Below are 227136 nucleotides of genomic sequence, written 5' to 3'. Positions count from 1 at the left end.
CCAGGAGGCGTTCGGCGGCGACGACCCCGACGCCGTGCTGCCGCTGTACCTGCCGGTGCACGGCACGCCCGGGGCGGACGGGCACGCTCCGGTGACCGGGCTGATCGGACTGCTGTCCCAGCGCGTGTACGCGTACGGTGACGGGCCGCGCGGCGAGCGGGGGCCGACGGACGCGGAGCGCCCCCGCATCGAGGAGGCACGCGGCCGGCTGATCGAGGGCATCATCGCCGAGAGCGAGGACGAGACCCTCATGGACCGCTACCTCGGCGGCGAGGAGGTGGACCTCGGGACGCTCGTGCGCGACCTGGAGAAGGCCGTCGCGCGCGGCGTCTTCCACCCGGTCCTGGCCGCCGCACCCGCGGCGCCCGGCGTCCGGCACGGGCTCGGCACGCTGGAACTGCTGGAGCTGGTCACCGGGGGCTTCCCCACGCCCGCCGAGCACCCGCCGCCGGAGGTGACCGGCCTGGACGGGGCTCCGCGACCGCCGCTGGCCTGCGACCCGGACGGTCCGCTGGCGGCCGAGGTCGTGAAGACGTCCTCCGACCCGTACGTCGGGAAGATCTCCCTGGTGCGCGTCTTCTCCGGCACGCTGCGGCCGGACACCACGGTGCACGTCTCCGGGCACGGCCTCGCCGACCGGGGCCACGAGGACCACGACGTCGAGGAAAGGGTGGGCGCGCTGACGTCGCCCCTCGGCAAGCGGCAGCGGCCGCTGGGCCACGCCGTCGCCGGGGACCTGGCGTGCGTCGCGAAGCTGTCCCGGGCCGAGACCGGGGACACGCTCTCCGACCGGGGGGACCCGCTGCTCATCGGGCCGTGGGAGCTGCCCGATCCGCTGCTGCCCGTCGCCGTCCGGGCGCACGGCAGGGCCGACGAGGACAAGCTGTCCCAGGGGCTGGCCCGGCTCGTCGCGGAGGACCCGACGATGCGGCTGGAGCACGACGCGGCCACGCGCCAGGTGGTGCTGTGGTGCCTGGGCGAGGCGCACCGGGACGTGGCCCTGGAGCGGCTGTCCACCCGCTACGGCGTACGGGTGGACACCGAGCCGCACCGCGTCGCGCTGCGGGAGACGTTCGCGGCACCGGCGACGGGACGCGGGCGGCACGTCAAGCAGTCGGGCGGGCACGGGCAGTTCGCGATCTGCGAGATCCGCGTCGAACCGCTGCCGGCCGGTTCGGGGGTGGAGTTCGCCGACGAGGTGGTGGGGGGCGCGGTGCCGCGCCAGTTCGTCCCGTCGGTGGAGAAGGGCGTCCGCAGCCAGGCGGCGCGGGGGGTGGTGACCGGGAACCCGCTGGTGGACGTGCGGGTCACGCTGCTGGACGGGAAGGCGCACTCGGTCGACTCCTCCGACGCCGCGTTCCAGACGGCCGGTGCACTCGCGCTGCGGGAGGCCGCCGCGGCGGCCTCCGTCGTCCTGCTGGAGCCCTTCGCGGAGGTGAGCGTCGAGGTTCCGGACGACCATGTGGGCGCCGTGCTGAGCGACCTGGCGGGACGGCGCGGCCGGGTCCTGGGTACCGAGCAGAGCGCCGGTGCCGTCTCGCGCGTCCGGGCGGAGGTGCCGGAGCTGGAGCTCAGCCGCTACGCCGTCGACCTGCGGTCCCTCTCGCACGGCGGCGGGCGGTTCACCCGCGCCCACGTCCGCCACGAGCCGATGCCGCCGCCGGTGGCGAGCCGGTTCCGGGAAGGCGCGGCGAACGCGGCCTGATCACCGATACGCTGACACTCCGACAGATGTTTCGCGGCCCGTCTCGATGGGGATCGGGCCCAGTGGCCCGACGCGGACAGGAGTGGGGGCAGGTGTGGCAGGCTTCGACGACCGCAAGCTGGGCGTGGAGGTGGACTTCAGCCTGGGGGCGCAGGTCCCGCTGAGCGGTGACACCGGTCAGACGGCGGCCACCTACGCGCTCGCCTCGGCCGCCTACCGCGACGGCCCGGTGAAGCCGCTCGTCGAGGCGAACGAGGCGACCAGCGTGAAAGCGCCCAAGCTCTCGCTGTTCGAACCGAACCTGGGCGAGGCGTTCTCACGCGCGGTGCGGGTGCGGATGCTCGGCGGCGGTCGCAAGGCGCTCGTGCAGTCCTTCGGGACGGACGCCCGCGTCGTCGTCGACCACTGCCTGGCCGCGACCCGCATCCGCAGGGCCAGGGACGCGAAGCTGACGCTCGTGATGGCCCTGTTCGGGCTGCTCTTCCTGCCGGGCGTCCTGCTGTGGCTGGCCGGGTTCCAGCTCCGCCGGACCATGGCGGGAGCGCAGAACCGAAGCGCCGGGGCCCTCGGCGTGGCGGCGCTGCTGGCCCTGGCCGCCCTCGTCCTGGTGGTGGCCGTGGCGCTGCCCGTCGGCGGCCTGCTGGGGCTGTACCTGCTGGCCATGCTCGTCGCCCCGGTGGTCGGCTGGCTGTGGGCGAAACGGATCTGCGAGAACTACGCCAAGGACCTGCGGGGCTTTTGGTCCTCGCTCCTGGGCGGCGGCGTCGGGGCCCGTATTCCCGAAGCGGTTCCGCAGAACCCGAACGACAAGGAGGCGGAGAAGCTGCGGCAGGCGCTGACGAACGTCGCGGCCGAGCAGAGCAGCAACGTCGTCTTCTACGCCGGGCCCAAGGGCATACTCGGCATGGGCACGCGCTGGGGCAGCTGGCAGCTGGCCGAGGACCTCCGGCCCGCCGAGGGCGTGGACGACATCAACCCGTTCCGCAGCTGGGACGTGGTGCGGGCCATCGAGGACCGGCTGCGGATGCTGGAGCGGACCCCGCTGCACACCGGCGGCTTCCCCAAGCCCTCGATACGGCACTGGGTCGTCGCCCCGGTCGGAGAGGGCGCGAAGGAGGTGGCCCGGCCGGGCGGGCAGGAGGTGGAGTCCTTCCAGGTGAAGGACTTCGAGATCCAGCGGATCTGCAACGAGCAGCAGTTCGGCAGTGGGAACCGGCACTACCTGGGCGTGCAGTTCGTGCTGTGGGACGGCCAGCTCGTCCTGACGATGATGATCAGCGTGACGGTGCTCCACCACACGCTGCGGATCGAGGTCACCGGCCACGCGCTCGGCCCGGTGCACCCGCTGTTCACCACGAAGCCGTCGCCGAAGGAGAAGGAGGTGGCCAAGCACGTCAGGTTCTGGGAGACCAAGACGGTGCCGCTGCCCCTGGTGGAGACGGCGGAGGTGGTGCGGCTGACCGCCCGGGCACCGCTGACGTGGTTCCCGCCCGTGCTCGACTTCCTGGGTGGCAAGCTCGCGCTGCCCGAGCCGTTCGGACTGCGGCACACCTGGGCCAACCAGCCCTGGCGGCACCGCTTCATGGCCGACGACGCCCTGCGCGCGGCCACGCCCGTCCTGCGGGTGGTGCACGCGGCGGCGATCAAGGTCCTGGCGGACAACGGCGTGGACACCGAGAAGTTCGGCAGCCGTTCCACGTTCCTGAGCGGCGCGGTCCAGGCGCACACGCCGTCGAACGCCGACGAGTACGGTCTCTGAGCCCCGCCCCCGGCGCCCCGGGGCCGGGCCGCCGGGGGCGGGGCCCGGGCGTCAGGGGCGCGGCCACGCCTCGGCGATCATGTTCCGCGTGTCGGCCAGCAGCTGGGGCAGCACCCGGGTGTGCCCCACGACGGGCATGAAGTTCGTGTCGCCGCCCCAGCGCGGGACGACGTGCTGGTGCAGGTGGGCGGCGATCCCCGCCCCGGCGACGGCGCCCTGGTTGAGTCCGATGTTGAACCCCTGGGCCCCGGAGGCCACGCGCAGCGCGGTCATCGCCCGCTTGGTGAACTCCGCGAGCTCCGAGGTCTCGGCGGCCGTCAGGTCCGTGTAGTCCGCGACGTGCCGGTAGGGGACGGACATGCAGTGGCCGCCGGTGTACGGATAGAGGTTGAGCACCGCGTAGACGTGCTCGCCGCGGGCGAGGACGAGTCCGTCCTCGTCGCTCTTCTCCGGAATGTGGCAGAACGGGCAGCCGTCGGCGGGCCCCGGCCCGGACGGCTTGTTCTCGCCCTGGATGTACGCCATGCGGTGCGGCGTCCACAGACGCTGGAACGCGTCCGGCGCCCCGACCCCGATCTGCTGCTCCGGCTCGCTGCTCATGCGGGCCAGCATATGGCGTGCTCCCCCGGCGGCGTGTCGTCGGGGGACGGGGGACGACCGCCGGGGAGGACGGGACCCCGCACCGCGCGGATGCGGGGTCCCGGCACGCCCGCGGGTCAGACCTGCGCGCGTTCGGCGACGGCGAGGGCGATCTCCGCGAGGGCCTCGTCCTGCGGGATGCCGTTCTTCTGCGAGCCGTCCCGGTAGCGGAAGCTCACGGCGCCGTTGGCGACGTCCTCGTCACCGGCGATGACCATGAAGGGGATCTTGGCCTTCTGGGCGTTGCGGATCTTCTTCTGCATCCGGTCCGAGGAGGTGTCGACCTCCATCCGCAGCCCGCGCTTCTTCCCCTGGGCTGCGAACTCCTCCAGGTAGGGCACGTGGCCGTCGCCGATCGGGATGCCGACGGCCTGCACGGGGGCGAGCCAGGCGGGGAACGCCCCCGCGTAGTGCTCCAGCAGCACCGCGAAGAACCGTTCGATGGAGCCGAACAGCGCGCGGTGGATCATCACCGGCCGCTGCCGGGAGCCGTCGGCCGCCGTGTACTCCAGCTCGAAGCGCTTGGGCTGCTGGAAGTCCACCTGGATCGTGGACATCTGCCAGCTGCGGCCGAGGGCGTCCCGGGCCTGGACGGAGATCTTCGGCCCGTAGTACGCGGCGCCGCCCGGGTCCATGACGAGCGCGAGGCCCTGCTTGTCGGCCGCCGCGCGCAGGGCGGCCGTGGCCTCCTCCCACTCCTCGGGCTCGCCGATGAACTTCTCGGAGTCGTCCCGGGTGGACAGCTCCAGTTCGAAGTCGCCGAGGCCGTAGTCGCGGAGCAGGTCCAGGACGAAGGTGAGGAGGCCGTCCAGCTCGCCCGGCATCTGCTCGGTGGTGCAGTAGATGTGCGAGTCGTCCTGGGTGAAGCCGCGTGCGCGGGTCAGGCCGTGCACGACGCCGGACTTCTCGTAGCGGTACACGGTGCCGAACTCGAACAGCCGCAGCGGCAGCTCACGGTAGGACCGTCCGCGCGCCTTGAAGATCAGGTTGTGCATGGGGCAGTTCATCGCCTTGAGGCGGTAGTTCTGCCCCTCGAACTCCACGGGCGGGAACATGGACTCGGCGTAGTTCGGCAGGTGCCCGGAGGTCTCGAAGAGGCCCTCCTTGCTGATGTGCGGCGTGTTGACGAACTCGTAGTCCGACTCCTCGTGCCGCTTGCGCGAGTAGTCCTCCATGACGCGGCGCACGATGCCGCCCTTGGGGTGGAAGACCGCGAGCCCGGAGCCCAGCTCCTCGGGCACCGAGAAGAGGTCCAGCTCGGCGCCGAGCTTGCGGTGGTCGCGCTTCTCGGCCTCGGCGAGGAACTCCAGGTACGCCTTCAGCTCGTCCTTGGACGGCCAGGCGGTGCCGTAGATGCGCTGGAGCTGCTTGTTCTTCTCGCTGCCCCGCCAGTACGCGGCAGCCGAGCGCATGAGCTTGAACGCCGGGACGAGGCGGGTGGTGGGCAGGTGCGGGCCTCGGCAGAGGTCCTTCCAGCACAGCTCGCCCGTCTTGGCGTCCAGGTTGTCGTAGATGGTGAGCTCGCCGGCGCCGACCTCGGCGGAGGCGCCCTCGGCGGCGTCGGCGGCCGCGCCCTTGAGGCCGATCAGCTCCAGCTTGTAGGGCTCCCCGGCCAGCTCCGCACGGGCGTCCTCGTCGGTGGTGACGCGCCGGGAGAAGCGCTGACCGCGCTTGACGATCTCCTGCATCTTCTTCTCGACGCGCTTGAGGTCCTCGGGCTGGAAGGGGTGCTCGACGTCGAAGTCGTAGTAGAAGCCGTCCTTGATGGGCGGGCCGATGCCGAGCTTGGCCTCGGGGAAGAGCTCCTGGACGGCCTGCGCCATGACGTGCGCGGTGGAGTGCCGCAGGATGTCCAGACCGTCGGGGCTGGAGAGCTCGACGGGCTCGACGACGTCGCCGTCCGCCGGCACGTGGGCGAGGTCCCTCAGCTGCCCGCCGACGCGCACCGCGACGACCGAGCGCTGCCCCTCGAAGAGCGCGGCGGCCGTCGTGCCCGTGGTCACCACGCGCTCTTCCCGCTCGGAATCGCGTTGGACGGTCACACGGACATCGGACACCGGATCTCTCCCTTGGCTCTGCGGGGCCTGCCCGGGCGGACGCCGGGGGCAGGCCCGAATCGTACCGAGCCGCCGGGTGGGGACGCGAAGTGGTTCCGGGGCAGGCGGGAGCCCGGACGCACGAAAGCCGGTCCGTCTCGGACGGACCGGCTTGCCGGAGTGGGCGATACTGGGTTCGAACCAGTGACCTCTTCGGTGTGAACGAAGCGCTCTTCCGCTGAGCTAATCGCCCCCGGTGCTCTGCGGCACGGAGAGAACCATACAGGCGCCGCGAGACTTCCACCAAACCGTGTGGCGCCGAACGGTCCGACACCACGGGCCCGGAAGCGCGTGCTCCCGGGCCCGGACAGGCGGTGGGCGATACTGGGTTCGAACCAGTGACCTCTTCGGTGTGAACGAAGCGCTCTTCCGCTGAGCTAATCGCCCGCGCTGCGGCGCCAACATTACCCCATGTCAGTGGCCCGGATGACCATGGACGCCCCCGGCCCGAGCCGGGTGCACCGGCTCGGGAATCACCCCCACCGCTCACCGGGATGGACGAATGGCGCAAAGCCGCAATCCGCTGTACGAATGACATGAAGCGGTACAAAACGGTCAGAGGGGTTTACAACCGGCCGGTAGGTGGCATGTCGATTGCGCCGACGTGCGAACCCCCGAGCGCACACTGAGCGAAAGGCCCTGGCGCTTATGAACACCACGGTCAGCTGCGAGCTGCACCTGCGCCTCGTTGTATCGAGCGAGTCCTCCCTGCCCGTCCCCGCGGGCCTGCGGTATGACACGGCCGACCCCTACGCCGTGCATGCGACCTTCCACACCGGCGCCGAGGAGACCGTCGAGTGGGTTTTCGCCCGCGATCTCCTCGCCGAGGGCCTGCACCGGCCCACCGGCACGGGAGACGTCCGTGTCTGGCCCTCCCGAAGCCACGGGCAGGGCGTCGTCTGCATCGCCCTCAGCTCCCCGGAGGGCGAGGCGCTGCTGGAAGCGCCCGCGCGGGCGCTGGAGTCGTTCCTGAAGCGGACCGACGCCGCCGTCCCTCCCGGCACCGAACACCGTCACTTCGACCTCGACACGGAGCTCTCCCAGATCCTCGCGGAGAGCTGACGCCCCCGACTCCGTGCCGTCCGACTCGGGGCGACGGCGCGGACCGCTCCACCGCGCGGAACACCGATGCCGCCGCCGCGGCTGCCTGTGGCGGCGGCATCGGCGTGTTCACGACCAGCTAGAGTCTCCGGTCAATGACGCTCCGGAACCGTCGCCCGACGGTCCGGCGATGACGGACGATGGGTACAGACGTGTACACCAGCCTGGGGAGCGACCGACCGTGCTGATCAACCACGACACCCGGCACGCGCTCGACGTGGTCGTCGACCTGCTCAACACGGCGCCGGACTCCGGCTCCCCCGACACGCTGCGTGACGTGGAGGAGCTGCGCGCCTACGTACGACGCAACCACTTCAGCGGCGTGGACGCGCTGACGGACGAGGACGTCGCCGCCGTGCGCCGCGTACGGGACCAGCTCGGCCGGATCTTCGCCGCCACCGACGTGCGGACCGCCTCCGCACTGGTCAACGCACTGGTCGCCGAGGCGGGCACCACGCCCCAGCTCACCGACCACGACGGCCACGACTGGCACGTCCACTACTTCGCACCGGGCGCCTCCGTCGCCGACCACCTCGCGGCGGACGGCGGGATGGCGCTGGGCTTCCTGCTCGTCGCCGGTGAGCGGGAGCGGCTACGCCGCTGCGCCGCCCCCGACTGCGGACGCGCCTTCATCGACCTCTCACGCAACCGCTCCCGGCGCTACTGCGACAGCCGCACCTGCGGCAACCGGCTCCACGTGGCCGCCTACCGGGCCCGGCAGCGGGAGGCCGCCGGAAGCTGAGCGCGGCCGGTCCCCCCGGGACCGGACCGGGTCTGGCCGGCGGGTCTCAGAGCACGAAGAGGTCGTGCACGGCGGTGATCAGCAGCAGGGCTCCGATCACCGCCAGGAAGAGCATGAGCGGCGGTTGGGAGAGGGCGAACAGGCAGCCGCGCGGCTCGTGCTCCGGGGGCGGGGCGGCCGGCTCGGAGGAGTCCGGCGGAGCGGGCGGTGCGGAGTGGGGCGGGAAGTACGGCATCTCGCCGCGATGATCGCCCAGGACCGCCCCCCGCACGGCGTCAACACGCCCGGGAAGAAGGAGAGTTCGTCAGATCCCGTGCTTCTTGAGGATCTCCTCGATGTCCGAGAAGTCCTCGCCGCCTCCCGGCGACGGGGCCGACCCGCCCGGCCTGCGGCCCTCGACGGGGGCCGCCGACCGGCCGGGCCCGGTGGCCGGGGCCCCACCGGCGGCCTCGGCGGCCCGGCCCCGGCGCGCGGAACGACCCCCGGCGACGCGGGCCACCACGTACAGCACCACCGACACCGCCAGGACGCCGAAGCCGATCCACACGCCCGGGTCCAGGACGAGGTCCGCCGCCCACGAGCCGATGGACCGGGCGACGTCCCCGAACATGCCGAGCAGCCCGGACAGGGCCAGCCCGATCGGCACCAGGGAGATCGCCGCGATCCGGGTGGCGGCGACGAAACGGCGGCGCCAGGCGGTCAGGAACGACACGGCCAGCCCGGCTGCGGAGAGTGCGGCGCACACGGTGACGGTCAGCATGTCTCCATCCTGCACCCGATCCCGCCCTCCGCGGGACCTCGGGTCCGGCCCGACTGACAGACTGTCCGCATGACCGACACCCCGGCCGCCGTCGCCGTCCTCGACGCCTGGTTCGACCTCCAGTGCCCCGACTGCCACACCGCCCTCGCGGATGTGGACCTGCTGCGGGAGCGCTACGGGCAGCAGGTGGACGTCCGGTTCCGGCACTTCCCCCTCGCCAAGAACCGGCACGCGTACGCGGCGGCGCAGGCGGCCGAGGAGGCGTACGCGCAGGAGCGCGGGGAGGAGTACGTCCGGGCGCTGCTGGCCCGGACGGCCGGGCTGCGCGAGCGCGGGGAGCCGGTGCTGCTGGAGGTGGCCGAGGAGGTCGGCGTCGACGCCGAGGAGATCGACACGGCCCTGATCGACGGCCGGCACCTGCTCGCCGTCGACGCCGACCAGGCCGAGGGCAGAGCTCTGGGGGTGACCGGGACGCCCACCTACGTCATCGACGGGCGGCGCCTGGACGGCGGCCGGAGCCAGGAGGGCCTGCGCGAGCGGATCGAGGAGACCGCCGACCGGCTGCTGGGGCGCGGCTGAGCCACGGCTCCGCGCGACACACACCCCCTACAGGAGCCGCTTCGCGTAGTGGTGGTGGGTCGCGCGGTAGCCGAGTGAGGTGTAGAGGCCGAGGGCGGTGGTGTTGGCCGTGAAGACGTTCAGGGTCAGCACGGGGACGCCCGCGGCCAGGCACTCCCGTTCCGCGACGCGCAGCAGGGTGCGGCCGTGGCCCTTCCCCCGGTGGCCCGGCTCGACCCGGACCGTGTACAGATAGGCGCCCGCGCCGGTGGGGCCCTCCGGGGCCAGCCACAGCGTGCCCACGTCGACCCCGTCGTGCGCGAGGACGCGCAGGACGGCCCCGGGCGTGCGCGCCCCGTCGGGCAGGTACACGGCGTGGTCGTGGTCCGCCTTGGCGGCCGCCTCGGCCGCGTCGAGCCCCTCCTGCGCCCAGGTACGGGCGTAGCGGCCCTTCTCCGCGCTCTGCCAGGCACGGAACTCCTCATCGCCCATGCGGCGGTCCGCGCTGCCCGGGGGCAGGACCGGCGGGGGCGCGGTGACCTCCTTGGCCAGGTGTCGGTTGCTCTCGCGGTATCCGAGCGCCGTGGCGAGCCGCCGCGCCGCCTCGGCGCCGGCGGGAATCTCGGTGCGGACACGGCGGCAGCCCCAACTGCGCAGGATCTCCTCGGCGGCCAGGACGGCGACGGTGGCCCGGCCCCGGCGCCGCTGGTCCGGGTCGACGGTGAGCTCCCGGACGAAGCCGGTGGCCAGCGGCGGCGGGGCGGTGGCGAGCCGGACGCCGCCGACCGGGCGGCCGTTCACGCAGACGGCGTAGGTGCGCGATCGGCCGCCGTCGGCCGCCTGCGTCTCGGCCCCGTTCGGGCGCAGCGTGGTGGTCATCGCAGATTTCTACCCGGTGCCGGGCCCGGACGCACCCTCAGGGGTCGAGGTCGGCGCCGGAGCGCTCGTCGAAGGTCCGCATGGCCTTGGTCGTGACGGGTCCCGGCGCCTCCGGCAGCTCCCGGCCGTCGACACGGCGGACGGCCTGGACGTCCCGCAGCGACGAGGTCAGGAAGACCTCCTGCGCGCGCTCCAGGACGTCCACGGGGAGATCGGCCTCGCGGGCCCCGCTCCACTCGAGCACCAGCTCGCGGGTGATGCCGGCCAGGCAGCCCGAGGCGAGGGGCGGCGTGTACAGCTCGCCGTCGAGGACGACGAACACGTTGGATCCGGTGCCCTCGCACAGCGCGCCGGTGCTGTTGGCGAACAGCGCCTCGGAGGCGGCGGCCCGGTGGGCGTGGGCGAGCGCCACGACGTTCTCGGCGTAGGAGGTCGTCTTCAGGCCGGTGAGGGCGCCGCGCTCGTTGCGCGTCCAGGGCACGGTGACGACGGCCGTGGTGTCGGGCCTGCGCCGGGCCTCGCCGAGGGCCACGACGAGCGTGGGCCCCGCCTCGCCCCGGTCGGAGCCGAGCGGGGACACGCCGCCGGTGTAGGTGATGCGCAGTCGCCCGAGCGGCACGGCGGCGGCGTCGAGGACGGCGGCGCAGGCGCGGCGCACCTCGTCCTGGTCCGGTTCGGGCAGGCCCAGGCCCCGGGCGGACCGGGCCAGGCGGCGCAGGTGGCGGGTGAGGGCGAAGGGACGTCCGTGGACGGCCTTGACGGTCTCGAAGACGCCGTCGCCCACGGTGAGCCCGTGGTCGAACACCGACACCCGCGCGCTGTCCGCGTCCTGCAGCCTGCCGTCCAGCCAGATCAGCGTCACGGCCTACCTCCCGTTGCGACGTGCTCGTGTGCCCCCGACGCTACCGCCAGGAGGCGCTCGGCCTTGAGTTCCGTCTCCGCCCACTCGCCCTGCGGGTCGGAACCCCAGGTGATGCCGGCGCCGGTGCCGAAGCGCAGGGCGGCGCCCCCGGGGGCGGTGCGGTCGATCCAGAAGGTGCGGATGCCGACGGCGAGCTCGCCCGTGCCCCGGTCCGCGTCGACCCAGCCGACGCCTCCGCAGTAGGGGCCGCGTGGCACCGGCTCCAGGGAGCGGATGATCCGCAGGGCGCTGGACTTGGGAGCGCCGGTGACCGAGCCGGGCGGGAAGGTGTGGGCGAGGAGCTCGGGCCAGCCCGCGCCGCCGGCCAGCTCCCCCCGCACCGTGGAGACCAGGTGCACGAGCCCGGGGTGCTGTTCGACGGCGCACAGGGCCGGGACGGAGACGCTGCCGGAGGCGCACACCCGTCCCAGGTCGTTGCGGACGAGATCGACGATCATGACGTTCTCGGCGTGGTCCTTCTCCAGCAGCCCGTCCTCGGTGCGGGCCGTCCCCTTGATGGGCCCGGACAGGACCGTCCGCCCGGCGCGGCGCAGGTAGAGCTCGGGTGAGGCGGTCGCCACCTCGACGCCGTGGGCGGGGAGCCGGACGACGCCGGCGTGGGGCGCCGGGTTGCCGTGGGCGAGCCGGCCGCCGAGCGCGTCGATGTCGGCGGCGTCCGGGTCGGGCAGCGGCGCGCTGAGGACGCGGCAGAGGTTCGCCTGGTAGACGTCCCCGGCGGCGATGTGCTCGCGGACGCGGGCGACGGCCGCGGTGTAGGCGGCGCGGTCCAGGGACGACGTCCAGCTCCCCCGGCGCGGGCCGCGCCAGGGGGTCGGCGGCGCGGCGGCGGGCGCGCGCCGCACGTGGCCGAAGCGGGCACACAGCAGGCGGCCCTCGAAGTCGGCGACGACGGCCCACCAGCCGCCGGACTCCAGCGCCCGGGGGTCGTCGGTGACATCCCGCAGGTCGGAGGCCACGAGGGCGCCGAAGCGGGCGAGGGGTACGGATTCGAGCACGCCTTCGAGTCTAGGACGGGCACGCTGGGTGAACGGAATTTGAGCTGGCCCGGGAATCCGCTAGAGTTCAACACGTCGCCGGGCCGCCACAACGGGCCCCGGAGGCACCTGCGGACGTGGCTCAGTTGGTAGAGCATCACCTTGCCAAGGTGAGGGTCGCGAGTTCGAATCTCGTCGTCCGCTCGGACAGTGGGGGCTGTACTCATCGGCCCCCGCGCTCCTGGTGGAGTGGCCGAGAGGCGAGGCAACGGCCTGCAAAGCCGTCTACACGGGTTCAAATCCCGTCTCCACCTCCATGGACGATTAGCTCAGCGGGAGAGCGCTTCCCTGACACGGAAGAGGTCACTGGTTCAATCCCAGTATCGTCCACTGGTCCGGCGACGGACCGCCCGCGCGATTAGCTCAGCGGGAGAGCGCTTCCCTGACACGGAAGAGGTCACTGGTTCAATCCCAGTATCGCGCACGGGTCCGGCGACGGACCGCCCGGACGATTAGCTCAGCGGGAGAGCGCTTCCCTGACACGGAAGAGGTCACTGGTTCAATCCCAGTATCGTCCACCGCCCAACGCCCCGGCCCTCTCGTGGTCCGGGGCGTTCTTCTGTGCCCGCACGTGCTTGCGTGGGCACAGCCCGGCCGCCGACGTCGCGGGGCCCGGGCGGTCGATGCCCGCCCGGGCCCGCGTGCCGTCCGCCGCACCCCCGTCCCCACGGGGTCGGTCAGGAAATCCCCAACCCGGGCCGCTCTCCCGGGCCCGGAGCGCCTGCTCAGCGCCCCAGCATTCCTGCCACGGACGACGCCTGGGTGATCACGGCCTCCACGCCGCCGAAGAGCACGGCGAGGCACAGGGCGAGGGGGATGACCATGGCCGCGGCCACCAGGGGGTGCCGCGTGCCCGAGGGCCGGGTCCGCACACCGGAGCCACCGTCCGCGCGCCGGAGGTGGGCCTCCGGGCGCCGTCCCGGTGCCCGGAGGGCCGCGCTTCCCGCCGTGCTCGCCATGCTCAGCTCCCGTCGTGATCGAGGGCGGCGGGTGAGTGACCTCGGGGGACGAGTGCAGCACCCGCCGCTTGCCTTCAAAACTAGGCGGCGCGGCGGGCCGGGGCGTCATGCCGGCGTACCGAACGGGGGGCATCCCGCAGGAGGACCCCACGGGCCGCGTCCTACTCCCCAGGGTGGAGAGGCGGCCCGTCCGTACCGGGGGTGTCCCCCAGGGGTCCGGCGCGCCGCCCGCACGGGCCGGTGGTGACCTCGGTCACCACCGGTGCCCGGCACCGCGGGCGGCGACGGCCCCGCGCGCGGCGGCCGTTCACCGTCACGGAGTCGGACGAAGTGCGCGAGCGTGACTGGCGGTACGTCAGATGCCAGTGCGACGCGCGCAGTTGACCTGCGGCCCTGCCGGGGGCGCCGCCAGCTCCCCGGCTGCGCAACCGAATTGCCGCACCGGCGGCGCGGGCAACGTGTCCACGCCGAGTGCGCGGCCTTACGGCGTGCGGAGGCGCCAGTCCGTAAGCTGTGGACCGTCAACGGATCGGCATGTGGGGCCTCCCCACCGGAGGTAGGGGAAGGGACATGGCGATGATGCGGCTCCGACGTGAGGACCCGCGAGTCGTCGGCTCGTACAAGCTCCACCGGCGGCTGGGCGCGGGCGGGATGGGGGTCGTCTACCTCGGTTCGGACCGGCGCGGCCAGCGGGTGGCGCTGAAGGTCATCCGGCCCGACCTCGCCGAGGACCAGGAGTTCCGCGCCCGTTTCGCCCGCGAGGTCTCGGCGGCGCGGCGCATCCGCGGGGGCTGCACGGCCCGCCTCGTCGCCGCCGACCTGGAGGCGGACCGCCCGTGGTTCGCCACCCAGTACGTACCCGGGCCGTCGCTGCACGACAAGGTGAACGAGGGCGGCCCGCTGCCCCCGGCACAGGTCGCCGCGATCGGGGCCGCGCTGGCGGAGGGCCTGGTCGCGGTGCACGAGGCCGGGGTCGTCCACCGGGACCTCAAGCCGTCCAACATCCTCCTGTCCCCCAAGGGGCCGCGCATCATCGACTTCGGCATCGCCTGGTCCACGGGCGCGAGCACCCTGACCCACGTGGGCACCGCCGTGGGCTCCCCCGGGTTCCTGGCTCCGGAGCAGGTGCGCGGGGCGGGCGTGACCCCGGCGACCGACGTCTTCTCCCTCGGCGCGACGCTGGCCTACGCCGCCACCGGCGACTCCCCCTTCGGGCACGGCAGTTCCGAGGTGATGCTCTACCGGGTCGTGCACGAGGAGGCGCAGCTCCAGACGGTGCCGCCGGCCCTGGCGCCGATCGTGTACGCCTGCCTGGCCAAGGCGGCGCCGGAGCGCCCGACGACGGCCCAGCTCTCACTGCGGCTCAAGGAGATCGCCGCCCGCGAGGCCCGGGGGCTGCCGGAGGGCATGACACCGATCCCGCGCCCGGCCCTCCGGCGGGCCGCGGACCCCGTGGCCTCGCGCGGTGAGCGGGGCACCCGTCCCACCCCCCGGCCCGCCCCGCGTCCCACGCCCCGCCCCGCTTCGCGCGGCGCGGGCCCGGCGGGGGACGGCGGCCGGGCGGGGGACCGTCGCACTCCGCCGCCGCGTACCGTACCGGGCCCCGGTCGGCGGCCCGCGTCGGAGCGGCGCACGGCCGGGGACCCTCCCGCGCGGCGGCCCCGCCGCGCCCAGCGTCACCCGACGCGCCCGCACGGGCGCGGCGGTGGCCCGGACCGGCGGCTGATGCGGCAGCGCCTGGTCGTCTTCGTGACGGTCACCCTGCTCGTGGCGCTCGGGATCGCGGTGGTGCAGGGATGCCAGGGGCGGGCCGGGCACGCGCAGCGCTCGGCGCCCGCGTCCGGCACGGCCCCGGCCGTGCCGGACGGGGCGGTTCCGACGCCGGGTTGAGCGGCGGCCGTCGGCGTCGTGGCGGTCAGCGGGACGGGCGGGTGGCGTAGAACGCGACGGCCGAGGCGGCGGCGACGTTGAGGGAGTCCACCCCGGCGTCCATGGGGATGCGCACGTGCGCGTCGGTGGCGGCCAGCGCCCCCGGTGTCAGTCCCTCTCCCTCGGTCCCCAGGACCAGGGCGAGTCTCGGATGGCGCCGGGCGGCCAGCTCGTCCAGGGTGACCGACCGCTCGCCCAGGCAGAGGGCCGCGGTGACGAAGCCCGCCCGGCGCAGCAGGGCCAGGTCGTCCGGCCAGGTGGTCAGGCGTGTCCAGGGCACGTGGAAGACGGCGCCCATGGAGACCTTCACGGCGCGGCGGTACAGCGGGTCGGCGCAGCGCGGGCTGAGGAGGACGGCCCCCACGCCGAGGGCAGCCGCGTTGCGGAAGGCCGCCCCCAGGTTGGCGTGGTCGACGATGTCCTCGAAGACGGCGACCCGGTCGGTGCCGTCGAGCAGGTCCTCCGGGGGCGGCAGGGCGTGGCGTTCCATCGAGGCGAGCGCGCCCCGGTGCACGTGGTAGCCGGTCACCCGCTCGGCGACCTCGGGGCTGACCAGGTACACCGGCGCGGTGGCGGCCTCGATGACGTCGCGCATCGGCCCGGCCCACTTGGCGGACAGCAGCATCGACCGCATGGGGTGCCCGGCGGCCAGGGCGCGCCGGACGACCTTCTCGCCCTCGGCGATGAACAGCCCCTCGGCCGGTTCGCGGCGACGCCGCAGCGCGACGTCGGTCAGGGAGGTGTAGTCGTGCAGCCGGGGGTCGTCCGGGTCCTCGACGGTGACCGGCTCAGCCACCCGCGCCGCCCTCGGCGTCCGGCGTCCCGGGGCCGGGTGCGTCGGGGCGGACGGCGACGACGTCGCCGATGACGATGACGGCCGGCGGGCGGACCTCTTCCGCGCGCACCCGCTCACCGACGGTGGCCAGGGTGGCGTCCACCCGGCGCTGGGTGGCCATGGTGCCCTCCTGGACGACGGCCACCGGGGTGTCCGCGTCCCGGCCGTGGGCGATCAGCGCCTCGGCGATCGCGCCGATCCGTTCGACGGCCATGAGCAGGACGAGCGTGCCGCGCAGGGCGGCGAGCGCGCGCCAGTCCACGAGCGAGCGGGCGTCGTCCGGAGCGACGTGGCCGCTGACGACGGTGAACTCGTGGGCCACGCCCCGGTGCGTCACGGGGATGCCGACGGCGCCCGGCACGCTGATGGAGCTGGAGATGCCCGGGACGACGGTGACGGGCACACCGGCCCGCGTCAGCTCCTGCACCTCCTCCATCCCCCGGCCGAAGACGAAGGGGTCGCCGCCCTTGAGCCGGACGACGGACTTGCCCTCCTTGGCGTAGGCGACCAGGGCCTGGTTGATGGCCTCCTGCGCCATGAACCGGCCGTAGGGGATCTTCGCGGCGTCGACCACCTCGACGTGCGGGGGCAGTTCGTCCAGCAGGTCGCGCGGCCCGAGCCGGTCGGCGATGACGACGTCGGCCTCCGCGAGCAGCCGCCGCCCCCGCACGGTGATGAGGTCCGGGTCCCCCGGGCCGCCGCCGACCAGGGCCACCCCGGGCGTCCTGGTGCGGTACTGGGGGGCGGCGAGCGTGCCGTCGCGCAGCCCCTCGACCACGGCGTCGCGCACGGCCGCCGAGCGGCGCGGGTCGCTGCCGGTCAGGACGGCCACCGTGACGCCCTCGCTGCGGCCGGTCGCGGGCGTCCACGCGGTCGCGGCGTCGGCGTCGTCGCTGCGCACCGCCCACACCCGGTGGGCCTCGGCCTCGGCGGAGGCGGCGTGGTTGGCGGCCGGGTCGCTGGTGGCGATGAGCGCGTACCACGCCTGCGCCAGGTCGCCCGGACGGTAGGTGCGCCGCTCCCAGGTCAGCTCGCCCGTCTCCGCCATGGCCTCCACGGAGGGTGTCGCGGAGGGCGAGACCAGCAGGACGTCCGCCCCCGAGGCGACGAGGGCGGGCAGCCGCCGCTGGGCGACGCCACCCCCGCCGAGGACGACCACGCGGCGGCCGGTCAGCCGCAGTCCGACGGGATAGGCGGGCGTGTCGGGCATGGCGGTGCGGCTCCTCGGGCGGTGGTGCTGAGCCGCTGCGGCGGTGAAGCGGCGTCGTCGGTCGGTCACGACGGTGCGGTCGGCGTGTCGGCACCATCGTAGACGGCGGGTGTTACGGGAGTGTGGCGTCGGCCCTGGTCGGCCGGTCAGCCCTTCTCGGTCACACCCGCCGCGTCGAACGTCGCCACCTCGTGCATCGCGCGCGCGGCGGACTGGACGACCGGGAGGGCGAGGAGGGCACCGGTGCCCTCGCCGAGCCGGAGGTCCAGGTCCACCAGCGGGCGCAGGCCCAGCTTGGTGAGGGCGACCACGTGGCCGGGCTCCGCACCGCGGTGGCCGGCCACGCAGGCGGCCAGCGCCTCCGGTGCGATGGCGCGGGCCACCAGGGCCGCGGCCCCGGCGCTGACGCCGTCGAGGATCACCGGGGTCCGCAGGCTCGCGCCGCCGAGAATGAGGCCGACGAGCGCGGCGTGCTCCAGCCCGCCGAGCGCGGCGAGGACGCCGATGGGGTCGCCCGGGTCCGGTTGGTGGAGTTCCAGGGCGCGGCGGACGACGTCGATCTTGTGGCCGTGCATCTCGTCGTTGATGCCGGTGCCCCGGCCCGTCACCTCGGCCGGGTCCGTGCCGGTGAAGGCCGAGATCAGGGCGGCGGAGACCGTGGTGTTGGCGATGCCCATCTCGCCGGTGAGCAGCGCCCGGTTGCCCGCCGTGACCAGGTCGCGTGCGGTCTCGATGCCGACCTCGATCGCGCGCACGGCCTCGGCGCGCTCCATGGCGGGGCCGGCGGTGATGTCGGCCGTGCCCGGGCGCACCTTGCGCGGCAGCAGCCCCGGGGTGGCGGGCAGTTCGGCCGCCACGCCGACGTCCACCACGCACACCTCGGCGCCCACCTGGTTCGCGAAGGCGTTGCAGACGGCGCCGCCGCCCAGGAAGTTGGCCACCATCTGGGCGGTGACCTCCTGCGGCCAGGCGGTGACGCCCTGGGCGTGCACCCCGTGGTCGCCGGCGAAGACCGCCACGGCGGCGGGTTCGGGGACCGGCGGCGGGCACTTGCGCGCCAGGCCGCTGAGCTGCGCGGAGATGATCTCCAGCATGCCGAGCGCCCCGGAGGGCTTGGTCATGCGCTTCTGCCGTTCCCACGCCTCGCCGAGAGCCTTGGCGTCCAGCGGGCGGATGCCCGCGAGGGTCTCGGCCAGCAGGTCGCTGGGCGCGCCGCCGGGCAGGACCCGGCGGCCGTAGGACTCCTCGTGCACGACCCAGGCCAGCGGGCGCCGCTTGGACCAGCCCGCCTGTGCGAGCTCGGGCTCGTCGGGGAAGGCGTCGACGTACCCGATGCACAGGTAGGCCACGACCTCCAGGTGCTCCGGCAGGCCGAGCGCCGTCACCATCTCGCGCTCGTCGAAGAAGCTCACCCAGCCGACGCCGAGCCCCTCGGCCCGGGCGGCGAGCCACAGGTTCTCCACCGCCAGCGCCGAGGAGTAGGGCGCCATCTGCGGCTGGGTGTGGCGGCCGAGGGTGTGCCGCCCGCCGCGCGTCGGATCGGCGGTGACGACGATGTTGACCGGGGTGTCGAGGATGGCCTCGATCTTCAGTTCCTTGAACTGCTTGGCCCGCGCGCGGGGCAGCGACTTGGCGTACGCCTCACGCTGCCGCACGGCCAGCTCGTGCATCGCCCGGCGGGTCTCCTCCGAGCGGATGATGACGAAGTCCCACGGCTGGGAGTGGCCGACGCTCGGCGCGGTGTGGGCCGCCTCCAGGACGCGCAGCAGCACCTCGTGCGGGATCGGGTCGGAGCGGAAGCCGTTGCGGATGTCGCGGCGCTCGCGCATGACCCTGTGCAGCGCCTCGCGTTCGGCGTCCGGGTAGCCGGGGGCCGGCGGGGTCCGGGGCGGTTCGGGCTGCGCGGGGGCGGCGGCCTCGGCCTCGGCGTCCGGGGGCACGGCCGCCTCGGCGTCGGGGGCGGACTCGGCGTCGGGGGCGGACTCGGCCTCGGGGGCGGACTCGGCCTCGGGGGCGGGCGGTGCCGTTCCGGCCGCGTCCGACGGTGTCTCGCCGGGCGCGGGTGTCGCACCGTCGGGGGCTTCCGGGGCCACGGGGGTCTCGGCGACGGCCTCCGCGACGGCCGGTTCCGGCTGCGCGACGGGCTCGGGCGCAGCGTCGGCGGGGGCCGCCTCGACCACGGGCGCGGGTACGGCGTCCGGGGCGCCGACGCCGTCGGTCGCTTCCACCGTCTGCGGTACCTCGACCGTCGCCTCCGGGTGCACCGGCCCCTGCGGGGACTCGGCCGGGGTCGGCTCGACGGCGACCGGCTCGGCGGCCGGCTCCTGCGCCACCACGGCCTGCTCCTGCGGCTGTTCGACGATCGGGGCGGGCGCGGGCCCGGCCGCGCCGGCGGGGCCCTCGGGGGTCTCCACCGGCGCGACGGGCTGTGCACCGGGCTCGGCGGACGGCTCCGGGTCCGGCGCGGGGGCCTGCGGCTCGGGCCGCGCCACCGGCTCGGCGAGCGCCTCGGCGGCCGGGTCGGGGCCCGGCGGGGGTGCCTGCGGGGAGGGGCCGGCCGGCTCCGCGTCCGGCTGCGGCCGGCCGCCCGGGGCGTGGTCCGCCGGGACGGACCACGCCCCGGGCTGCACGGGCGTGGCGACGTGCTGCGGCTCGAAGCCGGCCGCCGGCTGCTCCGCCGCCGGGGCGTACCCGCCCTCGGCGGGGAGCGCGGGGCCCCGGCCCGCGTCGGGGTGTCCGGGGACCGCGTACTCGGGCGCGTGCGGTGCGGGGTACTCGGCGGCCGGGGCCGGGCCGGGGGGCGCGGCCGAGGGCGTGGGGCCGCGGTCGGCCAGCGACCGGACCGCGCCGGACTGCTCGGGGACCGGCGGGCCGAGGTGCAGCGGACGGCGCGGGGCACCGCCGACGGGACCGCCGGTGTGGCCGGCGCCCTGCGGGTACTCGGGCGCCGGGGCGTACTCCGGCCCCTGGGCGTACTCGGAGGCGGGCCCGTACTCGGGGGCCGGGGCGTACTCGGGGGCGTACTCCTGGTGGCCCGTGGCACCGCCCGCCGTGTCGTGCGGGCCCGGGAGGTGCGCGGCGGAGGGGACCGGCTGGGCGGGGGTGGAGTGCACCGACTCGTTCCACGCGCCCTGCGCACCGGGCATGAGCAACTGGTCGTCCTCGTCGCCCACCGCTCCGCCGGCGGCCGGGTCCGCGAAGGTGTACGTGCCTGAGGCGGGCGTGTGCGCCTGCTCCGGCTGTGCGCCTGCGTTCTCCGGCAGTCCCTCAGCCGGGACGTGGCCGGTGTCAGTCATGCGTACCCCTCGCCATCGGTAGTGCTCCTTCGAGTCCCCGTGGGACTCCCCCGCTGGGAGAACGAGCATGCGCCGCGCGCGGCACGTCTCCCGCCGTCGCCATCCGTACATTGCCGAACAAAGCGTCAACTCAGGGTGACGGCACAACAGGCGGTCAGCCTACCGGTCCTGCCCGGACCGACCGGCCGGGGGTGGGCGACTGACCCCGGTTGGTCACGGTTGTCCGCGACAGATCACATCCGGGTGGCGGCGAGCAGGAAGACGACGGTGCGGTCCCGTTCCGACCAGCGGGTCGTGTCCAGTTCGAGGGTCTGGAGCAGCACGCACTCGACGGCGTACCCGGCCTCGGCCAGGACCCGGCCGAGTGCCTCGGCCTCGTCGCGGTTGCCGGCGTGGGTGACGAGGCGCTCGGGCCGCCGGTCGGCGCAGGCGGTGACCGTCCGCAGGCCCCCGCCGCCCACCCGGACGACGTCGGGCTCGGGCAGGTCCTGGAGTACCTGCGGGGCACCGCCGTGCACGACCTGGAGCTGGACGCCCCGGTGCCGGGCGGCGGCGGTGGTGCGCGCGCACGCCTCGGCGTTGCGGTCGACGGCGATGACGGCGGCACCGAAACCGGCGGCCTCCACGGCGACGGCGCCGCCGCCCGTCCCGATGTCCCACACCAGGTCGCCGGCGCGCGGGCCGAGGCGGGCCAGCTGGGCGGCGCGGAGCTGGGCCGACTCGCCGGTGGTCGGGCGGGCGGGCGGGGCGCCGGGGGCCGGACGCGGCAGCGCCCAGCCGCGGTGCTCGCGCGGGTAGCCCGGCTCCCGGCCCGCGATCCACCCGCTGCCCTGTCCGGTGCCGGCGCCCGCCCCCGCGCCGTGTCCGCCGACGACGATGACGACGTTCGGGTCGCGCCAGACGTGGTCGGCGACCTTGTCGGAGGTCAGCACCGTCATGCGCTCGCGGGTGGTGCCCGGTTCCTCGCAGATGACGAACGTGCGGTGCACGTCGCCGAGGAGCAGGGCCAGTTCGGCGGGCCCCGCGCCGGGCGAGGTGAGGACGGCCACCTTGGGGTGGGCACGGCAGACGTTGACGGCGCGGCGCAGGGTCCGGCTGCCCGCGACGACGACCTGGGCGTCGTCCCACGGCATGCCGGCGCGGGCGAAGGCGGCGGCCACGGCGGAGACGGCGGGGACGACCTCGACCTCCAGCCCGTGCTCGGGGGCGCGCAGGGCGCGGACGACGCCGAAGAAGCCGGGGTCGCCGTCGGCGAGCACCACGGCGGTGCCCCGGTGCCGGGCGACGCGGCGGGCGGCGAGGGTGATGCTGCCCAGCCGGACGCGTTCGGCGGCGGCCGGGACGTCGGGCAGGTCGAGGTGGTGGGCGGCACCCGCGACGAGGGTGGCGGCGCCGAGCGCGGCGCGGGCCGGGGCGCCCAGGGGAGAGCCGTCCCAGCCGATCACGGTGACACGGTCGGCCATCGGCTTCGGGTCTCCTGCGGGGGTGAGGGGCGATGGGCGGGCGCGATGAGATTACCCGAGGCTCCCGCGCGGCTCGGCGGGGGTGCGCTCGACGACGGCGGGCGGCTCCTCGCCCGTCTCGTCGACGTCCTCGGGCAGGAGGCTCCAGACGATGAGGTCGGTGCGGGCGTCGGTCCACTCGCCCGTGGCCTCCGGGTCTCCGGCGCCCCGGTCGTCGGTGCGCACGCGCGTCGTCCCGGCGTTGCGCAGGACGCCCTCGCTGATGCAGCCGATCTTCTGGGCCACCTGCTGGGCGGCGGTGTTGCCGGCGGCGGTGCGCAGTTCCAGGCGGGCGAAGCCCTGGTGGCCGAAGAGCCAGCCGGAGACGGCCAGCAGCGTCTCCGCGGCGTACCCCTCGCCGCGGGCCCACTGGGCGACGACGTAGCGCACCTCGGTGGCGGCGGTGCGCCAGTCGGTGTTGCGCAACTCGACGCTGCCCACGAGCCGTCCGGTGAGGAACTCGCTGACGGCGAGGACGATGCCGCTCCCGCAGGAACGCCGCAGCGGGGCCCGCCGGGTGACCCAGTCCCGGGCGTGGCTCTCGGTGAAGGGGTGCGGGACGTCCGTCCACGCGGTGACGAGGTCGTCGTTCATCATGTCGGTGAGCGCGGGGATGTCCGCTTCCTCGAACGGTCGCAGCACGAGCCGGTCCGTACTGATGGAGATGTCCGGGAAACTGGAAGTCATGCGCCTCTCCGTGCCGACGGGGTCGTCCGCACAGCATGCAGCATGGCCGCGGGCGCGCGCCGGGCCGGTCCCTCGACGGGTGAGGGACCGGCCCGGTGGGCGGCGGACCGCGCCGGTCAGTCCCGCGCGGTGCCGAAGGCGGGGACGACGGAGCCCGCGTACTCGTCCTCGATGAACGCCCGCACCTCCTCGGAGTTGAGGAGCCCCGCGAGCGTGCGCACCTGCGGGTCGTCCTCGTCGCCCTCCTTCACCGCGAGGAAGTTGGCGTACGGGTTGCCCTCGGCGGTCTCCAGCGCGAGGGCGTCCTCGGCCGGTGCCAGCCCGGCCTCGATGGCGTAGTTGCCGTTGATGACGGCCGCGTCCACCTCGCCGAGGGCGCGAGGCAGCGTGGCGGCCTCCAGCTCCTTGAAGCGCAGGCCCTTGTCGTCGGCGATGTCGGCGACGGTGGCGTCCTGGCCCGCGCCGTCGGCGAGTTCGATCAGTCCGTGCTCCGCGAGCAGGTGCAGGGCCCGGCCGCCGTTGGTGGTGTCGTTGGGCAGCGCGATCGTCGCCCCGGCCCCGAGGGCGTCGAGGGCGTCGGCGTCCTCGGAGTACAGGCCGAGCGGCTCCAGGTGGACGTCGGCGACGGGGGTGATGTGGGTGTCGTTCTTGGCGTTGAAGTCGTCGAGGTAGGGCCGGTGCTGGAAGTAGTTGGCGTCGACGTCGCCGCTCTCCGTGGCGGTGTTGGGCAGGACGTAGTCGTTGACCACCCGGACCTTGAGGTCCAGGCCGGCGTCGTCGGCCAGGTGGTCGCGGACGTACTCCAGGATCTCGGCGTGCGGGGTCGCGGAGGCGGCGACGGTGAGCGTCGCGCCGTCGCCCGAGGCGTCGTCGCCGGGGTCCGAGGCGGTACCGCAGGCGGTGAGGCCGAGGGTGAGCGCGGCGGTGGCCGCGACGGCGGCGGTGATGGTGGTGGTACGCACGAGGAGTGCTCCCTTTTCGGATGGCGCCTGCCCGACGAAGAGTTCGGGCCTGTGGCGGTGGTGTGCGGTGGGTCCGCGGTGGATTCCGCGGGGGCTTGGGGGCGCGGCCGTTCAGCCGGTGCGTTCGCGGCGGCCGAGGAGCCGCACGGCGGCGTCGCCGAGCAGTTGGACGAGGGTGACCAGGGCGACGAGCACGGCGACGGTGACGAGCATCAGCGTCGTCTCGAAGCGCTGGTAGCCGTAGGTGTGGGCGAGGTCCCCGAGGCCGCCGGCCCCGACGACGCCGGCCATCGCCGAGTAGCCGATCAGCACGATGACGGTGGTGGTCAGCCCGGCCACGAGCGAGGGCAGCGCCTGCGGCAGGAGGACCTTGAAGACGACGGTGCCGGTACCGCCGCCCATGGCCTGCGCGGCCTCGACCAGGCCGCGGTCGACCTCGCGGACGGCCGTCTCGACGAGCCGGGCGAAGAACGGCACGGCGCCGACCGCCAGGGGCACGACGGCCGCCGTCGGACCGATGAAGGTGCCGACGACCGCGCTGGTGAACGGGATCAGGGCGACGAGCAGGATGACGAACGGCAGCGAACGCCCCACGTTGACGACGGCGCCGACCACCCGGTTCACCGCGAGGTTGCGCAGCATGCCGCCGCGGTCGGTGAGGACGAGCAGGACCCCGAGCGGGACGCCGCCGAGCGCGGCGACGAGCGTGGACCAGCCGACCATGTAGAGGGTGTCGACGCACGCCTGGGTCAGCAGGGGCTGCATCTGGGTCCAGGTCATCGGGTGGCCTCCTTCGTCGGCGCGGCGGACGCCTGGGCGTCGGCCGGTGCGGCGCCGGTGACGACCTCCACCGCGAGGCCCTGTTCGCGCAGGAAGCCGATGGGCACGACGTTGTCGCTGAAGCGGCCGGGCAGTTCGATCCGCATGCGGCCGATCTGCGCTCCGCCGACGGTGTCCATCGCCGCGCCCAGGATGGAGACGTCGACGTGGTAGGTGCGGGCGAGTTGGGAGATCAGCGGCCGTCCGGTGGCCGCGCCGTGGAAGGTGACGTCCACGACGGTGCGGTCGCCGTCCTCGGGTGGCGGACCGCCCACGGGGAAGAGCGCGGCGGCCAGGGCCGAGCCGGGGGTGGCGAGCAGCTCGCGGACGGTGCCGGACTCCGCGATCCGTCCGTCCCGCATGAGGGAGGCCGAGTCGCACACCGTCTTGACGACGTCCATCTCGTGGGTGATGAGCAGGACGGTCAGGCCCAGTTGCCGGTTCAGATCGCGCAGGAGGGCGAGGACGGAGGCGGTGGTCTCGGGGTCGAGCGCGGAGGTGGCCTCGTCCGACAGCAGCACCTTCGGGTCCCCGGCCAGCGCGCGGGCGATGCCCACGCGCTGCTTCTGGCCACCGGAGAGCTGGGCGGGATGGGCCCGCGCGTGCGGGGCGAGCCCGACCAGGTCGAGGAGGTCGAGCGCCTTGCGGCGGCGCTCGGCGCGCCCGAGGCCGAGGATCTCCAGGGGCAGTTCGACGTTGCCCCGGACCGTGCGCGAGGAGAGCAGGTTGAAGTGCTGGAAGACCATGCCGATGCGGCTGCGGGCCTGCCGCAGGGCGGCGGAGGGGCGGGCGCCCCGTCCGGCGAGGGCCGTCAGGTCCCGGCCGTCGACCGTCACCGTGCCGGAGGTCGGCGTCTCCAGCAGGTTGACGCAACGGATCAGGGAGGACTTCCCGGCCCCGCTCTGGCCGATGACGCCGTGGACCTCGCCCTCCTGGACGTGCAGGTTCACCCCGTCCAGGGCGGTGACCTCGCGGTCGCGCGTGCGGTAGACCTTCGTCAGGTCCGTGGTGGTGATCACTGGGATTCCGTGACTGTCGGGCACGCCGGGGCCCGTGCGGGGCGGGCGTGCGGGGGTGTGTCGGTGCCGGAAGGCGGCGTGCGCCGCGGTGCGCCCGGCGCGCGCGGACCGGGAGCCCGGGGGGGCCGGGCACACTGGTCGGGCGGGTCGGTCAGGCGGCGGTGCGCACGGGCTCGCTTCGGGGCGCGAGGCTGCTTCGGTAGGGGCCCTCAGCGGTCACACATTCGACGCATGCAGCGGGCACCGGGCAGGGAGGTCGCCTCGGTGACGTGAAGGTGGCCGCGCGTCGTGCTCATGGGGCAAGTCAAGCAGACGGCCGCCCGAACGTCCCATCGACGGAGACGCCTGTCCGGATAGTGGACGTCGCCGTCGGTGGTCGCGCTCGGCGCGGTCCGCCGGGCACCCCATGTCCGCACCGGCTCTGACCTGCGGCGCAGTCGGCTCCGAGGGGTCACACCCGCAGGGCGGACCGGGCCCGGGGAGCGGCGCGTCCTGTGGTCAAGACCACGTCGCCCCCGGCGTCCCCGGACGCCCCCGAGGCCCCCGGACGTCGCGGGCCACCGGGGACGCGGCGGAGCACCCGGAAACGGCCGAAGCGGGGCGGCGCAGTACAGTCGCTGCCATGTTCACCCCGCTGACGGTCGCGGTCGCCGTGGCCGCGCTCGCGCTGGCCGCCTGGTGCGGCCTGGCGGCCTACCGGAACGAGCCCACCAAGGACTGGCACTTCGCCGGGATGGCGGTCGTCACGCTGCTCGCGCTGGCGCAGCTGGTCGTCGGCGTCGTCCGACTCGCGGGCGGCGCCGAGGCGGACGACGGCACGGTGGTCTTCGTCTCCTACCTCGTCGGCTGCGCCTGCGCGATCCCGGCCGTCGCGTTCCTGTCCCTGTCGGAGCGGACCCGCTGGGGTTCGGCGACGGTGGCCGCGGGCGCCGTGGTCCTGGCCGTCCTGCAGGTGCGGCTCTACGACATCTGGGGAGGCGCGGGTGCCTGAGGTGACACGTCCCCGGCGGTCGGCGGGGAGGGCCGGGGGCGATCCGGCGGACGGCGGACGGATCGGTTCCGGCCCCGGCCGGCTGCTCGTCACGCTCTACGCGGTGTTCGCCGTGGGGGCCACCTCGCGCTCGGCCTACCAGATCGCCACCCGCTTCGAGGAGGCCCCGCTGCCCTACGCGCTCTCGGCCGTGGCCGCCGTCGTGTACTGCGCCATCACCGTCGCCCTGGTGCGCGGCGGGGAGGCGGCGCGCAGGACGGCGCTGGCGGGGTGCGTGGCGGAGCTGGCCGGGGTGCTCGTGGTCGGCACGTGGTCCGTCTTCGACCCGGAGGCGTTCCCCGACACCACCGTCTGGTCGGCCTACGGCATGGGGTACCTGTTCATCCCCCTGGTGCTGCCCGTCGTCGGGCTGCTGTGGCTGCGGCGGTCCCCGGCGTCCTGAGCGGAGCGGGGACGGCCGGCGGCCGCCCCCGGGCAGGCGTCAGGCGCTGGTGGTGTACGCCTCGGCCACGGCGGCCTTCTCCAGGGTGATGAGGCTCAGCCGGGAAGAGACCCGCTCGGTGCCCGAGGCGACGTAGCCGCAGCGCCGGTACAGCCTCAGGTTGCCCTCGCTGCGGTGGCCGGTGAAGAGGCGGAACCGACGGGCGCCCTGCTCCCCGGCGAGGCGGTCCTCCAGGGCGGTCAGCAGCCGGCCGCCGAGGCCGTGGCGTTGCAGCCGGGGGTGGACGACGAGCTTGTTGATGTGCGCGGTGCCCTCCGCGTCGACGGTGCCGCGCACCGAACCGACGACCTCCCCGCCGAGCCGGGCCACGAGGACGACCCCGCCGGCCAGCTCGTCGCGCAGCGCCTCCAGCGTCTGGGTCAGCGGCTCGATACTCCAGTCACGGTAGAGCTCCGCCTCGCTCTGGTAGCACAGGTACTGGAGCTTGAGGATCTGCTCGGTGTCCTGGCCGGTCGCCGCAGAGATGGTCACGCTCATGCCCATGTGCGCACGCCTCTTTCTGGTGTCTCGAGCCCGCCGCGCCGGGGAGTGAGGGTCGCGCGGACGGGCGGGGCTGCCCTGGTGACGCCGGTTGTCTCTCGCACCCTTCCCCCCTGACCGGGTTCTCCAACCTCCGTCCAGAGCATTCTGCGCAGACATCCCAGGCAGCGGGAACGCCGCGGCAGCCAAGTCGCCTGTGAGATTCCCGACCCGCCTGCGATTCACCGGATCGGCCCGGTGTTCCGGTGCGGTACCGGCCCGCACCGGAACGGGCCGGTCAGCCGCGCCCGCGCCGGACGTCGTCGGCCGCCAGCAGGGCGGTGTCGGGGTGGTCGGTGAAGAGGCCGTCGATCCCCGTCCCGAAGTAGGTGCGCAGGGCCCCGAACGCGTCGCCGTAGGCGCCCGGGTCGGTGCCGCGACGGAAGTCGGCGGGGAGGAAGGCGTTCTCGTTGCGCATGGTGTAGGGGTGCAGCACCAGCCCGCGCGCGTGGGCGTCCCGCACCAGGGTCGTCGGGTCCCCGAGGCTCCCGTCCGGGCGGCGGGGCAGGATCAGGTCCAGCGTCGGCCCGATGCCCCGGGCGAACGAGGCGATCCAGTCGAGCCCCTCGGGCGTCACGAGGTCGGCGACGGTGCGCGGGTCGTCCGCCTCCACGAAGTCCCACGGCCGGGAGCCGGCCGAGGACAGCAGGACGACGCCGGGGGTGTCCACCAGCCGGGCCATGCGCCGGATGCTGCCGGGCTCGAAGGACTGGACGAACACCGGCGCGCTCCGGCGGTGCAGCCGGTGCGCCCGCAGCAGCCGGGCCAGCCGCTCCTCCAGCCCGAGCCCGAGCGCCCGGAAGTAGCTGGGGTGCTTGGTCTCGACGTGCAGCCAGACGGTGCGCCGCCGCCGACGGCCCTCCGCCTCGGCCCAGTCGAGCACCTCGGCGAACGTGGGCACCTCCCAACGGCCGTCGTAGAGGGTGTTGTCGGGCCGCCGCTCGGGGATGCGCTCGGTCGCGCGCAGCGTCTTCAGCTCCCGGAGGGTGAAGTCCTCGGTGAACCAGCCCGTGAACTCCCGGCCGTCCACGGTCTTCGTGGTCCGGCGGTCGGCGAACTCCGGGTGGTCGGCGACGTCGGTGGTGCCGCCGATCTCGTTCTCGTGCCGGCACACGAGGTGGCCGTCCCGGGTGGGCACGAGGTCCTGCTCGATCACGTCCGCGCCCATGTCGAGCGCCAGTCGGTAGGCGCCGAACGTGTGCTCCGGGCGGTAGCCGCTGGCTCCCCGGTGGGCGATGACGGCGGGTACCGGCAGCCGGTCCGGCCCGCGTCCCCGGGACCCCTCGGGCCGGGCGGTGGCCGCCGCGGCGGGGCCCGCCGCGCCGATCGCGGCAGCGCCGGCCGCCCCCAGTACCGTCGCGCCCAGGAGCGCCCTGCGCCCGGGCCGCTGCACGTCTTCCATGGAACCTCCTCGGTGGCGCGGGGAGCGCGCACGGCGAACCCGGCACCCGTCCCCGGCAGATGACGCGCCGAAGCGTAGACGCGGCGTGGTGGCCGGAGGGAGACGGCGTGCGGAACACGGCGGAAACACCGGGACGTTACCGTCGAGCGGTGCGGCGGCGCGGGTTACCCGGTGGTTCGCGGGCCCCCGGCGCCCGATATCGTCGTGAACGCGCCCGGCGGCGCAGACCGATCCCACCCACCGGAGGCTGAACCCGTGATGCGCCGTTTCGTCCTGATCCGGGCGGTACTCGGACCGTTCCTGCGCCTGTTCTTCCGCCCGCGCATCGAGGGTGCGGAGCGTATCCCGGGCACGGGTCCGGTGATCCTCGCGGGCAACCACCTGACGTTCATCGACTCGATGATCCTGCCGCTGGTCACCGAGCGTCAGGTGTTCTTCATCGGCAAGGACGAGTACGTCACCGGCACGAGCCTCAAGGGGCGGCTGATGGCGTGGTTCTTCACCGGCTGCGGCATGATCCCCGTCGACCGGGACGGCGGCCGGGGCGGCGTGGCGGCCCTGATGACGGGCCGCCGGGTGCTGGAGCAGGGCAACGTCTTCGGCATCTACCCCGAGGGCACCCGCTCCCCCGACGGCCGCCTCTACCGGGGCCGGACGGGCATCGCCCGGCTGGCGCTGATGACGGGCGCCCCGGTCGTGCCGTTCGCGATGATCGGCACCGACCGGGTGCAGCCGGGCGGCAGCGGACTGCCCCGCGTCGGTCCCGGGCTGCGGATCACCGTGCGGTTCGGCGAGCCGCTGGACTTCTCCCGCTACGAGGGCATGGACCGCGACCGCTACGTGCTGCGCGCGGTGACCGACGAGGTCATGAGCGAGGTCATGCGGCTGTCCGGCCAGGAGTACGTCGACATCTACGCGACCAAGGCCAAGGCGGCCTGAGCAGCCGGCGCGTCACTCCCGCTCGGGGGCGTCGCCCAGGCGCTGGCCGCGCAGCAGCCACCAGGCGGCGGCCGCCGCCGTGAGCAGCACCAGCGAACCGGCGCCGGCGGCGGTCCGCAGCCCCTCGGTGAAGCCCTCCTGCGCCGCGGACAGCAGTCGGCCGCCCAACGGCTCCGGCAGGGTGCCCGCCGTCTCCACCGCCGCACCCAGCGACTCGCGTGCCCCGGCGGCGTCCTGGGCCGGAACCCCGGCGGGGACGGTGAAGTCCCGGTAGAGCCCGGTCACCACGGAGCCCAGGAGCGCGATGCCGAGCGCCGTCCCCAGCTCGTACGCCGTCTCCGAGACGGCCGAGGCCGCCCCGGCCTCCTCCTCGGGCACGCTGGAGAGGATGACATCGGCGGTCACCGTGAACGCCAGCCCGGCCCCGATGCCGACGACGAGCAGGACCGACCCGAGCAGCCAGTACTCCGTGGTGGCGTCCAGCCACACGCAGGCGCCCAGCGCCAGGCCGACGGCCGCGAGTCCGCCGCTGACCGCGCCGCGCACGGAGGTGCCCCTGGCCACCCGCCCGGCCAGCAGCCCGGCGGCCACCGCGCCCAGGGCGGCGGGGAGTTCGGCGAGCCCCGCCTGGAGCGGCGAGCGGCCCTGCACCATCTGGAGGAACTGGGAGAGGAAGAAGATCAGCCCGGACAGGCCCAGGATCGTCAGCAGGTCGGCGAGGACGGCGCCGGAGAACCCGCGCCGGCGGAAGAGGCGCATGTCGAGCAGCGGGGACGGCAGCCGGAGCTGACGGCGGACGAAGGCGGCCAGCGCCAGGGCGCCGACCGCGCCGGCCAGGGCGGCGTACCGGTCGGGTCCGTGGGCGGCGGTCTCCTTGATCGCGTAGACGACGCCGACGAGCCCCACCATCGACAGTCCCACGCTCGGCAGGTCCCACGGCCCGGGGTCGGGGTTCTTGGACTCGGGCAGCACCCTGGCTCCGACCAGCACGAGCACGGCCATCACCGGGAGGTTGATGAGGAACACCGAGCCCCACCAGAAGTGCTCCAGGAGGAAGCCCCCGACGACGGGCCCGACGGCCGCGCCGGCCGAGGCCATCGCCCCCCAGATGCCGACCGCGAGGCTGCGTTCGCGCGGGTCGTGGAAGAGGTTGCGGATCAGCGCGAGGGTGGCGGGCATGAGCGTGGCCCCGGCGACGCCGAGGAGCGCGCGCCAGAGGATCATCGCCTCCGGGCTGTGGGCGTAGGCGTTGAGCACGGAGAGGGCGCCGAACGCCGCCGCACCGGCGAGCAGCAGCCGCTTGCGGCCGACGCGGTCGCCGAGACCGCCCATGGAGACGAGCAGCCCGGCGATGACGAACGAGTAGACGTCGCCGATCCACAGCAGCTGGGTGCCCGAGGGCCGCAGGTCCTCGCTGAGGAAGGGCGTCGCCAGCGCGAGCACGGTGGCGTCGATGGCGACGAGGAGCACGGCGAGGGCGAGGACGGCGAGGGCGAGCCAGCGCCCCGGGCCGGCTGCTCGGCCGCCCGCGGGCCGGGCGGCGGCGGTGGACCGCGCGGTCATCGGGCACTCCGTTCCAGCGCGCCGCCGAGCAGGAGCTCGGCGACGACGCGGGAGGCGTCCCTGCGGGCCAGCCGACCGTCCTGGACGCTCCAGCCCGAGGCGGCGACGAGGGCGAACAGCGCGTCGACGAGCCAGGCGGTGGACAGGTCACCGCGCAGGACGCCCTCCTCCCGGCCCCGCTTCAGGAGCGCGCCCACCCGGGCGTCGACGCGCGCCCATCCGGCGACCATCGGGTCGCTCTCGTAGAGCTCGTTCTCGCCGTAGAGGAAGGCCAGGAACCCGGCGACGGCCGTGGCCTCGTCGATGAGTCGGCGCAGCGCTTCGGCCGGGTCGCCCTCGTCGATGCGGGCGGCGTCCAGACCCTCCTCGATCTGCCGGATCCCGAGCTCGCCGAGGGCCGCGACGAGCGCCTCGCGCCCGGCGAAGTGCCGGTGCAGCGTGGCACGGCTGATGCCGGCGGAGCGGGCGATCTCGTCCATGGACGCCGTGGCCCGGCGGGACAGCAGTTCGGCGGCGGCCTTGAGGATCTGTTCACGGGGGACGGACATGAGACAACGGTAGCGCAGGTGAGACATTGATGTCTCATTCGGGGCACTGACGTCTCAATCCGTGGCAGCGGTACGGCCGACCCGGTGTCCGTGCCGGTCAGTTCCAGGGCAGTTCGGCACGGCGGCGCCAGTACGCCTCCGGTTCCTCGATGAGCTCGGCGAGCGCCTCGGTGTGCTCCTCGCCGAGCTCGACGGTGACCGCGTGCAGATTGGTGAACAACTGCTCGGCGGTGGCGGCGCCGGAGAGGACGACGAACGCCCACGGGCGGCCCAGCACGGCGGCCAGCGCGACGGCGTCGCAGCCCGCGTCCAGCTCCCCCGCGATCCGGCGCAGCGGCTCCGGCGCCCGCTCCCCGGCGAGCCGGCCGTTGGCCACCGCCTCCTTGACGATCACCGTGAGCCCGGCGTCGTGGGCCTCGACGAGCGCCGGACCGGCGGAGGGCTCCAACAGGTTGTAGGTGGCCTGCACCGAGCGGAACAGCGGCTCGCCCGCGACCCGCACCTCCAGCGCCGCGCGGATGGCGCGGGCCTGCTCCGGGCCGCTGGTGGAGAAGCCGACCGACACCCCCTCCTCCGCGAGCCGCGCCAGGTGCGCGTGCAGGGTCGTGTCGGTCAGGGCCGGACTGTCGGGCGTCAGGGAGTGGATCTGGTAGAGGTCGAGGTGGTCGCCGAGCAGATCGCGGGTCTCCGCGCGCTGCGTCTCGTACATCGCCAGGCTGTGTTCCTTGACCTCGTGCACGTCCGCCCGGGTGCGCCAGTTCGCGGTGTACGCGTAGCCCCACTTGCTGCCGATCACCAGGTCGTCGGCCTCGGGGTGGGCGTCCAGCCAGGAGCCCAGGAACTCCTCGGCGCGGCCGTAGGACCGCGCCGTGTCGATGTAGCGCACCCCCTGCGCGTACGCGGCGTCCAGCAGCTCGTGCGTGCGCTCCCGCAGGGCCTCGACGCTGCGCTCGGCCGGGAGGTCGGCCTCCCGGCCGAGGTTGAGGTAACCGGGACGGCCCACCGCCGCAAGGCCCAGCCCGATGTGGGCGGTGGGTGTGGTCGCGGTGGCCAGACGGGCGAACGGCATCGCGGGCTCCCTGCACGGTCCGGGCGGCGGTCCTCGAAGCGACCACCGTACCCAGACCGGCCGGTGCTCACCCCTTGGCGCTCGCCCACTCGCGCTGCTTCACCAGATCGGCCTTCACCTCGGCGAGCTGCGCCGCGACCGCCGCCGGGGCGGTGCCGCCCCGGCCGCCGCGCGAGGCGAGCGCGCCCGGCACGTTCAGCACGCCGCGGACCTCGGGCGTCAGGTGCGGGGAGATGGCGGCGAACTGCTCGTCGGTCAGCTCCTCCAGCTCGATCCCGACGCGCTCGCACTCCTTGACGCACGCCCCCGCCACCTCGTGCGCGACGCGGAAGGGCACGCCCCGCCGCACGAGCCACTCGGCGATGTCGGTCGCCAGCGAGAAGCCGGCCGGGGCCAGCTCCGCCATCCGCTCCCGGTTGACCGTCAGCGTGGCCATCATGCCGGTGAAGGCGGGCAGCAGGACCTCCAGCTGGTCGCAGGAGTCGAAGACGGGCTCCTTGTCCTCCTGGAGGTCGCGGTTGTAGGCGAGCGGCAGGGCCTTCAGCGTGGCCAGCAACCCCGTCAGGTTGCCGATGAGCCGGCCCGACTTGCCCCGCGCCAGCTCCGCGATGTCGGGGTTCTTCTTCTGCGGCATGATCGACGAGCCGGTCGAGAAGGCGTCGTGCAGGGTCACGAAGGAGAACTCCTTCGTGTTCCAGATGATGACCTCCTCGGCGATGCGGGAGAGGTCGACCCCGATCATCGCGGTGATGAAGGCGAACTCGGCGACGAAGTCGCGGGAGGCCGTGCCGTCGATGGAGTTGGCCGCCGAGCCGTGCTCGAAGCCGAGGTCGGCCGCGACGGCCTCCGGGTCGAGCCCGAGCGAGGAACCGGCCAGCGCGCCGGAGCCGTAGGGCGAGACGGCGGTGCGGGCGTCCCACTGGCGCAGCCGCTCGGCGTCGCGGCCCAGTGCCTGGACGTGGGCGAGCACGTGGTGGGCGAAGAGCACCGGCTGCGCGTGCTGGAGGTGGGTGCGGCCGGGCATCGCGACGTCCGGGTGCGCCTCGGCGAGTCCGGTCAGCGCCTCCTGGAGGTCGGTGATCAGCCCGCCGATGATCCGGGCGTGGTCGCGCAGGTACATGCGGAAGAGCGTGGCGACCTGGTCGTTGCGGGAGCGCCCGGCGCGCAGCTTGCCGCCGAGGTCGGGGCCGAGCCGCTCCAGCAGGCCGCGTTCCAGCGCGGTGTGCACGTCCTCGTCGGCGACCGTACCGGTGAACGAGCCGTCGGCGACGTCCGCCTCCAGCCGGTCCAGGCCGGCGAGCATGCGCTCCAGCTCCTCGGCCGTGAGCAGTCCGGCGGTGTGCAGCACCCGGGCGTGGGCCCGGGAGCCGGCGATGTCGTAGGGGGCGAGCCGCCAGTCGAAGTGCACGGAGGCGCTGAGCCTGGCCAGCGCCTCGGAGGGGCCGTCGGCGAAGCGTCCGCCCCACAGCCGCACGTCGCCGCCCTCGGCCTGCTCGACTCCGTTGGTCATCGCTTGGGTGCTCCTACTCGTGCGTGCTCGTGAAAGCCGCCGCCCCGCCCGTCACGGGGCGGGGCGGCGGGGGTCGCCCGGGGTCGTACGGGCGCAGGCTACTGCGCGAGGTCCCGCTTCGCGGCGATCTTGCTCGACATGCCGAAGAGCTCGATGAAGCCCTTGGACAGCGACTGGTCGAAGGTGTCGCCGGAGTCGTAGGTGGCGAGGTTGAAGTCGTACAGCGACGCCTCGGAGCGCCGTCCGGTGACGACGGCCCGGCCGCCGTGCAGCGTCATCCGGACATCGCCGCTGACGTGGGCGTTGGCCTCGTCGATGAAGCCGTCCAGCGCCCGCTTGAGCGGGGAGAACCACAGGCCGTCGTAGACCAGCTCGCCCCACCGCTGCTCGACCTGCCGCTTGTAGCGCGCCAGCTCCCGCTCGACGGTGACGTTCTCCAGCTCCTGGTGGGCGGTGATCAGCGCGATGGCGCCGGGCGCCTCGTAGACCTCGCGCGACTTGATGCCCACCAGCCGGTCCTCGACCATGTCGATCCGGCCGATCCCCTGGGCCCCGGCCCGCTCGTTGAGCTGCTGGACGGCCTGGAGCACGGTCACGGGCCTGCCGTCGAGGGCGACGGGGACGCCCTCCTTGAAGGTGATGACCACCTCGTCGGCCTCCCGGGCGGCGGCCGGGTTCTCCGTGTACTCGTAGACGTCCTCGATCGGGGCGTTCCAGATGTCCTCCAGGAAGCCGGTCTCCACGGCGCGCCCGAAGACGTTCTGGTCGATCGAGTAGGGGGACTTCTTCGTCGTCGCGATGGGGAGGTTCTTCTGCTCGCAGAAGGCGATCGCCTTGTCCCGGGTCATCGCGTAGTCCCGGACGGGGGCGATACAGGTGAGGTCGGGGGCGAGGGAGGAGATGCCGGCCTCGAAGCGCACCTGGTCGTTGCCCTTGCCGGTGCAGCCGTGGGCGACGGTGGTGGCGCCGTGCTTCCTCGCGGCGGCCACCAGGTGCTTGACGATGACGGGCCGGGAGAGGGCGGAGACGAGGGGGTACCGGTCCATGTAGAGGGCGTTGGCCTTCACCGCCGGCAGGCAGTACTCGTCGGCGAACTCGTCCTTGGCGTCCGCGACCTCGGCCTCAACCGCCCCGCAGGCGAGCGCGCGCTTGCGGATGACGTCCAGGTCCTCCCCGCCCTGGCCGACGTCCACGGCGACGGCGATGACCTCGGCCCCGGTCTCCTCCGCGATCCATCCGATGCAGACGGAGGTGTCCAGGCCGCCGGAGTAGGCGAGTACGACGCGCTCGGTCACGGGGTTCTCCTAACGATCCATACGGCGACTGGTATAAGTATGCATCCCGTCGCATGGTTCGTCAACGCGGTCGTGGTTTGGCGCGCTCAGGCCCGGGGTAGGACCGCGCTTCCACCACCGATTTCGGGTGGTGCCGGCCGGTCCGGATGATGTTGAATGCGCCGCATGGGTCAAAGCCACGAACGCATCGACGGCAGGCTACGGGCCTTCATCGAGGAGCAGCCCGTCTTCTTCACCGCCACCGCGCCCCTCGCGGCCGACGGCACGGTCAACCTCTCCCCCAAGGGGCTGCGCGGGTCGTTCGCCGTCCTGGACGCCCACACGGTCGCCTACCTCGACTACGCGGGCAGCAACGCCGAGACCGTCGCCCACCTGCGCGAGAACGGCAGGATCACGCTGATGTGGTGCGCCTTCACCGGCCCGCCGAACATCGTCCGCGTGCACGGGCGCGGCGAACCCGTCTTCCGGGACGACCCCCGCTTCCCCGGACTGCTCGCCCGCTTCCCGGACGCGGACGGCGCCCCGCACGGCCTGCGCGCCGTCATCGTCGTCACCGCCGAGCACATCCGCGACACCTGCGGATACGCCGTGCCGTTCATGACCTACGACGAGGACCGGTCCCTGCACCGCTCCCGCTTCGAGCGGGAGACGGACGAGACGCTGAACGCCTACTTCCAGCGGAAGCCGGACATCCCCACGAGCCTGGACGGGCTGCCGGGCCTCCCCCTGCCCCTGCCGCCGCTGCCGTCGGCGCCCCCGGCCGCGCCGTAGCCCCACCGCCCGGCCGCGCCGCGTCACCCGGTGGCGGGCGGACCCCGCGCCCTAGCGGTGGCGCTGGGCCAGGGTCAGGAGGTGGTCCGCGAGGGCCTGGCCGCCGTCGGGCGCGCGGCTGATGAGCAGGAGCGTGTCGTCACCGGCGATGGTGCCGATGATCTCGTGCACGCCCGCCTGGTCGATGGCCGAGGCCAGGAACTGCGCGGCGCCGGGCGGCGTGCGCAGGACGACGAGGTTGGCCGACGCCTCGGCGGAGATCATCAGCTCCCCCGCCAGCCGCGCCATGCGTCCCTCGGTCGCCGACTCCCCGAGCGGGGCGCGGGGCGTGCGGTCACCGCCCTCGCCGGGCACGGCGTAGATCAGCTCACCGCCGGTGTTGCGGATCTTCACCGCCCCCAGCTCGTCCAGGTCGCGGGAGAGCGTGGCCTGGGTGACGGACAGGCCGTCGTCGGCGAGCAGCTTGGCGAGCTGGCTCTGCGACCGGACGGCCTGCCGTCCGAGGATGTCCACGATCCGGCGGTGCCGGGCCGTGCGCGTCTGCGGCACGGCCGGTCCGCTGAGGGGCTCCTCGGTCATCGTCACTCTCCGGCTCATCGGGCTGATCGTGCGGGGTCCGCGGCGTCCAGGACGGCGGGGAGCGCCCGTACGAGGGCGTCCACCTCGTCCTCCGAGATGATCAGCGGCGGCGCCAGCCGGACGACGTCCGGGGCGACGGCGTTCACCAGGAAGCCCGCGTCCTGAGCCGCCTGTTGGGCCCGGGCGGCGACGGGCTCGGTGAGCACGATACCCAGCAGCAGCCCGGCGCCGCGGACCCGGTCGATCAAAGGATGCCCCAAAGCCCAGATGGCGTCCCGCAGTTGGGAGCCGACCCGGTGGACGTGGGCGAGCAGCCCGTCGGCCGCGATCGTCTCCAGGACCGCCAGTCCGGCCGCGCAGGCGACGGGGTTGCCGCCGAAGGTGGAGCCGTGCTGGCCGGGCGTCAGCAGCCCGGCCGCGTCGCCGAACGCGAGGGTGGCGCCGAGGGGAAGGCCCGCACCCAGGCCCTTGGCCAGGGTGATGACGTCCGGCTCGACGCCCTGGGCCTGGCCGGCGAACCAGTGCCCGGTCCGGCCGATGCCGGTCTGGATCTCGTCGACCACCAGCAGCGTGCCGGTCGCCCGGGTGATCTCCCGCGCGGCGGCGAGGTAGCCCTCGGGCGGAACGACGACGCCGTTCTCCCCCTGGACCGGCTCGACGACGAACAGCGCCGTCTCCTCGGTGACGGCCGCCCGCAGCGCCTCCACGTCGCCGTAGGGGACGTGGGTGACGTCGCCGGGCAGCGGCCGGAACGGATCCTGCTTCTGCGGCTGACCGGTCAGGGCGAGCGCCCCCATGGTGCGGCCGTGGAAGCCGCCCTCGGTGGCGACCATGTGCGTGCGCCCGGTGCGGCGTCCGATCTTGACGGCCGCCTCGACCGCCTCGGCGCCCGAGTTGGCGAAGTAGACGGCGCCGGGGCGGCCGGCCAGCTCCAGGAGCCGTTCGGCGAGGGCGACCGTCGGCTCGGCGATGAAGAGGTTCGAGACGTGCGCGAGCGTGGCGACCTGGTCGGAGACGGCGCGCACGACGGCGGGGTGGCCGGTACCGAGGGACGTGACGGCGATGCCGCCGACGAAGTCCAGGTACTCCTTGCCGTCGGCGTCCCAGAGCCGGGCGCCCTCGCCGTGCGTCAGGGGGATGCGGGGCGTGCCGTAGTTGTCCATGAGGGCGCCCTGCCAGCGCCGCGTCAGGGCGGCGTTCCCGGTGCCGGGTCCGCTCCCGGGCCCGGCACCGGTGACGCCGCCCGTCGTGTCGATCGCGCCGGTGGTCATGCGTGCTCCCCCTCGTCGGGCACCACCATGGTGCCGATTCCCTCGTCCGTGAAGATCTCCAGCAGGATGGCGTGCTGGACCCGCCCGTCGATGACCCGGGCCGTCCGCACACCCTGGCGCACGGCGTGCAGGCAGCCCTCCATCTTGGGCACCATGCCGCTGGCCAGGTCGGGCAGCAGCTTCTCCAGCTCGCTGACGGTGAGCCGGCTGATGACGTCGTCGCTGCGGGGCCAGTCCGCGTACAGGCCCTCGACGTCGGTGAGGACCATCAGCGTCTCCGCGCCGAGTGCGGCGGCCAGCGCGGCGGCGGCCGTGTCGGCGTTGACGTTGTAGACGTGCTCGTCGTCCGCGCTGCGGGCGATGGAGGAGATGACCGGGATGCGGCCGTCGTCCAGCAGGGCCCGGACGGCGCCCGGTTCGACGGCCGACACGTCGCCGACGCGGCCGATGTCCACCCGCTCGCCGTCGACGTCCGCCCAGCGCTTGGTGGCGGTCATGAGGTGGGCGTCCTCGCCGGTCATGCCCACGGCCAGCGGCCCGTGCTGGTTGAGCAGGCCGACCAGCTCGCGCTGGACCTGCCCGGCCAGCACCATGCGGACGACGTCCATGGTCTCCGGTGTCGTCACCCGCAGCCCGGCCTTGAACTCGGAGGTGAGACCGAGCCGGTCGAGCTGGGCGCTGATCTGGGGGCCGCCGCCGTGGACGACGACGGGGCGCAGCCCGGCGTGGCGGAGGAAGACGACGTCCTGGGCGAAGGCCGCCTTGAGCTCCTCGTCGACCATGGCGTTGCCGCCGAACTTGATGACGACCGTCTTGCCGTGGTGCCGGGTGAGCCAGGGCAGCGCCTCGATGAGCGTGCGGGCCTTCGGCAGGGCGGTGTGCTGACGCGTGCTCATGACCCTCATGTCGAGTAGGCGCTGTTCTCGTGGACGTAGTCGGCGGTCAGGTCGTTGGTCCACACGACGGCGGAGTGCGGCCCGGCGGCCAGGTCGGCGGTGATGCGGACCTCGCGGTACCGCATGTCGACCCGTTCGCGGTCCTCACCGACGGAACCCTTCTTGCAGACCCAGACGCCGTTGATGGCGACGTTGAGCTCGTCGGGCTCGAAGGTGGCGGACGTCGTGCCGATGGCGGACAGCACCCGGCCCCAGTTCGGGTCCTCACCGTGGAGGGCGCACTTGAGGAGGTTGTTGCGCGCGATCGACCGGGCGACGTCGACGGCCTCGTCCTCGTCGGCGGCGTTCACCACCTCGATGCGGATGTCCTTGGAGGCGCCTTCGGCGTCCCGGACGAGCTGCTGGGCCAGGTCGTCGCAGACGGCGCGGACGGCCTCGGCGAACTCCGGCGCCCCGGGAACGACGCCGGAGGCGCCGGAGGCGAGCAGCAGCACCGTGTCGTTGGTGGACATGCAGCCGTCGGAGTCGACCCGGTCGAAGGTGGTGCGGGTGGCGGCGCGGAGCGCGGTGTCGAGGTCGGCGGCCGGGACGTCGGCGTCGGTGGTGAGGACGACGAGCATCGTGGCCAGGCCCGGTGCGAGCATGCCCGCCCCCTTGGCCATGCCCCCGACCGTCCAGCCGGGGCCCTCCACGACGGCCGTCTTGTGCACGGTGTCGGTCGTCTTGATGGCGATGGCGGCCTTCTCGCCGCCGTGCGGGGAGAGCGCCTCCGCCGCCGTGGCGATCCCGGGCAGCAGCCGGTCCATCGGCAGCCGCAGGCCGATCAGCCCGGTGGAGGCGACGGCGACCTCGGCCGCGCTGACCCCCAGGACCTCGGCCGCCTTCTCGGCGGTCGCGTGGGTGTCCTGGAAGCCGAGCGGGCCGGTGCAGGCGTTGGCACCGCCGGAGTTGAGGACGACGGCGGAGACCTGCCCGCCGCCGAGCACCTGCTGCGACCACAGCACCGGGGCGGCCTTGACCCGGTTGCCGGTGAAGACGCCCGCCGCGGCCAGGCGTGGGCCGGTGTTGACCACGAGCGCCACGTCGGGGGCGCCGCTGTCCTTGAGCCCGGCGGCGACGCCCGCCGCCGTGAACCCCTTGGCCGCCGTCACGCTCATGGTGCGACTCCGTTCGTGGTGAGTCCCAGCTCCTCGGGCAGTCCGAGGGCGATGTTCATGCTCTGCACCGCGCCGCCGGCGGTGCCCTTGGTGAGGTTGTCGAGGGCGGAGACGACGACGACACGTCCGGCGGCCTCGTCCAGCGCGACCTGGAGCAGCACCGTGTTCGCGCCGTACACGTGGGCGGTGGACGGCCACCGGTCCTGCGGCAGCAGCCGGACGAACGGCTCGTCGGCGAGGGCCTTCGCGTACGCCTCGCGCAGCCCCCGCGCGGTGACGCCGGGCCGCGCCTTCGCCGAGCAGGTCGCGAGGATGCCGCGCGGCATCGGGGCGAGGGTGGGGGTGAAGGAGACCGTGACCGCTTCGCCGGCCACGGCGGAGAGGTTCTGCGTCATCTCCGGGGTGTGCCGGTGGACGCCGCCGACGCCGTAGGGGCTCATCGCGCCCATGACCTCGCTGCCGAGCAGGTGCGGCTTGAGCGCCTTGCCCGCCCCCGAGGTGCCGGTCGCCGCGACGACGACGGCCTCCGGCTCGGTGAGCCCGGCCGCGTAGGCGGGGAAGAGGGCGAGGCTGACGGCCGTCGGATAGCAGCCGGGGACGGCGATCCGACGGGCGCCGCGCAGCCGGTCCCGGGCGCCGGGCAGCTCGGGCAGGCCGTACGGCCACGTTCCGGCGTGCGGGGTACCGTAGAAGCGCTGCCAGGCGTCGGGGTCGGTGAGCCGGAAGTCGGCGCCGCAGTCCACGATCAGCGGGCCGTCGGCCGCGGGGCCGAGCTGCCGCGCCACGGCGGCCGACTCGCCGTGCGGCAGGGCGAGGAAGACCACGTCGTGCCCGGCCAGCGCCTCGGCCGTGGTGGGCTCCAGGCGGCGGTCGGCCAGCGGGCCGAGCTGCGGCTGGAGCTCACCCAGCTCCCGCCCCGCGTTGGAGTTCCCGGTCAGGGCCCCGACGTGCACGTCGGGGTGCTGGAGCAGCAGCCGCAGGAGCTCCCCTCCCGCGTACCCGCTCGCCCCCGCCACTGCCGCGCTGATCGCCATCGTTCCTCCTCCTCGATGGCATGACTATACGAAACAGCACAGTTTTATGCAATGGCGATGCGCGGTCCCGGCCGCCTGAGACACGCTGCGACCGGGAGAATTCTCGGCGGGCCTTGTGCAGCCCCCGGTAGCCGCAGCGGCGCATGCCGTGTCCGTGAGCGAGCTCGTTGACGGTGCCCTCCCCTTGGGAGCGGACCGCGTAGCGGCGATGCCGTTCGCGTGTCTTCCGGTGGCAGGGGCGGCGATGTCCGGGCCGGGGCCGGTGGCGGCGATGCGGACCTGCTCCGCGACGGCGGCCGCGTCCTCGTCGCCGAGGCCGGGGCGCAGCGTGCGCGGGCCTCGGCGAGGAGACCAAGGCGCGCCGTTGACGACGTCAACGGCGCACCCAGGGGGCCGGCCCCGGGCCCTCACCCGTCGGTGCCGCTCACGGCTCGGCCGGGCACGACCGCACGAACTCGGCCTCCGGCACCTGTTCCTCCCACTCCTCGCGGGTCAGGCCGCCGCCCGCGGCCCGGCAGGCCATGCCGAGGGTGTCGGCCGCCGTCTCGGGGTAGGCGCCGAGGTCGGCGACGTAGGCGAGACCCGCGCTCGTCGTGATCATCGTTCGGCCGTGCGGTCCGCCCAGGACCACCTCGTCGACGCCTTCCCTGTGGCCGCTGAACGAGTAGGCCAGGTGCGGCCGTTCGGGGTCGGCGACGCTCCACAGGCGTACCGTGCCGTCCCTACCCGCGCCGGCCAGCAGCCGGCCGTCGGGGTGAAAGGACAGTTGGGCGAACCTCGCCCGGTACGTGTCCATGGGCTCGGTCGCACCGGGCGCGTGTCCGGCACCGTCCTTTCCGGCGTCCCACAGATCCACCCGGACCTCGGGCCGCTCGTCGGCGGTGGGCACCGAGGCGACGGCCGCCACGACATCGCCGTGCCGGGAGAACGCCGCCCTCGCGCCACCCCCGTAGAAGTGGGTGTCACCCGACAGGGGGGTGGTCCTGTCGGTGGACAGGTCCCAGAGGCTCAGACCGGTTCCCACCAGCAGGAGTCGGCGGCCGTCCGGGGCGAAGACGACATCCCTCAGGTACGTGGGTGTGGTAGAGGCGGTCAGGGCGGGCAGGGCGGGGTCGGAGACGTCCCAGACGCTCACGTTCGCCAGGTCGTTGACGGCCAGGAGGGGACGGCCCGGGGCGAAGTCGAGTGTGGGGTTCACCGCGCCCTGGTGGGCGCCGCTCACTGTGCCGGCGACGCGGGGGCGGGCCGGGTCACGGACGTCCCAGAGGGTGACCTCGCGATCGTGGTTCATGGCCGCGAGCAGGGTGCCGTCGAAGCTGAAGTCGATGTCGTCGAGGACGTCGCCGGTGCCGATGGTAAAGCCGCCGTCCACGGTCGCGTAGCGGTCCTCCACGGGGTTGTCCAACTCGGCGAGCCTCCGTGGTGCGGAAGGGTCGGACAGGTCCCACAGGCCGATGCGCGCGCCCCGGGCCACGGCCAGGGTCGTGCCGTCCGGCGCCAGCGCCAGTTCGCCACCGTCCGGCAGGACGTCCAGGACTCGCGGTGGGTGGACGTCGGAGAGGTCCCGGTGGATGACCTCGCCGTAGGCCGCAGAGACCAGCGACCGGCCGTTCGCGCCGAATCTCGTCGTGTGGACGAACCCCGAGTGCCCGTACAGGCGGGCCTCGTCGGCCATGTCCCGTGGATCGGTGACGTCCCACAGGGCGACGCTCCTGTCCCAGCCCGCGCTGGCCAGCCTCCGGCCGTCCGGGGAGAAGTCGAGGGAGCTGACCAGGTCCCTGTGGGCCGTGCGTTCGTCGAGGACCTTCGGGTCGCCGGGATCGCGGATGTCGACCAGTTCGACCACGCGGTCGCGGCTCACCGCCAGCAGCTCGCCGTCCGGGCGGAACGCCAACGCCCCGCCGGCGTCCTCCACCGTGCCGCGGGGCCGGGGCGACCGGGGGTCCGAGACGTCCCACAACCGTAGGTCACCGTGGGTGTCGGCGGTGGCCAGCAGGCGGCCGTCCGGGCTGAAGACCGCGCGGTCGCCGTGCATCGACCCCCGCGGCGGCCAGGTGGCCTCCGTGAAGGGGAGTTGTCGCGGGGCGCGCGGATCGCTCACGTCCCACAGGACGACCGCGCCCCGGACGTGCCGGGACCAGCCGATGGCCGCCACCGTGACTCCGTCCGGGCTCACAGCGAGCGCGGTCGGTCCGGCGGGCGCGGCCTTCGTCCTCTGCGCACGGAGTGCCGCCAGGGGCCGGGGCCTGTCGCCCTTCGAGGAGTCGGCGAGGTTCCACAGGCGCACCTCGCCGTCCCCGCACACGGCTGCGAGCATGCGGCCGCCGGGGCCGCCGAACGCGACGGAATCCCCCCGGTCGTCCTTCGGCCGGGGACAGGCCAGCCGTGCCAGGGGGGTGCGGGGAACCGGATCGCGGCCGGTGTCCCAGACCGTCAGACCGTCCTCGTCCCTCGTCGCCAGCATCTCTCCGCCGGGGGCGAGGACCGGATCGGCCGTCGTCGTCACGGGCACCTCGGACACACCCCGGAACGCGCTGCCGGCCAGGGTGTCGAAGAGCGAGCGACGGGCGTCGGCACCGGGGCGCAGGGCGTACGCGGCGAGCCCCAGCCGCAGGGCGGTGCGGGGGTCGGACGTGCCCAGGCCGTTCGCCTCGGCCAGCAGGGCCCGGGCGGTGGCGACGCGTTGCTGTCGCTCCGCGGAACGTTGCTGCCGGACCGCGACGACCGCGGCGACGAGGGCGAGGCACAGTGCGACGGCCACGGCGGCCAGGGCGCGCTTCAGCAGTGTGGTCCGGCGCCGCTCCCGGCGCAGTTCGCTCGTAGCCGCCGCCTGCCCGGCCGCGAGGAACTCACGCTCCGGTTCGGACAGTTCCTCCTGGTCGTCGAGTTCGGCCGCCGCCTGGAGCCGGCTCCCCCGGTAGAGGAAGGCGGCGTCCCGGCCCGCGGCTTCCCATTCCCCCGCGGCGGTGCCCAGTTGCTGGCGCAGCAGCAGGACGGCGGCGTCCTCCTGGATCCACTCGCGCAGCAGGGGCCAGGCCCGGAGCAGCGCTTCGTGCGCGATCTGCGCCGTGTCCTGGTCCACCGTCAGCAGCCGTTCCCCGGCGAGCTGGTCGCGGATCGTGTCCGACCCGGAGGGCAGCGCGCCGAACGGGACGCGGTGGCGCAGGACGGCCCCTCCGCCGTCCGGCGGCAGGTGGACCAGACACAGCAGCAGCCGGCGCATCATCGTCCGCCCGTCGTCGTCCAGGGACTCGTAGACGCGCCGGGTCGCGGTGGCGACCGACTGCCAGATGCCTCCTGTCGCCCGGTACCCGGCGAGGGTGAGCACGGCTCCGCTGCGCCCGCGCCATGTCTCCCGCAGCGAGTGGGCCAGGAACGGCAGCGCCGTCGCCGTGTCGTTCGCGGAGCGGCCGGCACGGAGGTCGTGCAGCAGCAGGTCCGTCAGGCCCGGTTCGACGGTCATCCCGACGGCTGCCGCCGGGCGCTCCACGATGGCGCGCAACTCCCGTTCGTGCAGCGGCGGCACCGTGAACTGGGCCCGTGCCAGCGCGCGTCGGAGCCCTGGATGCTCCAGGCAGCTTCCGTAGTGGTCCGCCCGCAGGCCGAGGACGATCCGGGGTCTCGGGCCGGGTCCGTCCCCGGTGAGCAGGGAGACGAACGCGGCGCGTTCGTCGGGAGTGTCGCACCGGGTGAAGATCTCCTCGAACTGGTCCACCACCAGCAGCCGGCAGACGGGTCGGCCCCGCGACGGGGCGGGGAAGCGACCGCGTTCCAGCTCCGCCCGGACCTCGCCCGCGTCCCGTCCGGTGGCCCCGGCCCAGGCCTCGGCCAGGGTGCGGAAGGGGTGCGGTCCGGGGGCGGGCAGCAGCAGCGCGGGCCCGGGTGACGTCGTTCGGTCCTCCCGTCCGGCGAGCAGACCGGCGCGCAGCAACGACGACTTGCCCGCGCCGGAGGCGCCCACCAGCACGGCCTGGCCGCCGTCCGGCATCTCCTCGATCCGTTCGATCAGCCGGTCGGTGAGTTCCTCGCGCCCGAAGAAGTGGGCGCTGTCCTCCGCCCGGTACGGTTCCAGCCCCGGGTAGGGACACGGCAGGTCGGCGGGCCGTTCGGCGGTCCCGGATCCGATGGGGTGCGGCGGGTAGGCGCGGTTGCGGGCGAGGACCAGTGAGCCCAGTGTGCCCTCGCTCCGCCGGGCAGGATCGACCCGCGGGTCGTCGGCGAAGGCCTCGTCGAGCGCGGCGTGCAGCCGGTCGGCGCTCAACAGGGGCGGTCCGGCCGGGTCTCCCTCATGGAGCAGGCCGAGCAGGCGGCCGGTGAACAGGGTGTGCGGTTCGCCCTCGGGGGCGAAGGACAGCGCGTAGTGCGAGGCCGACGAGAGCAGGAAGCTGCCGCGAGGTGCGGCGGAGGCGAAGGCGCGGCGCGCTCCGCCCTCGGACGGCGGTGTGCCGCCACGCCCGGAGAAGCAGCAGTCGAGGACGACGAGGCTGCCGTTGCCTCCGGCGCCCAGCAGGTCACGGACCGTCCGGTAGGAGACGGACCGTGCGAGGTGCCGGGCGGACCGGGTGGCCCGGGTGGCGAGGTACAGGTCGTCGCGCGGGCCCAGCAGTCCGTGCCCGACGAAGGAGAAGAGAACGGGTCCACCGCCCGCGGCCGACGCCTCCTCGACCGCGTCGACCACCTCGGCGGCCCCGGCGTCGGCCGGGACGCGCACGACGCGTCCGGGGTCCATGCCGCACACGTCGATCAGGGTGCGCCGCAGATCGTCGAGCGTCGTGTCGACCGAGGGCAGGTCGGGCAGTTCCGACCCGTGGACGTGGCTCCCGGTGCCGCACAGCACCGCACGCGCGCCGGGAGCGGCGAGACCTCCGGCCGTCATGCCGTGCGGGAGTCCGACGGGCCGCCGTCCCGGGTGTCTTCGTCGCCGTGCCCCCGCTCACCGTCCTCCTGCCGGGCTCCGTCCGCCGGCGGGCGTGCCAGGCGCTCGGCCAGGTCGGCCGCATCCTGCGGGCTCAGCGCGCGGGCTTGGCGGGAGGACAGGGTGATCCGGGTGCCGTCGGGCCGGGTCACGCTGATCGTGTGGCTGCTGCGGCGGGTCTGCAGCCACACCACCAGTGCTCCCGCGAAGGCCGCGGCGACGCCTCCGGGCTCCAGGACCGCCACCAACGCGTCGACGACCGGCCCCATCGTCCGCGTCGAGGCGCCGTCGTCCCGTCCCGCGCTGTCGTCGCCGCCCTGTCCGGCGCGGTCGTCCTGTCCGGCGCGGTCGACGCGTCCCCTGAGCCGGGGCACGTCCGTCAGCCACGTGCGGAGTTCCGCGGCGGCGCCCGCCCTGTCGCCCGTACCGTTCTCGTCGTCGTGCACCGTCACGACAAGCCGCATGGTCCCCCCGGGGATCGAACATCTCCTGCGGATCTCGGGCAAGGGACGAGGCGCGAGGGCGTCCTCGCCTCTCCCTGCGGACAGCATGCCTCACCGGGACCCGGCACGGCACGTGTTCGAGGGCGTGGTCCGTGCGCCCGGGCGGCCTGCGACGGGGATCCCGTGGACCGGGGCGAGGGTCCGGGTGACGTCGTCGCCGCTCGCCGCGGTGGTGATGACCTTGAGCGGGCTACCGCGTCCGGCGCGGATCAGCGAGGGGCGGCAGGTTCGGCCCGCGCGTCGGGCGCCCCCGCGCCGCGGTCCTGAGGGAGCCGTACGGGAGGCGGCGCGGACCCGGTCACGGAGGAGGGCGCGTCCCGCCGGGAGAGCCGGCCGTACGCCGCCCTTGACCCGTACCCCGGGGTCCGGGTTTAGCGTCGTGGCGACGAGGAGGTGCGCATGCGCGCAGGTGAGGCGGCAGCCGCCGCCGGGGTGACGATCAAGGCGCTGCGGTACTACGAGGACTGCGGGCTGCTCAGCCCCATCCGCACGGCCAACGGCTACCGCGACTACACCCCGCAGGACGTCAGGCTGGCGGAGGAGATCCGCAGCCTCGGAACGCTCGGACTGACCCCCGCCGAGACCCGGCCGTTCCTCGCGTGCCTGCGCGCGGGACACGACGACGGCGACCACTGCGCCGAGTCGCTCGCCGCCTACCAGCGGAAGATCGACGCCCTCGACCTGCTCGTCACCCGGCTGGCCGACAGCCGGGACCGGCTGATCCGCCGCCGCGACGCGGCGGCTCGGCGAGGCTTCCCCGCCACCCCCGCGACCGCACCACCGAAGGAGCCCGACGCGATGCTTCCCCAGGCCGACCCGCTGCCCGCCGACCTGCCGGCCCCCGTGGACGACGGCGCCGCCGCCCACCTCCCGGGCCGCGCGCTTCCCGCCCTGTCGTTCACCGCCACCGACGGCGGCGACATCGACCTCACCACGTTCTGCGCGGACCGCTGGGTGCTCTTCCTCTACCCGCTCACCGGAGACCCCGCCGCCGACATCCCCGAGGGCTGGAACGACATCCCGGGCGCCCGGGGCTGCAGCCAGGAGGCCTGCGACTTCCGCGACCGCCTCGACACCCTCAGGGCCTCGGGCGTCGAGCGGGTGCTCGCCCTGTCCTCGGACCGGGCCGACTACCAGCGGGCGCTCGTCGACCGGCTGCACCTTCCCTACCCGATGCTCTCCGACCCCCGACTCACGCTCGCCGACGCCCTGCGGCTCCCGACGTTCGAGGCCGACGGCACGACGCTCTACCGGCGCCTCACCCTGGTCGTGCGCGGCTCCACGATCGAACACGTCTTCTACCCGGTCTTCCCGCCGGACACGCACGCCGACGAGGTGGCGCGGTGGTCCCGCGACCATCGCGCCGGGTGACCGAAGTCCGGGGCCGGGCGGGTGCCGGTACCGCACGCGACGCGGGCACCGAGGGCTTCCCCGTCGAAGCCGTCGGTGCCCGCGCGCGCTCAGTCGGTCGGCTCGGCGCCGCCGTCGTCCTCGTGGGTGTAGTCCTCCGCCTCCCGGCGGTCCTTCTCCTGTTTCAGCCGCTCCGCCTCGGGCAGGTCGGGCGCCTCGTGGGTGGGCGGGAGGTCGGGCGTCTTGGGTCGCTGACGATCCTGTTCGGTCATGTCCTGCGCGTACCCGCCCGCCGGAGATCAGTCATCCCGGCTCGGAAGAAGTCGCGGTTGACGCAGCGGCAGCGCGTAGCGTCGTCCCCGCCGACGGATCGGAGGTCCCGGCGATGGACTGGCCCATCGGAGAAGTGGCCCGCGCGGCGGGGACGACCAGCCGCACCCTGCGGCACTACGACGCCATCGGCCTGCTGCCGCCCAGCCGGACCGGGCCCGGCGGCCGCCGCCACTACGACGAGGCGGCCCTGGTGCGGCTCCAGCGCATCCTGCTCCTGCGCGGTCTCGGCCTCGGCCTGACGGCCGTCGCCGAGGCCCTCGACGGGGAGCGCGACACGCGCGCGGCACTGCGGAGGCACCTGCGGCGACTGGAGGCGGAGGACCGACGGCTGGCCCGGCAGATCGCCTCGGTCCGCACCACGCTGACGAGGATGGAGAGAGGGGAGCCCCTGATGCCGGACGAGGTCCTGGACGGATTCGACCACACGCGCCACGAGGAGGAGGTGACCGAGCGGTGGGGAGCCGACGCCTACCGGCACGGCGACCGGTGGTGGCGCGCGCTGCCGCCCGAGGAGCGGCGGGCGTTCCGGCGGGAGCAGGCGGCCGTCGCCGCCGCCTACGCCGAGGCGCACGCCGCCGGGCTGGCGGCCGACGGCGCGCGGGTGCGGGAGATCGTCCGGCGGCACTACGCCTGGGTGGTCCGCGGCTGGCAGGGACGGCGGCCGGACGCGGAGCAGTTCGCCGGTCTGGGCCGGCTGTACGCCGAGGACCCGCGCTACCGCCGGGCCGCGGGCGAGGAACCGGGAGGCTCGGCGGACACGGCGGCGTTCGTGCACGAGGCCGTGCGCGCCTACGCCGAGCGCGTCCTGTAGCGGAGCACGAGGTCGGTGCCCGCCTCGGCCCAGCGGGGGTGGGTGAAGGTGAATCCCGCCCCCTGGAGTCGGCCGGGGACGACGCGTCGGCTCTTGAGCAGCAGCTCGGTGTCGGTGCGCAGGGCCAGGGCGCCGAGCCCGGCCATCCAGCGCGTGGCCGGGAGCCCCAGCGGCACCCCCCACGCGGCCCGCAGCTCCCGCATGAACGCGCGCTGCGGGAGCGGCTCGGGCGCGGCCAGGTTGATCGGGCCGTCGAGGTCGTCCCGGGCGATCAGGAAGTCGACGGCACGGACGAAGTCGTGGTCGTGCATCCACGACACGTACTGGCCACCGCCGGCGACCGGCCCGCCGAGTCCGAGCCGCGCGAGCCAGGACAGGACGTCGAAGACGCCGCCGCGGTCGGGGCTCATGACCATCGCGGAGCGCAGGGCGACCTTGCGGGTGTGCGGGGTGTCGGCCCGCAGCTGGGCCCGCTCCCACTCCTGCGCGATGCGGACGCTGAAGGCCCAGGAGGAGGGGGCGTCCGGCTCGGTGCCGCCGACGCGGCCCGTGGTCTCGTCGTGCGGGGCGTCGAAGGTGTGGGCGTAGAGGGTGGCGGTGCTCATCTGGAGCCAGACGCGCGGCGGGCGGGCGGCGGCGGCGATGGCCTGCCCGACGGCCTCGGTGGAGCGCACCCGCGAGTCCAGCATGGCGCGCAGGTTGGCCTCGGTGTAGCGGCAGCTGACGCTGCGCCCGGCCAGGTTGACGACGACGTCGCTGCCGTCGACCACCTCCGCCCACGGGCCGAGCCGCTCGCCGTCCCAGTGCACCTCGCCGGCCCGCACCGGCTGCCGGGTGAGCGTCACGACGTCGTGCCCCGCCGCCGTGAAGGCGCGGTTCAGGAGGGTGCCGACCTGGCCGGTCCCACCCGGTATCACTATCCTCATCGCGCTCCCTCGTCGGTTGCGTCCCGACCCTAGCGCAGGTAATTGAACACGTTCAAAACCGTTCGCCGGTGGGGATGCCGAAACGGCGGGCCGCCGGGGCCTCAGGCCACGGACAGGGACCACTGCCCCGCCCGGCCGGTCAGGGTGACGGCGGCGAGCGGCCGGACGTCGAGGTGCCAGTACGTGCCCGGGGCGGCCGTCAGCGCGTGGCACAGCGCGGCCCGGACGACGGCGGGCTCGGCGACCGCGACAATCGAGCCCTCAGCGTCGAGCGGCCGGGTGTCCAGCCAGGAGCCGACCCGGGCGATGAAGGCCGCCAGGGACTCACCGCCATGCGGCGCGACGAACGGGTCGGACAGCCAGGCGGCCACCGCGCGGGGCTCGTGGGCGGTGACCTCCCGCAGGGTGAGCCCGTGCCAGCGGCCCATGTCGCAGTCGCGCAGGGCCGGCTGGGCGAGCGGCGCGAGGCCGAGGGCCCGCCCCGTCTCACGGCAGCCCGTCGAGGGCGAGCAGTAGCGCAGCTCGGCGGCGGCCAGCGGGGCCAGGGCGGACACCCTGCGGTGGAGCTCGCGCCACCCGGCGTCGTCCAGTGGGCGGTCGTCGTCGAACCGGGCGTCGAGCAGGGGTGCGCTCCGGGCGGCGGCGAGCAGCGTCAGTCGGGCGCGCATTGCGCGATGGTAGAGCGCCCGGCGCGTTTGTTCGATCCCCCGGGCAGCCTGTTTCCGGGGGAACCTCAGGGGCGACCGCGCGCCATGTACTGGTCCGGCTCGGGCATCGGCCGGAATCCCGACTTGGCGTAGAGCCCGTGCGCGTCGGCGGTGGCCAGCAGGACGCGGCGCAGGCCGGACGGCTCCAGCTCCGCGCAGACCCCCTCGACGAGCGCGGTACCGATCCCGTCGCCCCGGACGGACCGCGCCACGTAGACGTCGCAGAGCCAGGCGAAGGTCGCGTGGTCGGTGACCACCCGGGCGTAGGCGACCTGTGCACCGTCGGCGCGGGCGTAGACGCCGAAGTTGAGCGAGCCCGCGACGGCGCGCTCCTGCTTCTCGCGGCTGCGGCCCAGCGCCCAGTAGGCGTCCGTGGAGAGCCAGTGGTGGACGCGGTCCAGGTCGAGGCGGTCGGGGTCGGTGGAGAGCTCGTAGCCGTCGATCATGCGGGCAGGCTGGCAGGGCCGGACGCGGGGCGGCAACCGGATTAGGGCGGCGGGCAGGCGGCGGAGAGCCGCCGGACGCCTTCGACCAGCTCGGCCGTGCCGGCCGCCGTGGCCAGCGACAGGCGCAGATGGGCCGCGGGCGGCTCGGCGGCGAAGTAGGCGCGGCCCGGCGCGACGGCGACGCCCGCGCGCTGGGCGGCGGCCGTCACGGCGGCCTCGTCGGTGCCGGGCGGCAGCCGCAGCCACAGGTGGAAGCCGCCGCGCGGAACCTGCGCGGGGGCGAGGTGGGGCAGCTCACCGCCGAGCGCCGTGAGCAGGGCGGTGCGGCGGGCCCGCAGTTCGGCGGCGACGGCGCGCAGGTGCCGGGGCCAGGCGGGCGCGCCGACGAGTTCGAGCGCGGCCTCCTGGAGGGGGCGCGGCACGAAGAAGCTGTCGACGACCTGGACGGCCCGCAGGCGCTCCAGCACCGGGCCCCGGGCGGCGATGGCCCCCACCCGCAGGTTGGGGGAGGTCACCTTGGTGAGCGAGCACAGGTGGACGACGACGCCGTCGGGGTCCTCGGAGGCGAGGGTGGGCGGCAGCGGCCCCGCGTCCTCGTGGGCGAGGCGGCGGGCGTAGTCGTCCTCGACGATGAAGGCCCCGGCCTCGCGGGCGGCGGCCAGGACGGCGGCGCGGCGGTCGTCGGCGAGGACGGCGCCGGTGGGGTTCTGGAAGAGCGGCTGGCAGACGAAGAGCCGGGCCCCGGTGGCCCGGAAGGCGTCGGCCAGCAGGTCGGCCCGGACCCCGTCGGCGTCGGCGGGGACGGGGACGGGCCGCAGCCCCGAGGCGCGGGCGACGGCGAGGAGCCCGGGGTAGGTCGGCGACTCGACGAGGACGGGCGCGCCGGGTGGGGCCAGGGCGCGCAGCGCCGTGGTGATGGCGCTCTGCCCGCCCGCCGTGACGAGCACCTCGCCGGGCGTCCGGGGCCCGCCCGGGCCGGCGATGTCGCGGGCGAACCAGGAGCGGAGCTCGGCCACGCCCTCCAGGGGCGGGAGCTGCCAGGCGTCGGGGCGGCGTCCGGCGCGGGCGAGCGCGGCCGACAGGGCCCGTTCGGGTTGGAGGGCGGGCGGCAGGTAGCCGCTGTGCAGGCCGATGACGCCCGGCCCGGGGGGCCGGAGGGTGGCCAGCAGCCCGGTCGCGTCGACCGTGCGGGGCACCTGGTCGGCGGCGGGCTCGGCGCTGAGGGAGACCTCCTGCCAGGACGTGTCGCCGCGCTGCCCGTCGACGTCGACGGGGGCGGCCCGGTAGGCACCGGCTCCGGGGCGCGTGACGACCAGCCCCTCCGCCGCGAGCAGCGCGAGGGCCCGGCTGACGGTGACGGGGCTGACCTTGTAGCGGTCCACGAGGGCCCGACTGGAGGGCAGCCGCTCACCGACCGGGTAGCGGGTGACCTCGTCGCGCAGGCTTCTGGCCAGCTCGGCGACACTGCTACTCTGGTTCATGACGATACAGGATAGCGCTACTGCACCGCAGGCGATAGCGGTGCCCACCCCGGACCTCCCGGCACCGGCGGCCGCGGAGGTCGCGGACCTGGCACCGCCCCCGGGCACCGGCTGGGGACGCGTGCAGGCCGCCCTCGGCGTCGTCGCGTTCTCGTTGACCTTCCCCGGCACCGTCTGGGCGCTGGACGGCCTCGGCCCCTGGTCGGTGACGACCACCCGTATCACCCTGGCCGGGCTCCTGGCCCTGGCCTGCCTGCTGGCGCTGCGCGCCCCGCTCCCGGCCCGGCGGCACCACGCCGGACTCGTCGTGGTGGCGGCCGGCGTGGTCGTCGGCTTCCCCCTGCTGACGACGCTGGCCCTCCAGGTGTCGAGCACCTCGCACGCGGCCGTCGTCGTCGGGCTGCTGCCGCTCACCACGGCGGCCTACAGCGCCTGGCGCCACCACACCCGCCACGCGTGGCCGTTCTGGGCCGCGGCGCTCACCGGGGCGGCCGTCGTGGTGGCCTTCGCCCTCCGGCAGGGCGGCGGGGGCCTCGGCGCGGCCGACGGACTCCTCTTCGCGGCACTGGTCATCTGCGCGGCCGGGTACGCCGAGGGCGGCCGGCTCAGCCGGGAGTTGCCGGGCTGGCAGGTGATCGGGTGGGCGCTGGTCGCGTGCCTACCCCTGGCCGTACCCGGCGCCCTGCTGGCCCTGGCGGCCGAGCCCGTGGACGTCACCGGCCGCACGGTGGCCGGACTGGCCTGGCTGGTGGTCGGCTCGCAGTGCCTGGGCATGGTGGTCTGGTACCGGGGGATGGCCGCGATCGGCGTCGGCCGGGCCAGCCAGTTGCAGCTCGCGCAGCCCCTGCTCACCCTCGTGTGGGCGGTACTGCTGCTGGGCGAGGCGCCGGGGCCGCTCGCCCCGGCGGCCGCCGTCGCCGTACTGGCCTGCATCGTCGTCACCCAGCGCACCGCCCTGCGCGGCTCCGCCACCGGACGGCGGCGGGCGTCCGGTGGCGGGCGTCGGCGGCCGTCCTAGACTGACACGGAACGGCACATATCGGGCAGTCAGGAGAGTCGGTCATGCACGCTGAGAAGGGCGACAAGCTGCTGGTCCACGGTCGCGTCGTGGGGCAGCACGACCGCACGGCCGAGATCGTCGAGGTCCTCGGGCCGCAGGGGGAGCCGCCTTACCGGGTGCGCTTCGACGACGGGCACGAGACCGTCGTGTCCCCAGGCCCCGACTCCGTCGTGCGGCACCCCGAGGAGCCCCGGCGCTGAGCCGCCGCCCGCGCCGTCACCGGTAGTGCTCGGCGACGACGCGGCTCATGGCCCCCAGGGGGTCCGCCGCCACGTGCTTCGCCGAGTAGAAGACGTGCCCCGTGACGCGCGGGTGGTCGCGGCAGAACGTGAGGTGACGGGACAGCTCCGCCGGGTCGTGCCACGCCTCCGGCTGGCCCGCCGCGCCCACCTTGTACAGGGCCTCCCCGATGTGGAGCTCCACCCCGGTGCCCCGGCACACCTCGTCCCACCAGGGGACGAGCGTCGCGTAGTCGGCCGCCGGGAAGCCCAGGTTCCAGTAGACCTGCGGCACGATGTAGTCGATCAGCCGATCCCTCACCCAGCCGCGCGTGTCGGCGTACAGGTCGTCGTAGGTCTGCACGCCGGCCCGCGTGTCGGAGCCCTCCGGGTCGGTCTCCCGGTTGCGCCAGACCGCGAAGGGGCTCACCCCGAACCGCACGCGCGGCCGGAGCCGGCGCAGTCGCTCGCCGGCCTCCCGGACGAGCAGGTCGACGTTGGCGCGGCGCCAGGCCGCGCGGCTGTCGAACGCCCCACCGTGCGCGCGGTAGGCGGCGTCGTCGTCGAAGGACTCGCCCGCGACCGGGTACGGGTAGAAGTAGTCGTCCCAGTGCAGACCGTCCACGTCGTACCGCTCGACGGCGTCGAACATGGCGTCCTGCACGAAGCGGCGGACGTCCGGCAGCCCGGGGTTGTAGTACAGCTTGCCGCCGTAGGGCACGACCCACTCCGGACGGCGCCGCGCCGGGTGCTCCGCGGACAGCCGGGCGGGATCGTCGTGGTTGGCGACGCGGTAGGGGTTGCACCAGGCGTGCAGGGCCAGCCCGCGCGCGTGCGCCTCCCGGACGGCGAACCCCAGCGGGTCCCAGCCCGGCGAGCGCCCCTGGACGCCGGTCAGCCACGCCGACCACGGCTCGTACCGCGAGGGCCACATCGCGTCGGCGGTCGGCCGGACCTGGAGCATGACGGTGTTCAGCCGCCGCGCGGCGGCCGTGTCGAGCAGCTCGGTGAGCTGACGCCGCTGGGTGGCCGCGTCCAGCCCGGAGGCGCGGGGCCAGTCGATGTTCTCCACGGAGGCGATCCACATCCCCCGCATCGGGGGGCGCCGGCCCCCGCCGCCCCCGGCCGGAGCCGGCCGGGAACCCCGGGGGTGCGCCTCCTGGCCGGCGGCCGCCCGGGACGCGTTCAGGGTGCCGGAGAGCCCCGCCACCGCCACCGCCGCGAACGCCCGCCGCGTGAAGTGCCCCATCACGCCTCCTTGCCACTGTCCCGTCACGTTGGGTGATCTCGTCCAGGATGCACCCCGGAGGACGTTCGCCGGGGGACGAACACGGAATCCGGCGCGGGACCGGCGAACCGGACACCCGCCCCTCACCGGAACGGCGGACGGGGGTAACGTCGGTCGGCGAGGCGACGCGGCCACCACCCTCGCGGCTGTGCGTCGCGACCGGGACGAAGCGAAAGGCACGATGTGACCGACATCGAACGCGTCGGAGTGGTGGGCTGCGGCCAGATGGGCGCCGGCATCGCCGAGGTGTGTGCGCGGGCCGGGCTGGCCGTGATGGTCGCCGAGACGACCGGCGAGGCCCTGGAACTCGGCCGCACCAGGCTGGTGAACTCCCTGGACCGGGCCGCCGCGCGCGGAAAGATCACCGAGGCCGAACGGGACGCCACCCTGGAGCGGCTGACGTTCACGACCGACCTGGGCGAGTTCGCCGACCGCGACCTCGTCATCGAGGCCGTCGTCGAGAACGAGCAGGTCAAGACCGAGATCTTCCAGGTGCTCGACCAGGTCGTGACCCGGCCGGACGCGATCCTGGCGTCGAACACCTCCTCGATCCCCCTGGTGAAGCTGGCCGTGGCGACCTCCCGCCCGGACCAGGTCATCGGAATCCACTTCTTCAACCCCGCGCCCGTGCAGCAGCTGGTGGAGCTCATCCCCGCGCTGACGACGTCCGAGGAGACCGTCGCCCGCACCGAGGAGGCGGTGACGAAGGTGCTGGGCAAGCACGCGATCCGGGCCCAGGACCGCTCGGGCTTCGTCGTCAACGCCCTGCTGATCCCCTACCTCCTCTCGGCGATCCGCATGTTCGAGAACGGCACGGCCAGCCGCGAGGACATCGACAACGGCATGGAGATGGGCTGCGCCCACCCCATGGGCCCGCTCAAGCTGGCCGATCTCATCGGCCTGGACACGGTCGCCTCGGTGGCGTACTCCATGTACGAGGAGTTCAAGGAGCCGCTCTACGCCGCTCCCCCGCTGCTCCAGCGCATGGTCGACGCGGGCCGCCTCGGCCGCAAGACCGGCGCGGGCTTCTACCCGTACGCCGGCTGACGCACGCCGCGCCCCCGCGTGAAGGGGCCCGGCCGGACGCGTGGGTACGCGTCCGGCCGGGCCCCTTCACCGCTTTCCGGCGGCGTGACCGCCCGGTCCGAACAGCGCGCCTAGGCGCGCAGCTCCGCGCCGGTGGCGGTGACGGCCGCGGCCACGGCGGCGTCGCGTGCCGCCGACGCCTCCTCGGCCGTGAGCGTGCGGTCGGGGGCCCGGAACCGCAGCGCGTAGGCGAGGGACTTGCGGCCCGCGCCGAGCTGCTCGCCGGTGAAGACGTCGAACAGCCGCAGCGACTCCAGCAGGTCGCCCGCCCCCGAGCGCAGCGCGGCCTCCACGGCCACGGCGGGGACGGCCTCGGGAACTACCAGGGCGACGTCCTGGGTGGCCACCGGGTAGGTGGACACCCGGGGCGCCGGCACGGCACCGGGCGAGGCACGCCGCAGGACGTCCAGGTCCAGCTCCATCGCCGCCGTCCGCGCCGGGACCTGGAACGCCTTGGTGACCCGGGGGTGCAGCTCCCCCGCGTGGCCGAGCAGTGTGCGCTCCCCCGCGACCTCGACGTACAACGCCGCGCAGCGGCCCGGGTGCCACGGCTCGTGCCGGTCGGCGACGACCTCGGGCTCGACGCCCGCCTCCCGGGCCACGACGCGGGCCGCCTCCACGGCGTCCGCCCAGGTCGCCGGACGTCCGGCGCCCCACCAGCCGTGCTGCTCGCGCGCACCGGCGAGGACGGCCGCCGCCCGCAGCGGCTGCGCGGGGAGCGCGGCGTCCTGCGCGGCGATCTCCTCGGCGCTCGGCCGGGCGTCCACCGGCAGCCGCACCGCCGCCGGCTCGTCGCCGCCCGGGCGGAAGACCAGGCCGGTCTCGAAGAGGGCGATGCCGCCCTGCGCGCCCTGGCTCCCGCGCCCGTCGTTGCGCCGCAGCGCGCCGAGCAGCCCGGGCAGCAGCGTGGTGCGCAGCGCGGGCTCCTCGTCCGAGATGGGGTTGAGGAGGGTCACCACGCGGCGGCGGGCGTCGTCGGCGGGCAGGCCCAGCCGGTCGAAGGCCGCGTCGCCGAGGAACGGGTAGTTCAGCGCCTCGACGTACCCGGCGCCGGCGAGCGCCCGGCCGACCCGGCGGTGCAGGCGCTGGGCCTCGGTCAGACCGCGTCCGGCGGGCGGGCGGGGCAGGGTGGAGGGCAGGTTCTCGTAGCCCTCCAGCCGGATGACCTCCTCGGCCAGGTCGTTCGGGTCGGTGAGGTCGGGGCGCCAGCTCGGCACCGTGACCGTCAGCTCGTCCGTGCCGCTCACGTCGCAGCCGACCTGCTGGAGGCGGCGCACAACGCTCTCCCGCCCGTAGGCGACACCCGCGACGCAGTCCGGGAGATCGGCGGGAAGGGTGACGGTGCGCGGCGCGGTGGCGCCGTGCACCTCCGTGACACCGGCCTCGGCGGTGCCCCCGGCCAGGAGCACCAGCAGGTCCGCCGCGCGCTGCGCGGCGGCGGGCCCGGCCTGCGGGTCGACGCCGCGCTCGAACCGGCGGGACGCCTCCGAGCTGAGCTTGTGCCGCCGGGCGGTGCGGGCCACCGTCACGGGGTCGAAGTGCGCGGCCTCGACGACGATGTCGCGGGTGCCCTCGGCCTGCCCGGAGACCGGGTCGACGAGGGCGTCGTGCGCGTCGGAGATCTCCGTGTGCGCACCGCCCATGACCCCGGCGAGCCCGATGGGGCCGGAGTCGTCGGTGATCACCAGGTCCTGCGGGTCGAGGGCGCGTGTCACCCCGTCGAGCGTGACGATCTTCTCGCCGGGCTCGGCGCGGCGCACGCCGATCGGGCCCTCGATGCGGCCGCGGTCGTAGGCGTGCAGCGGCTGGCCGAGTTCGAGCATCACGTAGTTGGTGACGTCCACGGCGAGGGAGATGGAGCGCATCCCGGCCTTCTGGAGCCGCCGCTGCAGCCAGATCGGGGACCGGGCCTCGGGGCGTACGCCCGTCACGGCGCGGGCCGTGAAGCGGTCGCAGCCGTGGGTGTCCACGACGTCGACGGCGGGCCCGTACTCGCCCGGGGCGGTGACGTCCAGCAGCGCCGGGTCGCGCAGCGGCAGCCCGTAGGCGGTCGCCGTCTCGCGGGCGACGCCGCGCATCGAGAGGCAGTAGCCCCGGTCGGGCGTGACGGCGATGTCCAGCACCTCGTCGCGCAGCTCCAGCAGCTCGACGGCGTCGGTGCCGGGCTCGTACTCGGGCGGCAGCACGATGATGCCGTCGTGGTCGTCGCCCATGCCGAGCTCGGCGGCGGAGCAGATCATGCCCTCGGACAGCTTGCCGTAGGTGCGGCGGGCGGAGATGGCGAAGTTGCCGGGCAGCACGGCGCCCGGCAGGACGACGACGACCTTGTCGCCCACGGCGAAGTTGGTGGCACCGCAGACGATGTTCTGCGGCTCGCCGGTCCCGTTGGCGTCGCCCACGTCCACCTGGCAATAGCGGATGGGCTTCTTGAACTCCGTCAGCTCCTCGACGGCCAGCACCCTGCCGACCACGAGGGGGCCGGTCAGACCGGCCCCGAGCTGGTCGACGGTCTCGACCTCCAGGCCGGCCGCGATGAGCTTCGTCGCGACCTCACGGCCGGTCACACCGGCCGGCAGGTCGACGTACTCCCGCAGCCACGAAAGCGGGGCGCGCATCAGATCTCCATCCCGAACGGCCGGGTGAAACGCACGTCACCCTCGACCATGTCTCGCATGTCCTCGACGTTGTGGCGGAACATCAGCATCCGCTCGATCCCGAACCCGAAGGCGAAGCCGCTGTAGCGCTCCGGGTCGATGCCGCAGGCCGTCAGCACCCGCGGGTTGACCATGCCGCAGCCGCCCAGCTCGATCCAGCCCTCCGAGGAGCAGGTGCGGCACGGCCGCTCGGGGTCGCCCACCGACGCGCCGCGGCAGACGTAGCAGACCATGTCCATCTCGGCGGACGGTTCGGTGAACGGGAAGTAGCTCGGGCGCAGCCGGGTGCGCATCCCGGCGCCGAACAGCGCCTGGACCATGTGGTCCAGGGTGCCCTTCAGGTCCGCCATCGTCAGACCCTCGTCCACGGCGATCAGCTCGACCTGGTGGAAGACGGGGGTGTGCGTGGCGTCCAGCTCGTCGGTGCGGTAGACGCGGCCCGGGCAGATCGCGTAGACCGGCAGCTCCCTCCCGAGCAGGGCGCGGGCCTGCACCGGGGAGGTGTGGGTGCGCAGGACGAGCCCGGAGCCCTCGGCGCCCTCGGCGTCGCTCCGGGAGCCGTCGGCCACGAAGAAGGTGTCGGCGGTGGTGCGGGCCGGGTGGTCCGGGCCGATGTTGAGGGCGTCGAAGTTGAACCACTCCGTCTCGACCTCGGGCCCCTCGGCGACCTCGTAGCCCATGGCCACGAAGACGTCCTCGATGCGCTCCATCAGCGTGGTCAGCGGATGGCGGGCGCCGGCGGGCAGCCGGTCGTAGGGCAGCGTGACGTCCACGGCCTCCTCGACCAGGACCCGCTCGTCGCGCTCCGCCTCCAGGACCTGCTGGCGCGCCCCGAGGGCCTTGTTCACCGCGCCCCGGGCCGCGCCGACGCGCTTGCCCGCGTCCGCCTTGGCGTGCGGGGGCAGGGCCCCGATCTCGCGGTTGGCCAGGGCCAGCGGGGAGCGGTCACCGGCGTGGGCGGCCTTCACCTCGCGCAGCGCGTCCAGGTCCGCCGCCTCGGCGATGGCCGTGAGCGCCTCCCGCTGCGCTCGCTCGATGGCTTCCGGTTTCAGTGCCTCGACCTCGACCGGGTCGTACGACTTGTTGGGTGCCGACATGATTTCCCGTACTTTCCGTACTTCCGATTGGCTGACGCCTTGCGCTGTGAGCCGCTTTGACACCGCTGTGGCGCGGTCGGTGCCGGAGCACGAGTCTACGGGGCAGGGCGCGAGGACATGGACGCGGAGCGGACCGAGGGTGACGCCGGGCGGACCGCGGTGGATCTTCGTGAACCCCGAACGGGCCCGCGCGGGGATCCGTGGTCCAGTTGATCACGCCAGGACGGCCGGCACCGCCACGGGCAGGGTGAACCGGAACTGCGCGCCGCCCGCCGCGGAGCGGCCGACGGTGATCGAGCCCCCGTGGGCCTCGACGATGCCCTTGACGATGTAGAGGCCGAGCCCCGTGCCGCCGCGCCTGCTGCCCCGCCAGAACCGGGTGAAGACACGGCTCATGGACTCCTCCGGGATGCCGGGGCCCTCGTCGCTCACGGTGACGGTGATGCCCTCCGGTACCGCCCGGCCGGGCGGCGCGGGGGCCACCTCGATGGTGACGGTTCCCGCGCCGTGGCGCACGGCGTTCTCCAGCAGGTTGCCCAGCACCTGGTCCAGCTTGTCCGGGTCGGCCCACAGCGCGGGCAGCGGGCCGGTGACGTGGCGCGCGAAGCGCTCCGCCGGTTCACCGGCCGCCAGGTGCCCCTCGACGTGGCGGCACACGGCGGCGGCGACGTCCACCGGACGGCGCCGCAGCTCCAGCCGGCCCGAGTCGATGCGTGAGATGTCGAGCAGTTCGGCGATGAGGCGGGTGATGCGGGCCGCGTCGGCGTCGACGGTCTCCAGCATGAGGCGCTTCTGGTCCTCGGTGAAGCGTTCCCACTTGGCCAGGAGGGTCGCGGTGAAGCCCTTCACCGACGTGAGCGGGGAGCGCAGCTCGTGGGCGACGGTGGCGATGAGCTCGGCGTGGCGCCGCTCGGAGCGGCGCCGGGCCTCGGTGCCGCGCAGGGACACGACGAGCCGGCGCACCGGGCCGGTGGGGCGCGTGCGCACGTAGCGGGCCGATACGAGCACCTCGCGGCCCCCCGGCAGCAGCAGGTTCCGCTCCGGCTGGCCGCGCCGGATGGCCGGGCCGCCGTAGGGGTCGGTCGCCTGCCACCAGCGGTGGCCCTCCAGGTCCTGCAGGGGCAGCACCCGGTCGATGGGGTGGCCGAGGGCCTCCTCGGGCCGGCGGTCGGCGATGCGGGCGGCGGCGGCGTTGAAGCACACCACCAGCCCGCGTTCGTCGGCGACGACCAGTCCGTCGGGCAGGTCGTCCGGCTCCAGCCCGAGCCAGGCCGTGTCCGGCATGTGGTGGTCCCCTTCCCCCGTGCGCCTCGACCCCGCACCTTACTCACGCGGGTCACCGCCCCACAGCCATACGGCGCAGGTGCCCCCCTTCGGGGGGCCCATCGGTGCTTTCCGGCCCCGGTCGCGGCCGGATCCCGGCCCGGTGGCGGGGAGGGGCCGGGCTCAGGCCAGCGACAGGAACAGCTTCTCCAGCCGGGCGCGCATGCGGTCCCGGTCCCCGTCCGCCTGCCCGCCCTCGGCCATGCAGTGCTGCAGGCCCGTCGCGATGATCGCGAACCCGGCCCGGTCCAGGGCCCGCGAGACCGCCGCGAGCTGCGTGATGACGTCCTCGCAGTCCCGGCCCTCCTCGATCATCCGGATGATCCCCGCGATCTGCCCCTGCGCCCGCCGCAACCGGTTGAGCACGCTCCTGAGCTCGTCGGCCGCCATGTCCAGTTCCACGCATCCTCCTTCAGAGGTACCCCTCGGGGTATTGTAGTCCGTGCGCCGCTCCCCCGGGTCAGGGGCGGCGCTGGGCCCGTGCGGAGGCGTAGAGGCAGACGGCGGCGGCGGTGGCGAGGTTGAGGGACTCCGCCCGGCCGTGCAGGGGGACGCGCACGACCGCGTCGGCCAGTGCCCGGGTCTCCGGCGGGAGGCCCCACGCCTCGTTGCCGAAGATCCACGCCGTGGGGCCGCCCATGGCGCCCCGGTCCAGTTCGTCGTCGAGGTCGGACGCGCCCGCCCCGTCGGCGGCCAGGACGCGCACGCCGTGCTCCCGCAGACCGCTCACGGCCGCCGCGACCGGCACCCCCACGGAGACCGGGAGGTGGAAGAGCGAACCGGCCGAGGCCCGTACCGACTTGGGGTTGTACAGGTCGACGGAGGCGTCGGTGAGGACGACGGCGTCCGCCCCCGCGGCGTCCGCGCAGCGCAGCACCGTGCCGGCGTTGCCCGGGTCCCGGACGTGGGCGAGGACGGCGACCAGGCGGGGGCGCGCGGCCAGGACGGCGTCGAAGGGCGTGTCCAGGAACCGGCACACCCCGATCAGGCCCTGCGGTGTGACGGTCTGCGAGATGTCCGCCATCGTCGCGTCGGAGGCGAGGGAGACCCGGACCCCGGCCTCCCGGGCGGCGCCGACGATCTCGGCGTGCCGTGCGCACGCCTCCTCGGTGGCGAACAGCTCGCTCAGGGTGCCGCGGTGGGCGACGGCCTCGCGCACCGCCTGCGGGCCCTCGGCGAGGAAACGGCGCTCCCGGGCGCGGGTGGCGCGGCGGGCCAGCCGCCGGGCGGAGACGACCCGGGGGTTGCGCGGGGAGATCAGCTCGGCAGTGCCCATGGTGCGGCGGTTCTCGCCTTTCGTCGGTGCGGGATCGGCAGCTGGCCTGGACGGCCCGCCGGGGCGCTCCGGCGGGCCGGACACGCGCCGGACCCGCAGGCCGGGCGGCCTGCGGGTCCGGTGCGAAGGGCTCAGCCGGGGCTCAGGCGGCCTTCGGCGCGTTGACGTCGCTCGGGAGCGCCTTCTTGGCGACCTCGATGAGCGCGGCGAACGCGTTCGGGTCGTTGACGGCCAGCTCGGCGAGGATCTTGCGGTCCACCTCGACCTCGGCGGCCTTCAGCCCCTGGATGAAGCGGTTGTAGGTCATGCCGTTGGCGCGGGCGGCGGCGTTGATCCGCTGGATCCACAGCTGACGGAAGTCGCCCTTGCGCTTCTTGCGGTCGTTGTAGTTGTAGACGAACGAGTGGGTGACCTGCTCCTTCGCCTTGCGGTACAGGCGCGAGCGCTGGCCGCGGTACCCGCTGGCCTGCTCGAGGATCGCCCGGCGCTTCTTGTGGGCGTTGACTGCCCGCTTGACGCGTGCCACGTGTTAACTCCTTGTAGCGGGGCCGCGGTGGGTGCGCGCGGCCCGGACTTCGATGAGGTCCCGGTGTCGAGCGAGGCCCGGCCCCGGAGGGCGGGCCGTCGGCTCACTTGCCGAGAAGCTTCTTGATCTTCTTGGCGTCGGCCGGAGCCATCTCGGTCTTGCCCGCAAGACGGCGCGTCAGCGTCGACGGCTTGTGCTCGAGAAGGTGGCGGCGACCGGCGCGCTGACGCATCACCTTGCCGGAGCCGGTGATCTTGAAGCGCTTGCTCGCACCGCTGTGCGTCTTGTTCTTCGGCATGTCGCCGTTCTCTCCTCATCGGTGGCGTTCCCGTCGGCTGCGCCCGGAAGGGGCGGGCAGGCGGGAACGTCAGCTGTTTCTGGTGGGACGTACCGGGGCCCGGCGGCCCCGGCGAGGCTCACGCCTCGGCCGGCTCCTCGGCGGACTCGGCGGGAGCGGCACCTCGCTGTGCTTCCTTGCGGGCTGCCTGCGCCTGCCGGGCTTCGGCCATGGCTTCCGTCTTCTTCTTGTGCGGACCAAGCACCATGATCATGTTGCGGCCGTCCTGCTTGGGGTTCGACTCGATGAACCCCAGCTCCTGGACGTCCTCCGCGAGGCGCTGCAGCAGCCGGAAGCCCAGCTCCGGACGCGACTGCTCACGACCGCGGAACATGATCGTGATCTTGACCTTGTCACCCTGCTTGAGGAACCGGACGACGTGACCCTTCTTGGTGTCGTAGTCGTGCGGATCGATCTTCGGCCGGAGCTTCATCTCCTTGATGACCGTGTGCGCCTGGTTCTTGCGCGCCTCACGGGCCTTCATGGCCGACTCGTACTTGAACTTCCCGTAGTCCATGAGCTTGCACACGGGCGGCCGTGCGTTCGCGGCCACCTCGACCAGGTCGAGGTCGTACTCCTGTGCGAGCTCCAGGGCCTTGGCAAGCGGCACGATGCCGACCTGCTCGCCACTGGGACCGACGAGTCGCACCTCGGGGACGCGAATCCGGTCGTTGATGCGGGGCTCGGCGCTGATGGGGCCTCCTAGGTAGCACCACGCAACTGCCTGGCGGACAGCCGCGTCACGTTTCTGTGTGGTGAGACCGACCCGTCATGGGCGCGACGTGAGAAACGCCCCGGACGGGACACAAGACGGGGCTCCGCACAGACCGGGAGCACCGCCGCGTTCACCGCGGGGCGCGACCTGACCTTTGACCTGCCGGCCGCGAGGCCGGTACAGGTGGGAGATCGGAGCCTCCACTTGCGGGCCGGGCAACCGCGCTGGCGCGCGGACGTCCGACCGGTCGTCGTCCATGTTACACGAGCTCCGGGGCCCCCGCCCCCGGGTCGCGGCCCGGGGGCGGGGGCCGCCACGGGGCCGGTCGGGGCGGGCGCGGGGGTGAGCCTAGGCTGGTCCGCGACCCTCCGGCTGCGAGAAAGCGAAGAACGACGATGAGCGACGCCGTCCCCTCCCCCGGCCCGGACGAGACCCGGCCCGCCGAGACCGCGGGCGGACCCGGCGCCGGGCGGGCGCCCGACTTCGACGCCGCGACGCGCGACATCGCCGACGTCCCGGCCGTCGAGGTGATCACCACCGTCGCGGTGCACCTGATGAGCGCGGCGGCCGTGAACCTCGGTCTGGCCGAGGAGGGCGAGCAGCACAAGGACCTGGACGAGGCGAGGAAGCTGATCCAGGCGCTGGCCGGGCTGGTGACGGCGAGCGCGACCGAGATCGGCTCCTACCACGCGGCGCCGCTGCGGGACGGCCTGAAGTCCCTGCAGCTGGCCTTCCGCGAGGCGTCCGTCGTCCCGGACGAGCCGGGTCAGGGGCCCGGCGAGAAGTTCACCGGCCCGGTGTACGGCTGAACAGCGGCGTCCCCGGCAGCTCGGTCCCCGGCGGCACGAGGGCCAGCTCCAGGCCCCGGACGAGGTGCTCGCGCAGCACCGCGTCGGCCGCCAGGGCACCGGCGACGCGGGAGGCCGTCTCCCGCGCCGGCGCACCGGGGGCCAGCTCCAGCGCCAGAGTGCCGTCGGCCCGTCCGCCGGGGCCCAGGTGTGCGCGGGCCACGCCGGGGTCGGCCGCGACGAGCGTCCGCACCGCGTGCGTCACCGCGGGGTCGGCGAGCGGGCCGGCGTCGTCGGCCCGTCCGGCGGCCACGGCCCGCAGCGCGGCCCCGGTGAGCTGGTAGGTCACCGGCCCGGAGAGGTCGAGGACCAGGGTGTCGGCCCGCTCGTGCGCGGCCGCCCGGAGGGCCCGCCCCAGGTCGACGGCGACCGGGCGGGCGTCCTCGCGCCAGCGCGCGAGCGACCGCGTGGAGGTGAACACCGGGAGCGCCTTGCGCCCGCCGGGGGCCGTGAGCGTGGGGACCGCCATGTCGCTGGTCTTCTCTCGGCGCAGCCCGTCGGGGCCCGTCTCCACCTCGCCGAGCAGGGCGACGACCGGGACGAGGAGCCGCGCCCGGGCCAGGGCGGCCAGGACGCGCGGCTCGGCGCCGCGGTCCTCGGACCAGGCGGTCAGCGCCTCGGCGAGCGCCGGGTCGGCGGAGCCGTCGTCGTCCGCGAAGCCGGGGTCGGGGATGTTCTTGAGCACCACCCGACGAGGGTAGCCCCCGCGCGTCACTGCCTGCGGCGCGGGCGTCCGCTCGTGTGGAGGCCCACCGCGCCGGCGACCAGGACGACGCCGGCCGCGCAGGCGGCGACGGCGGGCCAGCCGGGCGCCCCGCCGGACCGGGGCGCCGGTCCGGGGCCGAAGTACTCGGCCGCGTGCTCCCGTGCCCGGGGGCGCCGGGGGCCGAGTTCCAGCGTCGCCGCGACCTCGACGGCGGCGGCCGCGTCGACCACTCCGGTGCCGAGCGCGTCGCTGCGCCCGCCCGCCGGGGTGGCGTCGGCGGTATCGGCGAGGAGCCGCTTGATCTGCGCCGGGCTCAGCTCCGGGTGGGCGGAGCGGACGAGGGCGACCGTGCCGGAGACGACGGCGGCGGCGGCGCTGGTGCCCCAGCCCCGGTAGTAGCGCCGGTCGGGGTCCGCTATCACCACGTCCTTGCCCGGCGCGGCCACGGTGGCGTACCAGCGGCTGGTGGAGAAGGGGGCCCGCTCCCCGTAGCGGTCGACGGCGGTGACGGCGATCACGCCGGGGTAGGCCGCCGGGTAGGAGACCGGGTCGCCGTCCTCGCCGCCGTTGCCCGCCGAGGCCACCACGACGGCGCCCCGGCGCAGCGCGTACCGGACGGCGGCGTCCTCCTCCGGGTCCGGGTGGGCGGAGGCGCTGTCGTCGCCGAGGGAGAGGTTGATGACGTCGGCGCCCTGGTCGACGGCCCAGCGGATGCCCTCGGCGAGCGCGCCGCCTCCCTCGGCGTCGCGTGCCTCCTCGCGGGCCGGGTCCGCCTCCTCCAGAAGCACCCGCACCGGCAGGACCGTGGCCTCCGGGGCCACACCGAGGACACCGTCCGCACGGTCCGGCCCGTGGCCGCGTCCGGCGATGATGCCCGCCATCGCGGTGCCGTGCCGGGCCCACGCCTCGTCGCCGGGCTCGGCCCCGAGGCCCACCATGTCCTTGCCCTCGACGACCGCCCCCGACAGGTCCGGATGACCGGCGTCGACCCCGGTGTCCAGGACGGCGACGGTGACGCCCGCGCCCCTGGTCGTCTCCCACGCCTGGCGGGCGCCGATGGCGTCCAGCGGCCACTGGCGTTCGCGGATGGTGTCCGCGTGTGCCGCCGGGGCCGTCAGGAGCGAGCCCACGACCAGGAGGGCGAGGAGCAGGAGGGCGCCCGCGGGCCGGGTGCGGCCGGTGCCGCGTGCGCCGTTCACCGCCCCTCCCGGACCGCGTCGGACGCGGCGTCGCTCAGGGCGTCCTCGACGAGGCCCGCGATGCCCTGCGAGGCGTGGCCGAGCCCGGCCTGGGCGGCGGCGCTGGTCTCCCCGTCCCGGACCGCGCGCCCGGCGGGCTGCGGATCGCTGACGGTACGCCCGTCGGCGAAGCCGGAGACGGTGTAGACGACCACCGGGAGGGAGGTGCCGACGCGGACGGTCCAGCTGGCCCGCTGCGCGTCGCCGAATCCGGCGGTGTCCGTGCCGCGTTCCGCGTACGGGCGGGGCATGAGGTCGGTGCGGCTCTCCAAGTGCTCGCCGTCCCGGTCGGTGAACCGCTCGCGCAGCTCCCGCAGGGCCGGGGGGTCGGCCTTGGTGAAGACGACGCCGACGGTGGTGAGGGTGGAGGACGTCTCGTCCACGTAGGTGGCGCGCAGGAGGCGCAGACAGCCGACGGGCGCGAGCGCCTTGGCCAGCAGTTCGTCGAACGCCTGCGCACAGCCGGAGTCGGGGGCGACGGCGGCGCGGATCCAGCGGCGGTCGGCGCCGCCCGGACCGGCGTTCTCCCCGGTCAGCTCGGGCGGGAAGAGGGTGTCGACGGGCACCTCGCGCCACAGGTCGCGGGCGGCCCGGAAGGTCTCCTCGGTGCTCGGCCCGCCGCTCGGGCCGCCCCGCAGCCACGCGCCCGCGACGCCGCCGCCGAGGAGGCCCACGCCCAGGACGAGGCACAGGGCGGCGGCCGCGGCGCGGGACCGCCCGCGGGGCGGGGGTGCCGGGGGCGCGGGCGGTGCGGGGGCGGCGGGGGGCGGCCCCTCGGGTCCGTCCGGGGGCCAGGGCGCCGGAACGGCCGTGGGGGGAGCCGGGACGTCGGGGCCGGGGGCGCGCCGCGGGAGGGCGGGCAGTCGCTCCGGCGGTGGCGGGCCGGGCTGGACCGGGAGGGCGGTGCGCGGCGCGGGCGGCGCCGGGGAGGAGCGGGGCGTGTCCGGGCGCGGGGAGCCGGCGGGCCGTCGGGGCGGCGGCGGGGATGCGCTCGCCGGATCCGCCTCAGTGCTCACCGGCACCCCCTCGCGCGTCGCGTGCCGTCCCGGTGAGCGGGTCGGCCGTTCGGCCCGCGGCGGCCGGCCGCGGACCCGTCGGTCATGGTGTGTGCGTCACTCTACGGGGCGTGCCGGTGGGTGCGGCAAGCCGCTCCCACCGGCACCGGCGGCTTCGGGCCGGGTCGTTCGCGCCCCGCTCAGCCGGAGACGGCCCGCTCGACCTCCTCGAAGGTCGCGGCGTCCACGAGCCCGGTGTCCTCCAGGACCTCCAGGTGGTCCAGGACCGTCTGGTTGGCCTGCCGCGCGTGGCGGCGGATGAGGTCGTTCTGCGTGGCCCCCCGCACCTTGCCGATGGTGGCGAAGATCTTGCCGTGGGAGGCGCGCAGCACGTTGGCGAACAGCTTGTCGAACTCGGCGCCCTCCGCTTCGCGCAGCTGCTCGACCCACCGCCGCTGTTCGGCGGTGGCCTCGTTCGGGATCTCGACGCCGAGGAGCTGGGCGTCCTCCCGCACGAGCTGGTCCAGCTCGGCGTGCCCGTCCATCAGGTGCAGCCCCGCCCGTTTGACGGCCTCGCTGGAGGCGTTGGTCTGGGCGAGCCGGCCGGCCGGGATCTCCCACAGCCCGGCCTGCCGCACGGCGACGAGGAACTCCCGGTCGACCTCGGTGACGGTGCCGATGTCACCGCCCTCGGGCACCGCGCCGTCCGCGTCCGAGTGGGTACCGCCGTCCGCGTGCGGTCCGCCACCGGCCGGGACGGGCACCGGCTCGGTGTCGGAGGCGCCGGTGACCTCGGCCCGGCCGCTGCCGCCCTGCAGCGCGACCAGCATCGCGGCGACGGCGATCAGGATGACCGCGGCGATGGTGACCAGCCCGAGCCGGGTCGGCACGGGCCCGTTCGCCGCACGTCGGTTGGGTCGCATCGTTCCTCCTACGTCGCACGGTCCCCCGGATACGGACCGCAGCCTGCCGCCCGGCGCGGGCGTGCCGGAGAAGTTGCGCACGAACGGACGACGACCGCCCCGCGCCCGGACCGATGGGGTACGGTCCCGTGCGGCGGGGCGGTCGGCCGGCCCGGCCCGGCGCGGTGCCTTCTCCCGCGCGGGCCGCCCGCGCGGGCTACAGCGGGGTGACGTAGGCGCCCGCGATACCGCCGTCGACGAGGAACTCGGCCGCGTTCACGAACGAGGCGTCGTCGCTGGCGAGGAACGCCACGGCCGCGGCGATCTCCTCCGGCTCGGCGAAGCGGCCGAGCGGGATGTGCACCAGGCGGCGCCGAGCGCGCTCCGGGTCCGCGGCGAACAGCTCGGTCAGCAGCGGCGTGTTGACGGGGCCGGGGCACAGCGCGTTGACGCGGACGCCGTCGCGGGCGAACTGCACACCCAGCTCCCGGGACATCGCGAGCACCCCGCCCTTGGACGCGGTGTAGCTGATCTGCGAGGTGGCGGCGCCCATCTTGGCGACGAAGGAGGCGGTGTTGATGATCGAGCCGCGCCCCTGGCGCCGCATGTACGGGATGACGTGCTTGCAGCACAGGTAGACGGAGGTGAGGTTGACGTCCTGCACGCGGCGCCAGGCGTCCAGGTCGGTGGTGAGGATGGAGTCGTCGTCCGGCGGGGAGATGCCGGCGTTGTTGAAGGCGACGTCGACGGACCCGTAGGTGTCGTGCGCCGTCGCGAACAGCGCCTCGACCTGCGCGGGATCGGTCACGTCGACGGCCACGAACAGGCCGCCGGTCTCCTCGGCCGCGGCCTCGCCCCGCTCGGGGTCGACGTCGGCGCACACCACGTGGGCGCCCTCGGACGCCAGCCGCCGCGCGGTCGCCAGACCGATGCCGCTGCCGGCCCCGGTGACGACGGCCGTCCGGCCGACCAGCCTGCGGCACACCGCTCCGTCGTGCCGCGCGTCCGCTTCGGTTCCGGTCACTGCTGCTCCTCGGTGCTGATGAAGACGTTCTTCGTCTCGGTGAACGCGGACAGGGCGCCCGGTCCCAGCTCACGGCCGAGTCCGGACTGCTTGTAGCCGCCGAAGGGCGTCCAGTACCGCACGGCGGCGTGCGAGTTGACGGAGAGGTTGCCCGCGCCGACGGCCCGGGCCGTGCGCAGGGCGCGGGCGCCGTCGCGTGTCCACACCGACGCGGCCAGCCCGTAGGGGGTGGCGTTGGCCTGCCGGACGGCGTCGGCCTCGTCGGTGAAGGGGAGCACCACGGCCACGGGCCCGAAGACCTCCTCCACCGCGACGCGGTCCCCGGGGCGGCCCTCCAGGACGGTGGCCGGGTACCAGTAGCCCCTGCCCCGCGGCGCGGTGCCGCGGATGGCGGCGGGGGCGTCCTCGGTGACGAAGGAGCGGACGCGGTCGCGCTGGGCGGCGGAGACCAGCGGTCCCATGGCGGTGCCCGGATCGCGGGGGTCGCCGCAGGTGTAGGCGTGCACGGCGGGTTCGAGCAGCGCCAGGAAGCGGTCGTAGACCTCCCGCTGGACGAGGATGCGGCTGCGCGCGCAGCAGTCCTGGCCGGTGTTGTCGAGGAACGACGCGGGCGCGGCGGCCGCGGCCCGTTCCAGGTCGGCGTCGGCGAAGACGATGTTCGGGCTCTTGCCGCCCAGTTCCAGGGTGACCCGCTTGACGTGCGCGGCGCAGCGGCGCATCACCTCCTTGCCGACGGCCGTGGATCCGGTGAAGGCGACCTTCGCGACGCCGGGGTGGTCCACCAGTGCCCGCCCGGTGACGGAACCCGCGCCGGGCAGCACCTGGAAGAGGCCCTCGGGCAGCCCCGCCGCCAGGGCGAGCTCGGCCAGGCGCAGCGCGGTGAGCGGCGTCGTCTCGGCCGGCTTGAGCAGGACGGCGTTCCCGGCGGCGAGAGCCGGGGCGGTGCTCCACGCCGCGACGGGCATGGGGAAGTTCCAGGGCGCGATGACGGCGACGGTGCCCAGCGGCTCGCAGAAGGTGAGGTTCACCCCTCCGGGCACGGGGATCTGCTGCCCCGTCAGGCGTTCGACCCCGCCGGCCGCGTACTCCAGGAGGTCGCGCACGTTGCCCGCCTCCCAGCGGGCGTTGCCGATCGGGTGGCCCGCCTCGGCGACCTCCAGCAGGGCGAGCTCCTCGCGGTGCGCGTCGACGGCGTCGGCGAACCTCCGCAGCCGGCGGGCCCGATCCCCCGGGGGGAGGGCCGCCCAGCGGGGCTGGGCGGCACACGCCCTGCGGACGGCGGCGTCCACCTCGGCGGGCGGGGTGCCCGGCACGGTGGCGATCAGCTCCTCGGTGGCCGGATCGGTCACCCGGAGCTCGTGGACGTCCGGCGTCGGGGCGGACGTGTCGCTCTCGGGGGTCTGGTTGCTCACGGGGGCACACCTCACATGCGCTCGAAGGAGCGGTAGCGCTCCCAGTCGGTGACGGCGGTGTCGTAGGCGTCCTGCTCGACCCTGGCCATGGTGGCGTAGTGGTCGACGACGTCGTCGCCGAACGCGGCCCGGGCCGTGGCGCTCCCGCGCCACAGCGCGGCGGCCTCCCGCAGGGTGGCGGGGACCTGCGGGGCGTCGCCCGCGTAGGCGTTGCCGGTGCAGGGGTCGGGCAGGGGGAGTTCCGCGTCGACGCCGTGCAGCCCGGCGGCGATCATCCCGGCGAGGGCGAGGTAGGGGTTGACGTCGCCGCCGGGCAGCCGGTTCTCCAGCCGGTGCCCCGGGCCGTGGCCCAGGACGCGCAGGGCGCAGGTGCGGTTGTCGGGCCCCCAGGCGGCGGCGGTGGGGGCGAAGGAGCCGGGCCTGAAGCGCTTGTAGGAGTTGATGCCGGGCGCGTACAGGAGGGTGAACTCCCGCAGGGCGGCCAACTGCCCGGCCAGGAAGTGGCGCATGAGCGCGGACATGCCGTGCACGTCGTGGGGGTCGGCGAGCAGCGGCGTCCCGGCGGCGTCGCGCAGGGAGAGGTGGACGTGGCAGGAGTTGCCCTCGCGCTCGTCGTACTTGGCCATGAAGGTGAGGGCGTAGCCCTCCTGCGCGGCGATCTCCTTGGCCCCGGTCTTGTACAGCACGTGCTGGTCGCAGGTGGTGAGCGCGTCGTCGTAGCGGAACACGATCTCGTGCTGGCCGAGGTTGCACTCGCCCTTGGCCGACTCCACGGCGAGGCCGGCGGCGCCCATCTCGTTGCGGATGCGCCGCAGCAGCGGCTCGATGCGGCCGGTGCCGAGGACGGAGTAGTCGACGTTGTACTGGTTGACGGGGGTGAGCCCCCGGTAGCCGCGGTTCCACGCCTCCTCGTAGGTGTCGCGGAAGACGATGAACTCCAGCTCGGTGCCCGCGTACGCGGTCCAGCCGCGCTCGGCCAGCCGGTCGAGCTGGCGGCGCAGGATCTGCCGGGGTGAGGCGGTGACCGGCGAGCCGTCGTGCCAGGCGACGTCGGCGGTGATCTGGGCGGTGCCGGGGTGCCAGGGTGTGCGGCGCAGGGTGGCGGTGTCGCCGTGCAGGGCGAAGTCGCCGTAGCCGCGCTCCCAGGACGCCATGGCGTATCCGTCGACGGTGTTCATGTCGGCGTCCACGGCCAGGAGGTAGTTGCAGCCCTCGGTGCCGTGGTGCAGGACCTCGTCGAGGAAGTACCGTGCGGCGAACCGCTTGCCCTGGAGCCGTCCCTGCATGTCGGTGAACGCCAGGACCACGGTGTCGATCTCACCGGTGTCGACGAGTCCGCGGAGCTCTCCGACGGAGAGCGGGGGTGTGCGGTCTGCCACGGGCGGGCCTCCTGTCCGAGCCTTCGGAAGCCATAAGGTAGTACCGAAGACCTTTGGAGGGAAGGGGACGGCCATGGCGGAGCGCCCGGAGCACCAGGAGGACCAGGAGCGCCCGGAGCCCGGGGCGGGCGGCGGCGGGGAGGCGGACGCGCGGGACCGACTGGCACCCGTGCTGCGCCCGGTGCGGGCGGGCAACGGCTTCGAGGAGGCACTGGAGCAGGTGCTCCAGGTGCTGCGGCTGGGGCTGGTGCCGGCGGGCGGACGACTGCCCGCCGAGCGGGAGCTGGCCGAGCGGCTCGGCGTCAGCCGCGTCACCCTGCGCGACGTGCTGAAGGTGCTGGCGGAGCAGGGCCTCGTGGAGAGCCGGCGCGGCCGGTACGGGGGCACGTTCGTGCGGCAGCGCGGGGCCGGGCGGCAGGACGGGGACGCGTCGAGGGAGTTGCGCCGCCGCGTCGCCGCGGTGGACCTGGAGGACGTCCTGCGCTTCCGCGAGGTGCTGGAGACGGGCGCGGCCGAGCTGTGCGCCTCCCGCCCGCTCGCCCGGGACGGGGCCCGGCGGCTGCGGACGGCCCTGGCGGCGACGGGGGACGCGCCACTGGAGGACTACCGCCGCCAGGACACCCTCTTCCACCTCGCCCTCGTCGAACTGGCCGGCTCCCCCAGCCTGGCGGCCCAGTACGCCGCGGTGCGGGCCACCGTCAACGACCTGCTGGACTGCATACCCCTGCTCGTGCGCAACCTGGAGCACGCCCAGCACCAGCACGCCGCCGCCGTGGAGGCGATCCTCGACGCGGACGCCGAAGGGGCGAGGGCCGTCCTGCGCGAGCACTGCGCGGGCACCGCCGCGCTGCTGCGCGGGTTCCTCACCTGACGGCCGCGGCACCCGGTGCGGTGTAGTCGACGTGTCCGGGGTCTTGCGCCCCGCCACCCGCAGCGCAAAGGTATGGCCTCACACCAATGCGCCGCACCGGCGCACGGCACCCACGACAGGCGGGAGCAGAGCATGGCCGAGGAATCCCGGTCCCCGATGGCCGCGCCCACGACGACGGCCGTCCCTCCCGAGGACGCCTACCTCGCCCGCCGATCGCTGCGGCGGGGCAGCGCGGGCTGGCTGCTCCTCACCGGCCTCGGCGTGGCCTACGTCGTCTCGGGCGACTACGCGGGCTGGAACTTCGGCCTGGCCGAGGGCGGCTTCGGCGGGCTGGCGATCGCCACGGTGCTGATGGGCCTGATGTACACCTGCCTGGTCTTCTCCCTGGCCGAGCTGTCGGCCGTGCTGCCCACGGCCGGCGGGGGGTACGGCTTCGCACGCCGCGCGCTCGGGCCCTGGGGCGGCTTCCTGACCGGCACGGCCATCCTCATCGAGTACGTCCTGGCACCGGCCGCCATCGCCGTGTTCATCGGCGGCTACGTCGAGTCCCTCGGCCTGTTCGGGCTGACCTCGGGCTGGCCGGTGTACCTGGTGTGCTTCGCCGGTTTCATCGGGGTGCACCTGTGGGGCGTCGGTGAGGCACTGCGGTTCAGCTTCGTCGTGACCGGCACCGCCGTCGTGGCGCTGCTCGTCTTCTCGGCGGGTGCGCTGACGCACTTCGACGCCGCCTCCCTCACCGACGTGCGAGGCGACGGCGACGCCTTCGGGGCGAGCGGCTGGCTGCCGTACGGCCTGCTCGGCATCTGGGCGGCGGTGCCGTTCGGCATGTGGTTCTTCCTCGGCGTGGAGGGCGTTCCGCTGGCCGCCGAGGAGACCCGCGACCCGGCCGCGACGATGCCGCGCGCCATGGGGCTGGCCATCGGCATCCTGGTCGTCCTCGCCCTGCTCACGCTCCTGCCCGCCGCCGGGGCCGCCGGCTCGGACGCCATCAAGGACGCCGACAACCCGCTGGTGGCGGCGTTGGAGGCGGCGGCTGGCGGCGAACCGACGACACTGAGCCGCGTCGTCAACTACGCGGGCCTCGCCGGGTTGGTGGCCTCGTTCTTCTCCCTCATCTACGCGGGCTCACGACAGCTGTTCGCGTTGTCGCGGGCGGGGTACCTGCCCCGCTTCCTGTCGTTGACCAGCCGCCGCAAGGCCCCGTACCTGGGCCTGCTGGTGCCCGGTGCCATCGGGTTCACCCTGGCGGCCGCCACCGGCGACGGCGCGCGGATGCTGAACGTCGCCGTCTTCGGAGCCGCCGTCTCCTACGTGCTGATGTCCCTGTCGCACATCGTGCTGCGCCGCCGGGAGCCCGAGCTGCACCGCCCCTACCGGACGCCCGGCGGGCTGCTCACCTCCTGCGTCGCCTTCGCGCTGGCCTGCCTGGCGGTGGTGGCGACCTTCCTGGTCGACCCCTGGGCGGCGGGCATCGCGCTCGCGCTGTACCTGGTGGCCGTCGGGTACTTCACCTTCTACTCCCGGCACCGGCTGGTGGCCACGGCCCCGGAGGAGGAGTTCGCGGCGCTCGCCGAGGCGGAGGCGGAGCTGCGCCGGTGAGGCCCGGCACCGGTGCATGATCGTCCCTTGGAGACCGCACGACCTGTGGAGGTGACGGGGTGGCCCCCGCGTTGATCGGCGTCAGCACCTATCTGGTGGACTCGGCGCGTTGGAGCTTCTGGGACCTGCCGGCCGCCGTCCTGCCCGCCGGATACCACCGGATGGTGCAGCGCGCGGGCGGCCTGGCCCTGCTGCTGCCGCCCGACCCGGCGCCGTCGGCGGCCCGGCAGGTCGTGGCCGGGCTGGACGGACTGCTCGTCGCCGGAGGCGCGGACGTCGACCCGGCCCGCTACGGCGCCGCGCGCGACCCGCGCACGGGTGAGCCCTCGCCCGAGCGGGACGCCTGGGAACTGGCCCTGATCCGCGCGGCGCTGGACCGCGGCGTACCGCTGCTGGGCGTCTGCCGCGGCATGCAGCTGCTCAACGTCGCGCTCGGCGGCACGCTCGACCAGCATATCGACGGCCACCAGGGCGCGCCCGGCACGTTCCTGGACCACCGGGTGTCCCCCGTTCCCGGCACGCTGCTCGGCTCCGTGCTGGGCGGCCCGGTGGACGTCCCCTCCTGCCACCACCAGTCCGTCGACCGGCTCGGGGCGGGGCTGCGCGTCAGCGGCCGGGCCGACGACGGCGTGGTGGAGGCGGTGGAGGCGGCCGCCGGAGAGGTCTTCGTGCTGGGCGTGCAGTGGCACCCGGAGGCCGGCCGGTGCGGACGCGTCGTCCGCGCCCTCGTCGACGCGGCGGAGGGCCGCCGGGATCAGCCCGGGCCCAGCGCCTCACGCAGCGCCGCGCCCAGCACGGTGGGCGCCTCCGTCAGCGACGGGCCGTACCAGGTGAGGTGACGCCCGCTCACCAGCGCGGCGGGCTGGGGGAAGCACTCCGGGCCGTCGTCCGCGGTGAACCGGTAGGGCTCGTCGGGGAGCACGACGACGTCGGCGTCGGCTTCGGCCAGTTCGGCCAACGGCACGCGCGGGTAGCGCTCGGCGTGTCCGGCGTGCACGGTGACCACGCCCAGCCGGGCGAGGACGTCCCCGGCGAACGTGTCGCGGCCGAGCACCATCCACGGCCGGCGCCAGATCGGCACGACCGCGCGGGCGGGCCCGCGCGGGGCCGCCGCCTCCGCCTCCCGCCACACGGCCCGCGCCTCGTCCAGCCAGTCCGGGCGCGGCAGCCCGCAGCCGTGCACCAGGGCGCGGTCCAGTTCGGCGAAGCCCTGCTCCAGTGTGCGGACCTCCGTGACGAGCACGTGCAGGCCCGCGCGGCGCAGGGCGTCGAGGTCGGCCGGACGGTTCTCCTCCTCGTTGGCGAGCACGAGGTCCGGGGCGAGCGCGGCGATCCGCGCCGTGTCGGGGTTCTTGGTGCCGCCGACGCGTGCCACCTCCAGCCCCTGCGGGTGGGTGCACCAGTCCGTCGCGCCGACCAGCAGACCGGGCGCCGTCACGGCCACGGCCTCCGTCAGCGACGGCACCAACGAGACCACCCGGCCGACATCCCCGCGCGCTGAACCCATGCGGCAAGGTTAGGGCCGCCACCGGCCCGGCGGCAGCCCCCGGTGTCGGCGGGCTGCGGCATCATCGGGGGGTGACCACGCGACGCCTGATGCTCCTCGACACCGCCTCCCTGTACTTCCGCGCCTACTTCGGGGTGCCGGAGTCCGTCACCGCGCCGGACGGCACACCCGTCAACGCGGTGCGCGGACTGCTCGACTTCATCGCCCGGCTGGTGCACGACCACCACCCGCAGGCCCTGGTGGCCTGCATGGACGAGGACTGGCGGCCCGCCTGGCGGGTGGAGCTGATCCCGTCCTACAAGGCGCACCGGGTCGCGGCGGAGCAGCCGGCGGGCCCGGACGAGGAGGTGGTCCCGGACACCCTCGCCCCGCAGGTCCCCGTCATCGAGGAGGTCCTGGACGCCCTGGGCATCGCCCGCGCGGGGGCCGCCGGGTACGAGGCCGACGACGTGATCGGCACCCTGACGGGCCGGGCCGAGGGGCCCGTGGACATCGTCACCGGTGACCGGGACCTCTTCCAGCTCGTCGACGACGCACGCGGCGTGCGGGTGCTGTACCCGGTCAAGGGCATGGGCACGCTGGCCGCGTTCGACGAGGCGGCACTGCGGGAGAAGTACGGCGTCGACGGCCCGGGGTACGCGCTGCTGGCCCTGCTGCGGGGCGACCCGAGCGACGGGCTGCCGGGCGTGCCCGGCATCGGCGAGAAGACGGCGGCCCGGCTGATCGCCGCCCACGGCGACCTGCCGGGCATCCTGGCCGCCGCCGAGGACCCGACCTCCGGGGTGACGCCCGCGCTGCGGCGCCGGCTGGCCGAGGCGCGCCCGTACCTGGCCGTCGCGCCCACCGTCGTCCGCGTCGCCGCCGACGTACCGCTGCCGCCGCTCGACGCCGCGCTCCCGGCCGGGCCGCGCGACCCGGAGCGGCTCACGGAGCTGGCCGAGCGGTGGGGGCTGGGCGGCTCGTTGCAGCGCGTGCTCGCCGCCCTGCCCCGCTGAGGACCCGCCCGCCCGGGTTCGGGTACGGCCACGCGCGGCAGGGGCCGTACCCGGGCGCCGTCAGCCGACGGACGAGTAGGCGACGACGCCGCGCAGCATGGAGTCGACCGCCCGGCGGGCGTTGCGCCGGACGGTGCCGCCCTCGGGAGCGGCGGCGGCGAGCTGGCCCAGCACGTCGATGACCTGCTTGCACCAGCGCACGAAGTCCCCGGCGGGCATCTCGGCCTCGCGCAGGACGGCGTCCAGGCCGTCGCCCTCGGCCCAGCGGTACACGGGCCAGGCGAAGCCAAGGTCCGGCTCCCGCTGGCCCACGCCCTCCGTCTGGCTGACGCCGTGTCGCTCCTCCAGCGCGTCCAGCCGGCCCCAGATGCGGACCATCTCGCCGAGCGCCGCCTTGGCCCCGCCGCCCGGCAGCGCGGGCGGCAGCGCGTCGTCGGGCGAGCGGGCCTCGTAGACCAGTGCCGAGGCGCAGGCGGCCAGGTGGGACGGCGAGAGCCCCTCCCAGACGTTCTCCCGCAGGCACTCGGCGGCCAGCAGGTCGAGTTCACCGTAGAGCCGGGCCAGCCGCCTGCCGTCCGCCGTGACCGTGTCGCCGTCCAGGTACCGCAGGTCGGCGAGGAGGGCGTAGACGCGGTCGAAGGTCCTCGCGATGGTGTTGGTGCGGCCCTCGATGCGCCGTTCCAGCTGCCGGGTGTCCCGCCGGAGCCGGTGGTAGCGCTCGGCCCAGCGGGCGTGGTGCTCCCGGTCGTCGCAGCCGTGGCAGGGGTGCTGACGGATCGCCGCCCGCAGCCGCAGGATCTCCTCGTCCTCGGTGGCGGCCGAGCGCTGCTTGCGGCGCCGGTGCGGCGGCGTCCCGTCGTGGCCGGCGGCTGTGGCCCGGGTGCGCAGCGCCGACGCGAGGTCGCGCCGCGACTGCGGGCTGCGCGCGTTGAAGGACCGGGGGACGCGCATGCGGTCCAGCGCCTCGACGGGGACGGGGAAGTCCATCCCCGCCAGCCGTTTGACCTGCCGCCCCACGGTGAGGACCAGCGGGCGCGGGCCGTCGTGGTGGTCGAACGGCCGGTGGCCGTGGCTGCGGCCGGCCGGCAGGCCCGGGTCCAGGACGAGCGCGAGGCCGGCGTACTTGCCGGTGGGGACGTGGATGATGTCGCCCGGGCGCAGCTTCTCCAGCGCCGCGGCGGCCTGGGCGCGCCGCTGGACGGCGCCCTGCTTGGCCAGTTCGGTCTCCCGGTCCTTCAGTTCGCGCCGCAGCCGCCCGTACTCGGCGAAGTCGCCGAGGTGGCAGGTCATGGCGGCCTCGTAGCCCTCCAGGCCCTCCTCGTTCTTCTGCACCTGGCGGGAGATGCCGACCACCGACCGGTCCGCCTGGAACTGCGCGAAGGACGTCTCCAGCAGCTCGCGCGAGCGGTGCCGGCCGAACTGCTCGACGAGATTGACGGCCATGTTGTACGAGGGCTTGAACGAGGAACGCAGCGGGTAGGTGCGCGTCCCGGCGAGACCGGCCAGGCCCTCCGGGTCCATGCCGCGCTGCCACAGCACGACGGCGTGGCCCTCGACGTCGATGCCGCGCCGTCCGGCCCGGCCCGTCAGCTGGGTGTACTCCCCCGGGGTGATGTCGGCGTGCTGCTCGCCGTTCCACTTGACGAGCTTCTCCAGCACCACCGAGCGGGCGGGCATGTTGATGCCGAGGGCCAGGGTCTCGGTGGCGAACACCGCCTTGACCAGCCCCTTGACGAACAGCTCCTCGACGACCTCCTTGAAGGTCGGCAGCATGCCCGCGTGGTGGGCGGCGATGCCCCGCTGGAGGCCCTCCAGCCATTCGAAGTAGCCGAGGACGTGGAGGTCCTGGTCCGGGATGGACGCCGTGCGCTCCTCGACGATCCCCCGGACGGTGGCCTGGGCGGCCGCGTCGTTGAGCCGCAGCCCGGCGACGAGGCACTGCTGCACGGCCGCCTCGCAGCCGGCGCGGCTGAAGATGAACGTGATCGCGGGCAGCAGCCCCGCCGCGTCGAGCCGGTCGATGACCTCGGGCCGGCTGGGCACCCAGATCCGGCGGCGGCGCTCCCGCTCCCGGTCGGCCTCCCGCTTCGGTCCGCGCCGGTCGCGCCCGTTCGGGCGGCTGTTCTCCATCCGGGCCATCCGGACGAGGTCGGGGTTGACGGTCCGCTTGCCGGACTTCTCCTCGAAGAGGTCGTACATGCGGCGTCCCGCGAGCACGTGCTGCCACAGGGGCACGGGGCGGTGCTCGGAGACGATCACCTCGGTGTCGCCGCGCACGGTGTCGAGCCAGTCGCCGAACTCCTCGGCGTTGGAGACGGTCGCGGACAGCGAGACGAGCGTCACCGAGTCGGGGAGGTGGATGATGACCTCCTCCCACACCGCGCCGCGGAAGCGGTCGGAGAGGTAGTGGACCTCGTCCATGACGACGTACCCGAGCCCGCGCAGCGTCTGGGAGCCCGCGTAGAGCATGTTCCGCAGCACCTCGGTGGTCATGACGACGACCGGTGCCTCGGCGTTGATGCTGTTGTCCCCCGTCAGCAGCCCCACCCGGTCGGCACCGTAGCGGCGCGCGAGGTCGGAGAACTTCTGGTTGGAGAGCGCCTTGATCGGCGTGGTGTAGAAGCACTTGCGGCCCTGGGTGAGGGCCAGGTGGACCGCGAACTCGCCCACGATCGTCTTGCCGGATCCGGTGGGCGCGGCCACCAGGACCCCCTTGCCGGCCTCCAGTGCCCGGCAGGCGTCGAGCTGGAACGGGTCCAGCTCGAAGTCGTACATCTCTCGGAAGGGTGCGAGCGCCGTCGCGTCTTCGGCCGCCCTCAGGCGTGCCGCGGCGTAGCGCTCAGCAGGGGACATGTCCTCGCTCATCGTGGCTACGAGCCTACCGGCCGAGTCTGACGACGCGCGATCATTTCATCGGCCCGCAGCCGCGGCTGCGCCGCCGGGCGGGACCGGACGGCCGCTCAGGTCACGTCGTCGTGTCCGCCCCGTCCGGAGCCGCGGTCGGCCTGTTCGGGGAAGGCGCTGGGGCCGACGGTCTCGGGGGTGAGGTCGAGCTCGGAGGCCTCGTCGTCGGCCAGGGCGGCGTCGGGGTCGCGTGCGGCCTTGCGGCGGTCGTGGACGAGGGAGAAGCCGACCGCGGCGAAGTACAGCGCCGTGATCGGCGCCGCGAGCACGATCATCGACAGCGGGTCGGTCGGGGTGACCATGGCCGCGAAGACGGAGATGCCGAGCACCATGCCCCGCCACCAGCCGAGCATGCGCCGGCCGCTCAGCACACCGCCCAGGTTGAGCAGGACGAGGACGAGGGGCAGCTGGAAGGCGAGCCCGAAGGCGAGGACGAGCTTGACCGAGATGTCGATCATGTCGTCGACGGTGATGATGTTCGTCGTGCCGTCCATGCTGAAGTTGAGCAGGACGGGGATGGCGTGCGGCAGCAGCCAGTGCGCGAGGAGGGCGCCGGTGAGGAAGAGCGGAGTGCCGAAGGCGACGACGGAGAGAGCGTACTTCTTCTCGTGCCGGTGCAGGCCGGGCGCGAGGAACGCCCACATCTGGTAGAGCCACACCGGGGCGGCCGCGACGAGGGCCGTGATGAGCGACACCTTCACGTAGGTGGTGAAGGGCGAGGTCAGGCCGTTCTGCGAGAGGATCGGGCAGCGGCCGTCCAGCGCCCGGGCCTCGGCCTCGTTCTCACAGACGCGGATCGGCTCGGTGATGAACTCGCCGATGTCCTTGGCGAAGAACATGGCGAGGACCATGAGCGGCACGATGGCCAGCAGCGCCTTGACCAGACGGTTCCGCAGCTCCCGCAGGTGTTCGACGAGAGGCATCCGCCCCTCGGGGTCCCTGGGTGCGGCCTTCTTGCGGGCGGACTTGAGCAACCCACGTCCTCAACTCATGGGCCGGCCCGCCCGGGGCGTGCCTGCCGGTGCCAGTGCTGTCGTCACGACGCGCGCCGACGGCGCGCGGGGAGGGCTCAGCCCTGCGTCGTGCGCCCGGGCTCCTCGACGGGACGCGAGCTGGTGACGTCGCCCGGGGCGGCCTGGATCGTCCGGGGCGCCGGCTCGGCGGGGGACTCCGGACCGCTGCCGTCGTGGCCCTTGTCCTTCTCCCCCTCCTTCTTCATCTGCGACGTCTCGCTCTTGAGGATGCGCATCGACTTGCCGAGGGCGCGCGCCGTGTCCGGGAGCCGCTTGGCGCCGAAGATCAGCACGATCAGTCCGATGATGATCACGAGCTGCCAGATGCCCATCTGACCCAACATGAATGCCTACCTTCTCGCCGAGGTCACCTGTGCCTTGCCGAGCGCGCCCGATTGGTCATCCGGTGCACCGCACGAGATGCCATGGTAACGCTCGGGGGTGAACGTCCGGCAATGCCCGCGGAACCGGACGGTGGCCCGGCGCGGACCGGCCCCCCGCTCCCGCCCGCGCCCGGACGGGGCTCAGCTCCGGCCGGCGGCCCCGGCCCGCGCCGCCCGGCGGGCGAGGGGTCCGGCGGCCCGCTCCAGGTCCTCCCCGGCCCGCGCGATGCGCTCCGAGCCGTCCGCGACGGCCCGCGAGAGCCGGCGCACCTCCAGGGCGACCCGGACGGACAGCACCCCCAGCACGGCGATGCCGCAGAAGGCGAGCACGAGGAAGAACATCGGCCAGAGCATGAGGGCGAGCGTAGTGCACGCCCCGGGCCGCGCCCGTCAGTCCCCGTAGGCGGCCAACGCCGCGCGGGCCGCCGCGCGGGCGCTCCGGGCGAGTTCGGGCGGCGCGGTGATCCGGCCGTCCGCACCGAGCCGCAGCGCGAGGCGGCGCAGCGAGCCCGGGTCGGGCGTGCGCAGGGTGATCCGCAGGCCGCCGTCGGGCAGTTCCTCGGCGCTGTCGTGGGGCCAGTACTCGGCGACCCACCGGCCGCGCGGCCCGACCTCGACCACGACCTCCGGGTCCTCGGCCGCGGGCTGCACCAGCGCCTGGGACAGGTCCCTGGGCGTGACCGGTGGCGGGTCGGCGGGTTCGTCCAGCAGCCGGATCTCCGCGACGCGGTCCAGCCGGAACGTGCGCCGCGCCTCGGAGAGCCGGCACCACGCCTCCAGGTAGGTGCGGCCCACGACGAAGAGGCGGATCGGGTCGACCTCCCGCTCGGTCAGCTCGTCCCGGGCGGGTGAGTAGTAGCGCAGCCACAACCGGCGCCGCTCGGCCAGCGCCCGGTCGACGTCGGCGAACACCCCGCCCTCCGACTCGAAGGTCACCGTCAGCCGGGAGCTGGCCCGGGCGTTCTCCCCCGCGGCCTCCTCCAGCTTCGCGGTGGCCCGCAGCAGCGCCTGCCGGTCCCCCTCGCGCAGGCCCGGCAGGGTGGCCACGGCGCGGGCGGCGACCAGCAGGGCGGTGGCCTCGTCGGCCGCCAGCCGCAGCGGCTTGCCGGTGGACTCGACGGCGTCCGCGTTGTGCCACCAGATGTGCTCGCCGTCGGTGTCGATGTCCAGCAGGTCCCCGCCACGGAAGCTGGTGCCGCACAGGGGCAGGACCTGCAGGTCGGAGATCAGCTCGTCGTGGCTGATGCCGAAGGCGCGGGCGACGTCCTCCACCCGGGCGCCGGGGCGCTCGCGCAGGTAGGTCACCAGCGACAGCATCCGCCGCGTCTGGTCGATGGCGTTGGCAGCCATGCGTTCGTATCCCCTCAGCCCTTGGCGACGGCACGCAGCCGGTCGACGACGTCCGCACGCAGGTCGGCGGGTTCCAGGACGAGGACGTCGGGGCCGAACTCGGCCAGCCAGGCGCCCAGTCCGTGCCCGTAGGGGACCTCCAGCTCCTCCCAGCCGTCCCCGGTGTCCCGCGCCTGCGTGGCGCGGGCGCGCAGCGGGTAGCCACAGCCCTTGCGCAGCCGGATGCGCGCGCTGGCCGTCGCGCTCTCCCCCGCCCACCGCTCGACGGTCTCCCGGACCCGCACCTGGTCGGGCACCTCGGCGGTGTAGGCCCCGGCACGGGAGCGGACGGGGCCGGTGATCCGCGAGAGACGGAAGACGCGCTCGGCGCGCCGGTCGCGGTCCCAGCCGGCCAGGTACCAGTGGCCGCGCCAGCACTCCAGGATCCAGGGCTCGACCTGCCGCCTGGCCGGTTGGGCCTCGGTGGACTTGCGGTACTGGAAGACCACGGGTCGACGGTCGCGGCAGGCGAGCATCAGGGGCTCGAACGCGGCGTCCTGGGCCGGGATGCGCGGTTGCAGCGCGCCGGAGGCGCCCCGGTCGTCCTCGGTGAGGGGCATCCCGGCCGCCCGCAGCTTCTGGAGCGCGCCGCTGGCGGCCCCGGCGAGCCGGGCCTGCTGCCACACCCGGGCGGCGAGCCCGAGCGCGGCGGCCTCGGCCGGGTCGAGGGTGATGGGCGGGAGCTGGTTGAGGTCGCGCCGGGCCTGGTAGGCGGCCTCCCCCTCGACGTTCTCCGCCGTGTCGATGATGAGGCCGAGCTCGCGCAGGTCGTCCTTGTCCCGCTCGAACATGCGGTTGAACGCGTCGTCCCCCGCGGCTTCGAGGTAGGCCTCGATGGAGGACCGCAGCTCGCGCTTGGTCAGTGGCCGGCGCGTCCCCAGCAGGCACAGCGCCAGGTTCATCAGCCGCTCGGCCTTGGCAATGGCCATCGACGCCCTCTCTCTACCCCGCTCCCGACCGATGACCGTACCGCTCCGCGTCTGCGGAGGCCAAACGGGCGACGGCCGGCCCGTGCCCCGCCCTGGGGGCGGGAACGGACCGGCCGTCACCGGTGGTTCGGCTCCGTGCCGGGCGCGGTCGCGCCGGCGCGTCAGGCCGCGACGAGGTCGCAGACGAAGATCAGCGTCTCGTTGGGCGCGATCCGCCCGCCGCCCGCGCCGTGCTCGCCGTAGGCGAGGTGCGCGGGGATGGTCAGCCGGCGCCGGCCGCCGACCTTCATGCCCTGGACGCCCTGGTCCCAGCCCGGGATGACCTGGCCGGCGCCGAGCTGGAACTCCAGCGGCTTGCCGCGGTTCCAGGAGGCGTCGAACTCCTCGCCGGTGCTGAAGGAGACCCCCACGTAGTGCACGGAGACCTTGGCCCCCGCCGCGGCGACCGGGCCGTCGCCCTCCCAGATGTCGACGATCTCCAGGTCGGCCGGCGGCGCGCCCTCGGGGAAGTCGACCTCCGGCTTGTCGATGTTCACGAAACTGCTCCTTCAGATGTTGACGGGTGACCGGTCCCCGGCGGCGGCGCCGTCACACGACGGCGAGGATGTCCACGCTGAAGACGAGCGTGGCACCGCCCGGGATGTCGCCCTGGCCCTCATCACCGTAACCCAGGTCCGGCGGCACGACGATCAAGACCCTGCTGCCCGCCTTCTTCCCCGTCAGTCCCTGCGACCAGCCCGGCACGACCTGCTGGAGGCTGAACTGGGCGAGCTGGCCCCGGTCGTAGGTGGCGTCGAACTGCTCACCGTTGTCCCACAGCACGCCCTTGTACTGGACCAGGACCGCGTCGGACTCCTTCACCTCGGCGCCGTCGCCCTCCAGGACGTAGTTCGCGACGAGCTTCTTCGGCGGGTCGGTCTCCTTCGGCAGTTCGATGGAGGGGGCCTTGCCGTCGGTGTTCGTCCCCACCCGGGGCAGGTCGGTGTTGTCCTGCGCGACCTCGGTGCCCTGCGCGGAGCTCTTCCCGTTGTACGTTCCGACGATGTCGACGACGAAGACGAGGGTGTCGTCCCCCTCGATGCCGCCCTGGGGGTTGCCGCTCTCGCCGTAGCCGTACTTCGGCGGGATGGCCATCTCGACGCGGTCACCGGCCTTCTTGCCCACCAGCACCTGGTCCCAGGCCGGGATCAGCTGGCCGACGCCGATCTGGAAGACGGCGGGCTTGCCGCCGTCGAAGGAGTTGTCGAAGACCTTCGCGGTGTCCCAGATCTGGCCCAGGTAGTCCGCCTGGAGGTAGTCGCCCTTGGCGACCTCGGCCCCGGTGCCCGCGACGAGGACCTGGACCGCGATGTCGGAGGACGGGTCGCCCGGCCCCTTGGCGATGGTGGGCTTCTCCCCGAACTCCTGTCCCGCCGTGAGCTCGGGGAGCGGCCCGTCGACGATCTTCCCGGTGGGCGCCGCCTCCGGGCTCTCGGCGTCCGGGCTGGGGGTCACGGAGTCCGAGCCGCCGTCGCCGTCGTCGCCGCAGGCGGCGAGAGCGAACAGGCCGGCAGGGAGGGCCAGGAGTACGGATCGTCGACGCACGTCAGTCCTCGTTCGGTTGGGGGGTGAGTTGACCGTGCGCGCCACTCTACGGGGAGAGCCGGGCCGCGCACGTGGGTGTGCACGGCCCGGCTCTCCCCGGTTCCTTCGGTCACATACCGGCGATCAGCTTCTCCACCCGCTCGTCCACCGCGCGGAAGGGGTCCTTGCACAGGACGGTGCGCTGGGCCTGGTCGTTCAGCTTCAGGTGCACCCAGTCCACCGTGAAGTCGCGGCGCTGTTCCTGGGCGCGGCGGATGAAGTCGCCCCGCAGCCGGGCCCGGGTGGTCTGCGGCGGCACGGACTTGCCCTCGAAGATCTTGAGGTCGTCGCACACGCGCTTGGCCTGCCCCTTGCGCTCCAGCAGGTAGTAGAGGCCACGACGGCGGTGGATGTCGTGGTAGGCGAGGTCTATCTGGGCGACCCGGGGGTGGGACATGGTGAGGTCATGCTTGGCCCGGTAGCGCTCCAGGAGCCGGTACTTCATCACCCAGTCGATCTCGGTGTCGACGCGGTCCAGCTCCTGGGTGCGGACCGCCTCCAGCGTCCGTCCCCACAGCTCCAGGACCTGCTCGACGACGCCGGTCCGGATGCCCCGCCGGTCGCAGAAGTCGGCCGCCTTCTCGTAGTACTCCTGCTGCACCTCCAGCGCGGACGCCTCCCGGCCGCTGGCCAGGCGCACCTTGCGCTGGCCGGTGATGTCGTGGCTGACCTCGCGGATGGCCCGGATCGGGTTCTCCAGGGTGAGGTCGCGCATCACGGTGCCCGCCTCGATCATGCGCAGCACGAGGTCGGTGGCGCCGACCTTGAGCAGCATGGTCGTCTCGGACATGTTGGAGTCCCCGACGATGACGTGCAGCCGGCGGTAGCGCTCGGCGTCGGCGTGGGGTTCGTCGCGGGTGTTGATGATGGGCCGGGAGCGCGTCGTGGCGGAACTGACGCCCTCCCAGATGTGCTCGGCCCGCTGGCTGACGCAGTAGACGGCGCCGCGGGGCGTCTGCAGCACCTTCCCCGCGCCGCAGACGAGCTGGCGGGTGACGAGGAAGGGGATCAGGACGTCCGCGAGGCGCGAGAACTCGCCGTGCCGGGCCACCAGGTAGTTCTCGTGGCAGCCGTAGGAGTTCCCGGCGGAGTCGGTGTTGTTCTTGAACAGGTAGACGTCGCCGGCGATGCCCTCCTCGTGCAGCCGGCGTTCGGCGTCGACGAGCAGCCCCTCGAGGATGCGCTCGCCGGCCTTGTCGTGGGTGACGAGCTCCACCACGTTGTCGCACTCGGGAGTCGCGTACTCCGGATGCGAGCCGACGTCGAGGTAGAGACGTGCACCGTTGCGGAGGAAGACGTTGCTGCTGCGGCCCCATGACACGACACGGCGGAAGAGGTACCGCGCCACCTCGTCAGGGGACAGCCGCCGCTGGCCCCGAAACGTACATGTGACGCCGTACTCGTTCTCCAGCCCGAAGATTCGGCGGTCCATGAGTGAACATTACGCCTGATGCCCGGTTCTGAAACCGGGTTCGACCGCGCCGTTCCGATCATTTTCCCCGCCCGTGACCGGCGGTGACGAGGGACCGGGCGCGCCCGGCGGACCGTCCAGCACGCGCCGGGTCAGCAGCAGGACCGCGAGCGCCGCCGCGCCGCCCGCGCCGGGCACGAGGAAGCCGCCGCCCGGCCCGCCGTGCTCGATGGCCGGGCCCACGACGGCGGTGCCCAGGGCGGCGCCGACCCCGAAGACCGTCACCAGCCAGGAGAACGCCTCGGTGACGGTGCCCGCCGGGGCGTGCCGGTCCACGACGACGAAGGCGCAGGTGAGGGCGGGGGCCAGGAAGAGCCCGGCGACGCAGGCCAGCACCGTCATGGTGACCGGGCCGGGGACCAGCGCCAGGGGCAGGTAGCCGAGGGCGAGGAGGCCGATCATCGCGCGCAGCCGGCCCTCGGGGGCGCCGGGCCAGGGCCGCGCGCCGTAGGCGAGGCCGCCCAGCAGCGCTCCGAAGCCGATGCCCGACATGATCAGCGCGTAGACGAGGTCCCCGCCGTTGCCGTCGTCGGAGTAGGCCACCGCGGCGACGGTGATGGAGCCGAGGGAGACGCCCACGCACAGGAACGAGCCGAGCAGCGCCAGGAGCCCGGGCGAGCGCAGGGCGCCGAGCCAGTGCGCCTCACGCGGCGCGCTGCGCCAGGCGCGCGAGGGGGCCGACACCACGACGGACAGGGCGCCGAGCACCCCGATGACGTTGATGACGAGCAGCGCCCCGGCCTCCGACCACAGGGCGACAGCGGCCGTGACCACCAGCGGGCCGACGGTGAACATGAGCTCCTGGGCGACCGAGTCCACGGCGTAGGCGGTGTGCACCCGTTCCCGACTGCGCAGGACGCTCGGCCACAGCGCCCGCAGCCCGCCCTCCAGGGGCGGGGTGAAGACACCCGCGACGAGCACGGCGGCGGCCGCCACCGGCAGCGGGTCGATGCCGGTCAGGGCGAACGCGGCCATGCCGAGCCCGGAGACGACGGCGGCGGGCAGCATCACGCGGGGCTGGCCGTACAGGTCGACGGCACGGCCGAGGAGTGGCTGCCCGACGGCCGTGGCCAGGCCGTACACGGTCGCGAGCACGCCGGCGAGGGTGTAGCCGGCGCCCTCCGAACGGGCGAACAGCACGATGGCGATGTGCGCGGTGGCGTTGGGGAGCCGTCCGACGAGGGTTCCGGTGAGCAGCCGCACGGCGTGCTGGGTCCGCAGCAGCTCGGCGTAGCCGGTCGCCATGGGGCGACTCCTTCTCGCTGATGAGTTTTACGTATAACCTGCGGGGTCATACGTACCATGAGCGCTGACCACGAGTCCATCCGACGGCCTGCCCTGAGCCGTGCCCCAGGACGGAGAACCGCGCCGTGACCTCTGCCGGCCCCCGGCCCACCAGCCGCGACGTCGCCCGCGCGGCCGGGGTGTCCCAGGCGACCGTCTCCCTGGTGCTGCGCGACAAGTGGCACGGCAGGGTCTCCCCGGCCACGGTGGAGAGCGTGCGCGCCGCCGCCCGGGAGCTGGGCTACCGCCCGAACCTGGCCGCGCGCAGTCTGCGCCTCGGCCGCACCCGCACCGCGCTGCTCGTCGTCCCCGCCCTCACCAACGAGTTCTTCGCCCGGGTCCACACCGGTGCCGCGCGGGTGGCGGCCGAGCACGACCTGGGCGTGGTCCTGTACCCCTCCCCCGAAGGCGTCGGCCCGGCCCGCGACCCCTTCGAGTCCGCCCGCGCCACGCTGGACGGCGTCATCGCCTCGTCCATGGCCGCACACGCCCTCAGCGCCCTGCGCGAGGGCGGGCTGCCGCTCGTCATGCTCGACAGCAGCCCCGACGACCCGGCCGCCGCGGCGACCGTCAACCCCGACCTGGCCGACGGCATGCGGCAGACCGTGGCGCACCTCCTGGGCCTCGGCCACCGGCGCATCGCCCACCTCACGGCCGGCATCGACAGCTGGACGTTCGCCGGGCGGGCACGGGCCCTGGACGCGGCCCTCGCCGCGACGCCGCACGGCGGGCCGGATGGCGGCCCGCCTCCCACGCTCGTCCGGACGGCGGCGGCCGAGCTGAGCGTCACCGGCGGTCTGCGCGCCGCCGCACGACTGCTGGGCTCGCGCCCTCGCCCCACGGCGCTCGTCTGCGACGACGACCTGCTGGCGGCCGGGGCCTGCAAGGCCGCCCGCCGCCTGGGGCTGCGCGTCCCGGAGGACGTCTCGGTCACCGGCTTCGACGACCTGGCGCTGGCGACCGCCGTGGAGCCGGAGCTGACCACCGTGCGGCTGCCCGCGGAGGAGATCGGCGCCGCCGGCATGCACGCCCTGCTGGCCGTCCTGGACGGCCGGCAGGCCCCGACGCCGGTCCTCCCCGTCCAGCTCGTCCCGCGGGGCTCCTCGGGGCCCTGTGCGGCATCGTGACGGTGGGGTGAGACGGTCACCCCACCGTCACATGCCGCACGGTGCCCCGGCCGCCGCGCGGGCGGGCCGGGGCACCGTGGGGGTGACGCGGGGCTGTGGGCGGCCGCCCGTCAGGCCGTCTCGTCGGTGTCGGACGTCCCCGAGGCGTCCGACCGGTCCGGCGAGGGGGTCGCCGGGCCCGGCCCGCCCTCGGCGTCGTCGTCCTCCGCGGTGTCGGAGGAGGCGGCGGGGTCCTCCAGCAGACGCGTCAGCCGACTGCCCAGCACCCGCTTGAACTTCCGCTGCTGGGGGCGTGTGCGGTCGAGCACGGCCACCTCCAGCTGGTCGGCGGTGAGGGTGCGCCCGCCTCCGTTGCCGTCCCGGCCGAGGGCCTCGACGGCCAGCCGCAGGGCCTCGCCGAGCGTCATGTCGTCGCGCTGCCGTTCCCCGAGGTGGCTGCCGATCTGGTCGGAGTTCCCGCCGACCGCGACCGAGCCGTGCTCGTCGACGATCGAGCCGTCGTGCGGCAGCCGGTAGATCTGGTCGTCCTGCGGGGCCGCACCGACCTCCGCGACGATCAGTTCGACCTCGTAGGGCTTCTCCCCCGCGCTGGAGAAGATCGTGCCCAGCGTCTGGGCGTAGACGTTCGCCAGCCCGCGTGCGGTGACGTCGTCGCGGTCGTAGGTGTAGCCCCGCAGGTCGGCGTAGCGGACACCGCCGATCCGCAGGTTCTCGAACTCGTTGTACTTGCCGACCGCCGCGAAGGCGATCCGGTCGTAGATCTCACTGACCTTGTGCAGCGCCCGCGAGGGGTTCTCCGCGACGAACACGATGCCGTCGGCGTACTGGAGCACCACCACGCTGCGGCCGCGGGCGATGCCCTTGCGGGCGTACTCCGCGCGGTCGGCCATGGCCTGCTGGGGCGAGACATAGAACGGCGTGGACACCGGCGTTCCCGTTCCTTCCTGGGCTTAGAGAACCGGGGCCTGCGGCCCGTCGGGGTACCGCAGCCGGCCTTCGTGGACGGAGCGGGCGATCTCGGAGACCTCCGCCTCGGTGAGCCGCCGGTACCCCTCGTCGTTGATGATCGCGACGACCGGGTAGATCCGCCGCACCAGGTCCGGACCGCCGGTCGCCGAGTCGTCGTCGGCCGCGTCGTACAGCGCCTGGACGACGACCGTGGCCGCCTGCTCCTCCGACAGCTCCGCGCGGTGCAGCTTCTTCAGCGAGCCGCGCGCGAAGACCGAACCGGAGCCCACCGCCGCGAACCCGGGCTCCTCCGAGCGCCCGCCGGTGACGTCGTAGGAGAAGATGCGCCCCCGGGAGCGGTCCGGGTCGTAGCCCGCGAACAGCGGCACCACGGCCAGGCCCTGCATGGCCATGCCGAGATTGCCGCGGATCATCGTGGACAGCCGGTTGGCCTTGCCCTCCAGGGAGAGCTGCGCGCCCTCGACCTTCTCGAAGTGCTCCAGCTCCAGCTGGAAGAGCTTGACCATCTCCACGGCCAGGCCCGCCGTGCCGGCGATGCCGACGGCCGAGTACTCGTCGGCGGGGAACACCTTCTCGATGTCGCGCTGCGCGATCATGTTCCCCATCGTGGCCCGGCGGTCACCGGCCAGGACCACGCCGCCGGGGAACGTCGCCGCGACGATCGTGGTCCCGTGCGGGGCTTCCACGGCTCCCTGCACCGGCGGCAGCGGACGGCTCCCCGGCAGCTGTTCCGGCGCGTGCTCGGCCAGGAAGTCCATGAAGGAGGACGAGCCGGGCGTCAGGAAGGCGGCCGGCAGTCGCCCGGTGCTACGAGTGTTGGCTTCCACGCGTTTCCTTCCGGGTAGGCGATCGCCCGACGCGGCGCGCCGGGATGCGTCTGTGAAAGTGCCGCGCGCCGCTTCGCCGTTGGGCGGCGGCACTGCTGGGACCTTACCCGGCGCGTGATCTTTGACCCACACTCCGGAGGCAGATCCGCGGCGGAACGGTCCGCGCGCGACGGGCGGACGGCACCGGGTGCCCCACCGGCCCCGACGACCGGCGTGCCGGGCCCCGGCCGGGCGCCCCGGTGCGGGCGCCCGCACCGGGGCGCCGGGCCGCCCGCCGCCCGTCGGGGCGGGGGCCGGCCGGCGCACGCCCGGCGTGCCGGCGGACCGCCCTACTCGCCGCCCTTCTGGACGAAGCTCCGCACGAAGTCCTCCGCGTTCTCCTCCAGGACGTCGTCGATCTCGTCCAGCACCGAGTCCACGTCGTCCGACAGCGCCTCCTGGCGCTCCTTGAGGTCCTCCGAGACCTGGGCGTCCTGCGCCTGCTCGTCGGTCTCCTCCGTCGTACGCGTGGCCTTCTGCTGTCCGCCGCCGGTGTCCTTGGTCGCCATGTACCTCACCCCGCTCCGCTTCGACGTTCAAGATCAGACCCTACAAGCAGGGGCTGACTTCGGCTCCTCGATTGCTACAACGCACGGTGGCCACCCCGATCATTCCCGCGAATCCGGTGGTTTACCGGTTCCGGGGGATCACCGTCCGGACAAGGCCCGCACGAGGTCCTCCGCCGTGCGGCAGCGGTCGAGCAGCGTCTTCACGTGCTCACGCGTACCGCGCAAGGGCTCCAGCGTGGGCACCCGCTGGAGCGAGTCCCGCCCGGGGAGATCGAAGATCACCGAGTCCCAGGAGGCGGCGGCCACGTCGTCCGCGTACTGCTCCAGGCAGCGTCCGCGGAAGTAGGCGCGCGTGTCGTCCGGCGGCGTGCGCTCGGCGCGCCCGACGGCGTCCTCGTCCAGGATGCGGGCCATCTTCCCCCGTGCGGCCAGCCGGTTGTACAGCCCCTTGTCCGGCCGCACGTCCGCGTACTGGAGGTCGACCAGGTGGAGCCGGGCCGCGTCCCAGTCGAGGCCGTCACGGCGGCGGTAGCCCTCCAGGATCTCCCGCTTCGCCACCCAGTCCAGCTCTCCGGCCAGGCTCATGGGGTCGCGCTCCAGCCGGGTGAGGGTGTCCTCCCAGCGGCCGAGGACGTCGGTCGTCTGCTCGTCGGCGTCCGCGCCCCCGCGCTCCTCGACGTACTTGCGGGCCAGCTCGTAGTACTCCATCTGGAGCTGCACGGCGGTCAGCGTCCGGCCGCTGCGGAGCGTGACCAGCTGCCGCAGGTCGGGGTCGTGGCTGACCTGGTGCAGGGTGCGCACGGGCTGGTCGACGGCGAGGTCGACGGCGATGAAGCCGTCCTCGATCATGGAGAGCACCAGCGAGGTGGTGCCGAGCTTCAGGTACGTGGAGACCTCGGAGAGGTTCGCGTCCCCGATGATGACGTGCAGCCTGCGGTACTTCTCGGCGTCCGCGTGCGGCTCGTCGCGGGTGTTGATGATCGGCCGCTTGAGCGTCGTCTCCAGCCCCACCTCGACCTCGAAGTAGTCCGCCCGCTGGCTGATCTGGAACCCGTGCTCGCCGCCGTCCTGACCGATGCCCACCCGGCCCGCGCCGGTGATCACCTGCCGGGAGACGAAGAACGGCGTCAGGTGGCGCACGATGTCCGAGAACGGCGTCTCGCGCGTCATCAGGTAGTTCTCGTGCGTGCCGTAGGAGGCGCCCTTGTTGTCGGTGTTGTTCTTGTACAGGTGGATGGGCTGGGCCCCCGGCACCTCGGCGGCCCGCTGGGCCGCCTGCGCCATGATGCGCTCACCCGCCTTGTCCCACAGCACGGCGTCCCGGGGGTTGGTGACCTCCGGAGCGCTGTACTCGGGGTGAGCGTGGTCCACGTAGAGCCGCGCGCCGTTGGTGAGGATGACGTTCGCGAGGCCGATGTCCTCGTCGGTGAGCTGGCTGGCGTCGGCCGCCTCACGGGCGAGGTCGAAGCCGCGCGCGTCACGCAGCGGGTTCTCCTCCTCGAAGTCCCATCGGGCGCGGCGCGCCCGGTGCATCGCCGCCGCGTAGGCGTTGACGACCTGGGACGAGGTGAGCATGGCATTGGCGTTGGGATGCCCGGGCACGGAGATGCCGTACTCGGTCTCGATCCCCATCACGCGCCGTACGGTCATGCGGCCCTCCTTGCCCGACGCCGGCCGCGGCCCGGCCGGCGCTCACGTCCCGCCCGCGCGGCCGTCCCGTGACGGCCCCCGTACGGCACGCGGCGGCGTCGTACGCCGGTACGCCCGAGCCTAACCGCGGGACGCGCCTCGTGGAGGCCGGTGCGGGAACGGTGTCAGTCGGAAAAGGTCCGGCTGCGGCAACCCGCAGGGGGATGCCGCAGCCGGACGGTGTCGTCACTACAGGTACTGACCGGTGTTCGCCACCGTGTCGATGGAGCGCCCGGTGTCCGCGCCCTGCTTCCCGGTGACCAGCGTGCGGATGAAGACGATCCGCTCGCCCTTCTTGCCGGAGATGCGGGCCCAGTCGTCCGGGTTGGTGGTGTTCGGCAGGTCCTCGTTCTCCTTGAACTCGTCCACGCAGGCGGCGAGCAGGTGGGAGACGCGCAGACCCTTCTGGTCGTGGTCGAGGAAGGCCTTGATGGCCATCTTCTTCGCCCGGTCCACGATGTTCTGGATCATGGCACCGGAGTTGAAGTCCTTGAAGTACAGCACTTCCTTGTCACCGTTGGCGTAGGTGACCTCCAGGAAGCGGTTCTCCTCGGACTCCGCGTACATCTGCTCCACGACCGACTGGATCATCCCCGCGACCGCCGCCTTGGCGTCGCCCGCGTGCTCGGCGAGGTCGTCGGTGTGGATCGGCAGGGTGGACGTGAGGTACTTGGAGAAGATGTCCTTGGCGGCCTCGGCGTCCGGGCGCTCGATCTTGATCTTCACGTCGAGGCGGCCGGGGCGCAGGATGGCCGGGTCGATCATGTCCTCGCGGTTGGAGGCACCGATCACGATGACGTTCTCCAGCCCCTCCACGCCGTCGATCTCGGAGAGCAGCTGCGGGACGATGGTGTTCTCCACGTCCGAGCTGACCCCCGAGCCGCGGGTGCGGAAGAGGGAGTCCATCTCGTCGAAGAAGACGATGACCGGCGTGCCCTCGCTGGCCTTCTCCCGGGCCCGCTGGAAGACGAGCCGGATGTGCCGCTCGGTCTCGCCGACGTACTTGTTGAGCAGCTCGGGGCCCTTGATGTTGAGGAAGAAGCTCTTCCCGGCGGGCTTGCCGGTGACCTCGGCGACCTTCTTCGCCAGGGAGTTGGCGACGGCCTTCGCGATGAGCGTCTTGCCGCAGCCGGGCGGGCCGTAGAGCAGCACGCCCTTGGGCGGACGCAGCTCGTGCTCCTTGAACAGGTCCGGATAGAGGTAGGGAAGCTCGACGGCGTCCCGGATCAGCTCGATCTGGCCGCCCAGGCCACCGATCTTGGTGTAGTCGATGTCCGGAACCTCTTCGAGGACCAGCTCCTCGACCTCGCTCTTGGGCACGACCTCGTAGACGTACCCGGAACGGGGCTCCAGCAGGAGGGCGTCACCGGCGCGCAGCGTCGTCCGCAGCAGCGGCTCGGCGAGCCGCACCACCCGCTCCTCGTCGGTGTGCCCGACCACCAGGGCGCGCTCGCGGTCCTCCAGGACCTCCTTGAGGGTGACGATGTCCCCCGCGCGCTCGAACTCCATGGCGTCGACCACGTTGAGCGCTTCGTTGAGCATCACCTCCTGCCCCCGGCGGAGGTCCCCGAGCTCGATGCCGGGGCTGACGTTGACCCGGAGCTTGCGCCCCCCGGTGAAGATGTCGGCCGTGCCGTCCTCGTTGGCCTGAAGGAACACGCCGAAGCCGGCGGGTGGCTGCGCGAGCCGGTCGACCTCCTCCTTCAGGGCGACGATCTGGTCGCGGGCTTCCCGGAGCGTGCCGGCGAGCCGCTCGTTCTGCGCGGAGACACCCGCGAGGTTGGTCTGCAGCTCGACGATCCGCTCCTCGAGAATCCGAGTGTGCCGCGGAGAGTCGGCGAGCTTGCGGCGCAGGACGGCGATCTCCTGCTCGAGATATGCGACCTGGCCGGCGGGGTCTTCGGAACCCCGACCGGGCCGGGGGCCGCGGTTGATGTCGTCGTCGTGGGCTGCCACGGTCCTCACCTCCTCTTGGGGGAGCTGGACGCTTCCTGACCCTACCTGGGCCCGTGGTGGTTGAAACCCCTAGATCACAAAGACTGTCGGGGTGTGTCCGATCTTCACCCTTGCGCGCTCCCTCACGCCAAGGGGATACCCACCCGCCAAACATCGCCCGGTCACCGGCGGTGACGGGATCCCGGGCGCGGAACCGACGCACCTGCCCGGACCTGGGGTTACGCGCCGCGTCCCGACGCCCTCAACTCCCCAGCGCACCACGCCGATCACGCCCCGGGGGGCGGTCGACGGCGGCGGTGCGGGTGCCGTTCCGGCGCACGACGGCCGTCTCGCGGAGTGCCGCGAGGGGCGGGAACCGGCCGCCGTCGACACCCGGAGACCGGTCACGGCGGCCGAGGCGTGGAGCCCGACCCCCAGCCCGGTGGACGGCCGCGCGCGGGTATCGTCGGAGGCGTCAACACCCGTCCACGCGGGCACCCGTCAGATCACGCCACGCAGGAAACGGCAGGGGACATGACCGTGCAGAACGAGACAGCGACCGGCGAGCAGACCGCACTGGAGGTCTGGATCGACCAGGACCTGTGCACCGGCGACGGCATCTGCGCGCAGTACGCGCCCGAGGTCTTCGAGCTGGACATCGACGGGCTGGCCTACGTCAAGGGGGAGGACGACGAGCTGCGCACCGAGGCCGGTGCGACGGTCCCGGTCCCGCTCCCGCTGCTGCGGGACGTCGCGGAGTCCGCGAAGGACTGTCCGGGCGAGTGCATCCACGTCCGCCGGGCCACGGACGGCGTGGAGGTCTACGGACCGGAGGCGGACTGACCCGCCGCGCCCCTCACACCGGGGCGCCTGCCGCCCCGACGGAGTCCCGGGTGAAGGCACCGTTCTGCCACCGCCACCGCACGTCGAGCTCACGGTCGGGGCAGCAGCGGGGCACCTCGGGGGTGGAGTAGCCGCGCAGCGTCGCCGCTATCGTCCCCCGGCGCACCGTCAGCGCGTCGACGCTGTGCTGGTCCGCCGGCTCCACCAGGGTCATCGCGACGCGGGGCGCGCCGCCGGGGTCGGCGGGGTGCGCGAGGACGAACATGCCGCTGGGCGGTGTGCCCGCGCCGGTGGCGCACCGTACGACGGCGACCGTCTCGGCCTGGCCGTCGGCGTCGAAGTCGGCCTCGGCGCGGTCGGTGACCTTCAGTTCCCACGGGCCGCAGTCGACGGGGTACCGCGCCTGTGTCGGGTCGGGGCCGGCCGGGGGCCCCGGGGCGGGGCCGGCGGCGTCCGCGGGCCGCACGAGGGCGGCGGCGGCCAGGAGCGCCGCGAGGGCCGCGCCGGTGATCAGCCAGTGCGGGGAACGGGAGCGGGTGTGCGGGAGGTCCGAGCCTGCCGTGGGCTGCACGCGGGGTGACTCCTGTGAAAAGAGTGGCGCTGACGGGGTGCCAGCATGGTGCCACACGTCACAGAGCGGCGGAACGGCGAGGGCCCTAGGGGCGCACAGGTCGTGTCGGGCGCCGGAGAACCGTGCGCCCTCGGCATACCTGCTCTTCCCGGCGCCCGGGTGCGCTCCCGCTCCCGGCGGCACGGCGGCCGCCGGGAGCGGGAGCGGCCTCAGGGGCGGCCGCCGCCGCCCGAAGCGGCACCGTGACCGGTGTAGTCCTCCCCGTAGGCCCCCTTGGCGGGCCGACGGCGGCGCAGCGGGGGCTCGACCCCGTCGGCGAGGCGCCGGGCGGTGAGCAGGAAGCCGGTGTGGCCGATCATGCGGTGGTCGGGACGCACCGCGAGACCCTCGATGTGCCAGTTGCGCACCATCGTCTCCCAGGCGGCGGGCTCGTTGAACGTCCCGTGCTCGCGGATCGCCTCGACCGTGCGGGCGAGCTGCGTCGTGGTGGCCACGTAGGCGCAGAGCAGCCCGCCGGGCACGAGCGCCTTGGAGACGGCGTCCAGGCACTCCCAGGGGGCCAGCATGTCCAGGATGACGCGGTCCACGTCGGTGTCGTCCAGGTGGTCCTGGAGGTCTCCGACGGTCAGGCGCCACGCGGGGTGCGCGGAACCGAAGTACCGCTCGACGTTCTGCCGGGCGATGTCGGCGAAGTCGGCGCGTCGCTCGTAGGAGTGGAGCATGCCCTGGTCGCCGATGGCCCGCAGCAGGAAGGTGCTGAGCGACCCGGAGCCGACGCCCGCCTCGACGACACGCGCGCCGGGGAAGATGTCGGCCATGGAGAGGATCTGGCCGGCGTCCTTGGGATAGACGACGGCCGCTCCGCGCGGCATGGACAGGACGTAGTCGGGGAGCAGGGGGCGCAGCGCCAGGTAGGCGACGTTTCCAGTGGTTCGGACGACACTGCCTTCGGGAGCACCGATCAGCTCGTCATGGGGAAAGGCACCCTTGTGGGTGTGGAAGCTCTTTCCCTCTTCGAGCGTGATGGTGTAGTGGCGTCCCTTGGGGTCGGTGAGCTGGACCTGGTCCCCGACCTGGAAGGGCCCGCGACGGCGGGCGGCACCGGTCGGTTCGGACATGGGTGCCACCCTAGTCGAGCGGCGGCGGCGGTCCGAATCGAGGGCCGGGGAGCCGGAACGGGGGCGGCGGTCGCCCGTCAGCCGTGCGCGTGCTGCTTGCCCATCGCGGCGACGAACGCCCGTTCGACGTCGGCGGTGGACAGGACGCCGTAGACCTCGCCGGTCTCCTCGACCACGAGGTACTCCGTGGCGGGGGCGGCGCGCAGGTGGTCGAGCAGCTCCTCGCCGGCGAGCTCGGCGGAGATGCGCAGGTCGTCGGTGAGGTCCTGGGCCAGCGTGCCGGCGGCGACCCAGGGCCGACGGTGGTCGGGTACGGAGACGATGCCCGTCTCGCGGACGACGCCGGTCGGGGTGCCCTGGCCGTCCACGACCACCAGGGCGCGCGCGCCCGACTCGTTCGCCCGGCGCAGGCCCTCCGACAGCGGCGTCTCGGCGCTGACGGGCACGGCGCGCCGGGTCAGGGCGCGGGCGCTGAGCTCCGGGAGCCGGGCGCGGAGCCGGGCCATGCGGAGGCTGTTGCCGGCGCCCGTCCAGATGATCGCGGCGAGGATGGCCGCGAGGAGGGCGTCGGTGACGGACCCGAGGCCGCCGACCTCCTGGTCCCCCAGTCCCCCGGCGTGGGTGGCCAGGGGCAGGCCGATGAGGACGGCGACGGCCAGCGCCCGGCCGGTCCAGGCGGCGGCCACGGTGCCGGTCATCGGATCCCCGCTGAGCTTCCAGATGACGGCGCGCAGCATGCGTCCGCCGTCCAGCGGCAGCCCGGGCAGGAGGTTGAAGGCGGCCACGATGAGGTTGGACAGCATGAGGCCGACGAGCAGGACGCCGGGGATCGTGCGCGCCTCGACGCCGAGCAGGGCCACGTAGAAGACCCCGGCGAGCACGAGCGAGAGCAGGGGGCCCACGAAGGCCAGCACGAACTCCCGGCCCGGCGTCTCGGACTCCTTCTCGATCTCCGAGACACCCCCGAAGAACTGGAGCTGGATGCGGCGCACGGGGAGCCGGAAGCGCAGCGCGGCGACGGTGTGGGCCAGCTCGTGCACGAGGACCGAGGCGTAGAAGGCGACCGCGAAGAACAGCGCGATGACGTAGCGCGCGGTGCCGAGGTCGGGCAGGACGCGGTCGAGCTGTCCGCCGAACACCCAGGTGATGAGCGCGGCGACGAGGAACCAGCTCGGCGCCACGTAGACGGGCACGCCGAAGGGGCGGCCCATGAGGATGCCGCCGCCGCGTTCCCGGGGACGTTTGACGGGCGGCCGACCGCCCCGGTCGCCGCCCCGCGGTGGCCGCGGCTCCTGCCGCGGCGCCTCGCCGCCCCCGTTGCCACCGGTGTCTGCCACTGGCTCCCCTCTGCTGCGGTCCGCGCACCGTGCGCCGCTCCCGCGGTGCTGCGGGAGGGTGGGGTGCTGGGGTCGATGGTATGTGCCCGGATGTCGGTGCGGGGCCGTAGGGTCTGCGCCATGGGAACCGCCAGCCGTCGTCCGGCCCTGCCGCCGCACTCGTTGTCCCCCTCGCGGGCGTCCGACTTCATGCGGTGCCCCTTGCTGTACCGCTTCCGGGTGATCGACAAACTGCCGGAGAAGCCGAGCGCCGCCGCCGTGCGCGGCACGGTCGTGCACGCGGTGCTGGAGCGGCTCTTCGACGCGCCCGCCGACGCCCGCACCGCCCCCCGGGCGCGGGGACTGGTGGCGGGCGAGTGGGAACGGCTGCTGGAACGGCGCCCCGAGCTCTCGGCGCTCTTCGCGGCGGACGGGCCGACGGGCGGCGCCGACGCCGAGGGGCGGGCGGCGGGCGCCGTGGACACCGAGGCGTTGGCGCGGTGGCTGGCGGAGGCCGAGTCCCTGGTGGAGCGGTGGTTCGCCCTGGAGGACCCCACGCGGCTGGAGCCGGCCGAGCGGGAGATGTTCGTGGAGGTCCGGCTCGACTCGGGGCTGTGGCTGCGGGGCATCATCGACCGGGTGGACGTGGCGCCCACCGGCGAGGTGCGGATCGTCGACTACAAGACGGGCAAGGCGCCGCGTCCGGAGTTCGAGGCCGAGGCCCTCTTCCAGATGAAGTTCTACGCCCTGGTCGTGTGGCGGCTGAAGGGGGTCGTGCCCAGGCGGCTCCAGCTCGTCTACCTCGGCAGCGGCGACGTGCTCACCCACGACCCCGACGAGGCGGACCTGGTGGGCCTGGAGCGCAAGCTGCTGGCCCTGTGGGAGGCCATCGAGCAGGCCACCGAGTCCGGGGACTGGCGCCCGCGCCGGAGCGGGCTGTGCGGGTGGTGCGACCACCGGGAGCACTGTCCCGAGTTCGGGGGCACTCCGCCGCCGTACCCGTTGGTGCTGCCGCTGCCGGAGCCCCGCTCGGCGTCGGCGGCCGAGGCGCACCCGGCGCCGGAGGGCGCGGCCCCGGAGTGATCGGCGCGACGCGCCCTGGGGGACAATGGGCGGCGACCGTCGTCCGTGGCCTGTGGAGGAGTTCCTGTGGCTGTCCGCGTTCTGCTCGTCGATGACCAGCCGCTGCTGCGCACCGGCTTCCGGATGATCCTGGAGGCGGAGCAGGACATCGCCGTCGTCGGGGAGGCCGGTGACGGACAGCAGGCGCTGGAGCAGGTACGGGCCCTGCAGCCGGACGTGGTGCTGATGGACATCCGGATGCCGCGCATGGACGGCGTCGAGGCGACGCGGCAGATCACCGGGCCGGCGAAGGACGGTCCGGCGAAGGTGCTCGTGCTGACCACGTTCGACCTGGACGAGTACGTGGTGGAGGCGCTGCGCGCGGGCGCCAGCGGCTTCCTGCTCAAGGACGCTCCGGCCCAGGAGCTGGTGCAGGCGATCCGGGTGGTGGCGGCCGGCGAGGCGATGCTCGCCCCGAGCATCACGCGTCGTCTGCTCGACAAGTACGCCGGCCAGCTGCCCACCGGCGAGGAACCGGTCCCGGACGCGCTGAACAGCCTGACCGAGCGTGAGGTCGAGGTGCTCAAGCTGGTGGCCAAGGGCCTGTCCAACGCGGAGATCGCCGCCGACCTGTTCGTCAGCGAGACGACGGTCAAGACGCACGTGGGCCACGTGCTGACGAAGCTGCGACTGCGCGACCGGGTGCAGGCGGCCGTCTACGCGTACGAGAGCGGCCTGGTGCGTCCCGGCACGCGGTGAGCCGCGCGGAACGCGCGGGGCCCCGGGGCGCGGTGCGCTCCCAGGGCCCCGGCGGCCGTGACCCGGCTCAGCTCTCCGGCGTCTTGCTGATCTCCCAGAAGCGGAAGACGGTGGAGGAGTCCAGCGTCCACTCCAGCCCGCTGACGCCGTCCTGGGCGACGGCGTACTGCTTGCCCTGCCAGATGGGCAGGAGGGGCAGTTCCTCGGCGACGAGGTCCTGGAGGGCGCCGAAGTCGCCCACGGTCGCCGCCCGGGAGGACTCGGCGGCGGCACGCGGGAGGATCTCCCCGGTGATCTCTCCGGCGTCGTAGTTGTTGCCGAGGACGTTGTCCTTGCCGAAGAAGGGTGCCGTGAAGTTGTCGGCGTCCGGGTAGTCGGGCACCCAGCCCTTCACGTAGACGCCGTACTTCCCGTCCGCGATGTCCTTCTCGTACTGCTCCAGGTCGACGCTGCGCACCTGCACGTCGAACAGGCCGCTGGCGTTGAGCTGTTCGGCGATGGCGGCCAGCTCCTCGTCGGTCTGCGCGCCGTAGCGGACGGGCGTGGACCACAGGGTGAGCTCGACGGGCTCGGTGATGCCCTCGGCCGCGAGTGCCTCCTCGGCCTTGGCCGGCTGGGGGCGCTGGCCGTAGCGGTCGAAGAAGGCCGTGTTGTGGCCGGTGATGCCCGCCGGGACGATCGAGTAGAGCGGCTCCGCGGTGCGCGCGTACACGTCGCGGATGAGCGTGGAGCGGTCGACGAGGTAGGCGATGGCCTGCCGGACGCCGAGTTTCCCGGTGACGGGGTGGTCGTGGTTGAAGACGAGGTGGTGGACCTCGGCGCTGGTGCCCTGCACGACCTGGATGTCGGTCTGCGCGCTGGTGGCGCTGGCCTCCAGCTCGGCGAGGTCCTCGGTGGCCAGGTGGCGGTAGGCGATGTCGACCCGCTCCTCCTCGACGGCCGCCTTGAGCTTGCCCGGGTCGTCGTAGAACTTCACGGTCAGGCCGGAGTTCTGCACCTCGGCCGGGCCCCGGTAGCCGGAGTTGGGCGCGAACACCGCTTCCTTCGGGCCGAAGCTCTCCATGGTGTACACGCCGGAACCGACCGCCTCGCCGTCCGTGCGGAGCTCGTCGGCGGGGTACTCGCGGTGGTCCACGATGGAACCGGCGCCCGAGGCGATCTTCTGCGGGAACGTCGCGTCGGAGGTGTTGAGGTGGAAGACGACGGTCAGGTCGTCCGGAGTCTCGATCCGGTCGATGCTCTGCAGCATGACGGCCGGTCCGTCGGCGTCGTCGATCCGCAGCGTGCGGTCGAAGGAGTGCTTGACGTCCTTGGACGTGAGGTCGTTGCCGTTGCTGAAGGTCAGGCCGTCCTGGAGGGTGCAGGAGAAGACCTTGCTCTCGCCGTCCTGGAACTCGCACTTCTCGGCGGCCTCCGGCTGGGGCTGGGTGCCGCCCTTGGGGAAGCTGAGAAGTGACTGGAAGACGTTGTTGAAGACCAGCCAGGAGCCCGGGTCGTACCCGGAGGCCGGGTCCGTGGCGAGCACGTCGTCGGTCATTCCCATGACGATCTGCTGCCCCTGCCCGGCGGAGTCCCCCTCTCCCACCCCGCAGCCGCTCAGCAGGGCCGCCGTCAGCGCCGCACTGGCCGGTAGCGCCACCCAGGTGGCCCGATTCCTCACACGCACGTTCTCACCTTGTCTTCGCATGCGGGGGCCGGCTCTGGTCCGGAGCCGGTCCCGGCTCGTCCGGCCCCCGGTGATTCCGAGGCGTCGGGGGCCGAACGCAGACATTAGTAGTTGGCGCTCGGGGCGCCTGACCAGAGAAGCACAGGCAGCGGCCGACGGGCGACGCCCCCGGAGGGTGCATCCGATATACGGACGACGGAGCACAGGTGACGAACGGTCACGAAACCGGACATCCGAACGGGTCGTCGGCGGTGATCCGGCTGCCAACCGGCGGCAGAGGCGGGGCCGGCGGGCCGACGGCCGGTGATGAACGTCACGCCGGACGGAAACCGGACGGGAAGGTGCCGCGCGTCGGTTTTCGGCCACGGTCGCGGGCGCGGTCCGGTCACCCCGGAGGCGCGTCCCGCTCCGCACGCCCCCGGTCGACCGCGTGCCGACCGCACGCGGTCGGCACGGTCACCGGCGGTGCGCGGGAGCGATCAGTGAGCGCAGGAACGGCAGGTCGACGTCCTCCAGCGACCCGACGATCGTCCGGCCGGCGGCCGGCGGGATCTCGGAGAGGGAGGGCACGACCACCACCGGGCACCCGGCCGTCTCCGCGGACGTCACCCCGGTGGCGGTGTCCTCCACCACGACGCAGCGGTGCGGCTCGGCGCCGAGGCGCCGGGCGGCCGTGAGGTAGGGCTCGGGGTGCGGCTTGGTGCGCTCGACCTCGTCCCCCGCGATCGTCACCGCGAAGTTCTCCCGGCCCAGGGAGCCCAGCACGCTGTCCATGATCCGCCGGTGCGTGGCGGAGACGAGGGCGGCGGGAACCCCGTGCGCGGCCAGCTCCGTGAGCAGTCTGCGCGCGCCCGGCGTCAGGGGCACCTCGCCGTCGATCTTCTCGGCGAACGTGGCGTTGAGCCGCCGGGACACCTCGGGCACGGTGATCCGCGCGCCGGTGACCTTGATCAGGTAGGCGGCGCTGCGCGTCATCGGGCCGCCGATGACGACCGAGCGGTGCTCCTCGGCCAGCGTGTGCCCCAGCTCGGCGAAGACCTCCACCTCCGCCTCCCACCACAGGTCCTCGGTCTCGACGAGGGTGCCGTCCATGTCGAGGAGCACGGCCTGGAGGGCCGAACCCTCGGCCGGACGGGTGGCGACGGCGGGGATCGAGCTGGTCATCCGCGAACCTCCGTGGGACACGAAGGCCGGTTGCCCGCCCCCGGCGGGGCGGGACAACCGGCCGGTACCGGATCGATCAGTGTACGACGCTCCGGTGTCGTCCTCCGACTCGGCGCCCGGCGATCCCTCAGCGCGCGTTGAAGTACTTCGCCTCGGGGTGGTGGATGACGATCGCGTCGGTGGACTGCTCGGGGTGGAGCTGGAACTCCTCCGACAGCTTCACCCCGATGCGCTCGGGCTGGAGCAGTTCGGCGATCTTGGCCCGGTCCTCCAGGTCGGGGCAGGCGCCGTAGCCGAGCGAGAAGCGGGCGCCCCGGTACTTGAGGGCGAACATGTCCTCCACGTCCCGCGGGTCCTCCCCGGCGAAGCCCAGCTCGGCGCGGACCCGGGCGTGCCAGTACTCCGCGAGTGCCTCGGCGAGCTGGACGGACAGACCGTGCAGCTCCAGGTAGTCGCGGTAGGAGTCGGCGGCGAAGAGGTCCGCCGTGGCCTCGCCGATGCGCGAGCCGACCGTGACCACCTGCAGGCCGACGACGTCGGTCTCCCCCGTCTCCTTCGGCCGGAAGAAGTCGGCCAGGCACAGCCGCCGTCCCCGGCGCTGGCGCGGGAAGGTGAAACGGGTGCGCTCGGTGCCGTCCTCGCCGAGGATCACCAGGTCGTTGCCCTCGGAGTGGCAGGGGAAGTAGCCGTAGACGACGGCCGCCTCCAGGAGGTTGTCCGTCTGCAGCCGGTCCAGCCAGCCGCGCAGGCGGGGCCGTCCCTCGCTCTCCACCAGCTCCTCGTAGGTCGGGCCCTCGCCGGTGCGGGCCTGCTTGAGCCCCCACTGCCCCTTGAACAGCGCCCCCTCGTCCAGCCAGGAGGCGTACTCGGCGAGCTGGATGCCCTTGACGATCCGGGTGCCGGCGAAGGGCGCGGCGGGGACCGGGTTGTCGGTGGCGACGTCCGAACGGGTGGTGTCGTCCAGGGCGGCGGGCTCGGGCAGGCCGCCCTCCCGCCTGGCGACGCGGCGCTGCTTGAGCTCCGGCAGCGTCGCGCCGGGCACGCCGCGCTTGACGGCGATGAGGGCGTCCATCAGGCGCAGGCCCTCGAAGGCGTCGCGGGCGTAGCGGACCTCGCCCTCGTAGACCTCGTGCAGGTCCTGCTCGACGTAGGCGCGGGTGAGGGCCGCACCGCCGAGGATGACGGGGTAGTCGGCGGCGAGCCTGCGCTGGTTGAGCTCCTCCAGGTTCTCCTTCATGATCACGGTGGACTTCACCAGCAGCCCGGACATGCCGATGACGTCGGCCTTGTGCTCGGCCGCGGCGTCCAGGATCGCGGAGACCGGCTGCTTGATGCCGAGGTTCACGACGTTGTAGCCGTTGTTGGACAGGATGATGTCCACCAGGTTCTTGCCGATGTCGTGCACGTCGCCGCGGACCGTGGCCAGGACGATGGTGCCCTTGCCTGCCTCGTCGGTCTTCTCCATGTGCGGTTCGAGGTGGGCGACGGCCGTCTTCATCACCTCGGCGGACTGGAGGACGAACGGCAGCTGCATCTGGCCGCTGCCGAACAGCTCGCCGACGACCTTCATTCCGGCGAGCAGCGTCTCGTTGACGATCTCCAGCGCGGGACGCTCGGCGAGGGCGGCGTCCAGGTCCGCCTCCAGGCCGTTGCGCTCGCCGTCGATGACGCGCCGCTGCAACCGCTCGTCCAACGGGAGTGCCGCCAGCTCCTCCGCCTTGCCCGCCTTCAGCGACTTCGTGGTGGCGCCCTCGAAGAGCTGCATCAGCTTCTGCAGCGGGTCGTAGCCCTCGGCGCGCCGGTCGTAGATCAGGTCCAGCGCGGTGGTGACCTGCTCCTCGTCGAAGCGGGCGATCGGCAGGATCTTGGACGCGTGCACGATCGCCGAGTCCAGACCGGCCTTCACGCACTCGTCGAGGAAGACGGAGTTGAGCAGGATGCGCGCGGCCGGGTTGAGGCCGAAGGAGATGTTGGACAGCCCGAGGGTGGTCTGCACCTCGGGGTGGCGCCGCTTCAGCTCCCGGATGGCCTCGATGGTGTTGATCCCGTCCTTGCGGGACTCCTCCTGGCCGGTGCAGATCGTGAAGGTGAGGGTGTCGATGAGGATGTCGGACTCGTGCACGCCCCAGCTGCCGGTGAGGTCGTCGATGATCCGCTCGGCGACGGCGACCTTGTGCTCGGCGGTGCGCGCCTGGCCCTCCTCGTCGATCGTCAACGCGATCAGTGCCGCGCCGTGCTCCTGGGCGAGCGCGGCCACCTTGGCGAACCGGCTCTCGGGCCCGTCCCCGTCCTCGTAGTTCACCGAGTTGATGACGGCCCGGCCGCCGAGCTTCTCCAGCCCCGCCCGCAGGACGTCCACCTCGGTGGAGTCCAGCACGATCGGGAGCGTCGAGGAGGTGGCGAAGCGTCCGGCCAGCTCGGCCATGTCCGCGACGCCGTCCCGGCCGACGTAGTCCACGCACAGGTCGAGCATGTGCGCGCCCTCGCGGATCTGATCGCGGGCCATCTCCACGCAGTCGTCCCACCGGCCGTCCAGCATGGCCTCGCGGAACTTCTTCGACCCGTTGGCGTTGGTGCGCTCACCGATGGCCAGGTACGCCGTGTCCTGCCGGAAGGGCACCGTCTGGTACAGCGAGGCGGCACCGGGCTCCGGGCGCGGGGCGCGCTCGGCCGGGGCCCGACCCCGCACGCGCTCCACGACCTGCCGCAGGTGTTCGGGCGTCGTACCGCAGCAGCCGCCCACCAGGGAGAGGCCGAACTCGGAGACGAAGCCCTCCTGGGCGTCGGCGAGCTCCTCGGCGGTGAGGGGGTAGTGGGCGCCGTCCTTGCCCAGGACGGGCAGCCCCGCGTTGGGCATGCAGGCCAGCGGGACGCGGGAGTGGCGGGCCAGGTAGCGCAGGTGCTCGCTCATCTCGGCCGGGCCCGTGGCGCAGTTCATGCCGATCATGTCGATGCCCAGCGGCTCCAGCGCGGTCAGCGCCGCGCCGATCTCGGAGCCGAGCAGCATGGTGCCGGTGGTCTCGACGGTGACCGAGCAGATCACCGGAAGGTTCATCCCGGTGGACGCGAGTGCGCGACGGGCCCCGACGACGGCGGCCTTGGTCTGGAGGAGGTCCTGCGTGGTCTCCACCAGCAGGGCGTCCGCACCTCCCGCGATCATGCCCTCGGCGTTGACCTGGTAGGCGTCGCGCAGGACGGCGTACGGCGCGTGGCCGAGCGTCGGCAGCTTGGTGCCCGGGCCCATCGAGCCCAGCACCCAGCGCACGCGGCCGTCGCCGCCGGTGAACTCGTCCGCGACCTCGCGGGCCAGCCGGGCGCCGGACTCGGACAGCTCGAAGTTCCGCTCGGTGATCTCGTACTCGGCGAGCGCCGCGTGGTTGGCGCCGAAGGTGTTCGTCTCCACGCAGTCCACGCCGACGGCGAAGTACTCCTCGTGCACCGAGCGCACGATGTCGGGGCGGGTGATGTTGAGGACCTCGTTGCAGCCCTCGAGCTGCTGGAAGTCCTCCATCGTCGGGTCCTGGGCCTGGAGCATCGTGCCCATCGCGCCGTCGGCGACGACGACGCGGGAGGCGAGCGCCTCCCGCAGTGCTGCGACGCGCTCGGCGTGGGTGAGGTCGGCGGCGGGCCCGGTCCGTGGTGCGGACGCTGCGGACGACGAGGACATGCTGGAGCTCCCTGGGGTGCGACGGCTGTCGGCTTTGCGTCCACGCCGGCGGACGCACCACGTCAGGGTATCGGTGCGGGCCGAGGACACCAGGCCTGTTCCGGTGCGTGGACGGCCGTAGAATTTCCCCGGCTATCCGGCCATCGACATGATCCGCTACCGTTCGACATTGTCGACCAGCGGTTGTCGTCCCCCGGCGAGGCGAAGAGAGGGAGTCCGATGGCCCGGAGCATCCAGTCCCTGGAGCGGGCTGCGGCCGTACTGCGGCTGCTGGCCGGTGGCGAGCGCCGCCTCGGCCTGTCCGACATCGCGTCCACCCTCGGCCTGGCCAAGGGCACCGCCCACGGGCTGCTGCGCACCCTCCAGCAGGAGGGCTTCGTGGAGCAGGACGCCGTCTCGGGCCGCTACCAGCTCGGGGCGGAGCTGCTGCGCCTGGGCAACAGCTATCTGGACGTCCACGAGCTGCGGGCCCGGGCGCTGGTGTGGTCCGACGATCTCGCCCGGTCCAGCGGCGAGGCCGTCTACCTGGGCGTGCTGCACCACGGCGGGGTACTCGTCGTCCACCACGTCTTCCGCCCGGACGACAGCCGCCAGGTGCTGGAGATCGGCGTCATGCAGCCGCTGCACTGCACGGCGGTGGGCAAGGTCCTGGCCGCCTACGACCCGGTGGCGCACGCCGAGATGATGGACGCCGAGCGGGAGTCCTTCACCGAGCGGACGCTGACCTCCGAGGCGGCGCTGGAGGAGTGCCTGGAGCTCGTGCGGGCGCGGGGCTGGGCGTCCGACGTGGAGGAGACGTGGGACGGTGTGGCCTCGCTGGCCGCGCCCATCCTCGACCGGCGCCGGCTGACCGTGGGGGCGGTGGGCGTCACCGGCGCCGTCGAGCGGCTGTACCGCGACGGCGAGCTGCGGCCCGAGCTGGTCGCCTCGGTACGCGACTGCGCGCGCGCCGTCTCCCGCGACCTGGGGGCCGCCCGCTTCTGAGGCGCGCCCACCTCCGCCTTCACCGTTCACCCGATCGGACCCGGGGACCGCCGTCCCCGGGCTGCGGCGTGCCGCCGCGGCCCACGGGCCGAGCCACGTTTCGAACACGACCCGAGCCCGGGGCGCCGTACCTCTTGACGAGGTCTGATGCGAGGATAAAACTGCCGTTCGGCGGTCGACATTGTCGAACACCGGACGGGACCGGTTCCGCCTTCCCTGTGAACAAAAGGAGTCGCGGGTGTCCAACTCCGACATTTTCCTCGGCGAAGTCATCGGAACCGCCGTGCTCATCCTGCTGGGCGGCGGTGTCGTCGCCGCCGTCGTGCTCAAGCGCAGCAAGGCGTTCAACGCCGGCTGGCTGGCGATCACGTTCGGCTGGGGCTTCGCGGTCCTGACCGGCGCCTACATCTCCTCGGGCCTCTCCGGGGCCCACCTCAACCCGGCCGTCACGGTCGGCCTGGCGATCAAGGAGGACGCCTGGAGCCAGGTGCCCGTCTACTTCGCCGGGCAGCTGCTCGGCGCCATGATCGGCGCGTTCCTCGTGTACGTGGCGTACTACGGCCACTTCATCGCCCACCTCACCGACCGCGAGGTCGTCGGCGGGCCCGGCACGCAGGCCACCAAGGCCGCGGCCTCGACCGACACGCCCGGGCCCGTGCTCGGTGTCTTCTCCACCGGCCCGGAGATCCGCAACGCCGCGCAGAACGTCGCGACCGAGGTCATCGGAACGTTCGTGCTGGTTCTCGCGATCCTCACGCTCGGCGTCAACGAGGGCCTGGCCCTGTCGGGTACCGGCATCCTCATGGTCGCGCTGGTCGTGGTCGGCATCGGCCTCTCCCTCGGTGGCCCGACCGGGTACGCGATCAACCCGGCGCGTGACCTCGGTCCGCGAATCGTGCACGCGTTGCTGCCCCTGCCGAACAAGGGCGGGTCAGACTGGAGCTACGCCTGGATACCGGTGGTGGGCCCGCTGCTCGGCGGCGCCCTCGCCGGCGGGCTCTACCAGCTCGCGTTCGCCTGACCGACCTCTCCCCTCGATCTCCTGGAGCACCGAGATGACTGACAACGCCACCCACCCCGGGTACATCGCCGCCATCGACCAGGGCACCACCTCCAGCCGCTGCATCGTCTTCGACACCGACGGCCGCATCGTCGGCGTCGAGCAGAAGGAGCACGAGCAGATCTTCCCCAAGCCGGGCTGGGTCGAACACGACGCCGCCGAGATCTGGACGAACGTCCAGGAGGTCGTCGACGGCGCCGTCCGCAAGGCCGGGGTCGGCCGCGACGAGGTGAAGGCCATCGGCATCACCAACCAGCGCGAGACCACCGTGTTGTGGGACAAGACGACCGGTGAGCCGGTCCACAACGCCCTGGTCTGGCAGGACACCCGCACCGACGCGCTCTGCCGGGAGCTGGGCCGCAACGTCGGCCAGGACCGCTTCCGCCGCGACACCGGACTGCCGCTGGCCTCCTACTTCGCCGGCCCCAAGATCCGCTGGCTCCTCGACAACGTCGAAGGGCTGCGGGAGCGCGCCGAGCGCGGCGAGATCCTGTTCGGCACCATGGACTCGTGGGTCATCTGGAACCTCACCGGTGGCACGAACGGCGGCGTGCACGTCACCGACGTCACGAACGCCTCCCGCACCATGCTCATGAACCTGCACACCATGGCGTGGGACGAGAAGATCTGCGCCTCCATGGACGTGCCCATGCAGGTGCTGCCGGAGATCCGCTCCTCCGCCGAGGTGTACGGCCACTGCGCCGGCGGCGCCCTCGAAGGCGTCCCGGTGGCCTCGGCGCTCGGCGACCAGCAGGCCGCGCTGTTCGGCCAGACCTGCTTCGAGGTCGGCGAGGGCAAGTCGACGTACGGCACCGGCACCTTCCTGCTCATGAACACCGGGCACAAGCCGGTCAACTCCTACAACGGTCTGCTGACGACCGTCGGGTACCGCATCGGCGACGAGAAGCCCGTCTTCGCGCTGGAGGGCGCCATCGCCGTCACCGGCGCCCTCGTGCAGTGGATGCGCGACCAGATGGGCCTCATCAGCACCGCCGCCGAGATCGAGACGCTGGCCAGCTCCGTCGAGGACAACGGCGGCGCCTACTTCGTCCCGGCCTTCTCCGGGCTGTTCGCCCCCTACTGGCGCTCCGACGCGCGCGGCGTCATCGCGGGCCTGACCCGCTACGTCACCAAGGCGCACCTGGCCCGGGCCGTCCTGGAGGCGACCGCCTGGCAGACGCGGGAGATCGTCGACGCCATGGCCAAGGACTCCGGGGTGGAGCTGACCGCCCTCAAGGTCGACGGCGGCATGACCTCCAACAACCTGCTGATGCAGAACATCTCCGACGTCCTCGACGCGCCCGTGGTGCGTCCGATGGTCGCCGAGACCACCTGCCTGGGTGCCGCCTACGCCGCCGGTCTGGCCGTCGGCTTCTGGCCGGACACCGACGCGCTGCGCGCCAACTGGCGGCGCGCGGCCGAATGGACCCCCCGTATGGAAGCGGACGTACGCGACCGCGAGTACAAGAGCTGGCTCAAGGCCGTCGAGCGGACCATGGGCTGGATCGAAGAGGAGAACTGAGCGACATGAACACCATCCCGCAGAGCGTCCCCACCCTCGGGACGCACCCGGCTGCCGGTGCCAACCCGCGTCGCGCCGAGACCAGAGACGTGCTCGCCCGGGCGACGTACGACCTGCTGGTGGTCGGCGGGGGCATCCTCGGCACCTCGGTCGCCTGGCACGCCGCGCAGTCGGGACTGCGGGTGGCGATGGTGGACGCCGGCGACTTCGCCGGCGCCACGTCCTCCGCGTCCTCCAAGCTGGTCCACGGCGGTCTGCGCTACCTGCAGACCGGCTCGGTCAAGCTGGTCGCGGAGAACCACCACGAGCGGCGGGTCCTGGCCAAGGACGTCGCCCCCCACCTGGTGAACCCGCTGACGTTCTACCTGCCCGTGTACAAGGGCGGGCCGCACGGCGCGGCGAAGCTGGGCGCGGGCGTCTTCGCCTACTCGGCGCTCTCGGCGTTCGGTGACGGCGTGGGCCGGGTCATCTCCCCGGCCCGCGCCGCCGCCGACAACCCGGGGCTGCGCACGGAGAACCTCAAGGCCGTCGCCGTCTACGGCGACCACCAGATGAACGACTCGCGCGTCGCGGTCATGACCGTGCGGGCCGCGGTCGCCGCCGGAGCGGTGGTCCTCAACCACGCCGAGGTGACCGGGCTGCGCTTCACCCGGGGCCGGGTGACCGGCGCGGAGCTCAGGGACCGCCTGGACGGCTCGGAGTTCGGGGTGGACGCGCGGCTGGTGCTCAACGCCACCGGCCCCTGGGTCGACCACCTGCGCCGCATGGAGCACTCCGGGGCGGCGCCCAGCATCCGGCTGTCCAAGGGCGCGCACCTGGTGCTCAAGCGCAAGGCGCCCTGGCGGGCGGCCATGGCGACGCCCATCGACAAGTACCGCATCACCTTCGCCCTCCCGTGGGAGGACCAGCTCCTCCTCGGCACCACGGACGAGCCCTTCGAGGGCGACCCGGGCGACGTGGCGGCCACCGAGGCCGACATCGAGCAGATCCTGGCCGAGGCGGCCGTCTCCGTCCAGGACGAGCACCTCTCCCGGGACCTGATCAGCTACGCGTTCGCCGGGCTGCGGGTGCTGCCCGGCGGGCCCGGCGGCGTCGAGGCGGCCAAGCGGGAGACCGTCGTCACCGAGGGCCGGGGCGGCATGCTGTCCGTCGCCGGCGGCAAGTGGACGACGTACCGGCACATCGGCCGCACCGTGATGAACCGGCTGGCGCGGCTCCCCGGCGGAGCGCTGGCCGAGGACATGGAGCCCGTCTCGCAGCTGCCGCGCCGGGTGCCGCTGCCGGGTGTCGCCAACCCGAACGCCGTCGCGCACCGGCTGCTGGTGGACCGGGACCCCGGGACGCGGATCGACCCGCTGACCGCCCGTCACCTGGCCACGCACTACGGCTCGCTGTCCTTCGACATCGCCCGGCTGGTGAGCGAGGACCCCGCGCTGGGCGAGCGCATCCACCCGGACGGGCCGGAGATCTGGGCCCAGGTCGTCTACGCCCGCGACCACGAGTGGGCCGTGACCGCCGAGGACGTCCTGCGCCGCCGCACCACGCTCACCGTGCGCGGCCTGGACACCCCCGAGGTGCGGGCCCGCGTGACGGAGTTGCTGGGTCGCGGCGAGGGCTGACGGGCGTCCGCCGGGTCCCGGACCCGTATGGCAGAGTGCGAGGCGGTCATTCGCCATACGGGTCCGGGGGGACGCATGAAGGCCGACGCGACGGTGAGCGGTGCGGGCGGGGACGGCCCGAGCGGGCCGGAGCCGCGCTCCGGGGCGCGGCGGTGGGCGCGGTGGCGCCCGCGACGGCGCGGGGTGATCTGGACCTCCGCCGTGCTGGCGCTGCTGCTCGTGGGGCTTCCCGGCTCGGCGGCGCTGGCCCTGCGGCTGGCGTACGCGGGGGACCCGCGTCCGGACGCCCACACCCGGGGCCGGGACGCGATCTGGCTCGGCCACGCCTGGGTGGACGGCCGGAAGGACGACGGTGACCTGGCGGCGTTCGCCCGGCGCATCGAGGGCACCGGCATCCGCGACCTGTACGTGCACACCGGCCCGCTGGAACACGACGGCACGCTGTCCCCGGCCAAGCACCCGCGGGCGCGGTGGCTGGTGGCCGCCGTGCACCGGGAACTGCCGGAGGTGCGGGTGCACTCCTTCCTGGGCAACGTGCTGGTGTACGGCCGGGAGGACGGCGAGGCCGTGCGGCTGGCCGACGCGGACTCCCGGCAGGGCATCGTGGAGAGCGCCCGCACCGTCATGGGGCTGGGCTTCGACGGCGTCCACCTGGACATGGAGCCGGTCCGCTCGGGTGACGGCGACTTCCTGCGGCTGCTGGACGAGGTCCGGGTGCCGGTGCGCGAGCACGGCGGTGTCCTCTCCGTGGCCGCGCACCAGATCGACCCGCTGCCCCGGGTACACCAAGTCGCGCTGGCGCTCACGGACCACGGGAAGTACTGGGCACAGGCGTTTTTCGGCCAAGTTGCCGCCCGGGTGGACCAGATCGCGATGATGTCGTACGACGCGTGGATGCCCGCCGAATCGCTCTACGGAGGGTTCCTCGCCCACCAGACCCGGCTGGCCCTGGAGGTGACACCGCGGGACACCGACCTGCTCATGGGACTGCCGTTCTACTCCGAGCCCGACCTCACCCACCGGGCCGAGACCGTGGCGGCGGCGGTGCGGGGCATCCGGCTGGGTCTGGGCCGCCAGGACGCGGACCGCGAACGCTTCGGCGTCGCCCTCTACATCGACTTCGCCGCGACCGAGGAGGACTGGGCGGCCTATCGGCGCGGTTGGGTGGCACCCGCCTCCGGGTAGCCCACCGTCGGCGACGGCGAGCGGGGCGCGACGCCGTAGGCTTGATCCCCGCACGGGGACGACGAACGGCAGCCGGGGCGGCGGACGCCACCGGCACGAAGGAGGCGCTGGGTGATCGAGCTGGAGGGTGTTCCCGAGCTGGTCGACCCGGTCATGGTGGCCGCGTTCGAAGGCTGGAACGACGCCGGCGACGCCGCCTCCAGCGCGGTAGGGCATCTGCACCGCGAGTGGAAGGGCGAGGTCTTCGCCGCGCTGGACGCGGAGGACTACTACGACTTCCAGGTCAACAGACCGCACGTGTGGCTGGACGGCGGTGTGCGAAAGATCACGTGGCCCACGACCCGGCTGTCGGTCGTGCGCACCTCGGGCGACCGCCCACGCGACCTGGTGCTCGTGCGGGGCATCGAACCGAGCATGCGCTGGCGCTCGTTCTGCAACGAGCTGCTCGGATTCGCGCACGAGCTGGGCGTCGAGATGGTCGTGGTGCTGGGCGCGCTCCTCGGCGACACCCCGCACACCCGGCCGGTGCCGGTCACGGGCGTGACCTCGGACGCCGACCTGGCCCGCACGATGAACCTGGAGGAGTCCCGCTACGAGGGGCCCACCGGCATCGTCGGGATCCTCCAGGAGGCCTGCACCCATGCCGGAGTACCGGCGGTGAGCCTGTGGGCGGCCGTGCCGCACTACGTCTCCCAGCCGCCGAACCCCAAGGCCACCCTCGCCCTGCTCAACCGCCTGGAGGACCTGCTGGACCTGCGGGTCCCCCTGGGCGAGCTGGCGGAGGACGCCCGGGCGTGGCAGGTGGGCGTGGACCAGCTGGCCGCCGAGGACAGCGAGGTCGCGGAGTACGTGCAGTCGCTGGAGGAGGCGCGGGACACCGCCGAACTGCCCGAGGCGTCCGGCGAGGCGATCGCCCGCGAGTTCGAGCGGTACCTGCGCCGCCGTGACGGGCAGCCGGGCCCGGCCGGCGGCACGGCGGGCGAGGCGGGGCTCGGCCCGGAACCGGGGGCCGTCAGCCCCTATTTCCGGGACACCGGCCGCCCCCGGCCGCGCGGGCGCGGGCCGGGCGAGCCGGACCGGCCGGGCGGCGACCGGGAACAGGAGCGGCCGTCGTCCTCCCCCGGCGCGGAGGGGCCGGAGGAGGACGACGAGGGCGGAACCGAGGACGAGGGGTGAACCGCGCGCCGCCCCCGGCGGGCGGCGCGCGCGGCGGCGGCGCGCCCTACAGGGCTACGCCGAGGAGGGCGTCCACGGCCCGGGAGACCAGGCCGGGGGCGCCCTCGTCCGTGCCGCCCCCGGCGTGCTGACGCTCCGCCCAGCGGTCGACGGCGGCCAGTGCGGCGGGAGCGTCCAGGTCGTCGGCGAGCGCCTCGCGCATCTCCTCGACCACCGCCTCGGCCGACGGCCCGTCGGGCCGCGAGACCGCGGCCCGCCAGCGCCCGAGCCGCGCCACGGCGGCGTCGAGCACGGCGTCCGTGTACTCCCAGTCGGCCCGGTAGTGGTGGGCCAGCAGGGCGAGCCGGACGGCCGCCGGGTCGGTGCCGTCGCGCCGCAGCGTGGAGACGAAGACGAGGTTGCCCTTCGACTTGGACATCTTCTCGCCGTCCAGCCCGACCATCCCGGCGTGCACGTACGTCGCCGCGAAGGGGTGCTCACCGGTCAGCGCCTGGGCGTGCGAGGCGCCCATCTCGTGGTGCGGGAAGGCGAGGTCGGAACCGCCCCCCTGCACGTCGAAGCCCATGCCGAGGTGGTCCAGGGCGATCGCGACGCACTCGATGTGCCAGCCCGGCCGTCCGGGGCCGAGGGACCTGCCGTCCCAGTGCGGCTCGCCGTCGCGGGCCGCGACCCAGAGCATGGGGTCCAGGGCGTTCTTCTTGCCGGGGCGCTCGGGGTCGCCGCCGCGTTCGGCGGACAGCGCGCGCATGGTGGCGGCGTCCAGCCCGGCGACCTCGCCGAAGTGCGGATCGGCCGCCACGGAGAAGTAGACGTCGCCGTCGAGCTCGTAGGCCGCGCCCGCGTCGCGCAGCTTCTCGATCATGGGCACGATGGACGGTATCGACTCGACCGCGCCGATGTAGTGCCGCGGGGGCAGCATGCGCAGTGCCGTCATGTCCTCGCGGAAGAGCGCGGTCTCGCGCTCCGCGATCTCGGTCCAGTCCTGGCCGGTGGCGACGGCCCGCTCCAGGAGCGGATCGTCGATGTCGGTGACGTTCTGTACGTAGTGGACCTGCCGCTTGGTGTCGAGCCACACGCGCTGCACGAGGTCGAACGCGTTGTACGTCGCCGCGTGTCCCAGGTGGGTGGCGTCGTACGGCGTGATGCCGCAGACGTAGATTCGGGCGACGGGACCGGGGGTGAGGGTCACCCGACCGCCGGTCGCGGTGTCGTGGATCCTGAGGTCGCGACCGCTGCCGGGCAGGGCAGGGACCTCGGATGCGGGCCAGGCATGCATGGTCAAGAGCCTAACCGGACGCGTGTTCAGCCAGCGCGGGGGACATGCCTCTGGCCTGTTATGCCCCCTTGCGCCGGGCGGAGGTGAGGCGCTAGACGGCCCCGCCCGGTCTCAGATCGGCGGCCAGGGGAACGCCGGCCACTCGCCGGTGGGCACGGGGTGCCGGCCCGAGGCCAGCAGCTCCTCGGTGCGCCGTCGCAGTGCGGCCAGCTCCGCGGCGTCGATCAGGGCGGACAGCCGCCGGGAGAGCGGCGAGCCGTCCGCCAGGGCGTGCGTCAGGCGGCGCAGCGGGCCGACGGCGTCCTCGGGCAGGGGCTCGCCCGCCCATCCCCACAGCAGGGTGCGCAGCTTGTCGTCGGTGTGGAAGGTGACGCCGTGGTCGATCGCGCGGAGCCCGCCCCCCGGCGCGGGCAGCAGGTGGCCGCCCTTGCGGTCGGCGTTGTTGATGACGGCGTCGAGGACGGCCAGCCGACGCAGCCGCGCGTCGTCGGCGTGGACGAGCAGGGCCGTCCTGCCCGGCGCCGTCTCGGCCAGACCGACGGCCTTCCAGCCCGGCCCGGGCTCCTCGGCGTCCACGAGGTCCAGGAGCTGCTCCGCCGCGTTCGGGGGCGGCCCCCCGCCGTCCGGCGGCGGACCGATCCACTGCTGGCACATCCCCTCGCCGTACGGCCCCTCGCGCAGCACGGTGGGCGGCACGAGGTCCCAGCCGAGCGCGCGGCACACCTCGTACGCCGCGACCTCGCGCCCGGCGAGCGTCCCGTGCGGGAAGTCCCACAGGGGGCGTTCCCCGGCGACGGGCTTGTAGACGCACGGCACGGCGTCCCGGCCGTCGGCGACCGTCGCGTACAGGACCGCGTTGGAGGCGTCGGTGATCCGGCCGACAACGGTCAGCTCGCCCCGGGCGAGCAGCGCCGCCGTGCGGTCCTGCGGTGCGTCGCCGCCGGAGGGCCGCGCCGGGGCGCCGGGAGCCGCCGCCCGGGGGGCGGCGTCACCCCGCCCGGCCGGGCTCACGCCTCCCCGCGGCGGTATCCGTTCTGGCGCGGGCATACGTGTCCCTCCGGGTCGAGCGGAAGACTGCACAGCGGGCAGGGCGGACGGCCGGCGTTGACGACCTCCATGGCGCGCTTGGCGAACGCCCGGGCCATCGGACCGGTGATCCGCACCCGCAGCATGGGCGGGCCGTTCTCGTCGTCGTGCAGGAGACGTTCCTCGGCCTCGGCGAGCGACTCGTCGGAGTCGGCCTCCAGCGCGACGAGCGCCTGCGCCTCGACCACCATCCGCTCGCTGTCGCCGTCCCAGGCGAGAGCCATGGTGCCGACGCGGAACTCCTCGTCGACGGGGCTGGTCAGCGGCTCGTTGTCGGACAGCTCACTGGGCGCCACGGCCGGCACGGCGGTGCTGCCGCCACTGCGCCGCACGACCTCGTCGAGCAGCTCGTCGATCCGTTCGGCCAGGGCCTCGACCTGTGCCTTCTCCAGCGAGACGCTCGTCGTGCGCCCCTCGGAGGTGGCCTGGAGGTAGAAGGTCCGCCGTCCGGGCAGCCCGACCGTGCCGGCGACGAATCGGTCCGGCGGGTCGTAGAGGAACACCTGACGGGACACGTCCTGCTCCATCGGTCTCGGCAACGGGGTCAATGGCACCCTACTGCTCACGGTGATCTACGCGCTCACGCACCGCCCCCGACGGCGGCGTTGCCGTCCTGGCCCGGCACGGAGCCCCGGGCGTCCGCGGCGGCGTCCGGCTCCTGCGGCGCCAGGGAGGCGAGCGTGCCGGTGTCGCCCAGCCGCACCACGAAGGGGCGCAGCGCGGTGTAGCGGATCGCCGTGACGGAGGCCGGCTCGACGCTCACGCGCTGGAAGAGGTCCAGGTGCATCCCGAGGGCGTCCGCCACGACCGACTTGATGATGTCCCCGTGCGAGCACATCAGGTAGACGGCGTCCGGGCCGTGCTCGGCGGTGACGCGCTCGTTCCAGTCGCGCACGGCTTCGACGGCCCGCTGCTGCATGGCCCGCATCGTCTCGCCACCGGGGAAGGAGACGGAGCTGGGGTGCTGCTGGACGGCGGACATCAGCGGTTCGTCGAGCAGTTCGGCGAGCTTGCGGCCCGTCCAGTCGCCGTAGTCGCACTCGGCGACGCGCTCGTCCTCGGTGACCGTGAGGCCGGGCCGCTCGGCGGCCAGCGGCCGCAGCGTCTGGCCGCAGCGCAGCAGCGGGCTGCGGACGGCGGCGGCCAGGGGCACCCCGGCCAGCCGGGCGGGCAGGGCGGCGGCCTGGGCCTCCCCGGTCTCGTCGAGCGTGACGCCGGGTGTACGGCCGGCCAGGAGTCCGGAGGTGTTGGCCGTCGAGCGGCCGTGACGCACGAGGAGGAGCGTGGGCATGGCGCCCAGCGTAGGCCAGAGCGCGCGGGGGACGGCCGGGACGTCCTGGAACCGGACTCGACGGGCGCCGCCCGCGCGACGCGGGGAGGGGACGTGTCCGGCCGTGGTGGGGGCTCGGGGGGTCACCCCGCCACGGCCGTCACCCGGACAACGCGGTGGACCCGCCCGGGGTTACGCGGCGGGGGTCAGGCGGCTCCGGAGCGCTCCAGGGCCTCCACACCGGCCCGCAGGGAGGCGACGCGCTCCTCCAGCGTGAAGCCGGCCGGGGCGAGGTTGAGCGTGCCGACGCCCGCCTCCGCGTAGGCCCGCATCCGGTCGGCCACGCGTTCGACGCTGCCCAGCAGGGTCGTCGCGTCGATGAGCCGCCGGGGAACGGCCGCGGCGGCGCCGTCCTTGTCCCCGGCCAGGTACCTGTCCTGGATCTCGGCCGCCTCCTTCTCGTACCCCATGCGCTGGGTGAGCTTGTTGTAGAAGTTCTGCTTCCGGCTGCCCATGCCGCCGACGTAGAGCGCGGTGTAGGGGCGGAAGAAGTCGGCGAGCGCCTCGATGTCGTCGTCGTCGCCGATGGCCATGGGGACGGTGGGGCAGATGTCGAAGCCCTCCAGGCCCTTGCCGGCCTTCGCCCGCCCGGCCCGGACGGCGCCCAGCGTGGTCTCCTCGGCGTGCTCGGGCGCGAAGAAGACCAGCAGGGCGCCGTCGGCGATCTCACCGGTCTGTTCCAGGTTCTTCGGTCCGATGGCGGCGATGTAGAGCGGGATGTGCTCGCGCACCGGGTGCACCGTGAGCTTGATCGGCTTGCCGGGGCCGTCGGGCAGCGGCAGCGTCCAGTGCTCGCCCTGGTGGCTGAGCCGCTCCCGGGACATCGCCTTGCGGACGATCTCCACGTACTCGCGGGTGCGGGCGAGCGGCTTGTCGAACTTGACGCCGTACCACCCCTCGGAGACCTGGGGCCCGGAGACGCCGAGGCCGAGGCGGAACCGGCCGCCGGAGAGGGAGTCGAGGGTGGCGGCGGTCATGGCCGTCATCGCCGGGGTGCGGGCCGGGATCTGGAAGATGCCGGAGCCGATCTCGATGCGCTCGGTCTGGGCGGCCACCCAGGACAGCACGGTGGGCGCGTCCGAGCCGTAGGCCTCGGCGGCCCAGCAGACGGAGTAGCCGAGCCGGTCGGCCTCCTGGGCGACGGCGAGATTGTCGTGATCCATCCCGGCACCCCAGTAGCCGAGGTTGATACCGAGCCGCATGACCGCTCTCCTTACCGCCGAGTAACACGATGGGTGTCTGGGACTGTACGCGAGATCCGGAAGTAGTCTCAACGGCCATGGAGCAACGGCAGTTCGGCCACACCGGCCTGCGCGTGTCCCGGATCGGCCTGGGCACCCTCACCTGGGCCGGACATCCAGGAGACCAGGCCGCGGCGGAACACCGGGCCGCCGACATGCTGAAGACGTTCTGGAACGCGGGCGGCACTCTCGTCGACACCGCCGACGTCTACGCCGACGGCGGGGCGGAGTACCTGCTCGGGCGGCTGCTGGACGGCCTGGTACCCCGCGAGGACCTGGTGATCGCCACCAAGTCCGGCGGCGTCGCCCGTCCCGACCGGCGCTCCGACGGCTCCCGGGGCCACCTCCTCGCCGCCCTGGACGCCTCGCTGCGGCGGCTCGGCACCGACCACGTCGACCTGTGGCAGGTCCACGGATTCGACGCGCTGACCCCGCTGGAGGAGACGCTGCACGCCGTCGACCTGGCGGTCAGCAGCGGGCGGGCCCGCTACGCGGGGGTGGCCGGCTTCTCCGGCTGGCAGCTGGCCAAGGCCGCGACCTGGCAGCTGGCCGCACCCGGCACCCGCGTCCGGCTGGCGGGCGTCCAGCTGGAGTACTCGCTGCTGCAACGCGGCCTGGAACGGGAGGTGCTGCCCGCCGCCCTCGACCTCGGGCTCGGGCTCCTGCCCGCCTCGCCGCTCGGGCGCGGGGTGCTCAGCGGCAAGTACCGCGACGGCGCGTGTCCGGCGGAGTCGCGCGGGTCCTCCGAACGGCTGGCGGGCTTCGTCGAGCCGTACCTGACCGGACCGGCCGAACACATCGTCGAAGCGGTGTCCATCGCCGCCGACGGGCTGGCCGTGACCCCGCTCCAGGTCGCGCTCGCCTGGGTGCGCGACCGGCCCGGCGTCACCGCACCACTGGTCGGGGCCCGCACCGCCGGGCAGCTGGAGGAGGCCCTGTCAGTGGAGGCGCTTACGCTGCCCGACGAGATCACCGTTGCCCTGGACGACGTGTCCGCTCCGGAGCACCGCTATCCCGACCACGACTGGAGCACGCTGTGAACGCCAGCCCGGGCACGGGCCCCGAGGGCCCCGAGGCGGCCGATACCGCCGATACCGCCGGCCGGAAGGCGGCCGAGCTGATGGCCGCCGTGCGGGCCGTGGAGAGCGGCGAGAAGTCGGCCGCGGAGTTCTTCCCCGCTCCCGAACCGGCTCGCCCCGCCCGCCGCCGGTCCCCCGCGCAGGGGCCCCGGGGCGCGTCCGCGTCCGCTCCCGCCGGGCCCGTCGCCGTCCCGGCGGAGGTGCACGAGGTGCTCGCCGCCGGGGGCGCCCCGGAGGCGCTGGCCCCCTCCGTCGTGGCCGCGCTGGGGCCGCGGGCCGCCGAGGAGCTGCGGGAGGATCCCTGGCGCCTGCTGTCCGTGGCCGGGGTCCGACCCGAGCAGGCCGACGCCTTCGCCGCCGCCCTGGGTGAGCCCGGCGCCGACGCCGGTCCGGGCGACCCCCGGCGCGCCCGGGCGCTGGCCGGCTGGCTGCTGGAGGCCGCCGCGCGGGCCGGCCACACCGTCCTGGAGTTCGCGGTGCTGGCCCGGAAGCTCGCGCAGTACGGCGTCCCCGAGCCCGAGGACGCCGTGCGGGACGCCGTGGACACCGGTGCGCTCCTGGTCTTCCGGGCCGACGGGGACGGCACCCCGCCCTCCGAGGAGGCGGAGGAGGCCGACGGCGCCGAGGCCGGGTCGGGGGAAGCGGCGCCCCTGCTGCTCGGCCTGGAGCGGTGGGCGGTGGCCGAGGAGTCCCTGGCCGACGGACTGCACCGGCTGATCACGACCTTCCGACCCCCGCAGGGCGAGGACGCCGGGGCCTGGGGGTCCGCCGCCTCCGCCGCACCCTCCTCCTCGGCCGGGGAGCTCCTCCGGGCGGTCGCCGCGCACGGCCTGGTGGCCCACACCGGGGGCGAGGCCTCCCGCGCGGAACCCGCAGCCCTCGTCGGCGCCGCCCGCGCGATGGGGCTGCGGGCCTGCGCCGCCACGCACACCGAGGACGCCCGCCGGCGGCTCGCGGCGCTCGTCCCCGCGCGCCCGGGCACCGAGGACCCACCGGCCCAGGACGCGGGGCAGGACGCGCCGGTGCCGGTGGCCGTCACGGTGTCCGGGCTGCTGGAGGGCGATCAGGGGCCGGGGCGGGAGGCCGACGGCACCCTCCCCCTGGACCTCCTCGTCGTCCTGGACGCGGCGCTGCTGGACACCGAGACGGCCGCCGCCCTGGTGGAAGCGCTGCCGGACGGGGCCCGGCTGGTGCTGAGCGGCGATCCGCAGGTCCTCGGCTCGGCGGGGCCGGGGCAGGTGCTTCAGGACGTCCTGGCCGCCGCCGTCGCGCCGCGCGTCACCTCCCGCACCCCGGATCCGGGGCCGCTCGGGGAGCTCGTCTCCGGGATCGGCGTCGGTGAGCTGACGCAGGTGGCCGCGCCGGGCAAGGAGATCGTCATCGTGCCGGTCCGGGAGGCGGCCGAGGCCGTGCACCGCACCGTGCAGCTCGTGGCGGAGTCGGTGCCGCGTGCGTTCGGCATCGAGCCGGGCGCCACCCAGGTCATCACCACCGGGCATCCCGGCGGCGCGGGCACGACGGCACTGAACGCCGCCCTCAAGGAGCGGTTCAATCCGGGCCCCGGCCGGTTCGGGGGCTTCGACCCGGGCGACCGGGTCACCTTCTCCCCCGCTCCCGGCCGCCCGCTCTTCGCCGCCGTGGCCGGGGCCGACGGGGAGGGGCTGCGGCTGGACGGTCCGCACGGGCCGTTCACCGTCGCCAAGGACCGGGTGGCCACGGCCGTGCGGCACGCCTGGGCGATCACCGCGCACCAGGCCGCGGGCGGCCGTTGGCCCGCCGCCGTCGTGGTGCTCCCGGGGGACGCCGCCGACGCGCTGGACCGGCGCTGGGTCTACACCGCGTTCGGCCGCGCCGAGCGCCACCTGTCCGTGGTCCACGGGGTGGGGGACGCGCTCCCCCGGGCCGTCGCACAGCGGCCGGGCGCCCCCCGCACCACCCGGCTGCGGGAGCTGCTGCGGCCCCGCCCGGCCGCCGCCGGGGAGCCGGACGACACCTGACCGCCCAGGCGGCCGCGCGGGACGGGAGCGCCCGGGCCCGGGCCGCCCCCGTCCCGCGCGGTCGGCCTCAGCCGGCGCCGAGCCGGGCGCCGTCCCGGCGCGTCCCGTCCTCGCCGCCGTCCGTGTCCTCGGCCGCCCGGACCGCGCGCTCGGCGTCGTCCTCGTCGAAGACGGAGCTGATGTCGTAGCGGCAGATGACACGCTCCGGGTCGGCGGCGTCGAAGGGCGCGTCCAGCCACTCACCGGGCTCGGCGGGCTCCTCGTCCGCGACGACCCAGACCGTGGAGTCGCCCTCCTCCAGGCCGAACTCCTTGTGCCGGGTGGCGATCTCGTCGGGTTCGAACTCGCCGAAGAGCACGCCGAGCGCGGCGTGCACGCTGCTGCCGGGCGTCTCCGCCCCGCCCTGCGAGGGGTCGACGGCGTCCGGGTCGAGGTCGGTGATGCGCTGCGCCTGCGCGAGCAGCCGCAGCGGCTCACCGACGGTGTAGTCCCGGCGCATGTACACGCTGAGGGCGCCGGGCTCGTCCGGGCCGAGGTAGGGCGGGCGGCTCTCGCCACTGGGGATCTCGAACGGCGTGACCTCGTCGTAGGCGTCGTACAGGAGCGCGTCGTACGCCTCCCCCGCCGAGGCGAGCTCGTTGAACGCCGCGTAGACCTCGGTGTCGGCGTCGGCTTCGGCGCCGGTCCCGTAGGCCCGGCGTTCGATGGCAGCGAGGTGGCGGTCCAGGGCGGACTTCAGCGCCTCGGCGGAGGCACGTACCTCGGCAGCGGTCGGCTGCGCAGCATCAGACATACAGCAGACGCTATCCGTAAGGAGGCCCTGTCCGCACAATAGATGCGATGCCGGAATATGAATTTCGCGATGTGTACGTACCGCGCGGGGTGTCCCGCAACGCCGCCGTGCGCCTGCTGACGGACGAGGCCGAGTACGGGTACTGGGAGCTGGACCGGCTCCGCCTGCACCCGGACGGCAGCCGCAGGGTGCGGCTGCGCCGGAGAATCATCCGCCAGGTCAGGGCGACCTGGTGAGCACGGCGTGGTGAGGATCCGCGCACGGCAGCGGCTGCCACCCGGGACCGGGCCGCAGCCGCTGCGACGGGCCCGCTGGGACGGGGCCCGCTGGGGTCCGCCGGAACGTCAGTTCTGGCCCACACGGGCGCGGCGGTAGAGCACGTAGCCGCCGAGCAGCATGGTGACACCGGCCGGGACGACGGTCGTGAGCGCGGAGGGCCCACCGGTCTCGGCGAGCTGCGCCCGGGGCTCGTTCGGGCGGTCCTCCTGCGGGGTGGACACGTCCGGGGTGTCCGAGGGCGGCTGCTCCTCCTGCGGCTCCTCGGGCTGCTCCTCCTCGGGCTCCTCCGGCTTCTCCTCCTCCGGAACCTCGGGCTCCGGGTGCTCCGGGTGCTCGGGGTGACCGGAGTCGTTGACGCACTCGTTGCCCATGGCCGGGTTGAGCAGGCCCACGACGTTCACGCTGTTGCCGCAGGCGTTGACCGGCACGTCGACCGGGGCCTGCACGTTGTTGCCGGAGGCGACGCCGGGCGAGCCGACGGCCGCCCCCTCCGCCGTGGCCCCGCCACCGCTGTGCGAGCCGCCCTGGTGGCCACCGTGGTGACCGCCGCCGTGGCCGTCCTCCTGGTGACCGCCGCCGTGGTGGCCGCCCGGCTTGGCGTCGTCCTGGTGGTGACCGCCGTCGTCGTGGTGTCCGCCGTCGTTGACGCACGTGTTGCCCATCGCCGGGTTCAGCAGCCCGACGACGCTCACCGTGTTGCCGCAGGCGTTGACCGGCACGTGGACCGGCGCCTGGACGTTGTTGCCGGAGAGCACACCCGGAGACCCGACGGCGGCGCCCTCGGCGTCCGCGTCGGCGAACGCCGCGCCGCCGCTCATGGCGAGCGCGCCGCTGGCGGCCACGACGGTGATCAGGCCCTTCCTGGTGACCTGTCGCATGGTTGATTCCTGTCTTCGTTGCTTGCGGGATCGCGAGCCGGCTCCGCGTCGTGCCGAGGGCACCTGCTCGCCCGGAACTGACAACCCCGGAGCGCGAGATGACGCACTCCGGGGCTTGGCATCAAACCCTCACGGGCTCGGGCGCGTGTCGTCAGTCGTTGACGCAGACGTTGCCGAAGGTGGGGTTCAGCAGCGCGATGACGTTGACGGTGTTGCCGCAGACGTTCACCGGGACGTGCACCGGCACCTGCACGACGTTGCCGGAGAGAACACCCGGCGAACCGACGGCGGCACCCTCGGCACCGGCGTCGGCGACGGCCACGCCCGCACCCGCGAGCAGCAGACCACCGGTGGCAGCCGCAGCAGCGACGACCTTCTTGATCATTCTTCCTCCTTGTTGGAAACGCGGTCCCAGCCACGGACCGCATCCCGTGTAACGAGGAGTGAGGGGAGGGGCTACGACTCCCCCGGCGCATTCACCCTTCCTGGCCAATCCCGCACACCCGAGCGAATCACCGCCCCCGACGGCGGCGACCGGCGACCGGGCGGCCGCTCAGCACTGGTCGATGAAGCGGTCAAGCACGCGGACGCCGAACGTGAGGCCGTCCACCGGCACCCGCTCGTCGACCCCGTGGAACATGCCCGCGAAGTCGAGCTCCGGGGGGAGCTTGAGCGGGGCGAAGCCGAAGCACCGGATGCCCAGGTCGTCGAACTGCTTGGCGTCGGTGCCGCCGGAGAGCATGTAGGGCACCGCGCGGGCGGCCGGGTCCTCCGCCCGCAGCGAGCTCTGCATGGCCTCCACCAGGGCGCCGTCGAAGGTCGTCTCCAGCGCCTTGTCCGCGTGCTCGTCCTCGCGCCGCACCCGCGGCCCGAGGACACGGTCCAGGTCGGCCAGGAACTCCTCCTCGTGCCCCGGCAGGAAGCGGCCGTCCACGTGCGCGGTGGCCTGGCCCGGGATGACGTTGACCTTGTAGCCCGCCCCGAGCTGGGTGGGCTGCGCGGTGTTCTGGAGCGTGGCGCCGATGATCTTGGCGATGCCGCCGAGCCGGGCAAGGGTCTCGTCCATGTTCTCCGGGTCGAGCTCGACGCCGAGGGCGTCGGAGAGCTCGTCCAGGAACGCCCGCACCGTCTTGGTGACACGGACGGGGAACTTGTGGCGCCCCAGCCGCCCGACGGCCTCGCACAGCTCGGTGATGGCGTTGTCGTCGTTGGTCATCGAGCCGTGCCCGGCCGTGCCGTCGACGGTCAGCCGCATCCAGTGCATGCCCTTCTGGGCGGTCTCGATCAGGTAGAGCCGCAGGTTCTCGTTGACCGTGAACGAGAAGCCGCCCACCTCCCCGATGGCCTCGGTGACCCCTTCCAGCAGCTCCGGCCGGTGGTCGACGAGGTAGCGCGAGCCGTAAGTGCCGCCCGCCTCCTCGTCGGCGAGGAAGGCCAGCACGATGTCGCGCGGAGGGCGGCGCCCGCTGCGCATGCGCTCCCGGACGACGGCGAGCGTCATCGCGTCCATGTCCTTCATGTCCACCGCGCCGCGCCCCCACACGCAGCCGTCGGCGATCTCACCGGAGAACGGGTGGTGGGTCCAGTCGTCGGCGTTGGCGGGGACGACGTCGAGGTGGCCGTGGATGAGCAGCCCCGGACGCGAGGAGTCCTCGCCCGGCACCCGCACGACCGTGGACGCCCGGCCGGGCCGCGACTCGAAGACCTCCGGCTCCAGGCCGACCTCCGCCAGTTGCTCGGCGACGTACTCGGCCGCCTTCCGCTCCCCCGGCCCCCGGCCGTCGCCGTAGTTGCTGGTGTCGATGCGGATCAGGTCCCGGCACAGGCCGACGACCTCGCTCTCGGCCGCCGCGGCCCTCCCGGGGCCGGGCTCTCCGGTGCCTGCGCTGCCTGCCGTGGTCGGGCTCGACTCACTCACACTGCCTCCTGGTGGTGACGGACTCCGCTCCCATCCTGGCGCGTTCCGGTCCCCGCCCCAAGGGCGACCCGTCGCCCATCCGTCCGCCTCCGACCCGATTCGCCCCGGCCCGGAGGCGGGCGTGACCGGCCACCCCTGATCCTTTGCTATCGTTGGCGTCGCGCCGGGCGGCCGAGGCCGCGCGGTCCACCGGGTCCGGGTGGCGGAATGGCAGACGCGCTAGCTTGAGGTGCTAGTGCCCTTTATCGGGCGTGGGGGTTCAAGTCCCCCCTCGGACACCACAGTAGGGCCACATGTGAACCCCGATCCCCGTTGGGATCGGGGTTCTCTGTCGCGGTGGGCAGGTGACGAGCACGAAGTCCGCGCACACATGGCAGAGGTCTCAACCGCCTTGTGGGTGCGCAGCGAGAACATAAGGCCGACCACGCACGACATGCCGACATCATGGCGATCTCGGCCGGCGCAGAGGAAGCACCGACGCGCCACCGGTGACCCCGGCGCGCCGAACAGGCCGGCCGAACCCCTCGCGCTCGGCCATTCCCACCTCGTCAAACCCAGGCCGACGGTGTGCCGTGCACCGCGCGGCCCGGAGCGCCTCCGTCCTCCGCATAGGACAGACGCAATTCCCTCAGCGCAGGTCGAAACGCGAGAACGCCCGTTCTTTCGTCCTCCACAAAAAGACCCGCGGACCCTTTCCTCGCTTGGCCCGAAAAGGGCGACGACGGCCTCAAGCACTATCCTCGCCCCAGGTTGGCAGAAATTTCGCTTCCAGCTCGGGGCGCCACGAAACAATGCTGGGCGGCGTCCGAGAACGTCGCTCGAAGGGGAACGTCTCCATGCGCACGATGCTCAAGACGACCGCCGCCGTCGGGGCCGCCATCCTGCTCGGCCTGGGTGCCACCAGCGCCCATGCCGCCGACGCCTCGCAGCACGCCGCCACCCCGGCCCCCACGAAGGCGCAGACGACTCCCGTCACGGTGCTGAACACCCAGGTCCACGCGTGGCTGCGGGTCCACGTCCGGGCTGAGCCCAACACGAGCAGTGAGATCCTCAGCCACGTGGCTCCGGGCTACACCTACCCCGCGATCTGCTGGACGTACGGCGAGACCGTGACCCTGGAGGGCTACACCAACAACAAGTGGGTCCTGATCGACCGGACCTGGCCCAAGCAGAACGGCTACGTGACCGCGATCGCCCTGAGCGGCGACGACACCGGCGGGGTCTCCGAGAAGTGCTGACGGCGCGGCGTGGCCAACCCGGGCTGTGAACCGTCCGGTCGGCTCGGCCCATGACTGAAGCCTCTGGTACACGGGCTCACGGGGTCACGGCCACGATCGCCCGGTACCCACCAGAGGCTTCACGTGCCGCCCCGCCCGTGCGGGCTGTCCAGCCGGTCCCCGGCCAAGGTTGTCGCGTGCCGTCGAAGGCGGCACGCGACAACCTGATTCACTTCCCTGCGCGCATCAGCAGATGCCCCCGGCGAAACCGTTCTCCCTCGCATGGCTCACGCAGCATCCGGCCGACCTCGGTGAAGCCGGCCGCACCGGCCAGCCCTGCAAGGTCGTCGATCGGCCATCGGTAGGCTGTCGTCACCTTGTGGTCGAACGCCGTGGTCGGCTCACCTTCCGACTCGAAGAAGGCGAGCAGAAGAGTCCCGCCGGGCACGAGAACCCGATGGAACTCGGCGAGGTAAGCCGGCACGTCCCGCGGTGGGGCGTGAATGATCGAGTACCAGGACACGACGCCTTGCAACCGGCCGTCATCCAGGTCGAGGGCATCCATGGAACCGATTTCGAACCGCAGATCCGGGTATGTCTCCCGCGCGAGATCGATCATCACCGGCGACAAGTCGACGCCGAAGACGCGCAGCCCCAGATCCCGCAGGTGTGCGGTGACAGGTCCGGGGCCGCATCCCAGCTCGGCGACGGGCCCGCAGCCGGCGGCCCGCACAGCTTCGGCGAACGCGGCGAGCACCGCGCGATCCAGCGGAAGAGTGTTGAGGTCGTCGCGTGGCAATCCGGCATAGGGAACGGCGACGGCATCGTAGGCATCAGCTGTCGCACCGTGATACGAGGAAAGTCCAGTCACAAGCGAGGACCCTAGAGCCTTCCCGACGCTGACGGCCGGCTGTCGGACAGGCCCACCGGCGACTGCTCGAAGCGACGGTGACGCCCCATGTGCCGCACACGATAGTGTCGCTCACACCGGCGCTGAGCTGCACAAGGCTGAGCTGCACGAAGTGGTCCCCACTCGCCTCGCGCCACACGGTTGCCCCCAGAGAAGGCGGCGGATCGCCGCGCTTGCGGTCTGTCGGTGCACCGAGGAGGCCGTGGAGCTGTCGGCCGCGCTCGCACCGCCCCTCGACGAGGCGGTTCGCGCGACGTCGAGTCGGCACCACGGGTGGGGCGGGCCAGGGGTTCCGTTGTCTCCCGGTGTGACGTGAGGCCCGGCCCGGGTCGGGTCAGACGGGGTCGGGGAGGCGGAGGACGCGGAGCTCCTCGGGCGTGAACGGGGGCTCGGCGGGGGCCGGTCGCCGGGGGCCCCGGAGTGTGGCCACCAGGGCGGCGGGGGCGACGAGCCCGGCCATGGGGCCGGAGAGGGTGAAGGCGGTGTAGAGGGCCCGGGCGGCGGCCGGGCGGGTGTTGGCCGTGGCCATCAGCCGGTCGACGTACCGCCCCAGCATCTTCAGCGGCAGCGGCGGCCGGGGGCCGATGGCGTCGGGGTACCGGACGTCCTGGCTGGTGGCGGTGGACCAGGCGCCGTCGACGGCCCGGGCGACGGCGCGCTGGACGGCGCGGGCGGTGCCGGGGGCCAGGCCGCGCCGGGCCAGGTTCTCCCGCAGGGCGGTGGCACCGTGGGCGGCCACCGACATGCCGTGTCCGTAGACGGGGTTGTACGTGGCGACCGCGTCGCCGAGCACGACGAAGCCCTCCGGCCAGTGCGGCAGGCGCTCGAAGGAGCGGCGGCGGTTGACGGTGCTGCGCGAGCGGTGCACCGGGCCGGCGGGTTCCGCACCGGCCAGCAGCTCCCCCACGATCGGGTGCCGCACGGCGTCGCGCGCGAACTCCGTGAACCTCTCCGCGTCCAGGGGCGGTTCGCCGCCGCGGGTGCCGGAGAGGGTGACCAGCCAGCGGTCCCCCTCGATCGGGACCAGGGTGGCGGTGCGACCGGGCCGGGGTGCGCGGTGGTCCGCTTGGACGTTGACCAGGGGCACGGCCGGGCCGCTGCCCGGCGGGGCGTGGAAGAGGCGGCTGGCGTAGGCCAGTCCGGAGTCGATGACCTCCTCGGGCACGCCGGGCAGCCCCAGCTGCTCCAGCCACGCGGGGGCGCGCGAGGCCCGTCCGGTCGCGTCGACGACGAGGGCGGCGTCGACGGTGGTCTCCTCGCCGGTGGCCGGGTCCCGCAGCCGGACGCCGGTGACGCGGGTGGCGCCGCCCGCGAGGCCGTCGGCGGTGACGCCCTGCCGGACGGTGATCCGGCCGTCGGCCAGCACCCGTTCGCGCAGGGTCCGGTCGAGCAGGTCCCGGCTGCACGTGATGAGGTACTGCAGGTCGGGCCAGCGGTGCAGCCAGCCCTGGGCGGACAGGGACACGATGCCGTCGGGCATGCCGATGCGCCGCGCCCCGGCGGCCAGCCACCGTTCCTCCATGCCGGGCACCAGCGCCTCGATGGCGCGGGCCCCGCCGGACCACAGCAGGTGCGCGTGGCGGGCCTGGGGAACGCCCCTGCGCGGCTCGGGGCGGGTGGGCAGGACGTCGCGTTCGACGACGGTGACCCGGTCGACGTGCCGGGCCAGCGCGGCGGCGGCGAGCATGCCGGCGAGGCCGCCGCCCAGCACCACGGCGTGTGTCGGTCTGTGCACCACTGCGTTCTCAGTCCTCTCGGTGATGGGCCGGGCTCGGGTCGGCCTCCGGCCGCGCCGGCGGGTCGTGCGCCTCAACGGCCGACGCGCGGACGACCGGTGAGGCGGCGAAGGCCCGCGAGACCTGGACGAGCCAGTCGAGTTCGCCGATGCCGTCGGCCCCGCCGATGGGGCCCGCGCACTCCTCGCCCCCGTCCGGCGGGAAGGTGCGGTGCCGGGCCTTGGCGGTGACGGCGGCGCGCAGCCGGGCGGCCTCGACGACCGCCAGCAGCTCGGTGTCCGCCAGGCCAGCCTCCTCGCCCAGGCGGCGGGCCGTCGGGCCGGCGGCCGGGTCGGTGTGCGAACGCAGCGCGAGGCGACCGTCGTTGATCTCGGCCAGCCGCCGGGTGAGCCGGAGCTCGAAGTCCCACCACGGCACCCGGGCGGGCGGGACGATGGCCGGGGTGGCCGCGCGCAGGGCGTTCCACAACGGGAACAGCGCGCGGTAGGCGCGCCGCCGGGCGAGCCGATCCCGGGCGCCGCTGAGCTTCTCCCCGCCCACCGGCAGGGCGTAGCCGAGGGCGCTCATCAGCAGCCCGACGACGGCGAGCGCCGGGGCCACCTCGGTGTTGAGGGCGTCCCAGTCGCGCCCGGCCCACCGGGCGGCGACGGCGAGGAGCTTGGCCACGCAGAAACCGAGGGCGCACACCGCGCCCGCGCAGATCAGCCGCAGCCCCCGGCGCAGCCAGGGACGTCCGGCCACGGCGGCCCAGCCGGCCACCTGCCGGGCCAGGATGGTCATGGCGACGGCCAGGGCCACCAGGTAGAGGACGATGAACGCGCCGGTGGCGGGCGTGGTGGCGTAGTAGGTGTCGAAGTCCGTGCGGCGCTCGACGCGGGGGTCGCCGAGGGCGAAGAGGACGACGAGGGCCAGCAGGACCGCGCTGTAGGCGCCGATCCAGCGCAGCGCGACCGGCCGGGCGCGCTCGACGGGGTGGCGCCAGTAGGTGATCAGCAGGTGGGAGGAGACGCCGAGTGCGGTGAGGAGGCAGTAGACCACCGGGGCGGCGATGTTGGGGACGCCGGTGTGGGCGTTGAGCCGGGCGATGGCCACCGGAGCGGCGAAGAACATCGCGGCGCCGGCCAGGAGGAGGGTGGAGCACACCGACCAGCGCATGGGGTTGCGCGGTTCGCGCCACAGACCGGGCAGCTTGAAGCCGAGGGCGGCCCAGGAGGCCGCCGAGCAGACCCAGTACAGGCCGGTGGGGTCGTTCACCGGGTCCGCCCGGGTGCGACGTCCGCGCCCCGGTCGTCCGGTGCCTGCCCGGGCGTGGCGTCGCGGGCCGGGGCGTGCGGAGGCGCGGTGTCGGCGGGGCGGCCGTCGGTGGGGCGTCCGAGGGTGTTCTCCAGCCGGTCCACGACGGCGGCGGCCGAGGGTGGGACCGGCCACGTGCGCCGGGGCAGCCAGCGGCTGACCCTGGCCATGAGCAGGGAGGCGAAGAAGTCGGCCTCCTGCTCCTCCTCGGCGGTGCAGTGGGTGCGCCGGGCGACGATGCGTCCGACCGTGCCGGGGTCGAGCGAGGGGAACAGCAGGGCGTCGGTGGTCTCCTCCGCCCCGGGCGTGGCCCGGTGGTCGGCCTCTATGTGCCAGAACTCGTGGCAGGTGATCAGCAGTTGGTGCCAGGGGCTGGTGCGTTCCTCGCACAGGATGAAGTGGGCGTCGTCGGTGGCCACCCACAGGCCGCTGACCGTGTCCGGCGGGAAGGCGACCAGCCGGTGGTGGACCGCCCGGCCGAGCCGCTGGCGCATCCGAGCGCACAGGGCCGCGACGACCTCCTCCGGCTCGGCCGGGAGCGGCAGGTCGAGGTCCTTGACCAACGCCGCGCAGCTGCGGCGCATGGTCTTGATGTTCACCGGGTCACCATGCCGCGTTCCCTGCCCTTCCGTGCCGGACTGCCGACGGGGTGCCCCCTTCACGGGGCGGGGCGCCCGGGCGGCGCGGCCCCGGGCCCGCCGGTGTCCGTGCCCTCGATGTCGCCGTCCAGCACATGTTCGACGATACGGGTCACCGCCGCGAGCCCTTCGGGCGTCAACTCCAGTGCGCGGAGTGCGAGTTTGCGCACACCGAGGTTGTGGGCGACCTGGGCGAGGGCCAGCTCGGCGTCGGTCTGGACGGCGGTCGCCTCGTCCAGGAAGTAGGAGGCGGGCACGCCGAAGAAGCGGGCGAGCGCGGCGAGCAGTTCGGTGGAGGGGTTCTTCTTGGTGCCGGTGCGCAGCGCGGAGAGGTAGGCGCCGCCCACCCTGATGTGCGGGTTGGACTCCTTGACGGAGAGGGCCACTTCGTCGTTGGTGTAGGTACGGCCCCGGGGCCCTTCCGGGCGGATCGTCCCGAACAGCCGGTTGAGCCGGGCCGCGAGCGTCGGCAGGCCCTTGCCGTCGGCGTCCTCGGTGGTTCCGGCGTTGTCGTTCCCGGTGTTCTCGGTGTTCCCGGAGTTCTCGGTGTTCTCGGTGTTCTCGGTGGTGTCGGGCATCGCACCTCACCCCTCCCGCCCGCATGCAGGAACGCATCCTAACGTTCCATCAATTTCTGGCAATCAACCAGTAGTTGACACGCAGGCCGCTTCCGCGTCTAGACTCACACAGCGCACGGGATCAACTACTGGTTGAAAGTAAGCCACGAACGGCCGTACGTTCACCCCCCGGCACACGGCCGCCCCCCGGCTCGGCACGGCCCGCCCGCAGCACCGTTCGAACACCGTCACGAAGAGACGCCGGTACGGCCCCGCTCGCCCACGGGCCTCGGGCGCGCCGGCCGCGGGGAAGAGGGGATCGATGAGGACCGCTCCGAGGACAGTCAACGGCGCGCCCGCGCACGGCGCGCACGGCGCCCCACCGCAGGACCGGCACGCCCCCGTGGCACCCGAAGCACCGCGCTGCCCCTCCTGCGGGCGGAACTTCGTCGACGGGCTCACGGGCGTGCTCGACCGCCAGGCGTGGGAGAACCGGGCCTTAGCCGCCCTGGCCCGGGCGCGTGACGAACGCAGCCCCCTGGCGCTGGTCCTCGCCGACCTGGACCGCTTCAAGAGCGTCAACGACACCTACGGGCACGTCGCGGGCGACGAGGTGCTCAAGGCCACCGCCGAGGTGCTCGGCCGGATCGAGGGCGCCGTCGTCGGGCGGTACGGCGGGCACACGGGTGACGAGTTCCTGGTGCTGCTCCCGCACAGCGGAGTGGACGCCGCCCGGCGGGCCGCCGGACGCGCGCTGGAGGCCGTGCGCGGGCGTACCATCGGCGTCCGCACGAGCCGCGACGCCTCCGTCGCGCTGACCGGCCAGACGGTGTCCATGGGAGTGGCCGGACGGGTGCCGCTGGGACGCCCGGAGGACGAGCTGTTCGACCTGCTTCTGGACTGCGACGTCGCCCTGCGCGCGGCCAAGCGCGCGGGCGGCGACCAGGTCAGGGAGTCACGGCCCGCACTGGGCGCGCGGTGTCGGCGCCCGGAACCGGACCGGCCCGGTCGCACGCCAGCCCGGACGGAGGGTCGCGCGGAACACCCCCGGCAGGTCCGGATACCGCTGGCCGCCCTCGGCCACACCGCCCAGCAGGACGGGACGGAACTGGTGCTCTCGGTGGCCTCGGCGACGCACCTGCGGGACATCCTCGGACGGCTGCTCGACGAGGCCCCCGAGGCCCCCCGGTCCGGCTGACCCGCGTCCGCCCGGCCCGGGTACGCCGCGCGGGGGCGCGCGTCCGGACGCCGCCTGCGCCGACCGGGGGACGCGGGGCACCGATGGCCCAACGGCGGCGCCCCGGGCCGGACACGGTCCGTCCACCCGTGCCTACTGTCGGATCATGCGTGCCCGAAAGGGGCGTCCGCAAGGAGCCCCCCACTCCCGCCCGAGGCGCCGTGCGGCCGGTGTCTGCGCCGGTGCCGTCGTGGCCGGCCTGCTCCTCGGCACCCTCGTGGTGCCGTGGGGCGACGAGGCCGGGAACGACGACGCCCGCAACGCGGCCCCCGGCCCCGTCGCCACCCCGTCCGCGCCCTCCCCGCCGCCGACCCCGCCCAAGCCGACACCCCCCGACCCCCCGAGCCCGCCCGCGGTCCCCAGCCCGCCCGGCGACACGCCCCCGCCCGGCTCCGGCAGGACCGCGATCGGCGCCTTCCTCGACTCCGGGCCGCGCGGCGTGCGGCGCATCGCCGAGCTGGAACGCTGGCTCGGCGGCACCGAACTGCGCGTCGGGCACACCTACCTGCCCGGCGACCTGTGGGTGAACATCGAGGGCAGGCCCGAGTTCCTGCGCCCCTGGGCGCGGTGGCGCCGGGCGGACGCCGACCGGATGCTGGTGCTCAACGTGCCGATGTTCGAGCGGAACGAGGCGGGCGTGGGCGACGCCGAGGTCCGGCGGCTGCTGCGGACGGCCGCGCGCGGCGACTTCGACCACCACTTCCGCACCCTCGCCGAGCGTCTCGTGCGCCTGGGGGCCGAGGACACCGTCCTCGTCCTCGGCTGGGAGATGAACGGCACCACCTACACCCACCGCTGCGCACCCGACCCGCACGCCTGGAAGGCGTACTGGCGACGGATCGTCACCACGATGCGCGCGGTGCCCGGCCAGGAGTTCCGCTTCGACTTCACCCCCAGCCGGGGCCGGGACGCCGTCCCGTGGCCCCGCTGCTACCCGGGCGACGACGTCGTGGACATCATCGGCCTGGACGCGTACGACCAGCCGCCCGGCGCCGACTTCACCGACCACGTGACCCAGCCCTACGGCCTCCAGCACCACGTGGACTTCGCCGCCGCGCGCGGCAAGCCGATCTCCTTCCCGGAGTGGGGCCTGTTCCGCAACGGGGACAACCCCGCCTACATGCGGGGCATGCTGGAGTGGTTCGACCGGCACCGGCCCGTCTACCAGACCGTCACCGACTACTGCCCGCACGGCGTGTGGCAGTGCCGCAGCAACCCGCGCTCCTCCGCCGTCTTCCGGGAGGCGCTGTACGGCCTGCCGGACGTCTCCGCACCGTCCGGCACACCCGAGCCGTCCGCCACGGCCCGGCCCGACGAGGTCGCGGGACGCCCGGAGGAGCCCGGCTGCGTCGCCCTGGAGTTCGGAGACTGGCTGGAGCGGTGGATCGGCGAGCGCCGGGTGTGCCTGTTCCCGGACCGGCCGGGCACGACCCTCACCTTCGGCCGCGACGGCCGCTGAACCTGCGCTGAACCCGACCGGGCCCCGGGGCCGCCACGCCCCGGGGCCCCGCCGCGGCGTCAGCCCGGCTCGGGGGCGGGCGTGCGGGCGCCGCGCAGCCGGGCACGCCAGGCCCGCACGGCGGGCATCCGGGCCCGGGCCGCCGAGGCCGCGACCGCGCGGCCCGACGCGCCGGCCGTGAGCATCCGCAGCGCCGGGGCCAGGCGCCGACGCGCCAGCAGGAACCGCTGGTTGGTGACCGTCTCCGGCCGCCAGTGCAGCTTGTAGGGCTCGGTGCCGCGCAGCAGGCTGAGCACCCGCCGCCCGGACGCCGTGACGTGCCGGGTGTCGTGCCGCAGCAGCATGGTGGTGATGTCGACCTTGTTCTCCCGCAGCCTCGGGTGCGCGCCGTACAGGTAGCCGCCGGCCAACTCGTCGGACATCAGGGTGACGTCGGAGGCGACGACCTCCCCGTCCATCCGGTACTCCGTCACCACGGCGTCCCCCGCGCCCACCATGCCGCCGACGGCACGCGTCAGGTGCTCGGCGAAGCGCGGCCGCAGGTGCTCGGGCGTCACCCCCCGGCCGTGCCACTGGAGGGCGTGCAGCCGCAGCAGGTTGCCGACGGCCGCGGGCACCTCGGCGGCGGGCACGGGCCGTTCCTCGATGCCGAGGGCGTCGAGTTTGCGCAGTTTGGCGCGGAAGCGGCGCGCGGCCCTCCCGGAGAGCCGGTTCAGCAGCTGCTCCAGGCCGACGCCGGGCAGTTCCAGGCACTCCGAGTCGCACAGCCGGCTGCGCGGGCCGGGCCAGTGGCGGAACAACGTCTCGGTCAGCGACCCGGGCCGCACCTCGCGCAGGTCGATCACGGCCGAGCCCGACGCCCGGTGCAGTCCGCGCAGGAGCGCCGTGCGGGCTCCGGGGCAGTCCGTGTCGAGGAGCACGTCGAAGAAGTCCGAGATGCCGCCGCCCAGGGGGACCAGGGCGGGGAGCGGGCGGTAGGCCAGCATCAGTGGTGCGGCGCCGACGAGCCGCGCGCCCCGCCGCACCAGCACGAGCCGCAGGCGGCCCGGGCGTCCGTAGGAGAGCCACCACGAGTGCAGCCAGGCGTGGCTCTGGAACGGGGTGGCGGCCGGGCTGCGCCGGTGCAGCGCGTCCCACTGGGGACCGAGGGCGGCGAACTCCGCCGGGTCGCGGCACAGGCTCACCGTGACGGGGTCCGCCGCCGGCTGCCGCGTCATCGGGTGCCCTCCCCCGCCGGTGGGGCCGACTCCTCGGGGCGGGTGGCCGCACGCGGCCGGGCGAGCAGCGTCAGCCCGCCCACCAGCCCGCCGGCCGCCGCGCCGACGGCCGCCGCCAGCGGGGCGGAGGGCGAGGACGGTGCCGCGGGCGGCAGGGCCCGGGCGAAGAGCACGAGTTCGACGCCGGTGCGCTTGGCCGAGGTGTTGCCGTTCGCGGCGAGTGCCTCGGCGACGGCGTTGGCCCGTTCGGCGGCGGCCCCGGGACCGGTCGCGGTGCCGGTGACCTCGATCATCGGAGCGTCGGGCGAGGTGGCCGAGCGCACGCTCTCGCGCAGCGTGCCGGCCGGGACCTCGGCGGCCCGCTGCGCGGCGGCGAGGACGGCACCGCTGGTGGCCAGCCGCCCGTACGCCTGGGCGAAGCCCAGCGCGGACGTCGGATCGGACTTCTCCCCCGGCACGACGACCACGTAGCCGGTGGCCGTGTACTGCGGGGTGCTCAGCGTGCCCCAACCGCCCCCCGCGAGGAGGCCCAGCAGGACGCAGGCGGGCAGCGGCCACCACCTCGGGGGACGGGGGAGCCGACGCGCCAGGCGGCGCGGCGGCCGGGGCCGGCGGACGAGGGCCCGCCGGAGCAGCCGCACCGCACGCAGCAGGGTGCCGAGGGCCCGGTCCCGTAGTCGGGGCGGGTCGTAGCCGGGTGCGGCGGTCGCGGTGCCGGGCTCGCCGTCGGGCCGGGTGCCGGGCCGGGGACCGGTGGTGGCGGGCTCGGTGGGCCGGCCCGGGGAGGTGCTCTCGGCGTCCGGCGTCCTGGTGGTCCTGGCCGCCCGGTTCGGCTTGGCCGTCTTGGTCGGCTTGGTCGGCTTGGTCTTCCGGGTGGTCTCGGTGGTGTTGGTGGTGTTGGTGGTGTCGGTGGCGGGCATGCCGGTTCACCTCGGGGCGGGAGCGGGACGGAGGGGAGCGGCGTCGACGCGGGCGCTGACGGAGGTGTAGACGTCCATCAGCCGGTCGGCGCTGCGGGCGATGTCGTAGCGGCGGACGGCGGCGGGGACGGGCCGGCGCGGCAGCGCCTCGTCCCGCACGGCCCGCAGCTCGGCGACGAGTTCGGGGACGCCGGGGCGGATGCGCCGGGCGTCGGGCGCGGCGGACGCGGGCAGTTCGTCCACGGCGGGGCAGGTGACGTGCCGGACGGGCAGGCCGGCGGCGAGCGCCTCCAGGGCGGCCAGGCCGAACGACTCCTCCGGGGAGGAGGAGACGAAGACGTCCATCGCGGACAGCAGGGCGGGGAGCCCCGGCTCGGCGCCGCCGTGCTCGGCCACCGCGCCGTCCCGCTCACCGGTGAGCACGACGCGCTCGGCGGCGCCCAGTGCGGCGGCCAGCCGCAGGAGGGCGTCGCGCTGCGGGCCGTCGCCCACCAGGACCAGCCGGGCGTCCGGCAGCGCGGCCACGGCCCGCACCAGGACGTCGAACCGCTTGCCCGGCACCAGCCGCCCGACACCGCCGACGACGAAGGCGTCCCGCGGCAGGCCCAGCAGGGCACGGGCGCGGCGCCGGGCGGCGGGGTGGAAGCGGAAGCGGGCGGGCTCGATGCCGTTGGGGACGGTCTCGATGCGCTGTCCCGGCACGCCCCAGTCGCGCAGTCTGCGGGCCACGGTCTCCGAGACGGCGACGGTGGCGCCGCCCAGGCGTTCGCTGGCCAGGTACAGGGCGCGGGCGGAACGGGTGAGCGGGCGCCCCTCGATCTGGGCGCTGCCCAGGGAGTGCTCCGTGGCCACGACGGCCCGGACGCCCGCCATCCGGGCGGCCGTCCTGCCGTACACGCAGGCCCGGTAGAGGTGGGTGTGGACGAGGTCGTAGCCGCCGTCCCGGATCAGCCGGGTCAGGCGGGGCAGGGCGGACAGGTCGCGGTTTCCCGTCATGCCCAGGTGGGCGACGCGGTGTCCGTCCCGTCTGATGCCCTCGGCGACGCGGCCGGGGTTGGTGAGGGCGACGACGTCGCAGCCCACCGGCAGGTGCCGCAGGAGCAGCCGCAGTTGCTGCTCGGCCCCGCCGACGCCCAGGCCGGTGATGACGTGCAGGACCCTCATCACACGTCCTCGGGAAGCGCCGGGCGACGCAGCGGATGGAGCAGTTGCTTGGCCCGCAGCCGCAACGCGGTGTCGCGGGCGCCGACATGGATGCGCGGCAGCGCGTGCGGTCCGGTGAGCGGTCCGGGGTCCACGGCGCAGGCGTAGGCGTATCCGGCCGCCCGGACGGCCCGGACGGCCCGGGAGTCGACGGCGCCGTACGGGTAGCAGAACCCGGCGGGCGGCGTCCCGGTGAGGTCGTGCAGCAGGGCGCGGCTGCGGTGCGTCTCCTCGTGCAGGACGGCGTCGCCGACGGTCGTCAGCCGCTCGTGGAGGAGCCCGTGGGAGCCGATCTCCATGCCGGCGGCGGCGACGGCGCGGATGCCGTCGGCGTCCAGCAGCGGCTTGCGCGGTCCGTCGGCGTCCCAGGCGTTGTCGCCGCCGAGTCGTCCGGGCAGGACGAAGACGGTGGCGGTGCAGGCGTGCCGGCGCAGCAGCGGGAGGGCGTGCTCGGTGAAGTCGGCGTAGCCGTCGTCGAAGGTGAGGCCGACGAGTCCGCGCGACCGCCCGGCGGCGTGGGCCCGGAGCAGCTCGCCGACGCCCACGCCGGTCAGCCCGCGTCGGCCGAGCCAGGCAAGCTGCCGTTCGAGACGGGCGGGCGGGACGGTGATGTCGTAGGGGTCCTCGGCCCCGTCGTCGACGGAGTGGTACATCAGGACCCAGGGGGCGACGGCGCGCCGCCCGCGGTGGGCGGGGGCGGGCACGCGGGGGCGGCCGGGCGCACCGCCGGGACGGTCGCCGTGCGGGCGGCCGGGCCGGGCGGGGGCCGGTGTGGCGGGGTTCGGCGGTGCGGTGACCGGGGGGCCGGCGGGTGCGGCGGCGGCTGCCGGGTCGGCGGACATGGCTGCCTCCTTCGAGGTGGGCGGTCGGGAGCGGTCGGGCGGACGGTGCGGTCAGCGGTCGGTTTCGGGCGGCCGCGTCGTGGTGGGCGCCACCGGGCCGGGGGCGGCCCTGCGGGCCGCGCGGCGCAGACCCGCGGCGACGGGTCCGGCCACCTCGGGCGCGCGCAGGAGGAGGCCCGCGCCGGCGAACGCGGCCACGAGGGCGGCTCCCCCGGCGGACGCGGCGGTCAGCGGGCCGGGGCACAGACCCGCGACGGACCAGGCGGCGAGCGCGGCGACGGCGGCGGTCGCGACGAGCCGGACGAGCCCGGAGACCATGCGGCGGACGTCGAGGGGGATGACGCGGCTGCCGAGTCCGTACAGGAGCAGGGCCGCCGTGAGGGTGATCCCGGCGGCGTTGGCGGCGGCGATGCCGTGGATGCCGAAGTGCGGGGCCGTCCACGCCCCGGCCGCCACGGTGACGGCCATCCCGGCGGCCATCGCGAGGGCCGGGTACCAGGTGGGGCGGGCGGCGGAGAAGAACGGGCGCACGAGCGCGCCGACGAGGCTGTGGCCGAGCAGCCCGACGGCGTACACCCGCATCACCGATGCGGTGGCGGCGGTGTCCTCCGGACCGAAGGCGCCGCGCTGGAAGAGGAGCTGGATGATCTGCGGCGCGCAGGCCAGCACGTAGGCGGCGCCCAGGAGGACGACGACGGCGGCGAGGTGCAGGTCGCGTTCGACGCGGCGGCGGGCCTGCTCGGCGGCGCCGTCGGCCATGGCCCGGGCCACGACGGGGAAGGTGACGGTGCAGATCATCAGGGAGAGCACCATCGGCATCTGCGCGACCTTCTGCGCGTAGTTGAGGTGCGAGATGGCTCCGGCGGGCAGGGAGGAGGCGAGGTACCGCTCGATCAGCACCTGCGACTGACGTCCCACGCAGAAGAGGATCACCGGGGCGAGCAGGGCGGCCCCCAGCAGCGTCGGTCGGGCGGCCGGGTCCGCCGGTCGGCGGGCACGGCGCCGACCGGGCACGACGCCGGCCCGCGCCCGGGCGGCGTCGTGCCCGCGCCGACGGGCGGTCAGGTGGCGCAGGACGAAGGGGAGCTGTACGAGGGCCATCAGGCCGCCGCCCAGGGCGACGCCGAGCGCTGCGGCCCGGACGCCCAGAACGGTGTGGCAGAGGACCACGGTGGCGATGATGGTCAGGTTGTAGGCGGCGTAGATGGCGGCGGGCGGGGCGAAGCTGCGGTGCGCGCGCAGGGCGGCGCTGAAGTACCCGGCGACGCCGAACGCCAGCACGGTCAGCGCGGTCAGCCGGGTGCAGTCCACCGCGAGCCCGGGCTCGTCCAGCCCGGGGGCGAGGGTGCGCACCAGGAGCGGCGCGGCGAGGACGAGCAGCGTGGTGGCGGCGCCGAGGACGAGCAGGAGCCGGGGGAGGGTGGCCGCCACGAGGTCCCGTACCGGGTCCGTGGGGGCGTCGGCGGCCGCGCGGCGGGAGAGGGCGAGGCTGAAGGCGGGCACGAGGAGCAGGGCCATGGCGTCCTCGATGAGGAGGGTCGCCGCCATCTCGGGCAGGGTCCAGGCCACCAGGAAGGCGTCGGTGCCGCTGCCCGCGCCGAAGAGGTGGGCGATGGTCTGGTCGCGCACGAGTCCGAGCAGCGCGCCGGCCGCCGTCAGGAGGGCCGTGAGGGCGGCGGCGCGGGCGAGGAACCGGCCCAGCGGTGAGCCGGACGGCGCCGCCGGTGCGGGGTCGGGGCCGGACGGTTCGGCGGCGTGGGGCCGTGCGGTGGTCACGTCGGTCACCGGCCGACCGCCGTCCGTGCGGCGGGGCCGGGCTCCCCGGCCGGGCGCGCCGCCAGCGCCCACCAGGCGACGAATCCGAAGACGATGCCCGTCAGCGCCGTGGAGGGGCCTCCGATGTCGGCGTAGAGGAAGTCGACGAGCTGCCAGCAGAGCATGCCCACGGCGAGCAGTCCGCAGTCCCGTTCCGCCCACCGGCCCCCCGGCGCGCCTGGCGGGGCGGGGCCGGTGCGCAGCCGGCGCACGGCGCACACCGCGAGGGCGGCCCAGGAGCCGCCGAGGGCGAGCAGCCCGACGAGCCCCTGCTCGCTGAGGACGAGGAGGTACATGTTGTGGGGGGAGAGCAGCGGTTCGCGCCGGAAGTCGCTGCCCGCGCCGGCGATGTCGCTGCCGGAGGAGAGGGCCAACGAGGCGTGGGCGTCGCGGTGGTCGGGGAAGCCCTTGAGGCCGACGCCGGTCAGGGGGGCGTCACGCCAGATGCTGACGGCGGCGGCCCACAGGGTGTACCGGTCGGTGACCGACTGGTCGGGCGCGGCGGTCACGTCGGTGATGCTGCCCAGGCGTTCGCCGATGAGCTGCGACCCGATGCCGAAGCCGCCGACGAGGACGACGCCGGCGCAGGCGACGACGGCCAGGGTGCGCAGCGCGAGCCGGGCCCCGGCGAGCAGCAGCACGGCCGCGCAGGCGACGGCCGTGGCGATCCAGGCGCCCCGGCTGAAGGAGAGGACGAGCGGCACGACGAGCGCGGCGGCGCAGCCGAGCGCGGCCGGACGCAGCCAGCGGGGGCTGCGGGCGGGGGGTGCGAGGCCCACGGCCAGGGCGACGAGGAGGCCGTGGGAGACGACGGTGGACATGCCCATCACGTCCAGCGGGCCGAAGGTGCCGACGGCCCGGATGTCCTGGCCCCGGTAGGAGGCGCCGGTGCCGGTGACGTACTGGTGGACGCCGACCGCGCCCTGCACGACGGCGAGCAGCAGCAGCCCGGCCATGACGAGGCGGGCGTGGCGGGGGTGGCGCAGCGCGAGGACGACGGCGGCCGGGACGAGGACGAAGACCTCCAGGTACCGGACGAGGCCGGGCAGGCCGGCGGCCGGGTCGCGGGAGGTGATGGCGGCCAGGGCGATGCCGACGGCGGGCGCGGCGAGGACGAGGGCGGCGCGGCGGGTCAGCGGCCGCTCGCGCTCGCGCAGGGCCCGCAGGGCGCACCACAGGACGAGGGCGGCGCAGGCCGCGTCGGCGGGGGTGACGCGGGAGTCGCCGGAGCCGGTGGGCAGGCACAGGAGGAGGAGGACGGCCACCACCGGCAGGCCGGGGGCGTAGCGGGCCCACCGGGCCCGGGTCGTGCGGCCGGTGGCCCGGTAAGACGGGGACGGTGCCGGTGCCGGGTCGGCGACGGGTCGGGGGGACGGTGCCGTGCCGTCCGGTGCCCGGGGGCGCGGGGCCGTCGCGGTGGCCACGCTCAGCTCCCGCCGTGCCGGACCAGGGAGGTGACGGTCCGCACGAGGATGCGCACGTCCTGCCACAGCGTCCAGCTCGCGATGTAGTGGTTGTCGAAGCGGGCGCGGTCCTCGATGGAGGTGTCGCCACGCAGGCCGTGCACCTGGGCGAGCCCGGTGATGCCGACGGGCATGCGGTGCCGCCGCGCGTAGCCGGGGTAGGTCTCGCTGAACTTGGCGACGAAGTAGGGCCGCTCGGGGCGCGGGCCGACCAGGCTCATGTCCCCGCGCAGGACGTTCCACAGCTGCGGCAGCTCGTCGAGCGAGCTGCGGCGCAGGAGGCTGCCGACCCGGCTCATGCGCCGGTCGCGGGCCACGCTCCACAACGTCGCCGACTCGTAGGCGTCGGCGGGGCGCAGCGTGCGGAACTTCAGCAGGGTGAACGGGCGGCCGTCGCGCCCGACGCGCTCCTGGCGGAAGACGACGCCGGGCCCGTCGGCCAGCCGGACGGCGGCGGCGCAGGCCAGCAGCACAGGCGACGCGAGCACGAGGGCGGGGACGACGAGCAGCAGGTCGAGGACGCGTTTGGCGCGGGTGGCCACCGTGCGCGCCGGGGGCGGGTCCAGCCGTCGGCACGCGAACCCCCACAGGTGGGCACCGGGCGCCCGACCCGGGCGGTGCGGGACGGCCGGGACGACGGCCTGCTCGTCGTCGGCGATCCACAGGGTGCATCCGTGGGCGCGCAGCAGGGTCGCGACGCCCGCGGTGCGCGGGTCGCTCTCGGGGGTGCGGGTGAGGACGGCCTGCCGGACGACGTTCTGGACGACGGCCCGGGTGATGTCCTCCTCGGACTCCAGGACGGGCAGCGGCGGACGGTCGCCCGGCGTGGCGTCGGCGGCCCGGGCGTCGGTCGAGACCACTCCGACGGGCCGCAGTCCGTACTGCGGGTGCTCGTGGAGGACCCGGCCGAGCCGGTGCCCGGTGGCGGTCGGGCCGACGACGAGCGTGGCGCGTGGCCGGCGCCGCAGCGCACGGCGGCGGAGGACGAGGACGCCTCCCCGGCCGGCCGTGGCCAGCACGACGTGCCCGGTGACGAGCGCGAGCAGGGCGCTCAGGCGCAGTCCGTCGTCCGGGCTGAGGCCCGCCCACAGGGCGGCGGACAGCCCCCAGGCGGCGGCGGTCCGGGCGAGGAGCGCGGGCAGCTCGTCGGAGGCGGCGGCCAGCGGCGCGGGCCGGTAGAGGCCGCCGCGCGCGTGCAGGAGCACGGTGAGGACGACGGCGGGCGCCAGCACGCCGAGGACCTGGGCGGCGGGCGCCCCGGCCGAAGTGCAGGCGCCGGCCGCCACGGCGGCGGCCAGGCAGTCGGCCGCCGCGAGGGGGACGGCGTCGCCCCGGCGGGCCCGCTGGACGTGGTCGGGCCGGCGGCCGGCGGGCCGGGGCGCGGAGCGGGGTGGGGGGAAGACCTTGGGGGCCGCGTGATCCACCGTGGTCGTGGGGGCGGCACCCGAGGTGTCAGCGCTCTCCGTACTCATGGTTCTCCGTGGTCATCGCTCGACGCGCTGGGCGCTCTGCTCGTGCGGGCCGCGGAGCACGTCGCGGTAGAGCTCCGCGACGGCTGCCGCCGTACGTCGTACGTCGTGGTGGTTGCGGACGTGCTGCAGGGCGCACGCGGCGGCGGCCGACCGACGCCGGGGGTCGGTCAGCAGCCGGGTCAGGGCACGGGACAGTGCCGAGGGGTCCTCGGGGGGCACCAGGCAGGGGCCGTGCAGTGCGGGCGGCAGGCTCTCGCGGGCACCGGTGACGTCGGTGAGCACGACGGGCCGGCCGGTGGCCATGGCCTCCAGCGGGGCCAGCGCCATCCCCTCCCAACGGGAGGGGAGCACGACGAGGTCGGCCGCCCGGTACCAGGGGCGGGGGTCGGCGGCCGCGCCCGCGAGGACGACCCGGCCGGGGGCCGCGTGCAGCAGCCGGTCGCGCTCGGGACCGTCGCCGACGAGCACGAGCCGGGCGTCGGGACGGTGCGCGCTGACCGCCGGCCACGCCCGCAGCAGGACGTCCTGGCCCTTCTGGCGGCACAGCCGGGCCACGCAGACGAGCAGCGGGGCACCGGGCGGGACGCCGTCGAGGGCGGGCAGCGCGGCGCGGGCGGCGTGCCGGTCGGCGTCACCCGCGGGGCGGAAGTGGTCCAGGTCGACGCCGTTGGGCACGACGTGCCAGGGGGCGGCGATCCCGGCCTCCGTCCCGCGCCGCCGTTCGTCGTCGCTGACGCAGACCGCGGCGGCGGTCCAGCGGGCGGCGGCGCGTTCCCACGTCCGGGCGAGTCGGGCGGCGGTGCCGTGCACGGCGTCGAAGGACCAGGCGTGCGGCTGGAAGAGCGTGGGGACGCGTCCGCGCAGGGCGAGCCGGGCGGCGAGTCCGGCCTTGGCGCTGTGCGCGTGGACGACGTCGGGGCGCAGCGGCCGCAGGGCGCGGGCCAGGCGGGCGGTCTCGGCGGGGAGCGCGGGGCCGGGGGCGCGCTGGGCCGGCCAGGGGTGGACCGTCGCGCCAGCGGAGCGTGCGGCACCGGCCAGCGGCCCGTCGGGCGGGCAGAGGAGGTGGACGCCGAGGCCCTCCTCGCACTGCGCCCGCACGAGGTCGGTGACGACCCGGGCGACGCCTCCGTCGACGGGCTGGGCGATGTGGACCACCGTCAGCTGGTGCGGTGGGCGGTCGTGATAGGGCACGCGTACTTCTCCCCCGGGGTCCGGCGGTACGGATGGCGGGCCGCTCGCCGGTGCTCTCACGGGACGCGGCGGCGGGGGCCGGTCGGGTCCGGAGCAGTACGACGGCTGCCAGAAAGGAACTTTGGCAGATTATGAGCTGAAACCATGTCAGACGCGCTGATATGTCTGGTGTTCACCGGGTCATACGATTCATCGAACTCATCGGACTCGTCGGATCAGCGCACCGACCCCCACGTCCCGCGTTCCCGCCACCGGGCACCCCCGGGCGGCGCAGCGGCACCGCACCAACGGGTGACCGGGCGTATCCCGCTCCCCCCGGCGTCGTTGAGCGGAGTGCCCCATCAACGCTGTCAAAAGCTGTGACATAAGGAGAGATCATGAAGCGCATCGTCAAGGCGACCACCCTGGCCGCGGCGGGCTGTGCCCTGGTGGCCGGCGGCGCGGGTTCCGCCCTGGCGCACGGGGACTCGGGCGCGAGCGCTCAGGGCGCGGCCGTGAACTCCCCCGGTGTCCTCAGCGGCAACGTCGTGCAGGTCCCGGTCGCCGTGCCGATCAACCTCTGCGGCAACTCCGTGAACATCGTCGGCCTGCTGAACCCGACGTTCGGCAACACCTGCATCAACAAGTGATCTGACGGATCACCAGCGGGCCGCCCCGGCGGCTCCCGGCCCGTGGACGCCCCGCGCGTCCACGGGCCGCCGTGCGTCCGGGCCGGGCGCCCCGTCGCGCGGCCGGGGCCGGGCGGAGGGGCCGGGGTCAGTGCGGGTCGCGCTTGGCGCGGCTCGGCTGCACGCGCTTGGGCTCCCCCGGCATCTTCGGGTAGTCGGGCGGGTAGGGCAGATCGCTGAGACCGTGGTCCCGGGCGTCCCGCTCGGCGAGTTCCAGCAGCGCGTCGAGCCGGAAGGCGTGCCGCTCCATGTCGGCGTGGACGTCCCCCTCCTCGGCGAACCGGGCGGGCATGGTGGCCAGGTCGAAGTCCTCGGGGCGGGCCGCGTCCAGCTCCTCCCAGCGCAGCGGTGCGGACACCTGGGCCCTCGGGTGCGGCCGGACGGAGTAGGCGGCGGCGATGGTGCGGTCGCGGGCCGTCTGGTTGTAGTCGACGAAGATCCGCTCGCCGCGCTCCTCCTTCCACCACGCGGTGGTGATCCGGTCGGGGTCCACCCGCTCCAGGGCGCGGGCGACGGCGATGGCCGCGCGGCGGACGTCGGTGAACGTCCAGCGCGGTTCGATGGGCACGAAGACGTGCAGGCCGCGCCCGCCGGACGTCTTCGGCCAGCCGCGCAGCCCGAACCCGTCCAGCAGTTCGGCCAGGCGCTGGGCGGCCCAGCGGGCGTCGTCGAACCCGGTGCCGGGCTGCGGGTCGAGGTCGATCCGCAGTTCGTCGGGGTGTTCGGCGTCCCCGCGCCGCACGGGCCAGGGGTGGAAGGAGAGGGTGCCCAGGTTGGCGGCCCAGATCACGGCGGCGATCTCGGTGGGGCAGATCTCGTCCGCGTGGCGTCCGCTGGGGAAGGTGATCCGTTCGGTGGGGATCCACTCCGGCAGCCCCTTCGGCGCCCGCTTCTGGTAGAAGAACTCCCCCGCTACGCCGTCCGGGTGACGCTGGAGCGTGGTGGGGCGGTCGCGCAGCGCGCGCAGGACGCCCTCCCCGACCGCGAGGTAGTACGCGGCCACGTCCCGCTTGGTGAACCCGCGCTCGGGGAAGTACACCTTGTCCGGGTTGGACAGGCGTACGGTCCGCCCGTCCACGTCCAGCTCCACCGCCTGACCCATACGCGCCACGCTAGACCGCCGGACCGGTGCGCGCCCGTCCGGCGGACACCGGCCCGGCTCGGCGGTCGGCGGGCGCGGCGGTCGGCGCGGGGGCACAATCGCGGCATGGACCTGCCGGTGATGCCCCCCGTGAAGCCGATGCTCGCCAAGGCGGCGGCCACGATCCCCGCGGGCATGCACTACGAGGCCAAGTGGGACGGCTACCGGGCCCTCGTCTTCCGCGACGGCGACGAGGTGGAGATCACCAGCCGCTCGGCCAACCCGCTCACCCGCTACTTCCCCGAACTCGTCGACGCGCTGCGGGCCAACCTGCCGCCGCGCTGCGTGCTCGACGGCGAGATCGTCGTCGCCCGGGGCGGGCGGCTGGACTTCGACGCCCTCCAGCAGCGCATCCACCCCGCCGACTCACGGGTGCGGCTGCTGGCCCGCACGACGCCGGCCGAGTTCGTGGCGTTCGACGTGCTGGCGCTCGACGACGCCGCCCTGCTGGACGTCCCCCTCCAGGAACGCCGTGCGGCGCTGGAGGAGGCGCTGCGGGGCGCCGAGCCGCCCGTGCACCTGGCCCCGGCCACCCGGGACGTCGCGGTCGCGCGGGAGTGGTTCGAGCGGTTCGAGGGGGCCGGGCTCGACGGCGTCATCGCCAAGCGGCTCACCCTCCCCTACCGTCCCGACCAGCGGCTCATGGTGAAGATCAAGCACGAGCGGACGGCGGACTGCGTGGTGGCGGGCGTCCGGGAGCACAAGAGCGGGCCCGTGGTGGGTTCGCTCCTGCTGGGGCTCCACGACGACGCGGGCCGACTCCAGCACGTCGGCGTGTGCGGCGCCTTCTCCCAGGCCAGGCGGCGGACGCTGATGGAGGAGCTGACCCCGCTGCTGATGGACTCGGCCGAGGGGCACCCCTGGGCCGACTGGCGGAGCGAGGCCGCGCAGGCGGCGGGTCGGCTGCCGGGCGGCCAGAGCCGCTGGAGCGGCGGCAAGGACCTGTCGTGGCTGCCGCTGCGCCCGGAACGGGTGTGCGAGGTCGCCTACGACCACATGCAGGGCGACCGGTTCCGGCACACCGCGCAGTTCCGCCGCTGGCGGGAGGACCGCCGGCCCGAGGAGTGCACGTACGCGCAACTGGAGGAGGTCGCGAACTACGACCTCACCGAGGTGCTGACCGGCGGAACGGGCGGCGCGGACGGCCCGGTCGGCGCGGACGGCTACGGAAGGGCGGACGGCCCGGGCTGAGGCCCCACCCGCCGGTGGCCCCCACTCTGGCGGAAGGGGCCCCGCCGTCCGCGCGGCACGCGGTCAGCCGTGGCAGTGGGCGCCGCCCTCCGGCGGCAGGTCGAGGGCCGGGTTGCGGTCGAAGAAGCCGGTGGGACGCAGCGTGAAGCCGGTGCCGTCCACGGGCATGACGGGCCAGTCCTCCAGGCGCGGCAGGTGCGTCGGCCCGAAGGTGTGCCAGAGGGTGAGGTCGGTGTTCTCCAGCGGCTCGTCGGCCGCCGCCCACGCCGTGACGCCGGCTCCGCCCGGGTGCTGGTTCGGATGGTCGCCGTCCGGGTAGCGCCGCTCGGGGGCGTAGCGGGTCACCCACAGGTGCCGGGTGGCGTACGCGACGCGCCGGGCGACCGAGGAGCCCGGGGCGGCCAGCAGCAGCGGGTTCGGCTGCGGCACGAGTGTGTAGGCCACCGGCCGGCCCATCCGGTTGAACCGTGCGGGGTTGACGACGCGCCAGGTGCGGCCGGACGCCGGCTTCGCGAGGCGACCGCCGTCCGCCCCGGAGGTGACCGGCGTCGCCCGGACGGTGAAGGCGTTGCCGTTCGGGTTGTCCTCGCCCGGTGGGAGCCGGACCGCCTCCACCTCCTCGACCGTGTTGCCGAAGCCGTCCACCGCGACGTCGAGGCGGGCGCAGAACAGGTGCTGGTGGTAGGGCGCCTGGAGCCCGGGGGCGACCTCGGTGGCGTGCGGTGTGCTCTGCCCCGGCTCCGTGGCCGAGGTCTGCACGATGCCGGTGGACTTGGCCTCGAAGGCGATCGTGCCGTCCTGGTACAGGTACCAGTAGAAGCCGTAGTCGTAGTTGCCGAGCGTGGTGATGTAGCTGATCACCAGCCGCCGCGACCGGCGGCTCACGACGGAGGTCTCCCCCGTCGCGTCGAAGATGTTGGTGTGCTTCCACAGCAGGCCGGTGTCCTCCTCGTGGAGGCAGACGGCGTTCGGCAGCGTCTCGGGACGGCCGAGGTCGTCGCTGAGGACGGCGTCGAGGTAGCGGATCTCGCCCAGGCAGTCGCAGCCCCGTCGCAGCGCGTTGGCGTTGCGGCCCAGCAGGTACTCGCCGGCGTCCAGGTAGCAGACCCAGTTGCGGCCGGGGTCGGGCTCCGCGTACGGGACGGCCATCTCGGCGAGCGCGGCACGGTGCAGGACGGGCCGCAGCCGCTCGCCGTCGCGGATCCCGACCTGGTGCAGGACCAGGCCCTCCCGGGCGTTGAAGTCCAGCCTCAGCTCCCAGTTCTGCCACCGCAGGTGGTGGCCGTCCAGGGTGAACGAGGGCCCCTCGGGCTGGGTGATCTCCAACGGCCGCAGGTCGGTGCGGGCGGGCCCGGTGCGGGCCGGGTCGTAGCGGCCGCACTCGGCGGGCACCGGCACCGGCCCGGTGTCCAGCAGCCGCAGCACGCGGCGTTCGGTGAGGTCGACGTCGGCGACGAGCCCGGCCACGGGGTGGGCGAAGGGGTTGTCGGTCTCGTCGCAGCGCAGGAAGGTCAGCGAGCGCAGCAGGCGGCGCCCGCTCTCCTCGGGACGGCCGAAGTGCCCCGCCGCGAGCGGTGTGGCGACGGCGCGCCCGATCGTCGCGTCGTCGATGCCCCGGTCGGCCATGGCCCTGCGCCAGTCGGGGTCGGCCTTCACGATCGCGTCGCACAGCTCGTACTCCTCGAAGAGGATCGGGGGCTGCCCGTCCTCCTCGGCGGCCAGCTCGCGCCAGGCGACCAGCGCGCGGGCGGTGAGGTCCACGACCGCCTCGGCCGAGACGCCGGTGGCGCGGTCCAGGAGGGTGACGCGCACGCGGCGCACCACCGGGTCGCCGGGGCGGTGGGCGGCGACGGTGTGGCGGTCCGGCTCGTCGAGCACGACGAGCGGGAACCGGGTGGTGTCGCCGACCTTCCCGGCCTCGGCCAGGACGGTGCGGGCGGTGCTGATCTCGTCGGCCGTCAGGGGGTCGAGGGGATGGCGTTCCATGGCGTCGGCTCCTAGCGCTCGGGCTTCGCGGGCGGTTCGGGCGTCTGGTCGGTCACGGGCGGGGCGGCGGAGCCGGGGGCCGGCGGGGCGGCGGTGTGCTCGGCCTCCCGCGCGAGCTGGAAGGCCTCGTTGCCCAGGCCGATGCGGGCGTAGGTGGCCGGGCGCGCCGAGCGCAGGACGAGCCCCACGACGACGCCGGCGAGCGCGGCCGCCCCGATGACGCCGGGCAGCACCCAGCGCAGGGCGGAGTCCGGGTCGGTGCCCAGCAGGACCTCGAAGTCCGCGACGGCGTAGCCGAAGATGACGGTCAGGGCGACGGCGGCCAGGCCCGCGCAGGCCAGCCGCGCGCCCTGGACGGCGACCGCGCCCCGGCGGACGAAGAAGGCGATCACCGCGACGGAGGTGGTGGCCATCAGCGCGATGACGCCGAGGGCCCCGACGTTGCCCATCCAGGTGAACAGCTCCAGCACGGGCGTGGTCGGGTCGCCGTGCGGCCCGTCGTCGGCGAGCGCGAAGGCGAGGACGACGAGCAGGGCCACGGCGGTCTGGAGCATCGAGCCGACGGCCGGGGCGCCCGTGCCCCGGGCGGCGCGGCCGACGGCGGCGGGCAGCAGGCCCTCGCGTCCCATGGCGAAGGCGTAGCGGGCGACGACGTTGTGGAAGGCGAGCATGCAGGCGAAGATGCCGGTCAGGAACAGGATGTGCAGAACATCGGTGAACGTGCCGCCCAGCCGCGGCTCGGACAGCCCGAACAGCAGCCCCGCGCTCTGCTCCCGCGCGGCGCCGACGACGTGGTCCGGTCCGGTGGCCACGCCCATGAGCCAGGACGTCAGCGCGAAGAAGACGGCGACGGAGCCGACCGCGAGGAACATCACGCGGCGCACCACCGTCTGCGGCCGGTGTGTCTCCTCCGCGTAGACGGGGGCCTGTTCGAAGCCGAGGAAGGCGGCGACGGTGAAGCACAGGGCGGTGCCCAGGCCCGCCCCGGTGAGGGCGGCGGGGTCGAGGGCCTGGAGCGAGAGCCCCTGCGGTCCGGGGTCCGCGGCGAACGCGATGTCCAGGATGACCACGAGCGTGACCTCGACGAGCAGCAGGGCGCCGAGCACCCGGGCGTTGAGGTCCACCTTCAGTGCCCCGAGCACCCCGGTGACGGCGATGCCCAGCAGGGCGATCACCCACCAGTCCACCCGGATCGAGAGGTACGTGTCGAGCAGCAGGGCGGCCTCGAAGCCGAAGAGGCCGTAGACGCCGACCTGGAGGGCGTTGTAGGCGGCCAGCGCGACGAAGGAGGCCCCCGCGCCGGCCGCGCCGCCCAGGCCCCGGGCGATGTAGGCGTAGAAGGCGCCGGCGTTGTGCACGTGCCGGCTCATCTCGGCGTAGCCGACGCCGAACAGGGCCATCACGACGCCGAGGACGACGAACAGCAGCGGCTGGGCCGTGATGCCCATGACGGCGTACGTCGTCGGCATGACCCCGGCCACCACCATGAGCGGTGCGGTCGCGGCCAGTACCGACAGGAGGAGCCCCGCCGTGCCGAGCCGACCGGCCCGCAGGGCCCGGTCCTGGCCCTTGTAGGTGTGGATCTCGCGTCTCGCGGTGGTGCCCGTCATGCCCGTTCCTCTCCTGAGGGTCCTGGTGCGGGGACGTCCCGGGTGCGCGCGGGGGTCGGCGCGAGCCGGTGCGCGTCCGGTGCGGGCCGCCTCACGTGAGCCCGAAGGCGTGGTCGCGGGCGGTGCGGAAGGCCGTGTGCGGGTCGTCGCCGGAGAACGACCAGGGCGCGGGCGTGACGTGCGGGCCGATGCGCTGGAAGAGCGCGGCGGCCTCGGCCATCCGGCCCTCGTGGTACTTGGCGTAGGCCAGGTGGTTGAGGTCGATCAGGCGGCGGGGGTGGCCCTCCTCGGTGCCCCACTCCAGCCACCAGTCGAAGGCGCCGCGCACGGCCGTGCGGGCGCGCCGGCTGGTCCAGTGGCCGGTGGCGGCGGGGTCGGGCGGCACCTCCCCGGCCCCGACGAGCACCCGGAACCGCTCGGCGTGCGCGACGACGGGCAGCAGCGCCAGGGGCGAGTCGGCGGGGGCCCGTTCGGCCGCCTCCCGGGCGAATTCGTAGACGGGGTGCGCGACGTGGGGGGAGGGCGCGGCGGCCGCCGCCAGCCGCGTCGTCACCAGGTGGTGCGCCTGGTGGTGGTCGGGGTGGCGCTCGCGCAGGGCGTCGAAGGCGTCCCGGAAGGCGTCGGGCGCGTCGCGGTGGTGGGCGAGGAGGAGCCGGGCGAGCCACGGCGTCGGGTCCCGGGGGGCGGCGCGCTGGGCCGCCGCCACGGCGGTCTCGGCCCGGTCGGGCGAGCCCTTGCCGCGCATCGCGCGCACGACGGCGGCGCAGCCGGACAGCAGGGCGGCCTCGGGGCTGTCGGGCTCGGTGAGCCGCCACTCGTGGGCCCAGGTGAGGGCGCCGGGGGCGTGGGCGAGGACGAGGACGCGGTGCCCGCGCCGGTCCCAGTCGTCGTGGGTGGCGATCAGCAGGGTGCGGGCTTCGGCCCAGCGGCCTCGGCTGAGCGCGTCGCGGGCGGCGGCCAGTGCGGCGTCGTCCAGGGCCGGGTCGGGGACGCGGCCCTGTCCCCGCCGTCCCAGCTTGAAGGAGGGTGGTGGTGGAGTCATGGTCGGGGCTCACCCAACCGTCACCAACTGACCGCCGTCAACCCCGAATTGAGCCGCGTGCGACCGACCCTGTGCGGAGGGTGTCCGGTTGCGGCAGTTTGGTCGGTGCTGCGCCGTCTCCTCCTGCCCGACGGGGAGGCGGGCGACGCGGGGGTGCCGGCGGGGCGTCAGCCGACGGCGCGGGCCGCCGCCCGGCCGGCCGTGCGGCCCGAGAAGAGGCAGCCGCCGAGGAAGGTCCCCTCCAGGGAGCGGTACCCGTGGACGCCGCCGCCGCCGAACCCCGCCGCCTCGCCCGCCGCGTAGACGCCGGGCAGCGGCTCGCCGCCGTCGGTGAGCACCCGGGAGGAGAGGTCGGTCTCCAGCCCGCCGAGGGTCTTGCGGGTGAGGATGTTGAGCCGGACGGCGATGAGCGGGCCGGCCCCGGGGTCCAGGAGCCGGTGCGGGGACGCCACCCGGATGAGCTTGTCGCCGAGGTACGCGCGGGCCCCGCGCACCGCGGTGACCTGGAGGTCCTTGCTGAAGGGGTGGGCGATCTCCCGGTCCCGGGCGAGGATCTCGCCGCGCAGCCGGTCCACGTCGATCAGGCCGTCCCCGCTGAGGGCGTTCATGCCGCGGACGAGCGCGTCGAGGTCGCGTTCGACGACGAAGTCCGGCCCGTGTTCCATGAAGGCCCGCACCGGGCCCGGCGCACCGGACCGGGCCCGGCCGAGCACGTCCCGGACGCTGCGGCCCGTCAGATCGGGGTTCTGCTCGGAGCCGGAGAGGGCGAACTCCTTCTCGATGATCTTCCGGGTCAGCACGAACCAGGTGTACTCGTGCCCGCTCCGCATGATGTGTTCGAGGGTGCCGAGGGTGTCGAAGCCGGGGAAGAGGGGCACCGGCAGGCGCCGCCCGGTGGCGTCGAGCCAGAGGCTGGAGGGGCCCGGCAGGATGCGGATGCCGTGTCGCGCCCAGATCGGGTCCCAGTTCTCGATGCCCTCGGTGTAGTGCCACATCCGGTCGCGGTTGACGACGCGCCCGCCGGCCGCCTCGGTGACACCGAGCATGGCGCCGTCGACGTGGGCGGGCACGCCGGAGAGCAGCCGGCGCGGCGGCGTGCCGAGCCGGGCGGGCCAGTGGGCGCGGACGAGGTCGTGGTCGCCGCCGATGCCGCCGGAGGTGACGACGACGGCCTGGGCGCGCAGCTCGAAGGGGCCGTCCACCGCGCGGCTGCTGGCGGTGCCGCGTGCGGCGTCGCTGGGCACCAGGACCTCCCCGGTGACGGTGTCCACGGTTCCGGCGGAGCGGGCCAGCCCCGTCACCCGGTGCCGGAAGCGCAGGTCGACCAGCCCGCGCGCGGCGCCCTCGCGGACCCGCCGCTCGAAGGGTTCGACCAGGCCGGGGCCGGTGCCCCAGGTGATGTGGAAGCGGGGAACGGAGTTGCCGGGCCCGGTGGCGTCGTGGCCACCGCGTTCGGCCCAGCCGACGACGGGGAACAGCCGCACGCCCTGGGCGCGCAGCCAGGCCCGCTTCTCCCCGGCGGCGAAGTCGACGTACGCCTCGGCCCAGCGGCGCGGCCAGTGGTCCTCGGGGCGGTCGAAACCGGCCGTGCCGAGCCAGTCCTGCCAGGCCAGGGCGTGGCTGTCGCGGATGCGCAGCCGACGCTGCTCGGGGGAGTCCACGAGGAACAGCCCGCCGAAGGACCAGTGCGCCTGGCCGCCGAGCGACTGCTCGGGCTCCTGGTCGAGGAGGATCACCCGCCGCCCGGCATCGGCGAGCTCGGCCGTCGCGGCGAGTCCGGCCAGTCCCGCCCCGATCACGATCACGTCCGCGTCGTACGTCATGTCGCAGGACTACCCGCGGGTAGACGACGGCGTCAACCACCGTGGCGTCCTCCGGCGGACGGTGGCGCGCACGTTGCGCCGGGCCACAACGGGGGCCCGCGGCGGGCGGCCCGGCTTGTGGCCCGGCGGCAAGCGGGCCGCCCACCGCGCCGGGTACGTGCTGTCGGCGGGGACGCCGTCCCGCCGACGCCGTCCGGCGGACGGCGTCCCCGCCGGGCGCGTCCGCCGGGGATACGCTCGCGGGGTGAGCGGAGGACTGTGGCGAGCGGTGCGCATGTGGTTCGACCCGCGCCGGGTGCGCGCGCAGGGCACCACGCCCGACTACCGGTTCTCCCTGGCCAACGAGCGGACCTTCCTCGCCTGGGTGCGGACGGGGCTGGCCCTGGTGGCGGGCGGGATCGCGGCCGACCAGTTCCTCACCCGGCTCGGGCCCGGCATGCGGACGGGCGTCTCCGTCGTCCTGCTGGTGGGCGGCGCCCTGTGCGCGGTGCGGGCCGTGCACCACTGGGTGCGCTGCGAGCTGGCCATGCGGCGCGGGGAGGACCTCCCGGCGTCCCGGTTCCCCGCCTTCCTGGGCGTCGGTACGGCACTGGCCGCCGTGGTGGTGGCCGTCGCCGTGGTCGTGGACGGCGGCCGGTGAGCGGCCCGCCAAGACCGGGCGCGCCGGGCCCCGGCGCGCGCGATCCCGGCGTGCAGCCGGAGCGGACGCGGCTGGCCTGGCGGCGGACGACGCTGGCCTGCGCCGTGGCGTGCGCGCTGCTCGTCCGGCAGGCGGTGAGGGAGGGTTCGGGTGCGGACGGGTACGGTGCGGTGGCGGTGGTGCTGGCGACCGGCCTGCTGCTCGCCGGGCTCGCGCACCGCAGGTCCGGCGGGCTGAGCGGCGCCCGTCCGGCACCGCTGGGCCCGCTGGCCGCCTCGGCGGTGGCGGGTTGCACGGTGGTCCTCGCAACGGTGGGAGTGGTGATGCTCCGGTGACGGCTCTGGTCGTGGTCATGGGTGTGTCGGGTTCGGGCAAGACGACGGTGGGCACGCGGCTGGCCGAACGGCTGGCCGTCCCCTACGCGGAGGCCGACGACTTCCACCCGCCGGGCAACGTCGCCAAGATGGCCGCCGGCACACCGCTGACGGACGAGGACCGGGCGCCCTGGCTGGACGCCATCGCCGAGTGGCTCGCCGGGCGGGGCGGCGCGGGCGGCGTCGTGACGTGCTCGGCGCTCAAGCGTCGCTACCGCGACCGGCTGCGCTCGGCCGCGCCGGGCGTGTTCTTCCTGCACCTGGACGGCTCGCCCGAGCTCGTCGCGCGGCGGCTCGGCGAGCGGCGCGGCCACTTCATGCCACCCTCGCTGCTGCGCTCGCAGTTCGACGCCCTGGAGCCGCTGCACGAGGACGAGCCGGGCGCGGCCGTCGGCATCGACGGCTCGCCGGAGGAGACCGTGGAGCGGGCGCTGGCCGCCCTGGCGCGCTGACCGGCCGCGCCCGGCGTCACCAGGACGGATCCAGGCCCGTCATCCACACCGGCAGCGGTCGGTAGACGGTCAGCCGCCGCTTCTCCTTGTCCAGCAGCAGCTCCGGCGGCGCGGGGGCCGTCTCGCCGTCGAAGGCGCAGACCGTGCCGGGCCGGATGCCGGTGAGCCGGACGGCCGCCACCCGGGCGGCGGCGTGGACGGGCGAGCGGTGCAGCAGTCCGGTGGCGGCGGCCGAGAGCAGACGCACCCGCGCCCAGCGCCCGCCGTGGACGACGTGCACCTCCAGCTGTCCGTCGGCGAGGTTGGAGCGTCGCGCGGCGGTGCCGCCGAGGGCGGAGTACGCGCAGTTGCCCGCGAACAGCAGCCACACCGAGCGGCGGCGCCCGTTGATGGTCAGCTCCACCGGGCGGGCGTGCCGCAGCACGGCGAGGGCCGCCAGCAGCGAGGCGGGCCAGGAGCCGACGCGGCCGCTCCACCGCTCCCGCACCTCCACCAGTTCCCCGTAGACACCGAGGCTGAAGGTGTTGACGAAGTGCCCCGCCCCGCCGTGCCGCCCGGCGTCGGCTCCGGGGACGAAGCGGGCCAGGTCGACGGCGATGGCGTCCCCGCTCTCCAGCGCCCGCAGCACGTCGGCGGGGCGGTGGATGCCGAGGTCGACGGCGAGGTGGTTGAAGGTGCCGCCGGGCAGCACGGCCAGCGGTACGTCGTGCCGCAGGGCCACGGGGGCGGCGGCGTTGACCGTCCCGTCCCCGCCGAGCACGCCGAGCGCGCCGCCCTCCTCGGCCGCGCGGGCGGCGGCCTCCTCCAGGGCGTCGGTGAGGGGGCCCGAGCCCGGGCTCCAGAGGGTGAAGGCGGCCTCGGGGAGCTCGGTGCGCAGTGCGTGCAGCGCCTCGGCCGTCCCGGAGCCCGGGTTGGCCACGACGCACAGCCCCCGGCCGGCGGGCAGCGCGGGCGCGGCCACCAGCGGCTGGGACGGCGGCGCCGGCGGACGCGGGGTCAGCAGCCGGCGGACGACGACGGCCACCCCCGCACCGATCGCGGCCCCGGCCAGGACGTCGCTCGGGTAGTGGACGCCGGTGTACACGCGGGAGAACGCGACGGACGCGGCCAGCGGCGCGACCAGCGCGCCCCAGCCGCGGGACTCCAGGGCGACCCCGGTGGCGAACGCGGCGGCGGAGGCGGCGTGGCCCGAGGGGAAGGAGGTGGTGACCGGCTGCGCCTTCAGCTGCCGGATCGCCGGGACCGCGTCGAGGAGCGGACGCCGCCGGCGCACCGCTCCCTTCGCGATCGTGTTCACGGTGGCGGAGGCCACGGCGAGGGAGGCGACGCCCCGCACGGCGGCCCGGCGGGCCCGCACGCCGCCGAGGCCGGAGAACGCCATGGCGCCGGCCAGTCCCCACCACAGGCGGCTGCGGTCGGCGGCGTGGCTCAGCCGGGGCAGGGCGCGTTCGGCGCCGGGCCAGTGGTGGTCGGCCACGGCGGCGAAGAGCGCGTGGTCCCAGGTGCGCGGTCGTCCAGGCATACGCGGGCGTCTACCCCGTTCCCGCCGCGCCTCACCCGGCCGTTCCGCGCGGCGCGGGGTCGGCTCGGCGCGCGGGGGCGCGCTCAGGGGCGCAGGGCGCGCATGAGGAGATCGGCGAGCTGGTCGGCCACCTGCCGCGGGGTGAGCCTGCCGTCGGCGTGGTACCAGGCGGACAGGTGGTGGACGGAGCCGAAGTGGTAGTCCACGACCAGCTCGGCGGAGGTGTCGCGGCAGAACACGCCCGCGCGCTGGCCCTCCTCGACCAGGGCCCGGAACCGCTCGTGGTAGCGCCGCCGCTCGGCCCTGACCTGCTTCTGCTTCTCCGGACTGAGCTGGTGCATGGACCGGAAGAAGATGGCGGCGTCGTCGAGGTTCTCGATACTGGTGACGACGACGTCGGCCGCGGCGGCGCGCAGCCGTTCCGCCACCGGCGCGTCGCCCGCCGCCACCCGGTCCAGCCGCTCCTGCTGGAGGCGCAGCAGCCGGGCGTAGATCTCGTGGAGGAGGTCGTCCTTGGAGCCGAAGTAGTGGTACATCGCCCCCTTGGTGACGCCCGCCCCCTCCACGATCTCCTGGACGGAGGTGCGGTCGTAGCCCTGCTCGGCGAAGAGCCGGGTGGCCGTCGCCAGCAGCCGCTGGGGCACCGGTGCCGGGTCGGGTGCGGTGTCCGTCATGTGCGGGCCCCTTCCTCCAGCTTGCGCTGGACGGCGTTCATGCCGCCGAGCCAGCCGTCCGGGTCGGTGACGCGGGCGGTGGCGTACCCGGCGACCTCGGGGTGCGGCAGGACGAGGAAGCGGCCCTCGGCGACGGCCTCGTGCAGCGCCTCGGCCACCTCGTGCGGCTCGATGGCGGTGGGGGTGAGGAGCAGGTCCCCGGCGGGCCCGGCCGCGCGCAGCATGTCGGTGCGCACGCCCTGCGGGCACAGCGCGTGCACCTCGACGCCCCGGTGCCGGTAGGTGACCGACAGCCACTCGGCGAACGCGAGCGCCGCGTGCTTGGTGACGCTGTAGGGGGCGGAGCCGACCATGGTGAGCAGCCCGGCCGCCGAGACGGTCGCCACGAACCGGCCGCCGCCATGCTCCAGCCAGTGCGGCAGGAGGGCGCGCGCGGCCCGCACGTGCGCCATCACGTTGACGTCCCAGGCCGCCTCCCACACCTCGTCGGGCGCCTCGGGCCCCCCGCCGGGGGCGACGCCGGCGTTGGCGCAGAACACGTCGATCCGGCCGTCGAGCAGTTCCAGCGCCTCGGGGACGATCGCGGAGGCGTCGCCGGGCAACGGGGTGCCCCCGATGTCGGCGGCCACCGCCTCGGCGCGGCGCGCGTCCAGGTCGTTGACGAGGACGCGGGCGCCGCGTTCGGCGTAGCTGCGGGCGAGGGCCGCGCCGATGCCGCCGCCCGCCCCGGTCACCACCACCGTCGTCCGCCGTGTGTCGGTCATACGCGCGTCCTTCCCCTCGGGGCTCCCGCGTGGGCCCGGCCCGGTGACGCGGGACGCGTACCGGGAAGCGACAGACTAACCAGTCGGTATGACCGGGCGGAACCCCCGCCCCGGGAGCCCTCCCCGGCCGCCGGGCACGCGTACGGCGGACGGCCGGGGGTAGACGGGAGCCGATCGCGTGTGTGGCACGTCCCATCCGCAGCCACTCGGTGGTCAGGTCCCGGCAGACGGAGGTGGGATACCTTGGCCGGCTTCAGAGCACTCGCCGCACAGGTCCGCGACCCGGCTCGCGCGCCGTCCCAGCGACGGCAGGCCCTGCGCAAATGCCTCGAACGATTCGCCCCCTACGGACACCGCGCGACCTGGCTGCACCTGTGCGCGCGGGCCGGCGTCGACCCCGACGACCGGTCACCGGACGCCGGCCGGCTGGTCGCCGCCCTGGAGGAGCTGGAGGAGGCCCGCGCGTTGTGGCTCTCCTACGAACGGGAGTCCGCCCGCCGCAGGCGCGCGCAGAAGCACCTGGGCATCCGGCAGCCGACGGCGCTGGACGACTGGCACAGCCGCACCTGGGGCGGCCGGGCGCTGCTGCGCTTCGACGATCCGGCGAGCGTCCCGCGCGTGCGGCTCGCGGTCGTCCTGCGCGGCCTGATCGCCGCCATGGAGAGCGAGGCGGGAGGCGGTGCGCGGGCGCCGGCCCTGGCCGCCGGGTGACCTCACCGGGCCGTTGACACGGGCAGGCGCCGCGCGCATCCTGAGCAAGCGCTTAGGGGCGTGCCCCGGCGGCGCGCCCCTTCACGACGGCGAGAGAGGCAGTGCGACATGGCGGAGCCCCGGGTCTTTGCATCGGTGACGGAGCTGCGGGAGGCGGTCGGCGCCGAGCTCGGCCCGAGCGACTGGCTGGAGGTCGACCAGAAGCGCATCGACCTGTTCGCCGAGGCCACGGGCGACCACCAGTGGATCCACGTGGACCCCGAGAAGGCGGCCCGGGGCCCGTTCGGCACGACCATCGCGCACGGCTACCTGACGCTGTCCCTGCTGCCCGTCCTCATGCCGCAGGTGCTGCGCGTCGAAGGCGTGAGCATGGGCGTCAACTACGGGGTGAACAAGGTGCGGTTCCCCGCGCCTGTCCCCGTCGACGCGCGGGTGCGCGCCACCGCGCGGATCGCCGACGTCTCCGAGGCGGACACCGGCATGCAGTGCACCGTCCGGGTCGCCGTCGAGCGGGAGGGCGGCGACAAGCCCGTCTGCGTCGCCGAGACGGTCGTCCGGTACTACACCTGAGCGGCCCGCGGGCTCCCGGCCGCCCCGGGCACGTCAGCGGCGGACACCCACCATGCGCAGGGCCAGCTCGGCGTAGAAGGCGCCGATCTCGTCGGGGGTGCGGCGTCCACCGGGCGTGAACCAGCGGGCCACGTCCACGCACAGCGACAGCACCGCGAGGGCGGTGCCCCGGGCGTCGGCGACGTCGAACTCCCCCGCCGCCGCGCCGTCGGCCAGCAGCGTGCGCATGACGTCCTCCGAGCGGCGACGCAGGCCGACGATCTCCGCGTAGTGCTCCTCGCCGAGCGCGGACAGCTCGTACTGCACGACCCGGGCCGTGGTGTGGTGCTCGGCGTGCCAGCGCACGAACGTGCGCACCGCCGCGGCGAGCCGGTCGGCGTGGCCGCCGGGCCCGGCGGCGGCCTCGGTCAGCAGCCGCACCGACCGCTCGTGGCCGACGCGGCTGATCTGGAAGAGCAGTTCTTCCTTCGTCCGGAAATGGATGTAGAGGGCGGCGGGGCTCATGCCCGCGCGGCCCGCGATGTCGCGGGTGGTGGTCGCGTGGAAGCCGCGCTCGGCGAAGGCGTCGACGGCCGCCACGAGCAGCCTGCGCGCCGCCTCGGGCGCGACCGAGCCCCAGGAGTCCTCCCGGGCTCCGCCCCGGGCCCGTGCCCCCGCGCTGGCCTCCTGTGCCATCTGGTGTCGCCCCGCTTCCCTCGACCGGGCGAACACCATACATCGGCGGCTGAGCGGCTGCTCAGGCCGCGGCGGGCCGGTCAGAAGGCGGAGACACCGGTGAGGGCCCGCCCGATGACGAGCTTCTGGATCTGGCTGGTGCCCTCGTACAGGGTCATGACGCGGGCGTCCCGCAGCAGTTTGCCGACGGGGAACTCGTCGATGAAGCCGTAGCCGCCGAAGACCTGCACCGCGTTGTTGGCCGCGCGCACGGCGGCCTCGGACGCGTAGAGCTTGGCGACCGAGGACTCCGTCGCGAAGGGCCGCCCCCGGTCGACGAGATCGGCGACGCGCCAGGTGAGCAGCCGGGCGGCGTCGACGTCCACGGCGATGTCGGAGATCAGCTCCTGCACGAGCTGGTGGTGGGCGATGGTCCGGCCGAACTGCTCGCGGTCCCCCGCGTACTCCACGGCGGCGTCCAGCGCGGCCTGGGCGATGCCGACGCAGCCGGCGGCCACGGACATCCGGCCCTTCGCGAGCGCGGACATGGCGACCGAGAACCCCTTGCCGACGGGGCCGAGGCGGGCCGAGTCCGGCACCCGGACGCCGTCGAGGGCGAGCTCGGCGGTGGCCTGGCCGCGCAGCCCGAGCTTGCCGTGGATCTCGCGCCGGGTCAGCCCCGGGGCGTCGGCGGGGACCAGGAACGCGGTGACGCCCCGATGGCCCGGCTCGTCGCCGGTGCGCGCGAAGAGGAGGACGACGTCGGCCCAGGTGCCGTTGGTGATGAACGTCTTGCCGCCGTCGACGGTCCAGTCGCCGCCCGCCGGGGCCCGCCGGGCGCGGGTGGTGAGGCTGCCCGCGTCCGAGCCGGTGCCCGGTTCCGTCAGCCCGAAGCAGCCCAGCGCCTCGCCGGAGGTGAGGCCGGGCAGCCACCGGTGCTTCTGCTCCTCGCTCCCCCAGGCGGCGATGGTCTTGGCGACCAGGCCGAGGGAGACGGACAGCACCCCGCGCACGGCGGAGTCGCCGCGGCCGAGCTCCTCGGTCACCAGGCAGTACGCCAGGTGGTCGCCCTCGCAGCCGCCGTACTCCTCGGGGATCGTGAGGCCCAGGAAACCGAGGTCCCCCAGGCGGCGCACGATGCCCCGGTCGATGCTCTCCGCCCGGTCCCAGGCGGCGGCGTGCGGCGCGATCTCACGGTCCACGAAGTCCTTGGCCAGCGTGCGGACGGCGCGCTGCTCCTCGGAGAGCTCCAGATCCACTGCGGTTCCTCGCTGTCTTCCGGCGGTGACGCCCCCGGCGTCGCGACGCCGTAAATCTATCACCGATAGGTTTTGGTCCGGCGGCTCTAATATGGGCGCCATGGCCCGCCCCCGCAAGCCCCTCCTCAGCCGTGACCGGATCGTCGAGACGGCCCTGGCCCTCGTCGACGGCGAGGGACTGGACGCCGTCTCCACCCGGCGGCTCGCCGCCGAACTCGGCGTGAGCGGACCCTCGCTCTACCACCACTTCCGCACCAAGGACGGCATCCTGGACGCCGTGGCCGACCGCGTCTGCGCCGATGTCGACCTGTCGATGTTCGAGGACGGCACCGAGTGGCGCGCCGCCCTGGACGCCTGGGCGCGCTCCTACCGGGCGGCCCTCGCGGCACACCCGAACATCGTCCCCTTCCTCGCCCGGGGGCCCGGCCGGCGACCGAGCCAACTGCGCATGGCCGACGCGGTGTTCGGCGCCATGACGGCGGCCGGCTGGCCACGCGCGCACGCCACCCACATCGGGGCGCTCATGCGGTACTTCGTCGCCGGGTCGGCCCTCGGCTCCTTCGCCCGGGGCTTCGTGGACGACGCCGCCCTCTACGCCCGGGACTACCCGCACCTGGACCAGGCCCACCTGCTGGCCGAGCACCAGCAGCAGGTGGACGACGGCGCGTTCGAGACGGGGCTGCGCGCCCTCCTCGACGGTCTGGCGCTGCGCTACCCCTCCGCCACCGGCCGCCGCGCGACCGACGCCCGGCGGCAGGCGCCCCCTTGCTAGGGTGCGCCGATGCCGTCGATCAAACAGGTCCAGGTCACCTTCGACTGCTCGGACCCCGAGCGGCTCGCCCGCTTCTGGTGCGAGGTGCTGGGGTACGTCCTCCCGCCGCCCCCGACGGGGTTCGCCACGTGGGAGGAGTTCAACCGCGCCCAGGCCGCCGAGGACCGGAACGCCGCGTGCGCCTGCGTCGACCCCTCGGGCGCGGGCCCGCGCCTGTTCTTCCAGCGGGTGCCCGAGGGCAAGACCGCCAAGAACCGGCTGCACATCGACGTACGGGCCGGTACCGGGCTCGTCGGCGAGGAGCGCCTGGCCGCGCTCGAAGCCGAGTGCGCCCGACTGGTCCCGCTCGGCGCGGTCCGGGAACGGCTCCTGTACGACGGCCACGACGCGTGCATCGTGATGCGGACATCGAGGGCAACGAGTTCTGCCTCGACTGACCCGGCCCAGCCGGGCCGACCCGAGTGAGCGGCCGTGGGCCCGGCGGTGGGAGGGCGCCCACCGCCGGGGCCCGTCAGAAGACGACGAGTGCGCGGGCGCCGCGCCCGGCCAGCATGGCGGAGAAGGCGTCGGGGACGTCGGCGAGCCCGATCCGGTCGGTCACCAGCGAGCCGAGGTCGAGCCGGCCCGCGCGGACGTGTTCGGCCTGGACCGGCACGTCCTTCGCCGGTTCACTGTTGCCGAAGACGCAGCCCGAGAGCGTCCGGGCGAAGTGGAAGATCTCCAGCGGCGAGAAGGAGACCTGTTCCTGCTTGCCGCCGATGCCGACGACCGTGGTGCGGCCCCCGCGCCGGGTGGAGGACCACGCGGCGCGGATGGTCTCCGCGCGGCCGACGCACTCGACGGCCACATCGACCCCGTCGCCGCCGGTCAGGGAGCGGATCTCCTTGGCCGTGGCGTCGGTGGCGAGGAGGAAGTCGGTCGCCCCGGCGGCTCGGGCCAGCTCCTCCTTCGCGGGTGAGACGTCCACGGCGACGATCCGGTCCGCCCCCGCGATCCGTGCGGACTGCAGGGCCGCGAGGCCGACCCCGCCCACCCCGAAGACGGCCACCGACTCCCCCGGAGCGACCCGGGCGCTGTGGTGGACGGCGCCGTACCCGGTCAGCACGGCGCAGCCGAGCAGCGCCGCGTCCGTCAGGGGCACCCCGGCGGGCAGCGGAAGGACGGCCCGCTCCGCGACGACGGTCTCCTCCGCGAAGGCGGCCGTGCCGAGCCCGGGGTAGAGGTCGCCCCCGGCGGCGTCGCGGGCGTAGGGGACGGTGGTGGCCGCGTTGGCGTGCGGGCACAGCCACGGCTCGCGCAGCTCGGCGCAGAAGCGGCACCGGCCGCAGGAGGGCGCCCAGTTGAGGATGACCCGGTCCCCGGGGGAGACGGCGGTCACGCCCTCCCCCACGGCGGTCACCGTCCCGGCGCCCTCGTGCCCCAGCACGGCGGGGACGGGCTGGCGCAGGGTGCCGTTGGACAGGGACAGGTCGGAATGGCACACCCCGGCCGCCGCCAGGGCGACGCGCACCCGGCCCGGCCCGGGGGCGGGCAGGTCGATCTCGGCGATCTCCAGCGGGGCGCCCACGGCGGGCAGGACGACGGCACGGACCACGGCGTGCGGCTCCTTCGGTTTCACATGCGACGGACGGGGGTGGGCTGGGACGGGCGGCTAGAACTGGAGGGACTTCGTCTGGAGGTACTCGGCCAGCCCGTGCCGGCCCAGCTCCCGGCCGATCCCGGAGTGCTTGTACCCGCCGAAGGGGGCCAGCGGGTTGAACCGGCCGCCGTTGATGTCGACCTGCCCGGTGTCCATGCGGCGGGCGAACGCGGCGGCCTCGGCGTCGTCGGCGGCCCAGACCGCGCCGGCCAGGCCGTAGACGGTGGCGTTGGCGACGCGGACGGCGTCCTCCACGCCGTCGTACCTCATGATGCTCAGGACCGGCCCGAAGATCTCCTCCTGGGCGATGGTCATCTCCGGGGTGACGTCGGCGAAGACGGTGGGCCGGACGTACCAGCCGCGCGGGCGGTCCTCGGGGGCGCCCGGTCCTCCGGCGACGAGCCGGGCGCCTTCGGCGACCCCCTGCTCGATGTATCCCGTCACGCGGTCCCGCTGCCGGGCGCTCACCAACGGCCCGAGGCGGGTCGCCTCGTCGGTCGGGTCGCCGGGGACGTACTTCGCGACGGCCCCCGCGGCGCGTTCGACGGCCTCCTCGTAGTGCTGCGCGTCGACGAGCAGGCGCGTCCAGGCGCTGCACGTCTGGCCGGAGTTGGCCATGACGTTGGCGACCCCCACCTTCACGGCCTTCGCGAGGTCGGCGCCGGGGAGGACGACGTTGGCCGACTTCCCGCCCAGCTCCAGGGCGACGGGCTTGAGTGCCGCTCCTGCGGTGGCGCCGATCCGGCGGCCGACGGCGGTGGAGCCGGTGAACGAGACCAGATCCACGCCCGGGTGGCCCGCGAGCGCTTCCCCCGCCTCGGGGCCGTAGCCGGTGACGAGGTTGAACACCCCGGCCGGGAGGCCCGCCTCGTGCACCGCGTCGGCGAAGAGCTGGGCGACCAGCGGGGTGTTCTCGGCCGGCTTGAGCACGACCGTGCACCCGGCGGCGAACGCGGGCGCGGCCTTGGCGACGATCTGGTGCAGCGGGTAGTTCCAGGGCGTGATGGCCCCCACGACCCCGACCGGCTCCTGGTAGACCGTCGAGTTGCCGACGCGCTCCTCGAAGGCGTACTCGGCGGCGAGGGTGGCGTAGGACCCGGCCACGGCGGCGGGCAGGTCGGCGTGGACCGCGCGGGAGAAGGAGAGGGGCGCGCCGAGCTCGGTGGTGACGGTCGCGGCGATCTCCTCGCGGCGCGCCGTCAGTACCTCGGCGAGGGCGGCGATCCGGGCGGCGCGGTCGGCGGGCGGCGTGGCCGCCCAGGCCGGCAGCGCGTCGCGGGCGGCCCGGACGGCCGCGTCCACGTCCTGCGCGCGGCCCGCCGGAACGCGGCCGACGACCTCCTCCGTGGCCGGGTCGCGGACCTCGATCGTCTCGCCGCCGGCCTCTCGCCAGGCGCCGCCGATGTAGTGAGCGTCATGTGCCATGAAGCCAACCTAACGCCGCTAGGTTACGCGTGTCAGCCACGCCGGGGCGTGCCGTGGCTCACCCGCCGACGCTCCTGCCCGCCACCGGCGACCGGCAACCCACCCGAACGGCCCCCACAGGGTGTTGCCAAGGGCACCCGGATTCCTATGATGTCGCATAGGAATAGGCGCGGCGGGAGTGAGAGCGACATGAGCAGCGGGGACCAGGCCCGGACGACCACCGGGCAGGCGGCCGGACCGGACGGCATCACCTACCTTTCCGGCTTCGGCAACGAGCACAGCAGCGAGGCCGTGCCCGGCGCGTTGCCCATCGGGCGCAACGCACCCCAGCGCGCCCCGCTCGGCCTCTACGCCGAGCAGCTGAGCGGCACGGCGTTCACCGAGCCACGGGCGCACAACCGGCGCTCGTGGCTCTACCGCATCCGGCCCTCGGCCGCCCACCCCGGGTTCGTGCGGCTGGAGGGGGGCCGCACGAACCCGGCCCTGCGCACGGCGCCCTTCACCGAGGTGCCCGACCCCAACCGGCTGCGCTGGGGAGCGCCGCCCAAGGCCCCGGCGGGCACCGACTTCCTCGACGGCCTGTGGACGGTCGGCGGCAACGGCGACGTGACCCAGCGCAGCGGCATGGCCGTGCACCTGTACGCGGCGACCGCCTCCATGACGGACCGCGTCTTCTCCGACGCCGACGGCGAGCTGCTGATCGTCCCGCAGGACGGCGGCCTGCTGCTGCACACGGAGTTCGGCGTGCTGCGCGCCGACCCGGGCCACTGCGCGCTGATCCCACGCGGCGTGCGGTTCCGGGTGGAACTGCTGGGACCCCACGCGGTCGGCTACGTCTGCGAGAACTACGGGCAGCCGTTCACGCTGCCCGACCTCGGGCCGATCGGGGCGAACGGTCTCGCCAACGCGCGGGACTTCCTCGCCCCCACCGCCGCCTACGACGACGCCGACCGGCCGGTCGAGGTCGTCAACAAGTACTGCGGGCACCTGTGGGCCGCCACGTACGACCACTCGCCGCTCGACGTCGTCGCCTGGCACGGCAACCTCGTCCCGTACGTCTACGACCTGCGCCGCTTCAACGTGATCGGCTCCATCAGCTACGACCACCCCGACCCGTCCATCTTCACGGTGCTGACCTCCCCCTCGGACACCCCGGGGCTGGCCGGCGTCGACTTCGTCGTCTTCGCCCCGCGCTGGCTGGTGGGCGAGGACACCTTCCGGCCGCCCTACTTCCACCGCAACGTGATGAGCGAGTACATGGGCCTGATCGAAGGCGCCTACGACGCGAAGGCGGAGGGCTTCGTGCCGGGCGGCGGCTCGCTGCACAACATGATGTCGGCCCACGGCCCGGACCGGGAGACGTTCGACCGCGCGAGCGCCGCCGAACTGAGGCCGCAGAAGGTGGACGACGGCCTGGCCTTCATGTTCGAGACCCGCTGGCCGGTGATCGCGACGGAGCAGGCCATGGCGGCCGGACACCGGCAGCACGGCTACGACGAAGTGTGGCAGGGTCTTCAGCGACACTTCCGCAACTGACGCTCGGTCCTGAGCGACCGGGAGGCACGGTGACCCTCTTCGCTCCTGACTCCGTGGAGCTCAACCGCAAACTGCCGCTGTGGTACCAGGTCTCGCAGTCGCTGCGGGCCTCGATACTCGGCCGCCCCCCGAAGGCCCCGCTGCGGCTGCCGACGGAGGAGGCGCTGGCCGAGCACTACGGCGTCAGCGTCCTCACCATGCGGCAGGCGCTCAAGGAGCTGGAGACGGAGGGGCTGATCACCCGGTACCGGCGGCGCGGCACGTTCATCGAGCCGGACGCCCGCCGGGGCCGTCCCGTGCGGCTGCTGGGCTCGGTGGACGCCATCGTGGCCCAGCAGTCCGGCGAGGACACCACGCTCCTGGGGCACGGCCCGGCCCCGGTACCGGCGGAGCTGGCGGAGTTCTTCCCCGGCCGCGCCGAAGCCGTCGCCTACCGGCGGCTGCGCCGCGACCGCACCAGCGGCGAGGCGACGAACTGGGCGGAGAACCTCCTGCGCCCGGACGTCGCCGCGCGCGTCGATCCGGACGCACTGCGCCGCATGCCGATGACGAAACTGCTGCGCGACGAGGTGGGGGTGCGGATCAGCCGCATCACGGACACGGTGGAGGCCCGGCTCGCCGACCCGGAGACGGCCCGGCTCCTGGACGTCCCGCTCCTCAGCCCGATCCTGCACTACACGGGAGTGACGCTCGACGAGGAGGGACGGGTCGTGGACGTGGCACGCATCCACTACCGCGGGGACCGCTTCTCCTTCTCCGTCACGGTGGAGAACCTCGGCGACGAATCGGCGGGCTGACCCGGGCAGGGGTGGGTTCGGTCAGGCGGGACGTCGTGCGGGCAGCGGTGGGTGCCGACGGGCGCCGGGGAGCGCGGGGCCGTCGGCGCGGGGCCGGGGCCCGGTCAGCCCCGTCCGCCGAAGAGGGTGCGGCGCAGCCGACGCAGCGGCGCGAACAGCGAGACACGGCCGCCCCGGCTCGTACGGCTGCGCGCGGCGTCCCGCGTGGTCAACTCCCGCATCAGCGACATCGCCTCCTCGGCCTGCCCCTGCGGCACGGCCGGACCGCCGATGACACTCAGATGCCGGTCCAGACGCGAAGCGGTCGCGCCCGTACGGCAGTCGATCGCGGGAATCCGCGCTCTGCTGCGCACTGTTATCTGCTCCATGACACTCCCCACCCGTACGACGGCACCCGGCCCGGGCAGGCCCAAGCCTATCGCCCGCGATGGACCGGCGGGTATCCCGGTCATAGGACACACCTGCCCCGCAGGGGCGTTGGCGAAGCCTTTCACATGTCACGGCCCCGTGTCGCACGCGCCCGGCGCCTCCGCGCGCCCCGCGCACAACCCCTCGCGCCGGGGCCGGGCACCGGTGCGCCCGCCGACCGCGCCCGTCGGCCCGTCGCGCGTGACCGGGCGCCCTTGACGGGGCCTTCGGACGCGGCCAGATTGTGCAGCCTGGCATCCGGCGCTTCGGGGGGCGAAGCCGTTATGTACACCACCTCGCACCACTCCTCACCGGGCGGGCCGACCCCCGCGGCCCCGCCCGGCCCGCCGGGCCTGCGGCTGCGCGCCCTGCCCGCCGAACTCCCCGTCGGGCTCTGCGTCGCCGCGACGGGAGCCGTGCTCGTCCTGTTCGACGTGGGCCAACCGCTGCGGGCGCCGCTCACCTTCTTCTTCCTGCTCGCCGCGCCCGGCGCGGCACTCGCCCTCGCCCTGCGCGGCCTGGACCCGCTGAGCCGGGCGGCGGTGGCGCTCACCGGCTCGATCGCCGTCAACCTCCTGGTCGCGCAGGGACTGCTGGCCCTGGACGGCTGGTCGGCACGGGGCGGCGTGACCGCCATCGCCGTACTGAGCGGTGCGGGCCTGGTCGGCACGGTCCTGTCCACCCGCCCGCGTCGCGCCGCGGCCACCCCGGCCGTCCCACCCGCCCCGGAACCCCCGGGGGCGGGCTGACCACCGGCCGCACGGCGGAGCCCCGCGCGGAAACGACCCGGGAAACACGGGTGCGTCGTGCCGCGCCGTGCCGGATCATGGACCGCATGCCCAACGCGCCCCAGGAGCCCAGCAGCAGCGAAGCGACCGAAGCCGACCCGGCGTCCGCGCCGCCGGCGGCCTCCCTCCCCGCCGCCACGCCGCCCGAGGACGGCCTGCCCATCCGCCTGACCATGGACGACGCCGACTCACCGGCCGACGTCATCGACGCCCTGTTCCTGAGCCGGTTCGTCACCGGCACGCAGCCCTTCGCCCGGGGCCGGTCCCTGGAACGCACCAAGCGGACCAGCACCCTGCTGCCGCCCGGCGCCCGGGTGCTGCGCGAATCCCGCGAGGGCGACCGCCGCTGCACGCTCGCCGAGGGCGACGGCTGGACCGCCCTGGTCTCCCGGTGGCCGCGCCGGGCCGACGTCACGGTGACGGCGGTGAGCCGGGAACTGGCCGACGAGCGGCTCGGCCAGGCGCTGGAGGACGCCGCCGACGAGCCGGAGCCGCAACCGGCCGACGTCCCCATGGGGTTCTGGTACGTCTCGCCCCTGCGCGGCGCGATCCGCACCACCCGGCAGATCGCGGCCGCGTCCTGGGACGAGGTGCGGGACAACTACACCGCACCGGTCGCCGACGCGCTGGGCGGCCTCATGAAGCTCACCCCGGACGACATCAGCGGTCGGCTGCTCCTCCTGCACGGCCCGCCCGGCACCGGCAAGACGTCCGCCCTGCGCACCCTGGCCCGCTCCTGGCGGGAGTGGTGCCAGGTGGACTGCGTCCTGGACCCGGAGCGGCTGTTCAACGACATCGGCTACCTCATGGACATCGCCATCGGGGAGGACGACGGCGAGGGCGGCACCGGCCGCTGGCGGCTGCTCCTCCTGGAGGACTGCGACGAACTGATCCGCGGGGAGGCCAAGCACGCGGCGGGCCAGGCGCTGTCCCGGCTGCTGAACCTGACGGACGGTCTGCTCGGCCAGGGCCGCAACGTCCTCGTCGGCATCACCACCAACGAGGACCTGGAACGGCTGCACCCCGCCGTCGTACGCCCCGGCCGCTGCCTGGCCCGCGTCGAGGTGGGCCCGCTGACCCGGGCCGAGGCGGTGGGCTGGCTGGGCACCGGGGAGGGCGTCGGCCCGGACGGCGCCACGCTCGCCGAGCTCTACGCGCTGCGGCGCGGCTCGGCGCCGGCCGGCGTCCCCGTCCAGACCACCCCCACCCCCGAGGGCCTGTACCTGTGAGTGCCCCGCACGGGCGCAGGCCGGGAGGTCTCAGTCGTAGACGGCGCGAAGGGCCTCGCGGGCGGCGGTGAGGGCCGCGTCGTGGTCCAGGCCGAGACGCCGCACGTGGCGCGCGTAGTTCTGGGCGGCCTCGGCGGCGGCCCGGGACGCGGCGTCCCCGGCGGCCGCGACGAAGGTGCCGGCCCGGCCGCGCGTCTCGATCACGCCGTCGGCCTCCAGCGCGCGGTACGCCTTGGCCACCGTGTTCGCCGCGAGGCCGAGTTCGGCGGCGAGCCCGCGCACCGTCGGCAGCCGGTGGCCGACCGGGAGCCGGCCCGAGCGGGCCTGCTCGGCGATCTGGCCACGCACCTGCTCGTAGGGGGCGGTGGCCGACATGGGGTCGATGGTGAGGTGCGGCGCCAAGGGGGCTCTCCTGCGGGCTGGGGCGGGCGGACGGCGCGGGCGGGCGCCGCATGGGTCGGCGCGCGGTCCCGCCGAAGACGATAGAGGCCCGCGGCGCCCGGCCCGATCGGGCCCCGGCGTTGTCGGGAGCGGGCAGCCGGACGGGGTCCGGTAGGCGGCACCCCGCCTACCGGACCCCGTCGGCCCGCGTGCGTACCGGTCAGCGGCACCACGGGATGTAGTCGAGGTTCTTCACGTAGCGGGCGGTCACCCAGCCCTTGCGGTCGTAGAGCTTGTACCAACGGTTGTTGCCGTCGATGTTCTGGCCCTTGACCTTGCAGGCGATCTTGATCTTGGCGTGGTACGGGTAGGCGCCCAGCACCTTCGAGTGGGTGGTCGGCTTGCTGCGGATGTTGACGCCGCGCCAGGTGACGACCTTGCCCCAGCGGACGTGGGAAGCGGCCTCCGCCGTGTGGTCGGCGGTCTCCTCGACGGCGGCCTCGGGGGCGGCCTGCGTCGTACCGGACGTCTGCGGCTGCTCCTCGTCGGCCAGGGCGGGTGCGGCACCCAGCACCCCGAGCGCCAGGGCGCCGGCCGTCAACGCGACGGTCGTCTTCATGGACTTCAGCACGGATTCTCCTCTTGGGTCAGGTCATCGCGGGCGGCACCGGGGTACGGCACACCGCCGGTCGCTCGACTCCACGTGTCGTCATGAGCATGAGCGGCCCGGCGGACGGCTCCCGGGTGCCATTCCGACAGCTCACCCGTTAGGCCGAGGGGTTCCGGGCTCCGATGGAGTAGGCGGCCGCCCCTCCGGCGGGCGGGCCCGGGCCGGCGGGCCCGTCAGCTCCGGGCGAGGGCGAGCAGCCGGGTGGCGGTGTTCCAGTTGCGCGCCGTCGCGGTGACGCCGCCGCGTTCGACGGCGCGGATCGCCCGGGCGGCGAGCCTGGAGCGGCCGATGCCGTCGGGGCAGTGCAGGTAGAGGGTCCGGCCCAGGAGGCGGAAGGAGTTCGGGGACGCGGCGCCCTCGGCGCCGAGGGTGTCGAGGGCGCCGCGGACGGCCGGCTCCGGCGGCGCGGAGAGGAAGACGCAGTGCAGGGAGGCGGGGACGTCGGTGGCCTCCGGGTAGGGGTTCGCGGCGAGCTCGGCGGCCAGTTCCGAGGGCGTGCGGGTGACGACGGGGACGGGGGCTCCGTGGTCGGCCTCGATCCGGGCGGTCAGCGCGGCGGCGACCTGGGCCGGCGTGGCGTCCCCGGGCGCGGACAGGACGAGGTTGCCGGTCTGCAGGAGGACCCGGACGTCGGTGAAACCCAGCGCCTCGGCGAGGTGGCGCTGCTGGGCCATGCTGATCCTGACCCCGCCGACGTTGATGCCACGCAGCAGGGCGATGTGCCGGGTCGTCATGGTGGCAGCCTCGCACACGGCTTTGACGTCAACCGGCTTTCAGCGGCCCCTTAAGCGGACCATAAGGAACGCCCCACAGGCCGCGAAACGGCCCGATCGCGCTGGTGGGCGTGGTTAACGTGCCTCTCGTCAGGCGGAGTTCGACGGCCCGGGCCGCCGCCCGGTGGCCGCCCCACCGGCCGTCCTCCGACCCCCCACCCCTGCCTGAACCCTCATGAAGGAGCCCGACGATGACCGCTCGCCGCAGCCGCAAGGCCGCCGCCCTCACCGTGCTCGGGGTGGCCCCGCTCGCGCTCACCGGCCTCACCGCGACGCCCGCCCTCGCCCACGGCTCGATGTCGGACCCGGTCAGCCGGGTGGCGGCCTGCTACGCGGAGGGCCCCGAGAGCCCGGACTCGGCGGCCTGCCGGGCCGCCGTCGCGGCCGGCGGGACCCAGCCGTTCTACGACTGGAACGAGGTGAACATCGGTGACGCGGCCGGCCGCCACCGCGAGATCATCCCGGACGGCGAGCTGTGCTCGGCGGGCCGGGAGAAGTACCTGGGGCTGGACCTGCCGCGTGCCGACTGGCCCGCCACGGCGCTGAACAGCGGTGAGCGCACCTTCCGGTACACGGCGACGGCACCGCACCGGGGTTCCATCGAGCTGTACGTGACCCGCGACGGCTACGACCCGACGCAGCCGCTGACCTGGGCGGACCTGGAGCCGGAGCCGTTCGTGGCGGTCACCGACCCGAAGCTGAGCGAAGGTGCCTACGTCTTCACCGGGGACGTCCCCGAGAAGTCGGGGCGGCACCTGATCTACAGCGTCTGGCAGCGCTCGGACAGTCCGGAGGCCTTCTACACCTGCTCGGACGTGACGTTCGGCGGCGAGAGCGCCCCGGCCGGTGAACCCGGCGCCGAGGAACCCGGCGCCGGGGCGGAGGAGGCCGCGGCGGAGACCGAGGCGCCCGCGGCCCCGACGCGGGAGCAGATCGAGGAGGGCCGCGACCGGTCGAGCGTCAGCCACGACGGACACGGCGGTGACGGTCCGGACGCACCGGAGCACAGCGGCCACAGCAAGGACGAGGGTCCCGAGCCGCTCGGTGACGGCACGGAGCCGGTGGGACAGCGGGACGAGGCGCACCTCGCCGAGACCGGCGGCGAGGACGCCACCGGCACCCTGGCCGTCGGCGGCGCGGCGGCGCTCGCGCTCGGCACCGGCGTCGTCGCGCTGACGCTGCGCCGTCGCGCGCTGGGGCGCCACCGCGCCTGACGCGGGCGGGCCGGGCCCCGGCCCGCCCGTCCCGACCCGGGCCGCCCGGCGAGCCGCGCCCTCGCCGGGCCCCCGCGCACGTCCGCGTACCGGCGGGTCACGCCGCGTCGCCGAGCCGGCCCGCCGGGTGGGCGGCGTCCGCACCGAAGCGGCGCCGGGCCCGGTCGGCGGCGGCCTCCGCGCGGCGGGCCTTCTCCGCCCGGGGGTCGAGGGAGAGCTGACGGGAGGCGAGGTCGGCCGCCGTCAGGTCCTCGGCGCGCAGCGCCAGCGCCCGGACGCGGGCCCGCTGGAGGCCGAGCGCGTCGTGCAGCGCGTAGGCCAGCGCGGTCAGCGCCGGGGTGTGGGCGGTCGGCTCGGGCAGGGCGCGGGTGCGGGTCGTCGTGGAGCGGTCGGCGTACCGGACGGTGAGGGTCAGCGCGCGGGCCACCTGGGCGTCGTCGCGCATCCGGAACCCGAGGTCGTCGGCGAGGGTCAGCAACGCCCGGCGGCGGACGTCCGCGTCCACCTCGTCGCGGCCGAAGCGGTGTTCGGCCGAGGCCGAGCGGGCCGGCGCGCTGGGCACGACGGGGGTGGGGTCCTCGCCCAGGGCCCGGGCCCGCAGGCGCCGGGCGGGCGCGGCGCCCAGGATGCGCTGGAGGGTCGCGGGCGGCGCGGCGGCGACGCGTCCCACGGTGTCCAGCCCGTAGGCGCCGAGGCTCCGGGCGGTCGCGGGGCCGACGCCGTGCAGGGCGGCGACCGGCTTGGGCGCCAGGAAGGCGGTGACGGCGCCCGGCTCGTCGGGCACGGTCCGCACCCGGCCGGGCGGCCCGTCGTGCGCGGCCATCCGGGCCAGCAGCGGGTTCCCGCCGACGCCCACGGTGCAGTGGACGCCGTGGTGGGCCAGGGCGCGGACCCGCACCAGCTCGGCCAGCTCCGGTGCCGTCCGCCCGAAGTACCGCAGGGCGCCGCGCACGTCGGCGAGGGCGGCGTCCGGCGGCAGCGCCTGCACGACGGGGGTGATGTCGGCGAGCAGGTCGAGGAGGCGCGGGTAGCACTCCTCGGTGCGGCCCGCGCCGAAGTGGACGTAGAGCACGTCTCCCATCGCCGATCACCCCGCGCTTCCGGGGCTGGAGTGCCACAGCTTGCGGCCGCCCCGCCCGGCGCTCGCGGGACTCTCCGCGCCCCCGGGACCCTCCGCGCCCCCGGGGTCGACGCTCCCGGGGCCGACGCTCTTGGGTCCGGCCTTCTTGGGCGGCTCACCGGCCGGCCGCAGGTCGGCCCAGGGGTGCATCGCGTAGCCGGTCGCCATGCGGATGCGGCGGTCCGGCGCGCCGTCCCCCGGTTCCTCCCCGGCCCCCGGGGGCGGTTCGGCCAGCCGGGCGGCGACGGCGTCCAGGCCCCCGGCGCGGCGCAGTTCGACCAGCTCGGCCAGGTCCCAGGCGGCGGCGCCGACGACGCTGAAGCTGCGCGGGCCGCGCCGCTGCACCACACCGCGGACCAGCAGCAGCCAGGAGTGGAAGACGGTGTGGGCGCACGCGGCGTGGCTGTCCTCGAAGAAGGCCAGGTCGGTCAGGCCGGTGCCGTCGTCGAGGGTGACGAAGACGACGCGCTTGCCCGAGCGGATCGGTGGCGTCTGGGTGGCGACCTTGGCCCCGGCCACCAGGACCGTCTCGCCGTGCCGGGCGGTGGCGAGCCGGCGGGCGGGGCGGACGCCGAGTTCACCGAGGAAGGCGTGGTGGTCGGTCATGAGGTGGCGGGAGGCGTCCATGCCGAGCACGCCGAGCTCGGCGCCGAGCCGTTCGTCGTGGTCGAGGTCGGGCAGCCCCGCGGGAGGAGGGGCGGTGGCGTGGACCTCCCCGGTCAGGGGCAGTTGCCCGGCACCGCTCCCCCGCCGCCCGCCGCGGTGGAGTTCGGCGAGGTGGAGGAGCAGGTCGCGGCGGTTGTCCCCGAAGGCGTCGAGGGCGCCGACCTTGACCAGGTTCTCGGCGACGGGCCGGGGCGGCCGGGCGCGTTCGAGCAGGTCGTGCAGGGAGCGGTAGGGCTGCCCGGCGGCGATGCGGGCGGCGTCCGCCTCGCTGATGCCGCGCACCTCGCCGAGCGCCAGCCGCACGCCCCAACGCCGTTCCCCCGAAGGGGATTCGGACTCCAGTTCGATTCGATAGCCGACGTCGGACCGGTTCACGTCCAGCGGGAGCACGGGCACCCCGTGCCGCCGGGCGTCCGCGAGCAGCAGCCGCTTGGGGTACATGCCCGGGTCGTGGGTGAGCACGCCCGCGTAGAACGCCGCCGGGTGATGCGCCTTCAGCCAGGCCGACTGGTAGGTGGGGACGGCGAACGCGACGGCGTGCGCCTTGCAGAACCCGTACGCGCCGAACGCCTCGACGATGCCCCAGGTCCGCGCGACGACCTCCGGGGCGTAGCCGCGCCGGGCCGACTCCCGTTCGAACCAGGCGCGGATGCGCGGTTGGAGCCCGGGGTCGGCCAGCGCCCGCCGGGTCTCGTCGGCGAAGGACTTGCCGCAGCCCGTCATCGTGTCCACGATCCGGATGACCTGCTCGTGGAAGACGACCACACCGCAGGTCTCGGCGAGGGCGTCCTTCAGGTCCTCGTGCGGGTACGTCGGGGCCGTCCGGCCGTGCCGTGCCTCGATGAAGGGCCGCACCATGTCGGCGGCGACGGGCCCCGGCCGGAAGAGGCTGATGTCGACCACCAGGTCGTGGAAGGTGGACGGCTGGAGGCGGCCGAGCAGGTCGCGCTGGCCCGGCGACTCGATCTGGAAGCAGCCCAGCGTCTCGGCGGACCGGATCAGCCGGTACGTCCGCTCGTCGCCGGGCCCGGCGACGTCGAGGGCGTCCAGGTCGACGCGGCGGCCGGTGGCACGCTCGACCTCGGCGGCGGCGTACGCCAGCGTGGACTGCATCCGCACCCCGAGCACGTCCAGCTTGAGCAGGCCGAGCTTCTCGACGTCGTCCTTGTCGAACTGGGCCATCGCGAAACCCTCGCCACCGGTGGGGACCACGGGGGTGCGGGCGCGCAGGCGGGCGTCGGAGAGCAGCACACCGCACGGGTGCATGGCCGTGCCGCGCACCAGGCCGTCCAGCGACTCCACCAGGTCCCACAGCTTCGGTCCGTACCGGTCGACATCCACCCCGCGCAGCTCCGGCAGCTCCGCCAGGGCGCTGCGGGCGTCCCGGGCCCGGATGTGCGGGAACGCCTTGGCGAGCCGGTCGATCTCGGCCGGGTCCAGGCCGAGGGCCGCGCCCACGTCCCGCACGGCGTGCCGGACGCGGTAGGTCTCGGGCATGGCGACGGTCGCCACCCGCTCCTCGCCGAACCGTTCGAAGATCGCCCGGTAGACCTCCAGGCGACGCGCCGACTCCACGTCGACGTCGATGTCCGGCAGCGCTCCGCGGTGCTCGGAGAGGAACCGCTCCATCAGCAGGCCGTGCTCCACCGGGTCGGCGGCGCTGATCCCGAGCAGGTGGTTGACGAGCGACCCGGCGCCCGACCCCCGGGCCGCCACCCGGATGCCCAGGGCCCGCACGTCGTCGACGACCTGCGCGACGGTGAGGAAGTAGGTGGCGAAGCCGTGGTTCCCGATGATCCGCAGCTCCTGCTCCAGCCGGTCCCAGCGGTGGCGGTCCCGGTCGTAGCGGCGGACCGCCATCTGCGCGGTGCAGCGCGAGCGCAGCACCCGGTCGGCGGTCCGGGCCCCGGCGCCCACCAGGTACGGCTCGGGGAAGTGGGCGCTGCCGACGCCCAGGTCGTCCCCGGAGTCGACGCGGCACCGCGCGGCGCTCTCCTCGGTGCGGGCCAGCAGCCGGTACGCCAGGTCCCGGCGGAACCCGGCGGCCTCGGCGATCTCCTCCGCCACCCGGGCCATCTCGCGTGGCCCCTTGAGCCAGCGCTCGCCGCCGTCCAGGCCGCGAGCGGGGTCGACGGGGACGAGGGTGCGGGCGGCGTCCAGCACGTCGGCGACGGGGCCGAGGCCGGGGTCGGCGTACCGGACGGCGTTCGTGAGCACCGGGGCGACGCCCTGCTCGGCGGCCAGCCCCAGCATGCGGGCGGCCTCCCGGCGCGGCGCGGAGCCGACCACCTCCAGACGCAGGGCGTCCCCGAAGACCTCGCGCCACGGCACGAGCAGCCGGGCCGCGCGGTCGGGCCGCCCGGCGGCCAGCGCGCGCCCGACGTCCGAACCGGGGCCCAGCAGGACCGTCACCCCCGAGGCCGGGACGTCGGCCCACTCCAGCACCGGACGCCGCCCCGCGCCGGCGTGGGCCCCGGCGGTGGTGCCCCGGTGGGCGGCGCTCACCAGCCGGCACAGCTCGGCCCAGCCGGCCGCGCCGTCCCGGGCCAGGAACACCACGCGCTGGGCCGGCTCGTCCACGAAGGCTCCGCCGCGCGCGGGAGTCCGCCGGCGCGGTGCTCCGGGGGCCGCCCCCGGGTCCCCGGCCCCGGGGTGTTCGGCGACGGCGAGCTCGACCCCGTACACGGCGCGGACGCCGGCCTTCTCACAGGCTCCGGCGAACCGCACGGCACCGGCCAGGGTGTCCCGGTCGGTCAGCGCGAGGGCGTCCATGCCCCGCTCGGCGGCCCGCTCGGCCAGCCGCTCGGGGTGGGAGGCGCCGTACCGGACGGAGAAGCCGGACACGGCGTGCAGATGCGTAAACCCAGACATCCGCGTCTCCTCGCCACACCAGCCACCCCCTGCCTACGACTCTCGCCGGCCTCCTTCTCCCACCTTAAACCCTGCTCGAATACTCGTTCGAATCGACGGGCCGGCGGAGGCACCCCGGCACGGCGACGCCGACCGGGGGCACGGCACGGAGCACCGGGGCGGGTGTCAGTCCCCGGCCGCGGCGGCCCGTCGCTCGGCGAGGACCCGCTCCACGTCGAAGGGCACGAGGTTCAGCGGGGGCCCGGCGGGCGGGCGGCGCAACGCGGCGTCGATCGCCGCGTTGACCTCCGTCAGGATGCGGCGCGCCTCCGCCTCCGTACGAGCCGCGCGGGCAGCGGCCAAGGCGTCCTCGGCCTCCTTGCGCAACGCCAACGTCGGCGGCAGGACGGACACCCCCTCCTCGTGCAGCTTGCGCTTGATCCACCAGTTCTCGTCGTAGGGCTGGTCGACGCCGCCGAGGGGCCTGCCCGCGCCGGGGAGGTCGTCGAACGCCCCCCGCTCGGCGGCCTCGCGGACCTGTCGGTCGACCCAGGACTCGAAGGAGACCCCCGGGGGCTTGCGCTCGGTCATCGTTCTCGTCCTCCTCGGTGGGGCGGGCGGGTCACGTCCGGGGCGATGTGCGGCCGCGGACGGCCGCGGACGACCGCACGCGGCCGCACACGACCGCCTGGTGTCGAGCTTAGGCGGGAGGGGACGGGAGGACACCGGTGCGCGGGGGCACGCGGCACGGCCGGGCCGCGCGGCGCGCTGTCTACGATGGGAGGTGGTGTGCGCCCGCAACGCGGCACGCAGACCGTTCACCCGATGTGACGGACGTCAAACGACTGGCAGGCCGTAAGGCGCCCCGGGCAGGGTAGGGGCCAGCGTCGGGACACGAGATTCGGAACGAAGGAGCCCCATGAGGATCGGCATCGTCGGAGCCACAGGCCAGGTCGGCAGTGTGATGCGCGACATTCTGGCGGAGCGGGACTTCCCGGTGGCGGAGCTGCGGCTGTTCGCCTCCGCCCGCTCGGCGGGCCGGACCCTGCCCTGGAAGGACGGCGAGGTCACGGTCGAGGACGCGGCGAGCGCCGACTACTCCGGCCTGGACATCGTGCTGTTCTCGGCGGGCGGTGCCACCTCCCGGGAGCTGGCCCCCAAGGTCGCGGCGGCCGGGCCCGTCGTCATCGACAACTCCTCCGCCTGGCGGCTGGACCCGCAGGTCCCGCTGGTGGTCTCCGAGGTGAACCCGCAGGCGGCGCTCGACCGCCCGAAGGGGATCATCGCCAACCCGAACTGCACGACCATGGCGGCCATGCCGGTGCTGCGTCCGCTGCACGACGAGGCCGGGCTGACCGCGCTCGTCGTCGCCACCTACCAGGCCGTGTCCGGCAGTGGACTGGCCGGGGTGGCGGAGCTGGACGGACAGGTCCGCAAGGCCGTCGAGGCCGACGCGACGCAGCTGACCTTCGACGGGTCGGCCGTGGACTTCCCGGCACCGGACAAGTTCAAGCGTCCGATCGCGTTCAACGTGCTGCCGCTGGCGGGCTCCCTCGTGGACGACGGCCTGGAGGAGACCGACGAGGAGCAGAAGCTCCGCAACGAGAGCCGCAAGATCCTCGGCGTCCCGGAGCTGAGGGTCTCGGGCACCTGTGTCCGCGTCCCCGTCTTCACCGGCCACTCGCTCCAGGTCAACGCCCGCTTCGAGCGGCCGATCACCCCCGAGCGCGCCCGCGAGGTGCTGGCGGGGGCACCGGGCGTGGCCCTCTCCGACATCCCCACCCCGCTCCAGGCCGCCGGTCAGGACCCGAGCTTCGTGGGCCGCATCCGCCGGGACGAGACCGTCGAGCACGGGCTGTCGCTGTTCCTGTCCAACGACAACCTCCGCAAGGGCGCCGCGCTCAACGCCGTCCAGATCGCCGAGCTGGTCGCCGCCGAGCTGGGCTGAACCGCGTCCCGGCAGAGCTGACGCCGACGCGCCGGGCGACGCCCCGGCACCGTACCGACGCGTACGGTGCCGGGGCGTCGTGCTGCCGCCGCCCCGGACCGGCTCAGCCGGGTCGCTCGGGGTCGGTGAGCGCGGGCGGTACCGCAGGCCCCGGCTCCACCTCGGGGTCCGGGCCCGGCACCGCCTCGACCGCCGGGGACGCCTCCGGCTCCGGTCCCGCCTCGGACTCCGGCACCGGGGCGGCCGGGCCGGTCCGCGGTGCCGGGGGCGCGTCGTGACCGGCGCGCTCCAGGAAGCGCAGCAGCTCCACCGGGAACGGCAGGACGAGGGTGGAGTTCTTCTCCGCCGCCACGGCGACGATGGTCTGGAGCAGCCGCAACTGGAGCGCGGAGGGCGTGTGCGACATCTGCCGGGCCGCCTCGGCCAGCTTCCGGGACGCCTGCAGCTCCGCGTCCGCGTTGATGACGCGGGCCCGCCGGTCGCGGGCCGCCTCCGCCTGGCGGGCCATGGAGCGCTTCATCGCCTCGGGCAGGGAGACGTCCTTGATCTCCACCCGGTCGACGTTGACGCCCCACTCCACGGCCGGACTGTCGATCATGATGGCGAGCCCCTGGTTGAGCTTCTCCCGGTTGGAGAGCAGGTCGTCCAGGTCGCTCTTTCCGATGATGGAGCGCAGGGAGGTCTGGGCCATCTGCGAGACGGCGAAGCGGTAGTCCTCGACGCGGATGATGGCGTCGGCCGGGTCCACGACCTTGAAGTAGACGACGGCGTCCACCCGCACCGTGACGTTGTCACGCGTGATCCCCTCCTGGGCCGGCACCGGCAGCGTGATGATCTGCAGGTTCACCTTCTGCATCCGCTCCAGCAGCGGGACGATGAGCTGGAGGCCGGGCTCGCGCACCTCGGACCTCAGCCGGCCGAGCCGGAACACCAGCCCGCGTTCGTACTGCCTGACGACCCGGGCCGCGGCCAGGAAGTAGGCCGCTCCGCCCGCGAGCCCCACGGCCAGCAGTTCGAAGACCATCACTGCCCCCTGCCGTCACCGGTCCGCGTCAGCGGTCCGCACAAGCGGTCAAAAGCCTCATATCCCACCGTAGTGCGCCCCGGATCGAGGGGCGAGAGGCTTCAGGTCACGAGATCGCGCTCCCCTGCGGGCACGTCCAGGTCGAGGGTGTTGCCGGGCGGGGGGAACGGGCACAGGAAGTGCTCGGTGAACGCGCACGGGGGCAGCGTCGTCCGGTTGAAGTCGACCGTGACGGAGTGGTCGGGGGCCGGGGCACCGGTGCGCAGGAAGCGGAAGCGGTAGCTGCCCCGGCCGCTGGTGCCGTCCGCGAAGACGGCCCACAGGGCCCCGCTGCCCACCACGGAGACCCGCAGCGTGTGGGCACCGCCCCCCGGAGCGGTGAAGCGGACCTCGCCGCCGAGGTCCAGCCCGCGCTCGCGCCCGTCGGCGTTCCGCACCGGCACGCGGCGGGCGCCCTCGTAGGGGTGGAACGTGCCGGGCAGCGCCCAGCGGGCGTCGTAGGGCGCCGTCCTGATCCCGGCGAACGCCCGCCGGGCGGACGCGGCCGGATCGTGCACCCGCACCGCCCACCGGCCCTCGCGCCGCAGCAGCTCCAGGCGGCGGTCACCCCAGGTGACCCGGGTCGGTTCCGGGCTTCCGGCGGAGGCACCCAGCGTGCGGTCCCCCATGAGCGGCTCGCCGCCCACCGTGAGCTCGTCCAGGACGTCGGCGTGCAGGACGACGCCCTCGCCACCGGGCGTCTGGTGCCACCGGCCGGGCAGGCCCTCGATCCAGCCCTCGTCGTCCGCGTCGGCCAGCCAGTACGTCCCCGTCACCGAGAGCGGGCCGTACGGGGCGACGACGGTCTCCAGGCGCTGTCGGTGCCACTCCTGCCACTGCTGCACCGCGGAGGAACCGGGCGCCAGGGGATTCGCGACGTTCGCGGTGTCTGGTTCGGGGCGGTGCGGCTGTGCGGGCATTTCGGCGTTCATGCGTTCAACTTGCCACATACCGGGCCGCCCGGCGGTGACGCAGCGCGCGGTGCTCAGCAGTCGCAGCCGCAGCCGCAGCCGCCCGTCGCCCCCTCGCCCGGGCCTCCGCCCCGGAGCCACCTCGCAGGTCGCGGCGGACGCGGTCTCGGTCGGCCCGGTGACCGTGCGGACGGAGGTGCCGCGCCAGGACGCCCCCGCGCGGTACCTGAGCCTCCGTCAACACGGAGACGACGAGACCGGTGCCGACACGGCCCGATGAAGCCGAACACGTCGTTCCGCGTTTCCCCACGCCCCCGTGACGCCACGTCACAACACTGCGGCGGACGTCCTCACCCGGGCGGAGGCGGGGCTCACCCACCCGGCCGTCCTTGGTGATCTTTCTGTCTTTCACCACCCGTATACCGCACAATCCCTGCTCCACGGGGCATGATGTGTGCAGCAGAACTGTCACGAAACATGCTCGCGACGTATATCCGCTTGGCGCACCATCCGCATCATGGACGACGATAGGCGTGCGGACGGTACGACCGCATGCGAGAGGAGGCGTCCATGGGATCGGTGCGCAAGGCGAGTGCCTGGCTGGGCCTCGTCGACGACAGCGAGATGCGGTACTACGACGACTACACCGACGAAGCGGCCGAGGGCCCCGAGAGTGGCGACGCCGCGCGCGAGGCGTGGGTCACCGACCCGCGTATCAGGGCCACGGCCGAGACCGCGCAGGACGCGGGCACCCGCATCGCGACGATCACGCCCGACGGCTTCCGGGACGCACGCCACATCGGCGAGCTGTTCCGGGACGGCGTGCCGGTCATCGTGAACCTGACGGCCATGGAGTCCGCAGACGCCAAGCGCGTCATCGACTTCGCCGCGGGGCTGACCTTCGGCCTGCGTGGTTCCATCGAGCGGGTCGCGAACCGCGTGTTCCTGCTGACCCCGAACGCCTACCAGGTCCTCAGCGGTCAGAGCCGCCGCCCCGGTGAGGGCGGATTCTTCAACCAGAGCTGACGGCGTGCCGGGGTGGCGGCGCCCCGGCACCCCCGGCACGTCGTGCGCTCAGCGGAACGCGTCGACGCCCGTCAGCGCCTTGCCCAGCACGAGTTGGTGCATCTCCACGGTGCCCTCGTAGGTGAGCACGGACTCCAGGTTGGTGGCGTGCCGCATCACCGGGTACTCCAGGGAGATGCCGTTGGCACCGAGGATCGTCCGGGAGGTGCGGCAGATCTCGATCGCCTCGCGCACGTTGTTCAGCTTGCCGAAGCTGATCTGTTCCGGACGCAGTGTCCCGGCGTCCATGCGGCGGCCGAGGTGGTGCGCGAGCAGGACGCCCTTGTGCAGTTCGAGGGCCATGTCGGCCAGTTTGGCCTGGGTGAGCTGGAAGCCCGCGATCGGACGGCCGAACTGCTCGCGGCTGCCCGCGTAGTCCAGCGCCGCGTGGAAACTGCTGCGGGCGGCTCCCATGGACCCCCACACGATGCCGTAGCGGGCGTGGCTCAGGCAGCTGAGCGGCCCGCGCAGACCGGTGGCGCCGGGCAGCACCGCGTCGGCCGGGAGCCGGACGTCGTCCAGGACGAGCTCACTGGTGACCGAGGCGCGCAGCGACCACTTGTGCGTGATCTCCGGTGCGCTGAAGCCCGGGGCGTCGGTCGGGACGACGAAGCCGCGGATGCCGTCCTCGGTGCCGGCCCACACGACGGCCACTCCGGCGACGGAGCCGTTGGTGATCCACATCTTGCGCCCGTTCAGCACCCAGTCGGCACCGGCGCGGCGGGCGCGTGTCCGCATCGCGGCCGGGTCGGAGCCGACGTCCGGTTCGGTCAGACCGAAGCAGCCGATCGTCTCCCCGGCCGCCATGCCCGGCAGCCACCGCTGCTTCTGCTCCTCGGTCCCGAAGCGGTGGATGGCGTACATCGCGAGCGAGCCCTGGACGGACACCAGGGACCGGATGCCGGAGTCGGCCGCCTCCAGCTCCAGGCAGGCGAGACCGTACTGGACGGCCGAGGCACCGGCGCAGCCGTAGCCCTCCAGGGACATGCCGAGCGCGCCGACGCGGCCGAGTTCGCGGGCCAGGTCCCGGATGCCGGGCAGCTCGCCCCGCTCGTACCACTCGGCGACGTGGGGGAGCACCCGGTCGGCGGCCCACGCGCGGACGGTGTCGCGCACCGCGAGCTCCTCCGTGCTGAGCAGGTCGTCCAGGCCCAGGGGGTCGGCCGGGTCGAACGGCGGCAGGGAACGGCTGGACATAGGGGCCTCCGGGTCGCGGTGGTGTCGACGGCGTCAAACGTTACCGATGGGTAACACGCTGGGGCAAGACATCCCCGCCGGTGGCGGACCGGGCGGGTCGGCCGGACTGGGCGGGGACCTTGCCGGTCCGGTCGTCCGTTCGCGGCAGGGCGCGGGGCAGCCGCAGCGCCGCCAGCGCCCCCGCCAGGAGCAGCGCGACGCTCACGAGCAGCGTCACCTGCAGGCCGTGCACGAAGGCCAGCCGCGCCGAGTGGCGCAGCGACTCCCCCGCGGCCCCGCCCAGCCGGTCGGCCACCTCCAGCGCCTCGCCCAGCGAGTGCCCGGCGGCCCGGGCCGCGTCGGCCGGAACGCCCGGGGTCGCCTCCACCGCCGCTCCGTAGGCGCGGTTCATGACGCTGCCCAGCAGCGCGATCCCCAGCCCGGCACCGAGTTGGTACGCGGTCTCCCCGATGGCCGCCGCGCCGCCCGCCTGTTCGGCCGGGGCGTCACTGAGCATGGACTCGTAGGCGCCGAACAGCACGGTCTCCAGCCCGTAGCCGAGCAGCAGGAAGGCCCCCACGCAGACGGCCGGGTCGTCACGCTCCCCGAGCGAGGTGAGGCCGAGGACGGCGACAGCCGTGAGCAGGAAGCCACCGGCCACCATCGCGCGCGGCCCCAGCGCCCGCAGCGTCCGGGGGCCGGCGAGCCCGGCGGCCACGGCCGCGACGGAGAGCGGCAGCAGTCGCAGTCCCGTCTCCAGCGGCGAGAGGCCGAGCACCAGTTGCAGGTACTGAGCGGCCATCAGGGCGAGGCCGACGAGGGCCAGCACGGTGAGGACGATGCAGCTCACGGCGGTGCCGAAGGCCGGTCGCGCGAAGGCCGCGAAGTCCACGAGCGGACGCTCCCGGCGGCGCTGGCGCCGGACGAACCAGCCCAGCAGCACGGCCCCGGCCACCAGCAGGGCGGCCGTCGCCGGGTGCGTCGCCCGTCCGTCGCCGATCTGCTTGACGCCCAGGATCGCCGACGCGAGTCCGCCGGCGGCCAGCAGCGCGCCGAGGACGTCCCAGGGCCCGGTGCCGTCGCCGGTGGACTCCGGCACGAGCCACCGGCCCACCGGCAGGGCCAGCACCATCAGCGGGACGTTCAGCAGGAAGACCGAGCCCCACCAGAAGTGTTCCAGCAGCAGCCCGCCCACCAGGGGCCCGGCCGCCGCGCCGACGGCGGCCGTCGCACTCCACACACCGATGGCCAGCGCCCGCTCCCGCCGGTCGGGGAAGACGTGGCGCAGCAGGGACAGGGTGGCGGGCATGATCATGGCGCCGCCGACGCCGAGCAGCGCGCGGGCGGCGATGAGCACACCGGGGCTGTAGGCGAGGACGGCGAGGACGGAGGCCAGCCCGAAGACCGCGTACCCGATCAGCAGCACCCGGCGGCGGCCGACCCGGTCGCCGAGCGTGCCGAACAGGATCAGGAGGGACGCGCAGACGAGCGGGTAGGCGTCGACGATCCACAGCAGCTCCACCGGCCCGGGCCGCAGGTCCGCGCTGACCGCCGGCACGGCGACGTGCAGGACGGTGGCGTCGATCGCGATGAGCAGGAGACTGGCGCAGAGCACCACCAGGACGGTCCAGCGGCCGGCCCCTCCGCCGGGTGCGGCGGCCGACCGTGACGGGGTCCGCCGCGCGGGGACGTCGGCTCCGGAACGGGCCGGACTCGTCCCGGGCATCTCCCACCTCCTCGTGCTCCCCGCCGTGCGCGTCCCGGCGCCGGTGGGACCACGGCGGGTCCGCCGGCGCGGGACGGTGCCCGGACCGGACGGCGCGGGAGCGGTGACCGTAGCGTACGCGAGTCCGCCGATCGCTCATGTGTCGCGGTTCACGCCCGCCGCCGGTCGCCTCCCGACGGCCGCCCGGACCCGCCCCCGCCCGCACGGGCCCGGAGGCGGGCGGCCGGGCGCGGGGCCCGCTCGGGTGCCGGGACGGTGGCGCAGCGGGGAAGTCCGGCGCATTCCGCACGTCACTCGACGGGAATTCACCGGAGCGGAAAAGCCGGTCGCGGAATCTCCACAGAATCCGCCGAGGCCCGCCCCTACGGAGACGGAATCCACATCACATCGGCATTACGAACCCCGGTACCGTGACGTGCCCGCAGGTCACCCGCTGTAATGTCGACCGAGTGCGTACCGACCGAATCTTCGCCCGCCTGGAACAGGAGCCCACGCGGCCGCCCGACCCGGCCCCGGGGATGAGCGTCACCCGCAAGTCGCTCTTCGCCGTGACGCTGGCGTTCTACGCGGCCGTCGTGGCGGCCGTCGTCCAGACGACCTACCTGGTGCGGCTGGACTGGCAGCTGATGCTGTTCCGGCCGTACAAGCAGTGGCCGGAGCTGCACCCCTTCCTGGACTACTTCGTCGTGCTGGGGCAGCGCGGGCCCACCGCGGTGCTCGTGGCCGCGTGGCTCGGCTGGCGTTCGTGGCGGCAGCGCACCCTGCGCCCCCTGCTCATGCTGGGGGCCGCGCTGCTGCTGCTGAACGTCACCGTGGGGGCGGCGAAGCTCGGCATGGCCCGGGAGGGCCCGCACTACGCGACGTCGATCGGCTCCAACGAGATGTGGCTGACCGGCGATATATTTCCCTCCGGCCACACCGCCAACGCCGTCGTGACCTGGGGAATCCTCGCCTACCTGGCCAGCACCGAGGTCGCCAGGCGGCGGTTGTCCGTCGTCGCCGCCGTCTTCGCGCTCGGCGTCGGCGCCACGACCGTCTACCTCGGTACGCACTGGGTCAGCGACGTCCTGCTCGGCTGGGCGGCGGGGCTGCTGATCCTGCTGGCCCTGCCGTGGTGCGAGCCGCTGGCGGCCCGCGTCGAGGAGCATGCGCTGGCCTACTGGAGACGGCTGCGGGCGGCCGGGCGGCTGGTCGTCGCGGGGGTGGTGCCCGCGGCCGGAACGGCGTTCCCCTCGGCCGCCGCCGGGCGGCGCGCGGCGAGCGCGGCGAGTCGTCGGAGCGCCGGGACGTCGCAGGGACCGCCGGCCCGACACGTGCGCACCGCGTACGCCGCGCACGGCGGCCCGCCGGGCCGTCCGCACGCGGTACGGCCTGAGCGGGCCCCCGTGGCCCCCGTCGGGGGACGCAGGCCGACCGCTGAACGGCCCGCGAACCGCGCGGCACCGCTCGGGCCTCGCGGCTGACGGCGGGTCGCCGGAGGCCGAGGGACCGGGAGCGGCCGGCGTCCGGCGGGCCCGGGACGCCCGCGCGGCCCCCTCAGCCCTTCCAGCTCCGCAGGACCGTGTCGTCCTCGGCTGCGAAGTTCAGCCGCCCGGCCAGGTACTCCATGGTGATCACGGCGTCGGGGGGCAGCACGCGCACCGTGCTCCAGCCACGGGACCGGGCCAGCTCCTCGGCCGCCCGGACCGGCATCCCGGCGTAGCTCTCCGGGTCGTCGTCCGGCTCTGCGCTGTCGATCGGTATCTCAGCCATGCCGGCCACCGTACGCCGCAGGACCTCCGAGGGGCACCCGGACGTCGCGGCCGCGTCCGGGTGGTGTCACGCTCCGGTCACAGTCGTTCCCCCGTTCGGCGGCGGAGCGTCCACCCGCTTCCGCGGAAATTCCGGCCGTTCGAATTTCTCGCGGCCGCGCCACGCTATTCGTGTGCGAATCGCGCGACAAGCGTCACCACCGGTCTTCTCCTACGAGGAATTCCCGTCAGCTTCGGACTCTTTCACCGCACGCTGCAACCGGTCCCGAAGGGCGATGATGTGACCGGTCAGCTCCGCCGGTTCCCGCACCTCGAAGTCGACGCCCAGCATGAGCAGGTGCACCGCCAGAACGTCCGGGGAGGGCGCCCCGGCGCGCAGCAGGCAGCGGTCGCCGTCCACCGCCTCCAACGTGCCGGAGGCCTGGGTGATCCGCTGCGCGGCCTGCTCGACGGGCAGGTGGAGGAGCACGGTGGCCTGCGCGGGGTAGGCACGGGTGGAGAGCCCCTCCGCGACGTAGGCCGCCAGGTTCTCGGCGGGGGGCGTGCGCGGCGCGCAACGCGGCCCGTGCGGTGGCGTGAGCCGCATCCGGTCGACGCGGAACGTCCGCCAGTCCTCCCGGTCGACGTCCCACGCCACCAGGTACCAGCGCCGGAAGCTGCTCACCAGCCGGAGCGGTTCGACGACGCGGCGCGTGCGGGTGCCGTCGTGGCCGCGGTAGTCGAACCGGGTGCGCAGCAGGTCGCGGCAGGCCTGGGCCAGTTCGCTCAGCGTCTCGCCGTCCACGTTCTCCGCCCCCGACCGCCCACCGTGGTGCAGGGGCACGGTGTAGGCCGTCAGGGCCCCGACCCGGCGGCGCAGCCGGTGCGGCAGGACCTGCTCCAGCTTGGCCAGGGCACGGGCGGAGGACTCCTCGATGCCCTGGACCCCGGCCCCCACGGCGTTCCGCAGGCCGACGGCCACGGCCACGGCCTCCTCGTCGTCCAGCAGCAGCGGGGGCAGCCGGGCCCCCGCCCCGAGGCGGTAGCCCCCGGCGGTCCCGGTCGTGGAGTGCACGGGGTAGTCCAGGCCGCGCAGCCGGTCCACGTCGCGCCGCACCGTCCGCGCGCTGACGCCCAACCGCTCGGCGAGATCCGTGCCCGACCACTCCCGCTGGGCCTGGAGCAGCGAGAGCAGACGCAGCAGACGTGCCGAGGTCTCGATCATGGACGGCAGTCTGCCACCGCTCGCGGACGGCTTCCGTCCTCGAGCGGCGGGCCACTCAGCGGGCGGGCCGCTCCTCCTCGACGCGCAGCAGCAGGTCGTTCGCGCCCGTGTAGCCGAGGCGCGCCCGGTGCCGCCCGTCGGCCAGGGAGACGGCAGGATGACGCATCCGGTGCTGCTTGTCGGCGACGTCGTCCAGGATGCGGGCGACACGGATCCGCAGGGCGTCGGGCGCGGGGCGCAGCCACAGCTCGTACCCGTCCCCCGGTGGCGGACGCAGCCCGGCGAGCGGCAGCACGGCGAGGAAGCCGACCCCGTCGGCCCGTGCCCCGGCGGTGGCCAGGGCGCGGCGGCGCCCCCGGGGCACGACCTCCAGGCGGGCCCGCTCGCCCAGCTCCGCGCCGTAGAGGCGTCCGCGCAGGGCCAGGGCGCCGTCCGCGACGAGCGGGTCGGCCACCTCGACGTGCGGCCAGCGCTGCCAGGCGCGGAGCGCGAGGTTGCCCCGCTGCGTGGTGTAGGGGATGCGCACGCCCAGCCAGGTCCGCCCGGACCGGGGCACCCGGTCCACCAGGGAGCGCAGGTCGTGGGTGCCCGGGAGGAGGCGGACGCGCCCGCCGTCGCCGGCGGTGAAGTAGGCGTTCCACACGCCCTCGGTCAGGGTCATGGTGCTCGGCAGTGCCGCCCGCAGCACGCCGGCGGCGGTGGGGACGAGCGGCAGGCGGACCTCCTCGGCCGCGCCCCCGAAGCCGGGCGTGCGTCGGCACAGCAGCAGCCCGGCGCCCCAGCGCTCCTCGTCGCGGCCGGGCCGGACCACGTCGAACGTCAGCCCCCCGGCCGCGTCGGCCGTGCAGTGGGCCCGGGCCCGGACCTGCTCGGGCGAGAACTCCGCCGCCGTCATCATGTGCTGCGCTCTCCCGTCGGCCAGACGCCGTCGGCGCCGTGCCCGCCCGGCGGGAGGGTGGTTCGGTGCATGGGTCCCCGGGTTCGGTGCGTGGGCGCGGGGGGCCACCGCCGGCTGGCGGCCCCCCGCCTTACGTCCTGTAAGACCGGGATGCGGCCCGCCAGGTTGGTTCCGTGACGTGATTTCTTGGCCGCGCCCCCGGCGTCCGGCGCTCCGGAGCGTGCCGACTGCCCGCGTGGGGCGGGTGAAAGGCGCGCGTGCGCCCGCCCCGCGCCGGGGGTGCCGGGCGGGGCGGGCGGCGGGGCCTGCGGCGTCAGACCTTCAGCCGCTGTCCCGGAAGGATCAGGTCCGGGTCGTCGCCGATGACGTCGGCGTTGGTCTCGTGGATCTCGCGCCAGTCCACGCCGTGCGCGTCGGCGATCCGGCTGAGCGTGTCGCCGGACTTCACCGTGTAGTTGGCCCGCGGGTGACCGCGGTCCGCGCGCTGCGGGTCCTGACGCTCCTGGGCGGGCGCGTCGTCGGCCGACGGCGCGGCGGGCCGCTGCGGAGCCGGCTCCTGCGCCGACTCCGGCCCGGGGGCCGACGGGGCCGGCCGCGTGGCGGGTTCCGACTGCTGCGGGCTGCCGTGGAGGCCGAGCTTCGCGGAGCAGGCGGGCCACGCCCCCCAGCCCTGTGCGGCCTGGACCTTCTCGGCGATCTCGATCTGCTGGGCGCGGCCGGCCCGGTCGGCGGTGGCCGCGTAGGCCGTGCCACCGTAGGCGGCCCAGGTGGAGGCGGAGAACTGCAGTCCGCCGTAGTACCCGTTGCCCGTGTTGATCTGCCAGTCACCACCGCTTTCACACTGCGCGAGGCGGTCCCAGGTGCCACCGTCCGCCGCCGTGGCGGGGCCGGCCGTCAAGGTGAGCAGCGCCAGGGGGGCCAGGACGGTCAGCGAGACCGCGCCCGCACGTGCTGCCTTACCGCGACGAATGGACAAATCTCATCCCTCTCGAACGCCCCGGGGCCCCCGTGCCGGACCGGCCCCGGGGCGCCTGGTGCGCCTTCGGGCCGGACGGCCGTCCGCCGGTGGTGCTGCGTCGTGCGTGCGCGTCCGTCCGGCACGGATGGTGCCGGGGTGGACGCGGGGCGGCGGACTGCCCCGGGGGGTGCTCTCTGCACCGGGCGCCGAATCTAGGGACCGGCGGCGTCCGGACACAAACAACGAGCGCTTTACGCAGGTCAGTTGGCGGATACCACGGGTAACGCAAGAGCTTCGGGGTGAGTTCTTGTCATGATTCGCCCCTTTATGAGCGATTCGCGGACTACCGCCCGGTGACGCACCTCACCGGCACAACTTCCGGGATCTGTGCGTTCTTTGACTTTCCGTGACCGATTTCGGCGTTCTGTTCACCAACCGCATCCGCACGGGGGACACACCACCGCCAGTTGCGTGACTGTGACCACAGATCGTGCGTTGTCCAGGCGAACCAGTACCGAACGCCAGGAGCCTCCCGTGTCCCCCATGCTCGATGTCAGTGACGAGGTCCGTGCCGAGATCGGCGACGCCGAAGCCGCCAAGCTGCTCGCCGGCGAGACCGTGCCCGACCGCTTCGACTGCACCTCCTGCCGCACGCCCGGAAGCACCGAGGACCGCACCAGCACCGTGCTGTTCGTCGGCAGCGAGACGGCCGTGCTGGCCTTCGCGCACGCCGGCTGCGTCCCGTCGCAGATCGTGAAGGTCTCCGAGGAGCAGATCCAGAGCGCCGTGCGCACCATCTCCGGCGAGGCCGCCGGGGCCGCACCGGCGGAGGCCGGCGCCGCCACCGGTGCGGCCCCCGCCGACGACCGGCAGGCCGTCCTCGGAGTGACCTGCGGCCAGGTCCTCATCGGGGACCAGCTGCACCCGGCGATCGTCGTGGAACCCACCGGGCCCATCGCCCGGCCCGGGACGACGGGCGGGGGGGACGAGTTCCTGCCCCTGCTCATCGAGGCCGGGTTCATGCCGGTCACCGACATGGGCAAGAAGCCGGCCCAACTGCCCGGTTGGTCGGTGCTGATGGCCATGGGCAAGCTGCACGCGGTCCTGCAGCCCGCCGAGGAGGGCCAGCAGCCCACCTCGTGGTGGCAGGCGCACCAGCCGCTGCCGGTCACCGACGAGTGGCGCAGCACGGCGAACAAGTCCAACTCGGTCGTCGTGTACGCCGCTCCGGCCGGCTCCATCGGTCAGCAGCCGCGCGAGGACCTGATGCGCGACGCGCTGGACCAGGCCGCGGGCCGGGGCGTCCTGGTCGCCGCCACCATGCCGCTCGCGGGCACCTGATCCGATTCCCCCGCCCGGCCCCGCATCCAGCGGGGCCGCGCCGTCGTTGGGAGGGCGTGCACTCCTACGATCCTCACCGCGCCCGCCACCCGCATGCCGACCACGGCTCGATCCCCGCCATGCGGCCGCCGCACGAACCGGCGGCCGAGCGGTCCACCCGGTCCGCCACGCCGATCTTCGACGCGCTCTACGCGGAGTACCGCCGGCTCTTCCGGGCCCTGCCCGGGGACCGCTCGGGCGAGGACGACCTGGCGTTCGGCGGGTTCGCCTCCGGGTACGGCACCGGGTTCGCCCCGGTGTCCCGCGGCCGGCGGCACGGGGCGCACCGGGCCACCGTCCCGGCCGCCCTGCCGCCCGGCACCGGAAGCCCGGTCGGCCGGTGACGAAGGCGGCGGGCCCGCACCGGGGTCACGGTGCGGGCCCGCCGCCTTCGTCACGCCGGTGCGGGGAGGGGCTCACTTGCGCTTCTTGCGCTTCTCCCGCACCCGCACCGAGAGGTGCAGCGGCGTCCCCGTGAAGCCGAACTCCTCCCGCAGGCGTCGTTCGATGAAGCGCCGGTACCCCGCCTCCAGGAAGCCCGAGGCGAAGAGCACGAAGCGCGGCGGGCGGGTGCCCGCCTGCGTGCCGAAGAGGATGCGCGGCTGCTTGCCGCCGCGCACCGGGTGCGGGTGCGCGGCCACGATCTCCCCGAGGAAGGCGTTCAGCCGGCCGGTGGGGACGCGCGTCTCCCAGCCCTCCAGCGCCGTCTCGACGGCGGGCACCAGCTTCTCCACGTGACGCCCGGTGCGGGCCGAGATGTTGACGCGCGGGGCCCACTGGACCTGCACGAGGTCGCGCTCGATCTCCCGCTCCAGGTAGAAGCGGCGTTCGTCGTCGAGCGTGTCCCACTTGTTGTAGGCCAGCACCAGCGCCCGGCCGGCCTCCACCGCCATCGTGATGATGCGCAGGTCCTGGACGCTGATGGACTCGCTGACGTCGATCAGGACGACGGCGACCTCCGCCTTCTCCAGTGCGGCGGCCGTCCGCAGTGAGGCGTAGTAGTCGGCGCCCTCGGTGAGGTGGACCCGGCGGCGGATCCCGGCGGTGTCGACGAACTTCCAGGTCTTGCCGCCGAGTTCGATCAGCTCGTCGACCGGGTCGCGGGTGGTGCCGGCCACCTCGTTGACGACGACGCGCTCCTCCCCCGCCGTCTTGTTCAGCAGCGAGGACTTGCCGACGTTGGGCCGCCCGATGAGGGCGACGCGGCGGGGCCCGCCGAGCGCCGTGCCGAACGTCTGGGCCGGTGCCTCGGGCAGGACCTTCAGCACCTCGTCGAGCATGTCGCCGGTGCCCCGGCCGTGCAGCGCGGAGACCGGGTGCGGCTCGCCGAGCCCGAGCGACCACAGCATGGCCGCGTCCGCCTCCCCGGAGGGGCCGTCGACCTTGTTGGCGCACAGCACCACGGGCTTGCCCGCACGGCGCAGGAGCTTCACGACGGCCTCGTCGGTGTCGGTGGCCCCCACGGCGGCGTCGACGACGAACACGACGGCGTCCGCGGCCTCGATGGCGAACTCGGCCTGGGCGGCGACGGACGCGTCGATGCCCAGCACGTCCTGCTCCCAGCCGCCGGTGTCCACCACCTTGAAGCGGCGTCCGGCCCACTCGGCCTCGTAGGTCACGCGGTCCCGGGTGACGCCGGGACGGTCCTCGACGACGGCCTCGCGGCGGCCGAGGATGCGGTTCACCAGCGTCGACTTGCCGACGTTGGGGCGGCCGACGACGGCGAGCACCGGCAGGGGGCCGTGACCGGCCTCCTCCAGGGCGCCCTCGACGTCCTCGGCGTCGAAGCCCTCCTGCGTGGCAAGCTGCATGAACTCCGCGTACTCGGCGTCGCCGAGCTCACCGTGCCCGTGCTCGTCGCCGGAGTTGATCTGGTCGTTCATCGGTCCTGTCCTTGCTTCGCTGAAGGGGCTTGCGGGGCCGGGCGCGCGGCCCGGCCGGGGTGGGCTCAGCGGCCGGTGAGCCGCCGTGCCGCGGCGAGGTGGTCGGTCAGCCGCTCCTGGAGCTGCCGGGTGGCCTCGTCCATCACCGAGCGGGTGCGGCGTCCGCCGCCGCCCACGGTGCAGGGGTCGCCGAAGACGACGTCCACGCGCGTGCGCAGCGGCGGCAGCGCCGGTATCACGCGGCTGCGGGGGCCGGAGCTGCCGAGCACGGCGACGGGGACCACAGGAGCGCCCGACCGCACCGCGAAGTAGGCCAGGCCCGCCCGGAGCGCGGCGAAGTCACCGGCCCCCCGGCTGCCCTCGGGGAAGATGCCCAGCACGCCGCCGCGCTCCAGCACGCCGAGCGCCGCCGTGACGGCCGCCCGGTCGGCGGTGGAACGGTCGATCGGCACCTGGCCGATGGCGTTCAGGAACCGGCCCAGCGGACCGACGTACGCCTCCTGCTTGATCAGGAAGTGCACCGGCCGGGGGCAGGTGCCCATCAGCATCGGCCCGTCGATGTTGTGCGCGTGGTTGACGGCCAGGATGACCGGGCCGCTCGCGGGTATCCGCCACCCACCGAGCACCCGCGGGTGCCACAGGCCGTTCATCAGGCCGATGCCGATGCGGCGGCCGGCCGCCGCGCCCCGGGCGCTCGGCAGCCGTGTGGTCCTCGCGCTCACGCCGTGCGCCGCTTGTCCTCGATGAGGGTCACCACGCATTCGATGACCTGCTCCAGGGTCAGGTCGGTGGTGTCCACCTCGACGGCGTCCCCCGCCTTCGCCAGCGGCGAGGTCTTGCGGCTGGAGTCGGCGGCGTCCCGGCGCAGCAGCGCCTCGCGCGTCGCCTCCAGGTCCACCCCCGCGTCGCCGGGCCGGGCCTTCAGCTCGCCACCGCGCCGGGCGGCACGGGCCTCGGGCGAGGCGGTGAGGAAGATCTTCAGGTCCGCGTCGGGGAGGACGGTGGTGCCGATGTCCCGGCCCTCCACGACGATCCCGGCCGTCGTGCGGGCCGCCTCGGCGGCGATGTCACGCTGCAGCGCGGTGATCGCCGCCCGGACCTCCGGGACGGCGCTGACCGCGCTGACGGCGGCCGTCACCTCGGGGGTGCGGATGGGTCCGGAGGCGTCGGCGCCGTCGGCGGTGATGGTGGGGGCGGACGGGTCGGTGCCCGAGACGATCACGGGCTTGCCCGAGGCCGCGGCCACCGCGCCGGCGTCGTCGACGTCGACTCCGTTGGTCAGCATCCACCAGGTGATGGCCCGGTACTGCGCACCGGTGTCCAGGTAGCTGAGCCCCAGCTTCGCGGCGACCGCCTTGGAGGTGCTGGACTTGCCCGTACCGGAGGGGCCGTCGATCGCGACGACGACGGACGCCGGGGCGTCCGGGGGGACGGGGGTCGCGCCCTGAAGGGTTGCAGCCACGGTCGAGAGGGCCTTTCTGCGCAGGGGTGCGGGGCGGGACCTGCCCCGCACCCAGGCTACCGGTAAGCGGGCGGCGCCCTCATCCGCCTTCCGGCACCGCGACGCGAGGTGCGGGTGGTCGGGGCCGTCGGGAGAGCGGGCGCCGGGCTTCAGGCCCGGATCGCCCAGCCCCGGCCGCGCAGCACCTCCGTGAGGCGGTCCGCCGCCTGCGGTTCCACCATGAGCTGCACGTGACCCGCCTGCTGGCCGGTGGCGTGCTCGATGCGGACGTCCTCGATGTTGACGCCCGCCTGCCCGGCGTCGGCGAAGATGCGGGCCAGCTCGCCGGGCCGGTCGCTGATCAGCACCGCGACGGTCGCGTACGCCGTCGGCGTCTGGCCGTGCTTGCCGGGGATGCGGGCCCGGCCGGAGTTGCCGCGGCGCAGGACGTCCTCGATGCCGCCGGCGCCCTCGCCACGCTTGGCGTCGTCCGCCGAGGCCAGGGAGCGCAGCGCGCGCACCGTCTCCTCCAGGTCCCCGGCGACGGCGGTCAGCACGTCGGCGACCGGGCCGGGGTTGGCGGAGAGGATGTCGATCCACATCCGCGGTTCGGACGCGGCGATGCGCGTGACGTCCCGGATGCCCTGCCCGCACAGCCGCACCGCCGTGTCGTCCGCGTCCGCCAGCCGGGCCGCGACCAGGCTGGAGAGCAGCTGCGGCGTGTGCGAGACGAGGGCGACGGCGCGGTCGTGGGCGTCGGCCTCCATGACCACCGGCACCGCCCGGCACAGCGCGATCAGCTCCAGCGCCAGGTTGAGCACTTCCGTGTCGGTGTCGGGTGTGGGGGTGAGCACCCACGGGCGGCCCTCGAAGAGGTCGGCGGTGGCCGCCGTCGGGCCGGACCGCTCGCGTCCGGCCATGGGGTGCGTGCCCAGGTACGTCCGCAGGTCGCAGCCCCGGTCCGCCAGCTCCCGGCGCGGCCCGCCCTTGACGCTGGCGACGTCCAGGTAGCCCCGGGCGAGGCCGCGCCGCTGCGCGTCCCCGAGCACCTCGGCGATCCGGGCGGGCGGGACGGCGACGACGGCGAGGTCCACCGCCCCGGGCGCGGGCCCGACCGTGCCGGCCCCGAGCGAGGCGGCGGTCCTGGCCTGGTCGTGGTCCCGGTCCTGGAGGTGGACGGTGACGCCGCGGGCGGTGAGGGCGAGGGCGATCGACGTGCCGATCAGCCCGGTCCCGATGACGAGCGCGGTCCGCATGGTCAGAGACCGACCTCGTTCATCAGCATGCCGACCTCGGTGTTGGTCATGCGGCGCAGCCAGCCCGACTTCTGGTCGCCGAGGGCGATCGGACCGAACTTGGTGCGGACCAGCTTGTCCACCGGGAAACCCGCCTCGGCCAGCATGCGGCGCACGATGTGCTTGCGCCCCTCGTGCAGGGCCACCTCGACGAGGTAGTTCTTCCCGGTGTTCTCCACGACCCGGAAGTGGTCGGCCCGGGCGTAGCCGTCGTCCAGCTTCACGCCGTCCTTGAGCCGCTTGCCGAGGTCACGGGGGATCGGGCCCTGGATGGCGGCCAGGTACGTCTTGCGGACGCCGTAGCGGGGGTGGGTGAGCCGGTGCGCCAGCTCGCCGTGGTTGGTGAGGAGGATCAGCCCCTCGGTCTCGGTGTCGAGGCGCCCGACGTGGAAGAGCCGCGTCTCGCGGTTCTGCACGTAGTCCCCGAGGCACTGGCGGCCCTCGGGGTCCTCCATCGAGGAGACGACCCCGGCGGGCTTGTTCAGCGCGAAGAACAGGTGCGCCTGGGTGGCCACCGTCAGCCCGTCGACCTTGACCTCGTCCTTCTCCGGATCGACCCGCAGGCCCTGCTCCAGCACGATGCGGCCGTTGACCTCGACGCGGGCCTGGTCGATCAGCTCCTCGCAGGCGCGGCGCGAGCCCATACCGGCGCGGGCCAGCACCTTCTGCAACCGCTCGCCCTCCGGCTCGTCGAACGTCTTCGGAAGCTTGAGCTGCGGCTTGTCGTGGCGGGCGCGGTTGCGCTCCTCGATCTGGGCCTCCAGCTCCCGGGACCGGGAGGGCGCCGTGCGCCGGACGGGCTTCGCACCGGCCCGGCCGCCGCCCTTCGCCCCGGCGGACTTGCCACCGGCGGACTTGCCCGCGCCGGGCCTGCCGCCGGTGGGCTTCCCACCGGCGGACCTGCCGGGTTTGCCACCGGCGGGCTGGTCTCCGGTGGCCGGGTAACGGCGCTCCTCCGGACGGGGGCGCCCGGAGGAGCGCCGCTGCCCGCCGTCCCGGCCGTCGCCCGCGCCCCGGGGGTTGCGGTTGCTGTTCCTGCCACTGCTTCGCATTGAAGATTCCGTCTTACGTCCGAGCGTCGCCGCTGTCGTCTGCATCCACTGCATCTGCCTCGAACGACGGCACGCCCTCCTGGCTCTCGCCCTCCACCGCGTCCGCCTCCGGGAGGAAGGGCGCGAGCTCCGGCAGTTCGTCCAGGCCGCGCAGGCCCATCCGCTCCAGGAAGTAGTGCGTCGTCACGTACAGGATCGCACCTGTTTCCGGTTCGGTGCCCGCCTCCTCCAGCAGACCCCGCTGGAGGAGGGTGCGCATCACACCGTCGCAGTTGACGCCGCGCACCGCCGAGACGCGTGAGCGGCTGACGGGCTGCCGGTAGGCGACGACCGCGAGCGTCTCCAGCGCGGCCTGCGTCAGCCGGGCCTGCTGCCCGTCCAGTACGAAACCCTCGACGGCGTCGGCGTAGGCGGCGCGGGTGAAGTAGCGCCAGCCTCCGGCGACGTACCGCAGCTCGAACCCGCGCCCCTCGCGGGTGTAGTCGTCCGCGAGCTCCCGCAGCGCCTCGGCCACCGTGCGCCGGGGTCGCCGCAGTATGCGGGCCAGGTGCTCCTCGGTGGCGGGCTCGTCGACGACCATGAGCACCGCCTCCAGCGCGGGCTTCAGCGGCAACTCGGCCACCCGGCTCGCGCCCGCGGGCGCCTCGGTCCCGGCGGGCGCGGACGCGGCACTCTGCTCGCTCATGGCTGGCTCTCCTCTTCCCCGGCGGACGGCGGCCCGGCCGGCCGGTCGAACTCGTCGGTCACCCGTGGGGCCGTCTGCGCGTCCCCGGTCCAACGGACGGTCAGGGTGCCCAGGGCCTCGTCCTGGTCCAGCGTGACGGCCCGCTCGCGGTAGAGCTCCAGCAGGGCCAGGAACCGGGCGACGACGGTGAGGGTGTCGGCCGCGTCGGCGGTCAGCTCCGCGAAACACGCCGTACCGGTGGCCCGGAGCCTGGCCACCACGATGTCCGCCTGCTCCCGCACGCTGACCAGCGGCGCGTGGATGTGGTCGACGTAGACCTGCGGTCGGGGACGCGGCTGCATGGCCTTGACCGCGAGCCGGGCGAACCCCTCGGGGCCGATACGGATCACGACGTCGGGCAGCAGCTCCGCGTGGTGCGGCTCCAGGCCCACCGTCCGGGGACGGCGCAGCGCCTCCTCGGCCAGCCGGTCGGCGAAGATGTCGGCGACCCGCTTGTACGCGCGGTACTGGAGCAGCCGGGCGAACAGCAGGTCGCGCGCCTCCAGGAGGGCGAGGTCCGCCTCGTCCTCGACCTCGGCGGAGGGCAGCAGCCGGGCGGCCTTGAGGTCGAGCAGCGTCGCGGCGACGACGAGGAACTCCGTCGTCTGGTCCAGGTCCCAGTCCGGTCCCATAGCGCGGATGTGGGCCATGAACTCGTCGGTGACGCGGGAGAGCGCCACCTCCGTGACGTCCAGCTTGTGCTTGGCGATGAGCTGGAGGAGCAGGTCGAAGGGCCCCTCGAAGTTGTCCAGGACGACCGTGAAGCGGCCGTCGTCCGCCGACTCGGCGGGCTGCGCGTCGGCCCGCACGGCGCCGGGCACCGGGGCGGGGGGCTCCGGGCCGTCCCGGTCGGGCCCGTACGTCTCCGGCGCGGCGGGCGGGCGGGGGTCGGGCAGCGGGGCCGACGGGGGCGCGGCGGGATCCCCCGGTGCCGCCCCGACGCCCCGGCCGAGGGCGCGGCGCCGGGGTCGCGCCCCCGGCCGGGGCGTCGCGGACGGATCGGACGTGCTCATCGCGACGGCACCCTACCGCCCCGCACCGGGCCGGGCCGGCCGCACGCGCCCGCGCGCGGCGGCCGAGGGGTTCCGCCGCTCCGTCTCCCCCGCGCGGGCGCTCAGCTGCCGCGCAGGCGGCGGACGAGGATGCTGGCGTCCCCCCGGGACTCCAGGTCCGCGAGGACGACCGCGACCGCCTCGCGCACGATCCGGCCCCGGTCGACGGCCAGCCCGTGTTCACCGCGCAGCACCAGGCGCGCGTGTTCGAGGTCCATCAGCTCCTCGGCGGAGACGTAGACCGTGATCTTCTCGTCGTGCCGCTCCCGCCCGCTGGGGCGGCGCGGGGCGCTGCGCCGCCGCGGCGCCCCGCCCGGAGCCTGCCGGCCGCGCGGCTGGGGGGCCCGCCCGGCGGCGGCCTGCGGGGCCGCCTGCGGGACGGGCGGGCGGCTCTGCCCACGCTGCTCGGGGGCGGGGGCGGGCCGGGTGGCGTCACGGCCGCTGTGCTCCTCCGTCCCGTCCTCGGGGCGGGGCTCCGCGGCGGGCGCGGGCACCCGGGACGCGGACGGGACGGTGTGCTCACCGCCCGCGTCGGGCGCCTGCTGTGCTTGCTGCGGGGTGGAGGGCTGGACTCCGCCGCCCCCGGTCGTGCGGAAGAGTTCGTCGGCCGCCGGGAGACTCACTCGGCGTGGCACCGGGCGAGCACCTCCCTGGCGAGCTGGCGGTAGGCGGCGGCGCCGACGGAGTTGGAGGCGTAGGTGGTGATGGGTTCACCGGCGACCGTGGTCTCGGGGAAGCGCACGGTGCGTCCGATGACCGTGTGGTAGACGTTGTCGTCGAACGCCTCGACGACGCGGGCCAGTACCTCGCGGCTGTGCACGGTGCGCGAGTCGTACATCGTGGCGAGGATGCCGTCGAGTTCGAGCTGCGAGTTCAGTCGCTCCTGGACCTTCTCGATGGTCTCGGTGAGCAGGGCGACACCGCGCAGCGCGAAGAACTCGCATTCCAGCGGCACGATCACCTTGTGCGCCGCCGTCAGGGCGTTGACGGTGAGCAGGCCGAGCGAGGGCTGGCAGTCGATGACGACGAAGTCGTAGTCGGGCAGCAGCGGTTCGAGGGCCCGCTGGAGCGTGGACTCGCGCGCGACCTCGCTGACGAGCTGCACCTCGGCGGCCGACAGGTCGATGTTGCTCGGGAGCAGGTCCATTCCGGCGACGGCCGTCTTGAGCAGCACCTCGTCGCTGGACATGCCCCGCTCCATGAGCAGGTTGTAGACGGTGAGGTCGAGCTCCATCGGGTTGACGCCGAGACCGACGGACAGCGCGCCCTGCGGGTCGAAGTCGACGAGCAGGACGCGGCGTCCGTACTCGGCCAGCGCGGCGCCGAGGTTGATGGTGGAGGTGGTCTTGCCGACGCCGCCCTTCTGGTTGCACATCGCGATGATCTTCGCCGGGCCGTGCTCGGTGACGGGGCCGGGGATCGGGAAGTACGGGAGCGGGCGGCCGGTGGGGCCGATGCGCTCGCGGCGCTGGCGCGCGGCGTCCGGAGCGAGCGTGGCGGCGTACTCGGGGTCCGGCTCGAACTCCGCGTCCGGGTCGTAGAAGTGACCGTCCGGCATGGGCGCCTCGTGTTCCGGGAGACCGTCCGCGGCGGCGCCGGCTGTGGCGCCCCCGGGGTGCTGGTCCGTGCTCTGGTGGCTCTGATGGGCTGTCATGCGCGTGGAGTCCTGGTGTGCGGTGAAGGTGCGGACGGCGACGGAGCCGACAGCCTGCCGCCCGGCGAGCTCCTGGCCCGGCGCAGGCGTTCCTGGACGGCCACCCCCGGGAGCAAATGTCGACTCATTCACAAGTCGTCTTACCTCCTTGGCGACCAGGGAATTTCTAGACAGGTCAGCGTGGCACCATGCCGACGTTTGGTGACTCTATGGCGAGTCGGCAGTCCGCAGCAACACAATCGGCCGCAGTGGGCGGGATGTGTCGATGAGCGCAGGGCCGATTGTCAAGGGCGTGGGACGTCCGCACCGAAGGACGCCACGGCGCGCGACGGTGGCCGAATCGGCTAAAACGGTTATCTTCTCCGCAAGTTGACAGGAGATCGTGGCGCAGAGTGACGACACGCCAGGAGCCCCGGTCGGACCACGAGCACGCGTGGCCCGACCGGGGCTCTGGAGAGCGGCGACGTTGACGTGACGTTGACGCAGATTGACGCGAAATCCCCCGGCGGGGGCGGGGAGGTCAGCCCAGCAGGTCGGAGAGGTCCGCCAGCGGCAGGCCGTGCGCCTCGGCGACGGGGCCGTAGACGACCTTGCCGTCATGGGTGTTGAGCCCCTTGGCCAGCGCGGCGTCCCGGCGCAGCGCCTCGGCCCAGCCCCGGTTCGCCAGCTCCAGGATGTAGGGGAGCGTGGCGTTGGTGAGGGCGTAGGTGGAGGTGTTGGGCACCGCGCCCGGCATGTTGGCGACGCAGTAGAACACCGAGTCGTGCACGCGGAACGTGGGCTCGGCGTGCGTGGTGGGACGCGAGTCCTCGAAGCAACCGCCCTGGTCGATCGCGATGTCGACAAGGACACTTCCCGGCTTCATCCGGGACACCAGCTCGTTCGTGACGAGCTTCGGGGCCTTCGCGCCGGGGATGAGCACCGCGCCGATGACGAGGTCGGCCTCCAGGACGGCCTTCTCCAGCTCGAAGGAGTTGGAGGAGATCGGCCGGACCCTGGTGCCGAAGATGCGGTCGGCCTCCCGCAGCTTGCTGATGTCCTTGTCGAGCAGGGTCACGTGGAAGCCGAGGCCCACGGCGATCTGCGTCGCGTTCCATCCGGAGACGCCGCCGCCGATGACGACGGCCTTGCCCGCGTGCACGCCGGGGACGCCGCCGGGCAGGACGCCGCGACCGCCGGCCGACCGCATCAGGTGGTACGCGCCGACCTGCGGGGCGATACGGCCCGCCACCTCGGACATCGGGGCCAGCAGCGGCAGGGCGCGGCCGGCCGTCTCGACGGTCTCGTAGGCGATGGCGGTGGTACCGGACTGGAGCAGGGCGTCGGTGCACTCGCGGGAGGCGGCGAGATGCAGGTAGGTGAAGAGGGTCTGGTCCTTGCGGAGGCGGTGGTACTCCTCCGCGATCGGCTCCTTGACCTTCAGCAGCAGATCGGCGGTGGCCCACACCTCGTCGGCGGTGTCCAGGATGGTGGCACCGGCGCCGGTGTACTCCGCGTCGGCGATGGAGGAGCCGACGCCGGCGCCGCGCTCCACGTAGACCTGGTGCCCGCCTCGGACGAGCTCGTGCACGCCGGCCGGCGTGATGGCCACGCGGAACTCGTTGTTCTTGACCTCGCGGGGGATACCGACCTTCACGTCGATCACGGTTCCTTGGGATCTGGGGGGCTGGAGACAGGCCGTGCGCGGCTGACGCCGCCGCCTCCCACATCAGGATAAATGCCCTATGACGGAAGCAGCCGCGTAGCGGTCATGATGACCACGGCTCCGCCAGTCTAATGAAGGATCGCGTCGTGTCTAGCCTTACAAACCAGGAATCTTTTCTGCGATCACTATGGAATTCGTAGGTCGCGGCTCAGGTGCCGGGCTGGGTGGGATGTGCCGCGGGGCCGGGCCCGCCCGGCTCCTCCGCTTTCCGCGCCGCACCGTCGGCACTCCCTCCCGCGTCCCCGGCACCGGGCTCCACTGCGCCGGTGCGGGGCTCCGAGCCGCTTCCCTCGCCGGCTTCCGCTTTCCCGTCCGCCGACCCCGGCCCGCCGCCGTCCGCCGGCCCCGGCCGGGGCTCCGAGCGCGGTTGGCCGAGCGCGACGGAACCGGCCGGGGGTAGGGCCGTCCCGGCCAACAGGCGCTCGGCGGCGGCCCGGTGTGCGGTGGCACCGGCCCGGTCGCCGACCCGGGCGCAGGCGTCGGCCAGCCGCAGGCTCAGGCCCGCCTCCAGCCGGACGTCCCCCGCGTCCCGCGCCCGTTCCAGGGCCTGGTGGCAGGTGCGCAGGCAGTCGTGCGCATGTCCGGCGTACTCCTGGACGCGCGCCACCTCGCTCAGCGCCCGCGCGTGGGCGTGCGGGTTCCGCAACCGGCGGTGGGCGGCGGCGGCCGATCTCCACGCCCGCAGGGCCTCCCCCCACTGCCCGGCGTAGAGGTGGACGGCGCCCAGCCGCCCGTGCAGCCGGGCCGCCCCCTCCTGGTCGCCGTGGTTCAGGCACAGGGCGAGCGCCCGTCCGTACCAGTCGGCCGCGCGCGGCCAGTCGGACTGCTCCGCGTAGGTGCCGCCGAGGCTGTCCATGGCCCGCACCGCCGCCGCGACGTCGCCCCCGCCGTCGGTACGGACGGCCGCGAGGGCCGCGCGGTAGCGCTCGACGGCGGCCGGCAGCCGTCCGGTCCAGGCGTCCAGGTCGCCGAGGTTGAGCAGGGCGGCGGCGCGCTCCCGGTGCAGGGCGCGGCGCTCGGCGACGTCCAGGACGAGTTCGTGCAGCCGGTACTGCTCCGGCGCCGTCCGCTCCGGGGGGCGGTGGGCGTTCAGTGCCCGGGCCAGCGCGGCGATGAAGCGGCGGGCGAGGGTGTCGAGCTCCCCGTCGGCCACCACGGCGCGGGCTCCGGCGAGCAGGGCCGGGAGCCGGGAGTCCAGCCAGGCCGCGGCCTCGCGCCGGGTCTCGAACCGCAGGGGGCGCGGCTGCTGGGCCAGTTCCCGGCGCGGCGCGGACCCGGCCGGCTCGGTGACGGCCCAGCAGCCGTGCAGCCGGCGCACCGCCCGCTCCAGGAGCCGCGCCCGGGCGAGCTGGACCTCCGCGGGGCGCTCGTGCTCCTCCACCTCCCGGTGCAGCAGGGCGTCCAGGCACGGCGGCACCCGCCAGGCCTCCCCGGGCAGGGGGCGCAGGAGGCCGAGGCGCGTGAACGCGTCCAGCGCGGCACGGGTGGCCGGTACGTCCCAGCCCGCCAGGGCCGCCGCCAGGGGCGCGTCGACGTAGCCGTCCGGGGCCAGGCACAGCAACCGCAGCAGGCGGGTGCGCGAGGCGGGCAGGGAGGCGTGGACCATGCGGAACGCCCGCTCCAGCGGTGTCGCACCGGGCGCGTCGGCGAGCCGCCGGGCGGCGTCCAGGACGGAGGTGTGCGGGTGCGCCGCGAGCCAGCCCCCGGCCAGGACGAGGGAGGCGGGGTGGTGCTCGCACGCGGCGGCGAGCCGGTCGGCGGCGCGGGGGTCGACGGTGATCCGCAGGTCGGAGCCGGCCCGGGAGCCGAGCAGCCGGACGGCGTCCGCCGGGTCGAGCCCGCCGAGGGTGCAGGGACGCACGTCGGGGACACCGCTGAGCGGGCCCTCGGAGGTGGCCAGCACGAGGCAGTCGCGGTCGTCCGGCAGCAGCTCGGTGAGCTGTTCGGCGGCGGCGACGTCGTCCAGGAGCAGCAGGGCTCCACGTCCGCTCAGGGCGTGGCGCAGGGCCTCGGTCAGTTCGTCGCGGTGCCCGCCGGGTGGTGCCTGGACCCCGAGGGCGTCCAGCAGGTCGCGGGCGGTCCGCTCGACGGGGACGGGCGTGCCGCCGGGGTCGGTGAGCCGTGCGCGGTGGACGCCGCCGGGGTGGTCGGCGGCGACCCTGTGGGCGAACGCCTCGGCGAGCGCGGTGCGTCCCGAGCCGGGCGCGCCGGCCACGAGGAGGACCCGGGCCCGTGGGGCGGGCCGGCCCGCCAGGGTCTCCAGCCCGGCCCGCTCGACGTCGGCCCGCAACGCGGCCAGCTCCCGTTCGCGGCCGGTGAAGGCTCCCTCGACGCCGTGAACGCCATGGCCGACATTGCTGTGCACCGCCTGATCCGTCACGCGGCGAGCGTAGTGCAGGCGCGGTCACATGCCGTGATAGGCAGGCTGTCGTATCACCGCATCGGAGGGGTGCCGCCCCGGGCGGCGCCCGTCCGGGACAGGGCGCCGCCCGGCGTGTCGGCTCCGCCGGGCTACGCGGGGTAGGGCCGTGCGGGCCAGGGCGCCTGCGCGGGCCGTAGGGCGCCCTCACCGGCACCGCCCCGGGGCCCGTCCGGCTCCCCGGTGAGCACCGCGTGCAGGGCCAGCACGCCCAGGGCGAGGATGCCGTTGTGGAGCTCGCCGGCCAGGACGCCGCGCACCAGGGCGTCGAGCGGCACGCGGGCCAGTTCCATGTCCGCCTCCTCCTCCATCGCCTCGTACCGCTCGCCCTCGGCCGCCGACAGCTCCCGGGCGAGGAAGACCCGCACCGCCTCGTCCGAGCCGCCGGGGCTGGTGTAGACGTCGGTGAGGACCCGCCAGTCCTCGGCCTTGACGTGCGCCTCCTCGTACAGCTCGCGCTGGGCGGCGTGCAGCGGGTTCTCCCCCGGCACGTCGAGCAGCCCGGCGGGCAGCTCCCACAGCCGGTGCCGCACCGGGTGCCGGTACTGCCGCAGCACCACCACCCGGCCGTCACCGTCCAGGGCCAGCACGGCGACGGAGCCGGGGTGCGTCTGGTAGTCGCGCCCGTGGACGGAGCCGTCCGGCATGACCACCCGGTCGGTGCGCACCCCGGTCTTGTGGCCCGTGAACGGCGCGGTACTGGAGCTGACCGGCCACTCCTCCGGGGTGTCGGCGGGCCGCCCGCTCAACGCTGCTCCTGCTGCCGCTCGACGGCGGCCCTGACCAGCCCGGCGAACAGCGGGTGCGGCCGGGTGGGCCGGGAGCGCAGCTCCGGGTGGGCCTGGGTGGCCACCAGGTAGGGGTGGACGTCGCGCGGGTACTCGACGTACTCGACGAGCTTGTTGTCCGGCGAGGTGCCGGAGAAGACGAGCTGCGCCTTCTCCAACTCGCCCCGGTAGGCGTTGTTCACCTCGTACCGGTGCCGGTGGCGCTCCTCGACGTAGGGCTCCCCACCGTAGACCTCGCGCACGATCGAGCCCTCGGCCAGCTTCGCCGGGTACATGCCCAGACGCATCGTGCCGCCCATGTCGCCCTCCCCGGCGACGATGTCCATCTGCTCCGCCATCGTGGAGACGACCGGGTGCGGCGCGCCGGAGTCGAACTCGGTGGAGTTGGCCCCCTCGATGCCGGCCAGGTTGCGCGCGGCCTCGATGACGATGCACTGCAGGCCCAGGCAGAGCCCGAGCAGCGGCACGCGGTGCTCCCGCGCGTAGCGGATGGCCTCGACCTTCCCCTCCACGCCGCGCTCGCCGAAGCCCCCGGGGATGCAGATCGCGTCCACGTCCCCGAGCAGCCGCTCGGCGCCGCCGGGCGCCCGGCACTCGTCGGAGGTGACCCACTTCAGCTTCACGCGGGTGCGGTTGGCGAAGCCGCCCGCCCGCAGCGCCTCCGTCACGGACAGGTAGGCGTCGGGCAGGTCGATGTACTTGCCGACGAGGGCGACGGTGACCTCGTGGTCGGGCCGGTGGACGCGGGTGAGCAGGTCGTCCCACTGCGTCCAGTCCACGTCGCGGAACGGCAGGTCCAGGCGGCGCACCACGTAGGCGTCCAGGCCCTCGGCGTGCAGCACCTTGGGGATGTCGTAGATCGACTTGGCGTCGATGGCGGCGACGACGGCGGCCTCGTCCACGTCGCACATCAGCGAGATCTTGCGCTTGATGGCGGTGGGCACCTCGCGGTCGGCGCGCAGGACGATCGCGTCCGGCTGGATGCCGATGTTGCGCAGGGCGGCCACCGAGTGCTGCGTCGGCTTGGTCTTCAGCTCGCCGGAGGGCCCGATGTAGGGGAGCAGCGAGATGTGCACGACGAAGACGTTGTCCCGGCCGACCTCGTGCCGCACCTGGCGCACGGCCTCCAGGAACGGGAGCGACTCGATGTCGCCGACCGTGCCGCCGACCTCGGTGATGACGACGTCGACCTCGTCGGTGGCCAGCCGCCGGATGCGGTGCTTGATCTCGTTGGTGATGTGCGGGATCACCTGCACGGTGTCGCCCAGGTAGTCGCCGCGCCGCTCCTTGGCGATCACCGAGGAGTAGATCTGGCCGGTGGTGACGTTGGCGGACCCGTCCAGGTCCACGTCGAGGAACCGCTCGTAGTGGCCGATGTCCAGGTCGGTCTCGGCGCCGTCGTTGGTGACGAACACCTCGCCGTGCTGGAAGGGGTTCATGGTGCCGGGGTCGACGTTCAGGTAGGGGTCGAGCTTCTGCATGGTGACCCGCAGTCCGCGGGCCTTCAGCAGCGCACCCAGGCTGGAAGCGGTCAGGCCCTTGCCGAGCGAGGAGGCGACACCCCCGGTGACGAAGAGGTGCTTGGTCGTCATGGATTTGGGCGGCATGGCCAAGAGGGGGCTCCCGTGGTCGCGAGGTGAGGTGCGCACCGGCACCTGGCCGAGGGTTCGACGGGGGTGCCGCTGCCTGAGGTTCGGGGGCCCTGCCGCCGTCGGCGGTCGGTGACCTGCCGGTGCGGCGCGGCACCCACCGCTCCACGGGCTACCAGGGTATCAGCCGGGCCGGGGCCCGGTGTGCGCGTGCGGTGCCGGACGGGAGGCGGGAGGGCACATCCGCTCCACGGCTCCACCATCATTCCGCCGGGCGTCCAGCGCCGGGTCCGACGATGTGACCGGACGGCCGGAGTCGGCCTATCGTGACGACTGGGCGGTTTCCCCGTCCAGCGTCGTATGCTGCTCGGATATTCGCTGGGCAGGAAGAGATCGAACGTCCCACGGGGGGCGTCAACGCCGTTCGACTGGAGAAGCCTGTGGCCGGGCGCATCGAGGACTACGCACTCATCGGGGACATGCAGACCGCCGCCCTGATCGGACGTGATGGCACAGCCGACTGGCTCTGCCTCCCCCGGTTCGACTCCCATGCCGTCTTCGCCGGCCTGCTCGGCACCGAGGAGAACGGCTTCTGGCGGCTGGGCCCGACACCGCTGGGCGACGAGACCCCCCGCCCGGCGACCCGGCGGCGCTACCGGGGCGACTCCCTCGTGCTGGAGTCGGAGTGGGACACCGACCGGGGCACGGTCCGCGTCATCGACTTCATGCCGCCCCGGGACGGCGCACCGCAGCTGGTGCGCATCGTGGAGGGGGTCAGCGGCCGGGTCCGGATGACGTCCGCCCTGCGCATGCGCTTCTCCTACGGCTGGGTCGTGCCGTGGGTGCACAAGGTCGACCACCGCACCGTCGCCGTCGCCGGCCCGGACTCCGTCTGGCTGGACACCGACGCCGAGACGTACGGCAAGGACCTGACGACGTACGCGGACTTCACCGTCTCACCCGGTGAGCGGGTGGCCTTCACCATCAGCTGGCAGGCCTCGCACCTCAAGCCGCCGCCGTACCCGGAGCCGGAGGTCGCCCTGGAGAACACCGAGGAGTTCTGGCGCGACTGGGTCGAGCACTGCACGTACCACGGCCCCTACCGCGAGGCCGTGGTGCGCTCGCTGATCACCCTCAAGGCGCTGACGTACGCCCCGACCGGCGGCATCGTCGCCGCGCCGACGACGTCCCTGCCCGAGGACATCGGCGGCGTGCGCAACTGGGACTACCGCTTCACCTGGCTGCGGGACGCCGCGATCACGCTCTCCTCGCTGCTGCGCACCGGCTACCGCGACGAGGCGCGGGCCTGGCGCGAGTGGCTGCTGCGCGCCGTGGCGGGCGACCCGGAGAACCTGCAGATCATGTACGGGATCGCCGGTGAGCGCGAACTGGGCGAGACGGAGCTGACGTGGCTGCCCGGCTACGAGGGCTCCACACCCGTCCGCGTGGGCAACGGCGCCGCCGGCCAGCTCCAGCTCGACGTCTACGGCGAGGTCACCGAGGCCCTGCACCTGGCCCACATGACCGGCCTGGCCCGCAACGACTACGCCAGCCTGCTCCAGCTCAAGCTCATCCGGTACCTGGAGGACCACTGGGACGAGCCGGACGAGGGCATCTGGGAGGTCCGGGGGCCGCGTCGGCACTTCGTCCACTCGAAGGTCATGGCGTGGGTCGCGGTGGACCGCACGGTCAAGCTCATCGAGTCCGGTGAGGTGGACGGCCCGCTGGAGCGCTGGCGGGACCTGCGCGACGAGATCCACCGCACGGTGTGCGAGAAGGGCTACGACAAGGAGCGCAACACCTTCACCCAGTCCTACGGCTCACGGGAGTTGGACGCCTCGCTGCTCCTCATCCCGCAGATGGGCTTCCTCCCGCCGGACGACAAGCGGGTCATCGGCACCATCGAGGCGATCCAGCGGGAGCTGTCCACCGAGGACGGCTTCGTGATGCGGTACCCGACGGCCGGGTCCACACCCGGCGTGGACGGTCTGGAGGGGGACGAGGGCGCGTTCCTGGCCTGCTCGTTCTGGCTGGCGGACGACCTGGCGATGATCGGCCGGGTCGACGAGGCGCGGCAGCTGTTCGAGCGGCTGCTCGCCCTGCGCAACGACCTCGGGCTGCTGGCGGAGGAGTGGGACCCGAAGCTCAAGCGGCAGGTCGGCAACTTCCCCCAGGCCTTCAGCCACGTGCCGCTGATCGACACCGCCCTGCGGCTGACGGCCTCCGGCGCCTACGGCGGCTGACCGCCCGGCGCACGAGCGAAGGACCCCGGACCCGTGACCGTACCCGCACCCCGTCCCACCCTGGAGGCGGTGGCCGCCCACGCCGGGGTGTCCCGGGCGACCGTGTCCCGGGTCGTCAACGGCGCCGCCGGGGTCCGGGCGGAGGTCACCGAGCGCGTGCTCGCCTCGGTGGCGGCGCTCGGCTACGTGCCGAACCGGGCCGCCCGGTCCCTCGTGACCCGCCGCACGGGCGCCGTGGCGGTCGTCATCGCCGAGCCGGAGACGCGGGTGTTCTCCGACCCGTTCTTCGCCCGGCAGCTGCGCGGCATCAGCCGGGAGCTGGCCCGGCACGACACGCAGCTGCTGCTCCTGCTCTCCGAGAGCCGCGCCGACCAGGGGCGCGTCGGCCGGTACCTGTCGGGCGGTCACGTCGACGGCGCGCTGATGTTCTCGCTGCACGGCGAGGACCCGCTGCCGTCGATGGCCGCCGCCTCCGGGCTGCCGACGGTCTTCGGCGGCCGTCCGGGGTGGGAGGGCGCCGAGGAGGACCCGCAGCTGTGCTACGTCGACACCGACAACCGGGGCGGCGCGCGGCTGGCCGTGGAGCACCTGCGCGAGCGGGGCCGACGGCGCGTCGCGGTGATCACCGGTCCGCTGGACATGACGGGCGCGCAGGACCGGCTCGCCGGGTACCGGGACGCGCTGGGCGTGACCGAGGCCGACCCGGCCCTGGTGGCCTGCGGTGACTACACCGCCGAGGGCGGCGAGCGCGCCATGGCGGAGCTGCTGGCCCGCTCCCCCGGCCTGGACGCGGTCTTCGCGTGCAGCGACCTGATGGCCTTCGGCGCCCTGCGGACGCTGCGGGCCGCCGGGCGGCGGGTCCCGCAGGACGTCGCCGTGGTGGGCTACGACGACCTGCCGCCGGGCGCGTGGCCCGAGCCCGCGCTCACGACGGTGCGTCAGGACGTCGAGGAGATGGGCTCGCTGATGGCCCGGATGCTGCTGCGGCGCCTCGGGGTGGCGGAGGCCGAGGACGGCTCCGGGGCCCCGCCCGCGTCCGTGATCACCGAGGCCCGACTGATCGTCCGCGCGACCACCTGACGCCGGGGCCGGTGCGGGGCCGTCGTCACCCGTCGCGGACGGCGCCGGCCACCTCGTCGTAGACGCTGAGGACGTGCGCGACCGTCTCGTCCTCCGTCGGGCGGCGCGCCGCCCGCTCCCGGCCCGCGCGCACGAGCCGCGCGTGCAGCTCCGGCTCGCCCAGCAGCGCGCCGACGGCCCCCGCGAGGGCGGGGGCGTCGCCGTAGGGCACCAGGAGCGCGGCGTCGCCGACGAGTTCGGGAAGGCTTCCGGCCGGGGTGGCGACCAGCGGCACACCCGAGCGCAGCGCCTCCTGGGCGAGCAGTGAGCGTCCCGTCCACCGGGCACCGAGGACGGCGACGTCGGCGGCGGCCAGCAGGGCCGTGGTGTCGTCCCGGCGCCCGAGCAGGACGACGGGCAGGCCCTCGTCGGTGATCCGGCGGTGCAGGGCGGCCCGTTCGGGCCCTTCGCCGACGACGGCCACCAGCGGCTGCGGGTCGAGCTCCCGCCAGGCCCCGGCGGCGGTGAGGAGGGTGTGGTGGCCCTGGTCGGGCGTGAGCCTCCCCACCGCGAGGACGAGGGGCCGTGCGACGGCGCCCAGGTCCGCGCGGAGTTTGGCCCGACCGGACTCCTCGGCCGGCGCCGCCCCGTCGCCGGAACCGGTCGCACCGGCCGCGCCGGCCGCCGGGGCCGGGCCGGGCAGCGCGACGGGGGCGAGCCGCGCGTCCCGGGCGCCGCGGCGGCGGGCCCGCCGCACCAGGTCCGGCGTCGCCCCCAGCACGACGCGGGCGGTCCGGGCGACGCGGCGTTCCAGCAGCCGGGCCACGGACGCCTGAACGCCCTCCGGGTGCCCCCGGCGGTGCCAGGTGACGACGAGCGGAACGCGGCTGCGGCCCCGCAGGGCCAGCACGGCGACGAGCGCCGCCCACATCCCGTGCGCGTGGACGAGGTCGGCCCCCTCGGCGATGTGGCGGAGTAACGCGACGGCGCGCGCCCGCTGGTGCACGGGCAGCGGCGCGACGTGCGCTCCGGCCGCCGTGAACCGGAAGCACCGCTCGGCGCCCGGCGGCGCGCACACCGTCACCCGCAGACCGCGCGCGGCGAGCCCGGCGGCGAGGGACCGTACGTGCGCGCCGACCCCCGCCCCCGTTCCGGCGTACACCTGGACGGTGTGCAGCGGCAGCCGGGAGAAGGCGGCGGCTCCGGGCGGGGGCCCGGGTGGGGCGGGCGGGTTGGGCACGTGGTCCACGGCTCCCTCAGCGGTCCGCGCGGGCGGCGTCGAGCAGTTCCTCGGCGTGGGCGCGGGCGAGTTCGGAGTCCTCCTGACCCGCGAGCATCCGGGAGAGCTCCCGGACGCGCTCCTCGCCGTCGAGCGCCTGGACGCCGCTGCGGGTGACCGAGCCCTCGCTCGTCTTGCGGACCGCCAGGTGGCGGTCGGCGAAGGCCGCGACCTGCGGCAGGTGGGTGACGACGACCACCTGGGCGGTGCGGGCCAGCCGGGCCAGCCGCCGCCCCACCTCGACGGCCGCCTTGCCGCCGACACCGGCGTCGACCTCGTCGAACAGGTAGGTCGGTACGGGTGCCGAGCCCGCGAAGACCACCTCGACGGCGAGCATCACCCGGGAGAGTTCACCGCCGGAGGCGCCCTTGGCGATGGGCCGCGCGGGCGCGCCGGGGTGCGGGGCGAGCAGCAGTTCGACCTCGTCGGTGCCGTGCGGCCCGTAGGCGACGGTACGCCCGTCGACGTCCAGCCCGCCCGGGTCGTCCGTGCGTCGCAGGGCGAACGAGACGCGCGCGTGGGGCATGGCGAGTTCGGCCAGCTCCCCGGTGACGGCGTCGGCGAACCGCTTGGCCGCGTCCTGCCGGGCCTCGGTGAGGTCGACGGCGAGCCGGGACAGTTCGGCGCGCAGGGCGTCGCGTTCGGCGGCGAGACCGTCGATCCGGTCGTCGTCGCCCTCCAGCTCGGCGAGCCGGGCGGCGCCCTCCTCGGCCCAGGCGAGGACGGCGGTGATGTCCTCGCCGTACTTGCGGGTGAGCTGGGCGAGGGCGGCGCGGCGTTCCTCGACGGCGGCGAGTCGCAGGGGGTCGGCGTCCAGGCCGTCGGCGTACCCGGCCAGTTCACCGGCGATGTCGGCGAGGACGATCTGCGCCTCGCCGAGCCGGTCGGCGAGGTGGGCGAGGGCGGGGTCGTGGGCGCGGACGGCGTCCAGGGCACGGTGGGCGCCGGAGACCAGGGCGGCGGCGTCGACGGACTCCGGGTCCGCCGGGTCGCCGGCGAGCGCCCCGTGGGCGGTGGCGGCGGCCGAGGCCAGCGCCTCGGCGTGGCCCAGCCGTTCGGCCTCGGTGGCCAGCTCGGTGTCCTCGCCCGGCCGGGGCTCGGTGGCGGCGACCTCCTCCAGACCGAAGCGCAGCAGGTCCGCCTCCTGGGCCCGTTCACGGGCCCGGGTGGTCAGCTCCTCCAGCTCGGCCGCGACGCCGCGCAACCGCCGGTAGGTCTCGCGCCACCGCTCCAGCGGGGCGGCGACGGCCTCGCCCGCGAACCGGTCCAGCGCCCGGCGCTGCCGGGCCGGGCGCAGCAGGCCCTGCTGGTCGGTCTGGCCGTGCACGGCGACGAGGTCGTCGCTCAGCTCGCCGAGCAGGCCGACGGGGACGGAGCGGCCGCCCAGGTGGGCGCGGGAGCGGCCCTCGGCGGAGACGGTGCGGGTGACGAGCAGGGCGCCCTCGTCGAGCTCCGCGCCCGCCTCGACGGCGCGGCGGGCCGCCGGCGCGTCCTCGGGGACGGCGATGCGGCCCTCGACGACGGCGGCCTTCGCGCCCACCCTGACGAGCCCCGCGTCCGCCCGGCCGCCGAGCAGCAGTCCGAGGCTGGTGACGACCATGGTCTTGCCGGCGCCCGTCTCGCCCGTCACCGCGGTGAACCCGGGAGAGAGCTCGAAGGCGGCGTCGTCGATGACACCCAGGGCCTGAATCCGCATCTCCTCCAACACGGGTACGACCATAGCCGCTCGCCCGGCGGGGCCGGCTCCGGTGGGCCCAGGAGGCCCCGCCTCCCGGGCCCGGACCCGGGGCGTCAGTGGGGCGCGCCGCGCCAGCCCGCCACGGGGAGGGCGAACTTGGCGACCAGACGGTCCGTGAAGAGGGCGTGGTGGAGACGGGCGAGCCGGACGGGCACCGCGCCTCGGCGGACCTCGACGCGGGCGCCCGCGGGCAGCTCCACCGTGCGGCGTCCGTCGCACCACAGCACGCCGTTGGGCGTCTGGGGCTGCACCTCGACGGCGAGCACCGACGCCGGGGAGGTCACCAGCGGCTTGGCGAACAGGGCGTGCGCGCTGATCGGCACCATGAGCAGCGCCTCCACCTGCGGCCACACCACCGGTCCGCCGGCCGAGAAGGCGTAGGCCGTGGAGCCGGTCGGCGTGGCGCACACGACGCCGTCCCCGCCGAAGCGGGAGACGGGGCGGCCGTCGACCTCGGTGACGACCTCCAGCATGCGTTCCCGGGCGGCCTTCTCCACGGACGCCTCGTTCAGCGCCCAGTCGGTGTGCACGGGTTCGCCGTCGGAGCCGCCGTTGCGCACGAGGACGTCGATCGTCATGCGTTCCTCGACCTCGTAGTCGCGGGCGACGACCCGCTGCACGACGCGGTCCAGGTCGTCCCGTTCGGCCTCGGCGAGGAAGCCGACGCGGCCGAGGTTGACGCCCAGCATGGGCACCCCGGAGGCGCGGGCGAACTCGGCGCCGCGCAGCAGCGTGCCGTCGCCCCCGAGGACGACGATCAGCTCGCACCCGGACAGCACGTCCTCCTGCTCGGGGTGGACGGCCCGCACCGCCTCCGGCAGCGGCAGGTCGCGGGCCTCGTCCGCGAGCACGCGCACGTGGAGGCCGTGGCGCAGCAGGCCCTGGACGAGCAGTTCGGCGCTGCGCACGGCGGCCGGCCGGCCGGTGTGCGCGAGCAGGAAGACGGTGCGCTGCGGTGCCGGGTCGCTGTCGCTGGTCACGGTCGTCACTGGGGCCCCTCCGCCACGGCTCGGTCGACGTCGGCCGGGTCGAGGTCGGGTGCCCCGGCACGCAGCCACAAGAAGTATTCGACATTGCCGGACGGTCCGGGGAGAGGGCTTGCCGTGACGCCGAGCACGCCGAGCCCGAGGGCCGCCGCCCGTGCCGCCACGCTGCGCACCGCCTCGGCCCGCAGCCCCCGGCCGCGCACGACGCCGCCGCTGCCGAGGCGTTCGCGTCCGACCTCGAACTGCGGCTTGACCATCAGTACGAGGTCGGCGTCCGGCGCCGAGCAGTTGACGAGGGCGGGGAGCACCAGGCCCAGCGGGATGAAGGACAGGTCCCCGACGACGAGGTCGGCGCGCGCGCCGTCGATCGCCTCGGGCGTGAGCTCGCGCACGTTGGTGCGGTCCTTGACCACGACGCGTTCGTCGCTGCGCAGGCTCCAGGCCAGCTGGCCGTAGCCGACGTCCACGGCGTAGACGCGCCGCGCGCCCGCGCGCAGGAGGACGTCGGTGAACCCGCCGGTGGAGGCGCCCGCGTCCAGGGCGATCCGGCCGCCGACGGTCAGCCCGCGCGGGCCGAACGCGGCGAGCGCCCCGGCCAGTTTGTGGCCGCCGCGGGAGACGTAGTCCGGGTCGTCGGCGTCGTCGCGCACGACGATGGCCGCGCCCGTCTCGACCTGGGTGGCGGACTTCGCCGCCGTCGTGCCGCCCACGGTGACGCGCCCGGCGGCGATCAGCTGGCCGGCGTGCTCGCGCGAGCGCGCCAGCTTGCGGCGTACCAGTTCCGCGTCGAGTCGGGCGCGGCGTGGGCGTGTTGCGGCCACCTGAGGTTCAGCTCCCGGGATCGTGCTGGTCCAGCGCGGTCAGCGTGCTGCGCAGACCACGGTGCACATCTTCGTACACGGCCAGGTGGTCCTCGACGGCGAGGCGGTCGGCGTCGGCCAGCCGCGTCAGGCCGGCGTCCACCTCGGCGTGGCCGGTCGGGCGGACGTCCACGCCGAGGGGACGCGGGCCGACGGGCTCGGCCCCGGGCCCACCGGACACGCCGGGCTCGTGCTCCCCGGGCTCGGGGGCCGCCCCGGTCTGCTCCGTACGCTCCATGCCGCCGACGCTACACGGCCGTCCGCCTGCGGGCGGCCGGTACCACCAGCGGTGTTCCGGTCTCGGGGTCGTCGATGACCTGGCAGCGCAGTCCGAAGACCTCCTCCACCAGCGCGGCGGTCACGATGTCGCCCGGTGCGCCCTCGGCGACGATCCGGCCCTCCCGCAGGGCGATGAGGTGGGTGGCGTAGCGGGCCGCGTGGTTGAGGTCGTGGAGGACGGCGACGAGGGTGCGCCCCTGTTCCTCGTGCAGCTCGGCGCACAGGTCGAGCACGTCGATCTGGTGCTGGATGTCGAGGTAGGTGGTGGGTTCGTCGAGCAGCAGGATCGGCGTCCGCTGGGCGATGGCCATGGCGATCCACACCCGCTGGCGCTGGCCGCCGGAGAGCTCGTCGACGAAGCGGTCGGCCAGCGCCGCGACGCCGGTCGCCGCCATGGACTCGGCGACGATCCGCTCGTCGTCCCTCGACCACTGCCGCAGCAGCCCCTGGTGCGGGTACCGGCCACGGGCCACCAGGTCCGCGACGGTGATGCCGTCCGGGGCGATCGAGGACTGCGGAAGCAGCCCGAGGGTGCGGGCGACCTGCTTGGCGGGCCGGGTGTGCAGGTCGTGGCCGTCCAGCAGGACGTGCCCCGCCCGGGGCCGCAGCATCCGGGCGAGCGCCCGCAGCAGGGTGGACTTGCCGCAGGCGTTCGGGCCCACGATGACCGTGAAGGAGCCGTCGGGCACGGCGACGTCCAGGCCCGCGGCGATGACGCGCTGGTCGTAGGCGAGGGTGAGCCCCTCCCCGTGCAGTCGGCCGGTGGTCGGGGGGCCGCCCATGGTGGTCCTCTCCTCGTGTGGTCGGTGACGTCGCGCGTCGTCCGGCGGGGTCATATCCGGCCCGCCCGGCGTTCGGTGGCCAGCAGCCACACCAGATAGGCCCCGCCGACCAGGCCGGTGACGACGCCGACGGGCAGCACCCGCCCGGTGACGGCGTGCTGGGCCAGGAGGTCGGCGCCGACGAGCAGCGCGGCGCCCACGCACAACGACGGCAGCAGGTTCGCGCCGGGGGCGCGGGTCAGTCGGCGGGCCAGCTGCGGCGCCGTCAACGCCACGAAGGACACCGGCCCGGCGGCGGCGGCCGCCGCCGCGGTCAGCAGGACGGCGGCGGCGAGCAGCGTGAGCCGCAGCCGTTCGACGCGCACGCCGAGCGCGGCTGCGGCGTCGTCGCCCATCTCCAGCAGCCGCAGGGCCCGGCCGCCGCCGAGCGCCAAGGGCAGCAGGGCCACCAGCACGGCCAGCAGCGGCAGCGCGCTGTCCCAGCCGCGCCCGTCGAGGCTGCCCGTGAGCCACAGCACGGCCCGGCCCGCCTCGGTGATCTGAGCGCGGGTGAGCAGGTAGCCGTTGACGCCGGTGAGCACGGCCATGACGCCGATGCCGATGAGGACGAGCCGGTAGCCGTGCACCCCCTGGCGCCAGGCGAGGGCGTAGATCAGGGCACCGGTCAGCAGGCCGCCCAGCGCCGCGCCGCCGGCCAGCGCGAGGCTGCTCCCACCCGCCAGGACGATCACGGCCAGGGCCCCGGTGGCCGCGCCCTGCGTGAAGCCGAGCACGTCCGGGCTGCCGAGCGGGTTCCGGGTGAGCGACTGGAACAGGGCTCCGGCCGTGCCGAGCGCGGCCCCGACGAGCAGTCCGGTGACCACGCGGGGCAGCCGGACGTCGTTCACGACGAACGCGTCGGCCGGGTGGCCCTGCCCGGCGATCGTGCGCAGGACGTCGGCGGGCGGCAGCGGGTACTCGCCGCTGCCGACGGCGACGACGGCCACCGCGAGGGCCAGCACGGTGCACACCGCGACCACGGCCAGCGCCCTCGGGTGCCAGCGCAGGGAGTAGCGGCCCCACCGGGCCGTCCGCAGGGTCCCGCTCATGCCCGGGCCACCTTCCGGCGTCGTACGAAGTGGAGGAAGACGGGCCCGCCCAGTACTGCCGTGACGATGCCGACCTGCAGCTCGCCGGGGCGGCCCAGGACACGCCCGAGCACGTCGCTGCCGAGCAGCAGGACGGGGGCGAGCACGGCGCAGTAGGGCAGCATCCAGCGCAGGTCGGGGCCGGTGAGCGAGCGGACGAGGTGCGGGACGATGAGGCCCACGAAGACGATCGGACCGCAGGCCGCCGTCGCCGCCCCGCACAGCAGGGTCACGGCGGCGATGGCGCCCGTGCGGACGAGCGCGGGCCGGGCCCCGAGTGCGCGAGCCGCGTCGTCACCCATCGCCATCGCGTTCAGCGGCCGGCCGAGGGCGAGGGCGAGCAGCGCCCCGACGGCGACGAAGGGCAGCAGCTGGCCGACGACGTCGGCGCGCGCGCTCGCCAGCGAGCCGACCGTCCAGAACCGCATCCGCTCCAGGGAAGCGGCGTCCAGCAGCATGGCGGCGTTGACGTAGGAGTACAGCGCCGCGTTGAGCGCCGCTCCGGCCAGCGCGAGCCGCGCGGGCGTGGCGCCCCGCCCGCCGCCGACGGCGTAGACGAGCACGGAGACGGCGGCGGCCCCGGCGAAGGCGAACCACACGTAGCCGGTGTAGGTGCTCAGCCCCAGGAAGGCGATGGCCGAGACCACGGCCGCCGAGGCGCCCGCGTTGATGCCGAGGAGTCCGGGATCGGCAAGCGGGTTGCGGGTGAGCGCCTGCATCACACCGCCCGCCAGGCCGAGGGCGACCCCGGCGAGCAGGCCGAGCAGGGTGCGCGGCAGCCGCATGTCGTGCACGACGGTGTGGTCGGGCGAGGCGGGGTCCGTGAGGCCGGGCCAGACGGCGGCGAGCGGGAGCTGCTTGGCGCCGATCGCGATGCTGAGGACGAGCACCAGCAGCAGGACCAGCAGGGCGCCGAGCAGCCCCGCGGCGCGGACGGTGTGCCGGTGGCGGAGCCCTGCGGCCGTCGGCCCGGAGGCGGAACGGACCCCGGGGGCGGGGGACTTGGTGAGCGTCACGTACGGGCTCCGGTCGGGGCCGCCGGGTGTGGGACGCCCCGGCGCTGGACAAAGGCTTAGGTTAGGTTAACCTAACGCCACTGCCGGAGGGTCTGGCCCCAGAGGTACGCGGCCACGCCCCCGACACCAGCCCGCCCGCACGTCAACGTGGCAGGCCGGCAGCCCCGCACGTCCGAAAGAAGGCACCACCATGTCCGCAGCACGCAAGCACCCCCTCTCCCGACGCGGCCTGCTCACGGCGGGCGGCGCCCTCGGCGCGGGCGCACTGCTGGCCGGCTGCGGCACCGGGACGAAGGGCGGTTCCGACCCGGCTCCGAAGGACGGCGGCGAGGCGTGGTCGTTCACCGACGACCGGGGCGAGAAGGTCACCGCGGACAGCCGTCCCGGGCGCATCGTCGCCTTCACCGGGACCGCCGCCGCCCTGCACGACCTGGGCCTGGGCGACCGGATCGCCGGCGTCTTCGGGGAGACCCGGCAGAAGGACGGCACGCCCGACCCGCTGGCCGGTGAACTCGACATCGACGCGGTCGAGATCGTCGGCAACGCCTACGGCGAGTTCAGCCTCGAGACGTACGCCAAGCTCCGCCCGGACCTGCTCGTCACCCACCAGTACGACCCCGGCGCCCTGTGGTACGTGCCCGAGGAGAGCAAGCAGAAGATCCTCGAACTGGCCCCCGACGTCGCCGTCGTCGTCGCCCGCGTCCCGCTGCCCGAGCCGATCCGCCGCTACGCCGAGCTCGCGGAGTCGCTGGGCGCCGACCTGAAGTCGAAGCAGGTCACCCGGGACAAGCAGCGCTTCGAGGCCGCCGCCGAGTCCCTGCGGCAGGCCGCGAAGGCCGCCGGCGGGCTGCGCGTCCTGGCGGCCTCCGGCGCGGCCGACCACTTCTACGTCTCCAACCCGGGCGTCAGCAGCGACCTCATGTACTTCAAGGAGCTCGGCGTCGACATCGTTGTCCCCGAGAAGCCGGACGCCGGCGACTACTTCGAGACGCTGAGCTGGGAGAACGCCGCCAAGTACGAGGCCGACCTCATCATGCTCGACAGCCGCACCGTCGCCCTCCAGCCCGACGCGCTGGAGTCCAAGCCGACCTGGCGGGAGCTGCCGGCCGTCAAGGCCGGCCAGGTCACCCCCTGGGACACCGTGCCCCGCTTCAGCTGGGCCGGCAGCGCCCCCCTGCTGGAGGACCTCGCCGAGGCCGTCCGGAACGCGAAGAAGCTCGGCTGACGCCCCGGCCCGGCCCGCCTCACGCCAGGCCGAGGCGGGCCAGCGCCCGGTCCGCCTCGGCCTCGCAGCCGCCGTCCCCCGCCGCGCTCCACGCGGCGGCGCACAGGGCGCGCAGCCCGTCGATGGGATCGCCCGCGCCGTCCAGGAGCAGTTCCCGGTGCCCCGCCCGGGCCGTCCAGCCGCCGCAGCTGAAGCCGCCCCCGTCGGCCGTCGCCCCGGGGCCCCGCTCGTCGCCCGGTTCGGCGGCCGGCTGGGGGCGTGGCCCGGGGTGCGGCACGAGGACGCCCCGCAGGTCGGCCGCCACGAACGTCGGCCGGTGCTCGGGACGGGCCCGCAGGAGCTGCGCGGCGTCGCACACCCCCGTCAGCACCAGCAGCGAGTCGACGCCGCCGGCGTGCGCGCCCTCGATGTCGGTGTCCAGCCGGTCCCCCACCACCAGCGGCCGGCGGGCGCCGGTGCGCAGGATCGTCTCCCGGTGCATGGGCGGGCGCGGCTTGCCCGCCACCCGCGGTTCGGGTGCCTCCCGCATCCAGCGGGTCGCGATGCGCACGACCTCCACCGCCGCGCCGTTTCCCGGCGCGATGCCCCGGCCGGTGGGGATGGTCAGGTCGGTGTTGGACGCGTACCAGGCCGCCCCCCGTCCCACCGCGAGCGCCGCCTCGGCCAGCCGCGCCCAGGCGAGCTCCGGCCCGCCGTACCCCTGCACGACGGCCACCGGCTCGTCGTCGGCGCCCTCCACGACCGTCAGCCCGCGCTCGGCCAGCGCCACCCGCAGCCCCTCGCCGCCCACGCACAGCACCCGCGCCCCCGGCGCGACCTCCTCCGCGATGAGCCGCGCCACCGCCTGCGCCGAGGTGACCACCTCCGACGGCTCCGCCGCGACCCCCAGCCGGGTCAGGTGCGCGGCGACCACCTCAGGGGTCCGTGCGGCGTTGTTCGTGACGTACGCCAGCCGCATCCCCGCCGAGCGGGCCGCCGCCAGCGCGCCGACGGCGTGCTCCACCGCCTGACCGCCCGCGTAGACGACGCCGTCGAGGTCGAGCAGCGCGGTGTCGTACGCCTCGGCGAGCGGAAGCTGTGACGATCGCAGCATGGGACGGGGTCTCCTCGGGGTCGCGGGTTCACACAAGCCGTCGGTCGGATGATCCTCAGGTCGTCCGATCATCTCTCACCCACGCCCCGGCGGTCTGGACAGGCGGCTTAGCATGCAGGGATGCATGCTGACGGTCTGCGCCTCGCCCCCTTCCGCGGTCTTCGCTACGCACCCGAACGGGTCAGCAGTCTCGCCGCCGTCACCTCGCCCCCGTACGACGTCGTGGTCCGCCCCGACCAGGTGCACCAACTGGAGACGGCCGACCCCTACAACATCGTCCGGCTCATCCTGCCCCAGACCGCCGACCCCACCGCACGGCACCGGCAGGCGGCCGACACCCTCCACGCGTGGGAGGCCGAGGGCGTCCTCACCCGCGACGAGAAGCCCGCGCTGTACGTGTACGAACAGCGCCGGGGCGAGATCCTGCAACGCGGACTCATCGGCGCGCTGCGCCTGACCGCCCCCGAGGAACGCGTCGTCCTCCCGCACGAGGACGTCATGCCCCAGGTCGTCGAGGACCGGCTCGCCCTGATGCGCGAGACGGCGGCGAACCTCGAACCGCTCCTGCTCTCCTACCGGGGCGACGGCACCGCCACGGGCGCCACCGCCGTCATCGAACGGGCGACCCGCCGCAGCCCGCTGCTCACCACGACGACGAGCGACGGTTTCGCCCACCGCCTGTGGTCCGTGACCGACCCGGCGGAACTCGCCGAGGCCGAAGCCGACCTGGCCGCCCGCCGCGCCCTCATCGGCGACGGCCACCACCGCTGGGCGACCTACCTCCGCCTCCGGGCCGAGCGGCCCGACCGCCCGGCCTGGCAGTACGGACTCGTGCTGCTGGTCGACACCGCCCGCTACCCCCTCCACGTCAGCGCCATCCACCGCGTCCTGCCCCGCCTGGCTCCGCGGGACGCGCTCGGCACGCTCGGCGACGCCTTCCGCGTCCGCCCCGTACCGGGCCCCCTCCCGGCCGCCCTCACCGTGCTGGAGAAGACGCCCGGCAACGCGTTCCTGCTCACCGGCGGTCCGGAGGAGTACCACCTGCTCGACCGGCCCGCGCCCGAACTGCTCGCCTCGGCGGTCCGGCAGGACCGGCCCGCCGCCTGGCGCCGACTGGACGCGACCGTCCTGCACGCCGCACTCCTCGACGCCGTCTGGGGCGTTCCCGACCGCGCCACGGACATCCAGTACCTGCACTCCGCCGAGGCCGCGGTCACCAAGGCGACGCAGACCGGCGGCACCGCCGTGCTCATGCGGCCCACCCCGGAGTCGGAGGTACGGGAACTGGCCGAGCAAGGTGTGACCATGCCGCGCAAGTCCACGTCGTTCGGCCCGAAGCCGGCCACCGGCCTCGTCCTGCGCACGCTCGACGAGAACTCCTGACGTCGGGGGCTGCTCCCCGAGCACGTCGTGGGGCGGAACCCCCGATCGGGTTCCGCCCCACGCCCCTCACACCGGCGCCCGGTCAGTCCCCGAGCGAACGCCCTTCCGGTGCCTCCGGACCGTCGTCTCGGGAACCCTCGGCCTCCGCCGCCTTGTGGGAAGCGTCCTCGGTCCCGCGGTCGGCCTCCGGGTCGGCCTCCGGGTCGAACGCGTCCAGGAACTCGATGCCGTCCAGCTCCGCGAGGCGGTCGGACGCGTCGGTCGTCCCGTTCTGGTCGGCCTCCAGCGCCCTGGCGAACCAGTCCCGGGCCTCCGCCTCACGGCCGACCTCCAGCAGCGCGTCCGCGTAGGCGTAGCGCAGGCGCGCGGACCACGGCTGCACGGAGCTCGACGCCAGTTCCGGGCTCTGCAACGTGACCACGGCGGCCTCCGTCTGACCCATGTCGCGGCGGGCGCCCGCCGCGACCAGGCGCATCTCGACCTGACCGGCCTTGTCGAGCTTCTTCACCTCGGGCTCGCCCGCCATGGCCAGTGCCTTTTCGGGACGACCCATGCCGCGCTCGCAGTCCGCCATGACCGGCCACAGGTGCTGCGACCCCGTCATCCGCCGCGCGGCACGGAACTCCGCCAACGCCTCGGCGTACTTCTCAGCCCCATAGGCCGCGAAGCCCATGGCCTCCCGCACCGTCGCGACCCGCGAGGCGAGCCGCAGGGCGACCTTCGCGTAGCCGTAGGCCCGCTCGGGGTCCTCGTCCAGCAGCCGGGCCACCATGACCAGGTTCTTGGCCACATCCTCAGCGAGCGTCTTCGGCAGGCTCATCAGGTCCTGGCGAACGTCCTTGTCGACCTCGTCGCCGGTGACGTCCTCGGGAATCGGCAGGCGCCGGACGTACTCGCGCGGCCGATCGTCACGCCCGTGGTCATCCCGGCGCGGCCCACGCGGCCCACCACCGCTGCGGAATCCGCCGCGACCGCGGTCGTCGCGGCCCCGGTCCTCACGACGGTCCTCACGACCCCTCGGCCCACCATACGGCCGCCGCTCGTCACGCCGGTCGTCGCGCCGGAAGCCGGGACGCTCGTCACGCGGACGGAACTCCCGCCGCCCCTCACGCCGGTCGTCCCGTCGGTCGTCACGCCGGTCGTCGCGCCGGAAGCCGGGACGGTCGCCACGGGGACGGAACTCCCGCCGCTCACCGCCACGATCGTCCCGACGCCCCTCGCGCCGATCATCCCGCCGCTCGTCACGCCGGAAGTCCGGACGGTCATCACGCGGACGGAACTCCCGCCGCCCCTCACGCCGGTCGTCCCGTCGCTCGTCACGCCGGAAGTCCGGACGGTCACCCCGGGGGCGGAACTCCCGCCGCCCGTCGCGCCGGTCGTCGCGGCGGGCGTCACGCCGGAAATCGGGACGGTCACCGCGCGGGCGGAACTCCCGCCGCTCACCGCCACGATCGTCCCGACGCCCCTCGCGCCGATCATCCCGCCGCTCGTCACGCCGGAAGTCCGGACGGTCGCCACGGGGACGGAACTCCCGCCGCTCACCGCCACGATCATCGCGTCGAAAGCCAGAGCCACCCCGGTCGTCGTCGCGGTTGCCGAAGGGCCGGCGTCCGTCCCGACGCTCGTCGGACCGGCCACCGCCGCGACGGTCGTCATCGCGACGGAACGAGGGGCGGCCATCACCCCGCCCACCGTCACGACGGAATCCGCCCCGGTCTCGGTCGTCATCGCGACGCGGGCCCCGAGGCCGGTCGTCGCGGTCACGGCGGAAGCCCTGTCCGCCGTCTCGGCGGTCGCCGCGCCCGAAGCCACCTCGGTCACCGCCACTCTGTCGACGCGGCCGGTCCGGCCTGTCCGGCCTGCCGGACCGCTCATCCGGTGAATTGGTCATCGAGGTGACTCCTTGGTCTGTGGTGCGAAAACAAAAAAGGACCCCTGGTCCCAGCATGTCGCTGGGACCAGGGGTCCTCTCAAAGATTGTTCGGCGGCGTCCTACTCTCCCACACACTCCCGCATGCAGTACCATCGGCGCTGAAAGGCTTAGCTTCCGGGTTCGGAATGTAACCGGGCGTTCCCCTAACGCTATAACCACCGAAACCCTATCACCGCTCGAGAAGCGGAAAACTGACAAGGTCAGCGAACAAGCACTCTGTTCAGTTGATTCTCTAGCTGAACCGAAGCAGTTTGCTGCCTGGGAG

The 227136-nt window shown here is 74.5% G+C and carries 203 protein-coding genes, 8 tRNA genes, 1 rRNA gene and 2 pseudogenes (1 of these 214 only partly in view); 66 read left to right on the top strand and 148 right to left on the bottom strand.

The features are described 5' to 3' along the window. Both IF129_RS08760 and IF129_RS08755 read left to right on the top strand, forming a co-directional pair. A protein-coding gene (locus tag IF129_RS08760; protein WP_191209142.1) for an elongation factor G-like protein EF-G2 crosses the window boundary here: on the top strand, nt 1-1705 show its 3' portion. Its footprint begins 494 nt before the window's first position; the window shows 1705 of its 2199 coding nt (coding positions 495-2199); its start codon lies off the left edge, out of view; the stop codon is at nt 1703-1705. Nucleotides 1706-1799: 94 nt separating this feature from the next. Continuing rightward, complete coding sequence (locus tag IF129_RS08755) at nt 1800-3464, top strand: hypothetical protein (RefSeq protein WP_191208947.1); 1665 nt, start codon at nt 1800-1802, stop codon at nt 3462-3464. A 51-nt stretch (nt 3465-3515) separates the two neighbouring features. On the opposite strand, the gene IF129_RS08750 is transcribed toward IF129_RS08755, so the two are convergent. The 4 genes from IF129_RS08750 to IF129_RS08735 all read right to left on the bottom strand — a co-directional run bounded on the left by IF129_RS08750 (nt 3516) and on the right by IF129_RS08735 (nt 6586). Then, nucleotides 3516-4076, bottom strand: coding sequence for an HIT family protein (locus IF129_RS08750; RefSeq protein ID WP_191208946.1), 561 nt, complete (start codon nt 4074-4076; stop codon nt 3516-3518). Between the two features lie 104 nt (nt 4077-4180). Next, the gene (gene thrS / locus IF129_RS08745) at nt 4181-6160 is read right to left on the bottom strand and encodes a threonine--tRNA ligase (protein ID WP_191208945.1); all 1980 of its coding nucleotides are present in this window, start codon (nt 6158-6160) and stop codon (nt 4181-4183) included. 160 nt (nt 6161-6320) lie between these two features. Then, a tRNA-Val gene (locus tag IF129_RS08740) sits at nt 6321-6392 on the bottom strand. 122 nt (nt 6393-6514) lie between these two features. Continuing rightward, a tRNA-Val gene (locus IF129_RS08735) sits at nt 6515-6586 on the bottom strand. A gap of 261 nt (nt 6587-6847) precedes the next feature. Here IF129_RS08735 and IF129_RS08730 point away from each other — a divergent pair. After that, complete coding sequence (locus IF129_RS08730; RefSeq protein WP_191208944.1) at nt 6848-7261, top strand: SsgA family sporulation/cell division regulator; 414 nt, start codon at nt 6848-6850, stop codon at nt 7259-7261. Nucleotides 7262-7481: 220 nt separating this feature from the next. Further along, complete coding sequence (locus tag IF129_RS08725) at nt 7482-8042, top strand: CGNR zinc finger domain-containing protein (protein ID WP_191208943.1); 561 nt, start codon at nt 7482-7484, stop codon at nt 8040-8042. A 46-nt stretch (nt 8043-8088) separates the two neighbouring features. Here the strand turns inward: IF129_RS08725 and IF129_RS08720 are convergent, their stop codons facing one another. After that, nucleotides 8089-8277: a hypothetical protein gene (locus IF129_RS08720; protein WP_191208942.1), complete on the bottom strand. Its 189-nt coding sequence runs from the start codon at nt 8275-8277 to the stop codon at nt 8089-8091. A 69-nt stretch (nt 8278-8346) separates the two neighbouring features. Then, on the bottom strand, nt 8347-8802 hold the full coding sequence (locus IF129_RS08715) for a hypothetical protein (protein ID WP_191208941.1): 456 nt from the start codon (nt 8800-8802) through the stop codon (nt 8347-8349). A 69-nt stretch (nt 8803-8871) separates the two neighbouring features. Between IF129_RS08715 and IF129_RS08710 the strand changes: the two genes are divergently transcribed. After that, nucleotides 8872-9381, top strand: coding sequence for a DsbA family protein (locus IF129_RS08710; RefSeq protein ID WP_191208940.1), 510 nt, complete (start codon nt 8872-8874; stop codon nt 9379-9381). A 27-nt stretch (nt 9382-9408) separates the two neighbouring features. On the opposite strand, the gene IF129_RS08705 is transcribed toward IF129_RS08710, so the two are convergent. Genes IF129_RS08705 through IF129_RS08695 form a run of 3 tightly spaced genes read right to left on the bottom strand, consistent with a single transcriptional unit; the run spans nt 9409 to nt 12156 of the window. Continuing rightward, complete coding sequence (locus IF129_RS08705) at nt 9409-10239, bottom strand: GNAT family N-acetyltransferase (protein WP_191208939.1); 831 nt, start codon at nt 10237-10239, stop codon at nt 9409-9411. A gap of 37 nt (nt 10240-10276) precedes the next feature. After that, entirely contained in the window at nt 10277-11095 is an 819-nt protein-coding gene (locus IF129_RS08700) for an aminotransferase class IV (RefSeq protein WP_191209141.1), read from the bottom strand. A gap of 2 nt (nt 11096-11097) precedes the next feature. Continuing rightward, a complete protein-coding gene (locus tag IF129_RS08695; RefSeq protein WP_191208938.1) occupies nt 11098-12156 on the bottom strand; it encodes a chorismate-binding protein in 1059 nt (352 codons plus the stop codon). Between the two features lie 110 nt (nt 12157-12266). Here IF129_RS08695 and IF129_RS08690 point away from each other — a divergent pair. From IF129_RS08690 to IF129_RS08670, 5 genes are all read left to right on the top strand, one after another. Further along, nucleotides 12267-12339: transfer RNA gene (locus tag IF129_RS08690), tRNA-Gly, on the top strand. 39 nt (nt 12340-12378) lie between these two features. Continuing rightward, nucleotides 12379-12452: transfer RNA gene (locus tag IF129_RS08685), tRNA-Cys, on the top strand. A 1-nt stretch (nt 12453) separates the two neighbouring features. Next, nucleotides 12454-12525: transfer RNA gene (locus tag IF129_RS08680), tRNA-Val, on the top strand. A gap of 22 nt (nt 12526-12547) precedes the next feature. Next, nucleotides 12548-12619 (top strand) — tRNA-Val (locus tag IF129_RS08675). A gap of 22 nt (nt 12620-12641) precedes the next feature. Next, a tRNA-Val gene (locus IF129_RS08670) sits at nt 12642-12713 on the top strand. Between the two features lie 207 nt (nt 12714-12920). Here the strand turns inward: IF129_RS08670 and IF129_RS08665 are convergent. Then, complete coding sequence (locus IF129_RS08665) at nt 12921-13154, bottom strand: hypothetical protein (RefSeq protein WP_191208937.1); 234 nt, start codon at nt 13152-13154, stop codon at nt 12921-12923. A gap of 570 nt (nt 13155-13724) precedes the next feature. Here IF129_RS08665 and IF129_RS08660 point away from each other — a divergent pair. Then, on the top strand, nt 13725-15044 hold the full coding sequence (locus tag IF129_RS08660; RefSeq protein WP_191208936.1) for a serine/threonine-protein kinase: 1320 nt from the start codon (nt 13725-13727) through the stop codon (nt 15042-15044). Nucleotides 15045-15069: 25 nt separating this feature from the next. Here IF129_RS08660 and IF129_RS08655 read toward each other — a convergent pair whose 3' ends face one another. The 8 genes from IF129_RS08655 to IF129_RS08620 form a co-directional block, all read right to left on the bottom strand. Continuing rightward, nucleotides 15070-15879 carry a TrmH family RNA methyltransferase gene (locus tag IF129_RS08655; RefSeq protein WP_191208935.1) on the bottom strand — a complete coding sequence of 270 codons (810 nt, stop codon included), beginning with the start codon at nt 15877-15879 and terminating at the stop codon, nt 15070-15072. Then, on the bottom strand, nt 15872-17128 hold the full coding sequence (cobA, locus tag IF129_RS08650) for a uroporphyrinogen-III C-methyltransferase (RefSeq protein ID WP_191208934.1): 1257 nt from the start codon (nt 17126-17128) through the stop codon (nt 15872-15874). Before cobA ends, IF129_RS08655 begins: the two co-directional genes overlap by 8 nt. A gap of 146 nt (nt 17129-17274) precedes the next feature. Next, nucleotides 17275-20424 (bottom strand): nicotinate-nucleotide--dimethylbenzimidazole phosphoribosyltransferase, encoded by a 3150-nt coding sequence (gene cobT, locus IF129_RS08645; RefSeq protein ID WP_191208933.1) that lies wholly within the window; start codon nt 20422-20424, stop codon nt 17275-17277. 233 nt (nt 20425-20657) lie between these two features. Then, a complete protein-coding gene (gene cbiE / locus IF129_RS08640; RefSeq protein WP_191208932.1) occupies nt 20658-21887 on the bottom strand; it encodes a precorrin-6y C5,15-methyltransferase (decarboxylating) subunit CbiE in 1230 nt (409 codons plus the stop codon). Between the two features lie 51 nt (nt 21888-21938). Beyond that, nucleotides 21939-22613 (bottom strand): GNAT family N-acetyltransferase, encoded by a 675-nt coding sequence (locus tag IF129_RS08635; RefSeq protein ID WP_191208931.1) that lies wholly within the window; start codon nt 22611-22613, stop codon nt 21939-21941. 116 nt (nt 22614-22729) lie between these two features. Next, the gene (locus IF129_RS08630) at nt 22730-23575 is read right to left on the bottom strand and encodes a MetQ/NlpA family ABC transporter substrate-binding protein (RefSeq protein WP_191208930.1); all 846 of its coding nucleotides are present in this window, start codon (nt 23573-23575) and stop codon (nt 22730-22732) included. Between the two features lie 111 nt (nt 23576-23686). After that, nucleotides 23687-24355: a methionine ABC transporter permease gene (locus tag IF129_RS08625; RefSeq protein WP_191208929.1), complete on the bottom strand. Its 669-nt coding sequence runs from the start codon at nt 24353-24355 to the stop codon at nt 23687-23689. Continuing rightward, nucleotides 24352-25413, bottom strand: a complete 1062-nt coding sequence (locus IF129_RS08620; protein ID WP_191208928.1) for a methionine ABC transporter ATP-binding protein — start codon at nt 25411-25413, stop codon at nt 24352-24354. The genes IF129_RS08625 and IF129_RS08620 overlap by 4 nt, the downstream gene beginning before the upstream one ends. A gap of 622 nt (nt 25414-26035) precedes the next feature. On the opposite strand from IF129_RS08620, the gene IF129_RS08615 reads away from it, so the two are divergent. Then, nucleotides 26036-26404: a hypothetical protein gene (locus tag IF129_RS08615; RefSeq protein WP_191208927.1), complete on the top strand. Its 369-nt coding sequence runs from the start codon at nt 26036-26038 to the stop codon at nt 26402-26404. Between the two features lies 1 nt (nt 26405). Next, nucleotides 26406-26846 carry a hypothetical protein gene (locus IF129_RS08610; protein WP_191209140.1) on the top strand — a complete coding sequence of 147 codons (441 nt, stop codon included), beginning with the start codon at nt 26406-26408 and terminating at the stop codon, nt 26844-26846. Between the two features lie 39 nt (nt 26847-26885). Here the strand turns inward: IF129_RS08610 and IF129_RS08605 are convergent, their stop codons facing one another. Together IF129_RS08605 and IF129_RS08600 are read right to left on the bottom strand one after the other, a co-directional pair. Beyond that, nucleotides 26886-27389, bottom strand: coding sequence for a GNAT family N-acetyltransferase (locus IF129_RS08605; RefSeq protein ID WP_191208926.1), 504 nt, complete (start codon nt 27387-27389; stop codon nt 26886-26888). A 274-nt stretch (nt 27390-27663) separates the two neighbouring features. Further along, nucleotides 27664-28827, bottom strand: a complete 1164-nt coding sequence (locus tag IF129_RS08600) for a glycerophosphodiester phosphodiesterase (protein WP_191208925.1) — start codon at nt 28825-28827, stop codon at nt 27664-27666. Between the two features lie 258 nt (nt 28828-29085). Here IF129_RS08600 and IF129_RS08595 point away from each other — a divergent pair, with 258 nt between their 5' ends. Next, nucleotides 29086-29766 (top strand): lysophospholipid acyltransferase family protein, encoded by a 681-nt coding sequence (locus IF129_RS08595; RefSeq protein ID WP_191209139.1) that lies wholly within the window; start codon nt 29086-29088, stop codon nt 29764-29766. Between the two features lie 12 nt (nt 29767-29778). Here IF129_RS08595 and IF129_RS08590 read toward each other — a convergent pair whose 3' ends face one another. From IF129_RS08590 to IF129_RS08570, 5 genes are all read right to left on the bottom strand, one after another. Then, entirely contained in the window at nt 29779-31329 is a 1551-nt protein-coding gene (locus IF129_RS08590) for an MFS transporter (protein WP_191208924.1), read from the bottom strand. Continuing rightward, complete coding sequence (locus IF129_RS08585; protein ID WP_191208923.1) at nt 31326-31877, bottom strand: TetR/AcrR family transcriptional regulator; 552 nt, start codon at nt 31875-31877, stop codon at nt 31326-31328. Before IF129_RS08585 ends, IF129_RS08590 begins: the two co-directional genes overlap by 4 nt. Nucleotides 31878-31974: 97 nt before the next feature. Continuing rightward, a complete protein-coding gene (locus IF129_RS08580) occupies nt 31975-32946 on the bottom strand; it encodes an aldo/keto reductase (RefSeq protein WP_191208922.1) in 972 nt (323 codons plus the stop codon). Between the two features lie 67 nt (nt 32947-33013). Further along, on the bottom strand, nt 33014-34456 hold the full coding sequence (gene argH, locus IF129_RS08575; protein ID WP_191208921.1) for an argininosuccinate lyase: 1443 nt from the start codon (nt 34454-34456) through the stop codon (nt 33014-33016). A gap of 98 nt (nt 34457-34554) precedes the next feature. Next, nucleotides 34555-35751, bottom strand: a complete 1197-nt coding sequence (locus IF129_RS08570) for an argininosuccinate synthase (RefSeq protein ID WP_191208920.1) — start codon at nt 35749-35751, stop codon at nt 34555-34557. Between the two features lie 165 nt (nt 35752-35916). Between IF129_RS08570 and IF129_RS08565 the strand changes: the two genes are divergently transcribed. Continuing rightward, a complete protein-coding gene (locus IF129_RS08565; RefSeq protein ID WP_191208919.1) occupies nt 35917-36522 on the top strand; it encodes a pyridoxamine 5'-phosphate oxidase family protein in 606 nt (201 codons plus the stop codon). A gap of 51 nt (nt 36523-36573) precedes the next feature. On the opposite strand, the gene IF129_RS08560 is transcribed toward IF129_RS08565, so the two are convergent. The 7 genes from IF129_RS08560 to IF129_RS08530 all read right to left on the bottom strand — a co-directional run bounded on the left by IF129_RS08560 (nt 36574) and on the right by IF129_RS08530 (nt 46826). Beyond that, entirely contained in the window at nt 36574-37101 is a 528-nt protein-coding gene (locus IF129_RS08560; protein ID WP_191209138.1) for an arginine repressor, read from the bottom strand. Between the two features lie 14 nt (nt 37102-37115). Further along, nucleotides 37116-38372, bottom strand: coding sequence for an acetylornithine transaminase (locus IF129_RS08555; protein ID WP_191208918.1), 1257 nt, complete (start codon nt 38370-38372; stop codon nt 37116-37118). Next, nucleotides 38369-39268, bottom strand: coding sequence for an acetylglutamate kinase (gene argB / locus IF129_RS08550; RefSeq protein ID WP_191208917.1), 900 nt, complete (start codon nt 39266-39268; stop codon nt 38369-38371). Before argB ends, IF129_RS08555 begins: the two co-directional genes overlap by 4 nt. A 5-nt stretch (nt 39269-39273) precedes the next feature. Beyond that, nucleotides 39274-40425, bottom strand: a complete 1152-nt coding sequence (argJ, locus tag IF129_RS08545) for a bifunctional glutamate N-acetyltransferase/amino-acid acetyltransferase ArgJ (protein ID WP_191208916.1) — start codon at nt 40423-40425, stop codon at nt 39274-39276. Next, on the bottom strand, nt 40422-41459 hold the full coding sequence (gene argC / locus IF129_RS08540) for an N-acetyl-gamma-glutamyl-phosphate reductase (protein WP_191208915.1): 1038 nt from the start codon (nt 41457-41459) through the stop codon (nt 40422-40424). Before argC ends, argJ begins: the two co-directional genes overlap by 4 nt. A gap of 424 nt (nt 41460-41883) precedes the next feature. Beyond that, nucleotides 41884-46335, bottom strand: coding sequence for a caspase, EACC1-associated type (locus IF129_RS08535; RefSeq protein WP_191208914.1), 4452 nt, complete (start codon nt 46333-46335; stop codon nt 41884-41886). Continuing rightward, nucleotides 46332-46826: an effector-associated constant component EACC1 gene (locus IF129_RS08530; protein ID WP_191208913.1), complete on the bottom strand. Its 495-nt coding sequence runs from the start codon at nt 46824-46826 to the stop codon at nt 46332-46334. Before IF129_RS08530 ends, IF129_RS08535 begins: the two co-directional genes overlap by 4 nt. Before the next feature lie 450 nt (nt 46827-47276). Between IF129_RS08530 and IF129_RS08525 the strand changes: the two genes are divergently transcribed. Further along, on the top strand, nt 47277-48248 hold the full coding sequence (locus IF129_RS08525; protein ID WP_191208912.1) for a MerR family transcriptional regulator: 972 nt from the start codon (nt 47277-47279) through the stop codon (nt 48246-48248). 89 nt (nt 48249-48337) lie between these two features. Here IF129_RS08525 and IF129_RS08520 read toward each other — a convergent pair whose 3' ends face one another. Beyond that, on the bottom strand, nt 48338-48499 hold the full coding sequence (locus IF129_RS08520; protein ID WP_191208911.1) for a hypothetical protein: 162 nt from the start codon (nt 48497-48499) through the stop codon (nt 48338-48340). 113 nt (nt 48500-48612) lie between these two features. Between IF129_RS08520 and IF129_RS08515 the strand changes: the two genes are divergently transcribed. Further along, nucleotides 48613-49371, top strand: a complete 759-nt coding sequence (locus IF129_RS08515) for a MerR family transcriptional regulator (RefSeq protein WP_191208910.1) — start codon at nt 48613-48615, stop codon at nt 49369-49371. Here the strand turns inward: IF129_RS08515 and IF129_RS08510 are convergent. The 4 genes from IF129_RS08510 to IF129_RS08495 form a co-directional block, all read right to left on the bottom strand. Then, complete coding sequence (locus tag IF129_RS08510) at nt 49350-50297, bottom strand: epimerase (protein WP_191208909.1); 948 nt, start codon at nt 50295-50297, stop codon at nt 49350-49352. The two genes, IF129_RS08515 and IF129_RS08510, sit on opposite strands and share 22 nt — an antisense overlap. Before the next feature lie 101 nt (nt 50298-50398). Beyond that, a complete protein-coding gene (locus IF129_RS08505; protein ID WP_191208908.1) occupies nt 50399-50965 on the bottom strand; it encodes a histidine phosphatase family protein in 567 nt (188 codons plus the stop codon). A gap of 65 nt (nt 50966-51030) precedes the next feature. Beyond that, nucleotides 51031-51450: a GNAT family N-acetyltransferase gene (locus IF129_RS08500; protein ID WP_191208907.1), complete on the bottom strand. Its 420-nt coding sequence runs from the start codon at nt 51448-51450 to the stop codon at nt 51031-51033. Nucleotides 51451-51491: 41 nt separating this feature from the next. Beyond that, a complete protein-coding gene (locus tag IF129_RS08495; RefSeq protein WP_191208906.1) occupies nt 51492-52931 on the bottom strand; it encodes an aminotransferase-like domain-containing protein in 1440 nt (479 codons plus the stop codon). Here IF129_RS08495 and IF129_RS08490 point away from each other — a divergent pair. Both IF129_RS08490 and IF129_RS08485 read left to right on the top strand, forming a co-directional pair. Then, nucleotides 52930-53949, top strand: a complete 1020-nt coding sequence (locus tag IF129_RS08490; protein ID WP_191208905.1) for a DMT family transporter — start codon at nt 52930-52932, stop codon at nt 53947-53949. The genes IF129_RS08495 and IF129_RS08490 overlap by 2 nt on opposite strands. 44 nt (nt 53950-53993) lie before the next feature. After that, nucleotides 53994-54191, top strand: a complete 198-nt coding sequence (locus tag IF129_RS08485; protein ID WP_191208904.1) for a DUF1918 domain-containing protein — start codon at nt 53994-53996, stop codon at nt 54189-54191. 16 nt (nt 54192-54207) lie between these two features. On the opposite strand, the gene IF129_RS08480 is transcribed toward IF129_RS08485, so the two are convergent. Beyond that, nucleotides 54208-55458, bottom strand: a complete 1251-nt coding sequence (locus IF129_RS08480) for a glycoside hydrolase family 10 protein (RefSeq protein ID WP_191208903.1) — start codon at nt 55456-55458, stop codon at nt 54208-54210. Between the two features lie 222 nt (nt 55459-55680). Here IF129_RS08480 and IF129_RS08475 point away from each other — a divergent pair, with 222 nt between their 5' ends. Then, a complete protein-coding gene (locus tag IF129_RS08475; protein ID WP_191208902.1) occupies nt 55681-56544 on the top strand; it encodes a 3-hydroxybutyryl-CoA dehydrogenase in 864 nt (287 codons plus the stop codon). 110 nt (nt 56545-56654) lie between these two features. On the opposite strand, the gene pheT is transcribed toward IF129_RS08475, so the two are convergent. The 8 genes from pheT to infC all read right to left on the bottom strand — a co-directional run bounded on the left by pheT (nt 56655) and on the right by infC (nt 64490). Next, nucleotides 56655-59198 (bottom strand): phenylalanine--tRNA ligase subunit beta, encoded by a 2544-nt coding sequence (gene pheT, locus IF129_RS08470; RefSeq protein WP_191208901.1) that lies wholly within the window; start codon nt 59196-59198, stop codon nt 56655-56657. Then, nucleotides 59198-60334 (bottom strand): phenylalanine--tRNA ligase subunit alpha, encoded by a 1137-nt coding sequence (gene pheS, locus IF129_RS08465; RefSeq protein ID WP_191208900.1) that lies wholly within the window; start codon nt 60332-60334, stop codon nt 59198-59200. The genes pheT and pheS overlap by 1 nt, the downstream gene beginning before the upstream one ends. 213 nt (nt 60335-60547) lie before the next feature. Further along, entirely contained in the window at nt 60548-61618 is a 1071-nt protein-coding gene (locus IF129_RS08460) for a sensor histidine kinase (protein ID WP_191208899.1), read from the bottom strand. A gap of 162 nt (nt 61619-61780) precedes the next feature. After that, on the bottom strand, nt 61781-62059 hold the full coding sequence (locus IF129_RS08455) for a metal-sensitive transcriptional regulator (protein ID WP_191208898.1): 279 nt from the start codon (nt 62057-62059) through the stop codon (nt 61781-61783). 58 nt (nt 62060-62117) lie between these two features. Next, entirely contained in the window at nt 62118-62933 is an 816-nt protein-coding gene (locus IF129_RS08450) for a TrmH family RNA methyltransferase (RefSeq protein ID WP_191208897.1), read from the bottom strand. 142 nt (nt 62934-63075) lie between these two features. Then, complete coding sequence (gene rplT, locus IF129_RS08445) at nt 63076-63459, bottom strand: 50S ribosomal protein L20 (RefSeq protein ID WP_191208896.1); 384 nt, start codon at nt 63457-63459, stop codon at nt 63076-63078. Nucleotides 63460-63562: 103 nt separating this feature from the next. After that, nucleotides 63563-63757, bottom strand: a complete 195-nt coding sequence (rpmI, locus tag IF129_RS08440) for a 50S ribosomal protein L35 (protein ID WP_093850868.1) — start codon at nt 63755-63757, stop codon at nt 63563-63565. 118 nt (nt 63758-63875) lie between these two features. Next, nucleotides 63876-64490 (bottom strand): translation initiation factor IF-3, encoded by a 615-nt coding sequence (gene infC / locus IF129_RS08435; protein ID WP_191209137.1) that lies wholly within the window; start codon nt 64488-64490, stop codon nt 63876-63878. A gap of 416 nt (nt 64491-64906) precedes the next feature. Here infC and IF129_RS08430 point away from each other — a divergent pair, with 416 nt between their 5' ends. Further along, nucleotides 64907-65320 carry a DUF1844 domain-containing protein gene (locus IF129_RS08430; protein ID WP_191208895.1) on the top strand — a complete coding sequence of 138 codons (414 nt, stop codon included), beginning with the start codon at nt 64907-64909 and terminating at the stop codon, nt 65318-65320. On the opposite strand, the gene IF129_RS08425 is transcribed toward IF129_RS08430, so the two are convergent. The 7 genes from IF129_RS08425 to IF129_RS08395 all read right to left on the bottom strand — a co-directional run bounded on the left by IF129_RS08425 (nt 65298) and on the right by IF129_RS08395 (nt 73015). Further along, nucleotides 65298-66047 (bottom strand): SseB family protein, encoded by a 750-nt coding sequence (locus tag IF129_RS08425; protein WP_191208894.1) that lies wholly within the window; start codon nt 66045-66047, stop codon nt 65298-65300. The genes IF129_RS08430 and IF129_RS08425 overlap by 23 nt on opposite strands. A gap of 23 nt (nt 66048-66070) precedes the next feature. After that, complete coding sequence (gene mycP / locus IF129_RS08420; RefSeq protein ID WP_191208893.1) at nt 66071-67264, bottom strand: type VII secretion-associated serine protease mycosin; 1194 nt, start codon at nt 67262-67264, stop codon at nt 66071-66073. Next, complete coding sequence (locus IF129_RS08415; RefSeq protein WP_191208892.1) at nt 67261-68319, bottom strand: hypothetical protein; 1059 nt, start codon at nt 68317-68319, stop codon at nt 67261-67263. The genes mycP and IF129_RS08415 overlap by 4 nt, the downstream gene beginning before the upstream one ends. A 179-nt stretch (nt 68320-68498) precedes the next feature. After that, nucleotides 68499-69221 carry a DUF4142 domain-containing protein gene (locus IF129_RS08410; RefSeq protein WP_224754613.1) on the bottom strand — a complete coding sequence of 241 codons (723 nt, stop codon included), beginning with the start codon at nt 69219-69221 and terminating at the stop codon, nt 68499-68501. Nucleotides 69222-69417: 196 nt separating this feature from the next. Then, a complete protein-coding gene (locus IF129_RS08405) occupies nt 69418-70224 on the bottom strand; it encodes a 3-oxoacyl-ACP reductase (RefSeq protein ID WP_191208891.1) in 807 nt (268 codons plus the stop codon). Then, on the bottom strand, nt 70221-71636 hold the full coding sequence (locus IF129_RS08400) for an aldehyde dehydrogenase family protein (protein WP_191208890.1): 1416 nt from the start codon (nt 71634-71636) through the stop codon (nt 70221-70223). Before IF129_RS08400 ends, IF129_RS08405 begins: the two co-directional genes overlap by 4 nt. A gap of 11 nt (nt 71637-71647) precedes the next feature. Beyond that, nucleotides 71648-73015 (bottom strand): glutamine synthetase family protein, encoded by a 1368-nt coding sequence (locus IF129_RS08395; RefSeq protein WP_191208889.1) that lies wholly within the window; start codon nt 73013-73015, stop codon nt 71648-71650. A 73-nt stretch (nt 73016-73088) separates the two neighbouring features. On the opposite strand from IF129_RS08395, the gene IF129_RS08390 reads away from it, so the two are divergent. From IF129_RS08390 to IF129_RS08380, 3 genes are all read left to right on the top strand, one after another. After that, nucleotides 73089-73886 (top strand): FadR/GntR family transcriptional regulator, encoded by a 798-nt coding sequence (locus tag IF129_RS08390; protein ID WP_191208888.1) that lies wholly within the window; start codon nt 73089-73091, stop codon nt 73884-73886. A gap of 132 nt (nt 73887-74018) precedes the next feature. Next, a complete protein-coding gene (gene eat, locus IF129_RS08385; RefSeq protein ID WP_191208887.1) occupies nt 74019-75485 on the top strand; it encodes an ethanolamine permease in 1467 nt (488 codons plus the stop codon). 59 nt (nt 75486-75544) lie between these two features. Next, on the top strand, nt 75545-76324 hold the full coding sequence (locus IF129_RS08380) for a gamma-glutamyl-gamma-aminobutyrate hydrolase family protein (protein WP_191208886.1): 780 nt from the start codon (nt 75545-75547) through the stop codon (nt 76322-76324). Here the strand turns inward: IF129_RS08380 and IF129_RS08375 are convergent. Further along, nucleotides 76240-76992: a helical backbone metal receptor gene (locus IF129_RS08375; protein WP_191208885.1), complete on the bottom strand. Its 753-nt coding sequence runs from the start codon at nt 76990-76992 to the stop codon at nt 76240-76242. The two genes, IF129_RS08380 and IF129_RS08375, sit on opposite strands and share 85 nt — an antisense overlap. Before the next feature lie 89 nt (nt 76993-77081). Between IF129_RS08375 and IF129_RS08370 the strand changes: the two genes are divergently transcribed. After that, complete coding sequence (locus tag IF129_RS08370) at nt 77082-77987, top strand: 5'-3' exonuclease (RefSeq protein ID WP_191209135.1); 906 nt, start codon at nt 77082-77084, stop codon at nt 77985-77987. Between the two features lie 60 nt (nt 77988-78047). Here the strand turns inward: IF129_RS08370 and IF129_RS08365 are convergent, their stop codons facing one another. From IF129_RS08365 to IF129_RS08320, 10 genes are all read right to left on the bottom strand, one after another. Further along, nucleotides 78048-80852: a DEAD/DEAH box helicase gene (locus IF129_RS08365; protein WP_191208884.1), complete on the bottom strand. Its 2805-nt coding sequence runs from the start codon at nt 80850-80852 to the stop codon at nt 78048-78050. A 95-nt stretch (nt 80853-80947) separates the two neighbouring features. After that, nucleotides 80948-81865, bottom strand: coding sequence for a twin-arginine translocase subunit TatC (gene tatC / locus IF129_RS08360; protein WP_191208883.1), 918 nt, complete (start codon nt 81863-81865; stop codon nt 80948-80950). A gap of 95 nt (nt 81866-81960) precedes the next feature. Beyond that, entirely contained in the window at nt 81961-82248 is a 288-nt protein-coding gene (gene tatA, locus IF129_RS08355) for a Sec-independent protein translocase subunit TatA (RefSeq protein WP_191208882.1), read from the bottom strand. Between the two features lie 180 nt (nt 82249-82428). Further along, nucleotides 82429-82641, bottom strand: a complete 213-nt coding sequence (locus IF129_RS08350) for a hypothetical protein (RefSeq protein ID WP_191208881.1) — start codon at nt 82639-82641, stop codon at nt 82429-82431. A 36-nt stretch (nt 82642-82677) separates the two neighbouring features. Beyond that, complete coding sequence (locus IF129_RS08345; RefSeq protein WP_191208880.1) at nt 82678-83637, bottom strand: helix-turn-helix transcriptional regulator; 960 nt, start codon at nt 83635-83637, stop codon at nt 82678-82680. Nucleotides 83638-83651: 14 nt separating this feature from the next. Continuing rightward, a complete protein-coding gene (locus IF129_RS08340) occupies nt 83652-84605 on the bottom strand; it encodes a helix-turn-helix transcriptional regulator (RefSeq protein ID WP_191208879.1) in 954 nt (317 codons plus the stop codon). 161 nt (nt 84606-84766) lie between these two features. Then, nucleotides 84767-85141, bottom strand: a complete 375-nt coding sequence (locus IF129_RS08335) for an FKBP-type peptidyl-prolyl cis-trans isomerase (protein WP_191208878.1) — start codon at nt 85139-85141, stop codon at nt 84767-84769. Between the two features lie 52 nt (nt 85142-85193). Continuing rightward, the gene (locus IF129_RS08330; RefSeq protein WP_191208877.1) at nt 85194-86189 is read right to left on the bottom strand and encodes an FKBP-type peptidyl-prolyl cis-trans isomerase; all 996 of its coding nucleotides are present in this window, start codon (nt 86187-86189) and stop codon (nt 85194-85196) included. A gap of 109 nt (nt 86190-86298) precedes the next feature. Next, entirely contained in the window at nt 86299-87660 is a 1362-nt protein-coding gene (gene pafA / locus IF129_RS08325; RefSeq protein WP_191208876.1) for a Pup--protein ligase, read from the bottom strand. 9 nt (nt 87661-87669) lie between these two features. Further along, nucleotides 87670-88944, bottom strand: coding sequence for an MFS transporter (locus IF129_RS08320; protein WP_191208875.1), 1275 nt, complete (start codon nt 88942-88944; stop codon nt 87670-87672). A gap of 125 nt (nt 88945-89069) precedes the next feature. On the opposite strand from IF129_RS08320, the gene IF129_RS08315 reads away from it, so the two are divergent. Then, nucleotides 89070-90110: a LacI family DNA-binding transcriptional regulator gene (locus tag IF129_RS08315; RefSeq protein WP_191208874.1), complete on the top strand. Its 1041-nt coding sequence runs from the start codon at nt 89070-89072 to the stop codon at nt 90108-90110. Nucleotides 90111-90220: 110 nt separating this feature from the next. Here IF129_RS08315 and prcA read toward each other — a convergent pair whose 3' ends face one another. From prcA to arc, 5 genes are all read right to left on the bottom strand, one after another. Further along, nucleotides 90221-91036 (bottom strand): proteasome subunit alpha, encoded by an 816-nt coding sequence (gene prcA / locus IF129_RS08310; protein WP_191208873.1) that lies wholly within the window; start codon nt 91034-91036, stop codon nt 90221-90223. 24 nt (nt 91037-91060) lie between these two features. After that, nucleotides 91061-91906, bottom strand: coding sequence for a proteasome subunit beta (gene prcB / locus IF129_RS08305; protein ID WP_191208872.1), 846 nt, complete (start codon nt 91904-91906; stop codon nt 91061-91063). 329 nt (nt 91907-92235) lie between these two features. Next, entirely contained in the window at nt 92236-92454 is a 219-nt protein-coding gene (locus IF129_RS08300; protein ID WP_191208871.1) for a ubiquitin-like protein Pup, read from the bottom strand. A 138-nt stretch (nt 92455-92592) separates the two neighbouring features. Continuing rightward, a complete protein-coding gene (gene dop, locus IF129_RS08295; RefSeq protein WP_191208870.1) occupies nt 92593-94104 on the bottom strand; it encodes a depupylase/deamidase Dop in 1512 nt (503 codons plus the stop codon). Nucleotides 94105-94332: 228 nt separating this feature from the next. Beyond that, nucleotides 94333-96099, bottom strand: coding sequence for a proteasome ATPase (gene arc / locus IF129_RS08290; RefSeq protein WP_191208869.1), 1767 nt, complete (start codon nt 96097-96099; stop codon nt 94333-94335). A 513-nt stretch (nt 96100-96612) separates the two neighbouring features. On the opposite strand from arc, the gene IF129_RS08285 reads away from it, so the two are divergent. After that, nucleotides 96613-96921, top strand: coding sequence for a ferredoxin (locus IF129_RS08285; protein WP_191208868.1), 309 nt, complete (start codon nt 96613-96615; stop codon nt 96919-96921). Between the two features lie 13 nt (nt 96922-96934). Here IF129_RS08285 and IF129_RS08280 read toward each other — a convergent pair whose 3' ends face one another. The 3 genes from IF129_RS08280 to IF129_RS08270 all read right to left on the bottom strand — a co-directional run bounded on the left by IF129_RS08280 (nt 96935) and on the right by IF129_RS08270 (nt 99947). Further along, nucleotides 96935-97492, bottom strand: a complete 558-nt coding sequence (locus IF129_RS08280) for a hypothetical protein (protein WP_191208867.1) — start codon at nt 97490-97492, stop codon at nt 96935-96937. A 209-nt stretch (nt 97493-97701) separates the two neighbouring features. Then, a complete protein-coding gene (locus tag IF129_RS08275) occupies nt 97702-98610 on the bottom strand; it encodes a tRNA (adenine-N1)-methyltransferase (protein WP_191208866.1) in 909 nt (302 codons plus the stop codon). A gap of 77 nt (nt 98611-98687) precedes the next feature. Further along, complete coding sequence (locus tag IF129_RS08270) at nt 98688-99947, bottom strand: site-2 protease family protein (protein WP_191208865.1); 1260 nt, start codon at nt 99945-99947, stop codon at nt 98688-98690. A 120-nt stretch (nt 99948-100067) separates the two neighbouring features. Between IF129_RS08270 and IF129_RS08265 the strand changes: the two genes are divergently transcribed. Both IF129_RS08265 and IF129_RS08260 read left to right on the top strand, forming a co-directional pair. After that, nucleotides 100068-101009, top strand: coding sequence for a RecB family exonuclease (locus IF129_RS08265; RefSeq protein ID WP_224754612.1), 942 nt, complete (start codon nt 100068-100070; stop codon nt 101007-101009). 66 nt (nt 101010-101075) lie between these two features. Then, nucleotides 101076-101747, top strand: a complete 672-nt coding sequence (locus tag IF129_RS08260) for a response regulator (RefSeq protein ID WP_191208863.1) — start codon at nt 101076-101078, stop codon at nt 101745-101747. A gap of 67 nt (nt 101748-101814) precedes the next feature. Here IF129_RS08260 and IF129_RS08255 read toward each other — a convergent pair whose 3' ends face one another. From IF129_RS08255 to metH, 3 genes are all read right to left on the bottom strand, one after another. Continuing rightward, the gene (locus IF129_RS08255; protein ID WP_381480403.1) at nt 101815-103407 is read right to left on the bottom strand and encodes an ABC transporter substrate-binding protein; all 1593 of its coding nucleotides are present in this window, start codon (nt 103405-103407) and stop codon (nt 101815-101817) included. Nucleotides 103408-103869: 462 nt separating this feature from the next. Continuing rightward, nucleotides 103870-104577, bottom strand: a complete 708-nt coding sequence (locus tag IF129_RS08250) for an HAD family hydrolase (protein ID WP_191208861.1) — start codon at nt 104575-104577, stop codon at nt 103870-103872. Between the two features lie 127 nt (nt 104578-104704). Continuing rightward, nucleotides 104705-108244: a methionine synthase gene (gene metH, locus IF129_RS08245; protein ID WP_191208860.1), complete on the bottom strand. Its 3540-nt coding sequence runs from the start codon at nt 108242-108244 to the stop codon at nt 104705-104707. Nucleotides 108245-108463: 219 nt separating this feature from the next. On the opposite strand from metH, the gene IF129_RS08240 reads away from it, so the two are divergent. The 6 genes from IF129_RS08240 to IF129_RS08215 all read left to right on the top strand — a co-directional run bounded on the left by IF129_RS08240 (nt 108464) and on the right by IF129_RS08215 (nt 115790). After that, entirely contained in the window at nt 108464-109228 is a 765-nt protein-coding gene (locus tag IF129_RS08240; RefSeq protein WP_191208859.1) for an IclR family transcriptional regulator, read from the top strand. Nucleotides 109229-109466: 238 nt separating this feature from the next. Beyond that, on the top strand, nt 109467-110249 hold the full coding sequence (locus IF129_RS08235) for an MIP/aquaporin family protein (protein ID WP_191208858.1): 783 nt from the start codon (nt 109467-109469) through the stop codon (nt 110247-110249). Between the two features lie 34 nt (nt 110250-110283). Next, nucleotides 110284-111810: a glycerol kinase GlpK gene (gene glpK / locus IF129_RS08230; RefSeq protein WP_191208857.1), complete on the top strand. Its 1527-nt coding sequence runs from the start codon at nt 110284-110286 to the stop codon at nt 111808-111810. A 5-nt stretch (nt 111811-111815) separates the two neighbouring features. Beyond that, nucleotides 111816-113429, top strand: coding sequence for a glycerol-3-phosphate dehydrogenase/oxidase (locus tag IF129_RS08225; protein WP_191208856.1), 1614 nt, complete (start codon nt 111816-111818; stop codon nt 113427-113429). A 75-nt stretch (nt 113430-113504) separates the two neighbouring features. After that, nucleotides 113505-114614 (top strand): glycoside hydrolase family 18 protein, encoded by a 1110-nt coding sequence (locus IF129_RS08220; protein ID WP_224754610.1) that lies wholly within the window; start codon nt 113505-113507, stop codon nt 114612-114614. A gap of 111 nt (nt 114615-114725) precedes the next feature. After that, nucleotides 114726-115790 carry a PAC2 family protein gene (locus IF129_RS08215; RefSeq protein WP_191208855.1) on the top strand — a complete coding sequence of 355 codons (1065 nt, stop codon included), beginning with the start codon at nt 114726-114728 and terminating at the stop codon, nt 115788-115790. Between the two features lie 46 nt (nt 115791-115836). Here the strand turns inward: IF129_RS08215 and mshC are convergent, their stop codons facing one another. From mshC to IF129_RS08190, 5 genes are all read right to left on the bottom strand, one after another. Further along, nucleotides 115837-117066 carry a cysteine--1-D-myo-inosityl 2-amino-2-deoxy-alpha-D-glucopyranoside ligase gene (gene mshC, locus IF129_RS08210; protein WP_191208854.1) on the bottom strand — a complete coding sequence of 410 codons (1230 nt, stop codon included), beginning with the start codon at nt 117064-117066 and terminating at the stop codon, nt 115837-115839. A gap of 111 nt (nt 117067-117177) precedes the next feature. Beyond that, a complete protein-coding gene (locus IF129_RS08205; RefSeq protein WP_191208853.1) occupies nt 117178-118113 on the bottom strand; it encodes an SCO1664 family protein in 936 nt (311 codons plus the stop codon). Then, nucleotides 118074-118667 (bottom strand): DUF3090 domain-containing protein, encoded by a 594-nt coding sequence (locus IF129_RS08200; RefSeq protein WP_191208852.1) that lies wholly within the window; start codon nt 118665-118667, stop codon nt 118074-118076. The genes IF129_RS08205 and IF129_RS08200 overlap by 40 nt, the downstream gene beginning before the upstream one ends. A gap of 65 nt (nt 118668-118732) precedes the next feature. Continuing rightward, the gene (locus IF129_RS08195) at nt 118733-119443 is read right to left on the bottom strand and encodes a histidine phosphatase family protein (RefSeq protein WP_191208851.1); all 711 of its coding nucleotides are present in this window, start codon (nt 119441-119443) and stop codon (nt 118733-118735) included. Between the two features lie 185 nt (nt 119444-119628). Then, the gene (locus IF129_RS08190; RefSeq protein WP_191208850.1) at nt 119629-120684 is read right to left on the bottom strand and encodes an LLM class F420-dependent oxidoreductase; all 1056 of its coding nucleotides are present in this window, start codon (nt 120682-120684) and stop codon (nt 119629-119631) included. Nucleotides 120685-120761: 77 nt separating this feature from the next. Here IF129_RS08190 and IF129_RS08185 point away from each other — a divergent pair, with 77 nt between their 5' ends. Continuing rightward, on the top strand, nt 120762-121763 hold the full coding sequence (locus tag IF129_RS08185) for an aldo/keto reductase (RefSeq protein WP_191208849.1): 1002 nt from the start codon (nt 120762-120764) through the stop codon (nt 121761-121763). Continuing rightward, complete coding sequence (locus IF129_RS08180; RefSeq protein WP_318153627.1) at nt 121760-123799, top strand: helix-hairpin-helix domain-containing protein; 2040 nt, start codon at nt 121760-121762, stop codon at nt 123797-123799. Before IF129_RS08185 ends, IF129_RS08180 begins: the two co-directional genes overlap by 4 nt. Nucleotides 123800-123866: 67 nt before the next feature. On the opposite strand, the gene IF129_RS08175 is transcribed toward IF129_RS08180, so the two are convergent. Then, entirely contained in the window at nt 123867-124592 is a 726-nt protein-coding gene (locus tag IF129_RS08175) for a hypothetical protein (protein WP_224754609.1), read from the bottom strand. Between the two features lie 47 nt (nt 124593-124639). Here IF129_RS08175 and IF129_RS08170 point away from each other — a divergent pair, with 47 nt between their 5' ends. Then, the gene (locus IF129_RS08170) at nt 124640-124828 is read left to right on the top strand and encodes a DUF5703 family protein (protein ID WP_191208848.1); all 189 of its coding nucleotides are present in this window, start codon (nt 124640-124642) and stop codon (nt 124826-124828) included. Nucleotides 124829-124936: 108 nt separating this feature from the next. Here the strand turns inward: IF129_RS08170 and IF129_RS26910 are convergent, their stop codons facing one another. From IF129_RS26910 to IF129_RS08155, 3 genes are all read right to left on the bottom strand, one after another. Further along, nucleotides 124937-125749, bottom strand: a complete 813-nt coding sequence (locus tag IF129_RS26910) for a chaplin (protein ID WP_191208847.1) — start codon at nt 125747-125749, stop codon at nt 124937-124939. A 151-nt stretch (nt 125750-125900) separates the two neighbouring features. Continuing rightward, nucleotides 125901-126134, bottom strand: a complete 234-nt coding sequence (gene chpH, locus IF129_RS08160; RefSeq protein ID WP_191208846.1) for a chaplin ChpH — start codon at nt 126132-126134, stop codon at nt 125901-125903. A gap of 168 nt (nt 126135-126302) precedes the next feature. Then, nucleotides 126303-127667 (bottom strand): M20/M25/M40 family metallo-hydrolase, encoded by a 1365-nt coding sequence (locus tag IF129_RS08155; protein ID WP_191208845.1) that lies wholly within the window; start codon nt 127665-127667, stop codon nt 126303-126305. A gap of 193 nt (nt 127668-127860) precedes the next feature. Here IF129_RS08155 and IF129_RS08150 point away from each other — a divergent pair. Further along, nucleotides 127861-127948 (top strand) — tRNA-Leu (locus IF129_RS08150). A gap of 555 nt (nt 127949-128503) precedes the next feature. After that, nucleotides 128504-128905, top strand: a complete 402-nt coding sequence (locus IF129_RS08145) for an SH3 domain-containing protein (RefSeq protein WP_191208844.1) — start codon at nt 128504-128506, stop codon at nt 128903-128905. A gap of 208 nt (nt 128906-129113) precedes the next feature. On the opposite strand, the gene IF129_RS08140 is transcribed toward IF129_RS08145, so the two are convergent. The 5 genes from IF129_RS08140 to IF129_RS08120 all read right to left on the bottom strand — a co-directional run bounded on the left by IF129_RS08140 (nt 129114) and on the right by IF129_RS08120 (nt 134039). Then, nucleotides 129114-129755 (bottom strand): class I SAM-dependent methyltransferase, encoded by a 642-nt coding sequence (locus IF129_RS08140; protein WP_191208843.1) that lies wholly within the window; start codon nt 129753-129755, stop codon nt 129114-129116. Between the two features lie 373 nt (nt 129756-130128). Continuing rightward, nucleotides 130129-131529: an FAD-dependent oxidoreductase gene (locus IF129_RS08135; protein ID WP_318153626.1), complete on the bottom strand. Its 1401-nt coding sequence runs from the start codon at nt 131527-131529 to the stop codon at nt 130129-130131. A gap of 10 nt (nt 131530-131539) precedes the next feature. Continuing rightward, entirely contained in the window at nt 131540-132784 is a 1245-nt protein-coding gene (locus IF129_RS08130) for an MAB_1171c family putative transporter (RefSeq protein WP_191208842.1), read from the bottom strand. After that, nucleotides 132781-133422 carry a hypothetical protein gene (locus IF129_RS08125; protein ID WP_191208841.1) on the bottom strand — a complete coding sequence of 214 codons (642 nt, stop codon included), beginning with the start codon at nt 133420-133422 and terminating at the stop codon, nt 132781-132783. Before IF129_RS08125 ends, IF129_RS08130 begins: the two co-directional genes overlap by 4 nt. A 59-nt stretch (nt 133423-133481) precedes the next feature. Next, entirely contained in the window at nt 133482-134039 is a 558-nt protein-coding gene (locus IF129_RS08120) for a helix-turn-helix transcriptional regulator (protein WP_191208840.1), read from the bottom strand. Nucleotides 134040-134340: 301 nt separating this feature from the next. On the opposite strand from IF129_RS08120, the gene IF129_RS08115 reads away from it, so the two are divergent. Beyond that, nucleotides 134341-135216 carry a GGDEF domain-containing protein gene (locus IF129_RS08115; RefSeq protein ID WP_191208839.1) on the top strand — a complete coding sequence of 292 codons (876 nt, stop codon included), beginning with the start codon at nt 134341-134343 and terminating at the stop codon, nt 135214-135216. Between the two features lie 145 nt (nt 135217-135361). Further along, nucleotides 135362-136714: a glycoside hydrolase family 26 protein gene (locus IF129_RS08110; RefSeq protein WP_191208838.1), complete on the top strand. Its 1353-nt coding sequence runs from the start codon at nt 135362-135364 to the stop codon at nt 136712-136714. A 59-nt stretch (nt 136715-136773) separates the two neighbouring features. Here IF129_RS08110 and IF129_RS08105 read toward each other — a convergent pair whose 3' ends face one another. The 8 genes from IF129_RS08105 to IF129_RS08070 are packed head-to-tail and all read right to left on the bottom strand — an operon-like array spanning nt 136774 to nt 146837. After that, nucleotides 136774-137931, bottom strand: coding sequence for a GNAT family N-acetyltransferase (locus IF129_RS08105; protein ID WP_191208837.1), 1158 nt, complete (start codon nt 137929-137931; stop codon nt 136774-136776). Then, on the bottom strand, nt 137928-138851 hold the full coding sequence (locus IF129_RS08100) for a hypothetical protein (protein ID WP_191208836.1): 924 nt from the start codon (nt 138849-138851) through the stop codon (nt 137928-137930). The genes IF129_RS08105 and IF129_RS08100 overlap by 4 nt, the downstream gene beginning before the upstream one ends. 6 nt (nt 138852-138857) lie before the next feature. Next, the gene (locus tag IF129_RS08095; protein ID WP_191208835.1) at nt 138858-140015 is read right to left on the bottom strand and encodes a glycosyltransferase; all 1158 of its coding nucleotides are present in this window, start codon (nt 140013-140015) and stop codon (nt 138858-138860) included. Next, complete coding sequence (locus tag IF129_RS08090) at nt 140015-140896, bottom strand: polysaccharide deacetylase family protein (RefSeq protein ID WP_381480335.1); 882 nt, start codon at nt 140894-140896, stop codon at nt 140015-140017. Before IF129_RS08090 ends, IF129_RS08095 begins: the two co-directional genes overlap by 1 nt. Nucleotides 140897-140947: 51 nt before the next feature. Further along, the gene (gene murJ, locus IF129_RS08085; protein ID WP_318153625.1) at nt 140948-142672 is read right to left on the bottom strand and encodes a murein biosynthesis integral membrane protein MurJ; all 1725 of its coding nucleotides are present in this window, start codon (nt 142670-142672) and stop codon (nt 140948-140950) included. 5 nt (nt 142673-142677) lie between these two features. Beyond that, nucleotides 142678-144135, bottom strand: a complete 1458-nt coding sequence (locus tag IF129_RS08080) for an O-antigen ligase family protein (protein WP_191208834.1) — start codon at nt 144133-144135, stop codon at nt 142678-142680. A 2-nt stretch (nt 144136-144137) separates the two neighbouring features. Further along, nucleotides 144138-145646 (bottom strand): sugar transferase, encoded by a 1509-nt coding sequence (locus IF129_RS08075; protein ID WP_191208833.1) that lies wholly within the window; start codon nt 145644-145646, stop codon nt 144138-144140. A gap of 12 nt (nt 145647-145658) precedes the next feature. Beyond that, a complete protein-coding gene (locus tag IF129_RS08070; RefSeq protein WP_191208832.1) occupies nt 145659-146837 on the bottom strand; it encodes a glycosyltransferase in 1179 nt (392 codons plus the stop codon). Between the two features lie 377 nt (nt 146838-147214). Between IF129_RS08070 and IF129_RS08065 the strand changes: the two genes are divergently transcribed. Then, nucleotides 147215-147466 carry a chaplin gene (locus tag IF129_RS08065; RefSeq protein WP_191208831.1) on the top strand — a complete coding sequence of 84 codons (252 nt, stop codon included), beginning with the start codon at nt 147215-147217 and terminating at the stop codon, nt 147464-147466. 127 nt (nt 147467-147593) lie between these two features. Here IF129_RS08065 and ligD read toward each other — a convergent pair whose 3' ends face one another. Further along, complete coding sequence (gene ligD / locus IF129_RS08060; protein WP_191208830.1) at nt 147594-148607, bottom strand: non-homologous end-joining DNA ligase; 1014 nt, start codon at nt 148605-148607, stop codon at nt 147594-147596. Nucleotides 148608-148712: 105 nt separating this feature from the next. Between ligD and IF129_RS08055 the strand changes: the two genes are divergently transcribed. After that, entirely contained in the window at nt 148713-149837 is a 1125-nt protein-coding gene (locus IF129_RS08055) for an ATP-dependent DNA ligase (protein ID WP_191208829.1), read from the top strand. A gap of 63 nt (nt 149838-149900) precedes the next feature. Here IF129_RS08055 and IF129_RS08050 read toward each other — a convergent pair whose 3' ends face one another. The 4 genes from IF129_RS08050 to IF129_RS08035 all read right to left on the bottom strand — a co-directional run bounded on the left by IF129_RS08050 (nt 149901) and on the right by IF129_RS08035 (nt 156298). After that, the gene (locus tag IF129_RS08050; RefSeq protein WP_191208828.1) at nt 149901-151823 is read right to left on the bottom strand and encodes a primary-amine oxidase; all 1923 of its coding nucleotides are present in this window, start codon (nt 151821-151823) and stop codon (nt 149901-149903) included. A gap of 11 nt (nt 151824-151834) precedes the next feature. Next, nucleotides 151835-153433, bottom strand: a complete 1599-nt coding sequence (locus IF129_RS08045) for an APC family permease (protein ID WP_191208827.1) — start codon at nt 153431-153433, stop codon at nt 151835-151837. A 91-nt stretch (nt 153434-153524) separates the two neighbouring features. Further along, nucleotides 153525-154475: a hypothetical protein gene (locus tag IF129_RS08040; RefSeq protein WP_191208826.1), complete on the bottom strand. Its 951-nt coding sequence runs from the start codon at nt 154473-154475 to the stop codon at nt 153525-153527. A 167-nt stretch (nt 154476-154642) separates the two neighbouring features. Next, nucleotides 154643-156298, bottom strand: coding sequence for an FAD-binding dehydrogenase (locus tag IF129_RS08035; RefSeq protein WP_191208825.1), 1656 nt, complete (start codon nt 156296-156298; stop codon nt 154643-154645). A gap of 274 nt (nt 156299-156572) precedes the next feature. Between IF129_RS08035 and IF129_RS26185 the strand changes: the two genes are divergently transcribed. From IF129_RS26185 to IF129_RS08020, 3 genes are read left to right on the top strand one after another with little or no spacing between them, the layout of a single operon-like run. Next, nucleotides 156573-156938 carry a YidH family protein gene (locus IF129_RS26185; RefSeq protein ID WP_224754634.1) on the top strand — a complete coding sequence of 122 codons (366 nt, stop codon included), beginning with the start codon at nt 156573-156575 and terminating at the stop codon, nt 156936-156938. Nucleotides 156939-156988: 50 nt separating this feature from the next. Next, nucleotides 156989-157273, top strand: a complete 285-nt coding sequence (locus IF129_RS08025; RefSeq protein ID WP_318153624.1) for a DUF202 domain-containing protein — start codon at nt 156989-156991, stop codon at nt 157271-157273. 17 nt (nt 157274-157290) lie between these two features. Then, nucleotides 157291-157764: a gluconokinase gene (locus IF129_RS08020; protein WP_191209129.1), complete on the top strand. Its 474-nt coding sequence runs from the start codon at nt 157291-157293 to the stop codon at nt 157762-157764. 16 nt (nt 157765-157780) lie between these two features. Here IF129_RS08020 and IF129_RS08015 read toward each other — a convergent pair whose 3' ends face one another. From IF129_RS08015 to IF129_RS08005, 3 genes are all read right to left on the bottom strand, one after another. Then, nucleotides 157781-159286 carry a bifunctional phosphatase PAP2/diacylglycerol kinase family protein gene (locus tag IF129_RS08015; RefSeq protein WP_191208822.1) on the bottom strand — a complete coding sequence of 502 codons (1506 nt, stop codon included), beginning with the start codon at nt 159284-159286 and terminating at the stop codon, nt 157781-157783. Nucleotides 159287-159369: 83 nt separating this feature from the next. Next, complete coding sequence (locus IF129_RS08010) at nt 159370-159960, bottom strand: TetR/AcrR family transcriptional regulator (protein ID WP_191208821.1); 591 nt, start codon at nt 159958-159960, stop codon at nt 159370-159372. Continuing rightward, entirely contained in the window at nt 159957-160724 is a 768-nt protein-coding gene (locus IF129_RS08005) for an SDR family oxidoreductase (RefSeq protein WP_191208820.1), read from the bottom strand. The genes IF129_RS08010 and IF129_RS08005 overlap by 4 nt, the downstream gene beginning before the upstream one ends. A 243-nt stretch (nt 160725-160967) precedes the next feature. Here IF129_RS08005 and IF129_RS08000 point away from each other — a divergent pair. Further along, nucleotides 160968-161405: pseudogene (locus tag IF129_RS08000) on the top strand (hypothetical protein); the annotation flags it as partial. Between the two features lie 138 nt (nt 161406-161543). Then, nucleotides 161544-162005: a MaoC family dehydratase gene (locus IF129_RS07995; RefSeq protein WP_191208818.1), complete on the top strand. Its 462-nt coding sequence runs from the start codon at nt 161544-161546 to the stop codon at nt 162003-162005. A gap of 33 nt (nt 162006-162038) precedes the next feature. Here the strand turns inward: IF129_RS07995 and IF129_RS07990 are convergent, their stop codons facing one another. Then, entirely contained in the window at nt 162039-162680 is a 642-nt protein-coding gene (locus tag IF129_RS07990) for a TetR/AcrR family transcriptional regulator (RefSeq protein WP_191208817.1), read from the bottom strand. 80 nt (nt 162681-162760) lie between these two features. Then, complete coding sequence (locus IF129_RS07985) at nt 162761-163918, bottom strand: acyl-CoA dehydrogenase family protein (protein ID WP_191208816.1); 1158 nt, start codon at nt 163916-163918, stop codon at nt 162761-162763. A 91-nt stretch (nt 163919-164009) separates the two neighbouring features. Here IF129_RS07985 and IF129_RS07980 point away from each other — a divergent pair, with 91 nt between their 5' ends. Next, nucleotides 164010-164690: a TetR/AcrR family transcriptional regulator gene (locus IF129_RS07980; protein ID WP_191208815.1), complete on the top strand. Its 681-nt coding sequence runs from the start codon at nt 164010-164012 to the stop codon at nt 164688-164690. A 9-nt stretch (nt 164691-164699) separates the two neighbouring features. After that, nucleotides 164700-165127 (top strand): annotated as a pseudogene (locus IF129_RS07975) (VOC family protein). A gap of 74 nt (nt 165128-165201) precedes the next feature. On the opposite strand, the gene IF129_RS07970 reads toward IF129_RS07975, so the two are convergent. Both IF129_RS07970 and IF129_RS07965 read right to left on the bottom strand, forming a co-directional pair. After that, complete coding sequence (locus IF129_RS07970; RefSeq protein ID WP_191208814.1) at nt 165202-166284, bottom strand: zinc-binding dehydrogenase; 1083 nt, start codon at nt 166282-166284, stop codon at nt 165202-165204. Between the two features lie 57 nt (nt 166285-166341). Further along, nucleotides 166342-167754 carry an aldehyde dehydrogenase family protein gene (locus IF129_RS07965; RefSeq protein ID WP_191208813.1) on the bottom strand — a complete coding sequence of 471 codons (1413 nt, stop codon included), beginning with the start codon at nt 167752-167754 and terminating at the stop codon, nt 166342-166344. A 189-nt stretch (nt 167755-167943) separates the two neighbouring features. Here IF129_RS07965 and hmgA point away from each other — a divergent pair, with 189 nt between their 5' ends. Together hmgA and IF129_RS07955 are read left to right on the top strand one after the other, a co-directional pair. Beyond that, nucleotides 167944-169290: a homogentisate 1,2-dioxygenase gene (gene hmgA / locus IF129_RS07960; protein WP_191208812.1), complete on the top strand. Its 1347-nt coding sequence runs from the start codon at nt 167944-167946 to the stop codon at nt 169288-169290. A gap of 29 nt (nt 169291-169319) precedes the next feature. Beyond that, the gene (locus IF129_RS07955; RefSeq protein WP_191208811.1) at nt 169320-170087 is read left to right on the top strand and encodes a GntR family transcriptional regulator; all 768 of its coding nucleotides are present in this window, start codon (nt 169320-169322) and stop codon (nt 170085-170087) included. A 104-nt stretch (nt 170088-170191) separates the two neighbouring features. Here IF129_RS07955 and IF129_RS07950 read toward each other — a convergent pair whose 3' ends face one another. Then, nucleotides 170192-170455 carry a hypothetical protein gene (locus IF129_RS07950; RefSeq protein ID WP_191208810.1) on the bottom strand — a complete coding sequence of 88 codons (264 nt, stop codon included), beginning with the start codon at nt 170453-170455 and terminating at the stop codon, nt 170192-170194. 324 nt (nt 170456-170779) lie between these two features. On the opposite strand from IF129_RS07950, the gene IF129_RS07945 reads away from it, so the two are divergent. Beyond that, a complete protein-coding gene (locus IF129_RS07945) occupies nt 170780-171244 on the top strand; it encodes a hypothetical protein (protein ID WP_191208809.1) in 465 nt (154 codons plus the stop codon). A 77-nt stretch (nt 171245-171321) separates the two neighbouring features. Further along, nucleotides 171322-172512: a DUF5925 domain-containing protein gene (locus IF129_RS07940; protein ID WP_381480329.1), complete on the top strand. Its 1191-nt coding sequence runs from the start codon at nt 171322-171324 to the stop codon at nt 172510-172512. Between the two features lie 30 nt (nt 172513-172542). Here the strand turns inward: IF129_RS07940 and IF129_RS07935 are convergent, their stop codons facing one another. The 3 genes from IF129_RS07935 to IF129_RS07925 form a co-directional block, all read right to left on the bottom strand. Next, complete coding sequence (locus IF129_RS07935) at nt 172543-172887, bottom strand: GntR family transcriptional regulator (RefSeq protein WP_381480402.1); 345 nt, start codon at nt 172885-172887, stop codon at nt 172543-172545. Nucleotides 172888-173113: 226 nt separating this feature from the next. After that, nucleotides 173114-173524 (bottom strand): SH3 domain-containing protein, encoded by a 411-nt coding sequence (locus tag IF129_RS07930; RefSeq protein WP_191208806.1) that lies wholly within the window; start codon nt 173522-173524, stop codon nt 173114-173116. Nucleotides 173525-173736: 212 nt separating this feature from the next. Further along, nucleotides 173737-174297, bottom strand: coding sequence for a DUF1697 domain-containing protein (locus tag IF129_RS07925; protein WP_191208805.1), 561 nt, complete (start codon nt 174295-174297; stop codon nt 173737-173739). A gap of 230 nt (nt 174298-174527) precedes the next feature. On the opposite strand from IF129_RS07925, the gene IF129_RS07920 reads away from it, so the two are divergent. Continuing rightward, on the top strand, nt 174528-175550 hold the full coding sequence (locus IF129_RS07920) for a lytic polysaccharide monooxygenase auxiliary activity family 9 protein (RefSeq protein WP_191208804.1): 1023 nt from the start codon (nt 174528-174530) through the stop codon (nt 175548-175550). Nucleotides 175551-175647: 97 nt separating this feature from the next. On the opposite strand, the gene IF129_RS07915 is transcribed toward IF129_RS07920, so the two are convergent. From IF129_RS07915 to IF129_RS07905, 3 genes are all read right to left on the bottom strand, one after another. Further along, the gene (locus IF129_RS07915) at nt 175648-176631 is read right to left on the bottom strand and encodes a DNA polymerase Y family protein (RefSeq protein ID WP_191208803.1); all 984 of its coding nucleotides are present in this window, start codon (nt 176629-176631) and stop codon (nt 175648-175650) included. Nucleotides 176632-176637: 6 nt separating this feature from the next. Continuing rightward, nucleotides 176638-180207, bottom strand: a complete 3570-nt coding sequence (locus IF129_RS07910) for a DNA polymerase III subunit alpha (protein ID WP_191208802.1) — start codon at nt 180205-180207, stop codon at nt 176638-176640. Nucleotides 180208-180372: 165 nt separating this feature from the next. Then, nucleotides 180373-180777 (bottom strand): DnaJ family domain-containing protein, encoded by a 405-nt coding sequence (locus IF129_RS07905; protein ID WP_191208801.1) that lies wholly within the window; start codon nt 180775-180777, stop codon nt 180373-180375. A gap of 328 nt (nt 180778-181105) precedes the next feature. Between IF129_RS07905 and IF129_RS07900 the strand changes: the two genes are divergently transcribed. Continuing rightward, a complete protein-coding gene (locus tag IF129_RS07900) occupies nt 181106-182134 on the top strand; it encodes an aspartate-semialdehyde dehydrogenase (protein WP_191208800.1) in 1029 nt (342 codons plus the stop codon). A 103-nt stretch (nt 182135-182237) separates the two neighbouring features. Here the strand turns inward: IF129_RS07900 and IF129_RS07895 are convergent, their stop codons facing one another. After that, nucleotides 182238-183158, bottom strand: coding sequence for an SPFH domain-containing protein (locus tag IF129_RS07895; protein ID WP_191208799.1), 921 nt, complete (start codon nt 183156-183158; stop codon nt 182238-182240). Between the two features lie 101 nt (nt 183159-183259). Continuing rightward, nucleotides 183260-184129 (bottom strand): DUF1684 domain-containing protein, encoded by an 870-nt coding sequence (locus tag IF129_RS07890; RefSeq protein ID WP_224754608.1) that lies wholly within the window; start codon nt 184127-184129, stop codon nt 183260-183262. A gap of 549 nt (nt 184130-184678) precedes the next feature. On the opposite strand from IF129_RS07890, the gene IF129_RS07885 reads away from it, so the two are divergent. Then, the gene (locus tag IF129_RS07885; RefSeq protein ID WP_191208798.1) at nt 184679-185134 is read left to right on the top strand and encodes a cell division protein SepF; all 456 of its coding nucleotides are present in this window, start codon (nt 184679-184681) and stop codon (nt 185132-185134) included. Nucleotides 185135-185182: 48 nt separating this feature from the next. Here the strand turns inward: IF129_RS07885 and IF129_RS07880 are convergent, their stop codons facing one another. Both IF129_RS07880 and IF129_RS07875 read right to left on the bottom strand, forming a co-directional pair. Further along, complete coding sequence (locus IF129_RS07880; protein WP_191208797.1) at nt 185183-186370, bottom strand: acyl-CoA dehydrogenase family protein; 1188 nt, start codon at nt 186368-186370, stop codon at nt 185183-185185. Nucleotides 186371-186410: 40 nt separating this feature from the next. Further along, nucleotides 186411-188075: an MFS transporter gene (locus IF129_RS07875; RefSeq protein WP_191208796.1), complete on the bottom strand. Its 1665-nt coding sequence runs from the start codon at nt 188073-188075 to the stop codon at nt 186411-186413. Between the two features lie 449 nt (nt 188076-188524). Between IF129_RS07875 and IF129_RS07870 the strand changes: the two genes are divergently transcribed. Beyond that, nucleotides 188525-189538 carry a phosphatase PAP2 family protein gene (locus IF129_RS07870; protein ID WP_318153623.1) on the top strand — a complete coding sequence of 338 codons (1014 nt, stop codon included), beginning with the start codon at nt 188525-188527 and terminating at the stop codon, nt 189536-189538. Nucleotides 189539-189611: 73 nt separating this feature from the next. Here the strand turns inward: IF129_RS07870 and IF129_RS07865 are convergent, their stop codons facing one another. The 4 genes from IF129_RS07865 to IF129_RS07850 all read right to left on the bottom strand — a co-directional run bounded on the left by IF129_RS07865 (nt 189612) and on the right by IF129_RS07850 (nt 192904). Continuing rightward, nucleotides 189612-189827: an I78 family peptidase inhibitor gene (locus IF129_RS07865; protein WP_191208794.1), complete on the bottom strand. Its 216-nt coding sequence runs from the start codon at nt 189825-189827 to the stop codon at nt 189612-189614. Nucleotides 189828-190037: 210 nt separating this feature from the next. Next, a complete protein-coding gene (locus IF129_RS07860; RefSeq protein WP_191208793.1) occupies nt 190038-191030 on the bottom strand; it encodes a helix-turn-helix transcriptional regulator in 993 nt (330 codons plus the stop codon). A gap of 55 nt (nt 191031-191085) precedes the next feature. Further along, the gene (locus tag IF129_RS07855) at nt 191086-191928 is read right to left on the bottom strand and encodes a hypothetical protein (RefSeq protein ID WP_191208792.1); all 843 of its coding nucleotides are present in this window, start codon (nt 191926-191928) and stop codon (nt 191086-191088) included. A 313-nt stretch (nt 191929-192241) separates the two neighbouring features. Continuing rightward, nucleotides 192242-192904 (bottom strand): transglycosylase family protein, encoded by a 663-nt coding sequence (locus tag IF129_RS07850; protein WP_191208791.1) that lies wholly within the window; start codon nt 192902-192904, stop codon nt 192242-192244. Nucleotides 192905-193420: 516 nt separating this feature from the next. Between IF129_RS07850 and IF129_RS07845 the strand changes: the two genes are divergently transcribed. Together IF129_RS07845 and IF129_RS07840 are read left to right on the top strand one after the other, a co-directional pair. Continuing rightward, nucleotides 193421-194227 (top strand): hypothetical protein, encoded by an 807-nt coding sequence (locus IF129_RS07845; protein WP_191208790.1) that lies wholly within the window; start codon nt 193421-193423, stop codon nt 194225-194227. Nucleotides 194228-194283: 56 nt separating this feature from the next. Further along, a complete protein-coding gene (locus tag IF129_RS07840; RefSeq protein ID WP_318153622.1) occupies nt 194284-194610 on the top strand; it encodes a hypothetical protein in 327 nt (108 codons plus the stop codon). A 72-nt stretch (nt 194611-194682) separates the two neighbouring features. Here the strand turns inward: IF129_RS07840 and der are convergent, their stop codons facing one another. The 13 genes from der to IF129_RS07775 all read right to left on the bottom strand — a co-directional run bounded on the left by der (nt 194683) and on the right by IF129_RS07775 (nt 209886). Then, nucleotides 194683-196149, bottom strand: coding sequence for a ribosome biogenesis GTPase Der (gene der, locus IF129_RS07835; protein WP_191208789.1), 1467 nt, complete (start codon nt 196147-196149; stop codon nt 194683-194685). A 65-nt stretch (nt 196150-196214) separates the two neighbouring features. Beyond that, nucleotides 196215-196910, bottom strand: coding sequence for a lysophospholipid acyltransferase family protein (locus IF129_RS07830; RefSeq protein ID WP_191208788.1), 696 nt, complete (start codon nt 196908-196910; stop codon nt 196215-196217). Continuing rightward, nucleotides 196868-197611, bottom strand: coding sequence for a (d)CMP kinase (cmk, locus tag IF129_RS07825; protein WP_191208787.1), 744 nt, complete (start codon nt 197609-197611; stop codon nt 196868-196870). The genes IF129_RS07830 and cmk overlap by 43 nt, the downstream gene beginning before the upstream one ends. Nucleotides 197612-197760: 149 nt before the next feature. Further along, nucleotides 197761-198846: a prephenate dehydrogenase gene (locus tag IF129_RS07820; protein WP_191208786.1), complete on the bottom strand. Its 1086-nt coding sequence runs from the start codon at nt 198844-198846 to the stop codon at nt 197761-197763. Nucleotides 198847-198848: 2 nt separating this feature from the next. Next, complete coding sequence (locus IF129_RS07815) at nt 198849-199937, bottom strand: pseudouridine synthase (RefSeq protein WP_191208785.1); 1089 nt, start codon at nt 199935-199937, stop codon at nt 198849-198851. Between the two features lie 13 nt (nt 199938-199950). Next, complete coding sequence (gene scpB / locus IF129_RS07810) at nt 199951-200622, bottom strand: SMC-Scp complex subunit ScpB (RefSeq protein ID WP_191208784.1); 672 nt, start codon at nt 200620-200622, stop codon at nt 199951-199953. Beyond that, nucleotides 200619-201674, bottom strand: a complete 1056-nt coding sequence (locus IF129_RS07805) for a segregation and condensation protein A (RefSeq protein WP_191208783.1) — start codon at nt 201672-201674, stop codon at nt 200619-200621. The genes scpB and IF129_RS07805 overlap by 4 nt, the downstream gene beginning before the upstream one ends. A 101-nt stretch (nt 201675-201775) precedes the next feature. Beyond that, nucleotides 201776-202348: a hypothetical protein gene (locus IF129_RS07800; RefSeq protein WP_191208782.1), complete on the bottom strand. Its 573-nt coding sequence runs from the start codon at nt 202346-202348 to the stop codon at nt 201776-201778. After that, a complete protein-coding gene (locus IF129_RS07795) occupies nt 202333-203499 on the bottom strand; it encodes a ParA family protein (protein WP_191208781.1) in 1167 nt (388 codons plus the stop codon). Before IF129_RS07795 ends, IF129_RS07800 begins: the two co-directional genes overlap by 16 nt. Nucleotides 203500-203887: 388 nt before the next feature. Then, on the bottom strand, nt 203888-205003 hold the full coding sequence (gene ald, locus IF129_RS07790; protein WP_191209126.1) for an alanine dehydrogenase: 1116 nt from the start codon (nt 205001-205003) through the stop codon (nt 203888-203890). Between the two features lie 217 nt (nt 205004-205220). Then, on the bottom strand, nt 205221-207452 hold the full coding sequence (locus IF129_RS07785) for a tetratricopeptide repeat protein (protein ID WP_318153620.1): 2232 nt from the start codon (nt 207450-207452) through the stop codon (nt 205221-205223). Nucleotides 207453-207583: 131 nt separating this feature from the next. Further along, a complete protein-coding gene (locus IF129_RS07780; protein WP_191208780.1) occupies nt 207584-208240 on the bottom strand; it encodes an NUDIX domain-containing protein in 657 nt (218 codons plus the stop codon). After that, complete coding sequence (locus tag IF129_RS07775; RefSeq protein ID WP_191208779.1) at nt 208237-209886, bottom strand: CTP synthase; 1650 nt, start codon at nt 209884-209886, stop codon at nt 208237-208239. The genes IF129_RS07780 and IF129_RS07775 overlap by 4 nt, the downstream gene beginning before the upstream one ends. A gap of 461 nt (nt 209887-210347) precedes the next feature. Here IF129_RS07775 and IF129_RS07770 point away from each other — a divergent pair, with 461 nt between their 5' ends. Both IF129_RS07770 and IF129_RS07765 read left to right on the top strand, forming a co-directional pair. Then, the gene (locus tag IF129_RS07770) at nt 210348-212111 is read left to right on the top strand and encodes a glycoside hydrolase family 15 protein (RefSeq protein ID WP_191209124.1); all 1764 of its coding nucleotides are present in this window, start codon (nt 210348-210350) and stop codon (nt 212109-212111) included. Between the two features lie 33 nt (nt 212112-212144). After that, entirely contained in the window at nt 212145-213191 is a 1047-nt protein-coding gene (locus tag IF129_RS07765) for a LacI family DNA-binding transcriptional regulator (RefSeq protein ID WP_191208778.1), read from the top strand. 25 nt (nt 213192-213216) lie between these two features. On the opposite strand, the gene IF129_RS07760 is transcribed toward IF129_RS07765, so the two are convergent. The 8 genes from IF129_RS07760 to IF129_RS07725 all read right to left on the bottom strand — a co-directional run bounded on the left by IF129_RS07760 (nt 213217) and on the right by IF129_RS07725 (nt 221237). Continuing rightward, entirely contained in the window at nt 213217-214410 is a 1194-nt protein-coding gene (locus IF129_RS07760) for a glycosyltransferase family 4 protein (RefSeq protein ID WP_381480979.1), read from the bottom strand. Nucleotides 214411-214426: 16 nt separating this feature from the next. Continuing rightward, nucleotides 214427-216169, bottom strand: coding sequence for a DNA repair protein RecN (recN, locus tag IF129_RS07755; RefSeq protein WP_191208777.1), 1743 nt, complete (start codon nt 216167-216169; stop codon nt 214427-214429). Between the two features lie 71 nt (nt 216170-216240). Further along, entirely contained in the window at nt 216241-217176 is a 936-nt protein-coding gene (locus tag IF129_RS07750) for an NAD kinase (protein ID WP_191208776.1), read from the bottom strand. Beyond that, nucleotides 217173-217994 carry a TlyA family RNA methyltransferase gene (locus IF129_RS07745; protein WP_191208775.1) on the bottom strand — a complete coding sequence of 274 codons (822 nt, stop codon included), beginning with the start codon at nt 217992-217994 and terminating at the stop codon, nt 217173-217175. The genes IF129_RS07750 and IF129_RS07745 overlap by 4 nt, the downstream gene beginning before the upstream one ends. A 7-nt stretch (nt 217995-218001) precedes the next feature. Then, the gene (locus IF129_RS07740; RefSeq protein WP_224754606.1) at nt 218002-218271 is read right to left on the bottom strand and encodes a hypothetical protein; all 270 of its coding nucleotides are present in this window, start codon (nt 218269-218271) and stop codon (nt 218002-218004) included. A 10-nt stretch (nt 218272-218281) separates the two neighbouring features. Beyond that, nucleotides 218282-219094 carry an ABC transporter ATP-binding protein gene (locus IF129_RS07735; RefSeq protein ID WP_191208774.1) on the bottom strand — a complete coding sequence of 271 codons (813 nt, stop codon included), beginning with the start codon at nt 219092-219094 and terminating at the stop codon, nt 218282-218284. A 50-nt stretch (nt 219095-219144) separates the two neighbouring features. Beyond that, nucleotides 219145-220182, bottom strand: a complete 1038-nt coding sequence (locus tag IF129_RS07730; protein ID WP_191208773.1) for a FecCD family ABC transporter permease — start codon at nt 220180-220182, stop codon at nt 219145-219147. Next, complete coding sequence (locus IF129_RS07725) at nt 220179-221237, bottom strand: FecCD family ABC transporter permease (RefSeq protein ID WP_191208772.1); 1059 nt, start codon at nt 221235-221237, stop codon at nt 220179-220181. The genes IF129_RS07730 and IF129_RS07725 overlap by 4 nt, the downstream gene beginning before the upstream one ends. Before the next feature lie 190 nt (nt 221238-221427). Between IF129_RS07725 and IF129_RS07720 the strand changes: the two genes are divergently transcribed. Continuing rightward, complete coding sequence (locus tag IF129_RS07720; RefSeq protein WP_191208771.1) at nt 221428-222462, top strand: ABC transporter substrate-binding protein; 1035 nt, start codon at nt 221428-221430, stop codon at nt 222460-222462. Nucleotides 222463-222481: 19 nt separating this feature from the next. On the opposite strand, the gene IF129_RS07715 is transcribed toward IF129_RS07720, so the two are convergent. After that, the gene (locus tag IF129_RS07715) at nt 222482-223555 is read right to left on the bottom strand and encodes an HAD hydrolase-like protein (protein WP_191208770.1); all 1074 of its coding nucleotides are present in this window, start codon (nt 223553-223555) and stop codon (nt 222482-222484) included. Nucleotides 223556-223675: 120 nt separating this feature from the next. On the opposite strand from IF129_RS07715, the gene IF129_RS07710 reads away from it, so the two are divergent. Continuing rightward, the gene (locus IF129_RS07710; RefSeq protein ID WP_191208769.1) at nt 223676-224938 is read left to right on the top strand and encodes a DUF1015 family protein; all 1263 of its coding nucleotides are present in this window, start codon (nt 223676-223678) and stop codon (nt 224936-224938) included. A gap of 82 nt (nt 224939-225020) precedes the next feature. Here IF129_RS07710 and IF129_RS07705 read toward each other — a convergent pair whose 3' ends face one another. Then, nucleotides 225021-225758 carry a tetratricopeptide repeat protein gene (locus tag IF129_RS07705; protein ID WP_224754605.1) on the bottom strand — a complete coding sequence of 246 codons (738 nt, stop codon included), beginning with the start codon at nt 225756-225758 and terminating at the stop codon, nt 225021-225023. A gap of 96 nt (nt 225759-225854) precedes the next feature. Between IF129_RS07705 and IF129_RS07700 the strand changes: the two genes are divergently transcribed. Beyond that, nucleotides 225855-226820 carry a hypothetical protein gene (locus tag IF129_RS07700; RefSeq protein ID WP_191209167.1) on the top strand — a complete coding sequence of 322 codons (966 nt, stop codon included), beginning with the start codon at nt 225855-225857 and terminating at the stop codon, nt 226818-226820. A gap of 97 nt (nt 226821-226917) precedes the next feature. Here the strand turns inward: IF129_RS07700 and rrf are convergent. After that, nucleotides 226918-227034: ribosomal RNA gene (gene rrf, locus IF129_RS07695) — 5S ribosomal RNA — on the bottom strand. Nucleotides 227035-227136 lie beyond the last annotated feature (102 nt).

This window comes from Streptomyces chumphonensis (genome assembly GCF_014779715.1).
Lineage (GTDB): Bacteria > Actinomycetota > Actinomycetes > Streptomycetales > Streptomycetaceae > Streptomyces > Streptomyces chumphonensis.
Note: the sequence above shows the minus strand (reverse complement) of the source record. Positions and strands in the feature narration are given on the sequence as shown.

Coding starts and splice junctions, on each gene's coding strand:
- IF129_RS08515 (WP_191208910.1), top strand. CDS start 48,613: ATGGACTGGCCCATCGGAGAAGTGGCCCGCGCGGCGGGGACGACCAGC.
- IF129_RS07830 (WP_191208788.1), bottom strand. CDS start 196,910: ATGCGTGGTGACCCTCATCGAGGACAAGCGGCGCACGGCGTGAGCGCG.
- pheS (WP_191208900.1), bottom strand. CDS start 60,334: ATGTCGGCACCCAACAAGTCGTACGACCCGGTCGAGGTCGAGGCACTG.
- IF129_RS07805 (WP_191208783.1), bottom strand. CDS start 201,674: ATGAGCACGTCCGATCCGTCCGCGACGCCCCGGCCGGGGGCGCGACCC.
- IF129_RS08660 (WP_191208936.1), top strand. CDS start 13,725: ATGGCGATGATGCGGCTCCGACGTGAGGACCCGCGAGTCGTCGGCTCG.
- IF129_RS07705 (WP_224754605.1), bottom strand. CDS start 225,758: ATGAGCCTGCCGAAGACGCTCGCTGAGGATGTGGCCAAGAACCTGGTC.
- IF129_RS07730 (WP_191208773.1), bottom strand. CDS start 220,182: ATGAGCGGGACCCTGCGGACGGCCCGGTGGGGCCGCTACTCCCTGCGC.
- IF129_RS08720 (WP_191208942.1), bottom strand. CDS start 8,277: ATGCCGTACTTCCCGCCCCACTCCGCACCGCCCGCTCCGCCGGACTCC.
- IF129_RS08665 (WP_191208937.1), bottom strand. CDS start 13,154: ATGGCGAGCACGGCGGGAAGCGCGGCCCTCCGGGCACCGGGACGGCGC.
- IF129_RS08220 (WP_224754610.1), top strand. CDS start 113,505: ATGAAGGCCGACGCGACGGTGAGCGGTGCGGGCGGGGACGGCCCGAGC.
- IF129_RS08485 (WP_191208904.1), top strand. CDS start 53,994: ATGCACGCTGAGAAGGGCGACAAGCTGCTGGTCCACGGTCGCGTCGTG.
- IF129_RS08520 (WP_191208911.1), bottom strand. CDS start 48,499: ATGACCGAACAGGATCGTCAGCGACCCAAGACGCCCGACCTCCCGCCC.
- IF129_RS07735 (WP_191208774.1), bottom strand. CDS start 219,094: ATGGGCGGCCCCCCGACCACCGGCCGACTGCACGGGGAGGGGCTCACC.
- IF129_RS08370 (WP_191209135.1), top strand. CDS start 77,082: ATGCTCCTCGACACCGCCTCCCTGTACTTCCGCGCCTACTTCGGGGTG.
- IF129_RS08075 (WP_191208833.1), bottom strand. CDS start 145,646: ATGAGTACGGAGAGCGCTGACACCTCGGGTGCCGCCCCCACGACCACG.
- IF129_RS07905 (WP_191208801.1), bottom strand. CDS start 180,777: ATGACCGAGCGCAAGCCCCCGGGGGTCTCCTTCGAGTCCTGGGTCGAC.
- hmgA (WP_191208812.1), top strand. CDS start 167,944: ATGAGCAGCGGGGACCAGGCCCGGACGACCACCGGGCAGGCGGCCGGA.
- IF129_RS08320 (WP_191208875.1), bottom strand. CDS start 88,944: ATGGCGACCGGCTACGCCGAGCTGCTGCGGACCCAGCACGCCGTGCGG.
- IF129_RS08710 (WP_191208940.1), top strand. CDS start 8,872: ATGACCGACACCCCGGCCGCCGTCGCCGTCCTCGACGCCTGGTTCGAC.
- IF129_RS08450 (WP_191208897.1), bottom strand. CDS start 62,933: ATGGGCACTGCCGAGCTGATCTCCCCGCGCAACCCCCGGGTCGTCTCC.
- IF129_RS08490 (WP_191208905.1), top strand. CDS start 52,930: ATGACGATACAGGATAGCGCTACTGCACCGCAGGCGATAGCGGTGCCC.
- IF129_RS08565 (WP_191208919.1), top strand. CDS start 35,917: ATGGGTCAAAGCCACGAACGCATCGACGGCAGGCTACGGGCCTTCATC.
- eat (WP_191208887.1), top strand. CDS start 74,019: ATGGCCGAGGAATCCCGGTCCCCGATGGCCGCGCCCACGACGACGGCC.
- cobT (WP_191208933.1), bottom strand. CDS start 20,424: ATGACTGACACCGGCCACGTCCCGGCTGAGGGACTGCCGGAGAACGCA.
- cbiE (WP_191208932.1), bottom strand. CDS start 21,887: ATGGCCGACCGTGTCACCGTGATCGGCTGGGACGGCTCTCCCCTGGGC.
- IF129_RS08410 (WP_224754613.1), bottom strand. CDS start 69,221: ATGCGACCCAACCGACGTGCGGCGAACGGGCCCGTGCCGACCCGGCTC.
- IF129_RS07920 (WP_191208804.1), top strand. CDS start 174,528: ATGACCGCTCGCCGCAGCCGCAAGGCCGCCGCCCTCACCGTGCTCGGG.
- IF129_RS08430 (WP_191208895.1), top strand. CDS start 64,907: ATGAGCGACGCCGTCCCCTCCCCCGGCCCGGACGAGACCCGGCCCGCC.
- IF129_RS07940 (WP_381480329.1), top strand. CDS start 171,322: ATGGACCGCATGCCCAACGCGCCCCAGGAGCCCAGCAGCAGCGAAGCG.
- IF129_RS07895 (WP_191208799.1), bottom strand. CDS start 183,158: ATGGTCTTCGAACTGCTGGCCGTGGGGCTCGCGGGCGGAGCGGCCTAC.
- IF129_RS07995 (WP_191208818.1), top strand. CDS start 161,544: ATGGCGGAGCCCCGGGTCTTTGCATCGGTGACGGAGCTGCGGGAGGCG.
- IF129_RS07965 (WP_191208813.1), bottom strand. CDS start 167,754: ATGGCACATGACGCTCACTACATCGGCGGCGCCTGGCGAGAGGCCGGC.
- IF129_RS07855 (WP_191208792.1), bottom strand. CDS start 191,928: ATGATGACGGCGGCGGAGTTCTCGCCCGAGCAGGTCCGGGCCCGGGCC.
- IF129_RS07910 (WP_191208802.1), bottom strand. CDS start 180,207: ATGTCTGGGTTTACGCATCTGCACGCCGTGTCCGGCTTCTCCGTCCGG.
- der (WP_191208789.1), bottom strand. CDS start 196,149: ATGAACGACCAGATCAACTCCGGCGACGAGCACGGGCACGGTGAGCTC.
- IF129_RS07875 (WP_191208796.1), bottom strand. CDS start 188,075: ATGCCCGGGACGAGTCCGGCCCGTTCCGGAGCCGACGTCCCCGCGCGG.
- IF129_RS08095 (WP_191208835.1), bottom strand. CDS start 140,015: ATGAGGGTCCTGCACGTCATCACCGGCCTGGGCGTCGGCGGGGCCGAG.
- argB (WP_191208917.1), bottom strand. CDS start 39,268: ATGAGCACGCGTCAGCACACCGCCCTGCCGAAGGCCCGCACGCTCATC.
- IF129_RS08175 (WP_224754609.1), bottom strand. CDS start 124,592: ATGTCTGATGCTGCGCAGCCGACCGCTGCCGAGGTACGTGCCTCCGCC.
- IF129_RS07775 (WP_191208779.1), bottom strand. CDS start 209,886: ATGCCGCCCAAATCCATGACGACCAAGCACCTCTTCGTCACCGGGGGT.
- IF129_RS08190 (WP_191208850.1), bottom strand. CDS start 120,684: ATGCGGCTCGGTATCAACCTCGGCTACTGGGGTGCCGGGATGGATCAC.
- dop (WP_191208870.1), bottom strand. CDS start 94,104: ATGACCGTACGGCGCGTGATGGGGATCGAGACCGAGTACGGCATCTCC.
- IF129_RS08005 (WP_191208820.1), bottom strand. CDS start 160,724: ATGACCGACACACGGCGGACGACGGTGGTGGTGACCGGGGCGGGCGGC.
- IF129_RS08285 (WP_191208868.1), top strand. CDS start 96,613: ATGACCGTGCAGAACGAGACAGCGACCGGCGAGCAGACCGCACTGGAG.
- IF129_RS08375 (WP_191208885.1), bottom strand. CDS start 76,992: ATGGGTTCAGCGCGCGGGGATGTCGGCCGGGTGGTCTCGTTGGTGCCG.
- IF129_RS08225 (WP_191208856.1), top strand. CDS start 111,816: ATGAACACCATCCCGCAGAGCGTCCCCACCCTCGGGACGCACCCGGCT.
- IF129_RS07820 (WP_191208786.1), bottom strand. CDS start 198,846: ATGCGGACCGCGCTCGTCATCGGGACCGGGCTGATCGGCACGTCGATC.
- recN (WP_191208777.1), bottom strand. CDS start 216,169: ATGGTCGTACCCGTGTTGGAGGAGATGCGGATTCAGGCCCTGGGTGTC.
- mshC (WP_191208854.1), bottom strand. CDS start 117,066: ATGCATGCCTGGCCCGCATCCGAGGTCCCTGCCCTGCCCGGCAGCGGT.
- IF129_RS07860 (WP_191208793.1), bottom strand. CDS start 191,030: ATGATCGAGACCTCGGCACGTCTGCTGCGTCTGCTCTCGCTGCTCCAG.
- IF129_RS08480 (WP_191208903.1), bottom strand. CDS start 55,458: ATGGGGCACTTCACGCGGCGGGCGTTCGCGGCGGTGGCGGTGGCGGGG.
- ligD (WP_191208830.1), bottom strand. CDS start 148,607: ATGGGTCAGGCGGTGGAGCTGGACGTGGACGGGCGGACCGTACGCCTG.
- IF129_RS08535 (WP_191208914.1), bottom strand. CDS start 46,335: ATGACGGCCGGAGGTCTCGCCGCTCCCGGCGCGCGTGCGGTGCTGTGC.
- cobA (WP_191208934.1), bottom strand. CDS start 17,128: ATGCCCGACACGCCCGCCTATCCCGTCGGACTGCGGCTGACCGGCCGC.
- IF129_RS08460 (WP_191208899.1), bottom strand. CDS start 61,618: ATGCCGGACACGGCCTGGCTCGGGCTGGAGCCGGACGACCTGCCCGAC.
- argJ (WP_191208916.1), bottom strand. CDS start 40,425: ATGAGCGTGACGGCGGCCAAGGGGTTCACGGCGGCGGGCGTCGCCGCC.
- IF129_RS08495 (WP_191208906.1), bottom strand. CDS start 52,931: ATGAACCAGAGTAGCAGTGTCGCCGAGCTGGCCAGAAGCCTGCGCGAC.
- IF129_RS08050 (WP_191208828.1), bottom strand. CDS start 151,823: ATGGAACGCCATCCCCTCGACCCCCTGACGGCCGACGAGATCAGCACC.
- IF129_RS07990 (WP_191208817.1), bottom strand. CDS start 162,680: ATGGCACAGGAGGCCAGCGCGGGGGCACGGGCCCGGGGCGGAGCCCGG.
- IF129_RS07925 (WP_191208805.1), bottom strand. CDS start 174,297: ATGACGACCCGGCACATCGCCCTGCTGCGTGGCATCAACGTCGGCGGG.
- IF129_RS08580 (WP_191208922.1), bottom strand. CDS start 32,946: ATGCCGTTCGCCCGTCTGGCCACCGCGACCACACCCACCGCCCACATC.
- IF129_RS08635 (WP_191208931.1), bottom strand. CDS start 22,613: ATGACTTCCAGTTTCCCGGACATCTCCATCAGTACGGACCGGCTCGTG.
- chpH (WP_191208846.1), bottom strand. CDS start 126,134: ATGATCAAGAAGGTCGTCGCTGCTGCGGCTGCCACCGGTGGTCTGCTG.
- IF129_RS08730 (WP_191208944.1), top strand. CDS start 6,848: ATGAACACCACGGTCAGCTGCGAGCTGCACCTGCGCCTCGTTGTATCG.
- IF129_RS07880 (WP_191208797.1), bottom strand. CDS start 186,370: ATGTCCAGCCGTTCCCTGCCGCCGTTCGACCCGGCCGACCCCCTGGGC.
- IF129_RS08595 (WP_191209139.1), top strand. CDS start 29,086: ATGCGCCGTTTCGTCCTGATCCGGGCGGTACTCGGACCGTTCCTGCGC.
- scpB (WP_191208784.1), bottom strand. CDS start 200,622: ATGAGCGAGCAGAGTGCCGCGTCCGCGCCCGCCGGGACCGAGGCGCCC.
- IF129_RS07720 (WP_191208771.1), top strand. CDS start 221,428: ATGTCCGCAGCACGCAAGCACCCCCTCTCCCGACGCGGCCTGCTCACG.
- IF129_RS07945 (WP_191208809.1), top strand. CDS start 170,780: ATGTACACCACCTCGCACCACTCCTCACCGGGCGGGCCGACCCCCGCG.
- IF129_RS08750 (WP_191208946.1), bottom strand. CDS start 4,076: ATGCTGGCCCGCATGAGCAGCGAGCCGGAGCAGCAGATCGGGGTCGGG.
- IF129_RS08350 (WP_191208881.1), bottom strand. CDS start 82,641: ATGCTCTGGCCGATGTTCTTCCTCGTGCTCGCCTTCTGCGGCATCGCC.
- pafA (WP_191208876.1), bottom strand. CDS start 87,660: ATGGACCGCCGAATCTTCGGGCTGGAGAACGAGTACGGCGTCACATGT.
- IF129_RS08365 (WP_191208884.1), bottom strand. CDS start 80,852: ATGAGCGAGGACATGTCCCCTGCTGAGCGCTACGCCGCGGCACGCCTG.
- IF129_RS08195 (WP_191208851.1), bottom strand. CDS start 119,443: ATGCCCACGCTCCTCCTCGTGCGTCACGGCCGCTCGACGGCCAACACC.
- IF129_RS08705 (WP_191208939.1), bottom strand. CDS start 10,239: ATGACCACCACGCTGCGCCCGAACGGGGCCGAGACGCAGGCGGCCGAC.
- argC (WP_191208915.1), bottom strand. CDS start 41,459: ATGGCGATCAGCGCGGCAGTGGCGGGGGCGAGCGGGTACGCGGGAGGG.
- IF129_RS08625 (WP_191208929.1), bottom strand. CDS start 24,355: ATGACCTGGACCCAGATGCAGCCCCTGCTGACCCAGGCGTGCGTCGAC.
- IF129_RS08250 (WP_191208861.1), bottom strand. CDS start 104,577: ATGACCAGCTCGATCCCCGCCGTCGCCACCCGTCCGGCCGAGGGTTCG.
- IF129_RS08600 (WP_191208925.1), bottom strand. CDS start 28,827: ATGGAAGACGTGCAGCGGCCCGGGCGCAGGGCGCTCCTGGGCGCGACG.
- IF129_RS08055 (WP_191208829.1), top strand. CDS start 148,713: ATGGACCTGCCGGTGATGCCCCCCGTGAAGCCGATGCTCGCCAAGGCG.
- IF129_RS08615 (WP_191208927.1), top strand. CDS start 26,036: ATGTTCACCCCGCTGACGGTCGCGGTCGCCGTGGCCGCGCTCGCGCTG.
- pheT (WP_191208901.1), bottom strand. CDS start 59,198: ATGCGCGCCCCGCTTTCGTGGCTGCGGGAGTACGTCGACCTGCCGGCC.
- IF129_RS08500 (WP_191208907.1), bottom strand. CDS start 51,450: ATGATCGACGGCTACGAGCTCTCCACCGACCCCGACCGCCTCGACCTG.
- IF129_RS08035 (WP_191208825.1), bottom strand. CDS start 156,298: ATGACGTACGACGCGGACGTGATCGTGATCGGGGCGGGACTGGCCGGA.
- IF129_RS08205 (WP_191208853.1), bottom strand. CDS start 118,113: ATGCCCGCGCCAGAACGGATACCGCCGCGGGGAGGCGTGAGCCCGGCC.
- IF129_RS08715 (WP_191208941.1), bottom strand. CDS start 8,802: ATGCTGACCGTCACCGTGTGCGCCGCACTCTCCGCAGCCGGGCTGGCC.
- IF129_RS08510 (WP_191208909.1), bottom strand. CDS start 50,297: ATGAGGATAGTGATACCGGGTGGGACCGGCCAGGTCGGCACCCTCCTG.
- IF129_RS08105 (WP_191208837.1), bottom strand. CDS start 137,931: ATGACGCGGCAGCCGGCGGCGGACCCCGTCACGGTGAGCCTGTGCCGC.
- glpK (WP_191208857.1), top strand. CDS start 110,284: ATGACTGACAACGCCACCCACCCCGGGTACATCGCCGCCATCGACCAG.
- IF129_RS08010 (WP_191208821.1), bottom strand. CDS start 159,960: ATGACGGACACCGCACCCGACCCGGCACCGGTGCCCCAGCGGCTGCTG.
- IF129_RS08100 (WP_191208836.1), bottom strand. CDS start 138,851: ATGCCCGCCACCGACACCACCAACACCACCAACACCACCGAGACCACC.
- metH (WP_191208860.1), bottom strand. CDS start 108,244: ATGTCCTCGTCGTCCGCAGCGTCCGCACCACGGACCGGGCCCGCCGCC.
- IF129_RS08020 (WP_191209129.1), top strand. CDS start 157,291: ATGGGTGTGTCGGGTTCGGGCAAGACGACGGTGGGCACGCGGCTGGCC.
- IF129_RS07815 (WP_191208785.1), bottom strand. CDS start 199,937: ATGCGAAGCAGTGGCAGGAACAGCAACCGCAACCCCCGGGGCGCGGGC.
- IF129_RS08560 (WP_191209138.1), bottom strand. CDS start 37,101: ATGACCGAGGAGCCCCTCAGCGGACCGGCCGTGCCGCAGACGCGCACG.
- IF129_RS08110 (WP_191208838.1), top strand. CDS start 135,362: ATGCGTGCCCGAAAGGGGCGTCCGCAAGGAGCCCCCCACTCCCGCCCG.
- IF129_RS08590 (WP_191208924.1), bottom strand. CDS start 31,329: ATGACCGCGCGGTCCACCGCCGCCGCCCGGCCCGCGGGCGGCCGAGCA.
- IF129_RS08115 (WP_191208839.1), top strand. CDS start 134,341: ATGAGGACCGCTCCGAGGACAGTCAACGGCGCGCCCGCGCACGGCGCG.
- IF129_RS26910 (WP_191208847.1), bottom strand. CDS start 125,749: ATGCGACAGGTCACCAGGAAGGGCCTGATCACCGTCGTGGCCGCCAGC.
- IF129_RS07950 (WP_191208810.1), bottom strand. CDS start 170,455: ATGGAGCAGATAACAGTGCGCAGCAGAGCGCGGATTCCCGCGATCGAC.
- IF129_RS08390 (WP_191208888.1), top strand. CDS start 73,089: ATGGCGGAGCGCCCGGAGCACCAGGAGGACCAGGAGCGCCCGGAGCCC.
- IF129_RS08275 (WP_191208866.1), bottom strand. CDS start 98,610: ATGTCCGAACCGACCGGTGCCGCCCGCCGTCGCGGGCCCTTCCAGGTC.
- IF129_RS26185 (WP_224754634.1), top strand. CDS start 156,573: ATGTGGTTCGACCCGCGCCGGGTGCGCGCGCAGGGCACCACGCCCGAC.
- IF129_RS08265 (WP_224754612.1), top strand. CDS start 100,068: ATGGGAACCGCCAGCCGTCGTCCGGCCCTGCCGCCGCACTCGTTGTCC.
- IF129_RS08040 (WP_191208826.1), bottom strand. CDS start 154,475: ATGACTCCACCACCACCCTCCTTCAAGCTGGGACGGCGGGGACAGGGC.
- IF129_RS08120 (WP_191208840.1), bottom strand. CDS start 134,039: ATGCCCGACACCACCGAGAACACCGAGAACACCGAGAACTCCGGGAAC.
- IF129_RS07770 (WP_191209124.1), top strand. CDS start 210,348: ATGCAGACCGCCGCCCTGATCGGACGTGATGGCACAGCCGACTGGCTC.
- IF129_RS08585 (WP_191208923.1), bottom strand. CDS start 31,877: ATGTCCGTCCCCCGTGAACAGATCCTCAAGGCCGCCGCCGAACTGCTG.
- IF129_RS07885 (WP_191208798.1), top strand. CDS start 184,679: ATGGGATCGGTGCGCAAGGCGAGTGCCTGGCTGGGCCTCGTCGACGAC.
- IF129_RS08340 (WP_191208879.1), bottom strand. CDS start 84,605: ATGGCCATTGCCAAGGCCGAGCGGCTGATGAACCTGGCGCTGTGCCTG.
- IF129_RS07900 (WP_191208800.1), top strand. CDS start 181,106: ATGAGGATCGGCATCGTCGGAGCCACAGGCCAGGTCGGCAGTGTGATG.
- IF129_RS08185 (WP_191208849.1), top strand. CDS start 120,762: ATGGAGCAACGGCAGTTCGGCCACACCGGCCTGCGCGTGTCCCGGATC.
- IF129_RS08045 (WP_191208827.1), bottom strand. CDS start 153,433: ATGACGGGCACCACCGCGAGACGCGAGATCCACACCTACAAGGGCCAG.
- IF129_RS07710 (WP_191208769.1), top strand. CDS start 223,676: ATGCATGCTGACGGTCTGCGCCTCGCCCCCTTCCGCGGTCTTCGCTAC.
- IF129_RS08065 (WP_191208831.1), top strand. CDS start 147,215: ATGAAGCGCATCGTCAAGGCGACCACCCTGGCCGCGGCGGGCTGTGCC.
- IF129_RS07890 (WP_224754608.1), bottom strand. CDS start 184,129: ATGAACGCCGAAATGCCCGCACAGCCGCACCGCCCCGAACCAGACACC.
- IF129_RS08555 (WP_191208918.1), bottom strand. CDS start 38,372: ATGACCACCGGCGCGATCGACACGACGGGCGGCGTCACCGGTGCCGGG.
- IF129_RS07980 (WP_191208815.1), top strand. CDS start 164,010: ATGGGCGCCATGGCCCGCCCCCGCAAGCCCCTCCTCAGCCGTGACCGG.
- IF129_RS08345 (WP_191208880.1), bottom strand. CDS start 83,637: ATGGCTGCCAACGCCATCGACCAGACGCGGCGGATGCTGTCGCTGGTG.
- IF129_RS08090 (WP_381480335.1), bottom strand. CDS start 140,896: ATGTCCGCCGACCCGGCAGCCGCCGCCGCACCCGCCGGCCCCCCGGTC.
- IF129_RS08525 (WP_191208912.1), top strand. CDS start 47,277: ATGCGCGCAGGTGAGGCGGCAGCCGCCGCCGGGGTGACGATCAAGGCG.
- IF129_RS07740 (WP_224754606.1), bottom strand. CDS start 218,271: ATGGAGCGTACGGAGCAGACCGGGGCGGCCCCCGAGCCCGGGGAGCAC.
- IF129_RS08145 (WP_191208844.1), top strand. CDS start 128,504: ATGCGCACGATGCTCAAGACGACCGCCGCCGTCGGGGCCGCCATCCTG.
- IF129_RS08015 (WP_191208822.1), bottom strand. CDS start 159,286: ATGCCTGGACGACCGCGCACCTGGGACCACGCGCTCTTCGCCGCCGTG.
- IF129_RS08300 (WP_191208871.1), bottom strand. CDS start 92,454: ATGGCGACCAAGGACACCGGCGGCGGACAGCAGAAGGCCACGCGTACG.
- IF129_RS07935 (WP_381480402.1), bottom strand. CDS start 172,887: ATGTCGGCCACCGCCCCCTACGAGCAGGTGCGTGGCCAGATCGCCGAG.
- IF129_RS08240 (WP_191208859.1), top strand. CDS start 108,464: ATGGCCCGGAGCATCCAGTCCCTGGAGCGGGCTGCGGCCGTACTGCGG.
- IF129_RS08170 (WP_191208848.1), top strand. CDS start 124,640: ATGCCGGAATATGAATTTCGCGATGTGTACGTACCGCGCGGGGTGTCC.
- IF129_RS08605 (WP_191208926.1), bottom strand. CDS start 27,389: ATGGGCATGAGCGTGACCATCTCTGCGGCGACCGGCCAGGACACCGAG.
- IF129_RS07715 (WP_191208770.1), bottom strand. CDS start 223,555: ATGCTGCGATCGTCACAGCTTCCGCTCGCCGAGGCGTACGACACCGCG.
- IF129_RS08505 (WP_191208908.1), bottom strand. CDS start 50,965: ATGCGCGCCCGACTGACGCTGCTCGCCGCCGCCCGGAGCGCACCCCTG.
- IF129_RS07915 (WP_191208803.1), bottom strand. CDS start 176,631: ATGGGAGACGTGCTCTACGTCCACTTCGGCGCGGGCCGCACCGAGGAG.
- IF129_RS07865 (WP_191208794.1), bottom strand. CDS start 189,827: ATGGCTGAGATACCGATCGACAGCGCAGAGCCGGACGACGACCCGGAG.
- tatA (WP_191208882.1), bottom strand. CDS start 82,248: ATGTTGGGTCAGATGGGCATCTGGCAGCTCGTGATCATCATCGGACTG.
- rpmI (WP_093850868.1), bottom strand. CDS start 63,757: ATGCCGAAGAACAAGACGCACAGCGGTGCGAGCAAGCGCTTCAAGATC.
- argH (WP_191208921.1), bottom strand. CDS start 34,456: ATGACCAACGGAGTCGAGCAGGCCGAGGGCGGCGACGTGCGGCTGTGG.